We start from the raw sequence: 228,049 nt of genomic DNA on the forward strand, positions 1-228,049 counted from the left end.
CCCGCCAGGGCACGCACAAGACCAAGCGTCGCGGTGAAGTCCGTGGTGGCGGTAAGAAGCCTTACCGTCAGAAGGGCACCGGCCGCGCGCGCCAGGGTTCGACCCGCGCGCCGCAGTTCGCCGGCGGTGGCGTCGTCCACGGCCCGCAGCCGCGTGACTACTCGCAGCGGACCCCGAAGAAGATGAAGGCCGCGGCCCTGCGCCACGCCCTCACCGACCGGGCCCGCCACGACCGCATCCACGTCGTCACCGGCGTGATCGAGGGCGAGAACCCCTCCACGAAGGCCGCCAAGACGCTGTTCGGCAAGATCTCGGAGCGCAAGAACGTGCTCCTGGTCATCGACCGCGCCGACGAGGCCGCGTGGCTCTCCGCCCGCAACCTGCCCCAGGTCCACATCCTGGAGCCGGGCCAGCTGAACACGTACGACGTGATCGTCTCCGACGATGTGGTCTTCACCCAGGCCGCTTTCGAGTCCTTCGTGTCCGGCCCGCAGGCCACCGACACCGAAGGGAGCGAGGCCTGATGGCTACGCGTCACCCGAGCATCGCCTCGAAGGCCGCCAAGGCCGCCAAGGCCGCGCGCGTCGCCAAGGCGCGCCGCCACGAGGCCGAGGGCAAGAACACCGTCGTCACCCCGGCGAGCAAGGCCTTCACGGACCACCGTGACGTCCTGCTCAAGCCGGTCGTGTCGGAGAAGAGCTACGCGCTGCTCGATGAGGGCAAGTACACCTTCATCGTCGCGCCGGGCGCCAACAAGACCCAGATCAAGCAGGCCGTCCAGGCGGTCTTCTCGGTCAAGGTCACCGGCGTCAACACGATCAACCGCCAGGGCAAGCGCAAGCGCACCAAGACCGGGTTCGGTCAGCGCGCGGGCACCAAGCGCGCGATCGTGACCCTCGCCGAGGGCGACCGTATCGACATCTTCGGCGGTCCGACCGCTTAAGCGGGTCGGATCGTCCGATATCGGACGAGGACTGAGAAATGGGAATCCGCAAGTACAAGCCGACTACGCCGGGCCGTCGCGGCTCCAGCGTCGCCGACTTCGTCGAGGTCACGCGGTCCACGCCGGAGAAGTCGCTGGTCCGCCCGCTGCACAGCAAGGGCGGCCGTAACAACGCCGGTCGTGTGACCGTTCGCCACCAGGGTGGCGGACACAAGCGCGCCTACCGAGTGATCGACTTCCGTCGTCACGACAAGGACGGCGTGCCGGCGAAGGTCGCGCACATCGAGTACGACCCCAACCGCACCGCGCGCATCGCGCTGCTGCACTACGCGGACGGCGAGAAGCGCTACATCCTCGCCCCGCGCAACCTGCAGCAGGGTGACCGCGTCGAGAACGGTCCCGGGGCCGACATCAAGCCGGGCAACAACCTGGCGCTCCGCAACATCCCGGTCGGTACCACGATCCACGCGATCGAGCTCCGTCCCGGTGGCGGCGCCAAGTTCGCCCGCTCCGCCGGTGCCTCCGTGCAGCTGCTCGCGAAGGAGGGCCAGATGGCTCACCTCCGCATGCCCTCCGGTGAGATCCGCCTGGTCGACGTGCGCTGCCGCGCCACCGTCGGCGAGGTCGGCAACGCCGAGCAGAGCAACATCAACTGGGGCAAGGCCGGCCGCAAGCGCTGGCTGGGCGTTCGTCCGACCGTTCGCGGTGTGGCGATGAACCCGGTCGACCACCCGCACGGTGGTGGTGAGGGCAAGACCTCCGGTGGTCGCCACCCGGTCTCCCCGTGGGGTCAGAAGGAGGGTCGTACTCGTTCGCCGAAGAAGGCTTCGAACAAGTACATCGTCCGCCGCCGCAAGACGAACAAGAAGCGCTAGGAGCGGGTTTAGATGCCGCGCAGTCTCAAGAAGGGGCCCTTCGTCGACGACCACCTGATCAAGAAGGTGGACGCCCAGAACGAAGCCGGCACCAAGAACGTCATCAAGACCTGGTCCCGTCGCTCCATGATCGTGCCGGCCATGCTCGGCCACACGCTCGCGGTGCACAACGGCAAGACCCACATTCCGGTGTTTGTCACCGAGTCGATGGTCGGCCACAAGCTCGGCGAGTTCTCGCCGACGCGCACCTTCCGGGGTCACGTCAAGGACGACCGGAAGTCGAAGCGCCGCTAACCGCGGGGTGGAATGACCATGACAGACACTGGAAGGACAACCATGGAAGCCAGGGCCCAGGCGCGGTACATCCGCGTCACGCCCATGAAGGCCCGCCGCGTGGTGGACCTTATCCGTGGCATGGATGCCACGGAGGCTCAGGCGGTCCTGCGTTTCGCCCCGCAGGCCGCGAGCGTGCCGGTCGGCAAGGTGCTGGACAGCGCCATCGCCAACGCCGCGCACAACTACGACCACACCGACGCCGACAGCCTCTTCATCTCCGAGGCGTACGTCGACGAGGGCCCGACCCTGAAGCGGTTCCGTCCGCGTGCCCAGGGCCGCGCCTACCGGATCCGCAAGCGGACCAGCCACATCACCGTGGTCGTCAGCAGCAAGGAAGGAACCCGGTAATGGGCCAGAAGGTTAACCCGCATGGGTTCCGGCTCGGTGTCACCACCGACTTCAAGTCGCGTTGGTACGCCGACAAGCTGTACAAGGACTACGTCAAGGAAGACGTCGCCATCCGTCGGATGATGACGTCCGGCATGGAGCGCGCCGGCATCTCGAAGGTGGAGATCGAGCGCACCCGTGACCGCGTCCGTGTGGACATCCACACGGCCCGTCCGGGCATCGTCATCGGCCGCCGTGGCGCCGAGGCCGACCGCATCCGCGGTGACCTCGAGAAGCTCACGGGCAAGCAGGTCCAGCTGAACATCCTCGAGGTCAAGAGCCCCGAGACGGATGCCCAGCTGGTCGCGCAGGCCGTCGCCGAGCAGCTCTCCTCCCGCGTCTCCTTCCGTCGCGCCATGCGTAAGAGCATGCAGGGCACGATGAAGGCCGGCGCCAAGGGCATCAAGATCCAGTGCGGTGGCCGCCTCGGCGGCGCCGAGATGTCCCGCTCGGAGTTCTACCGCGAGGGCCGTGTGCCCCTGCACACGCTCCGTGCGAACGTGGACTACGGCTTCTTCGAGGCCAAGACGACCTTCGGCCGCATCGGTGTGAAGGTCTGGATCTACAAGGGCGACGTCAAGAACATCGCCGAGGTCCGCGCCGAGAACGCTGCCGCCCGTGCGGGTAACCGCCCGGCTCGTGGTGGCGGCGCCGACCGCCCGGCCCGTGGTGGCCGTGGTGGCGAGCGCGGCGGTCGCGGTCGCAAGCCGCAGCAGGCTCCCGCTGCCGAGGCCCCCAAGGCCGAGGCTCCGGCTGCCGCTCCGGCTGAGAGCACCGGAACGGAGGCCTGACCGACATGCTGATCCCCCGTAGGGTCAAGCACCGCAAGCAGCACCACCCGAAGCGCCGTGGTCAGGCCAAGGGTGGTACGACGGTCGCGTTCGGCGAGTACGGCATTCAGGCCCTCTCGCCGGCGTACGTGACCAACCGCCAGATCGAGGCGGCTCGTATCGCGATGACCCGCCACATCAAGCGTGGCGGCAAGGTCTGGATCAACATCTACCCGGACCGCCCCCTGACCAAGAAGCCCGCCGAGACCCGCATGGGTTCCGGTAAGGGTTCGCCGGAATGGTGGATCGCGAACGTGCACCCGGGACGGGTCATGTTCGAGCTGTCCTACCCCAACGAGAAGATCGCCCGTGAGGCCCTGACTCGTGCCGCTCACAAGCTGCCGATGAAGTGCCGGATCGTCAAGCGCGAGGCAGGTGAAGCGTGATGTCGGCCGGTACCAAGGCGTCCGAGCTGCGCGAACTGGGTGACGAGGAGCTTCTGGCGAAGCTCCGCGAAGCCAAGGAAGAGCTGTTCAACCTCCGCTTCCAGGCGGCGACGGGTCAGCTCGAGAACCACGGTCGGCTCAAGGCCGTCCGTAAGGACATCGCGCGGATCTACACCCTGATGCGTGAGCGCGAGCTGGGCATCGAGACGGTGGAGAGCGCCTGATGAGTGAGAGCAACGTGACTGAGCAGACCGAAGGGGCCCGCGGCTTCCGCAAGACCCGTGAGGGTCTCGTCGTCGGTGACAAGATGGACAAGACCGTCGTCGTCGCCGTCGAGGACCGCGTCAAGCACGCGCTGTACGGCAAGGTCATCCGCCGTACGAACAAGCTCAAGGCGCACGACGAGCAGAACGCCGCGGGCGTCGGCGACCGTGTCCTCCTCATGGAGACCCGGCCGCTGTCCGCGACGAAGCGCTGGCGCGTCGTCGAGATCCTCGAGAAGGCCAAGTAGGTAATTCCCGCAAGGGAATTCCAAAAAGTACGCCTGCGGGCAAACTCGCAGGACAGTTCCGCCAGGCTCGGCAGGGGTTCGGTAACCGGACCCCTGCCGGGAACCGGCAGACAAACAGGAGATAGACGTGATCCAGCAGGAGTCGCGACTGCGTGTCGCCGACAACACTGGTGCGAAGGAGATCCTTTGCATCCGTGTGCTCGGTGGCTCCGGTCGCCGCTACGCGGGCATCGGTGACGTCATCGTCGCCACCGTCAAGGACGCGATCCCCGGCGGCAACGTGAAGAAGGGTGACGTCATCAAGGCGGTCATCGTTCGCACCGTCAAGGAGCGCCGCCGTCCGGACGGCTCGTACATCCGCTTCGACGAGAACGCCGCCGTCATTCTGAAGAACGACGGCGACCCTCGCGGCACCCGTATCTTCGGCCCCGTGGGCCGTGAGCTGCGCGAGAAGAAGTTCATGAAGATCATCTCGCTCGCGCCGGAGGTGCTGTAAGCATGAAGATCAAGAAGGGCGACCTGGTCCAGGTCATCACCGGTAAGGACAAGGGCAAGCAGGGCAAGGTCATCGCGGCCTTCCCCCGCGAGGACCGTGTCCTGGTCGAGGGTGTCAACCGGGTCAAGAAGCACACCAAGGCCGGTCCCACGGCTCGTGGTTCGCAGGCCGGCGGCATCGTCACCACCGAGGCCCCTGTTCACGTGAGCAACGTTCAGCTCGTCGTGGAGAAGGACGGCAACAAGGTAGTGACCCGCGTCGGTTACCGCTTCGACGACGAAGGCAACAAGATCCGCGTTGCCAAGCGGACGGGTGAGGACATCTGATGACGACCACCACCACTCCGCGTCTGAAGACGAAGTACCGCGAGGAGATCGCGGGCAAGCTGCGTGACGAGTTCAAGTACGAGAACGTCATGCAGATCCCCGGCCTCGTCAAGATCGTGGTCAACATGGGTGTGGGCGACGCCGCCCGCGACTCCAAGCTGATCGACGGCGCGATTCGCGACCTCACCACGATCACCGGCCAGAAGCCGGCCGTCACCAAGGCCCGTAAGTCCATCGCGCAGTTCAAGCTGCGTGAGGGCCAGCCGATCGGTGCCCACGTCACGCTCCGTGGCGACCGCATGTGGGAGTTCCTGGACCGCACCCTGTCGCTCGCGCTGCCGCGCATCCGCGACTTCCGCGGCCTGTCCCCCAAGCAGTTCGACGGCCGTGGCAACTACACCTTCGGTCTCACCGAGCAGGTCATGTTCCACGAGATCGACCAGGACAAGATCGACCGCACCCGGGGTATGGACATCACCGTGGTGACCACGGCGACCAACGACGCTGAGGGCCGCGCGCTCCTTCGTCACCTCGGCTTCCCCTTCAAGGAGGCGTGAGCGAGATGGCGAAGAAGGCTCTGATTGCCAAGGCTGCTCGTAAGCCCAAGTTCGGCGTACGTGGCTACACGCGCTGCCAGCGCTGCGGCCGTCCGCACTCCGTGTACCGCAAGTTCGGCCTGTGCCGCGTGTGCCTTCGTGAGATGGCTCACCGTGGCGAGCTGCCGGGCGTGACCAAGAGCTCCTGGTAGTCCCTCCCACCCGTCGCCCGACCACCGCCCCTCAAGGGCGGCCCTTCGGGCCGACCGGCTGGATTGGGATTCCAGAGGCTCTCGGTAAGTAAAGGGCAGTGTCAGGTGCCCACCCCTCCATGGCTTAGGCTAGGAGGGTTGGGCGCTTGGACGCCCATACGACTTACTACGCCGTAGGTCCACCGCGCCGCACCCGTCCCGTCTCGGATCGGGGAGAGGGATGGCGCACCAGGAAACCCCGGCGAGAGAGGCCGAAGGCCAATTCATGACCATGACTGATCCGATCGCAGACATGCTTACGCGTCTGCGGAACGCGAACTCGGCATACCACGACTCCGTGACGATGCCGGCATCGAAGATCAAGTCGCACATCGCGGAGATCCTCCAGCAGGAGGGCTTCATCACGGGCTGGAAGGTCGAGGACGCCGAGGTCGGCAAGAACCTCGTCCTGGAGCTGAAGTTCGGCCCCAACCGTGAGCGCTCCATCGCGGGGATCAAGCGGATCTCCAAGCCCGGTCTCCGGGTGTACGCGAAGTCCACCAACCTGCCGAAGGTGCTTGGCGGCCTCGGCGTGGCGATCATCTCCACGTCGCACGGGCTCCTCACCGACAAGCAGGCCGGCAAGAAGGGCGTGGGTGGGGAAGTCCTCGCCTACGTCTGGTAGCGGAAGGGAACGGAGGAAACAGCTATGTCGCGTATTGGCAAGCTCCCCATCACGGTTCCCGCCGGCGTGGACGTCACCATCGACGGCCGTACGGTCTCGGTCAAGGGCCCCAAGGGATCCCTGAGCCACACCGTTGCCGCGCCGATCGACATCGCCAAGGGTGAGGACGGCGTGCTCAGCGTCACCCGCCCCAACGACGAGCGTCAGAACAAGGCCCTGCACGGCCTGTCCCGCACGCTGGTGGCGAACATGATCACCGGCGTGACCCAGGGTTACGTGAAGAAGCTCGAAATCAGTGGTGTCGGTTACCGCGTCACGGCCAAGGGTTCGAACCTTGAGTTCGCTCTCGGCTACAGCCACCCGATCACCGTCGAGGCGCCCGAGGGCATCACGTTCAAGGTCGAGAACCCGACGCGGTTCTCGGTCGAGGGCATCGACAAGCAGAAGGTCGGCGAGGTTGCGGCCAACATCCGCAAGCTGCGCAAGCCCGACCCGTACAAGGCCAAGGGCGTCAAGTACGAGGGCGAAGTCATCCGCCGCAAGGTCGGAAAGGCGGGTAAGTAAGCCATGGCATACGGACAGAAGATCCTCAAGGGCGACGCCTACAAGCGCGCCGCGATCAAGCGCCGCCACATCCGGATCCGCAAGTCGATCAACGGTACGGCGGAGCGTCCTCGTCTGGTCGTTACCCGCTCCAACCGCCACATCGTGGCCCAGGTGATCGACGACCTCAAGGGTCACACCCTTGCGTCGGCGTCCACCCTGGACACCTCGATCCGCGGTGGCGAGGGCGACAAGTCCGCGCAGGCCAAGCAGGTCGGCGCCCTGGTCGCCGAGCGTGCCAAGGCTGCCGGCGTCGAGACCGTCGTATTCGACCGTGGTGGCAACCAGTACGCCGGGCGCATCGCCGCCCTGGCGGACGCCGCCCGCGAAGCCGGGCTCAAGTTCTGAGCCGCTTCCGTAGCTAGCGGAAAGAGAGAGGTAATCCAATGGCTGGACCCCAGCGCCGTGGAAGCGGTGCCGGTGGCGGCGAGCGGCGGGACCGGAAGGGCCGTGACGGCGGCGCTGCTGCCGCCGAGAAGACCGCGTACGTTGAGCGCGTTGTCGCGATCAACCGCGTCGCCAAGGTTGTGAAGGGTGGTCGTCGCTTCAGCTTCACCGCGCTGGTCGTGGTGGGCGACGGTGACGGCACCGTGGGTGTCGGTTACGGCAAGGCCAAGGAGGTGCCGGCCGCCATCGCCAAGGGTGTTGAGGAGGCCAAGAAGCACTTCTTCAAGGTCCCCCGTATCCAGGGCACCATCCCGCACCCGATCCAGGGTGAGAAGGCTGCCGGCGTCGTGCTGCTCAAGCCCGCGTCCCCGGGTACCGGTGTTATCGCCGGTGGTCCGGTGCGTGCCGTGCTCGAGTGCGCCGGTATCCACGACATCCTGTCGAAGTCGCTCGGCTCCGACAACGCGATCAACATCGTGCACGCCACCGTGGCGGCCCTCAAGGGCCTGCAGCGTCCCGAGGAGGTCGCGGCCCGCCGTGGTCTGCCGCTCGAGGACGTCGCTCCCGCGGCCCTGCTGCGTGCGCGTGCCGGGGCTGGTGCGTAATGGCGCAGCTCAAGATCACGCAGACGAAGTCGTACATCGGCAGCAAGCAGAACCACCGTGACACCCTGCGCTCCCTTGGTCTCAAGGGCATCAACACGCAGGTCGTCAAGGAGGATCGTCCCGAGTTCCGCGGCATGGTGCACACCGTCCGCCACCTCGTGACGGTCGAGGAGGTCGACTGATCATGGCGGAGAACAACCCGCTCAAGATCCACAACCTCCGTCCCGCCCCGGGCGCCAAGACCGCCAAGACCCGTGTGGGTCGTGGTGAGGCGTCGAAGGGTAAGACGGCCGGTCGTGGTACCAAGGGCACGAAGGCCCGTTACCAGGTTCCGGAGCGCTTCGAGGGTGGCCAGATGCCCCTCCACATGCGTCTTCCGAAGCTGAAGGGCTTCAAGAACCCGTTCAAGACCGAGTACCAGGTCGTGAACCTCGAGAAGCTGGGCGCGCTGTACCCCGAGGGTGGCGAGGTCACCGTCGAGGGCCTCGTGGCCAAGGGTGCCGTTCGCAAGAACAGCCTCGTCAAGGTCCTCGGCCAGGGCGAGATCTCCGTGGCGCTGCAGGTGACGGTCGACGCCGTCTCCGGCTCCGCCAAGGAGAAGATCACCGCCGCCGGCGGTACGGTCACTGAGCTCATCTGAGCCCGGGCGGCCCCGCCGCACACGCACAGAGGCCGGGCAGTTCTCCCTTGGGGGAGCTGCCCGGCCTTTGCCGTAGGCCGCAGGCGCCGGGCGAGAACGGGTCCGCGAAACGGCTCAGGACAACCGTTCGCGGCCACCGCTCGTGGAAAACGGCCGAAAAGTGCCGCTGCCCGGCAGCTCATCCGTCCACCACCGGCGACAATGCCGGAGGATCTCCTTGTTTTCCCGATTACTCCCCGCTGGTCACCACGCAGAGTCAACGCGATGTGACCCGCACCGGGTGATGACGGAGATCTTCACCGCCCCGTCCCTGACCGACCCTTGACCTGCCGCCTGTCAGGCAAGCTTCACCTGGCTACGCAGCCGCTGTTAGAGTCCATGAGGTCCACCTGTGCCCGCGCGAGGTATGCCGTTCGGTGTCGGGGTGGTAGAAAACTTCGTTCGGCCCGCTGGGCCCTGTTTATACGACTAGTCCCTGCCGCGCGCGGCGCGGGGGTCGCAGGAGGAACCGTGCTCACCGCGTTCGCCCGGGCGTTCAAGACGCCCGACCTGCGCAAGAAGCTGCTCTTCACTCTCGGCATCATCGTGGTCTACCGAGTCGGTACCCACGTTCCGATCCCGGGCGTCGATTACACGGCCGTCCAGCAGTGTGTGGACGAGGCGTCCGGCAACCAGGGCCTCTTCGGTCTGGTGAACATGTTCAGTGGTGGTGCGCTGCTCCAGATCACCATCTTCGCGCTGGGCATCATGCCGTACATCACGGCCAGTATCATCCTGCAGCTGCTGACCGTCGTGATCCCGCGTCTGGAAGCCCTGAAGAAGGAGGGGCAGGCCGGCACCGCGAAGATCACGCAGTACACGCGGTACCTGACGGTGGCGCTCGCCATCCTGCAGGGCACCGGTCTCGTCGCCACCGCCCGCAGCGGTGCGCTGTTCAGCGGCTGCCAGGTCGCCAGCTCGATCGTCCCGGACCGTGCGATCTTCACCACCATCGTCATGGTCATCTGCATGACCGCCGGTACGGCCGTCGTGATGTGGCTCGGCGAGCTCATCACCGACCGCGGCATCGGCAACGGCATGTCGATCCTGATGTTCATCTCGATCGCCGCGACCTTCCCGTCCGCTCTGTGGGCCATCAAGAAGCAGGGCACCCTGGCCGACGGCTGGATCGAGTTCGGCACGGTCATCGCGGTCGGCCTGGTCATGGTCGGCCTGGTGGTCTTCGTCGAGCAGGCCCAGCGCCGCATCCCGGTGCAGTACGCGAAGCGGATGATCGGCCGCCGTTCCTACGGCGGCACGTCGACGTACATCCCGCTGAAGGTGAACCAGGCGGGTGTGATCCCCGTCATCTTCGCGTCGTCGCTGCTCTACATCCCGGCTCTGGTCGCGCAGTTCTCGAGCGGTACGTCCGGTTGGAAGACCTGGATCGAAGGTCACCTCGTCAAGGGCAACCACCCGTACTACATCGTTTCGTACTTCCTGCTCATCGTGTTCTTCGCGTTCTTCTACGTGGCGATCTCCTTCAACCCCGAGGAAGTCGCCGACAACATGAAGAAGTATGGTGGCTTCATCCCGGGCATCCGGGCTGGCCGACCGACCGCTGAGTACCTGTCGTACGTGCTCAACCGGATCACCTGGCCGGGTTCGCTGTATCTGGGTCTGATCGCTCTCGTGCCGACGATGGCGTTGGTTGGCTTCAATGCGAGCCAGAACTTCCCCTTCGGCGGGACAAGCATCCTGATCATCGTGGGTGTCGGCCTGGAGACGGTGAAGCAGATCGAGAGCCAGCTCCAGCAGCGCAATTACGAAGGGTTCCTCCGCTGATGCGTATCGTCCTCGTCGGGCCGCCGGGCGCCGGCAAGGGAACGCAGGCCGCGTTCCTCGCCCAGAACCTGTCGATCCCGCACATCTCCACGGGCGACCTGTTCCGGGCCAACATCAGCAAGCAGACGGAACTCGGCAAACTGGCGAAGTCCTACATGGACGCGGGCAACCTGGTCCCGGACGAGGTCACCATCGGGATGGCCAAGGACCGCATGGAGCAGCCCGACGCGGAGAACGGCTTCCTGCTGGACGGCTTCCCGCGCAACGTGTCGCAGGCCGAGGCCCTGGACGAGATGCTGAAGTCCGAGGGCATGAAGCTGGACGCGGTGCTGGACCTGGAGGTCCCCGAGGACGAGGTCGTCAAGCGGATCGCCGGTCGGCGCATCTGCCGCAACGACTCCGCGCACGTCTTCCACGTGTCGTACAAGGCGCCCAAGCAGGAAGGCGTCTGCGACGTCTGCGGCGGGGAGCTGTACCAGCGCGACGACGACTCCGAGGAGACCGTCCGTAAGCGACTGGAGGTCTACCACACGCAGACCGAGCCGATCATCGACTACTACAAGGCACAGGGCCTGGTGGTCACGATCTCGGCGCTCGGCAAGGTGGAGGACGTCACCGGACGCGCCATGGAGGCACTCAAGCGCGAGGACCACGCGGCGTAGCCGTCCGGACTCGTCGCCCGCTCTTCGTAACCGTTCTTCGTACGTCGTCGCAGCCGCGGTTCCCCGTCGCAGGGGCCGCGGCTGTCGCGTGAGTGCACGTATCGTTGAACACACCCGTCCTCTCCCGGTCCCAGAAAGGCTCCCGCCGCCATGGTGCAGATCAAGTCCCCCGAGCAGATCGCCAAGATGCGTGAGGCGGGGTTGGTCGTCGCAGCCATCCATGCGGCGACACGTGAGGCCGCGGTGCCCGGGGCCACCACCAGGGATCTGGACCAGGTCGCGCGCAAGGTGCTCGCGGAGCACAACGCGAAGCCGAACTTCCTCGGCTACGGCGGGTTCCCCGCGACCATCTGCACCTCGGTGAACGAGGTCGTCGTGCACGGCATCCCCTCCGACGAGGTCGTCCTCAAGGACGGCGACGTCATCTCCATCGACTGCGGCGCGATCATCGACGGCTGGCACGGTGACGCGGCCTACACGGCCTTCGTGGGCTCCGGACACGCTCCCGAACTCGTCGAGCTCTCCCGGGTGACCGAGGAGTCGATGTGGGCCGGCATCGCGGCCATGAAGCAGGGCAACCGCCTGGTGGACGTCTCCCGGGCCATCGAGACGTACATCCGCCGCCAGCCGAAGCCCGGCGGCGGCCGCTACGGCATCATCGAGGACTACGGCGGCCACGGCATCGGCACCGAGATGCACATGGACCCGCATCTGCTGAACTACGTCGACCGCCGCCGCGGCAAGGGCCCCAAGCTGGTACCCGGCTTCTGCCTCGCCATCGAGCCGATGGTCTCCCTGGGCACCCCGAAGACCGAGGTCCTCCAGGACGACTGGACGGTCATCACCACCGACGGCACCTGGTCGTCCCACTGGGAGCACTCGGTGGCGCTGACGGAGGAGGGCCCGCTGGTGCTGACGTCTCCCGACGGGGGCAGGGCGAAGCTGGCGGAGCACGGGGTCACGGCCGCGCCCGACCCGCTGGCCTAGGTCCCGTCCGACGATTCCCGTCGTCGCCCGCGGGGCGCCCGCGCAGCGTCCCGCGCCCCTGACGGGGTGCCGCACTCTCGCGGGTGGCTCTCGTGCGTGCTTAAAGATCTGTCTCCCGGGGCATCCTTCCTCGATTCGTCTTTCCGGGTGCCCTGTCGTAGACTGACTCGTCGGCTCTCGTGCACCCGCATGTCCGCATGCGCCCGTAAGGGACGCAAAGAGAGTCGATCAAGGTAGTCGATTCGAAGGGCGAAGCGTGGCCAAGAAGCAAGGTGCCATCGAGATCGAGGGCACTGTCGTCGAGTCTCTTCCGAACGCCATGTTCAAGGTCGAGCTCCAGAACGGCCACCAGGTCCTGGCACACATCAGCGGCAAGATGCGTATGCACTACATCCGCATCCTCCCTGACGACCGGGTCGTGGTGGAGCTGTCTCCGTACGACCTGACGCGTGGCCGGATCGTCTACCGGTACAAGTAGATCTTGCCTTTGCCCCGCTTCCGGCGGGGTGGTGGCACTGACCCGGAGAACCTCACCCCATGAAGGTCAAGCCGAGCGTCAAGAAGATCTGCGACAAGTGCAGGGTGATCCGCCGTCACGGCCGGGTCATGGTCATCTGCGACAACCCGCGCCACAAGCAGCGCCAGGGCTGACGCACGACCCACCCTCTGCGATTCGCAGAATTTCGCGCGACGCGAGCTGAACATGTTCATACGCAGGGCCCGGGCGGCGCAGCCGCCTGACACCCCCGGTTCGGAGGCCGGGGACCCAGTCCGTACCAAATCTTCTGAGGAAGAGGCCGGCGGCTGGGAACCGGTTCTGTGGAAGACCTCCGAGGATCAACTGGAGCCATTGAATGGCACGCGTTTCCGGTGTTGACATCCCGCGCGAAAAGCGTGTGGAGGTCGCCCTCACCTATGTGTTCGGCATCGGCCGGACCCTGTCCCAGCTGACGCTGGCCGAGACCGGCATCGACCCGAACACCCGCGTTCGCGACCTCTCCGAGGAGCAGCTCGTCGCGATTCGTGAGTACGTCGACAGCAACATCAAGACCGAGGGTGACCTCCGTCGCGAGATCCAGGCCGACATCCGCCGCAAGGTCGAGATCGGTTGCTACCAGGGTCTTCGTCACCGTCGTGGTCTGCCCGTCCGCGGTCAGCGCACCAGCACGAACGCCCGCACCCGCAAGGGCCCGCGTCGCGCCATCGCCGGCAAGAAGAAGCCGGGCAAGAAGTAGTCCTCAGCGGACGCTCACCAGCGGTCTTCGCTGTAGGACCGACCACCTCCCGTAGGAGTTATAGATGCCCCCCAAGGGTCGTCAGGGCGCTGCCAAGAAGGTGCGCCGCAAGGAAAAGAAGAACGTCGCTCACGGTCACGCGCACATCAAGAGCACGTTCAACAACACCATCGTCTCGATCACGGACCCCTCGGGCAACGTGATCTCCTGGGCCTCCGCCGGCCACGTCGGCTTCAAGGGCTCGCGCAAGTCCACCCCCTTCGCCGCGCAGATGGCCGCCGAGTCGGCCGCCCGCCGCGCGCAGGAGCACGGCATGCGCAAGGTCGACGTCTTCGTCAAGGGTCCCGGCTCCGGCCGTGAGACCGCGATCCGCTCCCTCCAGGCCACCGGCCTCGAGGTCGGCTCGATCCAGGACGTCACCCCCACCCCGCACAACGGCTGCCGTCCGCCCAAGCGCCGCCGCGTCTGAGGCCAGGTTGTCTTGAGGTTGCGGGCGGTACGGCTCTTCGGGGCGGTACCGCCCGTACCCTTGCAGTACCCCGCACTTTCGTCGGTGCGGGTCCGTCGGGCGTCAAATAGCGGGCGTCCACGAAAAAAGGATCTGATCCACACATGCTGATCGCTCAGCGTCCCTCGTTGACCGAAGAGGTCGTCGACGAATTCCGCTCCCGGTTCGTGATCGAGCCGCTGGAGCCGGGCTTCGGTTACACCCTCGGCAACTCCCTCCGCCGCACCCTCCTGTCGTCGATCCCCGGTGCCGCTGTCACCAGCATCCGCATCGACGGCGTCCTGCACGAGTTCACCACCGTGCCGGGCGTCAAGGAGGACGTCACCGACCTGATCCTCAACATCAAGCAGCTGGTCGTCTCCTCGGAGCACGACGAGCCGGTCGTGATGTACCTGCGCAAGCAGGGCCCGGGTCTGGTCACCGCCGCCGACATCGCGCCCCCGGCCGGTGTCGAGGTCCACAACCCCGACCTCGTCCTCGCCACGCTCAACGGCAAGGGCAAGCTGGAGATGGAGCTGACGGTCGAGCGTGGCCGTGGTTACGTCTCCGCCGTGCAGAACAAGCAGGTCGGTCAGGAGATCGGGCGCATCCCGGTCGACTCGATCTACTCGCCGGTTCTGAAGGTCACGTACAAGGTCGAGGCCACGCGTGTCGAGCAGCGCACCGACTTCGACAAGCTGATCGTCGACGTCGAGACCAAGCAGGCGATGCGTCCGCGTGACGCCATGGCCTCCGCCGGTAAGACGCTGGTCGAGCTGTTCGGTCTCGCCCGTGAGCTGAACATCGACGCCGAGGGCATCGACATGGGCCCGTCCCCCACGGACGCCGCTCTCGCCGCTGATCTCGCCCTGCCGATCGAGGAGCTCGAGCTCACCGTTCGGTCGTACAACTGCCTCAAGCGTGAGGGCATCCACTCGGTGGGTGAGCTCGTGGCTCGTTCCGAGGCGGACCTGCTCGACATTCGTAACTTCGGTGCGAAGTCGATCGACGAGGTCAAGGCGAAGCTGGCGGGCATGGGCCTCGCGCTCAAGGACAGCCCGCCCGGATTCGACCCGACCGCCGCGGCGGACGCGTTCGGCGCGGACGACGAGGACGCCGGGTTCGTGGAGACCGAGCAGTACTAGTCGCTCCGCGACACGGCGGAATTTTCGGCTGCGGGCCGGCTGTGGCCGGTCGCGCAGTTCCCCGCGCCCCTCACGGGGCGCGGGTCTCCGACGGGCGATCGCCTGCTCGGACACTGACCCCGGTACCTGATACGGCCGGGGCAGACACCAAGGAGAAACACCATGCCGAAGCCCACCAAGGGTGCCCGTATGGGCGGCAGTGCCGCGCACGAGAAGCTGCTCTTCGCGAACCTCGCGAAGGCGCTGTTCGAGCACGGCCGCATCACCACCACCGAGGCGAAGGCGCGCAAGCTGCGTCCGTACGCCGAGCGTCTGGTCACCAAGGCGAAGAAGGGCGACCTTCACAACCGCCGTCAGGTGCTCCAGGTGATCACGGACAAGAGCGTCGTCCACACGCTCTTCACCGAGATCGGCCCGCGCTACGAGAACCGTCCGGGTGGCTACACCCGTATCACCAAGATCGGTAACCGCCGTGGCGACAACGCGCCCATGGCTGTCATCGAGCTGGTCGAGGCGCTGACGGTGCAGCAGCAGGCGACGGGTGAGGCCGAGGCCGCGACGAAGCGTGCGGTCAAGGAGTCCGAGGAGGCCAAGGTCGAGGAGACCCAGGCCGACGAGGCTCCCGCCGAGGAGTCGAAGGACGCGTAAGCGTTCTGCCGGGGACTGTTTCGCTGGCGGGTGCGGCTTCGTCGTGGCTTGTCGCGCAGTTCCCCGCGCCCCTTCGGGGTGTTGGCGGGCCCGTTCCTTTTCAAGGAGCGGGCCCGCTTTCGTGTTGCTGAGAGGATCTCTGTGTGAGTGACGAAGTAGAGCCCGGGTTCGTGCGGGTGCGGCTGGACCTTTCCTATGACGGCTCCGAGTTCTCCGGGTGGGCCAAGCAGGCCGGGGGGCGGCGGACTGTGCAGGGGGAGATCGAGGACGCTCTGCAGACCGTCACGCGGTCAGGCGAGACGTATGAGCTGACCGTGGCGGGGCGGACCGACGCGGGGGTGCATGCGCGCGGGCAGGTCGCCCATGTCGATCTGCCGGAGGGGGTCTGGCGCGAGCATCACGAGAAGCTGCTGAAGCGGCTTGCCGGGCGGCTGTCCCGGGATGTGCGGGTGTGGGCGCTGCGGGAGGCACCCAGTGGCTTCAACGCACGGTTCTCGGCCGTCTGGCGGCGGTACGCGTACCGGGTCACGGACAACCCCGGGGGCGTCGATCCACTGCTGCGGAACCATGTGCTGTGGCACGACTGGCCGCTCGACGTGGACGCCATGAACGAGGCTGCCCAGCGGCTGCTCGGCGAGCACGACTTCGCCGCCTACTGCAAGCGGCGGGAGGGCGCGACCACCATCCGCACGCTCCAGGAGCTGAGCCTGGCGAAGGGCGAGGACGGGATCATCACCGCCACCGTCCGGGCCGACGCCTTCTGCCACAACATGGTGCGCTCGCTGATCGGGGCGCTGCTGTTCGTGGGGGACGGGCACCGCGGGCCCCAGTGGCCCGGGAAGGTGCTGGCCGCCGGGGTACGGGACTCGGCCGTGCATGTCGTACGGCCGCACGGGCTGACGCTGGAGGAGGTCGGCTACCCGGCCGACGAGCTGCTGGCCGCGCGGAACAAGGAGGCGCGGAACAAGCGGTCGCTGCCCGGAGCCGGCTGTTGCTGAACCGGCCCCCCGGGCGCGTCCTAGTTGTTCGCGGCGGCCGAGGCCTGTGCCTCGCCGCGGCGGCGGATCTGGCGGAACGTGAACTCGGCCAGGTCGTCGCCGGTGGAGAAGACGGCCGTGTCCTTCGTCGTCACGTCCTTGCCGTTGGTGAAGCCGGCGATCGTGAAGTAGGCGTAGCGGCCGTAGGAGTTGGTGGTGGAGCGGCAGAAGGAACCGTCGCAGAAGGCCTTGACGCCGCCGCCGGACAGCGAGGCGACGATGCTCTTCTTGTCTGCCTGCTTCTTCGCCGCGACCGCCTTCGCCTCGGTGTCGAAGACCGCCACGCCGACCGTCACCGCCATGTTGTCCTTGGTGTAGGTGGCGCGGATCAGGCGGGTGCAGCCGTTGTCGTTGAGAACCTTGGGGAGGGTGCCCTTGGCGGCCGCCGCGCAGCTCTTGGTGTCGGCCGTCGGGCCCTTCTTGTAGACCGTCGAGCCCATGGTCAGCTGCCGGCCCGGGAACATGATCTCCGCGCTGAACGGCGCGGTGTCCTTGCTCTTGCTGGCGACGAATTCCTTCGGGTCCAGCGGGGGCGGGGCGCTGGTCGGCTCGAACGACGGGGCCGCGGTGTCGGAGTTGCTTCCGATGCCCCCGGACTCCGGCAGCTGGGAGGCCGGCTTGTTCGACGCCTCGTCGCCGCCGTTCGCGGAGACCACCGCCATGGCCACGGCCGTACCGACCGCGATCGTGGCGAGCGCGCCGCCGCCGATGAACAGCAGCCTGCGCCGCTTGTTGCGCGTCTCGGACGCCTCGGCGAGAGCCGCCCAGTCCGGGGTCTGGTCGGTGCTGTTGTCCCACGGCTGCTGCTGGGACTGTGGTTTCCATGGATCCCACTGGGACTGGGGTCCCTGCTGCTGCCCAAAGCTCATGGGGCGCATCTTAGACGGGGTACCGGGTGTGACGGTCCTCCTCAACAGGCTCTCAAACCCTGGGCGTTCGGTCGGTGAGTGAGCGCAAAAGCGACATCTCCGGGTGGTTGGTACGAAGGGCGAGCCGGTGTCCGTGGGGGTGCTCGTGGCCGTGCGGGGCCGCGACGGTGGCCCGCATGGCCGGGCTGACCTCGTGCGGAGGGGACGGACGACGTGATCGCCGGCAGGGTCGCACGCACCTGGTGAGCCGGTGGCTCCCGTATGACGATCCACACGTCCTCCCTCTGTCTCCCTCTGTCGAGCGGGGTGCGAGGTGTCGGGCCTTCCGGGGGTGCGCTGACTCTGGGTGTTCTGGCCGTCACGGCCGATCGGGTGGACGTAGACTGTTGGGCGGGCCTGTCCGGTTGCGAAACACTCGTTTTGACCCGGCACGGGCGCCGCAGGTATCCTGCATGTTCGTTGTGTATTGGCTTGCTCATTCTCACGGGACGGGCCCTTACACCGGTCCACCGGGCCGATGACCAGCGACCCACGTACGCGGTATGCGTCGCCGCAGTGTGGTCCAGGCTGTCGTGATCGTTTCGGTGACCTTGTCTAGGACCATTCACTCGAAGCGAAGGCTACGAACCGTGCGTACGTACAGCCCCAAGCCCGGCGATGTGACGCGCCAGTGGCACGTCATCGACGCTCAGGACATCGTCCTGGGCCGTCTCGCCACCACCGCCGCGTCCCTTCTGCGGGGCAAGCACAAGCCGATCTACGCTCCCCACGTCGACACCGGTGACTTCGTCATCATCATCAACGCCGACAAGGTGCACCTGTCCGGCAACAAGCGGACCCAGAAGATGGCGTACCGCCACTCCGGCTACCCGGGTGGTCTGCGCTCCGTCCGTTACGACGAGCTGCTCGACAAGAACCCCGAGAAGGCTGTCGAGAAGGCCGTCAAGGGCATGCTCCCCAAGAACACGCTGGGCCGTCAGATGCTCTCGAAGCTGAAGGTCTACAAGGGTGACGTGCACCCGCACGCTGCGCAGCAGCCGGTGCCGTTCGAGATCACCCAGGTCGCGCAGTAGTTCCGGCCACCCCCTAAGACAGAAAAGAATCTGAGGAGCATCGTGGCCGAGACCACTGTTGAGCAGCCGGTCGAAGAGACCGAGACCGAGCTCGTCGACATCGACAGCTACACCACCGAGTCCGAGGTCCCCGTCGAGGGTGAGTACACCTCGGAGTCCCTCGCCGGCCGCTTCGGCGACCCGCAGCCGGCCGCCGGCCTGGGCCGTCGCAAGAACGCCATCGCGCGCGTTCGCATCGTGCCCGGCACCGGCAAGTGGAAGGTCAACGGGCGCACGCTCGAGGACTACTTCCCGAACAAGGTCCACCAGCAGGAAGTCAACGAGCCCTTCAAGGTGCTCGAGCTCGACGGCCGCTACGACGTCATCGCCCGCATCTCGGGTGGCGGCGTCTCCGGTCAGGCCGGTGCCCTGCGCCTCGGCGTGGCCCGCGCGCTGAACGAGGCCGACGTGGACAACAACCGCGGCGCCCTCAAGAAGGCCGGTTACCTCAAGCGTGACGACCGTGCGGTCGAGCGCAAGAAGGCCGGTCTCAAGAAGGCCCGCAAGGCTCCGCAGTACAGCAAGCGTTAAGCTTCGCTGCCTGCTCGTACGTTTACGGGCCTGCTCGTAGGTACCCCTTTCACGAGCCTGCCCGTACGTACTCCGAACGCCCCGGCGGCACGCCACAGTGCCGTCGGGGCGTTCGTTTATCACATACTTGGGCGTATAAGTGCACAAGACGCTCAATGGCTTGTGTGATCAATTGTTTAGGCATGGAATGCCTGGGATGCGGGAGCCGTGAACAGCCGCATCGGACGGAACTTCTCCCGTCACTGACGCTTCCTCAGGAGGACAAGTGGGACGACTCTTCGGCACGGACGGCGTGCGCGGTGTCGCCAACGCGGATCTGACGGCCGAGATGGCCCTCGGCCTCTCCGTCGCCGCGGCGCACGTACTGGCCGAGGCGGGCACGTTCGAAGGTCACCGGCCGACCGCCGTGGTCGGACGGGACCCGCGTGCGTCCGGGGAGTTCCTGGAGGCCGCGGTGGTCGCGGGCCTCGCCAGCGCCGGCGTCGATGTCCTGCGGGTGGGCGTACTGCCGACCCCGGCGGTCGCGTTCCTCACGGCCGAGCTAGGCGCCGACCTTGGTGTCATGCTCTCGGCAAGCCACAACGCCATGCCCGACAACGGCATCAAGTTCCTCTCCCGCGGCGGGCACAAGCTCGACGACGAGCTGGAGGAGCGTATCGAGGCCGTCTACGAGGAGCACCGCACCGGGGCGCCGTGGGACCGGCCGACGGGTGCGGGCGTGGGGCGTGTGCGGACCCACGAGGAAGGGTTCGAGCAGTACGTCACCCATCTCGTGAGTGTGCTGCCGAACCGGCTGGACGGGCTGAAGATCGTCCTCGACGAGGCGCACGGTGCCGCAGCCCGGGTGTCCCCGGAGGCGTTCACGCGGGCCGGCGCCGAAGTCGTCACGATCGGCGCCGAACCCAGCGGCCTCAACATCAACGAGGGCTGCGGGTCCACCCACCTCGGCCTGCTGAAGGCCGCGGTCGTCGAGCACGGCGCGCACTTCGGCATCGCGCACGACGGGGACGCGGACCGGTGCCTGGCCGTCGACGACACCGGTGCGGAGGTGGACGGCGACCAGATCATGGCCGTCCTCGCGCTGGCGATGAAGGAGCGGGGTGCGCTGCGGGCCGACACCGTGGTGGCCACGGTCATGTCCAACCTCGGCTTCAAGCTCGCCCTGGAACGGGAGGGGCTGACGCTCATCCAGACCGCGGTCGGTGACCGGTATGTGCTGGAGGAGATGAAGGAGCACGGGTACGCGCTCGGCGGCGAGCAGTCCGGGCACGTGATCATCCTTGATCACGCGACCACCGGGGACGGGACGCTCACCGGGCTGCTGCTGGCGGCCCGGGTCGCGCAGAGCGGGCGTTCGCTGCGGGAGCTGGCGGCTGTGATGGAGCGGCTGCCGCAGGTCCTCATCAACGTCCCGGACGTGGACCGGTCCCGGGTCGGTACGTCCCCGGAGCTGGCGGCTGCCGTGGAGGACGCCGAGCGGGAGCTCGGTGAGACCGGGCGGGTGCTGTTGCGGCCCTCCGGGACCGAGCCGCTGGTGCGGGTGATGGTCGAGGCCGCGGACATCGATCAGGCCGGGTCCGTGGCGCGGCGGCTGGCTGACGCGGTGAAGTCGGCGCTGGGGTAGGTGCCGGCCGACTGGTCCTATCCGGCGTTCCGCGGAGCCGTTCGTTCGCGCTGGATGGACCAGAGCCACTTCTGGAGCAGCAGCGTGAGCGTGCCGGCCAGGACGATGCCGAGCAGATTCAGCAACAGCTGTTCCGTCGAGTGCCAGGCCTGGCCGGTGTCGCTGTAGACCAACGCCACGGCCGCGTTGGCGGCGGCCGGGACCGTCGTCACGGAGATGGCCACGCCGACCAGGGCGCCGGACTTCGCGGACGTCAGGGACAGGGTGCCGGCGGCTCCGGCGAGGACCGCCACGACGAACGAGAACCAGTCCGGGGCGTAGATGAAGCCGGTGTTGGGGCGGTCGGCCTCCAGCTTGGCCTGGGTGAACAGGCCGACGGCGTCCATGAAGAGGCTGAAGCCCACGGTCACCAGCATCGCCGTCGCGAAGCCCACCAGCAGTGCGGTCAGCGAGCGCAGCGCCAGTCGTGGTGCTCGCTGGACCGCCGCCGTGCAGATGCCCGCCAGCGGTCCGAACTCCGGGCCCACCGCCATCGCGCCCACGATCAGGATCGCGTTGTCCAGCACCACACCGCAGGCCGCGATCATCGTGGCCAGCGTGATGAACGCCAGGTAGGTGACGGAGAGGGTGGACTCCTCGTGGGTCGCCTCGGTGAGGTGCTCCCACAGGACCGCGTCCGCGCCCTCGCCGGGTGCGTCCTCCTCGGCCTGGTCGGCCCGCTTCGACAGCGACAGGTCGATGTTCTCGACGGCGATGGAGCCGGTGCTGTCGATGCCCAACGCCTGCAGCCCGGTGAGGAGTTCGTCGCCGGCCTCGCGGGCCACGTCGCACGTCACCACGTCCCCGGCGGGGATGCGGGCGCTGCCCGGCAGGACGACGAGGTGGGTGGTGCCGACCGTCTCCTCGATCAGGCGGACCACGTCGTCGGTCTTGTCGGCGGGGGTGATGAGGCGCAGGTGCAGCATGGCGGCAGCGTAACGGTCACAGTTTTCGCAGGCTCAGCCGCTGCACCTTGTGGTCGGGGCCCTTGCGGATGATGAGGGTGGCGCGGCCGCGGGTGGGGGCCACGTTCTCGACCAGGTTGGGGCGGTTGATGGTCCGCCAGGTCGTGCGGGCGTAGTCGAGGGCCTCGTCCTCGGAGACCTGGGTGTACTTGCGGAAGTACGAGGACGGGTTCTGGAAGGCCGTCGCGCGCAGCTTCTTGAAGCGGTTGAGGTACCAGCGCTCGATGTCCTCGGTGCGGGCGTCGACGTACACGCTGAAGTCGAAGTAGTCGGCGAGACCGACGCGGGTGCGGCCGTCCTTGCCGGGCAGCGCGGGCTGCAGGACGTTCAGGCCCTCGACGATCAGGATGTCGGGGCGGCGGACCGTCAGGCGCTGGTCCGGGACGATGTCGTAGATCAGGTGGGAGTAGACGGGCGCGGTGACCTCGTCCTTGCCCGCCTTGATGTCGGCGACGAAACGGGTGAGCGCGCGGCGGTCGTACGACTCGGGGAAACCTTTCCGCGACATCATGCCGCGGGCCTCCAGTTCCCGGGTGGGGAGCAGGAAGCCGTCCGTGGTGACGAGTTCGACGCGCGGGTGCTCGGGCCAGCGGGAGAGCAGGGCCTGGAGGAGACGGGCGACCGTGGACTTCCCCACGGCGACCGACCCGGCCACCCCTATGACGAACGGGGTGCCGGACTGGGAGCCCTGTTCGCCGAGGAAGGTGTTCAGCGCCCCTCTGAGGCCGTCCGTGGCGCCGACGTAGAGGTTGAGGAGCCGGGAGAGCGGGAGGTAGATGTCCCGCACCTCGTCGAGGTCGATGACGTCGCCGAGGCCACGCAGCTTCTCGACCTCCGCGGCGGTGAGCGGCAGCGGCGTCTTCTCGCGCAGCGCGCTCCACTCGGCTCGGGTGAGGTCGACGTAGGGAGTCGCCTCCGGCCTGTGCCGGTGGGCGCTCCGGGGCATCGGGGAGACCGGAGAGATCACAGTCCATTGTTAACGGAGTTCGAACGGGGCGGGGGGTGGGGTGTGTCACGCAGTGCGGTGAGTCACGCCCCGCGCAACCTCGGACCTCTGAGGTGTCGTGCGGGGCGGGAGTGGGGGAGCGTGGTGGGACGGTCGCTGTCGGTTCCGGGGGAACGGGGCGGGCGGCCGCAACGGGAGGAGAACGCGATGCTGCGTCGCGCCACACCAGCGGATCCGTGAGCTGTGGCGGAACGACGAGATGGAGAGCTTCGTCGCCCGCGATTTCTGCTGAGGCGCGCATCGCCGTACAACCCCGGAGCCATGTGACGGGTCTTTACGACCGTACGATCCGAACCGACCTTTCAGTACAACTTGACACATCGACAACTCGTTCCAACGGGGGAACACATGAGTCTGGTCCGTAACCAGTACCGCAACCGCACGCGTCGCGCCGCGACCGCGGCCGTCACCCTTCTGATGGCGGCCGGCCTCGGGTCCGCCGCCGCCGGGGCGTCCAGCGCCGCCACCGTGCCAGCGCAGACGCGGCAGATCGCCTCGTCCACCCTCGGCAGCGACTACAAGATCACGCTGACCGCGCTGCGGTCGACGGAGGACGAGTACGCCGCGTCCGTGCGGCTGCAGGTCTACACGAAGACCGGTAGCGCCTGGAAGGAGTCCGACCGGGTCACCGTGGGCGACGTCGACGGGTGGTTCTGGTACCCGCTCACGGGCAGTGGCGCGGTCTGCGAGTTCTCGACCGCGAGCACGGAACCCGCGCCGCTCACCGTGAGTCTGCTGGTCACGCCGTCCATCGGCTGCTCCGAGGCGACGCACTACGTCGTGAAGCAGGGCAGGGTGTTCGCGGGCTGATCCGCGAGGCGCCCGCCCGACGCACGCCGCCGGCGTGATGGGGGAGGTTTCCAGGACCCGGTGGACCGGCCCGTCCGGCCCACCGGGTCCTGTCAGCTGATCCCGCCTCACGTTCTCGTCATAAGGTGCTGGGCATGGGCATCATCGGCGTAGGGATCGACGTGGCGGAGATCGACCGGTTCCGGGCGTCGCTGGAGCGTACGCCCACCATGGTGGACCGGCTGTTCCTCGACAGCGAGTTGCGGTTGCCGACCGGGGAGCGGCGCGGTGTCGCCTCGCTCGCGGTGCGGTTCGCGGCGAAGGAGGCGCTCGCCAAGGCGCTGGGCGCTCCGGCGGGCCTGCTGTGGACGGACGCCGAGGTCTACGTCGAGGACAGCGGGCAGCCGCGGTTGCGGGTGACCGGCACGGTCGCGGCCAAGGCGGCGGAACTCGGCGTGCAGTCCTGGCATGTGTCGCTCAGTCATGACGCGGGGGTGGCGTCGGCGGTGGTGATCGCGGAGGGGTGAGGTCCGGGCGGGGCCGGTAGTGACCGGCTCAGGCGGCCTGGTCCCACTCCGTGTGGATGTCCTCCTCGGTCCGCGGGTCGTCGTCGCCGCCGACGGGGCCGCCGACGGACTTCTCGCGGGCCCGCAGCAGCGCCCAGGCCAGGGCGGACGCGCAGGTGGTGTACCAGGGCAGCGGCCAGAGGGTCTGCCACCAGGGGGCGTGCGGGGAGACGGTGATGTCGACGGCGGCTGCGGCCATGCCGACGCCCAGGCTCCAGCACAGCAGGCGTCCGGCGTAGCGGACGGCTCGAGTGAGGGGACCGACGGGTCTGTCGGGTATGTCCGGATCGGTCATCGTGGGAAGGTCCTCAACGGAATGGGTGGCGGCCGCGGCTGCGGCCGCGCTCGCCGAACGTCCCAAGTGTGCGTTTCGTACAGCTCCCTGCCCAGGGGTGTGCTGTGGCGCGCGGGGCATCTGAGACATCCCCAGGTCCGGGCATAGGGCGGCACGTGAGCTATTACCCCTGGTAAGCGCTTCACTGCCGGGTCCGGGGCGATGATGAATTTGGCTGAAAATGCTCGATTTGGACTCGCGGTCGGCGTCCTGACCTGGAAGGAATTGACCTAGGGGACATCTCAACTGTCCGACGTCTGGCAGGAATTGATCATTCCATGCCCTTGGGTGCTGTGTATGTGGGTGTTTGTGACGCTATCCACCAGTAAATGGGGTAGGGCTGAATCCAGCGAGGTTCTGCGGCAGACTCGATCACATGCGTACTGCGTACAGCGTGGAGACGGTGAGGGCGGCCGAGCGGGAGCTGATGGCGCGGCTTCCGGACGGGGCGTTGATGCAGCGGGCGGCGGCCGGGCTTGCCGCGGCCTGCGCGGATCTGCTGGGGCGGGTGTACGGCAGCCGGGTCGTGCTCCTGGTCGGCAGTGGCGACAACGGGGGTGACGCGTTGTATGCCGGGGCCCGGCTGGCCCGGCGCGGTGCCGGTGTCACGGCGGTGCTGATCGCGCCCGAGCGGGCCCATGCGGAGGGCCTCGCGGCGCTGCGGCGAGCAGGCGGGACAGTCGCGGGGACCGGTGCGGCCGAGGAGCTGATCGAGCGGGCCGATCTCGTCGTCGACGGCATCGTCGGGATCGGCGGCACGGGCGGACTGCGGCCGGACGCCGTGCCGTTGGCCGCCGCCGCCGAGCGGTCCCGGGCCGCGGTCGTCGCCGTCGACCTGCCGAGCGGGGTCGACGTGGACACCGGTCAGGTGACCGGGACAGCCCTGCGGGCCGACCTGACCGTCACCTTCGGGACGCACAAGCCGGGGCTGCTGATCGATCCGGCGCGGGAGTACGCCGGGTCGGTGCGGCTCGTCGACATCGGACTGGAGCTGCCCGGCGAACCCGAGCTGGAGGCCTTGCAGTACGCGGACGTGGCGCGGCTGTTGCCGGTGCCGGGGGCGGAGAGCGACAAGTACCGGCGGGGCGTGGTCGGGATCGCGGCCGGGTCCGCGCGCTACCCGGGTGCGGCGGTGCTCGCCGTCTCCGGGGCGCTGCGCGCCGGCGCCGGGGCTGTGCGGTACGTGGGGCCCGCCGGGGACGCGGTGATCGCCCGCTTCCCCGAGACGCTGGTGTCCGACCAGGGGCCGAAGAAGGCGGGGCGCGTGCAGGCGTGGGTCGTGGGACCGGGCGCCGGGGACGACGCCGCGACGGTGGCGGAGGTGCTGGCGGCCGACGTACCGGTGCTGATCGACGCGGACGGGCTGCGGCTGGCGGACGCCGGTGCGGTACGGGGCCGTAGCGCACCGACGCTGATGACCCCGCACGCCGGGGAGGCGGCCGCGCTGCTCGGGGTGGCCCGGGAGGAGGTCGAGTCGGCCCGGCTCGCCTCGGTGCGGGAGCTGGCGGGGCGGTACGGGGCGACGGTGCTGTTGAAGGGGTCGACGACGTTGGTGGGCGGCCCGTCGGGCGGTGCCGTGCGGGTGAACGCCACGGGGACGTCCTGGCTCGCCACGGCGGGCAGCGGGGACGTGCTGTCGGGGCTGACGGGGTCGTTGCTGGCGGCGGGGCTCTCGGCGGTGGACGCGGGGAGTGCGGGGGCGTATCTGCATGGGCTGGCGGGGCGGTTCGCGTCGGATGGGGCGCCGGTGGGGGCGCATGATGTGGCGGCGGCGGTTCCTCGGGCGTGGCGGGATGTGCGGGACGTGGGGGTGGGCGGGTAGGCGGGTAGGCGGGTGCCGGGTGCCGGGTGCCGGGTGGGGGTGCGCGTAGGTGTTTTCGCCCCCGCCGCCCCTTCCCGTCCCGTCTCTGGGGGCTGCTGCCCCCAGGCCCCCGCTTCGGCCCTCAGGGGCCTCGTCCTCAAACGCCGGACGGGCTGAAAGTAGACGGGCTGAACAGGTGACTCCGCCGCGCGGCGCGCCCCGGGCGTGCCGCTCTCACGTTTCTCTGGTCGGACGCCGTAGCGGCCCCAACCCCCGCCGGAGCTGCCTCCCGCCGGACTCGACACTCGCCGAACAGGGCCGGGCGTCCCGAAGGTCTGTCCGAGCACTCTGAGACACTGGGGCGCGATGAGTGAGACAGCCTCGTGGAGCGCGCCCCTGCGTGCCCGCGCCGAGATCGATCTGGCCGCCCTGCGGGCCAACGTGCGGAGCCTGCGCGCCCATGCGCCGGGCGCGGCCCTGATGGCCGTGGTGAAGTCCGACGCGTACGGCCACGGGTCGGTGCCGTGTGCCCGCGCGGCGGTCGAGGCGGGAGCGAGCTGGCTCGGTACCGCGACGCCCGAGGAGGCCCTCGCGCTGCGGGCCGCCGGGCTGCCCGGCCGCGTCATGTGCTGGCTGTGGACTCCCGGCGGGCCCTGGCGGGAGGCGATCGAGGCCGACCTCGACGTGTCCGTCAGCGCGATGTGGGCCCTGGAAGAGGTCACCGCGGCGGCCCGGCTGGCCGGCACGCCCGCGCGCGTACAGCTCAAGGCCGACACCGGACTGGGGCGGAACGGGTGCCAGCCCGGCGAGGACTGGAACGAACTGGTCGCCGGCGCCCTGAGCGCCGAGCGGGACGGGCTGCTGCGGGTCACCGGGCTCTGGTCGCACTTCGCCTGCGCCGACGAGCCCGGACATCCGTCCATCGCCGCCCAGCTCAGCCGTTTCCGCGACATGGTGGCGTACGCCGAGGGTCAGGGCGTACGGCCCGAGGTGCGGCACATCGCCAACTCGCCCGCCACCCTCACGCTTCCCGAGTCCCACTTCGACCTCGTCCGGACCGGGATCGCGGTCTACGGACTCTCGCCCAGCCCCGAGGTGGGCGGCCCCGCGGACTTCGGGCTGCGTCCGGTGATGACGCTGTCGGCGTCCGTCGCGCTGGTCAAGCGCGTCCCGGGAGGCCATGGCGTCAGTTACGGGTACCACTACCTCACCCCGGGCGAGACCACCCTCGGTCTGGTGCCCGTCGGCTACGCGGACGGCATCCCACGGCACGCCTCCGGGACCGGTCCGGTGCTGGTCGACGGCAAGTGGCGGACGGTGGCCGGGCGGGTGGCCATGGACCAGTTCGTGGTGGACCTGGGCGGCGACGAGCCCGAGGCCGGCACTCAGGCCGTGCTGTTCGGGCCCGGCGACCGGGGCGAGCCCACCGCCGAGGACTGGGCACAGGCCGCGGGCACCATCGGATACGAGATCGTCACCCGGATCGGAACGCGCGTTCCCCGCGTCTATGTGAATACGACTGCATGAACGACTACGTGAACGACTACGTGAATACGTCCATGTGAATGAACGACAAGCGGGGTAGGCGCACAGAGCGCGCGACGACAGCGGGTCCGGCGAAGAGGAGCGGTACGTGAGCGAGAGCAGTGGCGCGGAGGCCGTCGTGGACGCCGCCGCGGCCGTCGCCGCCGCCACGCAGGCGGCCGGAGCCGGAAGCTGGCGCAGGGCGACCGGCTTCGCGGGCGCGGCGATAGGAGTTGTCGCCGCCGGAGCGGCGGCCGGCGTCGCCATCGAGCGGCTCACCGTCGGCCGCGGGATGCGCAGGAGGGCACGGCTCGCGCTGGACTCGACCGGCCCGTACGGCGCCCTGCGCGGCACGCCCGGCAAGGCGTACGCCGACGACGGCACCGAGCTGTACTACGAGGTCGACGAGGTGGAGCCGGAGGGCGGCCCGGCGCCCCGGCGGCGTCGGCTCTTCGGCCGTAAGGCCCCCGCACCCGTCACCGTCGTGTTCAGCCATGGCTACTGCCTCAACCAGGACTCCTGGCACTTCCAGCGGGCGGCGCTCCGAGGCGTCGTGCGGACCGTGCACTGGGACCAGCGCAGCCACGGGCGGTCCGGGCGAGGCGTGGCCCAGGCGGAGGACGGGGCGCCGGTCACCATCGAGCAGCTCGGCGCCGACCTGAAGGCCGTCATCGACGCCGCCGTGCCGGAGGGGCCGATCGTGCTGGTCGGGCACTCCATGGGCGGGATGACGGTGATGGCGCTGGCCGACGCGTACCCCGACCTGGTCCGCGAGCGGGTGGTGGCCGTCGCGTTGGTCGGTACGTCGTCCGGGCGGCTCGGCGAGGTGAACTTCGGGCTGCCGGTGGCCGGCGTGAACGTCGTACGGCGGGTGCTGCCCGGCGTGCTGAAGGCGCTCGGGCAGCAGGCGGCCCTGGTGGAGAAGGGACGGCGGGCCACCGCCGACCTGTTCGCCGGGATCATCAAGCGGTACTCCTTCGCGTCCCGGGACGTCGACCCGGCCATCGTCCGTTTCGCCGAGCGGATGATCGAGGGCACCCCGATCGACGTGGTCGCCGAGTACTACCCGGCGTTCAACGACCACGACAAGACCGAGGCGCTCGCCCAGTTCGCGGGCGTCCCGGTGCTGGTGCTGGCCGGGGTCCAGGACCTTGTCACGCCCAGCGAGCACAGCGAGGCCATCGCCGACCTGCTGCCGGACGCGGAACTGGTCCTGGTACCGGACGCCGGGCACCTGGTGATCCTGGAACACCCCGAAGTGGTCACCGACCGCCTCGCCGACCTGCTCACCCGCGCCGGTGCCGTCCCGACAGGGGCTACCGTAAGTGGCTATGGAAGCACCAGCAGCGCCGCACGACCCGGTTGAGACCGAGCTGACCGTCACCTCTCCCGAGCAGATGCGGGAGCTGGGCCGGCAGCTCGCCAAACTCCTGCGCGCGGGCGACCTCGTGATGCTCACCGGGGAGCTCGGCGCCGGCAAGACGACACTGACCCGGGGGCTGGGCGAGGGGCTCGGGATCCGGGGTGCCGTGACCTCCCCGACGTTCGTGATCGCCCGTGTGCACCCCTCCCTGGGCGACGGCCCGCCCCTCGTGCACGTGGACGCGTACCGGCTCGGTGGCGGTCTGGACGAGATGGAGGACCTCGACCTGGACGTCTCGCTGCCCGAGTCGGTGATCGTCGTGGAGTGGGGCGAGGGCAAGGTCGAGGAGCTGACCGACGACCGGCTGGAGGTCCTCATCCACCGCACGGTCGGGACCGCGCCCGCCCCGGGGGCGAACCCAGGGACGGCGGAGCCGGACGAGGTGCGCCACGTGACGGTGACCGGGCGCGGGGAGCGTTGGAAGGCCGTGGACCTGAGCGTGCTGTCCGCCTGACGCTGGGGCCGGGTGGCGGTCAGGCGGCCTTACGGGGCTCGGCGGGCCGCTGAACCGTCTGCGGGTCGGGCACGCGCGGCGGAGTGGAGACGGCGCTCGCGGCCGCACAGGACGCCAGCAGGTCACGCATGGACACTCCGGCGACCGCGCACGACTGCGGCTGCGCCTTGCTCTCGGTGGCCGACATGGACGCCTCCTGAAGTTCGGGGGCGGGCGCGGTTAGGTACACCTAACTACGGGCTGGATACCATGTGACCACGTGCGAGACACCCGGCGCAACATCTTGCCGACGTGTTGTCGGCACCAGCGGGAGAACATCTGGTGCCGCGACGGGGGGAAGGTTGCCTGTCGGGGCACTAGCGGACGACGACGACCCGCTCGCCGAGCGTCGCGAACCGCCACAGTGCGTCGCCGTCCGCGCGGGACTCGCGGATGCCGCCCGTCCTGACGCCCGGGGCGGGGGGTGCGGTGGCCTTGCCCACCGCCGCGCTGAAGCCGATGGTCACGCCGTCCACGGTGGTGAAGCGGACGACGTGCTCGATGGGGGTGCCGTCGGTGCCGGTGACCGAGTTGGAGCGGGAGGTGACCGCGTAGGTGTCCGGCGCCGGGTCGAGGGTGCCCGGGGTGACCCTGAACGTGCGCCTGACCTTGTTGTTCCCGTCCACCAGCCACACCCGGTCCTGGCCCAGCGCGTACACGACCCGCTTGCCCTTGCCGGAAGAGGCGGGCAGGTCGGCGGGGACGGTCGTGGCGGTCTTCGCGACCCCCGCGGAGGACTTGCCGCCCGGGTGCGCGCTCCCGAGGTCGGCGGGGACGGTCGCGGAGGCCTGGTAGGCGAGGAAGCCGACGCCCGCGACGGCGGCCACGGTGAGCCCGGCCACGAATCCGGCGCTGCTGCTTGTCACGCTCGTCCACCTCTGTGTCGTACGCCTTTCCCCGTCGCGAAGGTAGCAGCAGGTGACCGTCCGCCCGGGACGTCCGACACGGCGTCCCAGGAGCCGTAGGCTGTTTGCGTGCTCTTGCTCGCTCTGGATACCGCCACTCCCGCCGTCACCGTCGCGTTGCACGACGGCACGGACGTCATCGCCTCGTCGAGTCAGGTGGACGCGCGCCGGCACGGGGAGCTGCTGCTGCCGGCCGTGGACCGGCTGCTCGCCGAGGCCGGTCTGAAGCTCGACGCCGTCACCGGGATCGTCGTCGGCGTCGGTCCCGGCCCCTACACCGGACTGCGCGTCGGCCTGATGACCGCCGACACCTTCGGGCTCGCGCTCGGCGTCCCCGTGCACGGTGTGTGCACGCTGGACGGCCTCGCCTACGCGGCCGACATCGAGAAGGGCCCCTTCGTGGTGGCCACCGACGCGCGGCGCAAGGAGGTCTACTGGGCGACGTACGCGGACTCCCGTACGCGCCTGACCGACCCCGCCGTGGACCGGCCCGCCGACATCGCCGACCGGGTCGCGGGCCTGCCTGCCGTCGGCGCGGGCGCGCTGCTGTACCCGGACACCTTCCCCGGCGCCCACGAACCCGAGCACGTCTCCGCCGCCGCCCTCGCCGCCCTCGCGGCCGAGAGGCTCGGCGCGGGCGAGGAACTCCCCGCGCCCCGGCCGCTGTACCTGCGCAGGCCCGACGCGCAGGTCCCCAAGAACTACAAGGTGGTCACCCCCAAGTGACCGAATCGACCATGACCTCGGCATTGCGCGAGATGCGCTGGTGGGACATCGACCCCGTGCTGGAACTGGAGCGGGACCTCTTCCCCGAGGACGCCTGGTCGCGCGGGATGTTCTGGTCCGAACTGGCCCACTCCCGGGGCGCCGAGGCGAACCGGCGGTACGTCGTCGCCGAGACCGCCGACGGCCGGATCGTCGGGTACGCGGGACTGGCCTGCACCGGGGAGCTGGCCGACGTGCAGACGATCGCCGTCGCCCGCGACCGCCAGGGCACCGGCCTGGGCCGCCTGCTGCTGACCGAACTGCTGCGGGCCGCCACCGCCTTCGAGTGCGCCGAAGTGATGCTGGAGTGCCGGGTCGACAACATCCGCGCCCAGAAGCTGTACGAGCGCTTCGGCTTCGAGGCCATCGGCTTCCGGCGCGGCTACTACCAGCCGGGCAACGTGGACGCCCTGGTGATGCGTCTGACCACAGCATCCGACAGCGGCTCCGCCGCTGGACCCACCTCTGTACAAGGAACCGAGACCCATGGCTGACGAACCGCTCGTCCTCGGCATCGAGACCTCCTGTGACGAGACCGGCGTCGGCATCGTCCGTGGCAACACCCTGCTGGCCGACGCCATCGCGTCCAGCGTCGACGAGCACGCCCGCTTCGGCGGGGTCGTGCCGGAGGTCGCCAGCCGGGCGCACCTGGAGGCGATGGTGCCGACCATCGACCGCGCGCTGAAGGAAGCGGGGGTGAGCGCGAAGGACCTCGACGGCATCGCCGTGACCGCCGGCCCGGGGCTCGCCGGGGCACTGCTGGTCGGTGTCTCCGCGGCGAAGGCGTACGCCTACGCGCTCGGCAAGCCCCTCTACGGCGTCAACCACCTCGCCTCGCACATCTGCGTGGACCAGCTGGAGCACGGGGCGCTGCCCGAGCCCACCATGGCGCTGCTGGTGTCCGGCGGCCACTCGTCGCTGCTTCTGTCGTCCGACATCACCTCCGACGTACGGCCGATGGGCGCGACCATCGACGACGCGGCCGGCGAGGCCTTCGACAAGATCGCCCGGGTGCTGAACCTGGGCTTCCCCGGCGGTCCGGTCATCGACCGGTACGCGAAGGAGGGCGACCCGTCGGCCATCGCGTTCCCGCGCGGACTGACCGGGCCGCGCGATCCGGCGTACGACTTCTCCTTCTCGGGTCTGAAGACTGCCGTGGCCCGGTGGATCGAGGCCAAGCGGGCGGCGGGGGAGGAGGTGCCGGTGCGGGACGTGGCGGCCTCCTTCCAGGAGGCGGTCGTGGACGTGCTGACCCGCAAGGCCGTGCGGGCCTGCAAGGACGAGGGCGTCGACCACCTGATGATCGGCGGCGGGGTCGCCGCCAACTCCCGGCTGCGGGTGCTGGCCCAGGAGCGCTGCGAGGCCGCCGGGATCCGGCTGCGGGTGCCCCGGCCCAAGCTGTGCACGGACAACGGGGCGATGGTGGCGGCGCTGGGCGCCGAGATGGTGGCGCGTAACCGGGCCGCGTCCAGCTGGGACCTCTCGGCGGACTCCTCGCTGCCGGTGACGGACCCGCACGTCCCCGGCCACGACCATGTCCACGAGGTCAGCAAGGAGAACCTGTACTCGTGACGGTCGCGTTGATGTGGGAGGCGCGGGCGGTCGACGGGCGGGGCGAGCACCTGCTGGCCTGGGCGCGGGCGCAGACCCTCGCGCGGCAGCCGCTGCGCCGGGAGACTCTCCGGGCACCGGGGGACCGGGTGCTGGTCATCACCTGGTGGGACGCGGCGTACGACGCCGCGTTGCCCGAACTGCCGGAGCCGGACGGAGAGTTGGTCAGCCGCGCGGTGCACAGGTGGCGGTTCGAGTCGGTGGAGTCGGACTGACCGGGGAGGGGGCGAACCGTAGAGGTTCGCCCCCTCCCCGGTCGCCGGGTCACCCCAGGACCGACACCTCCGTCTCGCAGCGCAGCCGACGGTCGGGCCCCAACTCCCGTACGGGACCTGTGAGGTCCAGCCGGGCGGTGTGCCGTACGTCCGCGCTGGACACGCCCAACCGCAGTTCGAGTGCGCCCGGTTCGACCACTCTTCGACCCGAACGGTCGGTGAAGGCCGAATGGTCCCCGTGGAAGCGGAAGGTGACCCGGGCCGACCCGCCCGGTTCGAGGGGCAGCCGCTGGTAGCCGATCAGCCGTACGTCCGGGCGCGTGACGCTGGCCACCGGGTCGTGCAGATACAGCTGGACGACCTCGGCGCCCGCGCGGTCGCCCGCGTTGCGGACCGTCAGCGCGAGGTCGTACGACCCGTCCGTGCCGATCCGAGCCGGCTCGGCGGACCCGGTGAAGTCCTCCCACACGAACTCCGTGTAGGAGCGGCCGTGTCCGAAGGGGTACAGCGGGGTCGGGTCCAGGTTGCTGACGTCGGCGCGCAGGCCCAGCGGGGGCTGGAGGTAGGTCCAGGGCTGACCGCCGGGGACCTGCGGGACGCTCACCGGGAGGCGTCCGGAGGGGTTCACGCGGCCCGACAGCACGCCCGCGACCGCGGGGCCGCCCTCCTCCCCGGGGAAGAACGCCTGGACGACCGCGGCGAGTCTGCCCTGCCAGCGGCCGAGCGCGTAGGGACGGCCGGTCAGCAGCACCAGCACCACCGGGACGCCGGTCGCCACCAGGGTGTCAAGCAACTCGGCCTGGACGCCGGGCAGTCGCAGGTCCGTCGCGTCGCAGCCCTCGCCGGAGGTGCCCCGGCCGAACAGGCCCGCCCGGTCACCGAGCACCGCCACGCACACGTCCGCCTCGGCGGTCCTGGCCACCGCCTCCTCGAAACCGGTGGTGTCCGGGTCCGACACCTCGCAGCCCTGAGCGAACGTGACCTTCGCGTCCGGGAGTTCGGCGCGCAGCGACTCCAGCACGGTGGGGATCTCGATGCCCATCGGTACGTCGGGGTGGTCGGTGAGGACGTGCGAGGGGAAGGAGTAGCAGCCGAGCATGGCCAGGGCGTCCGCCGCGCGGGGCCCGACGACCGCGATCCGGGTGTCCGGGGCCAGGGGGAGCAGGCCGTCCGGGTTGTCCAGCAGGACCACGGATTCCTCGGCCAGGCGGCGGGCCAGGGCGCGGTTGGCCGCCGAGTCCAGGTTGATCCGGCCGGCTGGTTCGGGCCGCCAGTCCTCGTCCAGGAGGCCCAGTTCGCACTTCTGGAGCAGGACGCGGTGGGCGGCCCGGTCGATCAGGGCCTGCGGGACCTCGCCGGTCCGGACCGCGTCCAGGAGCGGATCGCCGTAGCACTTCAGGCTGGGGAGTTCGACGTCGATGCCCGCGGTGAGCGCCGCGTGTGCGGCCTGCGCCTCGGTGCCCGCCACCCGGTGCAGGGTCTGCAGGAAGCCGATGCCGAAGTAGTCGGAGACCACCGTGCCGGTGAACCCCCAGCGTTCCCGCAGGAGTTCGGTCAGCAGGCCCGGGTCCGCCGACGCCGGGACGCCGTCCGTGTCGGTGTACGCGGCCATCACCGAACGGGCGCCGCCCTCCCGCAGGGCCAGCTCGAACGGCGGGAGCGTCACGTCCGCGAACTCGCGGATCCCGGCCCGCACGGGGGCCTGGTTGCGGGCGCCGGACGAGGCGGCGTACCCGGCGAAGTGCTTGAGGGTGGCGACGATCCCGGCCGATTCGAGGCCCCGGACGTAGGCGGTGCCGACCGTGCCGACCAGGTACGGGTCCTCGCCGATGGTCTCCTCGACCCGGCCCCAGCGGGGATCCCGTACGACGTCCAGGACCGGCGCGAGGCCCTGGTGGACGCCGACCGAGCGCAGGTCGTCGCCGATGCGGCGGCCCAGCTCCTCGACCAGCTCGGGGTGGAAGGTCGCGCCCCAGGCCAGCGGCACCGGGTAGGCCGTGGCCCGCCAGGCGGTGAAGCCCGCCAGGCACTCCTCGTGGGTGAGCGCGGGGATGCCGAAGCGGCCGGCCTCGACGATACGGCGCTGGGCGCGGGCCAGTGCCTGCGCGCCCAGCGCCGGGTCCACGGGCGCGGTGCCGAAGGGGCGGGTGAGCTGGCCCAGACCGTGGGTGATCAGCTCGTCCCACTCGTAGGCGGACGAGCCGGCGGTCATTTCGCGTTGGAGGGGGGCGACCCCGTCGCCGTCCGTGTCGGCGCCCACCCAGACGCCGTACAGCTGGGCGGTCTTCTCCTCCAGGGTCATCCGGGAGAGGAGGTCGTCGACGCGGGCGGCGGCGGGCAGGGCGGGGTCACGCCAGGGGGCGGTGGTCATGAAACTCCTGTCGGGGTGGAGGGCCCTCTCAGCGAATGTTTCGATATATAAGCCGAATGTTTTGGGAACCTAGGGCGGTGAGAAGGGTTCGTCAAGAGGTCGCGCAGGGATACGATCGCCGCCATGACACCCCCGGAGCCCGCTGAAACACGGGCGACAGCCCGGACAACCGGACGGTCCGCGCAGACCGCGACGCTCGCCGAGATCGCCCGAGAGGCCGGCGTTTCGGCGCCGACAGTTTCGAAGGTCCTCAACGGCCGCGCCGATGTGGCCCCGGCCACCCGCAGCCGGGTGGAGGAGCTGCTGCGCGCCCACGGCTATCGGCGCCGCCGCGCCGAGGCGAGCCGTTCGCCCCTGATCGACCTGGTCTTCCACGAGTTGGAGAGCGCCTGGGCGATGGAGGTCATCCGGGGCGTGGAGAACGTGGCCCGGGAGGCCGGGCTGAGCGTGGTGCTGAGCGAGAGCGCCGGACGGCTCACCCCCGGACGGACCTGGGCCGACCAGGTCGCCGCCCGCCGCCCGCACGGCGTGATCCTGGTGCTGAGCGGCCTCGACGAGTCCCAGCGCGCCCTGCTCAACAGCCGGTCCATCCCGTTCGTCGTGATGGACCCGGCCGGTGACCCGGGGGCCGACGTGCCCTCGATCGGCGCCACCAACTGGCAGGGCGGCCTCGCCGCCACCCGGCATCTGGTCGAACTCGGGCACACCCGCGTCGGCGCGATCAGCGGGCCGTCCCGGATGATGTGCAGCCGCGCCCGGATCGACGGCTACCGGGCGGCTCTGGAGACCGCCGGGCTGCCGGTGGACCCGGAGCTGATCGCGGCCGGCGACTTCCACCACGAGGCCGGCTACCGGCGGGGACTGGAACTGCTGCGCCGCCCGGACCGGCCGACCGCCGTCTTCGCCGGCAACGACCTCCAGGCGCTCGGGCTGTACGAGGCCGCGCGCGAACTGGGGCTCAGGATCCCGGAGGACCTCAGCGTGGTCGGCTTCGACGACCTGCCGGTGGCGCCCTGGGTGGGCCCGCCGCTGACGACCGTACGGCAGCCGCTGACCGAGATGGCGGAGGCGGCCGCGAAGCTGGTCCTGGACCTCGGGCGGGCGCAGAGCACTCCCGCCGCGACCCGGGTGGAGCTGGCGACGAGCCTGGTGGTGCGGGCCAGCACGGGGCCGCCCCCGGGGGCGTAGCGGGAAGGCTCCGAAGCCAGTCGGTTGCCCGCTCGAAAGTTTCGGAAGTCCGGGTTCGGCCCATGTTGAGAAGTGTGAGATTTTCCGAAGAAATCCGCCTGGGGCCGCCCTTCCTAACAATCCCCTAATAATTCGGACGTACGTTCTTCCTCGTGACGGGAGACGACGCGAACGACGGGGCCGGGGACGCGGGCAGACCAAGAGACCGGCGGTCGACAGCGCTCCGGGCCACAGGTCTCACCCTGGCGGGGGCCCTGGTGCTGGGCATCGCGGCGGCCGGCTGGGCGTACTGGCATCTCAACAGCAACATCAAGAGCGTCGACATCAACAGCGCGCTCGGCGAGGACCGTCCGCCCAGGGCGGTGACGACGCCGTCCGGGTCGGCCACCGCCTCCCCGCTGCCCACCGGATCCCTGAACATCCTGGTCCTGGGGTCGGACTCGCGCAGCGGCAAGGAGAACCAGGCGCTCGGCGGCGGGGACAGCGAGGGCGCCCGGTCCGACACGGCGATGGTCGTGCACCTGGACGCGGGCCGGACCAAGGCCACCGTGGTCAGCATCCCGCGCGACACGCTCGTCACCCGGCCCTCCTGTCCGTTGTCGTCGGGCGGGTCGACGGCGGTGGCGTACCACGCGATGTTCAACAGCGCGTACTCGGTGGGCGGCCCGGCGTGCGCCGTGAAGACGGTCGAGTCCCTCACCGACGTCCGCATGGACCACTACATCGAGATCGACTTCTCCGGTTTCACGAAGCTGGTGAACGCCCTCGGCGGCGTCACGGTCACCACGGACGAGGACATCGCGGACGACGACAGCCATCTGACCCTGAAGGCCGGCACCCACCACCTCGACGGCAAGCAGGCCCTCGCCCTCGCCCGTACCCGGCACGGCATCGGGGACGGCAGCGACCTCGGCCGCATAGGTCTCCAGCAGAAGCTGGTGAAGTCCCTGCTGGAGCAGATCGCCTCGACCGACCTGCTCACCGACCCCGCCGAGCTGTACCGGGTCGCCGACTCGGTCACCGCCAGCCTCACCACCGACACCGGTCTCGACTCGCTGACCGACCTGATGAGCCTCGGCCAGAGCCTGAAGGGCCTGTCCGCCGGCCAGGTGCGGATGGTGACCATGCCGGTCGTGCCCGCGCCCTCGGACTCCAACCGGGTGGTCGCCGACGAGCCGGAGGCGAGCGACCTGTGGAAGTCGCTGCGATGACCGGAAAAAATTCCTCGGAGAAATTCCGCGCCCGTGTCGATCCCGGTGTCCTTCGATCGACGCAGGGGTGAGAGGCCGGGAACGACCCGGCCCGTACGGCACGAGGAGTCACCATGCCGCGCTACCTGTCGCTCGTACAGATCGACGAGAAGACCGCGCCCGCCGAGGGCCCCAGCCCCGAGCTGATGCGGCGGATGGGCGAGCTGATCGAGGAGGTCACCAAGGCCGGCGTGATGCTGGACACCCAGGGGCTGACGCCGTCCGCGCAGGGCACCCGGGTGCGCTGGGAAGGCGGACAGCTGTCCGTCACGGACGGGCCGTTCACCGAGACCAAGGAGGTCGTGGGCGGCTACGCGATCATGCAGTGCAAGGACAAGGCCGAGGCCATCGAGTGGACCAAGCGGTTCCTGAAGGTGCACGAGGAGCACTGGACGGTGACCTGCGAGGTGCGGGAGATCGCGGAGGGCTGAGGACCCCTGGGCCCTAGGGCCGGTCCCGGGCCCGGCGGCTTGGCCGGGCGCCGGTACGGGTGTCGAATGGAGGGCTGTGACCACACAGCCCTCCGCCGACGCGCGCCGCACCATCGAGACCGTCTTCCGCATGGAGTCCCCGCGCCTCATCGCCGGCGTCGCCCGCATCGTCCGCGACATCGGCATCGCCGAGGAAATCGCCCAGGACGCGCTGGTCGCGGCCCTGGAGCAGTGGCCGCGGGAGGGCGTCCCCGACAACCCGGGCGCCTGGCTGACGGTCACCGCACGGCGCCGGGCCGTCGACCTGATCCGCCGCCGGGAGAACTACGCCCGCAAGCTGGCCGAGATCGGCCGGGACCTGTCGGACGTGGCGCCGCCCCAGGAGCCCGCCGACCCTGAGGACATCGACGACGACCTGCTCCGGCTGGTGTTCACCGCCTGCCACCCGGTGCTGTCCGCCGAGGCCCGCACCGCCCTCACCCTGCGGCTGCTCGGCGGTCTGACCACGCCCGAGATCGCCCGCGCGTTCCTGGTCCCGGAGGCCACGGTCGCGCAGCGCATCGTCCGGGCCAAGCGCACCCTGGCCACGAAGAACGTCGCCTTCGAGGTGCCGTACGGCCCCGACCGGGAGGCCCGCCTCGGCTCCGTGCTCGACGTCATCTACCTGATCTACAACGAGGGGTACGCGGCCACGGCCGGAGACGACTTGCTGCGTCCGGGCCTGTGCGAGGACGCCCTGCGGCTGGCCCGTGTGCTGTCCGGCCTGATGCCGAAGGAGCCCGAGGTCCACGGCCTGACCGCGCTGCTGGAGTTCCAGACGTCCCGCGCGGCCGCCCGCACCGGCCCGTCCGGTGAGCCGGTGCTCCTCAGGGACCAGAACCGCAGCCGCTGGAACCGGATGCTCATCGCCCGCGGCGTCACCGCCCTCGGCCGCGCCGACACCCATGCCACCGGCGCCCCGGGCCCCTACGTCCTCCAGGCCACCATCGCCGCCTGCCACGCGATCGCGGTCTCCTACGAGGAGACCGACTGGCCCAGGATCGCCACCCTGTACGGCCTGCTCGCCGCCCGCGCGCCCTCCCCGGTCGTCGAACTCAACCGCGCGGTCGCCGTGTCGATGGCGGACGGTCCGGGGCCGGCCCTGGAGATCGTCGACACCCTCGCCGCCGAACCCGCGCTGCGTGACTACCACTTGCTGCCGAGCGTGCGCGGGGATCTGCTGCTGCGGCTGGGCCGCCGCGAGGAGGCGCGGGCGGCGTTCGTACGGGCGGCGGAGCTGACCCACAACGAACGGGAACGGGAGTTGCTGCTGCGGCGGGCGGCCGAGGCGTCCTGAGCCCTGGTCAGACGGGGTGCCCCAGGAGCATCGTGGGGGCACCCGCGACCCGGGTCAGGAACACCGTCGCCGAGTTCGGCCCGTGCTGCTTGGGCAGGGCCTTCCTGCGCAGTTCCTCCGGCTCGACCGCCGACCCCCGCTTCTTCACGGTCAGCACGCCGACCTCGCGCTCCCGCAGCAGGGCCTTCAACTTCTTCACGTTGAAGGGGAGTTGGTCGGTGATCTCGTACGCGGAGGCGTACGGGGTGGGGCGCCGCTCGTCGGCCGTGACGTAGGCGATGGTCGGGTCGATCAGCCCGCCTCCCAGGTCCTCGGCCACCTCGGCGACCAGGTGGGCGCGGATGACGGCGCCGTCGGGCTCGTACAGGTACCGGCCGACCGGGCGGACCTCGGGGTCGGGCAGACCGCGGGAGAGCAGGGTGCGGGGCCCCGGCAACAGCGTGGCCCGGACGGCGCCCGGCTCGGTGCCGAACCACAGCACCGCCTCCTTCACGTCCCCGCCGTCCGAGACCCACTCGGCCTCCGCCGCGGCGGGGACCGCCTCGTGCGGGATGCCCGGGGCCACCTTCAGGCCCGCGTACGGAGCCTTGAGTGCGGCGGACACGGCCCACGACAGGGGCGGCGAGTACGCCTCCGGGTCGAAGATCCGGCCGCGCTTGGAGGACCGCCGGGCCGGGTCGACGAACACCGCCTCGTATCCGGCCGTGTCCACCTCCGTCACGTCCGCCTCGCGCACCTCGATCAGGTCGGCGAGGCCGAGCGCGTCGGCGTTCGCGCGGGCCACGGCACACGTCAGCGGGTCCCGGTCGACGGCCAGGACGCGGATCCCGGCCCGCGCGAAGGCGAGGGCGTCCCCACCGATCCCGCAGCACAGGTCGGCGACGGACCGCACCCCCCGCGCCCGGAAACTCTCGGCCCGGTACGCCGCCACGCTCGCCCGGGTCGACTGCTCGACCCCGTTCGGGGTGAAGAACATCCGCCCGGCGTCCTCGGCCCCGAACTTCGCCGCCGCCCGCTGCCGCAACCGGGCCTGCCCGAGTGCCGCCGACACCAGCGCGGCGGGATGGTCGCGGCGCAGCCGGGTGGCGACGGCGAGTTCGTCGGCGGGGGCGGTGTCGCGCACTTCGTCGAGGAGGGCGCGGCCCTCGGGGGCGAGGAGGGGAGCGAGGTCGTTCACCGGTTCATTGTGGGCCAGTCGGTGGACGGTCCGCCCCCGGCGGCGGTGTCACCCCGGGTTCACCGCGGTGGCCTGCGAGGATCCGGCACCATGCCAAGGGGCCGTACGCACCAGCCACACCCGCCACCAGTCCTGCCTGCCGGGGCTGTCGAGCGCCCGTCGGAAGCGTGAGATCCGCGGCATGCGGGACGTGACCGAGGAGCGGTACGGCGCGGAGCACGCCGTGAGCCGGCCGGAGGACCGGCGGTGAGGCGGTGGGCGCCGGCGGCCGGAGTCCTGGCGCTGTGTCTGCTCGCCGGCTGCGCCCAGTCCGTCGACCCCATCGAACGGCTCGGGGAGAAGGCGGCCCAACGGGTCGGCTCGCCTGGCTCCGCGGGGGCGGGGCGGCCCGCGTACCGCCGCTGGGGCCTGGCGGACCCCCTGCCGCCCGCCCCGCGGCCACCCGCCCGGCCCGCCGCCCCGCACGCCGCGGGCCCGGGCCTCGCGCCCGTGGTGGACCGCGTCCGCACGAGAGACCCGGTCGTCTTCCTGACCTACGACGACGGCGCCGAGCGGGACCCGCGCTTCATCGACCTGGTCCGCGAACTGCGGCTGCCGGTCAGCATGTTCCTCACGGACAGCGTCGTCGGACCCGGGTACGGCCACTTCGCGCGCCTCCAGGCGGTCGGCGCCGGCATCCAGAACCACACCCTCGACCATGCCGCCCTGCGCGGACTGCCCTACGCCGGCCAGCGCGCCGAGATCTGCGGCCAGCAGGACAAACTCAGGTCCCGCTTCGGCATCCGCCCGCACCTGTTCCGTCCGCCCTACGGCACGTACGACACGACGACCCTGCGCGCGGCCACCGACTGCGCGGTCACGGCGGTCGTCCTGTGGCGGGCGTCCATGGAGGGCGAGCGGCTGACCTTCGCGAGGGGCGAGAGCCGGCTGCGCCCGGGGGACATCGTGTCGGTGGCCTCGGGTGAGTCCGCGGCCCGGTCGCCGCGGGAGCGCACCGTACGGCTGCTGCGGGAGATCCAGGGGGCGGGCCTGACGGTGGGGCGGCTGGAGGACTACCTGTAGGGGAGTCCGGGCCCCTGCGGCGGCAACGGCCTGCTGGTAGGCGTCCAGCCGGGCAAGAACGCGTTCGTCCGCTCCGGCTGCGGGCCGCTGGAAGATGAACGCGGCACGAAATTCACGCCGCGCGCCGCTCGGATTGGCACTCCGCTTGACCGAGTGCTAATCGCGGTCATAGTCTCGGACCTGGCACTCCCCCCTGGAGAGTGCCAACTAGCGACGGGCAGGTCCGGCACCCGCGACGACGGATCCACCTGGTCGCCACCTCAGACAGTTAACCCCGTGAGATCTCCGAAGGGGGAGGTCGGATCGTGACGACCACCAGCTCCAAGGTTGCCATCAAGCCGCTCGAGGACCGCATTGTGGTCCAGCCGCTCGACGCTGAGCAGACCACCGCCTCTGGCCTGGTCATTCCGGACACCGCCAAGGAGAAGCCCCAGGAGGGCGTCGTCCTGGCCGTCGGTCCGGGCCGCTTCGAGAACGGCGAGCGTCTTCCGCTCGACGTCAAGACCGGCGACATCGTGCTGTACAGCAAGTACGGCGGCACCGAGGTGAAGTACAACGGCGAGGAGTACCTCGTCCTCTCGGCTCGCGACGTGCTCGCGATCATCGAGAAGTAGTTCACCTCGCTTCGCCTCACCGCGAAGCACCTTGCATTGAGCTGCGCCCCTGGCCCCCCGCGATCACTCATGAGCCGGGCGCCGGGGGCGCGGCTAATTTCACCTAGATTTCCGAGAGGGCTCACGCTCCCATGGCGAAGATCCTGAAGTTCGACGAGGACGCCCGTCGCGCCCTCGAGCGCGGCGTCAACAAGCTCGCTGACACGGTCAAGGTGACGATCGGCCCCAAGGGCCGCAACGTCGTCATCGACAAGAAGTTCGGCGCTCCCACCATCACCAACGACGGCGTCACCATCGCCCGTGAGGTCGAGGTCGAGGACCCGTACGAGAACCTCGGTGCCCAGCTGGTGAAGGAGGTGGCGACCAAGACCAACGACATCGCGGGTGACGGCACCACCACCGCCACCGTGCTCGCCCAGGCGCTGGTGCGCGAGGGCCTGAAGAACGTCGCCGCGGGTGCCTCCCCGGCCGCCCTGAAGAAGGGCATCGACGCCGCGGTCAAGGCCGTGTCCGAGGAGCTCCTCGCGACCGCCCGACCGATCGACGAGAAGTCCGACATCGCCGCCGTCGCCGGTCTGTCCGCCCAGGACACCCAGGTCGGCGAGCTCATCGCCGAGGCGATGGACAAGGTCGGCAAGGACGGTGTCATCACCGTCGAGGAGTCCAACACCTTCGGTCTGGAGCTGGACTTCACCGAGGGCATGGCCTTCGACAAGGGCTACCTGTCGCCGTACTTCGTGACGGACCAGGAGCGCATGGAGGCCGTCCTCGACGACCCGTACATCCTGATCACCCAGGGCAAGATCTCCTCGATCCAGGACCTGCTGCCGCTGCTGGAGAAGGTCATCCAGACCAACTCCTCCAAGCCGCTGCTGATCATCGCCGAGGACGTCGAGGGTGAGGCCCTCTCCACCCTGGTCGTGAACAAGATCCGCGGCACCTTCAACGCGGTCGCGGTCAAGGCCCCCGGCTTCGGTGACCGCCGCAAGGCCATGCTCCAGGACATCTCGATCCTGACCGGCGCCACGGTCGTCGCCGAGGAGGTCGGCCTCAAGCTCGACCAGGTCGGCCTGGACGTGCTGGGCTCCGCCCGCCGCGTCACGATCACCAAGGACGACACCACGATCGTCGACGGCGCCGGCAACACCGCCGACGTCCAGGGCCGCGTCGCCCAGATCAAGTCCGAGATCGAGAACACCGACTCCGACTGGGACCGCGAGAAGCTCCAGGAGCGCCTCGCGAAGCTGGCCGGCGGCGTGTGCGTGATCAAGGTCGGCGCCGCCACCGAGGTGGAGCTGAAGGAGAAGAAGCACCGTCTGGAGGACGCCATCTCCGCGACCCGCGCCGCGGTCGAGGAGGGCATCGTCTCCGGTGGTGGCTCCGCGCTCGTCCACGCCGTGAAGGTCCTCGAGGGCAACCTCGGCAAGACCGGCGACGAGGCCACCGGTGTCGCCGTCGTCCGCAAGGCCGCCGTCGAGCCGCTGCGCTGGATCGCCGAGAACGCCGGCCTGGAGGGCTACGTCATCACGGCCAAGGTCGCCGAGCTCGACAAGGGCCAGGGCTTCAACGCCGCCACCGGCGAGTACGGCGACCTGGTCAAGGCCGGCGTCATCGACCCGGTGAAGGTCACCCGCTCCGCCCTGGAGAACGCCGCCTCCATCGCCTCCCTGCTCCTGACGACCGAGACCCTGGTCGTCGAGAAGAAGGAAGAGGAAGAGCCGGCCGCCGCGGGCCACGGCCACGGCCACTCCCACTGAGGCACCCCGCTCGCAGAGGGCCCCGTTCCGCACCCAGGTGCCGGAACGGGGCCCTTCCCCTTCGCGGGTCTTTTCGCGCTGCCGGCTACTTCTCCAGCGCGTCCAGCGCACCCAGCTGCTGCATCAGGCCCAGCTGGTCGTGCTGCCACCAGGCCTCCGCGATCTTCCCGTCGGGGGAGAACCGGAACATGGTCATCCCGGTCATCGTGACCCGCTTCCCGGTGGCGGGAATCCCCAGGAAGTCCGCCTTGTGGGTGGCGTTCCAGGTCCACCGCGCGCAGGCCCGGTCACCCTGGGTGATCAGATCGTCGACCGTGAACGTGAAGTCGAAGGCGGCCCGCCACATCCGGAACTCGGCGCGGGCGGAGTCCAGCCCGATCGTGTCCTGCGGATTGATCGGATCGCGGCTGTGGATGTCCTCGTCGAGCAGGTCGTTCATCGGCGGCAGATCACCCGCCGTCGCCAGCGCCTCGAAGAACCGCCGCACGTTCGTCGCGTGCAACTGATCGTCCCGTACGACCTCCAGGTCGGTGAACGTCGGCGTCTCCTCGCACAGGGCGACCAGGTCCTGGAAGATCCGGTCGGTCTCCGGCAGCGCGGAGTTGCGCATCGCCTCCTCGTACGAGGGGAACTCCACGATCTCGATGAGGTGCGACGCGTCGGAGCGGTCCTTGGCGACCACCGCGTGCGTCGCGGTCCGCTTTCCCTTGGTCTGCTCGACCCACGTGTCCATCAGCCGGTTCATCTCGTCGAACCGGTCGGTCCTGCAGTCGATGAGCTGTACGAACGTCATGACGCCGCCTCCCGGCCCCCCTGGAACCCGGTTTCCGTCCCGCCCATTCTCCCACCGGAGGGGCGACGCCACCTGCTCACTACTGAGGCCCGTACTTGCGCCCCGTCTTCGAGCTGATCCCGCCCAGCAGCGACCGCGGAGTGACCTTCACCAGCCCCATCAGCGCCTTGTACCGCGGATCCGGGATCGACAACGACTTTCCGCGCGCCAGATCCGTCAGCGCCGCCGCCACCAGCTTGTCCGCGTCCAGCCACATCCAGCCCGGGATGTTGTCCGTCCCCATCCCGGCCCGCTGATGGAACTCGGTGCGCACGAACCCGGGGCACAGCGCCATCAGCCGTACCCCGCTGCCCGCCAGGTCCTTCGCCACGCCCTGGGTGAACTGCACGACCCACGCCTTGGACGCGCCGTACGTCCCGCGCGGCATGAACGCCGCCACCGAGGCGACGTTGACCACACCCCCGCGCCCCCGCTCCCGCATCGCCTCGGCCGCCGCCGACGTCAGCCGCAGCACCGCCTCGCAGTGCACCTTGAGCATGGTCAGCTCGTCCGCCATGGATACGTCGAGATAGCGGCCCTTGTTGCCGAAGCCCGCGTTGTTGATCAGCAGGTCGACGGGGTTCCTGCGGTCGCCGAGCCGGGCGGCCACCGCCTCGATGCCGTCGTCCGTCGCGAGGTCGGCGGTGAGGACTCCCGCCTCGATACCGTGCCGGTCGTGCAGTTCGGTCGCCTGTTCCCGCAGCCGCTTGGTGTCGCGGGCGACCAGGACGAGGTTGTGCCCGTCCGAAGCCAGCCGTCGTGCGAACGCGGCACCGATGCCCGCGGTCGATCCCGTGATGAGAGCCGTTGTCATGACGCAAGATTAGTGACCCGGCCTGCGCCGCCCGCCCCCGCACAGGGCCTTTGGACGCGTGCGGACCGGGCCGACGGAGTTCGCGTGCGCGACCGTCCCGACAGCCGGCTGCCGGGAAATCACTGAGTACCCGTCAGATGCCTTCAGCGGCCACGTACTTGACGGCCTCCGATGCGCCAGCGCTCGCCGATCAGCGCGCCGGACACGTCGAGGCCCTCGGGCGGTTCTCGTCGAACGAACCGTGCGGCAGCGTCCGCCCCAGCTCCCGCTCCCGCCGATCCGACCCGGGCCGGGCGCCGCGACCCGCACGCCCCCTGGACCGGCGGGCGGTCTGCAAAAGCGTCGACGCATTATTCGGCATCTCCCCCAAGGGCCGCTTATGCTCGACCCCGTGATCGAGGCTCGTCATCTCCGTGTGCTGCGTGCCGTCGCCACCACCGGTTCCTTCTCGGCGGCGGGGCGCGAGCTGGGCTGCACCCAGCCCGCCGTCAGCCAGCAGATGAAGGCCCTGGAGGCCTCGGTGGGCACGCCCCTGCTGATCCGCAGCGGACGTGAGATGCGGCTGACCCAGGCCGGCGAGGCCCTGGTCCGGCACGCCGCCGGGATCCTCTCCGGGCTCACCGCGGCCGAGGAGGAGGTCGCCGCGATCGCGGGGCTGCGGGCCGGGCGGGTCCGGCTGGTCTCCTTCCCCAGCGGCAGCTCCACCCTCGTCCCGACGGCCCTGGCCGCCCTGCGCGCCGAACATCCCGGCACCCGCGTCTCGTTGGAGGAGGCCGAGCCGCCCCGGTCCGTCGAGCTCCTGCGCGAGGGCGACTGCGACGTGGCCCTCGCCTTCCGCTACGAGGGGGCCACCGGCGCGGAGGAGTGGCACGACCTGGTCGTACGGCCCCTGCTCACCGACCGGCTCGTCGCCCTCGTTCCGGAACGGCACCGGCTCGCGCGCGTCGGCTCCTCGGGGTCCGTCGCGATCGGGGAGCTGGCCGAGGAGCCGTGGATCGCGGGCTGCCCGCGCTGCCGCGGTCAACTGGTCGAGGTGTGCGAGGGGGCCGGCTTCACGCCCCGCATCGACTTCGCGACCGACGACTACCCGGCGGTGGTGGGTCTGGTGGGCGCAGGACTCGGCGTCGCCGTCCTGCCCCAGCTGGCCGTCGCGTCCGTACGGCCCCGAGGGGCCCGCGCGGTGTCGCTGGAACCGGCGGTGCGGCGGGAGATCGTCGCGCTCACACTGCCCGACCTGGCGCATGTGCCGGCGGTGGCGGCGACGCTGGACCACCTGACGCGGGCGGCGGCCCGGCAGCGAGGGGCCGGCCGGGGAGACGGGGAAACGGCCGCCGGAGAAAGGTAAAGGGCACGCTGCGTGAGCGTGCCCGGAGAGCAGAAACGTTCCTTCACGTGTTCGAAGCGCTGTCCCCGGTGGTCGCCGATGCCGACACCAGCCGGTGGCGCGCCCGACCCATCAACTCCTCGCGCTCGTCCTCGGTCAGCCCGCCCCAGACGCCGTACGGCTCTCGCACCGCCAGTGCGTGCGCCGCGCACTGCGCGCGCACCGGGCACCTCATGCAGACCTCCTTGGCCGAGTTCTCGCGAGCGCTCCGGGCCGCCCCGCGCTCGCCCTCCGGGTGGAAGAAGAGCGAGCTGTCCACCCCGCGGCAGGCGGCCAGGAGCTGCCAGTCCCACAGGTCCGCGTTCGGTCCGGGAAGGCGGGAGAAATCTGCCATTGCGTGACCCCTTGCAGCCGTTCTGAGTGGATACGGGTGCCCACTACCGTACGTCTACGATCTAAGGAGATGAAAATATGACACATTGCGAATCTAGCCTCAGACACCAGAAAATGGGAAGAAAAGGGTCTAAATGGGGCATGGGTTGTGAGGAAACGTCGCGGGTTCGCCGCGCGTGTCTGCTCCGTGTCCGCACCCTCACGTAGAGTGCCGAAGATGGCACACGGCCCCGTAACTCTTTCGAGTGACCGTCGTTGAGAGTGCGGAGGCGGTTGAAAACACAAACGCTCGGGCAGGTGTCCGAGTCGGTCGACCGCACAGGTGACGATTTCGTACCAGCCTGGAGGCTCAAGGTGACGTGCATCAGCTGCGGAGGACGGCCATGACATCCGTCCTCGTCTGCGACGACTCCCCGCTTGCCCGAGAGGCGCTCCGCCGCGCGGTCGCGACCGTGCCCGGCGTTGAGCGCGTGACGACCGCGGCCAACGGTGAGGAAGTCCTCCGCCGGTGGGGCGCCGACCGTTCGGACCTGATTCTGATGGACGTACGCATGCCCGGTCTGGGCGGCGTCGAGACCGTCCGCCGGCTGCTGTCCGCCGACCCGGGTGCGCGCATCATCATGCTCACGGTCGCCGAGGACCTCGACGGCGTGGCCCTCGCGGTCGCCGCCGGTGCCCGCGGCTACCTGCACAAGGACGCGTCCCGCGCCGAGTTGCGCGCGACCGTCACGCAGGCTCTCGCCGACCCGACCTGGCGGCTGGCCCCCCGTCGGCTGCGCTCAGCCGAGATGGGCGCCGCGCCCACGCTCACCGCGCGTGAGATCCAGGTTCTCGAAGGCATGAGCCACGGCCGCTCCAACGCCGAGATCGGCCGCGAGCTGTTCCTCTCAGAGGACACCGTGAAGACGCACGCCCGACGCCTGTTCAAGAAGCTCGGCGCCTCGGACCGGGCGCACGCGGTGGCGCTCGGGTTCCGCTGGGGCCTGGTCCGCTAGGCGCCACCGTGTGTCGTAGCGGGGGTCGGAAAATCCCCGCCTGCTGCGAGGTGGGCGGGGGCGGCACAGGGGGCGGATCGACGCCCGCTGCTCGTTTCGCCGCGGATGCCGCATCCTTGAGGTGTGGAGTTCCTCGGGGACAAGTCGGTCGAGCGGAACGGGAGGGCGCAGGGGATGAGTTCCGGCGCACCTGCTCATAACGCTTCAGTGCACAACGACCAGCGCGATGCCACGGATCGCACACCGCCAAGGCACCATGGACCGATGCGCGACGACGAGGCGGGCACGGCCCCAGGGGCGATCGGTGCGCTCGTCCACCGCGCCGTCGACGGGGACGAGCAGGCCACGCACGACCTGCTCGCCCATGTCCACCCCCTGGCGTTGCGCTACTGCCGCACCCGTCTGTCCCGCCTTCCGGGTGATGCCCGGCACTTCGTCGAGGACCTCGCCCAGGAGGTCTGTGTCGCGGTGCTGCTGGCCCTGCCGCGCTACCGGGACACCGGCAGACCCTTCGAGGCGTTCGTCTTCGCCATCGCCGCGCACAAGGTCGCCGACCTCCAGCGGGCGGCGATGCGCCACCCCGGTTCGACGGCGGTCCCCTCGGACGAGATGCCCGAGCGGCCGGACGACTCGCTGGGCCCCGAGGAGCGGGCGCTGCTGAGCAGCGACGCCGAGTGGGCCAAGAAACTCCTGGCCAACCTCCCCGAGAACCAGCGCGAGCTGTTGCTGCTGAGAATCGCGGTGGGGTTGACGGCGGAGGAGACGGGCCAGATGTTGGGAATGTCACCCGGTGCGGTCCGCGTGGCCCAGCACAGGGCGCTGAGCAGGCTGCGGGCGCTGGCGGAGCAGTAGCGCCGGTGCACGCGGTCGGTGGGTGGTTTCCGCAGGCGGCGCGACGGTTTTCCGTTCCTGGACGTTCCCGGCCTGCCGGAAGGCGCCGTCACGCCGGAACGCACCACCATGCCTGAACGCACGGAGCGGCGCTTCCGTACGAACATACGAAGCCCGGAGTCACTCGGAACCGTGGAATTCGGGACCGCTGCTTCCCGTTAGCATGGACATCCGCACCGATCAAGGCCATTTGGGGAAGGTGTCATGACTGCAAACGTCGACGGAGTGCCCGCTAAATTCGCGACCCTCGGGCTCACCTACGACGACGTGCTGCTGCTGCCGGGTGCATCCGAGGTGCTCCCCGGCGCGGTCGACACCTCGTCCCGCATCTCCCGCAACGTCCGCGTCAACATCCCCCTGCTCTCGGCGGCGATGGACAAGGTCACCGAGTCCCGGATGGCGATCGCCATGGCCCGTCAGGGCGGCGTCGGTGTCCTGCACCGCAACCTCTCCATCGAGGACCAGGTCAACCAGGTCGACCTCGTGAAGCGCTCCGAGTCCGGCATGGTCACCGACCCGATCACCGTGAACCCCGACGCGACGCTGGCCGAGGCCGACGCCCTGTGCGCCAAGTTCCGCATCAGCGGCGTGCCGGTCACCGACGGCGACGGCAGGCTGCTCGGCATCGTCACCAACCGTGACATGGCCTTCGAGAGTGACCGCTCCCGTCAGGTGCGCGAGGTCATGACGCCGATGCCGCTGGTCACCGGCACCGTCGGCATCTCCGGCTCGGACGCGATGGAGCTGCTGCGCCGCCACAAGATCGAGAAGCTTCCCCTGGTCGACGAGGCGGGTGTCCTCAAGGGCCTCATCACGGTCAAGGACTTCGTGAAGGCCGAGCAGTACCCCAACGCCGCGAAGGACGCCGAGGGCCGTCTGATCGTCGGTGCCGCCGTCGGCGCCAGCCCCGAGGCCCTGGAGCGCGCCCAGGCGCTCGCCGAGGCCGGGGTGGACTTCCTGGTCGTCGACACCTCGCACGGTCACAACAGCAACGCCCTGAGCTGGATGGCGAAGATCAAGTCGGGTGTCGGCGTCGACGTGATCGGCGGCAACGTCGCCACCCGTGACGGCGCCCAGGCCCTGATCGACGCGGGTGTCGACGGCATCAAGGTGGGCGTCGGTCCCGGCTCGATCTGTACCACCCGGGTGGTCGCCGGCATCGGCGTCCCGCAGGTCACCGCCATCTACGAGGCCTCCCTCGCGGCCCGGCCGGCGGGTGTCCCGCTGATCGGTGACGGTGGTCTGCAGTACTCCGGAGACATCGGCAAGGCGCTGGCCGCCGGCGCGGACACGGTGATGCTGGGCAGCCTCCTCGCGGGCTGCGAGGAGTCGCCCGGCGAGCTGCAGTTCATCAACGGCAAGCAGTTCAAGTCGTACCGCGGCATGGGCTCGCTCGGCGCCATGCAGTCCCGTGGCCAGGCCCGCTCGTACTCCAAGGACCGCTACTTCCAGGCCGAGGTGGCCTCCGACGACAAGCTGGTGCCCGAGGGCATCGAGGGCCAGGTGCCCTACCGCGGCCCGCTGGGCAACGTGCTGCACCAGCTCGTCGGCGGTCTGCGTCAGACCATGGGCTACGTGGGCGCCTCCTCCATCGAGGAGATGGAGTCCAAGGGCCGCTTCGTCCGGATCACGTCGGCGGGCCTCAAGGAGAGCCACCCGCACGACATCCAGATGACGGTGGAGGCACCGAACTACAGCCGCAGCAAGTAGTCACCAGCTTCCGATGGGCGGCCCCGGGTACTCCGGGGCCGCCCTCGTCGTACCCGTCGGCGATACTGGAAGACGCTGAACGCAGAGGGAAAGGCCACAGACGTGACTGAGATCGAGATCGGGCGCGGCAAGCGCGGCCGCCGGGCGTACGCCTTCGACGACATCGCGGTCGTCCCCAGCCGCCGTACCCGGGACCCGAAGGAGGTCTCGATCGCCTGGCAGATCGACGCCTACCGTTTCGAGCTGCCCTTCCTGGCCGCCCCGATGGACTCGGTCGTCTCCCCGGCCACCGCGATCCGCATCGGTGAGCTCGGCGGCCTCGGCGTGCTGAACCTCGAGGGCCTGTGGACGCGGTACGAGGACCCGCAGCCGCTGCTCGACGAGATCGCCGAGCTGGACGTGGACGCCGCGACCCGTCGCCTCCAGGAGATCTACGCCGCTCCCATCAAGGAGGAGCTGATCGGGCAGCGCATCAAGGAGGTGCGCGACTCGGGCGTGGTCACCGCGGCCGCGCTCTCCCCGCAGCGCACGGCCCAGTTCTCCAAGGCCGTGGTCGACGCGGGCGTGGACATCTTCGTCATCCGCGGTACGACGGTCTCCGCGGAGCACGTGTCGGGTTCGCACGAGCCGCTGAACCTGAAGCAGTTCATCTACGAGCTGGACGTCCCGGTGATCGTCGGCGGCTGCGCCACGTACACCGCGGCCCTGCACCTGATGCGCACCGGCGCGGCGGGTGTCCTGGTCGGCTTCGGCGGCGGCGCCGCGCACACCACCCGCAACGTGCTGGGCATCCAGGTCCCGATGGCGACCGCGGTCGCGGACGTGGCGGCGGCCCGCCGTGACTACATGGACGAGTCCGGCGGCCGGTATGTGCACGTGATCGCGGACGGCGGTGTCGGCTGGTCCGGCGACCTGCCCAAGGCGATCGCCTGCGGGGCCGACGCGGTGATGATGGGCTCCCCGCTCGCGCGCGCGACCGACGCGCCGGGCAAGGGCCACCACTGGGGCATGGAGGCGGTCAACGAGGAGCTGCCGCGCGGCAAGAAGGTCGACCTCGGCACGGTCGGCACCATCGAGGAGGTCCTCGCCGGCCCGTCGCACACCCCGGACGGCTCGATGAACTTCTTCGGAGCCCTGCGCCGCGCGATGGCCACCACCGGCTACAGCGAGCTGAAGGAGTTCCAGCGCGTCGAGGTGACGGTGGCGGATTCCGTCCACCGGCGGTAGCCCGTAGCGCGTCGCGAGGGGTCGGTCGGTTCACCCAGGTGAGCCGACCGACCCCTTTCGCATGCCCGGGCGGGCGTGCGGGGTGGGGCGGGGGCGCCCGTGGGACGCAATCGCAAGCCCACCCGCTGGGACCGGATCCGTCTTCGGATGGTCCAGTTCAAGAGGAGGTGGATCTTGCGACTTTTCGGATGGTGAGCGGCCGCCCCCAAACCAACTAGGGGCGGACACTCCGTGATCCATCCAGGAGCCTGCCGCAGTGTCCGCTGCGGTGGGCTCCACCCTTTTCGGATGGTGAGGGCCACCCCCAAACACAGTAGGGGCGGACACTCCGTGATCCATCCAGGAGCCTGCCGCAGTACCCGCTGCGGTGGGCTCCGCCTGTTTCGTACGTTACCGGCGAGCCCTGCCGCTCGCCACCAGCCCTTGGGGCTCACGCACCCCGCGCGCCCCCCCCTTCACAACCGATGCGCCGCCCCCGTGGGCGTGGCCCCCCGCGTGTCCAGCAGCAGTTGGGCCTTCACGGACAGGCCCTGGAGGTCGTACGTCCGGTGCTGTTGGAGCAGGATCGTCAGATCGGCGTCGGCCGCGGCCTCGTAGAGGGAGTCCGCGCGCGGGACCGGGCGGCCCAGGACGCTCCAGGACGGGACGTGCGGGTCGTGGTAACTCACGGACGCGCCCAACTCCATCAGCCGGACCGCGACTTCATGGGCGGGCGTGCTCTGCCGGTCGGCGAGGTCGGGCCGGTAGGTGACGCCGAGCAGCAGCACCCGGGCGCCGCGCGCGGACTTGCCGTGCTCGTTGAGGAGGGTCGCGGCGCGCTGGATGACGTAGCGGGGCATCTGGCCGTTGACCTGCTGGGCGAGCTCGACCATGCGCAGGGTGCGGCCCGAAGGGCTGCCGGCCAGGTCCTGCGGGAGGGCGTGGCCGCCGACGCCGGGCCCGGGGCGAAAGGCCTGGAAGCCGAACGGCTTGGTCTCCGCGCAGCGGATGACGTCCCACAGGTCGACGCCGAGGTCGTGACAGAGCACGGCCATCTCGTTGACGAGGGCGATGTTCACGTGCCGGTAGTTGGTCTCCAGGACCTGCACCGTCTCCGCCTCACGCGGGCCCCGTGCACGTACCACCTTGTCGGTGAGCCGGCCGTAGAAGGCGGCGGCCGACTCGGTGCAGGCGGGGGTGAGGCCGCCGATCACCTTCGGGGTGTTGGCGGGAGTGAAGTCACGGTTGCCGGGGTCGACGCGGCTGGGGGAGTAGGCGAGGTGGAAGTCGCGGCCCGCGCGCAGCCCGGACCCCTCTTCGAGGAGCGGGCGCAGGACGTCCTCGGTGGTGCCGGGGCGCACGGGCGATTCCAGGATCACCGTGGTGTGCGGGCGCAACTGCGCGGCCAGGGCGCGGGCGGCCGACTCCACCTGGCTCAGATCGACCCCGCCGTCCGCGCCCCGCGAGGTGGGGACGCAGATGACCGCCGTGCGCACCCGGCCGAGCTCGGCCGGACTGGTCGCGTGCCGGAAGCCCTCCGAGAGCATCCGGCGCAGTTCCGCGGGGCTGAGGGAGCCGGGCTCGGGTCCGGTCCGGTAGCCGAGGGTGGAGATGCCGGCGGCGACGGCGGCCTGGGCCAGGGGCAGTCCGTAGGGTCCGAGTCCGATGACGGCGAGATCGGCGGGCATGGCGTGGGCCGTCCTTCCCAATAGCCGAAGCGGGACAGGTGCGCAAGCCCGGTGGACAGGATGGGCCAGAGCAATGTCAGACTAGGAGTAAATATGACCGATTTGCGGGATTGATTACGTGTGTCTTCCCGCAGGTCTGTGGGTGTTGCCCCGGGGGACGTGGACGTTATCCACAGGCTGGGGGCGAGCGGTGGCTGGACCGGGGCAAGCCGGTCAGAATTTGGGCATGGGGGAGGGCACGGGGGATACGACCGGGCGACTCCGTCGGGGTGAGACCGGCACGATCACAGCGGGAGGCAGCGGTGAGGACAGCGACCCTGGGGCCGGCGCAACGCGCCGAGTCACTGGCAGCAATGGCCGAGCGCGAACTGGACGTGCTGGTGGTGGGGGCGGGTGTGGTCGGAGCGGGCACCGCTCTCGACGCCGTGACCCGCGGACTGTCCACGGGCCTGGTCGAGGCGCGTGACTGGGCGGCGGGCACGTCCAGCAGGTCCAGCAAGCTGCTCCACGGCGGTCTGCGCTATCTGGAGATGCTCGACTTCGCGCTGGTCCGGGAGGCACTGAAGGAACGCGGGCTGCTGCTGGAGCGGCTCGCCCCGCACCTGGCGAAACCGGTGCCGTTCCTCTACCCCCTGAAGCACAAGGGCTGGGAGCGGCTGTACGCCGGCTCGGGTGTCGCGCTCTACGACGCCATGTCGATGGCCCGCGGGCACGGCCGGGGCCTGCCCATGCACCGCCACCTCAGTCGCCGCCACGCTCTGCGCGTGGCGCCCGCCCTGAAGAAGGACGCGCTGGTGGGAGCGTTGCAGTACTACGACGCGCAGATGGACGACGCCCGCTTCGTGGCCACCCTGGTGCGCACGGCGGTGGCGTACGGCGCGAAGGCCGCCAACCGCGCGCGGGTGAGCGACTTCCTGCGCGAGGGTGAGCGCGTGGTGGGCGCCCGGGTGCAGGACGTCGAGGGGGGCGGGGAGTACGAGATCCGCGCCAAGCAGATCGTCAACGCCACGGGGGTGTGGACCGACGACACCCAGGCGATGGTGGGCGAGCGCGGTCAGTTCCACGTCCGGGCGTCCAAGGGCATCCACCTGGTCGTGCCCAAGGACCGCATCCACTCCACGACCGGGCTGATCCTGCGCACCGAGAAGTCCGTCCTGTTCGTCATCCCCTGGGGCCGGCACTGGATCATCGGCACCACGGACACCGACTGGGACCTCGACAAGGCGCACCCGGCCGCGTCCAGCGCCGACATCGATTATTTGCTGGAGCACGTGAACTCCGTTCTCGCCCTCCCGCTGACCAGGGACGACGTCCAGGGTGTGTACGCCGGCCTCAGGCCCCTGCTGGCCGGCGAGTCGGACGCCACCAGCAAACTGTCGCGTGAGCACACCGTGGCGCATCCGGTGCCGGGCCTCGTCGTCGTGGCGGGCGGCAAGTACACGACGTACCGGGTGATGGCCAAGGACGCGGTGGACGAGGCGGTGCACGGCCTCGACATGCGGGTCGCCGAGTGCGTGACGGAGGAGGTCCCGCTGCTCGGGGCGGAGGGATATCGTGCCCTGTGGAACGCGCGGGCGCGGATAGCCGCCCGCACCGGTCTGCACGTGGTGCGCGTGGAGCACCTGCTGAACCGGTACGGCGCGATGACGGAGGAGGTCCTCGACCTGGTCGCCGCGGACGCCTCGCTGGGCGAACCCCTGGGGGGCGCCGACGACTACCTGCGGGCCGAGGTCGTGTACGCCGCCTCGCACGAGGGCGCGCGGCACCTGGACGACGTACTGACCCGGCGCACCCGCATCTCCATCGAGACCTTTGACCGGGGCACCCGCTGCGCCCGCGAGAGCGCCGAACTGATGGCGCCGGTGCTCGGTTGGGACAGTGAGCGCATCGACCGGGAGGTCGAGCACTACGAGAAGCGGGTGGAGGCCGAACGGGAGTCGCAGCGCCAGCCCGACGACCTGACGGCGGACGCGGCGCGGGTCGGAGCGCCGGACATCGTCCCGAATTGAAGGTTTCTGACGGGGGGCCGGTGGCGGGGACGTCCCGGGCCTCTCGGTGGTCCCAGTGTGCTCAGGGGCACCCTGGGCGTCGGGCACTTGTCGGGTGAGGGACAATGGAGGCTCTGTCAGGGCGGGTTGCATGAGGGGACGCATGTCGGAGGCGGAGCGGGCGGGGACATCCCGTCAGGACACTCGTCAGGACAACAACGGGCGTCTTCTCGCCGGGCGGTACCGGTTGGGAGGCGTGCTCGGTCGCGGCGGCATGGGCACGGTGTGGCGGGCCGAGGACGAGACTCTGGGCCGCACGGTCGCCGTCAAGGAGCTGCGGTTCCCGACCAACATCGACGAGGAAGAGAAGCGGCGCCTGATCACGCGGACGCTGCGCGAGGCCAAGGCGATCGCGCGGATCCGCAACAACAGCGCGGTGACGGTCTACGACGTGGTCGAGGAGGACGACCGGCCGTGGATCGTGATGGAGCTCGTCGAGGGCAAGTCGCTCGCCGAGGCCATCCGGGAGGACGGGCTCCTCGAACCCAGGCGCGCCGCCGAAGTGGGCCTGGCGATCCTCGACGTGCTGAGGTCCGCGCACCGCGAGGGCATCCTGCACCGTGACGTGAAGCCGTCCAACGTGCTCATCTCGGAGGACGGCCGGGTCGTGCTCACCGACTTCGGCATCGCCCAGGTCGAGGGCGACCCGTCCATCACCTCGACCGGCATGCTCGTCGGCGCCCCCTCCTACATCTCCCCGGAGCGGGCCCGCGGGCACAAGCCCGGGCCCGCAGCCGACCTCTGGTCGCTGGGCGGGCTGCTGTACGCGTCGGTGGAGGGCGTTCCGCCGTACGACAAGGGCTCGGCCATAGCGACGTTGACCGCTGTGATGACCGAGCAGCTGGACGAGCCGAAGAACGCCGGCCCGCTCAAGGACGTCATCTACGGCCTGCTCACCAAGGACCCGGCCAAGCGGCTCGACGACGCGGGCGCGCGGACGATGCTCAACGCCGTGATCCACGCGCCGGAGCCGAAGAACGAGCCGGAGCCGGAGCTCGCGCTGGACGCGACGAAGGTCGTGCCGCTGCCCCCGCAGCCCGACGAGGACGCGGGCAAGAGGAGTTCGGGCGGCGGCAAGCGGGGCGAGGAGGCAGGCGAGCGGTTCCGCGGGGCGCTGCGTTCGGTACGGAAGGCCGCCGGGGCGGCGGGAGCGGCGGCGACGTCCGCGGCTGCCGCGCGCGGCAAGTCCGGGGGCGAGACGGAGGGTTCCGGGAAGAACGGGGCCGGGTCCGCATCCAAGTCCGCATCCACGTCCACGTCCGCGTCCGCATCGACGTCTACGTCCACGGACGGTGGGGGTACGGCCGGTTCCGGTGCCGGTTCGGCCGGTTCGGGGGCGGGCCGAGGTGCGGGGGCCCCGGGTTCCCGTGGCGGTACGGCTGTGTCGGGGGCGGCGGGCGTTTCCTCTTCGGCGAAGGGGACATCTTCGGCGAAGGGCACATCGAGTGGGGCCGCTCCGGCCTCCGGCACCGCTTCGTCTCCGGGTGCCGCTTCGACTTCCGGTGCGGCTTCGAGGGTCGGTACGGCCTCGGGGGCCGGTGCGGCTTCCGGGCCGGCGTCGCGGTCGGGCGGGGTGCCCGGTCCTCGGGACGGAAACGCGCAGGGTGCGAACGGCGGTACCGGGGGCCGGAGTTCCGGCTGGCCCGTGATGACCCCGCCGGACCTGCCGCCGCGGCCCGTGCCGAGGGCACCGCTCACCGACGTGGTGCCGCGCAGGACCCTGGTGATCATCGCGGTGGTCGTGGCGCTCGCCGTGATCGGTACCGTACTGGCGCTCACCCTCGGCGGTGACGACGGTTCGAACGGGGCCGAGGGCGGCGGAGCCAAGGTGACGGCCAGCGCGAGCGGGAGCGTCGGCACCAAGGAGGACGAGGGCGGCGGCACCCGTACGGACGGCTCGCCGACCGAGTCCGCGGCGACGGAGTCGGGGGCGCGGAACACGGCGGGCGGCAAGCCGGGCGCGGCCGAAGGCAGCCAGCCGGGGACCGAGGGATCCTCCGGTTCCTCCGGGTCCTCAGGCGGTGCTGCCGCGGTGGCCGACACGCACCGGGGGACCCAGGGGTACTCGATCGGGCTCCCCGCGGGCTGGAAGTACAAGTCGTCGGACGCGGCGGGGGACCGGTTCACCGGGCCCGACGGGCAGAAGCTGCTCATCGCCTGGACGTCCACCCCGCAGAGCGACCCGGTGGCGGACTGGGAGAACCAGGAACGCTCCATGGTGCGTCCCCAGTACCAGAGGGTCCGAATAGAGAAGGTGAACTACCGCGGCTGGAACACGGCTGACTGGGAGTTCACCTATGTCGACAGCGGGACCAAGTTCCGCACGATCGACCGCGGGTTCGTCGTCAACGACCACCTCGGATACGCCTTGATGTACACGGCGAAGGCCGCGAACTGGGGCAGCGAGCTGCGCGAGAGCACCTGGAAGACGCTGGCGAAGACGTTCACGCCGAAGTCGTGAGGAGCCGTCCGGTGATCGATCTCCTGTTCGATCTCCGGTTTGGCGCGTGAGATCTGGCATCCACTCTTTGCGGGTTGCCTCGGGCACGTATCGTGAATGCGTGCGGACCGAACGCGTCCAAGGACACGTGCGGAACGGGCCGCGACACGAACGGAATTGATTGACCGGGCGGCGCCGGGGGGAGGCAACGTGGACGACTACGCGGGTCGGGTACTCGCTGACCGCTACCGCCTGCCGTTGCCGCCCACCGACGAGTACGAACTCACCGAGACCCGCGCCTTCGACACCTACAGCGGGCAGGAAGTCCTGGTCAGGCAGGTGCCGTTGCCTGAGGTCGTCGAGGCGGAGGTACTTGACGCCGAGGGGCTGCCGGAGGGCTTCACGGCCAGGGATCCGCGCGGAGCGCGGGAGCGCGGGGGACGGCACACGCCCGCGGGCGGAAGCGAGCGGCGCCCGGCGGACCCAGCCGTACGACGGGCCGTGGAGGCGGCACAGGCCGCGGCGCGGATACCCGACCATCCGCGGCTCGACCAGGTCTTCGACGTGTTCGCCGACGGCGGTTCGCTGTGGATCGTCAGCGAGTTGGTGGCCGCGCGGTCACTGGCGACGCTGCTCGTGGAGAAGCCGCTGACGCCGTATCGGGCCGCCGAGGTGGCCGCCGACGTCCTCATGGCGCTGCGGGTCCTGCACGCCCACGGCTGGGTCCACCGCAATGTCACCGCGCGCACGGTGCTCGTGTGCGACGACGGCCGCGTGATGCTGACCGGTCTGGCGGTGGGGGCGGCGGAGGAAGCGCTGTGCGGGTACGACCCGGTGCCGCCCGAGGACGCCGAGTGGGGTGCCGGCGGCGGTGAGACCGGTGCCGGACGAGGGCTCGAAGGGGGAGCCGCAGGTCACGGCGGAGGGGCCGCGGGGCCGGGCGGTGCCGGGTACGGCTCGCGTGGACCTCTCGGGTCTGGTGGCGCCGGTGGTCCTGGTGGCGGCCGTGGCCCGGTGAGTGCCGTAGGGCTGGAGGGGGCGGAGGCCGAGGCTGCCCGGCGAGCCGCGATCGAGGCGCGGGCCGCCGGGGCGCTGCCCGCCACGGGGGCGGAGACGACGAACACGGCGCCGGCGGTACCGGCCCGCAGGGCTGTCGACGCCGGCGCGGACATCAGGGCGGCGCGGGCCGGGGCGATCGCCGCGTATCGCGCGGGCGCACGGGCCGCGGCCCGGGTCCAGGAGGCCCAGGACGGCCGGGCGGCCCTGCCGGGAGCACGCCCCTCTCCCGAGGGTGACTCCGCCGCACGGGCCCACGGCTCCGACCAACAGCCGCCGTACCCCACGGCCAACGGCCTCCAGCCGCCCTCTCATTCCGGGCCGCCGGGGCAGATCGCCGACCCCTACGGCATGGGCGGCGCCTCCTGGCACGGTGCCGCGCCCCGTGGCGGGGCCGCCGGGGCGCCGGAGGCCGGAGACGTCGGGCAGGTGGGACGCGGGCGTACGGCTCTGCCGTCCGCAGGAACGGGAGGAACCGGCGGGACCGTGGAGGACGGCGCTGCCGCGTACTACGGCGGCCCCGGCCCCGGCCTCGGACCCGGCTCCGGACCCGGATTCGAACCCACCCCTGTCCCTGCCGAAGGCATCGCCGGTCTGAACCCCGGCGGATCGTCGGCGCCGCCTCCCGATGCCGCCGCCCTGCCTCCCGGCACCTGGGACGGGCCGACCGCCGTCGCGCCCGCGCGGCGGGGGCCGACGACCGCGTTGGCGGCCGAACGGGCCCGGCAGGCGCGGATGGCCGTCGTGGGACCCGTGACCGAGCGATGGGCGCCGGAACAAGCCGGGCCCGTGCACGAGAACTGGCAGCTCGCGGCGCCGATCGGGCCCGCCACCGACCTGTGGGCGCTCGGCGCGCTGCTGTTCAGGGCCGTGCAGGGGCACGCGCCCTACCCGGAGGAGTCGACCGCCGAGCTGGTGCAGTTGGTCTGCGCGGAGCCGCCCGCCTTCGCCGAGGAGTGCGGACCGCTCAGGCCGGTCGTCGAATCGCTGCTGCGGCAGGACCCGACCGAGCGGCTCGACTTCGAGGAGCTGAGCGGCTGGCTGCGTTCGCTGGTGCGCTCGGCGCCCGAGCCGGAGGCAGGCGCGCACGTCGTCGCCGCGCCGCCCGCCGACACCAGCCGACTGCCCGTCGTACGGCGGCGGGGCGAGCTGGTGCGCAGGCGGCGTGCCGGGCTGCCCGCGCACCACGGGCGGCACAAGCGGGCGCGGGAGGGGACCGGTTCACCCCGCAGGCTCGGCCGGACCCTGCTGGTGCTGATCCTGCTCCTGCTGGCCGGCGCGATCGCGTACGCCATGCTCTTCATGCCGAAGTCCGACCCGGGCACCGAGGGCGCCGGGGACCGTACCGGATCCGTCGACGAGGTGAGTGAGGCGCCCGAGCCGTCCTCGGAGGCGAGCAGCGAGCCCCGGCCCGACCAGACCTCACCGGGGTCCGACAACAGCCCCTCGTCCTCCGCCGGTTCCACCGACAAGCAGCCCACCGGGCCCGACGTCCCCAACGGCTTCGCGCTGCGCAAGGACGCCGAGGGCTTCCAGGTGGCCGTCGCCAACGGCTGGGACCGCACACCGGTCAACGGGCGCGGTCAGGTCGTGTACTCCCACGGGAACTTCGAGCTCGTCGTCGTACCCGGACGGGACACCGCGGCCGAGGACGGCAGCGACCCGATGGTCTACCAGCGGGAGAAGGAGCCGGAGCTGCAGCCCTACCGCGACTCCAGTTGGGCGACCGCGACCGGGCTGAAGACGATCCAGGTGGGCGGGCGGACCATGGCCGAGGGGCAGTTCACCTGGACCGGCGACGACGGACGCGAACTGTACGTGCGCAACATCGCGATGCTGATCGGCGGGAAGTACCACGTCGTACAGGTACGGGGGCCGGAGGCCGAGCGGGACGAGGTGACCCGGCTGTACGAACAGGCGTCGGCCACCTACCGGACCACCGGCTGAGGAGCGGGCCCGCGGGGCGGGACGCCGGTCAGGGCCGGGAGGTTCACCGCTGTTTCCGGAAGCGACAACCGTCACAGTGCGGTCACCGTGACGCCCCCCTGGTTCCGTTCGGTGAGGGCCGGTCCCTACTCTGACTCTGTCAAGAGCATTGCGGGGCAACGTGAATCAGATGCAGGGCCAGCTCCTCGCGGGGCGCTACCGGCTCACCGACCCGATCGGCACGGGCGGCATGGGCCGGGTGTGGCGTGCCCATGATGAGGTGCTGCACCGAGCCGTCGCGATCAAGGAGTTGACGGCCGCGCTGTACGTGTCCGAGAGCGACCAGGCCGTCCTGCTCGCCCGTACCCGGGCGGAGGCGCGCGCGGCCGCCAGGATCAACCACTCCGCCGTCGTCACCGTGCACGACGTGCTGGACCACGACGGCCGGCCGTGGATCGTGATGGAGCTGGTCGAGGGCCACTCGCTGGCCGACGCCGTCAAGGAACAGGGACGCGTCGAGCCCACCGAGGCCGCCCGCATCGGGCTGTGGGTGCTGCGGGCGCTGCGCGCCGCGCACTCGGCCGGGGTGCTGCACCGGGATGTGAAACCCGGCAACGTGCTCCTCGGCAAGGACGGCCGGGTCCTCCTCACCGACTTCGGCATCGCGCAGATCGAGGGCGACACGACCATCACCCGCACCGGAGAGGTCGTCGGCTCGGTCGACTACCTCGCGCCGGAGCGGATCCGCGGCCACGACCCGGGAGCCTCCTCCGACCTGTGGGCGCTCGGCGCCACGCTGTACACGGCGGTCGAGGGCAGATCGCCGTTCCGCCGCACGACACCGCTGACCACCATGCAGGCCGTGGTGGACGAGGAACCCGCCGAGCCCCGGTACGCCGGTGTGCTGGCTCCCGTCATCACCGCGCTGCTGTACAAGGACCCGGCGGTACGGCCCGACCTGGTCGCCGCGGAGCAGATGCTCGCGGAGGCGGCGGAGGGGCGGCGGCCGAGCGCGGCACAGGCGTATGTGCCCACACACCATGTGAGTTCCCCGACCACGCCCTCCCACCGCATGGGTACGGGCCCCATGGCCGCAGCCGCCCACCCCATGGGCACGGGCGTCGGCCCCATGGGCGCGCACCCCACCGGCCCCCAGCCCACAGGCCCCGGCCACACGGGCCCCGGCCACCCAGGTCCCGGCCACACAGGCCCCCACTACACCAGCTCGCACCCGCAGGCGGAGACCCACGCCAGGGCGAACGCCCCGGTCTCCACGCCGGTCGCGGGCACGCCGCACCCTGCCGCGACCGGCCCCACCGTGCTCGGCCCGCCGCCGCTCGCCGACAACGCTGCCAACGGCGGCACGCCTTCGCCGAAGCGCCGCCGACTGCGGACGGCGGCTCTCGTCGTCGCCCTCGCCGCGATCATCGGTGGGGGCACCGCCGTGGGACTGCAGACGTGGGACGAGTCGCGGCAGCAGGACGCCGGCCCGTCCGCCTCGCCGAGTCCCAAGGACACCGGCGCGAGCACACCGCGCTCCGGCGGCGGGGGCGTTCCGGCCTCCTGGGTACGCCACCGCGACCCCGTCGGCTTCGGCGTCTATCTGCCCAAGAGCTGGCAGCGGAAGGTCTTCGACGTCGACGGCGACCTCACCCAGATCGACTACTCACCGGACGGCGGCAAGCACTTCCTCCGCATCGCCATCGACACCTCACCTGACTTCAGGGACCCGCGCGCCCACCAGCTCGACCTGGAGCAGCAGTTGTCGCAGCGGCTGCAGAACTACAGGCAGGTGACCCTGCACGACAACCTCTACCGGGACCGCGACGGCGCCCGGTGGGAGTACACGTGGACCGCGCTGCCCACGGACCCCTACCCCGGGCCGCGCCGGGCCGTCGAGGAGACGTACATGTCCAGGGACGGCGTCGAGTACGCCATCTACATGTCGGCGCCCGCCAAGGACTGGGCCACCACGAGCAAGCAGTTCACCGCGGTGCTGCAGGGCTGGGAGGAGAAGACCGCCTGACGCCCGCCCGTCGGATTTGGCCGGTCGCCGTCCCGGAAGGGGCCCGTCCGGTGCGCGATGATGGGGCGCATGAGGACCGAGGGGGACAACGCCCGCGTCATCGCGGACCGTTACCGGCTCGAGGCGCGGCTCGGTCGGGGCGGCATGGGGATCGTCTGGCGGGCGACCGACCAGCTGCTCGGCCGCAGCGTGGCGGTCAAGGAGATCCCTCTCGACGAGACGCTCTCCGCCGACGGGGCACGGCGGCGGCGGGACCGCACCCTGCGCGAGGCGCGTGCGGTGGCCCAGTTGAGCCATCCGCACATCATCGTGGTCCACGACGTCGTCGAGCACGACGAACGCCCGTACATCGTCATGGAGCTGATCGAGGGGGTCTCGCTCGCCGAGCGGATCGCCGCGCACGGCCCGGTGTCCGCCGACGAGGCCGCCCGGATCGGCGTCGCCCTGCTGGGCGCGCTGCGCGCCGCGCACCGGGCGGGGGTCCTGCACCGTGACATCAAGCCCGCGAACGTGCTCGTGGAGGACGGCACCGAGCGCGTCGTGCTCACCGACTTCGGTATCGCCCAGGTCGCGGGCGCCACCACGCTCACCGAGACCGGGTCCTTCGTCGGCTCGCCCGAGTACACCGCGCCCGAGCGGATGTCCGGGGCGAGCACCGGGCCCGCGTCCGACCTGTGGTCGCTGGGCGCGCTGCTGTGCACGGTCCTGAGCGGCGAGTCGCCGTTCCGTCGCGACTCGCTGGGCGGCATCCTGCACGCCGTCGTCTCCGCCGAGATCCGGCCGCCCGCCGAGGCCACGCCGATCCTGCCCGTCGTACGGGGCCTGCTCGAACGCGATCCGGAGCGACGGCTCGACGCGGAACGGGCCGAGCGGATGCTGCGGACCTTCCGGGACACCGGCCGCACACCGGACCTGCCGTCCGGCCGCACCCTGTCACTCAGCCGCACCCGCACCCTGTCACTCGGCCGCACCCGCACGCCGTCCGTCGGCCGCACCCGCGCGACAGCACCAGGCCGTGCCCGCTCCAAGACCCCCGGCGGTACGTCAACTCCCGAACCGCCCGCCCGGACGTCCACCGAACAGCCCGCCCCGCCGCCCCCTCCCGGCCGGCAGCCGGAGCCCCCGGCCGACGGCCCGCAGGACCGCCCGCCCGGGCACGCCCCCGCGCCCGAGCCGGACGTACCCGCCCGGGACCACCCCTCGGCTCCTCCCGGCCGCTCCCCGCGAGGCGTGCTGGTCACCGCGCTGCTGGTCGCCGCGATGGCCGGCGCGGGAGTGTCCGCGGCGGCGCTGCTCATGAACGGGGACGACGAGGGGCCGGGCACGCCAAGGCACCCGGCGCCCACGTACTCCTCCGCGCCCCCGTACACCTCCGCGAGCACCGGATCGAGCCCGGGCTCCACCCCGAGCCCGTACCCTCATCCCGCCGCCCCCTCCGGCTACCGCTTCGCCGACGACCCCGCCGGGTTCGCGCTGGCCGTGCCGGACGGCTTCACCCGCGAACCCCAGGGTGAGCGGATCTTCTACATGTCACCGGGGCGGTCCTTCCGCCTCGGTATCAGGGTCGCCGACCCCGCGGCGGGCGGTCCGCTGACCGTGCTGCGGCGGGCGGCCGCCCAGGGCCCGGAGAACAACCCGGGTTACCGCGACGGCCGGGTCACCACGACCGAGCACCGTGGACGCCCCGCCGCCCTCTGGGAGTTCACCTGGGACGGCTTCAGCGCGGCGGAGGGCCCCCGGCACACGTACGACCTGTGCTGGCAGGAGAGCGGGCGGCTGTACGACGTGTGGGTGTCGGCGCCGGTCGGCAAGGTGCGGGAGGCGAGGGCGTACTTCGACGTCGCCGTCGACACCTTGGTCACGGGTCGGTGACCGGAAAGCGTTCACGGTGGATTCCGGACCGCTTGGCGCGATATGGATGGACCCATGAGCAGCAACGGGGGAGCACCTCATGGGTCCGACGAGCCGACGAGTTTCGGTCTGCAACCACCGAACCCGCCGCCCGCACAAGGTGCGCCGACCCCACAGGGCGTGCCGGCAGCGGTACCGCACCCGGACAACCCGTACGCCCGGCCCGCCCAGCTCGTGCCACCCCAGCCGCACCCGATGCCCGACCCCCGCACGGCCCCGGACCCCCGGCTCGCCCCGGACTCCCACTCCGCGCCAACCCCCGGCGTCGGACGCCTCATCGCGGACCGCTACCGGCTGCTCGCCAAGCTCGGGCACGGTGGCATGGGCACCGTGTGGCGGGCCAAGGACGAGACGGTGGACCGCGAGGTCGCCGTCAAGGAGCCCCGCGTCCCGGACCATCTTCCCGAGCGCGAACGGGCCAACGCCTACGAGCGCATGCGCCGCGAGGCCCGGGCCGCGGCCCGGCTCGACCACCCCGCCGTGGTGAACGTCCATGACGTGGCCGTCGTGGACGGCCGTCCGTGGATCGTGATGGAGCTGGTGCAGGGCCGTTCGCTGGGCCAGGCGTTGCAGGAGGGCACCCTCGGGGCCCGCGAGGCGGCGAGAATCGGCCTCGAGGTGCTGGGCGCCCTGCAGGCCGCGCACGCGGCGGGCATCCTGCACCGGGACGTCAAGCCGGACAACGTGCTCCTCGGCCGTCACGACCGGGTCGTCCTCACCGACTTCGGTATCGCGCAGATCGAGGGCGAGACCAACCTGACCGACACCGGCGGCTTCGTCGGCTCGCCCGAGTACATCGCGCCGGAACGGGTGCTGGGCCAGCGGCCGGGCCCGGCCAGCGACCTCTGGTCCCTCGGCGTGGTCCTGTACGCGGCCACCGAGGGTGTCTCGCCGTTCCGCCGCAGCAACACCCCCGCCACCCTCCAGTCCGTCCTCAACGCCACCCCCGCGCCGCCCGCCTCCGCGCAGGGCCCGCTCGCCGACGCCATCAACGGCCTGCTCCAGAAGGACCCGGCGCGCCGCCCCGACGCCGCCCAGGTCCGGACCCTGCTGGAGAGGGCCCTGAACCCGCCGGCGCCGCCCCGGACCACCCAGTTCGTGGGGCACCCGGACGCCCCGCGCCGCGGCCCCCGGCTCGGCCGCAGGGCCTGGGCCGGCGTCGGTGCCGTGGTCGTCGCCGCGGCGGTCACGGCGTACCTGGTGATCGGGGACCCGTTCGCGGGCCCCCTGCCCGACGGCTGGACGACCAAGCACGAGAAGGACGTCGCCGCGGCCCTGGCGGTGCCCGCCGACTACCGGCGGTCCGTGCCCGACCGGGAGACCGACAAGGGGCACTGGGTCAGGTACACCGACTGGAGCGGCAGCATCTGGATCGGTCTGACCCTGGACCGGAAGGCCGAGGACACCAGCAACGCCATCGCGGGCTCCGCGGCCGCCGAGATGTACGACGACGACGCCGAGTTCAAGTCGACCGGCAGTTACGCCCTCGACATGCCCGAGAAGGCGAGGACCACCCCGGACGACGCGACCTACGAGGGTCACAAGGCCGCCCAGACCACGGTCGTCTACGACACCAACGACAGCGAGAACCCCCTCCCCCGTGAGGTGAGAATCCTCTACTACCGGACCAAGGGCGGTGACATGTACAAACTCACCGTCAGCTATCCGGGCAAGGGCGACTTCACCGAGCGCGGACGTGCGGTGGCGAAGACGGCGCTCGCGAACCTGGAGGTCGACCGGTTGTGAGCCCCCGGTGATCGTCGCCGTACAACGCCCTGATCAGCGCAATCTCTGCCAGTGATCACTGGCGTCGTGTGAGCGGTCGGTGAATCCCGATTACTGGCGGGTACCCAAAGCCTCCGCCGCGGAATACCCTGCGGCTCATGACGGACGCGCAGGCCCCGGCCCAGACCGGCACGAACCCCATCGCCCCCGCCCCGGCGGGCGCCCGTACCGCCGCCGACGTGGTCACGCCCGAGCTGATCGCCCAGCTCACCAAGGGTGTGGTCGGCTCCGGCAAGACCGCCAACCACACGCCGTTCACCGGCGAGAAGCTGGCGGACCTGCCCGAGTCCACCCCCGAGGACGTGGCGCGGGCCTTCGACGCGGCCCGCAGGGCACAGGCCGTGTGGGAGAGGACGCCCGTACGGCAGCGGGCCGCCGTCCTGCTCCGCTTCCACGACCTGGTCCTGGAGCGCCAGGCGGAGGTCCTCGACCTGATCCAGCTGGAGACCGGCAAGGCCCGTCTGCACGCCCACGAGGAGGTCCTGGCCGTCGCCGTCGCGGCCCGCCACTACGGCCGCAAGGCGCCCGGCTACCTCAGGCCGAAGCGGCACGCCGGTGCCGTCCCCGCCCTCACCAAGGTCACCGAGCTGCGCCACCCGCGCGGTGTCGTCGGCCAGATCGCCCCCTGGAACTACCCCCTCGAACTGTCCGTGGGCGACGCGATCCCCGCCTTCGTCGCGGGCAACGCCGTCGTGATGAAGCCCGACACGGAAACCTGCCTCACTGCGCTGTGGGCCCGTGACCTGCTGATAGAGGCGGGCCTTCCGGCCGACGTCTTCCAGGTCGTCCTCGGCGAGGGCCCGGTGGTCGGCCCCGAGCTGGTCAAGCACGCCGACTACGTCTCCTTCACCGGTTCCACCCGCACCGGCCGCGAGGTCGCGCAGGGCGCCGCCGCCCGGCTGATCGGTGTCTCCCTCGAACTCGGCGGCAAGAACGCGATGCTCGTCCTGGAGGACGCCGACATCGACAAGGCGGCCGCCGGCGCGGTCCGGGCCTGCTTCTCGTCCGCAGGCCAACTCTGCATCTCCATCGAGCGGTTGTACGTCCACGAGTCGATCGCCGACGCCTTCGTCGAGCGTTTCGCCGCCCGCACCAAGGCGATGCGGCTCGGTACCTCCCTCGCGTACGGCGCAGACATGGGGTCCCTGGTCGGCGAACGCCAGCTGGAGACCGTCACCCGGCACGTGGACGAAGCCGTCGCCAAGGGCGCGAAGCTCGTCGCCGGCGGGGTGGCCCGCCCCGACATCGGCCCGTACTTCTTCGAGCCGACCATCCTCGACGGGGTGACCGAGCCGATGTCGGTGTGCACGGAGGAGACCTTCGGCCCGGTCGTCTCGATCTACCGCTTCAGCACCGACGACGAGGCCGTCGAGCAGGCCAACTCCACGCCGTACGGCCTGAACTCCTCGGTCTGGACGAAGGACGGCCGCCGTGGCCGCGAGGTCGCCGCCCGCCTGCGCACCGGCACCGTGAACGTCAACGAGGGTTACGCCCCCGCCTACGGCAGCGTCCAGTCCCCGATGGGCGGCATGAAGGAATCCGGCCTCGGCCGCCGCCACGGCTCCGAGGGCATCCTCAAGTACACGGAGGCGCAGACGGTGGCCCAGCAGCGCCTGCTGCCGATGGCCCCCTCACTGGGCATGGACGACGAGAAGTACGCGCAGTTCATGAGCCGGAGCCTTCGCCTGATGAAGGCGTTCCGGTTCCGCTAGAGCACACCCGTTCTCAACGAGGAGAGCACGTGTCCCAGGACGCTTACGACTACGACGTCATCGTCGTCGGATCGGGCTTCGGCGGTTCGGTGACCGCCCTGCGCCTGACGGAGAAGGGCTACCACGTAGGCGTCTTGGAGGCCGGCCGCCGCTTCACCCGCGAGTCCCTCCCCAAGAACTCCTGGGACCTGAAGAACTACCTCTGGGCGCCGAAACTCGGCCTCTACGGCATCCAGCGCATCCATCTGCTGGGCAACGTCATGGTCCTGGCCGGCGCGGGTGTCGGCGGCGGCTCCCTCAACTACGCCAACACCCTCTACGTACCGCCGAAGCCCTTCTTCGACGACCCCCAGTGGCGGGACATCACCGACTGGCAGGAGGAGCTGGCGCCGTACTACGACCAGGCGCGGCGCATGCTCGGGGTCCGGCTGAACCCGACGATGACCCCGTCCGACGTGCACCTCAAGGCCGCCGCCGAGCGGATGGGCGTCGGCGACAGCTTCCACATGGCCCCGGTCGGCGTCTTCTTCGGGGACGGCGAGGACGCCGACGGCGCCACCAAGGCCGCTCCCGGCGAGCAGGTGCCCGACCCGTACTTCGGCGGCGCGGGCCCGGACCGCAAGGCCTGCAACGAGTGCGGCGAGTGCATGACCGGCTGCCGGCACGGTGCGAAGAACACCCTCAACGAGAACTACCTGTACCTCGCCGAGAAGGCGGGCGCGGTCGTGCACCCACTGACGACGGTCGTCTCGGTCACGGACGACTCGCAGGGCGGCTACGCGATCGCGACCCTCCCCACCGACGACCGCCGCAGGGCGGGGGGCCGGACGTTCAAGGCCCGTCGGGTGGTCCTCGCGGCCGGCACCTACGGCACCCAGACCCTGCTGCACCGGATGAAGGCCGGCGGTCAACTGCCGTACCTGTCTGAGAGGTTGGGTGAGCTGACCCGCACCAACTCGGAGGCCCTGGTCGGCGCGCAGACCGACGACCGCCGCTACCGCAAGGTGACCGGCGAGCCGAAGGTCGACTTCACCCGCGGAGTGGCCATCACCTCGTCCATCCACCCGGACGACAACACCCACATCGAGCCGGTGCGCTACGGCAGGGGCTCCAACTCGATGGGCAGCCTGTCCATCCTCCAGGTCCCGTACGCGGAGGGTTCGTCCCGCGCGCTGGCCTGGCTGCGGAACGCGGGCCGCCACCCGCTGCTTGTCCTGCGGTCCCTCTCCAACCGCCGCTGGTCGGAGAAGACCATCATCGGCCTGGTGATGCAGTCGCTGGACAACTCCCTGACGACGTACCTGAAACCGGACGGCGTCGGCAAGGGCCTGCTGACCGCCCGCCAGGGTCACGGCTCTCCGAACCCCAAGCAGATCAAGGCGGCCTCCCAGGGCGCGTCCGCGATCGCCGCCGAGATCAACGGCTTCGCCGGCTCCAACGTCGGCGAACTGATGGGCACCCCGCTCACCGCGCACTTCCTCGGCGGCTGCCCGATCGGCGCCTCCCGCGAGAGCGGTGTCATCGACCCCTACCACCGCCTCTACGGCCACCCCGGCATCTCGGTCGTGGACGGCGCCGCGGTCTCCGCCAACCTGGGCGTCAACCCGTCCCTGACCATCACGGCCCAGGCGGAGCGGGCGATGTCGTACTGGCCCAACAAGGGCGAGGCGGACCCGCGTCCCGCGCAGGGCCAGGCCTACGAACGCCTCAAGCCGGTCGAGCCGCTGGCGCCGTCCGTCCCGGCGGACGCGTTCGGCGCGCTGAAGCTGCCGTTCCTGGGGATCCCGGCGGTCCCGCCGAAGAAGTAGCGGCACGCGACAGGGAGACGACAACGAGAAGGACCTGCACCCCCCTCCGAGCGCAGGTCCTTCTCGTCTTCTTGCGGTAAGCCTTGCCGAGCCCGAGAGCGGGCCCCGCAGCCCGAGCCGTAAGGCCCGAGCCGTCAGACTTACGCCTCCACCCCGGCCTTCCGGCGACGCACCACGAACACCGCACCCGCACCGGCGACGACGGCGACGCCGCCCACCAGGCCGATCACCGGCAGCGCCGAGCTGGAACCGGTCTCGGCGAGAGAGCCGGTGGCGGAGACCTCGTTGACGTCGGTCAGGTCGGTCTTGCCGCCCTGCGGCTTGGCGTCGTTCGGGTTACCGGCGTCGGAGCCGGCGCCGAGGATGTCGAAGAAGTACAGCCAGCCGTTCGGGTCGTCGGCGATCCAGCAGCCCTGGTCATCCGCGTACTCGGCGAAGCCCCCGGTCAGACCGAGGGAGTCCGGCACCTTGCCGCTGACGCTCAGCCGCAGCTGGTACGAGACCGACCCGCCGGCGCCGAGCGAGAACGCGGGGAACGTGCCGCCCTCGCCGGCCGCGTTCGCGATGGTCTGCCAGGTGTGGGAGGACTTGTCGAAGACCTGGACGGTGATCTTGCCCGAGTAGTCCTTCTCGTCGTCCCAGCCGATCGCGGCGACGCCGATCAGCGGCTTGATGTCCTTGATCTCGTCGTCACCGTGGTTGGTCACCTTGAACGTGAACCCGGTCCAGCCACTGCCGGCGACGATCGTGTCGGGCAGCCCCGACAGGCCGCTGCGCAGGTCGGCGCTGAGCTCGGCGGTGCTGCCGCCCTCCTCGTCGGTGCAGAGCTCGGGGTCGGCGGGCGTGCTCACGCTGGCGCTCGGCGACGGGGAGGTCACCGGGGAGCTCTCGTCGCCGGCCGGAGTGCTCTCGTCGCCCGCCGGGGTGCTCTCGTCGTCGGCGGGGGTGCTGTCGTCCGCCGCCGGGGTGCTCTCGTCGTCGGCGGGAGTGCTGTCGTCCGCCGCGGGGGTGCTGTCCTCGGCGGCCGGAGTGCTGTCCTCGTCGGCGGGCGTGCTCTGGTCGTCGGCGGGGGTGGTGGTGTCCCCCGCCGCCGGGGTGCTCGTCGATGTGGTCGGCGTCTCGTCCGTCGCGAACGCGACCGGAGCGGAGAGCAGGGTGATCGGGGCTATGACGGCGGTCGCCGCCGCTGCCACCATGGCACGACGAAGCTTCATGAAGACCTCGGGAATCCATGTGCTGCGATCTCGCAGCACTTCTGGGAGAGGCCTCCGCGTGTGGGGCGCGGGAGTGGCCCTTGGTACGCCGTGTTTGATCAGTGAAGGGGGTGAATGGTTGCCTCCACTTTCACGGAATTCTTATGTGACCTGAGTCACACCCTGAATCGCCTTGTGAATGCGCTTTCTCACCGTCTAGAACTGTGGGTCGTGTCTGACAAGCCGTCCGAGGACCCGTCCTCGACACCGGAGTTCCCCGACGAAGTCTGGGAACAGTTCGCCCGCGACACCGAACGGGACATTCGCGGCTCGGCCCCCAAGGAGCCCTCCGCGCGCGCCCGTCTCGTGACCGAGCGGCTGCGGCAACAGGAGGCGCGGGGCGAAGTACCCGAGAGCTGGCGCGCCGGCCCGCCGCTCCAGGGGGTGAAGGGACGCACCGGCCGGCGCCGCAGGCTCTGGGGCCTGATCGGCGTACCCCTCGCCGTCGTTGTGGCCGTCGTCGCGATGAAACCGTCGTTGCTGCCCGGCGACCCCTTCGGTTCGGAGCCGGACTCCACCGCGGCTTCCCCGCTGCCCCTGGAAACCGCGGCTCCGACCGCGCCCCCCGGTTCCGCGGACCCCGAAACCCCCACACTGGACGAGCCGTTCGCCGGTTCCCCCGCACTGCGGTGGGCCGACGGCGCGTCCGGCATCGTCCTGCCGAAGGCGACCGCCGTCGGCGGGATACCCGAGGACCGGGTCGAAAAGGCACTCCAACTGACCAGGACGCTGCTGGTCGAAGCCAACCTCGACCCGAAGACGGTACGCGGCGAACGCCCGGAGGCCGCCCTCGCGGTACTCGACCCGAAGCAGCCGAAGCTGCTCGACGACCTGAACCGCTCCCTGCGCACGCCCGACGAGGACAATGACCCGCTGAGCATGTTCAGCCGCTTCGACCCCGCCGACGTACGACTCGTCGGCGACGTGATCAAGACCCGCGGCCGGATGACGTTCAAGAAGGGCGACCAAGGAGGAGTGGGCGTGCGGGCGGACTACACCTTCGTCTACCCGGTCGTCCGCGCCGACGGTTCGGTCGAGGTCACCCGCACCATCGTGCGTCGCGTCCTGGAGGTCGAACTCCTCGACCCCGCCCGCTACGTGACCACTCCCGACCGTCTGGTCGTGGTGCACCGCGACCGGGACGTCGGCAACACGGCCTGCGGGATCCACGACGGCTATCTGCACCCGGAGTTCCCGTCAGCGGGACCCTCGGGCAGTCCGGCGACCGGCCCGACCACGGACCCGTATGACCGCAGCCGCCCGCTGGGTGCCGACGGCTCGCAGCCGTGCGGAACGGTGTCACGGACCTGACGCGAGGCCCGTGCGAGACCCGTGCAAGGGCGGGGAGTTCGGGCATGCGAAGGGCCCCGCGGGACGGAGCCGCGGGGCCCTTCTTTCGTCAGCACCGACGTCAGGGCAGCGCCGGTGCCTGGCAGCGGCGCCGGGGGGTAGCGCCGCTCGTCCTGGTGCCCCGGTCGTCCGAGTGCGCCGGATCGGCGACCGGGCGCGTGCGGGACGCGTGTTTGGTCTCGACCTTTGGCAGTGGGGCACTGCACTCATGCGGTTGTGGGGGCGGGACTTGGGGGCTTTCTACGCATCGTGCTGGATGGCAGCGGCCTCCGCAACCGTTTGACCCGGTCTCGCTGCTTTTCCAGTACTTCTCTGGTGCTTCTCTGGTGCTTCTCTTGCCATTCCGCCGGTCGGCCCCGGGCGTCCCCGGAGCCGGCCGTTCTCTGGGTGACCGGGCTGCTGTCCCCTGCCGTCCGGTCACTTACCTGGAGCGAGGTCCCACGACGCACAGCACGATCCGTACGTCTCATCGCTCCAGTGAGCCACGCGTGGTTCTTTCGGGCCCGCCCCTGGCTGGCACGGACATCACATCAACGAAGCGCCGCTCGTCCCGGTCACGCGCCGTACGGGTGAGAGGCGGCCCGAACTCAGATCCGACCCCGGCACAGTTCGAGCAGGGTCATGGCGAGAGAGGTGCCCGGCCTGCCCAGTGCCTCGCTGTAGTGGTTGAGGATGTCCATCTCCCGGGAGAGGTTCACCCGCCGGCCGCCGGAGGTGATCCGGGCCTCCTGGACGACCGCGGACACGGCCATCCGTTCCTGGATCAGGCCGATGATCCGGTCGTCCAGGGCGTCGATGCGTTCGCGGGCGCCGGTGATCACGTCGGCGGCCTCGGTGGTGTGTGCGCCGGTCTTCTCTGCGGCGGTGGCGGTCATGTCGGGGCTCCTTCTCGGACGGGGCGGATGCGGCGCCCCGGAGCGGCACGACCCGGGAAACGACAGGCGCCCCGGGCCTTGTCGGCCCGGGGCGCCTGGGAAGTCGCTTGTCAGTTGCTCAAGCAGCACGACCATGGCATCCGGCGGGCCGGTTGCCATAGGTAAAGACGAAGGTCGGGTGCGTGAGCATGGGCGTCAGTATGCCACGGGCTCCGGGCGGCGGCCCCCGCCCACCCCGTTAGAATCGGTAACCACAGACCCCCGCCCGACCGCCGGAAGGCACCCCGTGTCATCAGCGACCCCCGCCCCCGACACCGTCCTGGTCGTCGACTTCGGCGCGCAGTACGCCCAGCTCATCGCCCGTCGTGTCCGCGAGGCCCGGGTCTACAGCGAGATCGTGCCGAGCACCATGCCGGTGGACCAGATGCTCGCCAAGAACCCGGCGGCGATCATCCTCTCCGGCGGCCCCTCCTCGGTGTACGCGGAGAGTGCCCCCCGCCTCGACCGCGCGCTCTTCGAGGCCGGCGTCCCCGTCTTCGGCATGTGCTACGGCTTCCAGCTGATGGCGCAGACCCTCGGCGGCACCGTCGACAACACCGGCGCCCGCGAGTACGGCCGGACGCCGCTGCACGTCTCGAAGTCCGGCTCGACCCTGTTCGAGGGCACCCCGGACGAGCAGCCGGTGTGGATGTCGCACGGCGACGCCTGCTCGGCCGCCCCCGAGGGCTTCACCGTCACCGCGTCCACGGACGTGGTCCCGGTCGCCGCCTTCGAGAACGACGAGAAGAAGCTGTACGGCGTCCAGTACCACCCGGAGGTCATGCACTCGACGCACGGCCAGCAGGTGCTGGAGCACTTCCTCTACCGGGGCGCGGGCCTGACCCCGACCTGGACCACGGGCAACGTGATCGAGGAGCAGGTCGCCGCGATCCGTGCGCAGGTCGGCGACCGGCGGGCGATCTGCGGACTGTCCGGCGGTGTGGACTCCGCGGTCGCCGCGGCCCTCGTCCAGAAGGCCATCGGCTCCCAGCTGACCTGCGTGTACGTCGACCACGGCCTGATGCGCAAGAACGAGACCGAGCAGGTCGAGAAGGACTTCGTGGCCGCGACCGGCGTGCAGCTGAAGGTCGTCGACGCTCAGGAGCGGTTCCTCACCGCGCTCAAGGGGGTCAGCGACCCCGAGCAGAAGCGGAAGATCATCGGCCGGGAGTTCATCCGGGTCTTCGAGCAGGCGCAGGCGGAGATCATCGCGGACCAGGGTCCCGAGGTCGCCTTCCTGGTCCAGGGCACGCTCTACCCGGACGTGGTCGAGTCCGGCGGCGGCACCGGCACCGCCAACATCAAGTCCCACCACAACGTGGGCGGCCTGCCCGAGGACCTCGAGTTCGAGCTGGTCGAGCCGCTGCGCCAGCTGTTCAAGGACGAGGTCCGGATGGTCGGCCAGGAGCTCGGCCTGCCGGACGAGATCGTCCAGCGGCAGCCGTTCCCCGGCCCCGGCCTGGGCATCCGTATCGTCGGCGAGGTCACCGAGGAACGCCTGGACCTGCTCCGGGAGGCCGACGCCATCGCCCGCGAGGAGCTGACCGCGGCGGGCCTGGACCGGGACATCTGGCAGTGCCCGGTGGTCCTGCTCGCGGACGTCCGCAGCGTCGGCGTCCAGGGCGACGGCCGCACCTACGGCCACCCGATCGTGCTGCGCCCGGTGTCCTCCGAGGACGCGATGACCGCCGACTGGTCGCGGCTGCCGTACGACGTGCTCGCGAAGATCTCGACCCGGATCACCAACGAGGTCAAGGACGTCAACCGCGTCGTCCTCGACGTGACCTCCAAGCCCCCGGGCACCATCGAGTGGGAGTAGTCCCACCGGACGGACGGTTCAGGTCCGCCGGAGAGTGCGCACCGGCGCTCCGGGCTTCCAGACCTCGGTGACCAGATACCGGTCGTCCTCGACGTAGGTCCGCACGACCTCCGTCAGCTCGGTGCGGAAGAGGTGGAACGGCTGCGGCGGTTCCACCTCTTTCACGTACGCGTCCTTCGTCCCCGGGTCGTCCACCTCGACCGCCCGTCCGCTGATCCGGACGTCGCCGCCGCCCATGCCGGTGCCGTCCCCGGGGTTCGCCTGGAGCGCGAAACGCGGGTCGCGGCGCAGGTCGAGTGCCTTGAGCGAGTCCGGCATCATGCCCAGCCACAGCTCACCCAGCAGAAAGCGCACCTCCAGGCCGCTGGTGCGTGGCGAGCCGTCCCGGCGCAGGGTCGCGAGGGTGTGGTGCGTGAAGGCGGCGAAGCGCGCCTCGACGGTCCCGGCGAGATCGGGTTCCGCGGAGGTGAATGCGGCCCAGTTCGTATGAGCGTTCATACCGGCCAGCCTTGCGTCGATACCCGACATCTTTTGTCGTGTATCGATTGGGCGCGTCATCTTTACAAATCAACGCTGTTCACTTGCACTGACCGAGGGTAACTTCCGCCCCGTAACCCCACCCAGTGCTGGAGGACGACCACATGCACGGGACGCCCGGACCCGGGCCCACACCGCCGACGCCGCTGCCGACCGATCGGCTGCGGTTCGCGATGCCGCCGATGCACGAGTCGCTGGACGACGAGCGCAGGCATCGCAAGGAACGGCTCGCCGGCGCGTTGCGGGTCTTCGGACGCCTCGGCTTCGAGGACGGGGTCTCAGGGCACATCACCGCCCGCGACCCGGAGTTCAGCGACTGCTTCTGGGTCAACCCGTTCGGAATGCCGTTCAAGCACGTCACCGTGAGTGACCTGGTGCTCGCCAACTCCGACGGGCAGGTGGTCCAGGGCGGCTACCACATCAACCAGGCGGCGTTCACCGTGCACGCCCAGGTGCACGCCGCCCGCCCCGACGTCGTCGCCGTCGCCCACTGCCACTCGGTGCACGGCCGGGCGCTGTCCGCGCTCGGCGACCTGCTGGACCCCATCACCCAGGAGAGCTGCGCCTTCTACGAGGACCACGCCCTGTACGACGCCTACACCGGCGTCGCCGTCGACGCCGACGAGGGCCGCCGTATCGCGGCCGCCCTCGGCTCCCGCAAGGCGCTCGTGCTGCGCAACCACGGCCTGCTGACGGTCGGCGACTCGGTGGACGCGGCGGCCTGGTGGTTCCTGTCCCTGGAACGGTCCTGCCAGGTCCAGCTCACGGCGAAGGCGGCCGGACGTCCCATCCTGATCGACCACAAGATGGCGGTCGCGACCCGGGAGCAGCTGGGCGGGGACCTGGTGGCGTGGATCAACTACCAGCCGACGTGGCAGGACATCAGCAGGAGCGAGCCCGACCTGCTGTCGTGACGGGGGTTCCCAGCCCTGGGCCGACGGCGTCAGAACCCGCGCAGCACCGCGGCCTTCGTCATCGCGAACTCCTCGTCCGTGAGCACCCCGTCCCGGTGCAGCTCGCCCAACTCCCGTAGCCGTCGCAGGAGTACGTCGTGATGGTCGGCCGGGGGCGGGTCGCCCGCCGCCGGCCGGGGCGGGGCGTCCCGCCGCTCGTCGTCCTCGGCGCGGCTGCGGGCGGAGGGGTGCGGCAGCCGGGCCGTGACGGCGGCGGCGACGATCGCCGTGAGCAGGTCACGGCGGGCGCTGCCCCACAGGTCCAGGGCGTACGGGTCCTTCTCGGGCGGCAGCTCGGACCTCGCGGCCTCGCGGGTCGCGAAACGCAGAAAACCTTCCTCGTAACCGGAGTTGGGCAGCCACTCGACCCGGCGGACGTCCCCGATGCCGATGACCCGTGGGCCGGTGGCCCGCTTGACCCGGTCGGAGGTGTCGGACCAGTCGATGCGCACCTGGGTGCCGTCGAAGGAGACCGTGCCGTCCGAGGAGCGCACCGAGACCGGGACCGGCGGCCCGGGCAGAAGGTAGGTCTTGGCCGGCTCGGGCGGGACCTGGTCCAGCAGGAGGCAGTGGCGGATCTCCTGCGCCACGTACTCGGCGACACCGGACCGGTCGACGTCCACCAGCAGCCGGTACGGGTCGGCCGGCTCGGGCAGCCGTCCGCCGGTCGCCTGGAGCAGCGGGTCGGCGCCCTCACGCAGCCGCATCCGCAGCCGCCCACGCTTGCGTTCGGGTTCGAAGACCACGCCCGCGACGGCCTCCAGCGGCACGGCGATCTCCCCGTACGTCTGCCGGAACAGCGGCACGGAGCGGTGCAGACCCGGCGTGATCCGGACCGTGCTGCCGTCGAAGGCCCAGGTCCCGTCGCGCTGGATGATCTCGGCCATGGGGAAATTCTCGCAGCCGGGTCAACACACCGGCCCGCCCTTCACCCCGCGCTGACCACAGCGGGCTGCCTCGGACGGTCCCGGGTAGGGCACAATTCGCTGTCGTCGTAGGGGAGTTGCGGGGCTGGGAAGGCGGGCGTCTGACGTGGCGGTGCAGGAGGCCAGACAGGGCGCGGCAGGGGGCGCGCGAGCAAGCGCCCACGGCGGGCACGGAGGCGGTTGTACCTGCGGGGACTGTCCGCACGGGGCACGCGCCGGACACCGGCGGGCGGTCGCCGCGTTCGTGCTGAAGCGGGACGGGTTCGCGGTGGGGGAGGGGCTGCCGGCCGGCGTCGCCCACTCCGCCTCGGCCTCCCGGCAGTGGGTCTCGGAGGAGCTGACCCAGTCCGCGGAACTCGTCGCCGAACGCGGCCGGGCCGAGGGCGAGGCCTGGCTGGCCCTGCTCTGGCGCCGGACCGCCGTCGTGGTGTGGACGCTGGTCGTCCTGCTGCTCCTGGTGCAGGCGCTGACCGCGATCGGCGCGGGCTGGACGAGTGCGCGCACGGCCGGACTCGTCTCCGCCGTCCTGGTGGCCGGGGCCCTGACGGCCGCCTCCTGGTTCCACCGCACCCGCGGCGGCGCGCTGGCCCCGGTGATCGGCGAGGACAACCGCCTGTCCACCTCCCGTGCGGTGGCGGTCGGCTGGGTGCTCCTCGTCGCCTACGCCGTCCTCGTACTGGTGGCCCGGCTGGCCGCCGCCTCCGACCACACGGAACGCGAGACGCTGGTCGCCGGTCTCGAACTCGCCCGTGGCGCGGGCGTGGTGACCGTGCTCGCCGTGGTGTGCGGCATCGCCGTGCTGGTGCGCCGTGTGGTCGGCCTGCGGGTCCTCGGACAACGGCTGCAGAAGGTACGCGCCGACCGGCCGAGGGCGGCCGACCTGCTGACGGACGACGCGCGCCGGGGCTCCTTCGCCGACATCCAGTACGTCGTCATCAGCACGGTGGGCCTGCTGTTCGCGGCGGTACGGCTCGCCCGGCGCCCCGATCAACTGCCGGACCTGCCCTGGGGGCTGGCGGTGCTGGTGCTGGTGTCGGCCGGGACCTACCTCGCCGGGAAGTACGCGGAGGGCGGCCGCCCGGTGATCCTGTCCGTGGTACGGGCCCGGGAGGCCGGCGACCTGGACGGGCCGATCCGCACCGGCGACGACGTCGAGATCCGCGGCGCCGGATTCGTCCCCCCGGGCGGCCAGCACGCCGACCGGTTGTCCCGCATGGTCGTCCGGATCGGCACGGTCAACGTCCGCGTCCCCCTCGTACCGGTCACCGGAGGCTTCAGCAACCCGACGGACGCGGTGCTCACGGTGCCGGTGCCGGCGGATGTGGAGCCGGGCCGGGTGGCCGTCCAGGTCGTCACCGCGGCGGGGGTGGAGACCAACCGGTACGAGATCCATGTGACCGAGTAGCCGTCGGGTCGGCCCATTTCGGAGAAACTGGGTCAGGACAGGATTGAGTGTGACTCCCCCTGTCGTACGTATCGTCTTCCAAGGAGTCACTTCACGGCAGGCGAGAGGCGGCTTGGAGCGATGACTCACGGCATGCGGACGGACACGCACTCCCCCTACCTCGACGGCGGCCGCGACTGGCGGGACACCGCCACCCGTTACGCCCTGCTTCCCCTCCGGGTCTTCCTCGGCGTCACCTTCGTCTACGCCGGGCTGGACAAACTCACCAACAGCGCCTTCCTGAAGGACTCCGGTTCCGGTTCCATCGGCGACCTGATGCGTACCGTCCGCGACTCCTCCGCCATCCCGGCCCTGGTCGACCTGGCCCTGAAGAACCCCGTCGGCTTCGGCTACGCCATCGCGTTCGGCGAGATCGCCGTCGGCCTCGGCGCCCTGTTCGGTCTGCTCACCCGGCTGGCCGCGCTCGGCGGCGCGCTGATCTCGCTCAGCCTGTGGCTGACCGTGAGCTGGGGCTCCGACCCGTACTACTACGGCAATGACCTCCCGTACCTCATGGCCTGGATCCCCCTGGTGCTGGCCGGTGCGTCCGTCCTGTCCCTGGACGCGGCCCTGCGCTCCCGGCGACGCCAGCGGTCGGGGGCCTTCCGGTAGCGGTAGCCGTTGCCGTTGGTTGCCGTAGCCGTGGGGTGGGTCAGTGCGGGGTGTCCGTCGGTGTCCTGGCGGGTTCGGTACGGCCCGCTCCCCGGCGTCTGCGCAGGGTCCGGGTCAGGGAACCGACCGCGCCCGCCAGGAAGAGGCCGACCCCCACCAGCGGGATCACGACGAACCACGGCGTGTCCCAGAGGCCGCCGGCGTCTCCCGCGTAGATGACGCCCGCGAGGGTCAGGAAGGATCCGGCGACCAGCCTCCCGGGCTGGAACTCATGACGCTGCACGGCTCACCTCCGCCTGTCCCACGCCCACCTGGAGGTCGAGGTCGATCGTGCCGGTGTTCCGGACGCCGGGGGCCGGTCTCAGGGTCAGCTGCTTGTACTTGCCCGGCGCCACGTCCACGTCCTTCTGCTGGTCGCCCGGCAACTGGATGTCACCCACTCCCACGTCGATGTGCAGCACCACCGTCATGTCCGGCGGCACGATCACCCGCACCCGGCCCACCCCCACCTCGACCTCCGACTCCGTCGCCCGTCCCTGGGCGAGCCGCAGCCGGGTCAGATCCAGGGTCCCGACGCCGGTCCCCAGGTTGTACTTCCGCTGTAGATCGGCCGCCGCGGCGGGACGCCACGTTGTGCGCATCCACTGCGTGCCGATGTTCTTGGGCAGCGCGGCCGAGCCCGCCAGCAGGGCGGCCGTGACGATCGCCACGAAGACCGACCCCGCGCCCGTCCGCCCCCGGAAGGCGCTGACCGCGATGCCGACGCCGAGCACGGCGAGCGCGCAGGCCAGACCGGTCTGCAGGCTCGTGCCGAGCGGCTGTTCCTCCCAGGTCGTCCCGGTGCCGAGTCCGGCCGCGAGGAGGGCGAAGAGGAAGACCCAGCCGCCGATCCCGCGGCGACCGCGCGGTGCGGCCGATCGCGTGGGCGGGGTGCGGATGTCCTGGCCGTCGGCCCGTGCGGTGCCGAGGCTGATGTTGACGGCCGCGGCGATGTCCCGGTCGTGGGAGTCCCCCGGACCCCACAGATAGCCCGTGCCGCCCACATGGGTGCCGTCCTTGACGATGGGGTCCCGCCACCAGGACGGGTAGGCGGCGGGCACCGGCGGCGCCTGGGCCTCCGGCGGGGCGTCGGCGACGGCCTGCGCGGCCAGCGGGTCCGTGTCGGGCGCGCCGCGGTGCCGTGACCAGTAGCCGGCACCGGCGAGGAGCAGCGAGACGATGACGGCGAAGGTCAGCACACTGCCGTTGTTCAGCAGCGTCAGGAACACCCCGCACCCGACCAGCGCGAACAGTACGGCCGTCAGTGCCTGGCCGTCGACGCGGCCGGTGAGCAGCTTGCGGACCTCGTTCTCGTCCTCGTCGTCGAACGGGACGAAGAGCCACACGAAGCCGTAGAAGAGGAGGCCGATGCCGCCGGTGGCGGAGAGCACCGCGAGGGTGATCCGGAAGATCACCGGATCCATGTCGCACTGCCGTCCGAGCCCGGAGCAGACCCCGGCGAGCATCTTGTGCCGACGGTCGCGCCGGAACCTGCGGGGAAGCTCGGGGGCGACGGGGTCGCCGGGGGCGGCGGGAGTGCCAGGGGCGACGGGAGTGCCATCGGCGGCGAGCGGCCCGGCCGGGCCCGCCCCATCAGCCCTGCCCGTCCCTCCACCCGTCCCTGCACCCGCCCCTCCACCCGCACCGCGCTCCGTCGGCGCGCCCGCCTGCCCGTGCGCGCGCGGTGCCTGGTCCGCGGCGGCCGCGGGACCGGCGTCGGACGCGGTGCCCTGGTCGGGCACGGCGTCCGCGGCGTGCTGGTGCTCTGTCATGTGTCCATGGTGACGGGCGAGCCCCCGCAGCGGCAGTCGGTACGACCCTGGCCGGACCCTGATATCGCCCCTGAGCCGATGCCCGGGAGGCGTTCGACGGGCCCGACAGGCGGAGCCGTCGAAGATCAGGGGCGTCTCGGGGGACAACCCTGATGCCCCGGGCCTCCCGTCGTGTGACGATCGTTGCCATGCCGGAAGCCGCAGCAGCGCCCCTCGTCGAACCGCGGCCGCCGCGCAAGCTCTACCGCAGCAGTGACGGACGCTGGCTCGGTGGCGTGGCGCGGGGGCTCGCCGGTCACCTCGGGCTGCCCGTGATCTGGGTGCGGCTGGTCTTCGTCGGCCTGTTCATGGCGGACGGCCTCGGAGCCCTGCTGTACGCCGCGTTCTGGTTCTTCGTACCCCTCGGCGTCGGCGGCGTCGGAGGGCAGAAGCCGCCGTCCCTCGTCACCACCGAGACCCTCTCGGACGGCCGCCGCAGACTGGTCGCCCGCAGACCGGACAAGGGCCAGATCGTGGCCCTGCTCCTCATGGTCGTCGTGGCCATGGTCTTCGTGGGCAACGTGAACCTCGGCAACGGCGCGAAGGCGTATCTGTGGCCGATGGTTCTGGTCGGCGCGGGCGTCGCCCTGGTCTGGCGGCAGGCGGACAACGCCCGACGGGCCCGCTGGGCGGAGGTCGGCCGCCGTCGGCGCACGCTCACCCTGCTGCGCGCGGGCGGAGGTGTCCTGCTCGTCACCGCCGGGGTCTCCGGCATCTTCGTCCTGCAGGGCTCCGCCGCCCACCTCGGCTCGGTCCTCCAGGCGGCCCTCGCGGTCCTCGTCGGGATCACGCTCCTCGCCGGCCCGTACCTCGTGCGCATGACCCAGGACCTCTCCGAGGAGCGCCTGATGCGCATCCGCGCCCAGGAACGCGCCGAGGTGGCCGCGCACGTCCACGACTCGGTGCTGCACACCCTGACCCTGATCCAGCGCAACGCGGAGAACGCGGGCGAGGTGCGGCGCCTGGCCCGCGCCCAGGAGCGCGACCTGCGCACCTGGCTCTACAAACCCGAGGGCACCGGCAAGGACGAGGCCGACGAGCCCACCACCCTCGCCGACGCGGTGCGGCGCAACGCGGCGGAGGTCGAGGACAAGCACGGCGTCCCCATCGAGGTCGTGGTCGTCTCCGACTGCCCCCTCGACGACAAGATCGGCGCACAGATGCAGGCAGCGCGCGAGGCTATGGTGAACGCGGCGAAGTACGGTGGCGAGGGCGGCGCCGTCCAGGTCTTCGCCGAAGTCGAGGGAAAGACGGTCTTCGTGTCCGTCCGCGACCGCGGCCCCGGCTTCGACCTCGACTCGATACCCGCCGACCGTATGGGCGTCAGAGAATCGATCATCGGCCGCATGGAGCGCAACGGGGGCACGGCGCGACTGCGCGCGGTGCCGGACGGCGGCACGGAGGTCGAGCTGGAGATGGAGAGGGCGGAGACGTCATGAGCGACCCGACCGAGGAGAACGGCACGGCGGGAGCGGCGGAGGCGGCCGCGTCCACGACAGCCTCCGGCGCGGGCGTGGACGCGCGGCACGTGCGTGTGGTCCTCGTCGACGACCACCGCATGTTCCGGACGGGCGTCCAGGCCGAGATCGGCCGGACCGAGGAGACCGGCGTCGAGGTCGTCGGCGAGGCCGCGGACGTCGACCAGGCGGTCACGGTCATCACCGCGACCCGCCCCGAGGTGGTCCTCCTCGACGTCCACCTGCCGGGCGGCGGCGGCGTCGAAGTCCTGCGCCGCTGCGCCCCGTTGATGGCCGACGCCGAACAGCCCGTACGCTTCCTGGCACTGTCCGTCTCGGACGCGGCGGAGGACGTGATCGGCGTGATCCGCGGCGGCGCCCGGGGATACGTCACCAAGACGATCACCGGCACGGACCTGGTCAACTCCGTCTTCCGCGTCCAGGAGGGCGACGCGGTCTTCTCCCCACGGCTGGCCGGCTTCGTCCTCGACGCCTTCGCCTCCACCGACGCCCCGCCCGTCGACGAGGACCTCGACCGCCTCACCCAGCGCGAACGCGAGGTCCTGCGCCTGATCGCCCGCGGCTACGCCTACAAGGAGATCGCCAAGCAGCTCTTCATCTCCGTCAAGACCGTCGAGTCCCACGTCTCGGCGGTCCTCAGGAAGCTCCAGCTGTCCAACCGGCACGAGCTGACGCGGTGGGCTACGGCGCGGCGGCTGGTGTGACCCGGCGGCGACCGGGACCGGTGTGACCGTCCTGCGGGCGGGTGCGCGATCACGCGGATACCCTGTGCGCGACGAGAGGAGGACAGCGTGCTGCTGAGATTCCGTGTGGCGAATGTGCGGTCGCTGCGCGACGAGCAGGAGCTGTCCTTCGTCGTGCCCCAGGGCGAGGAGTCGGACGCGGCACGCGTGCTCACCCTGTCCGACGGGAAGTCGCTCCAGGTCTATCCGGTGCTCGGCATTTTCGGGGCGAACGCCTCCGGCAAGTCGAACGTCATCGTCGCGCTCAAGAAGATGAAGGAAGCGGTTCTCGGGTCGTACGCACAGTGGACTTCGTACCAGGGAATTCCTCGCGACGAGTTCGCTCTCGATCCCAAGTCGGTGGCCGAGAGCACGTTCTACGAAGCCGATTTCGTTCTGGATGACGGGGTTCGATGGACTTACGGATTCGAACTCGGCTCGAAGAGAGTGGAGTCCGAGTGGCTCCACGCGTATCCCAAAGGGCGCCGTCAGGTGTGGCTCGACCGGGACGCCACGCGGGAGAACGCCTTCGAGTTCCCGGGCGACCGTATCCAGGACCGTGCACTGCTCGCCCGCAGCACCCGCCCGAACGCGCTCCTGCTGAGCAGGGCGGCCAACGACAACCACCCTCAACTCACCAGAATCTACGAGTGGTTCAACCAAAACCTCTGGGACGTCACGCCGGAGACCGAGCGGTCGCAGCGTGAAGCGTACACCGCCCGGGAACTACTCAAAGAGAATGTCCGCGACCGTATTGAGGAACTGCTCCGCGTCGCTGATCTGGGTATTCGGGGTGTGGAAGTTGAGCAGCGGGCGGGGCACAGTCCCCGGGTGCGATTGCTCCACGGAAGCGACTCGGGTGAGCCCGTCGCCTTCGACTGGCACCATGAATCATTCGGTACCCGTTCGTGGTTCGCGCTGATCGGGCCCCTTCTGCTCGCCCTGGACAAGGGCGCCGTCCTGCTCATCGACGAACTTGACGCCAGTCTCCACCCGCGTTTCGCGGCCGAAGTCGTGCGGCTCTTCCAGGCCCCCTGGGTCAACACCAAGGGGGCGCAGCTCGTCTTCACCTCTCATGACCCGTCGCTTCTCAAGAGTCCCAGAGGCGGGCGTCCCCTCGAACCTGGACAGATCTGGCTGACGGAGAAGGACGACAGCGGGGCCACGGATCTCTATCCACTCAGCGATGCCGACCCCGGGCCCGAGGAGGATCTGAGCGACTCGTATCTCGCGGGCGCCTTCGGCGCCGTTCCGCGGGTGACCCAAGGGCAGATCGGCCGCAGAGTACTGACAGCACTGGCAGGGGAGGCAGAGCGTTCCTGATGGCGAGGGTCAAGGGGCGGGACAGTGTCGGCCGGAGCAAGAAGCCGCGGTTGGGGGACAGGCCACGTGAGGTCTACATCTTCACGGAGGGCGAGGTCACCGAGCCGGAGTTCATCGAGCATGTGATGGCGCACGGAACCCGTGCACGGGCGGACCACCACGTGAGTCACTACATCGAGAACGCCGCAGTCTCGTCCAGCCGCCGCAAGCCGCTGCCTCTGGTGGAAGACGCCATCGGCAAACTGGCCGAGGCCGAGAAGGCGGCGAGAAGAGCCGGGTTGAAGTCCGAGGACTGGAACTGGCCACAGGTGTGGTGTCTCTTCGACAGGGATCAGCACCGCGACATTCCCACGGCTTTCGCACGGGCCAAGAAGGCGGGAGTGCGTGTGGCGTACTCGCACCCGTGTTTCGAGCTGTGGCGTCTGCTGCACTACCAGAACTACACGAGCACCTTCGGCGGTGTCTGCGGCGGCGCCGCGAGCCGCCTCAAGCAGCAGGCCGGCTTTGCCGGGTCGTACGGAACCCATACTCGGGCGGTTTCCGCGGAGGATGCCAAACGGGTCAAGCCGGGCCAGCTGGAGGGGAATTACCAGAAGGCCCGCCAGTACGCGCAGAAGATCAACGCGACGCACACAGGGCCGGACCAGACCCGATGGGACCCATATACCGACGTATGGCGTCTGATCGAGGACGGTCTGAATGTGGTCGACTACTGAGTAGTCAGTTCAGGGGGGTGTGTCGTACATCATGGCCAAGCTCACGCTCGCGCAGCTGGAACGCCATCTGTTCGCTGCGGCGGACATTCTGCGGGGCACGATGGATTCCGCAGAGTACCGCGAAATCATCCTTGCGTTCCTCTTTCTCAAGCGGGCCAACGACGAGTTCGAGGCCGCTCGTGAAGTCATCGTCAAGGACCGGCTCGCGGCAGGTGACACCAGGGAGGAAGCGGAGGAGCAGGCGGAGCGGTACGAGAACTACCGCTCTCGCGGTGTTGTCTTCGTCCCGGCGGAGGCCCGTTGGAAGCGGCTGGCCGGAGCCGTGGACAACGTGGCTGCCCAATATCTTCAGCCGGCCCTGGACGCGCTTGAGCACCAGCACGCCAGTGGTGACCTCAGAGGTCTCCTGTTCTCTGTGAATTTCGGTCGTTTCGGCACGAGAGGTGCCGCGCTCGCCCTGGCCGACAAGAGGTTGGTCGCGCTCATCGACCATTTCGGCAGGGTCCGGCTGCGCGACGCGGACCTGGCGTTCCCGGGTCTGATCGGTGCCGCGTACGAGTACCTGATCAAGGCTTTCGCGGACTCTGCCGGCAGCAGGGGCGGCGAGTTCTACACTCCGAGGTCAGTCGTCCGCCTGATGGTCGAGCTGGCCCGACCGCAGGGCGGGATGCGCGTCTACGACCCCTGCGTGGGCACCGGCGGAATGCTCGTCCAGGCGATGGAATACGTCGATGAGCACGGGGGCGACTCGGGCGAACTGTTCCTGGCCGGTCAGGACGCCAACAGTGGCTCCTGGGGCATGGCCACCATGAACATGCTCTTCCACGGTGCCAGATCCTTCTCCCTGAAGACCGGCGATACCCTCACCGACCCCCGCCACGAGGAGCGGGACTTCGACCTGGTGCTCAGCAACCCGCCGTTCTCCATGGACTACCAGCGGGCCGAGATTCCGGACCTGTACGCACGCATGCCGTACGGCCAGACCTCCGAGCGGGGCAAGGCCGACCTGATGTTCCTCCAGCACATGCTGGACATGGTGCGACAACGTGGTGGCTCGGTCTTCACGGTCATGCCGCACGGCGTGCTGTTTCGTGGGGGCGGAGAGAAAGACATTCGCGCGGAACTGCTGCGGCACGATCTGATCGAAGCAGTCATAGGCCTTGCGCCCAACCTGTTCTACGGGACCGGGATCCCGGCCTGTGTGATGGTGCTGCGGGCGCCCGGGCAGAAGGCCCCGGAGCGGCGCGGCAAAGTGCTGTTCATCAACGCGGACCGCGAGTTCCAGGCGGGGCGTGCGCAGAACGTACTGCTGCCCGAACATGTCGAGAGGATCGTCTCCGCCTTCCAGGACTTCAAAAACATCGACGGATTCGCACGTGTCGTGTCGGGCGAGGAGCTCAAGGACAGCGCTTTCAACCTCGACATGGGCAGATACGTCGACAGCTCCCCGCCCTCCGAGCCACAGGATGTTCGGGCGCACCTGGTGGGTGGCGTTCCGGTCGCTGAAATCGAGGTCCGGAGGCCACTGCTCGACGCGTACGGCATCGAGGTGCGGGACCTGTTCGCGGTGCGTGAGCACGACCCTGCATATGTCGACTTCCTGCCCGAGGACGAGAGGCCTGACGCCGCGCGGCTGGCGGAACTGGCGAGCGGTCAGGAGCAGAGGTTGTGGGCCGCGTTCGAGGAGTTCTGGCGGTCCGAAGTGGACCGGATCGAGGCGCTTGGGCCGAGTGGGACCGACCGTCGTTCGGAGCGTGAGCGCGAGACGCAACTGGCGGAACTGCGCGTCGGCTTGATCGAGAATTTCGAACACCGACTGCACATGGATGGGCTACTGGAGCGTCACGTACTGGCGGGCGCGGTCTCTGACTGGTGGCGCGACGTCAAAAACGATCTAGAAGTGCTTTCGATCAACGGATTCGAAGGTGTGGTGGACGGCTGGGTCGTTGAGGTGCAGACGATGCTCACCCCCGGTGCGCCGGAGCTGTGGGCGGAGGGCGGGGCTCGTGCCGGTACGGCCGCGGAGCGTCGTCGTCAGGCGTACGACCACAAGGTGGTGGCCGCTCTCGCCCCTGATTTTCTGGAGGAGCTGGCCGTAGCCGAGCGCGCGTACGGCGAGTTGGCCCGTGAGGTGAAGGCGGCGCGGGAGACGGAGGCCGCACTGACGGCAGCGAGGGCCGTGGCGGAGGCAGGGACCTCTGAGGAGGGCGACGAGGACGGCGAGATCGACCCCGAGTTGGTCAAGGCGGCCCTCGGCCCGGCCGAGATGCGGGAGCTGAACCGACGGCGGGCTGCGGCGAGGAAAGCCGTCACGGCATTGGAAGACGATTTCTGGCCCTTGCCCACGAAGGGAAAATCGCAGCGTGCCACGGCCATGGGCGGGCCACCGCATGCGGCGGATCAGGCGCGTCCTCCGCGCCTTGAGCGTGCACACCGCGCGTTGACCGCGGCGGCCGGAGCGCGGAGCGTTGTCCTCCGCATCCTGAGGGCCGGGATGGCGAACAGACTGGAGGAGCTCGTCAGACTGAGACGCCGCGAGCTCGTCAGGTGTTATGAGAGGTGGCAGGAGAAGTACGGGCTCTCCTTCCGCGAGATCGAGAACCAGCTGTACGGGACCTCGGAAGGCGTGGCCCAGAACAACCCCTGGTCCCAGAGTCGCGCCTGGAACCTCACGGTGGACAGCGCCCGCAGTGAGGAGGGACGACAGCAGATCAGGGCTGTTGTCCATGACCTGATCGATGCGGAGAAGTTCACCGAGGCGGCCTTGGCCAAGCTGGAGTTCGACGAACTGATCGCGCCGCTCGCGGTGTTGGCGCCCGGTGCGGCAGAGATGCACGGTGTGAAGCGCTGTCCGCTGGGCGACGCGGTCGTCTCCGTGCGCGCTGGTGGCTGGTCGCGTGCCGACGAGACGGCGGACGGGATACCTGTCATCGGCGGGGGCAACCTCACCGATGACGGGCTCGACCTGTCCCGGCTCCGCAGACTCGGACCCGACTCCGCCGCCGAGGCAGTGCCATTGCTGCAACCGGGGGATGTTCTTCTGAGCACCGACACCGCGGGGGAGACGCTGCGGGTCGCCGTCTGGCAAGGGCAATTGCCTCGCGCGACACACGGTTCTCAGGTCCTCTGTCTCAAGCCCCGTGCCACTCGGCTCTCCCCTCATTACCTGGCCGCATGGCTGAGGCTGCCCCAGGTCCAGCGCCGGATCAACGGAGTGGCACGGTACTCGGCCGTGGGACCGACGGTCCTCAACGCGACCCGGCTGCTCGACGTGGAGATAGAGCTACCGAGCATGACCGACCAGCGGAGCCTGAGCCGGCAGGCCGAAGCGCTGCACGAACAGAGGCAAGTACGGCAGCGTCAGCTCGCCAAACTGCGTCTGATCAGAGGAACGTTGACGAAGGTGCTCACCGACTGAGCGGGCAGGGCGTTTTCAGCAGGCGAGTTCGAACCAGACCGTCTTGCCGATCCCGCCCTCACGGAGTTCTGTGCCCCAGGCGTCCGCCAATGCGGCGACCAGCGTCAGGCCCCGGCCGGATTCGTCGCCCGGTGCGGCCTGCCGGGGCTCGGGGACGGTGCAGGTCGCTGACCAGGTGTGCGGGGCGGGAGGGAAGCTTGTTGCGGCCCGGGAGTACCTGAAACCGGAGCACATTCGGGCCTCAATGGGCCACTCGTCTTGCTGGAGACGTCAGAGCACGAGCACCTTGGGTACGAAGAGGGGCAGACGACAGGTCCTCGACGCCAGAGCCCCGTGCTTCGGGCGCCGAGACCTCGCCGCACGTCACGCCCCCTCACCCCACCCGCGTAGCCCCCGCGAACGGCATCTGGTCGATCGGGGCCAGGCGTACCGGTGCCGACGGGTTCGGGGCGTGGATCATCTGGCCGTTGCCGACGTAGAGGCCGACGTGGCTGATGCCGGAGTAGAAGAACACCAGGTCGCCGGGGAGGAGTTCGGAGCGGGAGACGCGTTGGCCGGCGCCGATCTGGGCGTAGGTCGTGCGGGGCAGGGAGACGCCCGCGGAGCGGTACGCGGCGAGGATGAGGCCGGAGCAGTCGAAGGCGGCCGGGCCGGTCGCGCCCCAGACGTAGGGGCTGCCCAGCTTGGAGTAGGCGAAGGAGACGGCGGCCGCGGCACGAGAGTTGGGTGCCTCGGAGGTGGCCGTCCCGGTCGCCGGAAGGTGGGCCCGCACGGTGCCGGCGGACCGTGTGGCGCGGGATCCGCCGCCCTCCCCGTACCGGGCTCGTTCCTCGGCGGGCAGCGTGGACAGCAGCCGTCGGGCCGTGCTCAGCTTCCCGTTGATCGTCTCCTTGTGCCGCTTCAGCTCCGCCTGCCGGGACTTCAGCGAGGTCAGCTCGATGTGCGCGGCCCCGCGTAACTGTTCGATCTCCCGAAGCTGTCCGCGGACGGTGGCGACGGAGGTGGCCTGTCGGCTGCCGGCCCGCTCGACGAACTCCGCCCCGTCGAGGTACTGGTCGGGATCGTCGGACAGCGCGAGCTGCAGCGCGGGATCCAGGCCGCCGTCGCGGTACTGCGCCCTGGCCATCGAACCCAGCGACTCCCGCGCCGAGTTCAGCTTCTCCGTCCGGCGCGCCGCCTCGTCCCGCAGCGTCGAGAGGCGCTGCTCCGCGCTGTCCGCCTTCTCCTTGGCTCCGTTGTACTTCTCGGTCGCGACCTCCGCCTCCTGGTACAGCTTGTCCACCTTCGCCTTGACCTGCGCGGGCGTCAGCTGGGGCTCGGCGTGTCCGGTCCCGTCGAAACCCGTCGCCGTCGCCGCGCCCGCGAGGGCGATCGTCGCCGCCGTGCGGGCCGTGGTGCCGCCGATCGAACGGTGCCGGGGCTTGCGGTGCGCTGCCAACTGGACTGCACGTCCTTTCGTACGACCGCCTCATCCGTACGAACGCCAAGCGGAGCGGACGTACGGCCGCCCGGGGGCGGATGACGCGTCCGGCGGCACCCCGCACAGGGGAAGCGGGCCGCCGCCGGACCTTCTCGGCGGTGGTGGCCGACTGCCGCCCCTGGCCCGGGCGGCGGTGGGGAGCCGGTCACCTGGTGAAGGACGCTAAACCTGAGCGTGACGGGGTGGTAACGGGAAGTACGGAAGTGCCGCGAGCAGACCTTCTGGTGACCGTATGTGACCGCAATCCGCCGTAGGCGCCGTCTACTTCACGCAGAGCGATGACCGATGAGGGAAATCGGCAGCCGAGGGGAGCATCCAGCTGCTATGGCCGCATATATGCAAGATCCGGTCCATCAGGTCGGGCCTCAGGGGGCGGCCCAGGAGTGCGATCAACCGGCGCGACGGTATGTCCCCGGGCTGATGCCCGACACCTACGACCGCGTCACCGTACGCCAGCTCCTCGACCACACGAGCGGCCTGCCCAAGCCCGCCGCGACCCCCGGCCCCGCCGACGGGCAGGGATGGTGGCTGAAGTCGGTGACGCCTCAGGAATTCCTCCGCGCCTCGTTCGCCGAGGCCACAGGCACGGCGCCGGCTCCCGGTTCGGAGCAGCAGTACAACGGCCTCAACTCCTTCGTCCTCGGTCTGATCGTCGAGGAAGTCACCGGCCGGCCGTTCGCGCGCGAACTGGAGCGACGGATCATCCGGCCGCTGCGTCTGCGCCACACCAGCCTGCACGCTGCCGACGACCCGACGATCCCTTCGCGGACCGCTTCCTGACGGCGCTGTTCCGGGGCCGCCTGCTTCCGCCAGCCCAGCAGAAGCTGGTGTTCGACGTGCCGAAGGTGAGGGGCAGCGCCACCAACACGAGCTGCTCCGGCCCGGCGGCCTGCTTCAGCATCGGCGGGCTGATGCGTCACCAGCTCCCGAACGGCGAGTACGCATGGGGCAAGACGGGCTCCCGCCCCGGCTGGGACAACGGGTTCTTCGCGACCAGGGACCTCAGCCACCGCGTGGTGTACTCCCTGAACCCGACGGGGAGTGGCTCCGACCTCGCGCACATCACGGCGATCGTCGACACCGCGCTCGCGGACTGACGACGGGAGAATCGGCGGAGGAGGGAGGGAGACCCGCGGCCGGCGACCGTGATCAAATGCATGGCGCCCATGGCAGTGCCGATGGTCCACAAGGCCGCGATTAGGCTCCAGCCTCATGGACATACTCATCCATCTCTTCGTCGGCCTGCACATCATCGGCATCGCCTCGCTGCTCGGCGGCTTCCTCACCCAGATGAAGGCGATGGGCCAAGGCACCGCCCGCTTCGTCCCGGCGATGCTGCACGGCGCCCTCACGATGCTGGTCACCGGCGCGATCCTGGTCGGCCTCAACCAGGCCGACGATCAGCACGTCAACAACATCAAGATCGGCGTGAAGCTGGCCCTGCTGATCGTGATCCTCGGGCTGGTCTATGTGAAGCGGGACGACGAGCGGGTGGACAAGAGCATGTTCGGCCTGGTGGGCGCGCTGACCACGGCGAACATCTTCATCGCGGTGCTGTGGACGTGATCGCCGGGCGGTCGGCGGCGTAGGCCGAGCGGACCGCGCCCGCCGCGACGACGGCCCAGACGGCGACCGCGATCCACAGCAGCACCTCTCCCGGCGTCTCGAACGCCGGGACGTCGGCGGCGGAAGAAGTGGCGACGGACAGTGCCGCCGCCGCGGTCATACCCATCGGGAACACGGTCGCCCAGCGCCGCACGTCGTAGCGCGGTCGCGGCCACCCCACCTCCGCCACGAGCAGCACGGCGTACCAGGCCAGGTCGAGCACGAGCAGGGCGACCGTGACCGCACGCAGGACACCGCTGTCGTCGTCGTTCCACAGGTTCAGCCGGGCACTGTCGGCGGCCAGCAGCGTCGCCCCGGCGAGAGCCGAGATGGCGAGCGCCCCGCCCGCGACCCACTGGTCGCCCGGGCCTTCGACCACCTGCCGCAGGTCGAAGTGGGCCAGGGCGATGGCGTACACGACCAGCCCCAGCCAGAACAGCACGAGCGCGGTGTGCGCGAGCCAGGCCGCCGTCCCCGCCGCGGCGAGCGTAGCGCCGAGCACCGCGAGCCCCTGCGTGGCCACGCAGCTCAGCAACACCGCCCCGGGCATCCGCCGCCGCCAGTGTCGTACGACGAGGACGAGCAGCACCGGCCACAGCAGCGCCGCCAGCGCCAGTAGCGCCTCGGCGAGGGACTGCCGACCGAGGGCCGAGAACCGGGTGCCGAGCACCGTGGTGGCCGCGACCGAGGTCAGCGCGCCCGGCGTCCCGGCCTCCGCCACCCAGCCGGTCCGCTCCCGCAGCAGCCCCACGGCGAAGTGCGCGGCCAGTCCCAGCCAGCCGACGCAGGCCGACGCCAGGGTGACTTGGGACAGCACCTCGTATTCCGCCAGGTGCAGTCCGACCGACAGGACGCCGGTCGCCATCACAGCGGCTCCCGCCGCCGGGGAGCGCCGCGTCCACCAGGCGCGCAGGAGGGCGCGAGGGGAGCGAGGAGAGGAAGAGGGTGAGGGGCTGGAGGAGGCGCTGGGGGAGGGGCCGGCCATGGGGGCGATGCTAGGAAGCGCGACGCGCGTCGCGAGCGGGGCGCGCACGCGGGCGCGGGGAAAACGCGCGGGCGCAGCACACGGAGGGCCACCCCGCGGCCGGGTGGGGCTCGGCGGGGTGGCCCTTGGCGAGGGGGGTCAGGCCGGTCGTACCACGCTGTAGATCGCCGACTCGCCGTCGTAGTAGATCGACTCCTCGCGGACGTACGCGCCCGGCTTCGGGGCGTGGATCATCATGCCGTTGCCGATGTACATGCCGACGTGGCTGATGTCGTCGTAGAAGAACACCAGGTCACCGGGTTGGGCGGCGGAGAGGGAGACTGTGGTGCCCGCGTTGACCTGGTCGTAGGTGGTGCGCGGGAGGCTGACCCCGGCGGCCTTCCAGGCGGCCTGGGTGAGGCCGGAGCAGTCGTAGGAGCCGGGGCCGGTGGCGCCCCAGACGTACGGCTTGCCGATCTGGGCGCGGGCGAAGGCGAGCGCCTTCTCGGCCTTGGTGGCGTACGTGGCGTCGGACAGGGACGTGGAGCCCGTCGAGGTGGACCCCGACGACGTGGAGCCCGTCGAGGAGCCACTGTCCTGCTGCTGGGCCGCCGCCTCCCGGGCCTTCTGCTCCGCGGCGGCCTGCTGCTGCGCCAGCTCGGCGGCCTTGCGCTCCGCCTCCTGCTGTTTCTTCTCCTCGATCGCGGCGAGCCGCGCCTTCTCCTCGGCGGTCAGCCGCGACAGCAGGGTGCGCGCGTCGGCGAGCTTCTTCTGGACGGTCGACTTGGCCGTCTTCAGGTCGCCCTGCGACTGGGTGAGCTCCTGGAGGCTCTCCGTGGCCTCCCGGCGCTTCTTCATCGTCGCGGACTGCTCGGTGACGTAGTCGTCGACCGCGCCCTTCTCGCGCGTGGTCAGCCGGCTCATCAGCTGGGTCTGGTCGAAGTAGTCCTGCGGGGAGTCCGCGAGCAGGAAGGTCGCGGTGTCGGGTGCGGAGGCGCCGGTGCGGTACTGGGCGGAGGCGAAGGAACCCAGCTCCTCCCGTGCCTCGTTGAGCTTCTGCGTGCGCTGGGCGACGTCTTCGAGGAGGGTGTCGACGCGTTTGCGCTGCTTGCCGGTCTTCTCCTTGGCCGCGTTGTAGGTGTCGGTCGCCGACTCCGCCTGGCGGTACAGGTCGTCGACCTTCTGTTCGACCTCTTCGAGGCTGGGTTTGTCGTCGACGGGCGCGGCCTGCGCCGACTGGGACAGCAGGGCGACGGAGGTGAGGGCCGCCGTGGCGAGGGCGGGGGTCCGTATGCCTGCTACGCGCGTACCCGGGGGACGCGACTTGCGGTGCGACGCCAAGGGAGGCGACTCCTTCCACGTTCCGCCTACCGAGTTAGCTGTCGGGTTCGGGCGGGAGATGCGGAAGGGTTGCCCTACGGCCTTGTCCCAGAGGGAGTCGGGCCGATTCACCCCAAGTTCGGTGGGTCCCCGGTTCCGGTCGCGCGGCGGCGCTGCGGATTCGGCGGAGGCCGCGCGGCCCGGCGGGGTTCGCCGGTGGGGGTCGTACGGCCTGTCCGGCACGGTAGCCAACTGGTGTGGCCGCTGTGAAGGTTGATGTTCGATATGCCCGATACATTTTCGTGACCTTCAGTCAGGACGTCGCCGTTTGTGATGGATTCGGAGAGATCTGCATCGATCTGCAGTGATCTGCGCGATCTGAATGATCTGAATGATGTGTGATGACTTATGCGTATTTCCCGCCTCTCTCCCTGATTGATCGCGGACCGTGACGGCGCGGTCCCACAGGGTGGGGCGGGGCGGTCCCCCGGGGTGGCCGGGACGGTCCCGCAGGTGGAGGGCGCCGGGCGGCCGACCCGGGACGATCCTCGGCGTCCGCGCCCGCCGCCGGATTCCCGCGATGTTCTCGGGGTGGCGGCGGGCTGTCAGTGGGGGGTCCTAGACTCGGAGTGCGATGAGCAGCCTCTTTGATGACAGCTTCCTGGCGCACCTCCAGGCCCCTCGCGGGCACGAGGAGGGCCCCCCGCCGCCGCCCGAGGACGACCACGTAGCGGAGTCCGTTCCGGACGATCTGTTCGGCGGGAAGTTCGACGTGCCGCCGGACCGGGACACCCACTACCGCGACGGCGCCCCGCGTCCGGCGGTGGACCCGGCCGCGCTCCTGGAGGGGCTGAACGAGAACCAGCGCGAGGCCGTCGTGCACGCGGGCGCCCCGCTGCTCATCGTGGCCGGCGCCGGCTCGGGCAAGACCCGTGTGCTCACGCACCGCATCGCCTACCTGCTCGGCCAGCGGAACGTGCACCCGGGCCAGATCCTCGCGATCACCTTCACCAACAAGGCCGCCGGCGAGATGAAGGAGCGCGTCGAGCAGCTCGTCGGCCCGCGCGCGAACGCGATGTGGGTGATGACCTTCCACAGCGCGTGCGTCCGCATCCTGCGCCGGGAGTCGAAGAAGCTGGGCTTCACGTCCTCGTTCTCGATCTACGACGCCGCCGACTCCAAGCGTCTGATGGCCCTGGTCTGCCGCGACCTGGACCTCGACCCCAAGCGCTACCCGCCGAAGTCCTTCAGCGCCAAGATCTCGAACCTGAAGAACGAGCTGATCGACGAGGAGGACTTCGCCGCCCAGGCCGCCGACGGCTTCGAGAAGACCCTCGCCCAGGCCTACGCCATGTACCAGTCGCGGCTGCGTGAGGCGAACGCCCTCGACTTCGACGACCTGATCATGACGACGGTCAACCTGCTGCGCGCCTTCCCGGACGTCGCCGAGCACTACCGCCGCCGCTTCCGGCACGTCCTCGTCGACGAGTACCAGGACACCAACCACGCCCAGTACTCCCTGGTCCGGGAGCTCGTCGGCACCTTTGAGCACCCGGTGGACGTACCGCCCAGCGAGTACGACCTCCAGCCCGCCGAACTGTGCGTGGTGGGTGACGCCGACCAGTCGATCTACGCGTTCCGCGGCGCGACCATCCGCAACATCCTCCAGTTCGAGGAGGACTACCCGGACGCGACGACGATCCTGCTGGAGCAGAACTACCGCTCGACGCAGACGATCCTCACCGCCGCCAACGCGGTCATCGAGCGCAACGAGTCCCGCCGTCCCAAGAACCTCTGGACCAACGCCGGCGCCGGCGCCCGCATCACCGGCTATGTCGCCGACACCGAGCACGACGAGGCCCAGTTCGTCGCCGACGAGATAGACCGCCTCACGGACGCGGGCGACGCGAAGGCCGGCGACGTCGCCGTCTTCTACCGGACCAACGCCCAGTCCCGTGTCTTCGAGGAGATCTTCATCCGGGTCGGCCTGCCCTACAAGGTCGTCGGCGGTGTCCGCTTCTACGAGCGCAAGGAGGTCCGGGACGTCCTGGCCTACCTGCGGGTCCTCGCCAACCCGGAGGACTCGGTGCCGCTGCGCCGGGTCCTGAACGTGCCCAAGCGCGGCATCGGCGAGCGTGCCGAGGCGATGATCGACGCCCTGTCCCAGCGGGAGAAGATCAGCTTCCCGCAGGCGCTGAAGCGGGTCGACGAGGCCTACGGCATGGCGGCGCGCTCCACCAACGCCGTGAAGCGGTTCAACACGCTGATGGAGGACCTCCGTACCGTCGTCGACTCCGGAGCGGGTCCGGCGACCGTCCTGGAGGCGGTGCTCGAACGCACCGGCTACCTCGCCGAGTTGCAGGCCTCCACCGACCCGCAGGACGAGACCCGGATCGAGAACCTCCAGGAACTCGCCGCCGTGGCCCTGGAGTTCGAGCAGGAGACCGCGCAGGGGGAGGCGTCCGGTTCGCTCTCCGACTTCCTGGAGCGGGTGGCCCTGGTCGCCGACTCCGACCAGATCCCCGACGAGGAAGAGGACGGCTCCGGAGTCATCACCCTGATGACCCTGCACACCGCCAAGGGCCTCGAGTTCCCCGTCGTGTTCCTGACCGGCATGGAGGACGGCGTCTTCCCGCACATGCGCGCCCTCGGCCAGACCAAGGAGCTGGAGGAGGAGCGCCGCCTGGCGTACGTCGGCATCACCCGCGCGCGGGAACGGCTGTATCTGACCCGGTCGTCGCTGCGGAGCGCGTGGGGCCAGCCGTCGTACAACCCGCCCTCCCGTTTCCTGGAGGAGATCCCGCCGCAGCACGTCGACTGGAAGCGGACCGGTGCCACGGCACCGGCGTCCTCCGGCCCGGTGTCCGCGGTGGCGGCCTCGCTGTCGTCGTCCCGCTCCCGCTCGTCGGCGTCCGGGGCGTCCGGCTTCGCCACCCGCCGGAGCTCGGAGAAGCCGGTGGTGACGCTGGCGGTCGGGGACCGGGTCACCCACGACCAGTTCGGCCTCGGAACGGTCGTGGCGGTCAAGGGCACCGGCAGCAACGCCGAGGCGACGGTCGACTTCGGTGAGGAGAAGCCGAAGCGACTGCTGCTGCGGTATGCGCCGGTGGAGAAGCTGTAGCTCTCATGCCGTGAGCCCCAGCACCCGATCCAACGGTCGGAGGCTGGGGCTCACCGGGCACAGGGGAGTGGTGGTGCTACCGCGGCGCTACGTCGGGGGCGCCTACGTCGGGTTGATTCCGTGGCTGCGCAGCCACGGCAGGGGGTCGACCGCCGCGCCGCCACCGGGCCGGACCTCGAAGTGCAGGTGCGGGCCGGTCGAGTTGCCGGAGTTGCCCGAGTACGCGATCGGGTCGCCGGCCTTCACGGTCGTACCGGACGAGACCCGGTAGCTGGAGAGGTGGCAGTACCACGTCTCCGTGCCGTCCTTCGCCGTCAGGATCAACATGTTGCCGTACGCGCTGTTCCACTGCGTCCGCACGGTGCCGTCGGTCGCGGCCATCACCGTCGTGCCGTAGGAGACGGGGAAGTCGATGCCGGTGTGCACGGACATCCAGTTGATTCCGGACTGGCCGAAGTAGGCGCTGAGCCCGTGCTGGGCGACCGGCAGCGCGTACTTGGGGCGCAGCCGCTCCTTGCGGGCCGCCTCCGCGGCCGCCTGCTTCTTCTCCGCCGCCTGCTGGGCCTTGAGGTCGATACGTTCCTGCGTGCGGCTGACCCGGTCACTGAAGTCGTCCGCCTCGGCGGAGAGGGTCCGCAGCTGGGTGTCCAGCTTGTTGTTCGCGGCGGCCGGCTTGACGGCGGTGACGTCCGACGCGGACGCCGACGCCTCCTGGTCGCCGCCGGTCAGTGTGCCGACGGAGGCGGCGGCGATCCCGGCGACACCCATCACGCACGCCGAGGGCACGGCCACCGTCAGCAGCGCGGAGCGCTTGGCGGGCATCCGGCGGCGGGACCGCGACCCGCCGCGAGAGGCGGCGCGGGACGACGGGGCCGGGGTGGCCTCTTCCTGGTCGTCGAGGAGAGAGACGTGAGGGGAATCAGCGGAATCAGCGGCGTGAGGTGAGTGAAGGGCGTCGGGCGCGGGCGACATCTCCGAACCGCCAGGCAGATCACCGGAGTCGGTGAACTCGTCGTCGACAGGGGCCTGTTCACCGTACGTGACCTGCTCGAAGGTCGCCGTCGCCTGCTGGTCGAAGGACTCGCCCTGCGGTGCGTACTCCTCGGCGCCGGTCGCGGTGTGCGGGCCGTCGGAGTTCCACTGCGTGGCGTCGTACGCCCCGGTGTCGAAGGCCTGTGTGCCCCATTCCCACTGCTGGGTCTGGTTGGCCGGGCCGGCGGACTGGTCGGGCTGGAGCCAGGCGTTCGCGTCCCACTGGCCGCTGGTGTCGGGACCGGTGGTCTGCGTCGGAATCGCGGAGAGCTGCTGGTGCTCGCCGGTCCAGCCGGTGGTGTCGTACGCGCCGGTGTCGTAGGAGGCGTGGTGCTGCGCCGCGTATATGTCGTAGTTCAGGGTCTGGTGACCGCCCGTGGTCCAGGCCGACGAGTCGTACGAGCCGCTGCCGTCGCCGGGAAGGCTGCCGAAGAGGGGGTCGGACGCGAAGGTCGTCGTGGCGTGGGCGCCGGCGTCGAAACCGGTGGCGTCGAAACCGGTGGCGTCGAAAGCGTTGGCGCCAGTGCCGGTCGCGTCGAAACCAGTGGTGTCAAAACCAGTGGTGTCAAAACCTGTGGCGTCATAGCCGCCGTAGGTGGTGAAGTCGCCGTACTGGGCTTCCTGGGCGCCGTAGGACGGGTGGTGCGTGGAGGCGGCGTCGGAAGCCGGAGCCGGGGTGGTTGTGATCCCCGACGGGTGACGGTCGTTCACCAACTTCTCTTTCGCCTCGACAACAGGGGCTGCCAGAGCAGTGCGGCGACTGTACCCGGCGGTATGCGGGCACGACAATCTTCGGCAGGTTTTGCGCGCGCAGGAAACGGGCAATCGGCCGTGTTTCGGGGGACTGCGGACGCGAGTTTGGCCTTGTGTTCGAAGGGCGTTCGACGTTGAGGTGCGGTCGGGCCGGCGTTGGGATGCGGTCGGACGGCTGATTTTCGCCGTGCGGGGCGACTGGGGGCAGTCGTGGTCGTTGTCGTGCGCCGGGTTACGCGACCGTCAGTCCGCCGGCGCGCGCGGCGGTCTCCTCGCCCGGGCGTGCCGCGTCCAGAACCCGCCGTATCCCGGCCGCGACGGCGGGGTGCACGGGCAGGGCGAGATGCCCGATCCCGGTCACCCGGACGTTGTCCACGGTCAGATCGGGGTGGTCGACGCAGGCGGTCTCCAGCGGGTCCATCAGATGGTCCAGGTCGCTCCAGAAGCTGACGAAGTGTGTCCGGCAGCCGGGGGAGGGCTTGCTCAGCTCTTCGAGCAGCTCCGATCCGGGGCGCATCTGTCGCACGATCGGGTGCGCGTTCGCCAGCGGCGCCACCCGGGTGCCGGAGTGCGGGGTGCCGAGCGTCACGAGGGTGCGCACCCGGGTGTCACCGCCGAGTCGTTGTACGTAGTAGCGCGCGATCAGTCCGCCCAGGCTGTGCCCGACGACATCGACCTGTCGGCTGCCCGTGCGCTCGCAGATCTCCTCTATGTGCCGCCCGAGCAGTGTCGCCGCGGTACGTATGTCGCAGGTCAGCGGTGAGTAGTTCAGCGACTCGATCTGCTGCCTGCCGTGCTGGGCGAGGCTGCGGCGCAGCAGGACGAACACCGAGCGGTTGTCGATGAAGCCGTGCAGCAGCACGACCGGTGGCTTGGCCTGCCTGGGCAGCTGGGGCGCGCCCTCCCCCGGGGCGGGAACGGGGGGCGCGGGGACGCGGCGCTCCTGTGTGATGCCGGAGGGGTAGAGCAGGAGGTGGCCCGCGAGGATCGCGATCTCCAGGGCTGTCGCCTTCAGCAAGGTCAGCGAGAGGGCCGCCAGTCTGCTCGGGAGCAGCCGCTGGAGCGGAAGCAGGGGTAGTGCTGCCCTCGTGACCTTCATGGCCGACCTCCTGTCGGCGCGCGGGAGGACTGCTCCGTCCCCCGTGTGCCCTTGAGGGGAGACGCGGCGGAGGTCGTCGACGGGGCGCGAGCGGGGCGGGTCGGGCCGACGGCCTGGTGAGGCTCCCTGCCGGTGTGGCGGCGAGGCTCCCGGGTGTCGTGCCTTACCTGCCCTGCGTGCCCTTCGCATCCTCGTCGATGCGCCTCACCGCCGCGGCGCGCGGTCCGCGGCGCGGCGGTGAGGCGACCTCGTTGCGGCTCCCGAACGTGTCCCACCTTGTATTTTTCCCTTCGGAACCCTTCGCGAAACTGTCGGCGACGGGATACCGGCGATAACGTTCGTTCACTTTCCCGGCTGGTGCGGTACTTGTCGGTATGGATGGATGAATCGGTAGGGATCGATGGAGTCGCTTCATGGAGGCAGTGATGGGTGTGGCAGCCGGTCCGATCCGCGTGGTGGTGGCCAAGCCGGGGCTCGACGGCCATGATCGCGGGGCGAAGGTGATCGCTCGGGCGCTGCGCGACGCCGGTATGGAGGTCATCTACACCGGGCTCCACCAGACGCCCGAGCAGATCGTCGACACCGCGATCCAGGAGGACGCCGACGCCATCGGGCTGTCCATCCTGTCCGGGGCCCACAACACGCTCTTCGCCGCGGTGATCGATCTGCTCGAGGAGCGGGACGCGCAGGACATCCTGGTCTTCGGCGGCGGGATCATCCCCGAGGCGGACATCGCTCCGCTGAAGGAGAAGGGCGTCGCGGAGATCTTCACCCCGGGCGCGACGACGGCGTCGATCGTGGACTGGGTGCGTGCGAACGTGCAGGAGTCGGCGGAGGCCTAGGGGGCGTCCGTCGGCGCGTGCCGGTGGACAGGGGTGGTGGCTCTCACGGGGCTCGGCTGTGCCTGGGCAGGGGCGGTGGCTCTCACGAGCGTCGCCCGTGCCTGGGTGGGGCCGGCGGTCCCCAGGTGTTTCGTCTCCGCGCTCCCCGTCCGGTCCGACCGGTCCGGTCCTCAAGCGCCGGACGTGGTGAGGGGGCGCACCACCCCCAGTTCCTCCTGCATCGCCGCCCGCAGCCGCAAGGTCGTGACCAGGCGCTGGAACGCCTCCGCCCAGTACCCACCGGCCCCCGGGCTCGTGTCCTCCGTCTCGTCCGGCACCGCCAGCAGCCCGTCGAGGCGGCTCGCCTCGAAGGGGTCGAGGCAGCGTTCCGCCAGCCCCATCACTCCGCTGAAACTCCATGGGTAACTCCCCGCGTCCCGTGCGATGTTGAGCGCGTCGACCACGGCTCGGCCGAGCGGCGCGGCCCACGGCACCGCGCACACACCGAGCAGCTGGAATGCCTCGGACAGCCCGTGGGCCGAGATGAACCCGGCCACCCAGTCGGCCCGTTCACCGACGCCCAGCGTGCCGAGCAGCTTGGCCCGCTCGGCCAGGGACACCGCCCCGGGGCCGCCGGCCTCGGGTGCCGCGGGCGCCCCGAGCAGGGCCCGCGCCCATCCGGCGTCCCGTTGCCGCACCGCCGCCCGGCACCACGCCGCGTGCAGTTCGCCCTGCCAGTCGTCCGCCACCGGGAGCGTGACGATCTCCTGGGGCGTACGGCCCCCGAGCCGCCCCGGCCAGGTTCCGAGGGGTGTCGCCTCCACCAGCTGGCCCAACCACCAGGACCGTTCCCCCCGCCCCGTGGGGGGCTTGGGTACGACACCGTCGCACTCCATGCTCGCGTCGCACTCGTGCGGCGCCTCGACCGAAAGGGTCGGTGTGTCCCCGGTGTGGTCGACGGCCACGCAGGCCCCGGCCCGCACCGCCATCCGCGCGGCGAGGGCCGAACCGGGCAGTGCCGACAACAACTCCGCGGCCGTCGCCCGTACGTTGCGGCTGCGGTCGGTGAGCGCCTGCTCCAGGAACGACTCGTCGTCCGCCGCCAGACCGGTGCGCAGGGAGTCGAGGAACATCAGCCGGTCCTCGGCCCGTTCCGTCGCCCAGGTCGTCGCGAGCAGTTCGCGTGCGGCGGCCGGCTCACGGGCACGGATCGCGGAGAGCAGGGCGACCCGCTCGGCGAACAGTCCCTCCTGCCACAGCTGTCGGGTCTTCTCGGTGTCCTCGGGATGCGGCAGCGTCGTACCGCCGCCGGGGGTCGCCCGCAGGGCGAACCGCCAGTCCGGGTTCAGCCGGGCGAGCCACACCGCGCGGGGTCCCGCGAACGTCAGCGCCGACGGCCGCAGATCCGTCCGCCCCCGAGCCGCGTCCAGCAGGGCCGGCACCTGCTCGGGCGGAGCGGCGAAACCGCGGGCGTTGGCGGTAGCGAGCCACTGCGGCAGCAACTCCATCAGGTCAGGTGCCGTACCCCGACGGCCACCACCGCCCGTGCCGGGGCGGTCGGCCAGCAGCAGCGCCAGTCTGCGGGCCGCCGCGGGCGGCAGCGGGGGACGCGGGTCCTCGGCCACCGGTTCCGGCAGGCCGGCCGCCCGCCCCGGCCGCAGGCCGGCCCGTCGCCGTACGGTCTCCTCGGCCGCCGCGTCCAGCAGGGCGAGCGGTGCGTCCCGGCCGGGCGGGCAGCCCGGCGGGGTGCGCCGCTCCGTCCCGAGCAGGGCCGCCGTGACGAGCTCCTCCCAGAGGCCCGGGGCGGGCGCGTCCACAGGAGCGGAAGTCCTGGTCATGTGTTCCTTTCCGTTCCACTCACTGGGATGCCGGGAGCGGTTGAAGGGTCACCTGATGCGGGTGTCCGGTGAGCCGGGAGTCATGCCGGGAGGATCGGGGCACGCGGGGGACGAGGCGGAGTCCCGGGCGGGACAGCGGTCGGGTCAGCACAGGGACACCGCCTCGCCGGCCTCCGGCCAGGCCGTGAGCGGGGTGAAGCCGCGGTGGCCGAACTCGCCGAAGACCGTGACCGGAGCGCCACCGGACAGGGAGACCAGCCGCCACAGGCCCGGACGGGCCCGCGCGGTGGACGTCAGCGGCAGCGCCGTCTTCCCGTCCGCGTCCGCGAGCTGCCAGGAGTCGCCGTCCCGGGCCGGCACGACCCGGTCCAGGGTCACCGGTACGGAGTCCAGCCACGGGTCGTCCCTCAGGGCCTCGCCGTAGCGCGCGGCAGCCTGCTCCGGTGTCACCCCGGGCGGGCGGGTCGCCGTGGGAGCGGGCGGGGCGAACTGCTCGCCCAGGGCGGCCCGTGGTTGTCCGGCACCCGGATACGCCGACACCTCGGCGTCCAACGCCAGCCCCATCGGCAGCGCGAGCTCCGGCGCGCGGCCCGCGGCACCATAGGAGAGGAGCAGCGCCGTACGGCCGGACGTGGCGCCGTACAACCAGATGCGACGGGTCGTCAGCCGGGCGTCCGCCGTGTCGTACTGGGCGAGGACCAGCCACCTGTCGCGCAACGGCGGGCCGTCCGCCGAAGCGGGCAGGCCGACCCGGGACCGGACCGTCGTCGCCAAGCCGTCGGGCAGCCGCTCCCGAAGCAGCCACCCCTGGTCGAGGAGGTGGAGGAGGGCACATTCCTCCAGCAGACGCACCGGCCATCCCGGCCCTGACGACGGGATCGTCCCCAACTCCCTTACCCGCGCGGCGAGACCGGAGGCCTGGGCGTCGACCATCCGGGCCGCCGTCTCCTCCCACTGCCCGTACCCCGCCTGCTCCGCGCCCGCCAGGCCGCCGCGCAACAGGTCCACCAGCCGTTGCTCCAACTCCGTCGCACCCGCGGTGATCCGCTCGGCCCGGCGCTCCGCCCGGCGTCGCGCCGCCTCGGGATCACCGGAGCCGGACGCGGAACCGGTGGCCGCCGCCTGCTTCTCCGCCGCGCGTTTCCTGCGCCCCTCCAACCACTCCCCGGCCCACTCCGGCGGCTGTCCGGCCGGCACCGCGTCGGCCCCGCCCGACCAGAGCAGCAGCAGCCCGAGCGCGTGCTTGCACGGGAACTTGCGGCTCGGACAACTGCACTTGTACGCCGGTCCGGACGCGTCCGCGATGTCCACGACCGTCTGATACGGCTTGCTGCCACTGCCCTTGCACAGCCCCCACACCGTCCCCTCCCCACAACTGCCCGCCTCGGACCACGGTCCGGCCGCGCCGAGTTTGCTGCCCGCTTTGCGTGATGCGGCGTCAGGCGCCAGTGACAGCACCTGGTCCGCACTCCAGCGCACCCCCTGCTGAGTCATGTCATCGAAGGTAGATCCCACCACTGACAATCGGCCCGGCGAGCGCGTTTGTGCAGGTCAGATCGCATTGTCAGTGGCGTGGTGCACGGTGGACACCAGATCCGAACCGGCCGAGCTGGAGGGGGACTCAGCCATGACTGTGTCTGCAGAACCGACGTCCGCCCACGTGCGTGAGCAGGAACCGACCGAGGCGTTGCGTCCGCACGCCGAGGACGCCTTCGCCGATGAACTCGCCGCGCTCGCCGCGCAGGACGACCGCCCGCGCCCCGCCCGCTGGAAGCTGTCGCCGTGGGCCGTCGCCACCTACCTCCTCGGCGGCACTCTCCCCGACGGCACCGTGATCACGCCGAAGTACGTCGGACCGCGCCGCCTCGTCGAGGTCGTCGTCACCACCCTGGCGACCGATCGCGCCCTGCTCCTGCTCGGCGTGCCCGGCACCGCCAAGACCTGGGTGTCCGAGCACCTCGCCGCAGCGGTCAGCGGCGACTCCACCCTGCTGGTGCAGGGCACGGCCGGGACCCCGGAGGAGGCCATCCGCTACGGCTGGAACTACGCGCAGCTGCTCGCGCACGGCCCCAGCCGTGACGCCCTGGTCCCCAGCCCCGTCATGCGGGCGATGGCCGAGGGGATGACGGCCCGCGTCGAGGAACTGACCCGTATCCCGGCCGACGTACAGGACACGCTGATCACGATCCTGTCGGAGAAGACGCTGCCGATACCGGAGTTGGGTCAGGAGGTGCAGGCGGTCGGCGGCTTCAACCTGATCGCGACCGCCAACGACCGTGACCGTGGGGTCAACGAGCTGTCCAGCGCCCTGCGCCGCCGGTTCAACACGGTCGTGCTGCCGCTGCCCGAGAGCGTCGAGGCCGAGGTCGACATCGTCTCGCGGCGCGTCGACCAGATCGGCCGCTCCCTCGACCTGCCGGCCGCGCCCGACGGCATCGACGAGATCCGCCGCGTCGTGACGGTGTTCCGTGAACTGCGGGACGGCCTCACGTCCGACGGCCGCACCAAGCTGAAGTCGCCCAGCGGCACCCTGTCGACGGCGGAGGCGATCTCCGTCGTCACCAACGGCCTCGCGCTGGCGGCGCACTTCGGTGACGGAGTGCTGCGGGCGGGTGATGTCGCCGCGGGCATCCTCGGCGCGGTCGTCCGTGATCCGGCGGCCGACCGGGTCGTCTGGCAGGAGTACCTGGAGGCGGTCGTCCGTGAACGCGACGGCTGGACGGACTTCTACCGGGCGTGCCGCGAGGTGAGCGTGTGAACGGAGACGGGTGGATGCCGTCGCGCGTGGATCCGGCGGCGGGTGCGACGCGCGGCAGGGGAGTTCGGTGCGGTGTTCGCGGGCGGGGACAGGGCTGCGGACAACAGGCGCGGGTGCGGGTGCGGGTGCGGGTGCGGACTCGCTGTGGTGTCGGAAGGGAGGGGGCGGAGTGACAGGCGCTGAGGAGACCGGCGGGCGAGAGGCCGGGGTGGCGGGGCCGCTGCTGCTCGGGGTGCGGCACCACGGGCCGGGTTCCGCGCGGGCCGTGCGGGCGGCGTTGGCCGCGGCCCGGCCGCGGGTCGTGCTGATCGAGGGGCCGCCCGAGGCCGACGCGTTGATCCCGCTGGCCGCCGACGAGGACATGCGGCCACCGGTCGCCCTGCTCGCCCACGCGGTCGACGAACCCGGCTGCTCGGCGTTCTGGCCGCTGGCCGAGTTCTCCCCGGAGTGGGTGGCCATCCGCTGGGCCCTGGAGCACGACGTTCCGGCCCACTTCGTCGACCTGCCGGCCACCCACACGCTGGCGGGGGGGCGGGACGCGGGGGAGTCCGGGGCGGAGAAGCCAGAAGGGGAGGTGAGCGAGGGGGCCGAGGCCCGGGGGGAGGACGCCGAGCAGGACGTCCGCGTCGACGTCCGGGTGGACCCGCTCTCCGTGCTCGCGGAGGCCGCCGGTTATGACGACGCCGAGCGCTGGTGGGAGGACGTCGTCGAACACCGGGGGCCGGGCTCGGCGGACCCGTTCGCTCCGTTCGTCGCGCTGGAGGAGGCCATGGGGGCGCTGCGGGAGACGTACGGGAGCGGGGGCCACGACCGGGACCTCGTACGGGAGGCGTACATGCGGCTCCAGATGCGGGACGCGCAGCGCCGGTTCGGGGACGACGTGGCCGTGGTGTGCGGCGCCTGGCACGTGCCGGCCCTGCGGCGGCGGACCACCGTCGCCGCGGACAAGGCGCTGCTGAAGGGACTGCCCAAGGTCAGGACGGACATGACCTGGGTGCCGTGGACGCACCGCAGGTTGTCGCGGCACAGCGGGTACGGCGCGGGGATCGACTCCCCGGGCTGGTACGGGCATCTGTTCCGGGCGCCGGACCGGCCGGTCGAGCGATGGCTGACCAAGGTCGCCGGGCTCCTGCGGGAGGAGGACCGCATGGTCTCCTCGGCGCACGTCATCGAGGCGGTCCGGCTGGCCCGAACGCTCGCGGCGATGCGGGGGCGTCCGCTGGCCGGGCTGAGCGAGACGACCGACGCCGTGCGGGCGGTGATGTGCGACGGCTCGGACGTACCGCTGGCTCTGGTGCACGACCGGCTCGTCGTGGGGGACGTGCTCGGGGAGGTACCGCCGTCGGCGCCCGCGGTGCCGTTGCAACGTGACCTCGACCGGATCCAGCGCCGACTGCGGCTCAAACCGGAGGCGCGGGAACGGGAGTTGGAGCTCGACCTGCGCAAGGACACCGACGCCGAGCGCAGCAGGCTGCTGCACCGGCTGCGGCTGCTGGGTGTGGCCTGGGGGGAGCCGGTCGCCTCGCGCGGCAGTACGGGCACGTTCCGGGAGACATGGCGGCTGAGGTGGGAGCCGGAGCTGGTCGTGCGGGTCGCGGAGGCGGGGGTGTGGGGGACGACCGTGCTCGGTGCCTCGACCGCCAGGGCGGAGTCCGACGCGGTCGCCGCGCGGGGCCTCGCCGATGTCACGGCACTCGCCGAGCGCTGTCTGCTCGCCGAACTGCCGGACGCGCTCCCCACGGTGATGCGGGTCCTCGCCGACCGGGCGGCCCTCGACGCCGACGTCGGCCACCTCGCCCAGGCCCTGCCCGCGCTGGTCCGCTCCCTGCGGTACGGCGACGTACGCGGCACGGACACCGCGGCCCTGACGGAGGTCGCCGCGGGCCTCGCCGAGCGGATCTTCGTCGGACTGCCGCCCGCCTGCGCCGCGCTCGACACGGACGCGGCCGACGAGATGCGGCGCCATGTCGACGCGGTGCACGGGGCGGTGGGGCTGCTGGACGACGCCGGCGCACCGGACCACGGTGACCTGCGGGGGCGTTGGCACGCGGTGCTCGGGGTGCTGTCCGGGCGGGACACCGTGCCCGGTGTCATCCGGGGCCGGGCGGTGCGCCTGCTGCTGGACGGCGGGCAGCTGGCACAGGGTGAGGCGGCGCGGCTGATGGGGCTCGTGCTGTCGCCGGGGACGCCGCCGGGAGACGCGGCCGCCTGGATCGAGGGCTTCGTCGGCGGCGGGTCGGGCGGCGGGATGCTGCTGGTGCACGACGAGCGGCTGCTCAGCCTGGTCGACACCTGGCTGACCGGCGTGCCGGCGGAGGCGTTCATCGACGTACTGCCCCTGCTGCGGCGGACGTTCTCGGCGTACGAGCCGGGCGTGCGCCGCACCCTCGGTGAACTGATCCGGCGGGGACCGGGCCGGCGGGCGAGTGCGGCGGCGGCCGGGCCGGGCATCCCCGGCTTCGCACCCGAGCTGGACGGTGGACGCGCGGACGCGGTCCGGCCGGTGGTCCGGCTGCTGCTGGGGCTGGACGGCATGGCAGAGCAGGCGGGCAACGACCTGGTGGGGGTGGCGCGATGACGACCGATTGCCTGAGCGGGCCGAGGGAGAGGGAGCGGGCCGCAGAGGTGAGCGTGGTCGGCAACGGAAGCGGTGCGCGGGCGCAGGACCGCCCGACGACGACCGTCCCGGTGATCCCGCTCTGGGAACGGCTTCGCACGGAGGTACGGGGATGACGGCCGAGCAGTACACGACGACCCAGCCGGTCGACCCGGCGCAGGAGCGGCTGCGGCGCTGGCGGCTCGTACTCGGCGGGGACACGGCCGACGGCACGGGCTGCGCGCTCTCCGGGCGGGACGCCGCGATGGACGGTGCGCTGGCCGGGCTCTACGGGAAGGCGGACAAGGGGCAGCAGGGCCGGGACCGTTCGGCGGGGCTCGGTGCGTCGGCGCCGTCCGTGGCGCGCTGGCTCGGGGACATCCGGACGTACTTCCCGTCCACCGTCGTCCAGGTCATGCAGCGTGACGCCATCGACCGGCTGGGGCTGTCCGCGTTGCTCCTGGAGCCGGAGATGCTGGAGGCGGTGGAGGCGGACGTGCACCTCGTCGGCACGCTGCTCTCCCTCAACAAGGCGATGCCCGAGACCACGAAGGAGACGGCACGCGCAGTCGTCCGCAAGGTCGTCGAGGACCTGGAGAAGCGGCTCGCGACCCGCACCCGGGCCACCCTCACCGGCGCCCTGGACCGCAGTGCCCGTATCAACCGGCCCCGCCACCAGGACATCGACTGGAACCGCACCATCGCGGCCAACCTCAAGCACTACCTCCCGGAGTACCGGACGATCGTGCCGGAGCGGCTCATCGGATACGGGCGCGCGTCGCAGTCGGTGAAGAAGGAGGTCGTTCTCTGCATCGACCAGTCCGGGTCGATGGCGGCGTCCGTCGTCTACGCGTCCGTGTTCGGTGCGGTGCTGGCGTCGATGCGGTCGATCAACACGCGGCTCGTGGTCTTCGACACCGCCGTCGTCGATCTCACCGACCAGCTCGACGACCCGGTCGACGTCCTGTTCGGCACGCAGCTCGGCGGCGGCACCGACATCAACCGGGCGCTGGCGTACTGCCAGTCGCAGATCACCCGGCCCGCGGAAACCGTGGTCGTGCTGATCAGCGACCTCTACGAGGGAGGCATACGGCAGGAGATGCTCAAGCGGGTCGCGGCGATGAAGGCGTCGGGGGTGCAGTTCGTGGCTCTGCTCGCGCTGTCCGACGAGGGGGCGCCCGCCTACGACCGGGAGCACGCGGCCGCACTCGCCGCGCTCGGCGCACCGGCCTTCGCGTGCACGCCCGACCTGTTCCCGGAGGTGATGGCGGCGGCGATCGAGAAGCGGCCCCTGCCGATACCGGAGACCGCGTGACGGCCCCCGCGGAAGGGCGACTTGTCGACCCATTGACCGGAATTCCGTCCGGACTTCGGTCACCAAAACGGACATGACTACCCATCGGTAATGGGGGGCTTGCGCAACCTCGGGAGTCCCGTGCGAGGATCGACGACCATCAGCGGTGCGAGGCGCTCCGCTTACTTCGTAAACAGTCGTACGGCGTGCACTGTCCGTCGCGCGGAGGGACCCACACCCAGTTGATCCAGTCTGTCGCCCTCACCGGTGCCGCCCTGCGCGTGATGCGTACGGCGGCCGGGCGGCGTGTGCTGCGAGTGGTGCTGCTGGTGGGCGCGTTGTTCGCGCTCGGGTTCCTCTGCGGGGAGCAGGCGCAGGCGGCCGACGGGGCGGTGCCCGCGCCGGTCACTGAGGCGTCGTCGGCTTCGGCGGGCGGCGCCCGGTCGTTGACGAGCGGTGCGGTCGCCGGAGCGACACACACTCCGTCCGGCTCGGTTGCCGGCTCGCCGGCTCTGCCGGACGCGGCGACGGCGCCGGATCTGCCGGATCCGCCGAGCCGGTCCGCTCTGCCGGACGTGGCGGACGTGGCGGACGTGGCGAGCCTGCCGGACGTGCCGGACGCGGCGAGCCTGCCGGAACTTTCGGAACTGCCGGACCTGGCGGACCTGGCGGACCTGCCGAAGCTCCCACCCTCGTCGTCCCTTCCGCCCCTGTCGTCTCTCCCGTCCCTCCCCGCTCCGCCGACGGTGCCGTCCAGGCCGACCCTGCCGCCCACGCCGACCGTGCCGGGGCTTCCGCAGGTTCCGGGGGCGCCGTCGACCCCCGTGCACACGCTGCCGGTCCCGGTCACGTCGGCTCCACAGCCAGGCTCGTCGACGTCACCCACGGCGCCGACAGCGACGGACGGGCAGACCCCCGGCGGACGTTCCGACGCGAAGACCCCGCTCACCTACGGGCCTCGGTCGACCACGGACTTCGGCGTCACCGGCGTCGCGACACAGAGTCCCGTGCACCGGGCCGCCCACCCCGCGCCCGCTCCTGCGCCCCAGGGGCCCAGGCAGGACCCGGGTGGTGTGCCGAGCGGCAAGGCGGCCGGCGACAGCGGTACCGGCACCCCACGGCACGGCGGCGACGCGCACGCCGTCACCTTCGACCACCGGGCGCCGCTGCGGCTCGCGCCCGGAGCCACCGTGGGCGCGGACGCCTACGGCACCCGGGACAGGCACCGGGACATTCCCGTCTCTCCGGCCTAGGCCAGACCCCTTCCCCCGCCGCAGACCTGCCGCGCGGGGGCGGACACAGGTCTGCCCGCCCCGTCCGGATCCCCCTCCGATCTCCGGACGCATGCCTTCGGAATTGTCCCCAAACCTCCCAGGTCCCGCGGTTCCCGTCGAGGAACGCCGGACCCCTGTGGATCTAAGGATCTGACGCACGCCATGAACAAGCACATCCGCATGAACACGAACACCCGTCTGAACACGAACGTCCGCCGTTCCCTCGTGATAGCCGCCGGTGTCACCGGCGCCTGGGCGCTCGGCTCCGCCGTCGCCAGCGCGGACGAACTGCCCGCGGCCCCCGTCTCCGTGCCGGACGCGACGACCGACAACGCCACGGACGTGGTGACGAAGACCTCGGACACCGTCACCGGCACCCTCGACACCGTCACCGGCGCGGCCCACCAGGCCCACCGTGACGTCGACGCGAAGACCGCCACCCCGAAGGCCGCCCCGAAGGCCGCCCCGAAGGCCACCCCGAAGGTCACCGCCGCGATCCAGGGCGCCAAGGCGGCTCGTGCGGCGAAGGCCACCGGCGCCGTCTCCGACGCGGCCGTCACTCCCGAGGCCGGTGCCCACGTGGACGGCGTCGACTACCTGTTCGGCCCCCTCGCCGCCTTCGCGCCCGAGGTGGAGCGGACGCGGTCCGCCGCCGACGACACGGCGACCTCCGTCACGACGGCCGCCGAGACCGCCGTCTCCTCCGTCCCGAGCCACGTCACCGGCACCGCCGGCTCGGTCGTCGGGCAGACGGTGGACGCGGCCGCCCCGCCCGTGGCGAGGTCCGCCGTGGACGGAGCACTGCCGATCGCCACCGGCACCGTGCACGCGGTGACGCCGGTCGTCGGTGGCGTGGTCGCGGACGTTCCCCCGTACGCCACCGGTCTGGTCGGTCAGGTCGCCGACGGCGCCACGGCCGCTGTCCTGCCGCCGGTCGTGAACACCGCCGTGCACGGCGTGGTTCCGGTCGCGGGGCAGGCCGTGACGGACGCGGGTGGACTGGCGGACGGCGTCACCCGGGACGTCCAGCCCGTCGCGACCGGGTTGGTCGGCTCCGTGCCGCCGCTCGCGCACGGTGTGGCCGGTCACGCGACCGACCTGGCGTACGGCGTCGTGGGTCAGGTGGCGCCGTTCGGTCAGGGCGTCGCTGGCGCCGTCCAGCCGGTCGTCGACACCGTCACCCGGACCGTGCACGACACGGTGGACGACACCGTCCAGCCGGTGGTGCAGGGCATCGGCGGCAGCGCCACGACGCTGGCGTACGGCGTCACGGGCGAGGTCGCTCCCTTCGCGGACGGCCTGGTCGCGGAGGCGGGCCCGTTCGCGTACGGGACCGTCGGCCAGGTCGCGCCGCTGGCGCGGGACCTCACCGGCACCGTCCGGGCGACGGCCGGCCCGCTCGCCGGTCACGCCCTCACCGGGGCCGAGGGTGTCGCCGAGTCGGTCACCCCGAGCTACGTGCACCACGGCGACACGTACAGCGTCTGAGCCCATCGTCCTCGGAGCCCGGAGGGGCCCGGAGGGGCCCAGGGAAGCCCTCGAAGCCATGAAGGGTCCCGAGGGTCCCGAGAACTCCTGACCGAGGACGTCTGAGAACTCCGTGAGGCGGCAGCCCCGGACCGGTCGAAAACCGTCGGTCGGTCCGGCCGGGACCTCACGGACAGGGCGAGGTGGTCCCCATTGGGGTGGGGATCAACCGCCCCACGCCCCGCAGGGGCCGTTCAAGGGGCCTCACCGGGTCAACCCCAGCCCGGTGAGGCCCTCGGCCCGCCGGCTCGATGTGGCCCCAGTGCCGCCCTCGGCCCGCCGCCCCGATGTGGCCCCAGTGCCGCCCCAGCCCCTCACATGCGGCACCCCGTGCCAGTGAGTGCGGCATCATGTGACAGGTATCACCGCTCAGGTGTGACTCGCGATTTAGAGGCCCCCCGCAAGCAGCGATAACCTGCGAGACGGACATGCCGCGCGCTCGGACACCGTGTGCGCCTCCCTTGTGACAGACAGCGGACGTCACGTTGCCCTCGCGGCACGCCCACGCAGACAACGAACCGCGAGATCACTGATAGGGACGGAAGCGCGTGGACCTGTTCGAGTACCAGGCGAGGGACCTCTTCGCCAAGCACGATGTACCGGTGCTGGCCGGTGAAGTCATCGACACGCCTGAGGCGGCCCGCGCAGCCACTGAGCGTCTTGGTGGCAAGTCCGTCGTCAAGGCCCAGGTGAAGGTCGGCGGCCGCGGCAAGGCCGGCGGCGTGAAGCTCGCCGCCACCCCGGACGAGGCCGTCGCCCGCGCGACGGACATCCTCGGCATGGACATCAAGGGCCACACGGTCCACAAGGTGATGATCGCCGAGACGGCCCCGGAGATCCTGGAGGAGTACTACGTCTCCTTCCTCCTGGACCGCACCAACCGCACCTTCCTCTCCATCGCGTCCGTCGAGGGCGGCATGGAGATCGAGGAGGTGGCGGCCACCCGTCCGGAGGCCGTCGCCAAGACGCCGATCGACGCCAACGAGGGTGTGACCCCCGAGAAGGCCCGCGAGATCGTCGAGGCCGCGAAGTTCCCGGCCGAGGTCGCGGACAAGATCGTGAACGTCCTGGTCACCCTGTGGAAGACCTTCATCGCCGAGGACGCCCTCCTCGTCGAGGTCAACCCGCTGGCGAAGGTCGCCTCCGGTGACGTCATCGCCCTGGACGGCAAGGTCTCCCTCGACGAGAACGCCGAGTTCCGTCAGCCGGAGCACGAGGCCCTCCAGGACAAGGACGCGGCCAACCCGCTGGAGGCCGCCGCCAAGGAGAAGAACCTCAACTACGTCAAGCTCGACGGTGAGGTCGGCATCATCGGCAACGGCGCGGGTCTCGTCATGAGCACCCTGGACGTCGTCGCGTACGCCGGTGAGGCGCACGGTGGCGTCAAGCCCGCCAACTTCCTCGACATCGGCGGCGGCGCCTCCGCCGCGGTCATGGCGAACGGCCTGGAGATCATCCTCGGCGACCCGGACGTCAAGTCGGTGTTCGTCAACGTCTTCGGCGGCATCACCGCCTGCGACGAGGTCGCCAACGGCATCGTGCAGGCGCTGCAGCTGCTCAAGGACAAGGGCGAGGAAGTCACCAAGCCCCTCGTCGTCCGCCTCGACGGCAACAACGCCGAGCTGGGTCGCAAGATCCTCTCCGACGCCAACCACCCGCTGGTGCAGCGCGTGGACACCATGGACGGCGCGGCCGACAAGGCCGCCGAGCTCGCGGCTGCGAAGTAAGGAAGAGGGACAGACACAGCCATGGCTATCTTCCTCAACAAGGACAGCAAGGTCATCGTCCAGGGCATGACCGGCTCCACGGGCATGAAGCACACCAAGCTCATGCTGGCCGACGGCACGAACATCGTCGGTGGCGTGAACCCGCGCAAGGCGGGCACGTCCGTGGACATCGACGGCACCGACATCCCGGTGTTCGGCACGGTCGCCGAGGCGATCGAGAAGACGGGCGCGAACGTGTCCGTCCTCTTCGTGCCGCCGGCCTTCTCCAAGGCCGCCGTGGTCGAGGCCATCGACGCCGAGATCCCGCTCGCGGTCGTCATCACCGAGGGCATCGCCGTCCACGACTCGGCCGCGTTCTACGCGTACGCCGTGTCCAAGGGCAACAAGACCCGGATCATCGGCCCGAACTGCCCCGGTCTCATCACCCCGGGCCAGTCGAACGCCGGCATCATCCCGGGCGACATCACCAAGCCGGGCCGCATCGGCCTGGTCTCGAAGTCCGGCACGCTGACGTACCAGATGATGTACGAGCTGCGTGACATCGGCTTCTCGTCCGCCGTCGGCATCGGTGGCGACCCGGTCATCGGCACCACGCACATCGACGCCCTGGCCGCCTTCGAGGCCGACCCCGACACCGACCTGATCGTCATGATCGGTGAGATCGGCGGCGACGCCGAGGAGCGTGCGGCGGACTTCATCGCGAAGAACGTCACGAAGCCGGTCGTCGGCTACGTCGCGGGCTTCACCGCGCCCGAGGGCAAGACCATGGGCCACGCCGGCGCCATCGTCTCCGGCTCCTCCGGCACGGCCGCCGCGAAGAAGGAGGCCCTCGAGGCCGCCGGCGTCAAGGTCGGCAAGACGCCGACCGAGACGGCCAAGCTGGCGCGCGCCATCCTCGCCGGCTGACGCGACCCGCAACGGAAGGGCCCGCATCCTCACCGGGGATGCGGGCCCTTCCGCATGCTCAGCCCGGCTCAGCCCGGCGCAACGCGGCTCAGCCCGGCGCAATCCGGCGCAACCTGCCTCCGCCCCGCTCAACGCGGCTGCGGCAGCAGTCTCTCGGGTCCGCTCGCCGTTCCCTGCCGCAGCTTCGCCCGCAGCGCCAGCTCCCTCTGCGACAGCGAGCCGGGCGCCACCCTCGGCGGTACGCCCTGCACCATCGTGCCCGGCGCGACCGGTGGCTCGTAGTGCGTCGGAGCGGTCCGCATCGCGAGGGCCGTCGTGCCGATCAGGGTGACGGTGAAGGCGATGGCGGCCCGGGTCCAGAAGGCGGCCCGGCGCTCACTGTCCGTCCGCACCGCCGGAGGCCTCGCGGCGCGCGGCCGCTCCAGGGAGGCCAGTTCGGCCATCCGCCGGTGCAGCTCCGCCGGGTTCGCCAGTTCCGGCAGACGCGCGGCAATCGCCTCGCGCGCGTGCAGCAGCCGGTTCGCCGTCGCCGGTGTGCTCGCCTCCGTCTCCGCCGCCGTCTCCGGCAGACCGAGGCCGACGCCGTCGTAGAGGAGGAGCGCGCGACGGTACGGCGGCGGGAGTTTGAGGAGCGCGTCGAGCAGCGTGCGGGAGATGGCGTCGGCGGGGGGCGGCTCGGAGCGCCGGAAGCGGGGGCGGATCCGGTGCCAGGGGGAGAGCGCGTAGTCGTACGTCGCCGCCCGCACCCAGCCCGCCGGGTCCGGGTCGCGGGCCACCTCGGGCCAGCGCTGCCAGACGAGTTGGAAGGCCCGCTCGACCGACTCGCGCGCGAGTTCGCGCCGCCCGGTGAGCAGATAGGCCTGCCGGACCAGGGCGGGTGCGCAGAACGCGTACAACGCGTCGAAGGCCTGAGCGGGCGTCAGCGTGGGGGAGTCCGCGACCGGTTCAGGCGCGGGGCTCCGCGTCACCGGGGGTCCCTTCGGGCGAAAAAGTACATAAACATATATTGGGCGACACATCCAGGGTTTGCCTGTTACGGCGATCAGGCGCGTGTCGTTGGGACCATGACGGTCGTGATCAAGATGACCGCTTGCCGACCGCTGTTGTCGTCCCTGCTCACCCGCATGCGCGACCGACCGCCCGGAGAGGCTGCCGCCCTGCTGGCCGGCATCGTCGCCGCGGGCCTCGGCCTCTGCTTGTTCGCCTCGCCCGTGATGCTGCTGTGGATCAGTTCGCCGTATCCCGACAGCGGGCCCGGCGGCGCGCTGCACGTCGCCGCCGCGCTCTGGCTGTTGGCGCACGGCGCCGAACTGGTCCGCCCCGAGACGCACTCCGGCGTCCCGGCGCCCGTGGGCGTCACCCCGCTCCTGCTGTTCGCGCTGCCGGTCTGGCTGGTGCACCGGGCGGTGCGGGACGCGGCGGATGGAGGCGAGGACCCCGGGAGCATCGGGGACCTCGGGGGGATCGGGAGAGTTGGGGGAGTCGAGGGGCCGCCGCCGGTAGACGCGCGGACGGCGTGGCGGGGGGTCGTCGTCGGCTACCTCGCCGTCGGCGTGGCCGCCGCGGTGTACACGTCGGGCGGTGCTCTGCGGCCCGCGTGGGTGTGGACGGTGGTGTGCCTGCCGCTGACGGTGATGGGCGCGGCAGGGTGGGGGGTGTGGAGGGCGTACGGCTGTCCGCCCGCGCTGCTGGACAGGCTGCTGGCGCGGGTGCCGGACGGGATGCGGCAGCGGGCCCTCGAGCCGGCGGCGCGGGAGCGTCGTGGTGTCGCCGGGCGTGCGGCGGGCGCCGGGGTGGCGGTGCTGGTCGGGGGCGGGGCGTTGGCGCTGGCGGTGTCGCTGGTGTGGCACGGCGGGGCGGCGTGGGGGACCTTCCTGCACCTGACGGAGGGGTGGTCGGGCCGGTTCGCGGTGCTGCTGCTGTGTCTGGCCCTGCTGCCGAACGCGGCCGTGTGGGCGGCGGCGTACGGGCTCGGGCCCGGCTTCACGCTCGGCGTCGGCCATGTGGTGAGCCCGCTCGCCTCCGCGCCCGCGCCGTTGCTGCCGCCGTTCCCGCTGCTGGCGGCGGTGCCGGACGCCGGGGCCGGTACGCCCGTGAACTGGGCGACGGCCCTGGTGCCGGTGGCGGCGGGGCTGACGGTCGGGTGGTACACGGGGCGGGGGGCGACGAGCGGCGGCCCCGGGGCCGGGCAGGCGGCCGCCGTGGTCGGTGACGGTGACGGTGTCGAACGGACGGTGGGGGTCTGGTCGGGTGGCCGTACCGCCCTGACCGCGGGGGTGGCCGCCGTGTGGTGTGCGGGGCTGTTCGCGGGGCTGGCCGCGTTGGCGGGCGGGCCGCTCGGTGTCTCCGCGTTGTCCCGCTTCGGGCCGGTGTGGTGGCAGGCGGGAGGGGCGGCGCTGCTGTGGACGACGGGTCTGGCGGTGCCGGTGGCGTGGGTGGTGCGGATGTGGCGGTGCCGGGGGCGGGGCGGGGCGGAGGAGCGCGAGGCGACGGCGACGATCGGGAAGCCTCGGGCGCGGCCGGGAGCGGAGTCGAAGAGGGAGCCGGGGGGCGCGCAGGAGCCCGTCGTGTACGCCGCCCCGAAGGTCACGTACGTGGCCTACGCCGACGACACCGACGACGAGCCGTACGACTTCCTCCCGGTGGAGCCGCCGGAGCCTGGCTCCGGGGTGTAGGTGTGCCGGGCCTCAGGCGTCAGTTGTCCGTGCCCAGTACGCCGCGCAGTTCCTTCGGGAGGAGGTCCGCGCAGGACTTCTCCGCCGCGTTGGTCAGGGCGTCGTTCGTGCAGGTGTAGTAGTCGGCGTAGACCAGTTTCGCGGTGAAGCCCGCGGCGACCAGGACGATGGCCAGGGACGCCGTGACCAGGCCACTCACCGCGGACGTCGTCTGGGAGCGGGCGTTCTGGGCGGGGGCCGGGTTGTCCGGGTCGGGGGTGCGGGGCTGTGCGCGCAGCGCGCTGATGCTCCAGTACATGGCCAGCGCACCGAGCGGCAGGGCCAGGTAGGGCAAGCTGAAGATGGCGAAGAAGAAGGCCCACATGCCGCTCAGCAGGGCGTACCGCGCATGACGCTGGACCGGGTCCGTCGGGTCCCACCGGGTGCCCTTGCCCGTGCCCGGGCCCCCTCCGCCCGTGCCCTCGGGGCCGGTCCCCTGACCGCCGCCGCCCAGACGCTCACCGAAGCCGCCGGGGGAACGGCCGGGCTGCTGGTCGCTCCACTGGTTGCCCCAGGGGGAGTCGTCATCGCCGGATCCGGGGCCCTGGCCGCCCTGAGCCCCCTGCGAACCGTCGGCCCCCTCGCCGTCCGCCGGGCGACGCGGCTGCCAGGGACGGTCCGGAGTGCCCTCCGGCGGGGCGGCGAAGGGGTTGTCGCCCCGGGTGTCCCCGGACGCGCCCCGGTCCTCCCCGCCGCCGGCGCCCTGGGACGGCCCACCGTCGGCGCCCTGGGACGACCCACCGCCGTGTTCCTGGGACGACCCGCCGCCGCGGTCCTGGTCGCCCGCGCCCCCGCCCGACGGGGTGCCCGCGGCGTCGGGGGGAGAGGTGGGGCGCTCCCGCAGCAGCACGCCGATGCGCTCCCCTCCCTGCGGTGACTGCGGGGGGAGCGTGAGGCGTCGCAGACGGCGGTCCGGCATCAAGTGAGCGTCTTCCCCTAGGTGATACGGCTGGCTGGCGTGAGCTGTCGTTCAAAGAACGCACCACACCGCGACCGCGTTCCCGAACCTGCCCGCCCCAGACGCTACCTTCCGCCCTCGCCCCCGTCCCGTGGGGGCCGTCCGGTGTGCCGGTATCGTTGCTGACGGTCGGCCGCTTCGTACACTTCCCCGTATCCCGGGGCGTGAAGCATTCGTACGACCGTACAAACGCACCCCCGAGAAAGGGCCTCACCGTGGCCGCCAAGCCCGTGGCCAAGCGCCTCGTCGTGCTGGTCTCCGGATCCGGTACGAACCTCCAGGCGCTGCTCGACGCCATCGAGACCACAGGCACCGAGGCCTACGGCGCCGAGATCGTGGCCGTGGGCGCCGACCGCGAGGGCATCGAGGGGCTCGCGCGGGCCGAGCGCGCCGGGATTCCCACCTTCGTGCGGAAGGTCAAGGAGTTCGGGACGCGCGACGAGTGGGACGCCGCCCTCGCCGAGGCCGTCGCCGCGTACCAGCCCGACCTCGTGGTGTCCGCGGGGTTCATGAAGATCGTGGGCAAGGAGTTCCTGGCCCGCTTCGGCGGGCGGTTCGTGAACACGCACCCCGCCCTCCTCCCCAGTTTTCCCGGCGCCCACGGGGTCCGCGACGCGCTCGCGTACGGCGCCCGGGTCACCGGCTGCACCGTCCACTTCGTCGACGACGGCGTCGACACCGGCCCGATCATCGCTCAGGGCGTGGTCGAGATCCGGGACGAGGACGACGAGAGCGCTCTGCACGAGCGCATCAAGGAAGTCGAGCGAAGGCTGCTCGTCGAGGTCGTGGGGCGGCTCGCCCGCAACGGCTATCGCATTGAGGGACGAAAGGTAGTTATCCAGTGACCGCCACCGCCGAGAGCAACAAGCGGGCCATCCGTCGCGCGCTCGTCAGCGTCTACGACAAGACCGGGCTCGAGGACCTCGCGCGCGGGCTGCACGAGGCGGGCGTGGAGCTCGTCTCCACCGGGTCCACCGCCTCCCGTATCGCCGGCGCCGGCGTCCCCGTCACCAGGGTCGAGGAGCTCACCGGCTTCCCCGAGTGCCTGGACGGCCGCGTCAAGACCCTGCACCCCAAGGTCCACGCGGGCATCCTGGCCGACCTGCGCCTCGAGGACCACCGCAACCAGCTCGCCGAGCTGGGCGTGGAGCCCTTCGACCTGGTCGTCGTCAACCTCTACCCCTTCCGTGAGACGGTCGCCTCCGGTGCCACGCCCGACGAGTGCGTGGAGCAGATCGACATCGGCGGGCCGTCGATGGTGCGCGCCGCCGCCAAGAACCACGCCTCCGTCTCCGTGGTCACCAGCCCCGCCCGGTACGCGGACGTCCTCGCCGCCGTGCAGGACGGCGGCTTCGACCTCGCCACCCGCAAGCGGCTGGCCGCCGAGGCGTTCCGGCACACCGCCGAGTACGACATCGCGGTCTCCTCCTGGTTCGCCTCCGCCTACGCGCCGGCCGACGACTCCCCCTTCCCCTCCTTCCTCGCCACCAGCCTGGAGCGCGCCCACACCCTGCGCTACGGCGAGAACCCGCACCAGCCCGCCGCCCTCTACACCGCCGGCACGGGCGGCCTGGCGGAGGCCGAGCAGCTGCACGGCAAGGAGATGTCGTTCAACAACTTCACCGACACGGACGCCGCTCGCCGTGCCGCCTACGACCACACCGAGCCGGCCGTCGCGATCATCAAGCACGCCAACCCGTGCGGTATCGCGGTGGGCGCCGATGTCGCCGAGGCGCACCGCAAGGCGCACGCCTGTGACCCGCTGTCGGCGTTCGGCGGCGTGATCGCGGTCAACCGGCCGGTGTCGAAGGAGATGGCCGAGCAGGTCGCCGAGATCTTCACCGAGGTCATCGTCGCGCCCGACTACGAGGACGGCGCGCTGGAGGCCCTGGCCAGGAAGAAGAACATCCGCGTGCTGCGCGTCCCGGACGGCCCCGCTCACCCGGTCGACGTCAAGCCGATCGACGGCGGCGCCCTGCTCCAGGTCGCCGACCGGCTCCAGGCCGAGGGCGACGACCCCGCGAACTGGACCCTGGCGACCGGTGAGGCCCTCGGCGCGGACGAGCTGGAGCAGCTGTCCTTCGCCTGGAAGGCGTGCCGCGCCGTGAAGTCGAACGCGATCCTCCTCGCCAAGGACGGCGCCTCGGTCGGCGTCGGTATGGGGCAGGTCAACCGCGTCGACTCCGCGAAGCTGGCCGTCGAGCGGGCGGGCGCCGAGCGCGCGCAGGGCTCGTACGCCGCGTCGGACGCGTTCTTCCCCTTCCCGGACGGCCTGGAGATCCTCGTTGAGGCCGGCGTGAAGGCCGTGGTCCAGCCCGGCGGTTCGGTCCGCGACGAACTGGTCGTCGAGGCGGCGAAGAAGGCGGGCGTGACCATGTACTTCACGGGCACGCGGCACTTCTTCCACTGACGCCCGCTCCCGGCAGGGACCTCGGGGTCTCTGCCGGGTCGGCTTACCGGGGTGTGGTGGTGGGGGCGTCCTTGACGGCTCGCGCGCAGTGCGGCCAGTCGTGGAAGTCGCGGTCGCTGCTCCACAGGCGGTGCGCCGCCTGGATGTTCCACTCCGGGTCCAGTGCCTGACGAGGTGTGCCGCCCAGTTCGCGCAGGCGGGCGTCGGAGATCTGGAACAGGCCCCAGTTACGGGTTCCGTTGGTGTTGGGAAGGATGTGCAGCGGGTCCAGGAAGGACTGGCAGTCCGCGATGGCGACGGCCGCGTCGGGAGCCTCGGTGAACACCGCGCGGATCTGCTGCCGCACCTTCCCCGGTGACCATACGGTCATGCGCACCTGCGAGGCGTACAGCGCCTTCTTGGTGGAGTCGCCGACGACCCCGTTGGGCGGGAGACCGACGAGCACCTGGAAGGCGGTGACGCGGCGCAGCGTCTGCGGCCCGAAGGACGAGTCGACGTCGATGTCCGCGCCTTTGGCGTGCAGCAGCCGTTGCACCTCCGTCACGCACGCGTCCTGCTGGCCCATCGCCACCACGGACTGACAGGCGGCCGAGAAGAGCAGCCGTCCGTCCGTGGGGCCTCCGCGCGAACCGCTGCCGCCACCGTCGCCGTTGCCGGACGACGCCTGCTCCGCCGACAGCGCCCAGGCACCGACGCCGACGCCGATCGTCAGGACCACGACGCCGAGAACGGCGTTGCGTACCCGGTGCCGCATGAACCGGCTCCGGGCCCTCCCCGGGCCCTTCACCGACTCCAATTCCGGCACCGACTCCGGGTGCACAGTCCTGATCTGTTCTTCAGCGAACGCAACACTGCGGCGAACCGCTCGGTTTCCGCACACGCGGACACCGAGCTATCTCCCTGCCGTATGGGACGTTGGTCAGACGTTCCAGTCGGCTGGTCACATTGACGCCCTCTCCTGCCCGAAGGCAGAAGATTCCGGTCCGCACCGCTACGCGGTACCACCACGGGTTCCTGTTTCACAGGCCACCGCCGACCGGTGAGGGTCGGTCTTACACGGCCTCCGCAGGCCTGACTTCCCGCCCGTCCGGCGGTAGGTCCGACAACTCCGTTGTCGGACAAAGCGATCTTAGCCATGCCACTGTGCCCCTCCGGGTCACTACGGGCAATTTGCCCCACACCTCACCCAGATCGGTGGAGCATCGGGCAGGTGTTCCATGGCGCCCCACGGCCGTCCCAGCGCCGACCCGACGGCACCGGAACGTTCCAGCCAGGAGCCGCCCGAACGTCCCGGCATCCCATCCGGGCCGGTTTCCTTGCCCGGCCGCGGCACCACTTGCCACGGTCTGGCCGTCCGCTTCACCAGCCCACGCACCACCAAGGGAGACCAGGCCCATGCATGTTTCCGTACGCCGGCCGCGCCGCACCGCCCCGCTGCTCGCAGCCCTCGCCGTCAGCGCGGCGGTCGCCACCACGCTGGCGCTGCCCACCTCCGCGTCGGCCGCGCCGACCGCCGTGGACTGCGCGACGGGTCACATCTGCTTCTGGACCGGCGCCAACTTCACCGGCAGCAAGTGCTCGTGGGACACCGCGGACCCCGACTGGCAGTCCGGCGACGTCAGGTGCTCCTGGGCCGCCACGACGAACGTGAAGTCGGTGTGGAACGCCGGCACCGGCGACTTCTCCGGTGTGGCGTACTACAAGGGGGCCAACTACTCGGACCGGGTCGGCTGCACCCGCCAGCAGCAGGGTGGCAACCTCGCCGGCACCTACAAGGTGCGGTCCCACAAGTGGATCACCGGCAGCTGCGGCTGAGCCTCAAACCCGCGTGACGGTGGTCTCCGGCCTTCCCCCGAGCTGGCCGGAGACCACCTCGGGCGTCACGTTCCCACCAGCGGGCCCGACGGGGAACCTGAGAAGTCTCAGGGTCACTGCGCGGCCGGAGGCGTGTACTCCTTGAGGTAGTGAGCGACGCGGTCGGCGTAGGCATGAACCTTCGGGGGAACGCCTTTCGCGGCGTTCACCTTCTTGTAGGACGTTCGGTACGAGGCGGCGAGCAGCACCCGGCGGTCGCCCGGCAGGGAGGGGTTCAGCAGCGGTTCGATGGCGCAGAGGTAGCGGCCCACGGCGGGAACGGACAACTCGGGCGTGAGCGGCGGCCGGGGTGTCTCCTTCGCGGGGACGCCGTCGTCGCTGACCCACCAGCGCAGGATGGTCGGGGTCCAGCGGGCGATGCCGTATTCACCCGCCGCGGGGTCGGACAGGTTCGGGTCGAAGTCGCTCTCCGACTTGAGCAGCGCCGCGATGAGAGCCGGGGTGATGTCCGGTTGGGCGCAGTGGTGGGCCGCGTCGACGATCAGCTTGCGGTACTTCACGGGGACGCCCTTGTCCGTACGGAGCTCGGCGGCGCCGTAACCGGCGGACGTGACGCTCTGGGCGCCCGTCTCCGCGGAGATCTTCCCGCCGTCGACGGCACCGGGGGCGCCGGGGGCGGCACCGGTGCCGGGCGTGCCGCCGGGGTCCCACCAGGTGGAGACGGCGTAGCCGAGCGCGGCCACCACGACCGTGGCGGCCGCGGCGGCCAGCACGGCCGTACGGCGGCGCAGCGGCATCCGCGGCGGACGGGGTGAGCGGCCGGAGCCCGCCGCCGCCTCGACCCGGCGGAGCAGGGTCTCGGTGGTGATGCGGTCGGCGTGCGTGCGGGCCAGACAGTCCCGCACGATCTCCCGCCACACCTGGGGCAGTTCCGGCGACAGACGCAGCTCGTCCGTGCCCCGCGCGTACGCGGCGGCCGCGTCCCGGCGGGCCGTCGAGGTGCCGCCGGGCAGCGGGAAGGAGTCGGTGAGGACGAGGTGGGCGAGGACCCCGAAGGCCCAGACGTCGGCGGACGGACGGATCCGGCGGCCCCGTTCGCCGATCTCCGACCAGAGCAGCTCGGGCGGGGTGTAGTCGGGGGTGGAGAAGGCGGGCGTGTACGCGTGGGTGCCCTCCAGCTCCGCGGCCATGTTGAAATCGGCCAGCCGCGCCGAACCGTCCTTCATCAACAGCACGTTGGCCGGTTTGAGATCCCCGTGCACCCAGCCCGCGTGGTGCAGCTGGGCCAGCCCCTCGCAGATCTGGGCGAGGAGTACGGGGCCGGCGCCGGGCCGGGGGGAGGCGCTGAGCAGGGCGGACAGTGATCGTTCCGCCTTCTCCAGGACGAGGACCGTGGCACCGTCGAGGGTCGGGCGTTCCGGGTCGTCGACGGTGAGGGTGTCGTACATCCGGATCAGTCGCGGGCGTCTGAGCCGACGGTACAACTCGACCTCTCGCTCGATCAGTTCGCGCAGGTGGGTCAGCTGTCTGGGGGTGCCGGTGCCGGTGGGCAGGAACTTCAGGGCGACCGTGCGGGGCAGTTCCTCGCCGCCTACGACGTCCTGGGTGCGCCGGGCCTCGTACACGCTCCCGAACGCGCCCGTCGCGATCGGCTCGCGCACCTCCCAGACGCCGACCCGGTACCCGCGGGGCACCGGCACGGCGTACGGCTCGGTCACCGTGCCCCCCGTGCTGCCGGGGCCGTCAGGACGACGAGGTCGTCCTCCCGGACCAGGTCGAAGCGGAGCGCCAGGGACACCAGGGACTCCTTCTTGCCGTTGAGCCGGGCACCGGTCTCCGCGGTGTCCGGGCCGGGCTTGAGACGCAGCTTGACGGCCAGGTAGTCGATGTTCCACTGGACGGTGGTGCGGGACGCCGCGGGCCAGTTCGGGCGGAGCCGGTCGACGACCTGCTCGACGGTGGGCAGCGGGGCGTGCGGTTCACCGCGCAGCCGTGGCTCGCACAGGGCGGCCAGGACCGCGAAGTAGCGCTTGGTGCGGTCGACGGAGAAGGCGGGCGCGGTGGTGTCGCCGTCGAGGCCGCCCTCGGCGCGCAGATAGTCGTGGCGCGGCGCCCACACGTCGATGGCCAGCAGGTCGCCCGCCGCGGGCAGCACGATCCGCGAGAACTCGAACGGCACCGGCGCGTCCAGCCGCCCCGGACCGACCTTTATGTGCTCGCCCGCGCCCTCCGGGTTCTCCACCACGTACGTCTGGTGGCCGCAGAGGTTGCTCAGGGTCCAGAAGGCGCCCTGCGCGCTGATCACGCCCGCACGGCGGGAGACCCCGTCATGCGGGACGACGAGGTCGTTCTCGCGGACGGAGCGGCCGAAGGTCAGCCGCTCGCCGGGCGCGAGTCGTTGTTGTGCGCGCTGGGGCTCGTCCTCCGTGGTCGGCGGAGGTACCACGATGATGCTGTACAAGGTGCTTCTCCCCGTGCCTGACGGCTACAGAGGTCAGACTAGGGCGACGCACCAGGGCCGTGTCCCCCTCGTGCGGGTGAGACACGGCCCTTGGACAGGAATGGCGCGAACTGTTCAGTCCGGCCAACGCCCTCAGTAGCGCGGCCGGTTGAACCAGGCCTTGCCCTTGGAGTTGCCGGCGAAGACGGCGATCAGGATGCCGAGCACCAGGTGGATTATGCCCACGAGGGTGAACGGGTACAGGCCGAGGACCGCGGTGATGACACCGAACACCAGGACCGTGACCCGCAGGCCGTTGCCGCCGGAGGTGAACTTCGTCGCCAGGAAGGCCGCCCACACCAGCCAGGCCAGCGCGAACACCGCGAACGCCCACAGCACGCCGGTCGGGTAGTCGGCGAACTGCTCGAAGGCGGCGTCGTCCTTGGCCTTGTCGATGGCCACGGCGGCGAAGGCGAAGATGGCGATGCCGATGACCTGCAGACCGACGATGACCCACAGCATCACGCGGGCCGCGCTGACCGAGCCGGGCATCGTCGCCATCGGGGCGCCGGCGCCGTAGGCGGCCTGGCCGACCGGCGGGGCTTGGGGGTAGCCGTAACCGGGCGCCTGGCCCTGCTGCTGGGGGTAGCCGTAGCCCTGCTGGGGCTGCTGCGGCTGGCCCTGGGGCGCGCCGTAGGGGTTGTTCGGGTCGCCGTAACTCATGGCGGTCTTTCCTCCGTTGACTTCAAGTGCGGGGACGACGCGCAGCGGCATCGCAGGAGGAAAGTTTCTGGATGCGGCCGTCCCCCCGATGAGCTGCCCGCGGCACTGTGCATGTCATGTTTCTGCACCGTCGTCGCGCTTGTCCAGCCGCATACGTCAGGCGTTGTGCAAGTGCAACATGACTGATCATGAGGGGATACGGGCGGACGGATGCCGCACCACGCAAAGGGGCCCTGATTGGAACCCGGGCCCGGTCATCCGCGAGGATGGGGTCATGACCGCCCAGATTCTCGATGGCAAGGCCACCGCAGCCGCGATCAAGTCCGATCTGACCGCCCGCGTGGCGGCGCTGAAGGAGAAGGGCGTCACGCCCGGCCTCGGCACGATCCTCGTCGGGGAGGACCCCGGCAGCCAGAAGTACGTCGCCGGCAAGCACCGCGACTGCGCCCAGGTCGGTATCGCCTCCATCCAGCGCGAGCTGCCGGCCACGGCGACGCAGGAGGAGATCGAGGCGGTCGTCCGCGAACTGAACGAGGACCCGGCCTGCACCGGCTACATCGTCCAGCTGCCGCTGCCGAAGGGCATCGACGAGAACCGGATCCTGGAGCTGATGGACCCGGACAAGGACGCCGACGGCCTGCACCCGATGAACCTCGGCCGTCTCGTCCTGAACGAGCCCGCCCCGCTGCCCTGCACCCCGAACGGCGTGCTGACCCTGCTGCGCCGCTACGGCGTGGAGATCAAGGGCGCCGAGGTCGTGGTCGTCGGCCGTGGCGTCACCATCGGCCGCCCGATGCCGCTGCTGCTGACCCGCCGCAGCGAGAACGCCACGGTGACCCAGTGCCACACCGGCACCCGCGACCTGGCCGCGCACCTGAGGCGCGCGGACATCATCGTCGCCGCGGCCGGTTCCGCCCACCTGATCCGCGCGCAGGACGTGAAGCCCGGCGCGGCCGTCCTCGACGTCGGGGTCTCTCGCAGCGCCGAGGGCAAGATCGTCGGCGATGTCCACCCGGATGTCGCCGAGGTGGCCGGTTTCATCTCCCCCAACCCCGGCGGCGTCGGTCCGATGACCCGGGCGCAGCTGCTCGTCAACGTGGTCGAGGCGGCGGAGCGCAGTGCCGGCTGAGGGCAGGTCCGGCAACCCGGCGTCCGACGACCGGGCGCCCCGGAACATCGCGCCCCCGTCCGACGGTGCTGAGAGCGTCGACAGCACCGGGAGCGCCGAGAGCGCCGAGAGCGCCGACAGCGCCGAGCGCGTCGAGACGGTCGAGAAGGCAGCGGAGGTCCAGGACGTGGACGGATCCGAGGCCGTCGACGACATCGAGGTGCGGGACCCGGTCAGCGCGCCCGACGCCGAGGGGCACCCGCGCCGGGTGACCCGGCGGTTCCCGATGTTCACCAGGGACACCGCGCGCCCCGAGGGTGGCGGCCGGGCCGCGCCCCGCAGCGCCCCGGCACCCGCCCGGCAGTGGCCGATCCTCGCCGTCCTGTCGACGGTCGGACTCGGACTGCTGCTGACCGCCGTCGACCTGTTCCGCTTGGGCATCCTGCTGATCGGCGTCGCGCTGCTGGCCGGCGGGATCCTGCGCTGGCTGCTGCCGGACGTCGGCATGCTCGCCGTCCGCTCCCGCTTCACCGACATCGTCACCTACGGCGTGCTCGGCGGCGCGATCGCGTTGCTGGCGCTGATGGTGCAGCCGAACCCGTGGCTGGTCATCCCGTTCCTGAAGGACACCCTGCACTTCACGGTCAGCGGTTAGAACGGCGCGGAAAGACCTTCTCCCACCTCGCACATGACGGCGGCCCGTCCTCCTCCCCCCGGGAAGGACGGGCCGCCGCCGTTGTTCTCACTCGGCCCGGAGGGCGCGCGACGGGGCGCGCTCGTGGCCACGATGCACCCGTGCGCCCCCGGGCCGGGAACTGAGATCCTGAGTACGCGCATCCCTGTGGGTAGCCACAACGGGGACTCGGCAGACGGCAGTACGCACGGGGGAACGCGCGGGACAACCAGCACCAACCGGGGGGAAGAGGGGAAGCAATGCCTCGTTGGAAGGCTTTGCCGGACGAACTCGATCCGCAGGTCAGAGAGTTCGCGAGCCAGTTGCGTCGGCTCGTGGACCGCAGTGGCCTCAGTATCGCGGCGGTGGCGGACCGCACGGGCTACAGCAAGACGTCCTGGGAGCGTTATCTGAACGGCCGGCTTCTCGCGCCGAAGGGCGCGATCGTCGCGCTGGCCGAGGTCACCGGCACCAATCCCATTCATCTGACCACGATGTGGGAGCTCGCCGAGCGTGCCTGGAGCCGCTCGGAGATGCGCCACGACATGACCATGGAGGCGATACGGATCTCCCAGGCGCGGGCCGCGCTCGGCGAGTTCGGCGGCGACGTCGGGGCGCCGGCGGCCAGCGCCAAGGGGACCGGGACGGCCCGCAGAAGCGGCAGCGCCACGGTCAGACCGGGCATCGCCGGACCGGCCGGGGTGGCCCCGACCGTGCCTCCCCAGCCGACCGCGCCGGAGGTCCGGGACTCGACCGGCGTCGTACGGGAGGTACCGCCCCCGGCCGACACCAGCGGGACCTCGGGTGGGTCGAGCGGGTCGAGAGGGTCGTCCGAGGGCGGGGCGACGGACGCGTCGGGGACCTCCTCGGGCGGCTCTCCGGGAATATCGGCGAAGCAGAACTCCTGGGGGCTGGCGGGCTACCAGGGCCCGTCGGCGAGCGGCGGCCGGCGTGCGGTCGGGGCGGCGTCGCCCGCGCCGACCCCCTCGCCGCCGGTGCCCGCGTCGCCCTCTCCCGCGCCCCCCGCGCCCCCCTCGTCGACCTCGGCGGACGGTACGGCGTGGAACCCGGCGCCGGTGGCCCCGAACGGCCAGTCCCCGCAGGGGCCCCGGCCCGCTGCCCGCCCGTCCGGCGGGGTGAGCCGCAAGCAGCGGCTGACCATGTTCCTCGCGGGCGTGGTCGGTGTGCTGGTCGTGGTCGCCGCCGCGTTCTTCCTCACCAAGGGCCGCGACGACAAGAAGCAGGAGGCGGCGCCCTCGCCCTCGCCGTCCGTGAGCGCTCAGGCGAACCTGCCGGCCGGGGTGAAGTGCAGCGGTGCCTCGTGCACCGGCAAGGACGCGGAGAGCATGGGCTGCAGCGGCGATCTCGTGACCACCGCCAAGTCCCTGACCGTCGGCGCGAGTGTCGTCGAGGTCCGCTACAGCAAGACCTGCGGCGCGGCCTGGGGACGTATCACGCAGGCCGCCCCGGGCGACGAGGTGCGGCTGACCGCGGGAAAGACCACGAAGACCGGGAACATCACGGTCGCCGGGGACACCATCGCGTACACGCCGATGGTGGCCGTGAAGGACGCCGGCGAGGCCAGGGCGTGCGCGGTGCTGGCCGCGGGACAGCAGGGATGCACGACCTGAGCGGGGGTACCCCCACAGGTCCACAAAAAATTTCCGGGAGCCACGCATGGTTCCCGGAAACTCGGGCACGCGACCCTTACCCCCACGGGAGTCCGGAAACGGAACCCCCGCACGGCGGCCGCCTTCGTCCCCCTCTCCCGGACGGGCGGCCGCCGCTTTTCGTGGACCGGCCGGGCTCTGTGGGCTGGGCCACATGGCCCCGGACGTCCGGGATCCCGGATGCGCGATAGCCTGACCGCTGATCTCTCTTGACGCCAAGAGATCGATCAAACGTCCGGGGCAGGGACGCCCCACCGCCAGCTGTCATACGGAGAACGCCATGACCCGCACTCCCGTGAACGTCACCGTCACCGGCGCGGCCGGCCAGATCGGTTACGCCCTGCTCTTCCGCATCGCCTCCGGCCAGCTGCTCGGCGCGGACGTGCCGGTCAGGCTTCGCCTCCTGGAGATCACTCCGGCGCTGAAGGCCGCCGAGGGCACCGCCATGGAGCTGGACGACTGCGCGTTCCCGCTGCTCCAGGGCATCGACATCACGGACGACCCGAACGTCGCCTTCGACGGCACGAACGTCGCCCTCCTGGTGGGTGCCCGCCCGCGTACCAAGGGCATGGAGCGCGGTGACCTGCTCTCCGCCAACGGCGGCATCTTCAAGCCGCAGGGCAAGGCCATCAACGACAACGCCGCGGACGACATCAAGGTCCTGGTCGTCGGCAACCCGGCCAACACCAACGCCCTGATCGCCCAGGCCGCCGCCCCGGACGTACCGGCCGAGCGGTTCACCGCGATGACCCGCCTGGACCACAACCGCGCGCTGACCCAGCTCGCGAAGAAGACGGGCTCGACGGTCGCCGACATCAAGCGCCTGACCATCTGGGGCAACCACTCCGCGACCCAGTACCCGGACATCTTCCACGCCACGGTCGCCGGCAAGAACGCCGCCGAGGTCGTCAACGACGAGAAGTGGCTGGCCGAGGACTTCATCCCGACCGTCGCCAAGCGCGGTGCCGCGATCATCGAGGCGCGTGGCGCGTCCTCGGCCGCCTCCGCCGCCAACGCCGCCATCGACCACGTGTACACCTGGGTCAACGGCACCGCCGAGGGCGACTGGACCTCCATGGGCATCCCGTCGGACGGTTCCTACGGCGTCCCGGAGGGCCTGATCTCCTCCTTCCCGGTCACCACGAAGGACGGCCGGTACGAGATCGTCCAGGGCCTGGACATCAACGAGTTCTCCCGCGCCCGGATCGACGCCTCGGTCCAGGAGCTCACCGAGGAGCGCGAGGCGGTCCGCGGCCTCGGCCTCATCTGAGCCGTACCCCACGGTTCTCCGACGCCTCGCACGGGCCCCGCTCCGGTTTCGGCCGGAACGGGGCCCGTGCTCCGTCCGGGGCACGTCCACGTCCCGGGTCTCCCGTCCGGGCCTCCCCGTACGGATGCTCCTTGACATTCCGGTTCCCCCGCTCCCTCCCGTCCCCCTATGCTGATTGTTTGTCAACAACACGATGAACAAGGGTTTTCCACGCATCGGGGGAGCGGCGTGAGTACCGCATACGTGCCTCAACAACCACGTCCGACGGACAACGGCGCCGCATCGGCGCCCTCGGCACCACCGCACCCGCCCACTCCGCCGCACGCCAGCGAGGCGAGCCGGCTGCTGTGCGCGGGTGCCTATGTGGACTCCGGTTACCGGGACCGGGTCATCGAACAACTCCACCTCAACGAGCAGCGGATCGCCGCGCCCTCGCTCGGCTTCGACGCGGCCCGCGTCCTCGCGCACGCCCTGCGGGCCCGGCGCCAGGAGCTGCTGTGGGCCGGACTGGTGCTCTTCCTGTGGGTGGTGGGGCTGCCCCTGACCGGCGGTCTGCTGGCGGGTTTCATCGCACCGAGTCTGGCGCTCGCCCTGGCCGGCTGGGTCCGCGGCAGTGCCGCCGATCCGCCCGTGTACCGGCGGCTCTCGGCCTTCCTGCTCCGCTGGTGGGGCCGCCTCGGTTTCGCGATGTTCCTCGTGATCACGCTGATGGCCGCGTTCGGTGGCAAGGACGAGGACCCGTACTCGTCCGGGTACGGCTCGTCCGGCTACGACTCGTACACCGACAGCTCCAGCGCGTCCGACTTTGTCTTCCCCAACCCCTCCCAGGTCAGCGCCCTGATCGAGCCGTGGCGGGCCTGGCTCGCGTTCGGCGTGTTCGCGCTGATCACGCTGTGCCTGGTGGCGCAGCGGGCCCAGTTCGCCAGGATGATGTCCGCCGAACTGTCCCCGACGGGATTCGCCGACGCCGCGAGCGACCCGGCGGAGCAGGGCGAGGGTCAGCGCTTCCAGCGGCTGAAGGGACGCATCCGCGTCGAGCAGCACGCGCCGCTGATCATGTACCACGAGGCCCGGCCGTTCTGCGGGACGGGCGAGGCCTACGAGACCTGGGTGCTGGCGGTCGAACTCCGTCCCGACGGCGTGAAGAAGCAGGAGCCGATCAGCAACCGCACGGTCCTGGAGAAGATCCGCCCGCTGCTCGAACAGCTGCGGCTGCCCGCCGAGTTCGCCGGACACACCGTGCGTGACCGGCTGCGGTGGCTGGAGATCGACGAGTGCGTGTTCCTGCCCGCCGAGGGACTCGGGCGGCGCGAGGAGGCGCCGTACAACGAGCGGGCCTTCGAGGAACACCGGGTCCGGGCGGTCGAGGAGGGCGCCGAGAAGCGCCGGCACTTCCTGCGCATCCGGGTCGGCGGCTGGGAGGAGGAGCTGGTCGTCACGGTGTTCGTGCGCATCCACACCCAGGGCCGCATGCTCATGCTGGAGATCGCCCCGCACGTGCTGCTGCCGGTGCGCGAGGAATTCAAGAACGCCGACCGTGTCGCCCACGCCTTCCGTCACAACCACGTGGTCGGCAAGGCCGCCTGGGGGATCGCCCGGCTGCCCGGATCCGCGGCCCGCTCCCTGGTCACGCTGGGCAAGGGCGTCGTCTACGGGTGGCGGCTGCTGACCGGCGGATACGCGGGCGCGCTGCCCGACGGGCCGGCCGTGTCGGTGCGGGAGCTGGGGTCGGCGCGTGCCGGGTCCACGTTCCAGGACATGGATGTCTCCCGTTACCTCAAGAGCGTGCAGGACCGGGTCGCCCACGGGGTGCGGGCCGCGCTCGAGGAATCCGGTTACCGGACCGGCGAGTTCGTCCAGAAGATCGTGAACATCAGCGGCGGCGGAGTGAACATCGAGGGCGGGGTGGAGGGCAGCACGTTCGCCGTGGGCAGCCACGCGAAGGCCTCGTCGTCCACAGCCGCGACCGACTCGGCTCCCTCCGCTCCCTCCACGCCTGCTTCTCCTTCCGCTCCTTCCGCTACGACTTCCGGCGGCGTCGCGCCGCAGAAGGGATCCGACTCCGATGGCAACGGATGAGCCCAACGTCAGCATCAGCGGCGGTGTCTCGAAGAGCACCTTCGCCATCGGCAGCCACGCGCACGCCGAGAGCCACCACGGCACGACGGCACCGCGCGACCAGGCGGCCGAGGAACTGCTGGCAGCCGTACGGGAGTTGCGCGCCGACCTGACCCGGGTGCGGGCCAGTGACGAGACGGCGGCGCTGGACGCGGCGCTCGCGGACACCGAGGACGAGATCACCCGCACCGGGACGTCGTCGCCGTCGCGCCTCGACCGTCTGCGGCAACTCCTCCAGGACTCCCAGGCCCTGGTCGGGTTGATCGCCTCGGCCGGAGCCGTGGCCGGCCTTCTGAACATCTGAGCGCGGCTGAGGCCGCAGAACGGGGAGGGACGCGATGAGCGGGGGAGCACGGTACTGGAACGAGGAGACCCAGCGCTGGGAGGACGCCGCGGGCCGGGACACCACACCCGCCCCGGTCACGCCTCCGCCGCCGGCCCGCCCGGGGTTCGCGCCGGGGGAGGGGACGCCAGGCACTGACCCGGGGCCGGGGACGGGCTCGGCGGGCGGCGAGGAGGCCGCCCCGGATTCCGTATCGCCGTCTCCCGCCCCCACCCCGCCCCCCGCCCCCGTCGGCTGGCCGGGATCCGGCGGCCACAACGGCTGGCACGGTCCGGCGGGTGCCGGTGCCGGTGACGCGGCCTGGTCCCCGACGGAGGTGTCCGGCCAGGGTCCGGCCCTGGCGCAGTCGGCAGGTGGCGGCGACGGCGCCTGGCCCGCCGCCGCGTGGCCCGCCACGACCTGGCCGCCCGCCGGTCAGCCCGCCGCGCCCGCCCCGGCCCGGGGAATGAGCCGTCGGCTCGTGTGGTCCGTGGTGGCCGGGGCGGCCGCTGTCGGTGTCGCCGTGAGCCTGCTGCTGACCCTGGTGGTCCCCGGGGACGACAAGGACAAGCCGTCGGTCGCGGCGAGCGGGACCGAGTCGTCACCGCCGGCCGACGTCTCGCAGCAGAGCGGCCCCGAGCCGACGGGCACCGAGCCGACGAACACCGAGGAGACGGCGTCCCCCTCCCCCTCGACCTCGGCGCTCCCCGCGGGATGGGAGTCGTACGAGGACCAGGAGGGATTCCGGATCGCGCGGCCCAAGGGGTGGACACGCGGCACGAAGGCCTCGCAGTTCGGCATGGCCGTGGTCAACTACCGCAGCGCGGACCGTGAGCGCCGGCTGCAGATCTACCAGGTGGCCGAGGAGTCCCCGGCCGCCTCGTTCGACCTGTACCTGTCCGACCAGACCGACAAGGCGGCCGGTTTCAGGGAACTCTCCCTGGACACTCTGGACGACGGGGAGTTCACCGGAACACGACTGGAGTACCTCGCCGACAGAATCAAGGGCGAGCCCGACGTCGGCACCTGGCACGTCTACGACGAGCGTTTCGTGGCGGCGGACGGCAACATCTACGCCATAGCCGCCTACGGCCCCGACGCGAACGGCGGAGAGGACGAGCTGGAGCTGCTCACCACCGCCGTGGACCACTTCTGTCCGCCCTACGCCTGTGACCCGGCGTCGATCGACTGAGTCACGGCCTTCCACAGTTCAGCCGTGCGCCATATGTCGCCTTTGTCTGAATAGTCAGTGACGCGGCGCACTTTCGGCCAGGGATCGCGCATGCAATGCCTGCCTGGGGGCATGCGATCCCGGTCCCGGTGAGTGACTCATGCCTGACGCAGGGGCGCTGAACAGGAACGGAAGGCAATACCGATCATGGCGGACAGAGTGGAACTCCAGGCGCGGAAGACCATCCACGCGGACGGAGAGTGGCGTGAAGCCGTCTCCGGCGCCACGCGCGAGATTCTCGACCCCGCGGACGCCCTGCCGTTCGCCGTGGTCGCGGAAGGTGACGAGAAGGACACCGATCTGGCGGTCGCGGCGGCCCGCCGGGCCTTCGACCGGGGTGACTGGCCCAGCACACCGGTCACCGAACGCGCCGCGCTGCTGCGCCGCGTCGCCGATCTCCTGGTACGCGACCGTGCCGAGCTCGGTCTGCTGGAGAGCCGGGACGCGGGCAAGACCGTCGAGGAGGGCTGCGTCGACATCGACTGTGTCGCGGACGCCTTCCGCTACTTCGCCGACCTGGTCGCGGGCGAGTCGCCCGGCCGGGTGGTCGACGCGGGCTCGCCCGACATCCACAGCGTGGTCGTCCATGAGCCGATCGGCGTCTGCGCGCTGATCACCCCCTGGAACTACCCCCTCCTCCAGGCGAGCTGGAAGATAGCCCCGGCGCTCGCGGCCGGCAACACCTTCGTCATCAAGCCGAGCGAGATCACCCCCCTCACGACGGTCGCCGTGATCGACCTGCTGACCGAGGCGGGGCTGCCCGCCGGAGTCGCGAACATCGTCACCGGCCCCGGTCACTCGGTCGGCGCCCGCCTCGCCGAGCACCCCGACGTCGACCTCGTCTCCTTCACCGGTGGCCTGGTCAGCGGCACCAAGGTGGCCCAGGCCGCCGCGCCGAGCGTCAAGAAGGTCGCCCTCGAACTCGGCGGCAAGAACCCCAACGTCGTCTTCGCCGACGCCTGCGCCACCGACGAGGCCTTCGACACCGCCGTCGACCAGGCCCTCAACGCGGCCTTCATCCACAGCGGCCAGGTCTGCTCGGCGGGCGGCCGGCTCATCATCGAGGAGTCGGTCCGGGACCGCTTCGTCGCCGAACTGGCCCGCCGGGCGGACCGTATCCGCCTCGGACGCGGCACCGAGGACGGCGTCGAGTGCGGCCCCCTCGTCTCCGAGCAGCAGCGCGCCAAGGTGGAGGGGTACGTCGAGTCCGCCCTGAAGGAGGGCGCGGTGCTGCGCTCCGGCGGCAAGCGCCCCGAGCCGTCCCCCGAGCGGCCCGAGCAGGGCTACTTCTACGAGCCGACCGTCCTCGACCACTGCCACAACGGGATGCGGGTCGTCCGGGAGGAGGTCTTCGGGCCGGTCCTCACCGTCGAGACGTTCCGCACCGAGGACGAGGCCGTCGCCCTCGCCAACGACACCGAGTACGGACTCGCGGGCGCCGTGTGGACCACCGACGCCGGCCGGGCCCGCAGGGTCGCGGGCCGACTGCGCCACGGCACCGTCTGGATCAACGACTTCCACCCCTACCTCCCGCAGGCCGAGTGGGGCGGTTTCGGCAAGAGCGGAGTGGGCCGCGAACTCGGCCCCGCCGGACTCGCGGAGTACCGCGAGGCGAAGCACGTCTACCAGAACCTCGCCCCGAAGCCCGTCCGCTGGTTCGGCGGCTGATCCCCCCTTCGCCGGTCCGGCGGCCGAGCCCACCCCTCGGCCGCCCCTGAGCCCAGGCCCCCCGGCCCAGGCCACCCCGAGCCCAGGCCACCGACGCCCTGGCCCCGCAAGCCCCAGGAGTACCCCCCATGTCCGACAACCCACATGTCTACGACTATGTCGTCATCGGCGGTGGCACCGCAGGCTCCGTCGTAGCCTCCCGCCTCACCGAGAACCCGGACGTCACCGTCGCCGTCATCGAGGGCGGCCCCAGTGACGTCGACCGCGACGACGTGCTGACCCTGCGCCGCTGGATGGGTCTGCTCGGCGGCGAACTCGACTACGACTACCCCACCACCGAGCAGCCGCGCGGCAACTCGCACATCCGGCACAGCCGTGCCCGGGTCCTCGGCGGCTGCTCCTCGCACAACACCCTGATCGCCTTCAAGCCGCTGCCGTCCGACTGGGACGAGTGGGAGGCGGCCGGCGCCAAGGGCTGGGGCGCGGTGCCGATGGAGGCGTACTACGCGCGGCTGAAGAACAACGTCGTCCCGGTCGACGAGAAGGACCGCAACGCCGTCGCCCGCGACTTCGTGGACTCCGCGCAGAAGGCGCTGCAGGTCCCCCGTGTCGAGGGCTTCAACAAGAAGCCGTTCAACGACGGCGTCGGGTTCTTCGACCTCGCCTACCACCCCGAGAACAACAAGCGCTCCAGCGCCTCGGTGGCGTACCTCCACCCGGTGATGGACGAGCGGCCCAACCTCCACATCATGCTGGAGACCTGGGCCTACCGGCTGGAGCTGAACGGCACCCGCGCCGAGGGCGTGCACGTCCGCACCAAGGACGGCGAGGAGATCCTCGTCCGGGCCGGCAAGGAGGTGGTGCTGTGCGCGGGCGCCGTCGACTCGCCCCGGCTGCTGCTGCACTCCGGCATCGGGCCCAAGGAGGACCTCGACAAGCTGGGCATCCCCGTCGTGCTCGACCTGCCCGGCGTCGGCGAGAACCTGCTCGACCACCCCGAGTCGGTGATCGTCTGGGAGACCAACGGACCCATCCCCGAGAACTCCGCGATGGACTCCGACGCGGGCCTGTTCGTGCGCCGCGACCCCGAACACCAGGGCCCCGACCTGATGTTCCACTTCTACCAGGTCCCCTTCACGGACAACCCGGAACGCCTGGGCTACGAACGCCCCGCGCACGGCGTCTCGATGACCCCGAACATCCCCAAGCCGAAAAGCCGCGGCCGTCTCTACCTGACCAGCGCCGACCCGTCGGTGAAGCCCGCCCTGGACTTCCGCTACTTCACCGACGAGGACGACTACGACGGCCGCACCCTCGTCGACGGGATCAAGATCGCCCGTGAGATCGCGAAGACCGAGCCGCTGGCCGGCTGGCTCAAGCGCGAGGTGGCCCCGGGGCCGCAGGTCACCGACGACGAGGAGCTGAGCGAGTACGCACGCAAGGTCGCGCACACCGTCTATCACCCGGCAGGGACCTGCCGCATGGGATCCGCCGACGACCCCCTGGCCGTCGTCGACCCGGAACTGAAAATTCGCGGTCTGGACGGCATCCGGATCGCCGACGCGTCCGTCTTCCCGACCATGACCGCGGTGAACCCGATGATCGGGGTGCTCATGGTCGGCGAGAAGGCGGTTGAACTGATCGGAGGCGACGCCTGATGGCGCTCACTGTTCCCACCCGCAAGCCCCCCACGGACGAATCCGCCACCCCCGTCTTCTCGGTGGAGGGCCTCTGGAAGGTCTTCGGACCGAAGGCCGACAGCGTCCCCGCCGACCCGGAGCTCTCCGCCCTGGACCCCGCCGAGCTGCGCTCCCGTACCGGGTGCACGGCCGCCGTCCGGGACGTCTCCTTCGACGTGCGCAAGGGGGAGGTCTTCGTCGTCATGGGCCTGTCCGGCTCCGGCAAGTCCACCCTGGTGCGCTGTCTGACCCGGCTGATCGAGCCGACCGCCGGCACCATCGCCATCGACGGCGAGGACGTCCGGGCCATGGACCGGGCCCGGCTGCGGGAACTGCGCCGCCACCGCGCCGCGATGGTCTTCCAGCACTTCGGCCTGCTCCCGCACCGCACGGTCCTCGACAACGTGGCCTACGGCCTGGAGATCCAGGGCGTCGGCCGCGCCGAGCGCCGGGCCCGCGCCAAGGACATCGTCGCCAAGGTCGGCCTGGACGGCATGGAGCAGCGCCGCCCGGGCCAGCTCTCCGGCGGCCAGCAGCAGCGTGTCGGACTGGCCCGCGCGCTCGCCGTCGACCCCCAGGTCCTGCTGTTCGACGAGCCGTTCAGCGCGCTCGACCCGCTGATCCGGCGCGACATGCAGGAGGAGGTCGTACGGCTGCACCGCGAGGAGGGCCGCACGATGGTCTTCATCACCCACGACCTCAGCGAGGCACTCAAGCTGGGCGACCGCATCGCGCTGATGCGCGACGGACACGTGGTGCAGCTGGGCACCCCCGAGGAGATCGTGGGCTCGCCGGCCGACGACTACGTCCGCGAGTTCGTCCGGGACGTTCCCCGCGAGCAGGTCATGACGGTCCGTACGGCCATGCGCCCCGGGGACTGCGGCAACGCGACGCACCCGGGCGCGCTCGCCGCGGACGCGGTGGTCGCCGAGGCCATCAAGGTCGTCGCCCGCAGCCACGAGCCGGCCTGCGTCGTGGAGGACGGCCGGTGTCTGGGGGTCGTCGATCACGAACGGCTCCTGGATGTCGTGGCCGGAACGGAGCTGGGCAAGGGGGCTGTCTGACATGGCAACGGTCACCGCAGCCGCCCCCCGGGTCTCCCTTCCCGGCGTTCTCAAACGACGTGCCGTCGCCAAGCTCGCCCTGCTGGCCCTCGCCGCCGCGATCCTCGTGCCGCTGGCGAACGCCCGCTGGGCAAGCGGCAGTTGGCCCGGCGCGCTCACCGTCGACCTCACCGAGCCGCTGACCAAGACCAGCGACTGGATCATCAACAACCGGGACAGCCACCCGCTGTTCCTCTACTTCTTCGGCTACATCAGCAACGCGGTGGTGCTGTCCGTACGCGCCGTGTACCTGGTGCTGCTCGGCGTCGGCTGGGCCGGGGTCACCGCGATCGGCGGGCTGGTCGCCTGGCGGGTCGCCGGAGTGAAGCTCGCCGCCGGCACCGCCGTCGCGTTCCTCGCCTGCGGGCTGCTCGGCATGTGGATCCCCACCATGCAGACGCTCGCCCTGATGGTCGTGGCGGTCCTCGCCTCGGTCGTCGTGGGTGCCGTGCTGGGTCTCGCCGCCGGGCTGTCCGACCGGATGGACCGCGTCCTGCGTCCGGTCCTGGACACCATGCAGGTGCTTCCCGCCTTCGCCTACCTCCTCCCGGTGGTCCTGGTCTTCGGTATCGGCGTCCCCGCGGCCGTCCTGGCCACCGTCGTCTACGCCGCCCCGCCGATGGCCCGCCTCACCTCGCTCGGCCTGCGCGGCGCCGACAAGGAAGTGCTGGAGGCCGTCGAGTCGCTGGGCTCCACCGCCCGTCAGCGCCTGCTGACCGCCCGGCTCCCGCTGGCCCGCAAGGAACTCCTGCTCGGCCTCAACCAGACGATCATGATGGCGCTGTCCATGGCCGTCATCGCGTCGGTGATCGGCGCCGGCGGCCTCGGTGACCGGGTCTACCAGGCCCTCGCCTCCGTCGACGTGGGCGCGGCCCTCGCGGCCGGTATCCCGATCGTGCTGCTCGCCGTCGTCCTCGACCGGATCACGTCCGCCGCGGGCGAGCGGTCCGACGACACCGAGCGATCGGGGCGCGCGGGATGGGCGTACGCGCTCCTCGCCGCCGTCGCGGTCGCCGTGGCCGGGCGGCTGCTGGGCCGTCTGGACTGGCCCGAGACCTGGACCCTCAACATCGCCGAACCGGTCAACCGGGTCGTCGACTGGATGACCGCGCACCTGTACTCCGGGGTCCCCGTCGTCGGCGGCACCGCCGACTGGGCGGGCCACTTCACCACCTGGGTCCTCGACCCGGTCCGGGACGGCCTGCAGGGGCTGCCCTGGTGGTCGGTGCTGCTCATCGTCGCCGCGCTGGCCTGGGTGATCGGCACCTGGCAGACCGCGCTCACCGCGGTCCTCGCGATGGCCGCGATCGGTGTCCTCGGCGTGTGGAAGCCGTCCCTGGACACGCTGTCCCAGGTGCTGGCGGCGGTCGCCGTCACCCTCGTCCTGGGATTCGCCATCGGTATCACGGCGGCCCGCAGCGAGCGCTTCGAGCGGATGCTGCGGCCTTTCCTGGACGTCTGCCAGACCATGCCGCAGTTCGTGTACCTGATCCCGGTCGTCGCCCTGTTCGGCGTCGGCCGTGCCCCCGCCGTCGCTGCGGCCGTGGTCTACGCCCTGCCCGCCGTCGTCCGCATCACCGTCCAGGGACTGCGTCAGGTCGACCCGGCCGCGATGGAGGCGGCCCGCTCACTGGGCGCCAGCAGCGGCCAGCAACTGCGCCAGGTGCAACTCCCGCTGGCCCGGCGGTCCTTGCTGCTCGCCGTCAACCAGGGCGTGGTCCTGGTCCTCGCCGTCGTCATCATCGGCGGCCTGGTCGGCGGAGGCGCGCTCGGCTACAACGTGGTCTTCGGCCTCGCCCAGGGCGACCTGGCGACCGGCCTGGTGGCCGGTGCCGCGATCGTCTGCCTCGGCCTGATGCTCGACCGGGTGACCCAGCCCACCGAACGCCGCGCCAAGAAGGGAGCATGACATGCGACTTCGTACGAATGCCGTAGTGGGCTCCCTGCTGCTGCTGGTGACCGTGACCGGCTGCGGCGCCGCCGACATGACCAAGCAGGCCTCGCCCTTCGCCAACGCCCAGGGGTCGAAGTCCGTGACCCTGTCCGTGCAGTCCTGGGTCGGCGCCCAGGCCAACGTGGCCGTCGCCCAGTACCTCCTGGAGCACCAGCTCGGCTACCACGTCGACACCGTCCAGGTCGACGAGGTGCCCGCCTGGGACGCGCTCAGCCAGGGCCGCGTCGACGCGATCCTGGAGGACTGGGGCCACCCCGAGCAGGAGCAGCGGTACGTCAAGGACAAGAAGACGATCACGCGGGGCGGTGGGCTCGGCGTGACCGGGCACATCGGCTGGTACGTCCCGACGTACTTCGCCAAGCAGCACCCGGACGTCACCAACTGGAAGAACCTCAACAAGTACGCCTCCCAGCTGCGCACTCCGGAGAGCGGCGGCAAGGGCCAGCTGATGGACGGCTCGCCCTCCTACGTCACCAACGACCAGGCGCTGGTGAAGAACCTGAAGCTCGACTACCAGGTCGTCTTCGCCGGTTCGGAGGCCGCCCAGATCACGCAGATGAGGCAGTTCGCCAAGGAGAAGAAGCCCTTCCTGACGTACTGGTACGCCCCGCAGTGGCTCTTCAAGAAGGTCCCGATGACCGAGGTGAAGCTGCCCCCCTACAAGGAGGGCTGCGACGCCGACCCGGCGAAGGTCGCCTGCGCCTATCCGCACACCCCGCTGCAGAAGTACCTCAACACGGACTTCGCGAAGGGCGGCGGCAAGGCGGCGGCCCTGCTGAGGAAGTTCAAGTGGACGACCGAGGACCAGAACGAGGTCTCCCTGATGATCGCCGACCAGAAGATGTCGCCCGAGGACGCGGCGAAGAAGTGGGTGGACAGCCACGAGTCCACCTGGAAGGCGTGGCTGTCCTGACCCTGGCCGTCCTGACCCCGGCTACCGCAGCCGTGCGGCGATCTCCCCGAGCGCCTGGGCGGTCTGCCGCTGGAGCCCCGGTCCGAACGTGACCCGGGTGGCCCCTCGTGCGCCGAGTTCGGCGGGCGAGGGGCCCTCGCCGATCTGCGCCCCCACGTTGACCGGACCCTGGATCCCGGCCCGCAGCAGCGGCAGGACCTGGGGCGGGGCCCCGATGGGGTACACGCAGTCGGCGCCCGCGGCGACGTACAACGCGGCCCGTTCGATGGCCCGTTCGGGATCGGCGAGGCCGCAGGCGAAGGTGTCGACGCGCGCGTTGACGAAGAGCCCGTCGGCCGCCGCGCACCGGACCGCGGCGAGCCAGTCGGCGTGCTCGTGCGGGTCCTTCAGGACACCGTCGACGGAGTCCTCCAGGTTGCACCCGACGGCTCCCGCGTCCAGGAGCCGCGCCACCAGTTCCTCGGGCGGCAGCCCGTACCCTCCCTCGACGTCCGCCGACACCGGCACGTCCACCGCCCGGACGATCCGCGCGACGGCCGCGAACATCTCGTCGGCCGGCGTCCGCCCGTCCGCGTAACCGAGGGAGGCGGCGATGCCGGCGCTCGGTGTGGCCAGTGCCGGGAATCCGGCGTCGGCCAGCACCCGGGCACTGGCCGCGTCCCAGGGACCGGGAAGGACGAGGGGATCCCCGGGGAGCCGGTTGCGATGCAGTCTCCGGAACGTCTCGAACTCGCTCACGGCGTGTATCCCCCCGGCGGGATCCGGCGGCCGACCATCACCCGGTTCCAGTTGTTGATGGCGACGATCAGCCCGACGAGGTGGGCGAGTTCGACCTCGTCGAAGTGCTGGGCGGCCTGGTCGTACACCTCGTCGGGCACGAACCGGTCCGTCAGGACGGTCACCGCCTCCGTCAGCGCCAGCGCGGCCCGCTCCCGCTCGTCGAAGGCGTCCCCCGCCTCCTCCCAGGCGGCCAGCAGACCGAGCTGCCGCTCACTCACCCCGTGCTCGCGGGCGACCGTGAGGTGCATGTCGAGGCAGAACGCGCAGTGGTTGACCTGGGAGGCCCGGATCACCACCAGTTCGGCGAGCGCGGGGTCGCCGAGGCCCTTCTTCGCGGCGGCACTGAGGGCGGACATGGCCCGGCCGACCGCCGGGTCGAGCAGCCGGGTCCGACCTGTCACTTCCGCTGCCACTGCCGCCGTCACCTGTGCCGTCACTTGTGCCGGCCCGGCTGGTAGTGGCCCGGTGTCATGCGGGCGGTCACGCCGAACCGGTTCCAGGCGTTGATCACCGTGATGGCGGAGATCAGCCGGGCCAGTTCCGCCTCCTCGAAGTGCTGGGCGGCCCTCTCGTACACCTCGTCCGGCACGAACCCCTCGGTCAGGACCGTCACGGCCTCCGTCAGCTCCAGCGCCGCGAGTTCCTTCCCGGTGTAGAAGTGCCGTGACTCGTCCCAGGCGCTGAGCTGGACGATCCGCTCGACACTCTCGCCCGCCGCGAGCGCGTCCTTGGTGTGCATGTCGACGCAGAAGGCGCAGTGGTTGATCTGGGAGGCCCGGATCTTCACCAGCTCGTACAGCACCGGGTCGAGTCCCTGCTGGGCGGCCATGTCGAGCCGGACCATCGCCTTGTAGACGTCGGGGGCGAGCCTGGCCCAGTCCAGGCGCGGGCCGACTTCGGCCGCGTACTCAGTCGTCGTCATACCCCGACCCTAGGAGCGAAGCAGCCCAGGCATATGGTCCATTCCCATGGCGAAACCGTGGGCCACTTTGGGTGTCGACCTGCATCTGGAGCCGTCCGGACCGCACCTGCGCCGCGGACTGACCGACGCGTTGCGGGCGGCGGTCCGCTCCGGCCGGCTGACCCCCGGTACCCGGCTGCCGTCCTCCCGCGCGCTCGCCGCCGACCTGGGCATCGCCCGCAACACCGTCGCCGACGCGTACGCCGACCTGGTCGCCGAGGGCTGGCTGACGGCCCGGCAGGGCTCGGGAACGCGGGTCGCCACCGGGGCGGCACCTCGCACGACCCCCGGGCGGCGGGACCCGGCGGCCGGACCGCCGACCGGTGCGGCCCGCCGGCCCCGCGCGTCCGCCCGGTTCGCGTACGACCTGCGTCCGGGCTTCCCCGACCTCGCCTCGTTCCCGCGTACCCAGTGGCTCAGGGCCGCGCGCCGTGCCCTGACCGCGGCCCCGTACGACGCCTTCGGTTACGGTGACCCCCGCGGCCGTGCGGAGTTGCGTGCCGCGCTCGCCGGTTACCTGGCCCGGGCGCGGGGAGTGCGCGCCGACCCCGAACAGATCGTGGTGTGCGCCGGGTTCTCGCACGGCCTGAAGCTGCTCGGCACGGTCCTGCGGGCCCGCGGGGTGCGCACGGTCGCCGTCGAGTCGTACGGCCTCCGCGTCCACCGGAAGATCCTGGGCGCGGCCGGCCTCACCACCACCCCGCTGCCCTTCGACCCGCTGGGCACGGACCCCGGGGAGCCGGTCGACGCGGGCGCCGTCCTGCTCACCCCCGCCCACCAGTTCCCGATGGGCGTGCCCCTGCACCGCGACCGGCGCGCGGGCGTCGTCGACTGGGCACGGCGCACCGGCGGTCTGGTCCTGGAGGACGACTACGACGGCGAGTTCCGGTACGACCGTCAGCCCGTGGGCGCCCTGCAGAACCTGGACCCGGACCGCGTCGTCCACCTGGGCACAGCGAGCAAGTCCCTCGCCCCGGGCCTGCGGCTGGCGTGGATGATGCTGCCGTCCGCACTCGCCGAGGAGGTCGTGGAGGCGAAGGGTGGCGTCGACACGTGTGGCGTGACGGACCAGTTGACGCTGGCGGAGTTCCTCACGTCCGGGGCCTACGACCGGCACGTCCGCGCGGCCCGCCTTCGCTACCGCCGTCGCCGGGACGCCCTGGTGGCCGCCCTCGCCGCCCGCGCTCCCGAGGTGCACGTCACCGGCATCGCGGCGGGCCTGCACGCCGTCCTCAGGCTGCCGCCCGGCAGCGAGCAGTCGGTCGTCCAGGCGGCCGCCTGGCAGGGCCTGGCGGTCCACGGACTTGCCCGTTACCGGCACCCCGACGCGATCGCCGAGCAGCCCATGGACGCGCTTGTCGTCGGGTACGCGACACCGCCGGACCACGCGTGGTCGGGGGCCTTGGACGCCTTGTGTGCGGCACTTCCCGGATAATCGTCCCGGATATTCGGTGGTTGTGCATTACGAAGTGCGGTGCGGCGGATAGAGTCGCCCCATGACCAATATCGATGCGATATCACGTGTGGCGCTGAAGAAGATTACCCCCGACGTCTCCGCGGCCATGGGCGCCCTGCACGGCGCCGCCGTTTCCGCGGCCCAGGACGCCAAGGTCGAACCGGAACTCCTGGAGCTGATCAGGATCCGCGCCTCGCAGCTCAACGGCTGCGCGTTCTGCCTCGACATGCACACCAAGGACGCCCGCGCGGCGGGCGAGACCGAGCAGCGGATCTACGCGCTCAACGCCTGGCGGGAGACCCCCTTCTTCTCCGGACGGGAGCGCGCCGCACTGGCGTTGACCGAGGCGGTGACGCTGGTGCAGGACGGTCACGTCCCGGACGAGGTGTACGCCGAGGCGGCGGAGGTCTTCGACGAGGAGCAGATCGCCGCACTGATCTGGGCGGCCACCGTCATCAACGCCTACAACCGGATCGCGATCGCGACCCGGATGGTGCCGGGGGCTTATCAGCCGGCGCCGAAGAAGAACTGAAAGAAAACTGAATTCGGGCAGCTTTTGTCGCGCCGGGTCGAATGGGTCCGAGAAATACGGGTCTCATTCGGCCCGGCGTATGCCGTCTCCGGATCGGCGTATATCGCCTCCGGATCGGCGTATACCGTTTCCGGCCTGACCTATTCCGTCGCCGGGCCGGGATTCAGTGTTCCGGCAGCGGCTCCATGATGCCGTCCAGCCAGGTCCGCCATTCCGGGGCCCGCACCGCCGGGGCCGCTTTCATCGGCCCTGCCGTCCAGCCCGTCACGGGCCGGATGCCGTGCAGCGCGTTCACCAGCCAGACCTCACGCCCGTCCAGTTCGGCCACGGTCCGCTCCCGGTGGGCGACACGGGTGCCGGTGCGCGCGGCCTGTTCCTGGATGAGTCCGACGGTGACGCCGGGCAGCACGGGCAGCCGTGGCGGGGGCAGGCACAGGGTGTCGTCCTCCCACCACAGCACGCTGGCGGTGGCCGCCTCCAGCACCACTCCGGAGTGCGCGACCAGCACCGCCTCGTCCGCGCCCTCGCCGGACGCCCGCCGCCGGACGCGGGCCAGGGCGTCCAGGTCCGGGCCCTTGCGGCGGGGGACGGTCCGCGGATCGGACTGTCCGTCCGCGCACACCCGTACGCCGGAGCCCAGCGGCGGAGCGTTCCGCAGCAGCAGCCTCAACTCCAGTGACCCGGCGGCGAGTTCGACACGGGGAAACCACTCACCGGTACGCGGCAGGGCCGCCGTCATGTCCTGCCAGAACTCCACGAGCCGGTGCAACGGCGGCCCGCCGCACTCGCCGCACGCCCGCAGGAACCGCTCCCGGTGACGCTCGAAGCCCCGCACCCGCCCGTCCCGCACCAGCCACGAGTCCGCGACGAGCAACCGCCCCCCGACCGCCGCCCCCGTCGCCGCCGACCACCCGGCCGCCGCCGGCCCCTCGCCGGGCGCCCACCTCAACAGCCCCTCCGCGACCGCCGGTCCGATCACCGCAATCCCCTCCTCAGTACGTGCGCCCGGCCACCACGGGCGCCCCGCCGCGCGGCCCGTAGGGCGCGTGTTCCAACCATGATCCGCACCAGGGCAGCACCGGCGCGAGGGCCGCGGCCGTCCGCTGCTTCACCCGGACGATGCGCCGCCGCGGCCGCAGATGGTCCAGCGCCTCCCCGGCGGCCGCGCTGTTGAACAGGGCCGCCTCCCGCCGCACCACGGCGAACTCGGCGACCGCTCCCGTCGCCCCCGCCGTCCCCGCGGCGACGGCGCTCGCGGCCGCCGCCGCGTCCGCGATCCCGCTGTTCATCCCCCGCGCCCCGAACGGCGGGAAGAGATGCGCCGCCTCCCCCACCAGCAGCACCCTCCCGTGCGGGTCGCTGAACGAGGCCGCCACCTTGCGCAGGAAGCGGTACGTCGACACCCACAGGACGCGGTCGGCGTACCCGTCGCCCACGACCGACGGCAGCCACCGCCGTACGGCCTCCTCGGTGCCGTACTCCTCCTCCCGGTCGTCGTCCCGGCACTGCAGGTCGACCTGGAAGCCCCCGGTGAACGGCACCCGCATCACACTGCGCCCGCCCACCCCCGGATGCTCGTAGTGGAAGACCCGCTCCAGCGGCAGCTCGGCGCCCGGGATGTCGGCGACGTCGACGACCACGTGGAAGCCCTCGCCCTTGGTGCCCTCCATGGCGATGTCCAGCGAACGGCGCAGCGTGGAGCGGGCACCGTCGGCGGCGATCGCGTACCCGCCGGTCCACACCCGTCCGTCCTCGCCGGTGATCCTGACCCCGTGTGCGGTGCCGCGCACGTCCCGCACCCGGGCGTCCCACTCGAACTCCACCCCGGCCCGCTCGCAGGCGGCCCGCAGGAAACGCTCGGTGTCCACCTGGCGCAGGCTGGTGAAGGGCGGAATTCCCGACGGGGGCGGGTAGGTCCGGGAGTACACCTCGCGGCCCCGGTACAGGGTGCGCCGGGTGTGCCAGGTCCGCCCGTAGGAGGTGATCTCCTCGGCGAGCCCCGGCTGCATCCCGTCGAGCAGGCGGAGGGTCTCCCGGTGCACGAACAGCGCCCGGCTGCCCGGCCGTTCACGGTCCTTCGGGTTGGCCTCCAACAGGACGACCGGCAGCCCGTGCGCCCGCAGCCCGAGGGCCGCCGACAATCCCACGGGGCCGGCGCCGACGACCATCACGGGGTTCATGCGCGCGCGCCCTCGGCCAGCATGCGAGTGATCTCCACCCGCTTCACCTTCCAGGTGGCGGTCATCGGCAGCTCCTCGAACCGCCACTGCCTCGGCTCGGCCATCGCGGGCAGATCGGCCGTGGCCTCCCGCCAGCGCTCCGGGTCCAGCGGCTGTTCGCCCCGCACGCACACCACAGGCACCGGCTCCCGGTCCGCGCCGGGCACGATGACGACCTCACGGAGTTCCTCCAGCCGCTCCATCAGCGCGTCCTCGACCTCCAGGTTGCTGTGCACGGCGTCGATCTGGTCGACCTCACGGTCGATCAGATGCAGGGTGCCCAGGCGACTGAGGTACCCCATGTCGCCCATCTGCCACCAGCCGTCGTCGAGTTGGCGTTCGTACTGCTCCCGGGCCCCGAGATAGGTGAGGATGCGGCCCCGGGTGCGCGCCTCGATCCGGCCGGCCGTGCCGGGAGCCGCCCGCCGCCCGTCGGCGTCGGTGACCCGGACACGGGTGAAGCCGGGGATCTGGATCCCGACCCGGCGGCCGTCCGCGCGGGCGGCACTGCGCCGGGTGAACCACTGGAACGCCACCGGTCCCGTCTCGCTCTGCCCGTACAACTGGACCAGCCAGGGCGTACGCCGCTTCGAGGCGTCAAGGAGCCGCCGTACGGTCCGCGGGTGGATCGCGTCGAACGTGGAGCCGTACGCCTTGACTCTGGACAGCGGCGCGCCGGGTGCGTCGGCCAGCTCCTCCCACAGCACGAAGGTGTTGGGATGCGTCTCGACGATCCCGGGCCGGTGCCGCACCAGCAGCGGCGCCACCCGCCCCGGATCGGGGTCGGTGATCAGCAGCAGCGGGCTGCCGAAGTGCAGCAGGACACCGAGCAGATGGTAGAAGCGCGAGTGGACGAACGACATGTGCAGGGCCGCCGTCTCGCCACGCGTCGGCCAGCCCATCGCCTGCTGCGGTACGAGCCGGTTCCACATGGTGTTCGCGCAGTGCACGGCGAGCTTCGGAACACCGGTGGTGCCCGAGCTGTGGGTGATCAGGGCGGGTTCACGGGGGTGGAGCCGTACCGGAGCGGGCGGCTCGGCGCCCGCGTACTTCTCCAGCGGCTCGGCACCGGGCGCGTCGTCCACGGAGAGGGTCCGCCACACGTGCGCGGACACGTCGACGTCCTGGAGAGGGCCCTCCAGTTTCGCTCTGTCGGTGATCAGCCAGGGCCGTCGCAGCCGCGCCAGCAACTGCCCCACGACGGGACCGGCGAGACCGGGCGAGAGCAGCACCGGCACCGCGCCGATACGGGAGATCGCGCAGGTCAGCAGCACGATGTCGACGTTGTCCGTCTTGTGTACGGCCACCTGCTCGGAGGGCCGTACGCCCGCCTCCCACAACCGTCCCGACAGCTCCTCCACGACGTCGGCCAGCACCGGGTAGCTCAGGTCGACCCCGAGGGACGGGTTGACGTCCAGCGGCCGGTCCAGGGTGACGAACACGGCACCGTGGCGGTCCGCCGCCCGCCGGAACACCGGGCCGAGATAGAACCCGCGGTCGGCGAGGAGCGGTTGGCCGGGCCCGGGCCGGGCGGGGCGACGTAGTCCGGGCATGACGCCCTTCCTTTCTGACATCTCTGCCGTCTCTGCCGTCTCTGGGATGGTCACCACGCGCCCCTGCGGACCAGGTGACGGCGGAGCTTGCCGGTCGGGGTACGGGGCAGGGACGGGACGAAGCTGACACTCCGGGGGACCTTGAAGGCCGCCAGGTGCTCCCGGGCCAGCCGGATCAGCTCGTCCTCCAGACCGGCCGTCAGCGGCGAGACGGGCACGACGAAGGCGCGCAGCCTGCTGACGCCCTCCCCGTCCCTGACGGCCACGACCGCGACCTCCCGGACCGCCTGATGTGTCCGCAGCACCGCCTCCACCTCCAGCGGCGAGACGGTGATGCCGCCGACCATCTCCATGTCGTCGGCGCGGCCCAGGTGCCGGTAGGTGCCGTCGAGTTCGCGGCACGCCCGGTCACGGGTGGCCAGCCAGCCCCCGACCAGGGCACGCTCCGTCTCCTCGGGCCGGTTCAGGTAACCGGGGGTCAGAGACGGCCCGCGCACCCACATCTCGCCCTCCGCCCCGTCCGGCACCGGATGCCCGTCACGGTCGCGCAGCTCCACCTCGAAACCGGGCACGGGACGGCCCACGGTGCCGGGACGGTTGTACTCGAAGCTGTTGGCGCAGAAGGCGTGCCCCGCCTCGGTGGAGCCGATCTGCTCCAGGACCGGCGCGCCCAGCAGCTCGGAGACCTGCATCCCCAGCCCCAGCGGCAGACCCTCACCGGCCGACACCGCGGCGCGTACCGACGCGAAGCAGGCCTCGTGCCCGGTGCCCCGGTCGGCCACCAGGGCGGCGTACGCGGACGGCACGGAGTAGAGCAGGGTCACCCGGTGCCGGGCCACGAGCTCGTCCACGACGGCCGGGGTCGGACGCCGGTCCACCAGGACCGCCGACGAGCCCGAGAAGAGCGGGAAGACGAAGGCGTTGCCGAACCCGTAGGCGAAGTACAGCTTCGACACCGACAGCGTGACGTCGTTCTGCGTGATCCGCAGCAGCCGCCGGCCGATCAGGTCGTGGTACGTCCGCGGATCGCCGTGCCGGTGCGGCACCGCCTTGGGCCGGCCCGTGGTGCCGGACGTGTACTGGAGGTACAGCGGGGTGTGCGCGTCCACCGGGTGGGCGTCGGCCGGCTCGGCGGTGGGCGTGAGCGCCAGTAACTGGTCGGCGCCGAGCCGCGCCCGGTCGCCGAAGCGGTTCTCCAGCCCCGGCCCGGTCACGCACAGCACGGCCTGGGTGTCCTCGGCCATGAACGCGTGCTCGGAGGCGGGCAGTTCCGGGTTGACCAGCACCGCCACGGCCCCGAGACGGGCGGTGGCGAGGAAGGCCGTCACCCAGGCGATCCCGTCCGGCAGGGCGAGCAGCACCCGGTCGCCGGGGCGCACACCGTGCTCGGCGAGCACAGTGGCCGCGCGGGCCGCGAGATCGTGCACCTCGCCATGGGTCCAGACCCGGTGGCCCTGGTGGAAGGCGGCCCGGCCGGTCCAGCCGCGCCGCTCGGTGAGCGCGGCGAGATACACGGAGAGGTTCCCGGGGGCGCCCGCGTCGACCGGAGCGAGCGTGGGCCGGGAGCCCGCGGCCCTGGGGGCCGTGGCCTGGGTGCTCGCGGATTTGGGGGTCACTGCCTGACTGGTCGTGGACTTGGTGGTCGTGGACTTGGGGGCCGTCATCGCACGGGCTGTGCCGTACCGGTCCGCTGCGGTCTTCATCGGGCAGGCTCCTCGCTGGCGGTCCGCGGCATTCTGGGACTGATCTGCTCCTGCTGCTCCCGGATCCGGTCGACCGTGTGCTCCCGCAGCGCCCGCATCTGCGCGGCCGTCTTCAGCAGCATCTCGTCGTATTCGGCGACCGGGTCCGAGTCGAGGACGATCGCCCCGCCGGCGCCGAGGTGCATCAGTCCGTCGGCGAGTACGGCCGTACGGATCACGATGTTGAGATCCGCGCCGCCACCGCACCCCAGATAGCCGAGGGCCCCGGAGTAGACGCCCCGGGCCTCGGTCTCCAGCGAGTCGATGATCTCCATCGTGCGCAGCTTCGGCGCGCCGGTCATGGAGCCGCCGGGGAAGCAGGCGCGCACACAGTCCACCGCGTCCGTGCCCGCCCGCAGCCGGCCCTCGACGGTGGAGACGAGCTGGTGCACGGTGGCGTACGTCTCGGTCGCCATCAGCCTGGGCACGCGCACGGTGCCGGTCCGGCAGACCCGGCCCAGGTCGTTGCGGAGCAGGTCGACGATCATCAGGTTCTCGGCGCGGGTCTTGGCGTCCGCCGCCAGCGCGTCGCGCAGCCTCGCGTCCTCCGCGGGTCCCTCGCCGCGGGGCGCGGTGCCCTTGATGGGTCTGGCCTCGGCCACCCCGTCCCGGGTGATCCGCAGGAAACGCTCGGGGGAGGAGCCGGCCACGTCGAGGTCCTTGAACCTGAGGAACGCCGCGTACGGCGCCGGGTTCACGCGGCGCAGGACACGGTAGAACTCGTACGCGTCCGGCGGCGCGGGCAGCCGGGCGGCGTCGGTCAGACAGATCTCGTAGCTGGTGCCCGCCCGCAACTCCCGCACGCAGGCCTCGATGTCCGCGAGGTAGGTCGCCCGGTCGCGCACCAGCCAGGGCTCGGCGGCGATGAGGTCGGGAGTGGCCGTGGCGGGAGCGGGCGCCGACCGGGTGTCGGAGGCCGGGCCCGGGTCGGGCTGCACGCAGCTGAGTTCGGCGAGGGTGCCCTCGAGCCAGTTTGTGGCCTCCCGCGCCGCCTGCGGGGAGTCCTCGGCCAGGCAGACCGCGTAGGTGAAGCCCTCCTCGTGGTCCACCGCGATCAGCCGGTCCGCGAACAGCCAGCAGGCGTCCGGGATGTCGGACGAGTGGCGGTTCGGTGAGCCGCAGTCGGCCTTCGTCTCGTAGCCGAAGTAGCCGACATAGCCACCGGTGAAGTCGAAGGGCAGCCCGGTCGCGTCCACCCGCCGGTTCGCCAACTGCCGCTTCAGATAGTCGAAGACGCTGGCCGTGACCTTGCGCGTCGGCCGTCCCGCCCGCTCGATCTCGCAGCGCCCGGCGTCCACGTCGTAGCGCACGAACTCGGCGAGCGGGCCGCTGTCGTCACCCATGAAGGAGAACCGGGACCGGCCCGTTTCGACCAGCGAACTGTCCAGCCAGAACGCCCGCTCGGACGCCGCGTACATCCGGGTGAAGGCGGCCTCCGCGTCGACCGCGCCGGCGACCCGACGGGTGTGCAGACGGTAGGTGGCACCGGCGGCCCGCCGGGGGCGGGGGATGGAGACACCGGACGGGCCGGAGGTGGCGGCGGCCGACGAGGTGTCCGAGGCCGTGGCCGTCTGTGCCGCCGCGGCGGCGGCTCGGTTCGCGGAGGCCGCGGGACGGGGGATCGCCACGTCGGTCGGGGGGACGGAGGTGTTCTTCGTACGAAGCTTGCGGGCCCGTTCCGCGGTCAGGTTCCGGAAGTTCACGAGCATGCGGTGGCCGTACTCGGTGAGCACGGACTCCGGGTGGAACTGCACGCCCCACAGGGGCCGGGTGCGGTGCCGCAGGCCCATGAGCACGCCGTCCTCGGCCCAGGCGGTGGCCTGCAGGGCGAGGGGCAGGGGCTCGCGCACGGCCAGCGAGTGGTAGCGGACCGCGGTGAAGGCCTGCGGCACCCCCTGGAACAGGTCCAGTCCGTCGTGCCGGACGGTGGTCAGATGCCCGTGCCGGGGCTCCGGGGCCGGCTCCACCCGGCCGCTCGCCCCGAGCGCGATGCCCTGGTGGCCCAGGCAGACGCCGAGCACCGGGACCGGGGATCCGGCCAGCACCCGGGCGCTGATGCCGAAGTCGCGTGCCTTCGCCGGGTGCCCCGGGCCCGGCGAGACCACCACGTTGTCGAATTCCGCAAGATCCGGAACCGCGTCGGCGGGGGCGTCGTTGAGGATCACGACCGGCTCTTCGCCGTTGACCTCGGCGATCAGCTGGAACAGGTTGTACGTGTACGAGTCGTAATTGTCGATGAGCAGGGTCTTCACCCGCCCACCTCCCTTGCGTCGTTCTCTGGCCTACGCGGTCCGTTTGTGCCGTCCGCGGAGCGCCTGGAGCGGTGGATACAGCCATTTCTTGAAGAAACGCTGAAGGCGCGGCATCAGAATCCAGGTGACGAGTGCCGTCACGCACAGACACAAAAGCAGCGTACGAATGAACGGATTGAGATCGCCGAGATAGGGGAGCACGATCACGTTGAACAGGAGCACCGGCGGGAACACGGCGCTCATGTTTATGAACCAGAGCTTCCATTTCGACGGCGGAGCCGGAGGTGCCGGAGGAGTCGGAGGCCGCTCGCTCTGGGCCTCGAACCACACCTTCGGGCCCCGGACGCTCCGTCGGCCCGTCTGCCGGGCGAACCCCGCCGCGCGCAGGTCCCACTGCCCGCGTGCCGTCGAGTTCTCCCAGGCCAGGGCGGTGTCTTCGCTGGCGAAGCGATAGACGACATGCCACTCCGCCTCTCCGTCGACAAGAACGCCACCCCCCAGGAAGCCTTGCTGCTGCGCACTCGCGGCCAGCATGGCCCACCCCCAGGAGTGGAAGTCACCCTCATGGCCCGGCACCACGTGATAAGCCACGGTCACGGTGACGGGATTACTGGTCACGCCGACGAGTACGGAAAGCCCAGCGACCCCGTTCAAATATTCAACGAAGTTTTTCGACTGCCCGAAACGCGGCTCTTCGTACGCTTTCGACGGCCTTGACGTCTTGTGTCGATCGATACTCGCGGTAACTTTTGTCAAGTATCGGGAAGTGCTTGCCGGGCGGTCGGGAAAGGCTGCACGATCGCCGTCCGAGACCTAAGGAGATCCATGTCCCGGTACCACTGGAATATGACCCACGAGGGAATCGAACGTGTCCGGTCCGCGATCGAACCCGCGCGAAAAGAAGTCACCGCCCATCCTCTTTACCAGCGAATAGACAGCCCGGAACGCATGGCGACCTTCATGGCGCACCATGTGTTCGCGGTGTGGGACTTCATGTCCCTGCTCACCTCCCTGCAACGGGAGCTGACCTGTGTCGACGTCCCCTGGGTGCCGCGCGGTTCGGCCGTGGGCCGGCGGCTGATCAACGACATCGTGCTGGTCGAGGAGAGCGACGAACTGAACGGCGGCTTCACCAGCCACTTCGAGCTGTACCGCGCGGCCATGACCGAGGCGTCGGCCGACACCACCCGGATCGACACGTTCATCGGCCTGATCGCTGAGGGGCACGACGTGTCCGCCGCGCTGCGGGTCGCCCAAGTGCCGGCGCCCGCCGCCGAGTTCGTCCGCACCACCTTCGCGATCATCACCGACCGGCCCCCGCACTGTCAGGCGGCCGCCTTCGCGTTCTCCCGCGAGGACCTCATCCCCGACATGTTCGACCAGGTGATCAAGGGGGACGGCACCGACCGGTTCCCGCTCTTCCGCGACTACCTCGCCCGCCACGTCGAGGTCGACGGCGAGGAGCACACCCCCATGGCCCTGCAGATGGTGGCCGACCTCTGCGGCACGGACGACACCCGCTGGCAGGAGGCCGCCGAGACGGCGACCCTCGCCCTGGAGGCCAGGTCCCGGCTGTGGGACGGCATAACGGAGGCGATGGACGCGGTGGGGTGACGGACGGGGTGGGGTGACGGACGGGGTGAGGTGACGGACGGGGTGAGGTGACCGACGCGGTGAGGTGACCGGCGCGGTGGCGTGACGCACGCGAACGCTCCACCGGCTTCCCCGCCGCCTCCCGGCCCCCGGCCCCCCGGCCCCTCAGGGCGTCACCGCCTCCCGCGTGTCGACCGCCGACGGTGCCTCCCCGAACCGGGCCAGCGCCAACGCCCCGGCGACCGCGACGAGGAAGCCCAGCACCGCGACCCACCCCAGGCCCTCCCGGGTGCGATCCCCGAGCCAGATCACCCCGACGGCCGCCGGACCGACCGTCTCGCCGATCACCATGCCGGCCGTGGCCGCCGTGACCGAGCCCGAGCGCAGCCCCGACGTCAGGGCCAGGAACGCCGCCGCGCCCCCGACCAGCAGCGCGTACACCGCCGGATCCCGCACCAGGTCCGAGACCGCGAGCGTGTCGATCAGCCGTACCGCCACCTCGACCACCCCGAACCCGAACCCGGCACCCAGGCCGAGCACCGCGGCCCGCCCCCGCTCCGGCAGCCGCCCCCCGTTCAGCCCGAGCAGCAGCACCGCGAAGGCCGTCCCGAGCAGGGCGTAGTCCAACCCCGCGGGCCCGCCCCGGTCGCCCTCCGTGCCGGACGCGATCCCCAGCAGTGCCAGCCCCGCGCACACCACGCCCACCGCACCCCACTCACGTCCGCTCAGCCGCACCCGCAGCAGCCGCGCCGCGACCACCGCCGTCACCGCGAGGCTGGACGCCAGTGCCGCCCCGACGGCGTAGATCGGGATCGACCGCAGCGCGGCGACCTGGAACAGGAACCCGAGGCCGTCCAGCGCCAGGCCGGCCAGGTACCGCCACTGCCTGACCGCCCGCAGGAACAGCGTCGCCTCCCCGACGTCACCCCCCGCGGTGTCCGCCGCCCGCGCCGCCACCGCCTGCAACACCGTCGCCGTACCGAAGCAGACCGCGGCACCGAGCGCGCACACCATTCCGAAGAGCACACAGGGACTGTAGGGGAGGCGCGAGCGGCGGCCCCCACTGCCGCGCCCTCCCGCCGCTCTCTAAACTGTCCGGCGACATCGGACACGGGCCGCGCACCGGGCCCGACAAGGGGGAGACACGAACATGGCGGACGCACGACGGCAACTTCGCTCGGGAACGGTCGCGCTCGGCGGCGTGGGCCTGCTCGCCATGGCCCTGACGGCCTGTTCCTCGGACCCTGACAAGCGCTGCGTCGACCGCGACAGCTACACCCTCTCCAAGGGCTACAAGGTCGTCAGCGACAAGAACTGCAAGTCCTCCACCCGTGTCAACGGCATGTACTACTACGGCGGCAAGAAGAAGAGCGGCTGGGTGAAGGGCGGTTCCTTCACCAAGCCAGGCAAGAAGTCCGGGTCGGGCGGGTCGGGCGGCAGCGGCGGAGTGGACCGCGGCGGCTTCGGCGACAGCAGCGGCGGCAAGGGCTCCGGCGGCTGACCGGCCGTCCGTAACTCCGCCACGCGTCCGAAAGGCACCCGCGACGGCTGACGACCGTCCGCAACCCTCGCCACCACTCACCCGAAAGCCACCCGGAAGGCCCCGCGTGGAACGCCACACCATCGAGCCCCGCCCCGGCTGGCAGCAGACCGTGGAGGAGCAGGGGCTCGTCTACCCGCTCACCCGCTACCCCGACGACTCCCTGCGCCCCTACTGGGACGAGAGCGCGTACTACTCCTTCACGCTCCCCGAGGTCGAGGCGCTGGAGGAGGTCGTCGAGGAACTCCACCGCATGTGTCTGACGGCGGCCGGGCACATCGTCGCCGAGAACCGTTTCGCCGACCTCGGCATCACCGACCCGCGGGTGACCGAGACGGTCGCCGAGGCCTGGCGCCGCCGCGCGGAACTCCCGTCCGTCTACGGCCGGTTCGACCTCCGTTACGACGGCACGGGCCCGGCGAAACTGCTGGAGTACAACGCCGACACCCCCACCTCCCTGGTCGAGGCCGCCTCCCCCCAGTGGTTCTGGATGGAGGAACGCTTCCCCGGCGCCGACCAGTGGAACTCCCTCCACGAACGTCTGATCGCGGCCTGGAAGAAGCAGGCCCCCCTCCTCCCGCCCGGCAGCCCCCTCTACTTCGCGCACTCCTCGGCCGACGAACTCGGCGAGGACCTCATGACGGTCGCCTACCTGAAGGAGACCGCGGAGCAGGCCGGCCTGGACACCGACTGGATCGCCATGGAGGAGATCGGCTGGGACCCCCTGTCCGGCCGCTTCGTCGACAACCAACTCCGCTTCATCCGCAGCTGCTTCAAGCTCTACCCCTGGGAGTGGCTCACCACCGACCGGTTCGCCGACCACGTCCTGGACACCCTCGACAACGGCGGCGGCACGGGCAGCACCCTGTGGATCGAACCGGCCTGGAAGATGCTGCTGAGCAACAAGGCACTGCTGGCGATCCTCTGGGAGCTGTACCCGGGCCACCCGAACCTGCTCCCCGCCCACCTGGACGGACCGCGGGAACTGGCACGGACGACCGGCTACGTGGCCAAGCCCCTGCTGGGCCGAGAGGGCGCCGGGGTCACGATCCACCAGCCGGCCCCCGCCGCCCCCGCCCCGCCCCCACGCGAAGACGCCTGCTGCTACCAGGAGTTGGCCCCGCTGCCCGACTTCGACGGCAACCACGTGGTCCTCGGCGCCTGGGTCGTCGAGGGCGAGTCCGCGGGCCTCGGCATCCGCGAGTCCTCCGGCCTGGTCACGGACGAGTACGCCCGCTTCCTGCCCCACGTCGTCCGCTGAGGGCCGTCCGAAAACACGTTGCCGGGCCCGGACCGGCCCCGTGACCACCCCGGGCAGGTCCCCATGACGGCGGCACTCCGCGTCCACCCTCCGTGTCATCTCACCGCTCGCATGGTGGACGTGGCACCGTCGCCCCCCGGCGCGCCCGGTAGGCTGGCCGACAGGCCGTGACTGGCGCGCTGGGATGGGACGGACCATCGGGGAGCGGCCTGCGAGAGTGACAAGTGCCGTGCGCCTGGGCCGACCCGTGAACCGTGACCGCTTCAAGCCACGCCGCCCGGAGGCCGCCATGTCAGAGCAGCAGCCCCTCTCCAACGAGTCCACCGCCTACCGCGCGGCCCTCGACGTGATCCGCGCCGTCGAGCCGCGCGTGGCCGACGCCATCGGCCAGGAAGTGGCCGACCAGCGCGAGATGCTCAAGCTGATCGCCTCCGAGAACTACGCCTCCCCGGCCACCCTGCTGGCCATGGGCAACTGGTTCAGCGACAAGTACGCCGAGGGCACCGTCGGCCGCCGCTTCTACGCGGGCTGTCGCAACGTCGACACCGTCGAGTCCCTCGCCGCCGAGCACGCCCGGGAACTCTTCGGCGCCCGGCACGCCTACGTACAGCCGCACTCCGGTATCGACGCCAACCTCGTCGCCTTCTGGTCCGTGCTCGCCGCGCGGGTGGAGGTCCCCGCCCTGGAGAAGGCCGGCGCCCGCCAGGTCAACGACCTCTCCGACGCCGACTGGGCCGAACTCCGTCAGGCCTTCGGCAACCAGCGCATGCTCGGCATGTCCCTGGACGCCGGTGGCCACCTCACCCACGGCTTCCGCCCGAACATCTCCGGCAAGATGTTCGACCAGCGCTCCTACGGCACCGACCCCGCCACCGGCCTCCTCGACTACGAGGCCCTGCGCGCCACCGCCCGCGAGTTCAAGCCGCTGATCATCGTCGCGGGCTATTCGGCCTACCCCCGCCTGGTGAACTTCCGGATCATGCGGGAGATCGCCGACGAGGTCGGCGCCACGCTCATGGTCGACATGGCCCACTTCGCCGGTCTGGTCGCCGGCAAGGTCCTCACCGGCGACTTCGACCCGGTTCCGCACGCCCAGATCGTCACCACCACCACCCACAAGTCCCTGCGCGGCCCCCGCGGCGGCATGGTCCTGTGCGACGACTCCCTCAAGGACCAGGTCGACCGCGGCTGCCCGATGGTCCTCGGCGGCCCGCTCCCGCACGTCATGGCCGCGAAGGCGGTGGCGCTGGCGGAGGCCCGGCAGCCCTCCTTCCAGGACTACGCCCAGCGCATCGTCGACAACTCCCGCGCCCTCGCCGAGGGCCTGACGCGCCGCGGCGCCACCCTCGTCACCGGCGGCACCGACAACCACCTCAACCTGATCGACGTCACCTCCTCCTACGGCCTCACCGGCCGCCAGGCCGAGGCCGCCCTGCTCGACTCGGGCATCGTCACCAACCGCAACGCCATCCCCGCCGACCCCAACGGCGCCTGGTACACCTCCGGCATCCGCATCGGCACCCCCGCCCTGACCACCCGCGGTCTCGGCACCGCCGAGATGGACGAGGTCGCCGGTCTCATCGACCGCGTCCTCACCACCACGGAGCCGGGCACGACGAAGTCCGGCGCCCCGTCCAAGGCCTCGCACATCCTGGACGCCAAGGTGGCGGACGAGATCTCCCAGCGGGCGACGGACCTGGTCGCGGGCTTCCCCCTGTACCCGGAGATCGACCTGGGCTGACGCCCCGGGGGCTCAGAGATCGATCAGTTCCTGGCGTGGCTCCTCCCGCGGCGGTCCGGCACCCGGCCGGGCCGCCGCGCGGCGTATCAGAAACGTGCCGCCGACCCCGGCCAGGACCCCCACGGCCAGCCCGGCGACCGCCGGCCGGGCATCGTCGGCCGCCCACCATCCGGCGCGCCCACCCGCCGCCCGCCCGGCATCCCCGTCCCCGTCCCCGGCGGGCAGCCCCGCGCGCTTCACCTGGTCGAAGACCGAACGCGAGGCCCGGTGCCAGCGGATGTCGTCGTCGGGCACGTCCGGTGCCGGATCCGTACGCACCCACGGTGTGCCGTCCCCGGCCAGGAACAGCTGGTCCTGCCGCTCCATCGCCACGTCACCGCCCGGCGCCGAACCGGTCTGCGGCCAGCCTCCGACCCCGGTCAGCCCCCACAGCACGGTCAGCCGCACCGGCGGATACCTGCCCTCGGCCCAGTCCTCCGGCACCCGCTCCGTCCCGGTGTACGTCGGCTGGAGCAGCGCCCAGAGGCGATCGAAACCCGGCTCACCGGAACGCACCGTCGCCGTCCGACCCGAACCGCCCGCGATGATCACGGCCATGTCCGGCACGTCCCGGCCCGGTCCCCGCGGGGCGGCGTCGGCCCCCGGCCCCCCGAACAGGCCGACCGCCGCGACCACCGGCACCAACACCCCGAGACGCACCCCTCTGCCTCTGCCCCGAGCCGTCATCCGCCCCGTCATCCGCCCCGTCCCCCTCCCACGTCCACCCCTGATTGGTACACCGCTCCCGGCGGATCGGATCCCACCTGTGTCCCATCTGTTTCCGACCAGTTCCGGATCGGCCCCCGACACCTGAGAGAATGGTGAGCATGGCTTCTGATCGCCCACCCGTCGCCGAGCACCCTCAGGGGAATGGCTCCGCCGTGCATCGTCGTCCGCGAGTGCTCTCCGGCATCCAGCCGACCGCAGGCTCGTTCCACCTCGGCAACTACCTCGGCGCCGTCCGCCAGTGGGTGGCCCTGCAGGAGTCCCACGACGCGTTCTACATGGTCGTCGACCTGCACGCGATCACGATGCCGCAGGACCCCGCGGACCTGCGCGCGAACACCCGGCTGGCCGCCGCCCAGCTCCTCGCGGCCGGTCTCGACCCGGATCGCTGCACGCTCTTCGTCCAGAGCCACGTCCCGGAGCACGCCCAGCTGGCCTGGGTCATGAACTGCCTCACCGGATTCGGCGAGGCGTCCCGCATGACCCAGTTCAAGGACAAGGCCGCCAAGCAGGGCGCCGACCGCGCCAGCGTCGGCCTGTTCACGTACCCGATCCTCCAGGTCGCGGACATCCTGCTGTACCAGGCCCACGAGGTCCCCGTCGGCGAGGACCAGCGCCAGCACGTCGAGCTCACCCGCGACCTCGCCGAGCGCTTCAACGGTCGTTTCGGCGCGACCTTCACGGTCCCGAAGCCGTACATCCTCAGGGAGACGGCGAAGATCTACGACCTCCAGGACCCCTCGATCAAGATGAGCAAGTCGGCGTCCACGCCGAAGGGCCTCATCAACCTCCTCGACGACCCCAAGGCCACCGCCAAGAAGGTCAAGAGCGCGGTCACCGACACCGACACCGTGATCCGCTACGACGCCCAGGACAAGCCGGGTGTGAGCAACCTGCTCAGCATCTACTCGACGCTCACCGGGACGGGTATCGCCGAACTGGAGGAGAAGTACGTCGGCAAGGGCTACGGTGCGCTGAAGACGGATCTGGCCGAGGTCATGGTCGACTTCGTGACGCCCTTCCGGGAGCGCACCCAGCAGTACCTGGACGACCCGGAGACGCTCGACTCGATCCTGGCGAAGGGTGCGGAGAAGGCGCGCGCCGTCGCCGCGGAGACGCTGTCGCAGGCCTATGAGCGGGTCGGATTCCTGCCCGCCAAGCACTGAGGCGCCGGCGCGCACGCGTCTCACTGGGCGGAGCGCTGCACATCACTGTGACTGCGCCTGCCCACACCACAGCCGTGGCCGTACAGTCGATAGCCGGGCGGCTGAGAACAACACCGGCACAGGACCAAGCCGACACGACGACAGGAGATGACGTGGGGACCGTAACGATCGGCGTGTCGATCGCGGTCCCGGAGCCTCACGGCAGCCAGCTCCAGGAGCGGCGTGCGGGCTTCGGCGACGCCGCGGCTCACGGCATTCCCACGCACGTCACCCTGCTGCCGCCGACGGAGGTGGACGCCGCGCTGCTGCCCGCGATCGAGGCCCACCTCGCCGAGGTCGCGGCCGCCGGACGCCCCTTCCCGATGCGGCTGTCCGGCACGGGCACGTTCCGGCCGCTGTCGCCCGTGGTCTACGTCCAGGTGGCCGAGGGCGCCGAGGCCTGCACCTGGCTGCAGAAGCAGGTCCGGGACGCCTCCGGTCCGGTGGCGCGTGACCTGCTGTTCCCGTACCACCCGCACGTCACGGTGGCGCACGGCATCGACGACGAGGCCATGGACCGGGCCTTCGAGGAGCTGGCCGACTACGAGGCCCAGTGGCCCTGCACCGGCTTCGCGCTCTACGAACAGGGCGCCGACGGCGTGTGGCGCAAGCTGCGCGAGTTCGTCTTCCGGGGCGCGGTCGTGCCCCCGCAGACGGCCCGTGCGGAGCGGGGCTCCCTGCCCACCAGCCAGCTGTGACGACGGTTACAGCGGCAGCCGCCTGAACACCGTCCGCGGCAGGTGCCGCAGCGCCGACATCACCACCCGCAGGGTGCCCGGCACCCACACCGTCTCCGAGCGCCGGCGCAGCCCCAGCTCGACGGCGGCCGCGACCGCCTCGGGGGTCGTGGCGAGCGGCGTCTCGGGAAGCCCCGCGGTCATCTTCGTCCGGACGAATCCGGGGCGTACGACCATGACGTGCACGCCCGTGCCGTGCAGCGCGTCGCCCAGGCCCTGAGCGAAGGCGTCCAGGCCGGCCTTGCTGGAGCCGTAGATGAAGTCGGTGCGGCGGGCCCGCTCCCCGGCCACGGAGGACAGCACCACGAGCGATCCGTGGCCCTGGTCCTGCAACGCGCTCGCGGTGACCAGTCCCGCCGACACCGCGCCCGTGTAGTTGGTCTGCGCGACCCGCACCGCACCGGACGGATCGCGCTCGTCGTGGGCCTGGTCACCGAGGATCCCGAAGGCGAGCAGCGCCATGTCGATGTCGCCCTCGGCGAACACCTTGCCGAGCACGACCTCGTGGGATTCGGGGTCGAGCGCGTCGAAGGCGACGGTGTGCACGTCCGCTCCCAGCGCGCGCAGCTCCGAGGCGGCCGCCTCCAGCGCGGGCGTCGGCCGCCCGGCCAGCCACACCGTACGGGTGCGGCGGGCGATCAGCCGGCGCGCGGTCGCCAGCGCGATCTGGGACGTACCGCCCAGGACGAGCAGGGACTGGGGAATGCCGAAGGCGTCCTTCACGACAGCTCCTAGAGATTGCCTGACGGGCTGGAGGGCTGGAGGGCTGGAGGGCTGAGGGCTAGAGGGCGAGACGCCGGGACAGGTCCGAGGTGAACACCCCGCGCGGGTCCAACTCCGCGCGCAGTGCCCGGAAATCGTCCAGTCGCGGGTACATCGCGGTGAGCAGGTCGGGTCTCAGCCGGGAGTCCTTGGCGAGACAGACCCGCCCGCCGGCCGTGGCGACCTCCTCGTCGAGTTCGTCGAGGAAGGCGCCGAGGCCGGGCAGCCCCGCCGGGATGTCCAGGGCCAGCGTCCAGCCCGGCACGGGAAAGGACAGCCAGCCCGGATCGGCGTCCCCGAAGCGCTTGAGGACGGCGGGGAAGGACGGGCAGCGGCGCTCCGAGACACGGCGCACGATCCGGCGTACGGCGTCCTCCTGGCCGCGGCCGACGACGAACTGGTACTGCACGCAACCGCCGCCGCCGTGGATCCGGTTCCAGTGCGGGACCCCGCCGAGAGGGTGGAAGAAGCCGGAGATGCTCTGGAGTTCACCGGTACGCGCGCGCGGGGCCGTGCGGTACCGGAGTTCGTTGAAGAGGCCGACGGTCGTCCCGCTGAGCAGGCCCTCGGGGAGGAAGACGGGGGCGGAGGCCGGGAGAAGACGGGCGGGTCGGAAGGCCGGCGGCTGCCTCCGCCGACGGGCCGTTCTCGGCAGCGCCTCCAAGGGAGCGTGGTCGCCGCTGGTCAGCACCCCGCGGCCCGTCGCCGTGCCCCGCGCCATGAGGTCGATCCAGGCGACGGAGTAGCGGTAGCGGTGGTCGGTGGCGGTCAGACGCGCCATCAGGTCGTCGAGGTCCCGTGCGCGTTCGGTGTCGACGGACATCAACGAGGTCTCGACCGGCTGGAGTTGCACGGTCGCGGTGAGGATCACACCGGTCAGGCCCATGCCTCCGGTGGTCGCGTCGAACAGGGGCGTGCCGCGTCGGACCGTGCGGACCTCGCCGTCGGCGGTGAGGAGTTCCAGGGACAGGACGTGCCGGGAGAAGGAGCCCGAGACGTGCTGGTTCCTGCCGTGGATGTCCGCGCCGATCGCGCCGCCGACGGTGACGTACCGGGTGCCCGGTGCCACCGGCACGAACCAGCCGAGCGGCAGCAGGAGGTCCATCAGCCGGTGCAGGCGGACGCCCGCGTCGCACAGCACGATCCCGCCGCTCGCGTCGATCACATGGACGCGGTCCAGGCCCGTCATGTCGAACACCGCGCCGCCCGCGTTCCGCGCCGCGTCCCCGTGCGCCCGCCCCAGGCCCCTCGGAATGCCGCCACGGGCCCCGCAGTCCCGGACGGCGGCCGCGGCCTCCTCGTAGGTCCGGGGGCGGATCAGCCGGGCGGCGATGGGGGCGGTGCGGCCCCAGCCGGTGGCGGAGACGGTGTCGGCAGGCATGACCGTGACCGTATCGCCCCTTTGTGGTCGATCAGTTTGGAAACATTCCCATCCTCCCCGAAATGGGTGGTTAGTGGGATGTCACCCAATATTGCCGGAGTTCCAGCGAGATAGGCGTGCACAGTTCTGTGTTTCCGGGGTATCAGAACTCTTGTCTTCCGTGACCGGGCGGGAGTTGAATCGTGAGCTGACCAGGGCAGAGTCGGATCATGGACTGGCTGAAGAAGCTCCCCGTCGTCGGGCCGCCGCTGGCGCGCCTGATGACCACCCACGCGTGGCGGTCGTTCGAGCGCCTGGACCGGGTGAAGTGGACCCGGCTGGCCGCCGCGATGACCTTCACCAGTTTCGTCGCGCTCTTCCCGCTGCTCACGGTGGGCGCCGCCATCGTCGCCGCCGCTTTCGGCGAGGCCCAGCAGAACGACCTCCAGCGCAAGATCGCCGAGCAGGTCCCCGGCATCTCCGATCAGCTCAACCTCGACGGCCTGGTGGAGAACGCCGGCACCGTCGGCCTCATCGCGGGCGCCGTCCTGCTGTTCACCGGCATCAGCTGGGCCGGTTCGATGCGTGAGTGTCTGCGGGCGGTGTGGGAACTGCCGGACGAGGAGGAGAACCCGGTCCTGCGCACGGTCAAGGACACCGGGATCCTCCTCGGGCTCGGCGGCGCCGTGCTGGCCACCCTCGTCGTCTCCACCATCGCCTCCGCGATGATCGGCTGGACCACCGACCTGCTGGGCGTCGACCGGGCCGGCTGGGGCAGCGTCCTGCTGCGGATCGCCGCGTTCCTGGTCGCCGTACTCGCGGACTTCCTGCTGCTCCTCTACGTCCTCACGCTGCTGCCCGGCGTCGAGCCGAGGCGGCGCCGTCTCTTCGTGGCCGCGCTGACCGGCGCGGTCGGCTTCGAGCTGCTGAAGCTGCTGCTGAGCGGCTATATGCAGGGCGTGGCGGCGAAAAGCATGTACGGCGCCTTCGGGGTTCCCGTCGCCCTGCTGCTGTGGATCAACTTCACGTCGAAGCTGGTGCTGTTCTGCGCCGCGTGGACGGCGACGCAGAGCAAGGAGGACGACCTCACGGACGAGCCCGACGGCGTACCAGATCCGGCAGTGGCCACCGGCGGTTGACCAGGAACGCGGCGCCCGCGAGCAGCACCAGCACCCCGCCGGTGATCGCCAGCGCGATCCCCATGCCGCCGGAGCCGCCCCCGGTCGTGGCGCTCGCGACCGGCTTCGTGGACGGCTTGGACGAAGCACCGCCGTTGTCGGAGCCCCCGGCCTGCCCGGAGTCGTCCGTGCCCGGCGTGCTCGCCCCTGCCGAGCCCTTCGGCGGCACCAGCTCGCCCACCGGCTGCACCTTGCCGACCGCCTTGAAGCCCCAGTCGAAGAGTTTGGCGGTTTCCTTGTAGACCTCGTTGTGCTCGTTCTTTTCCGGGTTCATGACCGTGACCAGCAGCACCTTGCCGCCCCGTTCGGCGACTCCGGTGAAGGTGGCGCCCGCGTTGGTGGTGTTGCCGTTCTTGACGCCCGCGATACCCGGGTAGACGGAGACGTCCGAGTCGCCGGCCAGCAGCCGGTTGGTGTTCTGGATCTCGAAGGTCCCCCGGGTCGTCCTGCCCTTGTCCTTGCCCTTCTTGACCTTCGTCGTCTCGCCCGGGAACTTCGCGGTGACCGTCGAGCAGTACTCGCGGAAGTCCTTCTTCTGCAGTCCGGAGCGGGCGAACAGGGTCAGGTCGTACGCGGAGGAGACCTGCCCCGGGGCGTCGTAGCCGTCGGGGCTCATCACGTGCGTGTCGAGGGCCTGGAGCTCCTCGGCGTGCGTGTTCATCTGCTCGACGGTGGTGTCGATGCCGCCGTTCATCTGCGACAGCACGTGCACGGCGTCGTTGCCGGAGCGCAGGAAGACCCCGAGCCACAGGTCGTGGACCGTGTAGGTCTCGTTCTCCTTGATCCCGACCATGCTGGAGCCGGCGCCGATACCGGCCAGGTCGGAGGGGGCGACCTTGTGCTTGTCGGTCCTCGGGAACTTCGGCAGGACCGTGTCCGCGAACAGCATCTTCAGGGTGCTCGCCGGGGGGAGCCGCCAGTGCGCGTTGTGGGAGGCCAGTACCTGGCCGGATTCCGCGTCGGAGACGATCCACGAGCGCGCGGTGAGGTCCTTGGGCAGGACCGGGACCCCACTGGCCAGATTCACCTGTGTCCCGGCCTGGCCGAGGCGTTCGCCACCGACGGACGACATCCGCGCCGGGGGAGTGGCCGTCGGACTGCCGGACGGACTCTTCGAGGGACTGCCGGACGTTCTGCCGGACGGGCTTCCACTGGAGGACGGGTCGGGCGCCGCGTACGACAGGGGCGCGGTCAGCGCGAGGGACGACAGGACTGCGGTGGTGACCAGCAGGGATCGCCTGGCGGTCTTCTTGGGTGCGGACACGGTGAGGAACGTACATGGCACGGGGCGTGAAGTCCCGCCGCCCTCCCCACCCCGGGAACGGAACCGGACACCGGGCGGCGATACTGGACGCATGAAGCTCAGCCGCCCCGTCTCCTGGTTCCTGCTCGCCTTCGGGGTGTGGAGCTGGGTCATCTGGGTCACTTTCGTCAAAAACCTGGTCAACGACAGCAGCGGGCTCGCGTTCGACGACGGCCACCCCACGGCGTACTTCTGGGTGCACCTGACGCTGGCCGTCGTCTCCTTCGTATTGGGGACGGCCGTCGGCGGCATCGGGTTGCGCGGAGTCCGCGCACTGCGCCGTACGTCATAGCCGACCGGCCCGACCGCCCACTACGGGGACACAAGGCCCACTACGGGGGACAAGACCGTGGTCATACTTTTCGTCCTGCTCGTCCTGGTCGTCCTGGCCGTGCTGGTGACGGCCAACTGGTACCTGTGGAGACGCCTGTTCCGCGACACGACCAGGGCCCCCGGCCCGGTGCGCCGCGCGGGCGCGGTGCTGATCGCGGGCGGCTGGGTGCTGGCGATCACGGCCCTCGTCGCCGAGCGCACCGGCGCACCCTTCTGGCTCCAGCGCACCCTGGCCTGGCCGGGCTTCCTGTGGATGGCGCTGTCGATCTACCTGCTGCTCGCGGTGGCGGTGGGTGAGGCCGTACGGCCCCTGCTGCGACGGTTCCTGGAGCGGCGGGCGGGCGCCGGGACGGCCGTACGACAGCCGGAGCCCGACCAGGTCCCCGAGCCGCAGTCGGTCCCGGCGGGGTCGACGCCCCTGCCGGAGCGGGACGGCGAGAAGGACCCCGAGCGGGACGGTGGGAAAGGTCCCGAGCGGAACGGCGAGTCGGCCCCGCCTCCGCCCCTCCCCTCCCGCCGTCTCTTCGTCTCCCGGGTGGTCGGTGGCGCCGCCGTCACGGCCGCCCTGGGGACCGTCGGCTACGGCACCTACGGCGTCCTGAACGGCCCCACGGTCAAGCGGGTCACCGTGCCGCTGGCCAAGCTTCCGCGCGCGGCGCACGGTTACCGGATCGCGGTGGTCAGCGACATCCATCTGGGCCCGATCCTGGGCCGGGGTTTCGCCCAGCGGGTCGTCGACACGATCAACGGCACCCAGCCCGACCTGATCGCGGTCGTCGGCGACCTGGTGGACGGCAGCGTGAAGAACCTGGGCCCGGCCGCGGCGCCGCTGGCCCAGCTGAAGGCCCGCCACGGTTCCTACTTCGTCACCGGCAACCACGAGTACTTCTCCGGCGCCCAGCAGTGGGTCGAGGAGGTCCGACGGCTGGGCCTGCGCCCGCTGGAGAACGACCGGACCGAACTGGCCCACTTCGACCTCGCGGGCGTCAACGACGTGGCGGGCGAGAGCGAGGGCCAGGGGCCCGACTTCGCCAAGGCGCTCGGCGACCGGGACACGGCACGCGCCTGTGTGCTCCTCGCCCACCAGCCGGTCCAGATCCACGACGCCGTCGAGCACGGCGTCGATCTCCAGCTCTCCGGCCACACCCACGGCGGCCAGCTCTGGCCCGGCAACCTCATCGCGGCGGCCGCGAACCCGACCGTCGCCGGTCTGGAGCGCTATGGCGACACGCAGCTGTACGTCAGCCGCGGCGCCGGTGCCTGGGGCCCGCCGACCCGGGTCGGCGCGGAGTCGGACATCACGGTGATCGAACTGGCCTCGCGGCAGGCCTGAACACGAGGGAACCGCCGGGCGACCTGTGAGAGCGCTGTGAAACCTGGTCGAAACCCGCTTGCGTAAGTTCTTTCTCAACTCGAACAAAACCCCCTTCCCCCGGATGAAACTCCTGTGGTTAGGTGACCTGCGCCGCGGGGGAGCGGCGTATGCGCTGTGGTCCGCCGAGGGGCCCGCGAAGGGCCTTGGGAGGACACACCGATGCGATCGGTTCGCATACGGATCCTGGCGACGCTGCTCGTGCTGGCCGCGGTCGGAGTGGGCGGCTGGCAGTTGCTGCCGGACAACTCCGGTGAGAACCGGACCATCCTGGTCGGTACCAGCGACTCCGTCACCTCGCTCGACCCGGCCGGTGCCTACGACGCGGGCTCCTGGGCCTTGTTCAGCAACGTCTTCCAGTCGCTGCTGACCTTCGAGCCCGGCGGCGCCGCACCCGTCCCGGACGCGGCCGACCACTGTGCCTTCGTCGGCAGCGGTCTGCGCACCTACCGCTGCGAACTGCGCGAGGGCCTCACCTTCCCCGGCGGCCGCGGGGTGACCGCCGCGGACGTGAAGTACTCCTTCGACCGGGTCAAGAGGATCAACTCGCCGGTCGGCCCCGCCTCCCTCCTCGACACCCTCAAGTCGGTGAGCGCGCGCGGCCGGACCGTCACCTTCCAGCTGTCCTCGCCCGACGCCACCTTCCCCTTCAAGGTCGCCACCGGGGCCGGCTCGATCGTCGACCCGACCAAGTACCCGGCGGACGGGCTGCGCACCGGCACCGACGTCGACGGCACCGGACCGTACGGGCTGACCGCGTACACGAAGGGCAAGAAGGCGGTCCTCGCGCCCAACAGCCACTACAAGGGCGCCCTCAAGAGCACCGGCCGGCCCGTGGAGCTGCGCTACTACGCCGACGGCGAGAAACTCGACGCCGCCTGGAAGGCGAAGCGGATCGATGTCGCCACCCGGCAGCTGCCGCCGAAGGTCCTGGCCGGACTGAACGCCAGCGACCCGACTCAGCGCGTCTCCGAGATCGACAGTTCCGAGACCCGCAACCTGTACCTCAACACCCGCTCCGGCTCACCGCTGCACGACTCCCGGGTCCGGCAGGCCATGGCCTGGCTGATCGACCGCGACCGGCTGGCCGCCACCGTGTACGACGGCACCGTCGACCCGCTCTACTCGCTGATCCCGGCCGGCATCACCGGCCACACCACCTCGTTCTTCGACCGCTACCCCAAGCAGGACCCCAAGAAGGCCCGGAAACTGCTCACCCAGGCCGGGGTGACCCTGCCGGTCCGCTTCACCTACGGCTACGGCATCGGCCGTGGTGCCGCCGCCGAGGAGGCCGCGGAGATCAAGCGGGAGCTGGAGGCGAGCGGCCTGTTCGAGGTCACCGTCAAGGGCTACGAGTGGACCGACTTCCAGAAGCGCTGGGCGAGCGGCAAACTCGACGCGTACGCGGTCGGCTGGGTGGCCGACTATCCCGACCCGGACACCTTCGGTGCCCCGCTCGTCGGCTCCGACGGCTCGATGAACACCGGCTACCGCAGCAAGACCGTCGACAGGCTGATCGAGGACAGCCGACGGTACGCGGACCGCGGCGAGACGAGCACGGACTTCCGCGACCTCCAGCAGACCGTGGCGGACGACGTGCCGGTGATCCCGCTGTGGCAGGCCAAGGAGTACGTCGTCACCACCGAGACCGTCGGCGGCGGGCAGTACCTGTCGGACGGCACGGGGGTCTTCCGGCTCTGGCGCCTCGACTGGATCTGACGCGATCTCGCCGTACGGACATCCGCACGGTGGCGCCGGGCAGCCTCCCCACCGAGCACCATGTGACGGTGACGTGTGCGGGGTGAGGAGCAGAGGTGTTGAGACGCAACGCGTTCCGGCTGCCCCGGCACCCGGCGTCCGTCGGTCTGGCCCGACGCCGGGTCCGGGACCATCTGACCGACTGGGGGCACGGGCCCGACGGCCGGGCGCTGGCCGACGCGGTGCTGCTGGTGTCCGAGCTGGCGACCGACGTCATACGCCACGGGCCGTCCCAGGAACGGGAGTTCGAGGTGGCGGTGACCGCGCTGGGCGACGGCTCGGCCCTCATCGAGGTCTCCGACGAGGGCCGGCCGGAGCCCCGCCTCCGGGTGGTCGGCGAGTCGACGGCGACCGGCCTCGGCCCGCACCTGGTCGAGCACCTCTCCGCCGCCTGGGGCGTGTGGAGCAGGGGCCGGCACGGCAGAACCGTCTGGGCCCTGGTGCAGACCACCGCGTGACACCCCCTACGGCGTCCCCGAGGGCAGGGTCACCGTCACCGTCAGCCCCTCGCCCGGCGCCGTCCGCACCGCCACCTCGCCACTGTGTGCCCGCACCACCCCCTGCACGATCGCCAGGCCCAGACCGCTGCCCGCGCCCCCGCCGGCCCGGAAGAACCGGTCGAAGACCCGCGCCGAGTCCTCCGGACCGAGCCCCGGCCCCTTGTCGGTGACCCACAGCCGCACGACCCCGTCCGCCCGCGCCACGCCGAGCCGCACCGGCACGTCCGCGGGCGTGTGGATGCGCACGTTGGCGACCAGGTTGCCGAGCACCTGCCGCAGCCCGGACTCGTCGGCGCGCACCAGCAGGGAGCCGTCGGCGTCGACCATGATGGGTCGGCCGGGCTGCTGCACCCGGAGATCCTCGGCCGCGTCCCGCACCAGACGGCTCACGTCCACGTTCCGGAAGCGCAGTTCGGGCCGCTGGTCGAGACGGGCGAGGGTGAGCAGCTCGTCGACGAGCCGGCCCATGCGATCGGCCTCCGCCATCACCCGCCCCCAGGCCCGCTTGCGCTCGTCCGGGTCGGACAGCATCCCCTGGTCGTACAGCTGGAGGTAGCCGCGTATCGCGGACAGCGGGGTACGCAGCTCGTGCGAGGCGTCGGCGACGAAGCGACGCAGCTGGGCGGCGCTGTCCTCGCGGGTGCGGTACGCCGACTCCACCTGGTGGAGCATCGAGTTGAGGGCGAGGCGGAGCTGCTCGACCTCCTGCGTCGGATGGTGACTGGACGGCACCCGCCGGGTCAGGTCCCCCTCGGCGATCGCCGACGAGGTCTCCACCATGTCCTCCAGCGGCCGCATCCGTCTGCTGACGCTGAGCATCGTCAGACAGGCCAGCAGCGCCAGCAGCACGGTGCCGATGGTCAGGTCGAGCTTGATGGCCTTGGCGACGCCCTTGTGGAGGGCGTCGGTGGACGTCCCGAGCAGGATCCGGGTGCCGTCGGCGAGCCGGATCCCGGTCACGCGGTAGGGGGCTCCGTGCAGTGAGACGTCGTGCGGCTCGGGATCCTCGACGATCCGGTCCGGGTCGTCGACCGCGGCCACCAGACCGCGCTGGGCCTCGGTCGGCCGGAACCCGAGGAGGCCGACGGGCTCGCCCCGGCTGTCCACGGCGGCGAAGATCGAGTCCGGCCGCGGCTGCTCGTCCGTGGCCTGCGGGGCGAGCCGGTTCCGGACGAAACCCAGCACGCTCAGCGAGTCGATCTGCCGCAGGGTGAGCTGCGAGCCGCCCAGCGAGTCACGGGTCTTGGTGAGCTCCGTGTCGATCTGGTCCAGCAGGTAGTACCGCATGCCCATCACGCTCACGGCGGTCGCCGCGACGATCCCGAGCGCCAGCAACGCCACGTTCGCCAGCGTCAGCTTGCCGCGCAGGGAGTGGGTACCGCGTTTGCGGCGGGCCCCGAGGAGGATACGGCCTGCCCCGGGCCACCTCGGCGGACCCACTCCCGACGTCAGCCACTTCGGAAGGCCCACGCGCGCCTTCGGGGGTTTCAAGCCAGCCCGTATCCCACGCCCCGCCGGGTGGTGATCACCGGCGGTCCCAGCGTGTCCAGTTTGCGCCGCAGATAGCTGATGTACGTCTCCACGACGGTCGACTCGGCCGGGATGTGCTCGTACTGCCAGACATGGCGCAGGAGCTGCTCCTTGGGCACGATCCGGCCGTCGTTGCGCACCAGGAAGCGCAGCAGCGCGTACTCGGTGGGGGTGAGTTCGACGGAGCGGCCCGCCCGGTGCACCGAGTACGTCGTGTCGTCCAGCTCCAGGTCGCCGTAGCGCAGGGGTGGCCGCTGCGGGAGGACATCGGCCGGCCGGGTCCGGCGCAGCACGGCCGTGATCCGCGCGACGACCTCGTCGATGTTGAACGGCTTGGTGATGTAGTCGTCGCCGTAGCCGAGAGCGCCGACGATCTCGGCGGGCGAGTCGCGGGCGGTGAGGAAGACGACCGCCAGGTCGGGGCGCTCGGCGCGCAGCTGACGGCCCAGGGCGCGGCCGTCGCCGTCCGGGAGCATCACGTCGAGCAGCGCCACGTCGATGGGGGTCCCCCCGCGCGAGCCTGCTCGAGCGTGGGGGAGGGTGCGCTCGGCGAGCGTGAGCGCCTCGCGGACCGTGCCTGCCGTCATGACCTCGAAGCGGTGGTAGCGCAGGGCGATGGCGAGCACGTCGGCGATGCTCTCCTCGTCCTCCACGACCAGCACGGTGCCTGGACCCGTCGTCATGCCCCCAGTATCGGCGGGGCCACTGACAACCGGGCGGGTTCGGAGCTTTGGAGTTCCTTGAGAGTCATGGCCGGTCACCCCCACGCGCGCGCGGCGCCGCCAATTCTGGTGCGCAGGACCTGGGGGACCGACTGATCGACTGAGGAGCTGTTGAGCGTGGCGGTATTGGCACGGTGGTGCTATCGGCACCGGCTGGTGGTCCTGTTGCTGTGGGTGGGGGCGTTGTTCGGCCTGGGCTTTTCGGCCTCTACGGCGGGAACGGACTACGCGAACGTCTTCTCCCTCCCGAACACGGACTCCAAGCGCGCGTACGACCTGATGGAGAAGGCCTTCCCGCAGAGCGCGGGCGACACCGACACGGTGGTGTGGAAGGTCGACGAGGGGTCGGTGAGGGACCAGTCCGTCCGGTCCCGTATCCAGCCCGCGCTCGACGAGATCGCCGGCATGAAGGGCGTCGGCGGCGTCACCGGCCCCTACGCGGCGGGCGCGCACCAGATCAGCGGCGACGGGCGGATCGCGTACGCCCAGATCACCTTCGCCGACCAGGCGAACGCCGTACCCAAGGAGCTGGTGGAGAACGTCGTCGACACCGCACAGGGCGCCGAACGCGCCGGACTGCGGGTCGAGTTGGGCGGCCAGGCGATCCAGCGGGTGCAGGAACCGCCCACCGGCCTCGCCGAGATGATCGGCATCCTGGCGGCGGCCGTGGTCCTGTTCCTGGCCTTCGGGTCGCTCTTCGCGATGCTGCTGCCGCTCGCCGTCGCGATCTTCGGTGTCGGCACCGGCATGTTCTCCACACAGCTGCTCAGCCATGTCACCGACATCCCCGACCTGGCCCCGCTGCTCGCCACCCTGATCGGCCTCGGCGTCGGCATCGACTACGCCCTGTTCATCGTCACCCGCCACCGCAAGGGCATCCTGCGCGGCATGGACCCGGAGGAGTCGGCGGTCACCGCCCTCAACACCTCCGGCCGGGCCGTGCTGTTCGCGGGCGGCACGGTGTGCATCGCGCTCGCCGGGATGCTGGTGACGAACCTGCGCTTCCTGGACGGTGTCGTCATCGGCACCTCGCTGACCGTGGTGCTGAGCGTCCTGGCCGCCACGACACTGCTGCCGGCCCTGCTCGGCTTCCTCGGCTCCCGGGTGCTCAGCCGCCGGCAGCGGCGCAGGCTCGCCGCGAGCGGGCCGGAGCCCGAGAAGGCGAGCGGCCTCGCCGCCCGCTGGTCGACGGGCGTGCAGAAACGCCCCCGCAGGATCGCCGCGGTCGCCCTCGTCGTCATGGCCGTGCTCGCGCTGCCGGTGCTGTCGCTGCGCCTGGGCGCCACCGACCAGGGCAACGACGACGCGTCGACGACCACGAGGCAGGCGTACGACCTGCTCGCCGAGGGCTTCGGGCCCGGCTTCAACGGTCCGCTCCAGGTGGTCGCGGACGGCGGCGACACCGCCACGCTGGTCACGGGCATCAAGGATACGGCGGGCGTGGCCCAGGTCGCCGCGCTGCCGTCCGCGCGGGGCGTGACGGTGATCCAGGTCGTCCCGACCACGTCACCGCAGTCCGAGGAGACGGACCGGCTCATCGACACCCTGCGGGACCAGGTGATCCCGAAGGCGGGGGCGCGGGCCCACGTCGGCGGCGTCACTGCGGTGTCGAAGGACTTCGCGACGGTGACGGGAGACCGCCTGCCGCTGTTCATCGCCACGATCATCGGCCTGGGCTTCCTGCTCCTGCTGGTCGCCTTCCGCTCCGTGGTGGTGCCGCTGACGGCCGCCCTGATGAACCTGATCGCGGCTGCCGCCTCCTTCGGCGTCCTCGTCGCGGTCTTCCAGTGGGGCTGGGGGCTCGACTTCCTCGGCCTGGGCAAGGAGGGCCCGATCAACGCCTTCCTGCCGGTCATCATGCTGTCCCTGCTCTTCGGCCTCTCGATGGACTACCAGGTGTTCCTGGTCAGCCGCATGCACGAGGAGTGGGTGCACACCAAGGACAACGCCCGTGCGGTACGCGTCGGTCTGGCCGAGACCAGCCGCGTCATCAACTCCGCCGCCCTGATCATGGTCTGCGTGTTCCTGGCGTTCGTGCTCAGCGGCGACTCGGGGGCGGCGATGGCGGGCGTGGGCCTGGCCGCGGCGGTGGCGCTGGACGCGTTCATCCTGCGTACGGCCCTGGTACCGGCCGCGATGCACCTGCTCGGCAACTCCAACTGGTGGCTGCCGGCCTGGCTGGACAAGCGGCTGCCGCATCTGGCGGTGGAGCCCAAGGAGGAGACCCCGGCCACGCACTCCCCGGCGACGCCTTCGTCGGCCGGCCGCTCCTCGGCTGTCCACGGCTTCGTCCGTACGGCCGACGGTGACCCGGTCGGGGGCGCGGCCGTCACCCTGGTGACCGAGGGCGGACACCAACTGGACCGGGCCGTGTCGCTGGCCGACGGCTCGTACATCGTCTCGGTCCCGACGCCGGGGACGTATCTGGTGACGACGACATCGGCCTCGTACGGCTCCCGGACCCGTCGGGTGGTCGTCGCGGACGGCCCGGTGGTGCATGACGTGGAGCTGGCGGAGGGGGAGGTGGACGCGGTCAACTGACGGCTGCGGCCGGGGCGCCCCTGCGGGTGGGGCGCCCTTCGTCCAGCTCGGTTCTACCTCGGTTCGTCTTCCGCCCGTTGGTCTTCCACCCGTTGGTCTTCCACCCGTCGGTCTTCCGTCCGTTCGTCGTCCGTCCGCTCATCCGCCGAGGGGGCCGCTTTCCCCGCCGGATCGGGGAGCGCCTTCGTCATCCCGGGCAGGAAGTCCGTGAACAGCTCGTGCACCTCACGCACCAGCGGCCGCAGCACCCGGAACCGGGCGAGCGCCACACCCCGGGCGGTGAGCCGGGCCCCTCGCTCGGCGAGCCGGTAGCTCCGCTCCCGCCCCTCGGTCCGGTCGAAGATCCAGTACAGCACCAGCCCCATCTGGGCGAGCCACATCAACTCGGGGAGCACGTCCCGCAGTTCCTCCGGAACCTTCGTCCTCGTGGCGCCGGCCAGCACCTGCCGATGGACGCTGATCGCCGCCACCCGCGCGTGTTCCGACTCGGGGGAGAAGGGGCTGAGCGGACTGTCCGGATCGGCGGCGTTCTTGAAGAACTGCACCGCGAACTCGTGGTACGGCGTGGCGATGTCCAGCCACGCCTTCAGCACACCCGCGAGCCGGGCCTCCAGGCCGGTCTCCCGGGCCAGGACCTCCTGGACCGCCGCCTGCTGCTCGGCCGCGATCCGGTCGTAGAAGCCCTGGATCAGGTGCTCCTTGCCCGCGAAGTAGTAGTACGCGTTGCCCACGGAGACCCCGGCCTCCTGGGCGATGGCCCGCATGGTCGTCTTGTCGTAGCCCCGCTCCTGGAACAGCCGCATCGCCGTCTCCAGGATCAGCGCGCGGGTCTGCTCGGACTTGCTCGGGGTACCGCCCTTGTCGGGGCCGTCTTGGTTCGCAGGCACGGGACGTAACCCTACGAGTGGACGGGACCGGCTGTCGCGGCCCGGTGGGGGTACTCACGGCCGGTGAGTCCTGGTCGCGGCCACCCCGCGGGGCGTCACGCCCCGCGCGCGAGCGCCGGCCGCTTGCTGTAGTCGGTGAAGCCGAGGACGTTCCCCCAGGGGTCGGCGATCTCGACGGTCCACCCGGTCGACACGGAGAACGGCGCGTCGAGCAGGTCGATCCCGGCGCCGGTCAGCTCCCGCGCCGCCACCCGCGCGTCCGGCACCTCCAGCCACAGGCGCGCGGCGGGCCAGGCCGGTGGCCGCGGCCCGAGCCCCTCCTCCTGGCGCAACAGGATCCCGGGCGTCTCACCCCCGACCTTCAGCAACGCGATCCCGCCCTCGTCGAACCGGAACCCCACCACGAACCCGGCCCGCTCGTAGAAGCGGACGGCATCGGCGAGGTCTCCGACGGGGAGCAGGACGTTGTCGAACCCGAGCAGCTCGTACGATTCCTTGTCTGACATGTCGTCACATTAGGTGCGAATCACCGACCAACACGCAGGGGCTGACCGTGGGGCGCGGCAAGGTCACTCTTCGGGGGCAGCGACGACGCGGCCGAGGGAGGCCGGGGCCTCCCGCCAAGGTCGGTACGGCGGCACGCCCCCGCCCGCCCTGCGCATAGGGTGGATCCGGTAAGTCCGCCACCGTGAGAGGTCTGTGATGCCCGAGTTCCCCTCGGACCCCGCCGTCGCACAGTTCGGCCCCCAGGGGCTGCGCCGCATCAGTGTGCCCGCGTCGTACGGAACCGTGCCGGCCTCGGCCCGGACCCACCTCGCGCAGGTCGGGGTGCCGCTGCACGTCGGGCCGTACTTCATCGCGGCCGACGAGACCGACGGGCCCACCCTCGGGATGTACACCGGCCACCGCGGCGTCGCCCTGCAGGGTGAGTGGGCGGAGTGGGTGCGCATCGGCACCGACCGGCTGGCGAACCTGTGTGTCCGCACCGACGGCTCCGTGCAGGCCCTCTTCCTCGGCCGCGACGAGCCCGCCCTGTTCGTCAACGCGGACATCGCGGCCTTCACGCACTGCGCCGCCGTCCTGGACCGTACCCTCCCGGTGATCGCCGCCTCCGACGGACTCCAGTCCGCCGCTGAGGCGTTCGGCGCGCTGGTCCAGGAGTTCCGGCAGATCGACCCGGCGGCCGTCGCCGACCGGGAGAACTGGTGGTCACGGGTGCTCGACGACGTCCGGCACACCCTCAACTTCCCCTTCTCGTCGGCCTTCGAGTACGTCGACGCGGACGGCACGAAGCAGATCGTCACCGCCCAGACCGGCCCGGGCCGCCTGCATCCCGAGGAGCAGCTGTGGCAGCAGCTCTCCTCCGCCGGGGTGGAGCCCGAGCAGGTCCGCCGGGTCTACTGCGAACTCGAACCGTGCATGATGCCCGGCCACTACTGCTCCGCCTGGCTCCAGGCCGTTCTCCCGCACGCCGAGTTCACGCACAGCTTCGACTACGGCGACACCGCGGAGTCCCGCGAGGAAGGCCTCAAGGAACTCATCACCCACGCCGCGCAGCAGGCCGGGCAGTGACGCGCCGTCCCGGCGCCGTGGGAACGGAGGTGGGTCCGTGACCGCCGATCCCGCCGCGCGCTGGTCCCGGCCCGCTTCCGGACGCGAGCCCGCCGCGGCCGCCCTGCTGTCCTGGCTCCGCGACCCCCACGCCCCCGGCCTCGCCGTGATCACCGGCGCCGAGGGCAGCGGCAAGTCGCGGCTCCTCGCCTGGCTGATCGGCCACGGCACCCGGCCCGGCACCGTCAGCGAGCGCCGCGTCCACGGCTTCGTACCGCTGTCCGGCCAGACCGCGACCACGGCCGCCTGGATACTCGGCGAACAGCTGTCGATCGCCGCCCGCTCCCCGGGCGACCTGCTGGCCGCGCTGGCCGCCGACCGGCGCCGCACCGTCATCGCCCTGCCCGAACTGCACCTGGCCGAGCAGCCCGGACCCCTCGTCGAACTCGCCCTGGACATCGCCTCGTTGGAGCATTGCCGGGTACTCGTCGAGGTCCGCTCCGGTACGGAATGGGAGCAGACGCTCACCGCCGGACCCTGTGCCCGCATGGACCTGGACGAGCCCCAGTGGACCGACGAGGCCCTCCGCGCGTCCTGGGACGCGGCCCACCCCGACGACCCGGCCGGGCTCGCGGGGCCGGACCCGGAGCCCGGGGAACCGTTCGACCTGGACGATCCCGCCTCGGTCTGCGCCGCCGACCCCTGGAGCGTGACCACCGCGTACGAACGCTCGGAGGAGAGTCACGGCGGACTGCGCGCCGCCTGGCTGCGGGCCGGCGCCTCCCTGATCCGCGAGCAGCCGGCCGCCGAACGCGCCCTGGTCCTCCTCGCCGCCCTCGGTGACGCCGGTGACCCGCGGCTGCCCGCCATCCTCGAGTCCGCTGCCGAAGACGCCCCCTGGAGTGTCGTCTGGCACCGGGTGCGCGGGGACGTCACCCCACCGTGGCCCGGCCCGGTCCGCTCCCTGGCGGCCGGTACCGGCCCGCTGGCCGGGCAGCTCGTCGTCGCCGACCAGCAGGGCACCGTGCGTGTCCTCGACGCGGAGGGCGCCCACGCCACCGGACGCCTCCCGCATTCCGCGCCCGGCGCCCGCGCCGTTGCCGAGCACGGCGACGGCACCGTCAGCGTCCTCGACGAGCACGGGCTCCTGCACACCGAGCGCGCCGCCGAGTCCGCGACGCGCAAGGGGCTCGCCGCCCTCCTCGACGACGGCCCCTCCGCGCGGGAGCAACTCCTCGAAGCGGTACGGGAGTACACGCGGCGTCAGCGGGAGACGGTCACCGCGCTGACCGGCGCGGGGGACGGTGTCGTCCTCGGTGACGCCGCCGGAACCGTGCACGTGGTGAGCGTCGACGCCGAGCCGCGTACCGCCGCTCTGCACCGGGGGCGCGTCACCGCGGTCGCCGGGACCGCCCTGACCGTCTCCGCGGAGGGTGACACCGTCGTCCTGCTGTACACGGGCGGGGCCGACGGCACCGTACGCGCCTGGGCACCGCACACCGACCCCATGGCCGAGCCGGTGGCCGTCCGCGACTGCGCCGTCAACGCGGTGGCGGTGGCGGCGACCGACGCCGGGCTGGTCCTCGCGATCGCCTGGGCCGACGGCCTCGTCGAACACCGAGCGCTGGACGACGACCGGCTGCGTACCTTCCGCCCCGGCAGCCAGGCCCACGCCCTTGCCTTCACGGCGGAAGGGGATCTGGTGGTGGGGACGGACGAGGCACTCGTGCGGCTGCGGGGGCGGTGACCGCCTCCCGTGCGGGGCGGGTCGACTCCATTGCCTGGTCAACTGTGGTGCCGTCACCGTCGGATGGGACTCTTGTCACAGAACCGTGCGGCACCGCTTTCTTCTTGTGCACCTGACAACCAGCCCGGTTAGCCTTTGCCAGGTAATGCAGTAGGTGACGGGGGACGGAGCGCGCGGTCATGGGGCTGGTACTGCCGGACATCATCGACGAGGCGCTCGAACTCATCGGGGTCAGCTGGCCCAACGTCGACGAGGACGACTACTTCGAGATGGCGACGTCCATGCGGGACTTCGCCGAGAAGTTCGAGGGCCACGGCGGCGACGCGGACAAGGCCGTGACCCGCATCCTCGACTCCTCCGAGGGCTGGGCCGTCGAGTCCATGCAGAAGCACTGGTCGTACGTGAAGACCGGTCACCTGGAGAAGATCCCCGAGGTGGCACGGCTGCTCGCGGACGCCTGCGACGGTGTCGGCCAGATCATCCGCGGCATGAAGGTCAAGGCGGGCGTCGAACTCGGTGTGCTCGCCGGCACCATCGTCGCCGAACTCGCGGCCGCGCCCCTGACTCTGGGCATCTCCGCCGCGGTCGCCGCCGGTGAGATCGCGCTGATGCGCACCATCGTGAAGCGGCTCGTCGACGAGGCGGTCGACCAGATCGTCGACGCGCTCGTCGCGAAGGTCACCGAGCCCGTCACCGGCAAACTCGCGGAACTCGTCTCGGACATGGTCCTCGACCTCGCCGAGGGCGCCTTCAACCCCGGTGACAAGCCCGGCGGCATGCAACTGGCCTCCGCGGGCGACAGCGACGGCGAAGGCTCCGGCGGCGGGGGCAAGAAGACGGTCATCGACCATCTCGAGTTCGAGGACGGCGCCGGGAAGGTCTCTGGTCACGGCGGCGAAATGGGCGGCCAGTCCCAGATCCACCTCACCAAGTCGAGGAACTCCTTCGGCAAGACCAAGGGCAAGGACTCATTCACCCAGCCCTTCGAGGGCATGCTCGAGGGTGCCCTGGACGGCATGGAGAGGGCCACCAAGAAGGTGGCCGACCACGTCACCTACACCATCCCGGAACGGGTGAAGGCCGCCTCCCAGCACCAGAAGCGCAAGGACCACGACGTCGGCGACGACGCCGACAGGGTCGACGTCAAGAAGGTCAAACGTGACGGCGACACGCCCATGTACCTTCTCAGCGACGACGGTTCGATACGTCAGTTGCACCACGACGGCACCACCAGCCCCGTCCCCAAGGGCGACTCCTCCGGTGTGAACGACGTACTCGGCGACAAGGCCTGGTACCCGTGGAACAACAAGGGCGAGAAGCAGCGCAAGAACAAGCCCAACAAGGGCGGCACGGTCAGCTCCACGAAGGTCGCGCCCGGCTCCACCGAACTGGCCCGCGCCGCCCAGCTCGGCCGCTACGCCAACCGCACCGAACGCCCCGGTTCCTACGTCCCCGGCGGCAACTACGCCTCAGCGCTGCACGACGACGGCAAGGGGAACCGGTTCATCCTGGTCGGCGCCAGCGGTGAGGCACACTCCGAACGCTCCATCGGACACCCGCTGATCAAGAAGGGGCACGAGGGCAACGTCAGCGAGCTCTACACGGAACGTGAGCCCTGTCAGAAGAATCCCAAATGCGACAAGTATCTCGCGAGGGAATTCCCCGACAATCTCGATGTCACCCACAGCTCGAAATACGACCAGTCGGAAAAGGGACCGAACGGCGAAGAGCTCAGCAAGTACAAGAAGGACCGGGAGCACCGCGCCTACGTCAAGTGGCTGCACGACCAGTGGGACCAGCAGGGTGCCACTGGCGGACGCACTGCTACAGTCATGAACCTCTCACCCTCGGACAACAAGTTCGTTCCATAAGAGGGCGGGTCAGCGGGCCGGGCGGAATTCCACCAAGAATCCCACGGCGCCCGTGCCGCCACCGAGTTCGGAGTTCCGGAAGTGCTTTTCGACGTCACCCGCGGCGAACTCGTCGACCTCTTCGGCGAGGACCGGATCGCGACCCTGCCCGCCTCCGCCTTCCCGCCCGCCGCCGCGGACACCGACGGAGCCCGCCTCCTGAGGACCGTCGGCGTCCCCACGGGGACGCTCCTGTTGCGCCGGCCCGACGAGGACGACGGCCTGTTGCCCCTGGTCCAGGACGTCGTCGACCTCGAGGACTTCGAGGACACCCCGGAGGGCGCGGCAGGATGGCCCGTCATCGGCTGGCTGCTCAACGCGCACCTCGCCCTCGACCCGGTGTCCGGCACGGTGCACGCCGTCGACGCCGACGAGGAGACCGTGGTCGAACTCCACACGGACGTCTCCTCCCTCGTCCAGGTCACCCTCCGGCTCCAGCGCCTGCTTGAGGAGTTCACCTTCAGCGGCGACGAGGACCAGGAGGAAGCCGACTTCGAGCGCCTGGAGGGCGAGGTCGACCGCATCCGTGAGGAGACGAGCAGCGTCGACCCGCTTCCCTTCCAGGACGACGAGACCGTCTGGTGGGTGGTGGCCGACGAGATCGCCACGGGCCAGCGCTTCAAGGGCGACAGCCCGGGAGCCCGCTCTCTCTACGGGTGATCGCCGCCCGGTGCCCGGGAATCCGCTCCGAACGCCTGAGGGCCCCGTTCCGGTCTGACCGGAACGGGGCCCTCAGGCGTTGCGTGAGGTACGTGCGGCAGATCAGAAGCGGCGCGTGATCAGCGCACGCTTGACCTCCTGGATCGCCTTCGTGACCTCGATGCCTCGCGGGCACGCGTCCGTGCAGTTGAACGTCGTGCGGCAGCGCCACACACCGTCACGGTCGTTGAGGATCTCCAGGCGCTGTTCGCCCGCCTCGTCACGGCTGTCGAAGATGAAGCGGTGGGCGTTCACGATCGCCGCCGGGCCGAAGTACTGGCCGTCGTTCCAGAACACCGGGCACGACGAGGTGCACGCGGCGCACAGGATGCACTTCGTGGTGTCGTCGAAGCGCTCGCGGTCCTCGGCGGTCTGCAGGCGCTCCCGGGTCGGCTCGTTCGTGTCCTTCGTGATGAGGAAGGGCATGACGTCGCGGTACGCCTGGAAGAACGGCTCCATGTCGACGACCAGGTCCTTCAGGACCGTCAGGCCCTTTATGGCCTCGACCGTGATCGGCTTCTCGGGGTTGATGTCCTTGATCAGCGTCTTGCACGCGAGGCGGTTCTTGCCGTTGATCCGCATGGCGTCGGAGCCGCAGATGCCGTGGGCGCAGGAGCGGCGGAAGGTCAGGGTGCCGTCCAGTTCCCACTTGATCTTGTGGAGGGCGTCGAGGACACGCTCCTTCGGGTCGATCTCCAGCTGGAAGTCTTCCCAGGTCGCCTCGGCGGAGACCTCCGGGTTGAAGCGGCGCACCCGGAAGGTGGCGGTGATGTAGGGGGAGTCGGCGAAGCCGGGCTCGGGCGTGCCGGCCGCGTCCGCCTTGTCCAGGGTCGGGGTTGCCATCAGTACTTACGCTCCATCGGCTGGTAGCGGGTCTGGACGACCGGCTTGTAGTCGAGGCGGACGGTCTCGGTGCCGTCGTCGCCGACCTCGCGGTACGCCATGGTGTGGCGCATGAAGTTGACGTCGTCCCGGTTCGGGTAGTCCTCGCGGTAGTGACCGCCGCGGGACTCCTTGCGGGCCAGCGCGGACACCGCCATGACCTCGGCCAGGTCGAGCAGGTTGCCCAGCTCGACGGCCTCCAGCAGGTCCGTGTTGAACCGCTTGCCCTTGTCCTGGATCGAGACGTTCAGGTAGCGCTCGCGCAGCTCCCCGATCTTCTCGACCGCGGTCTTGATCGTCTGCTCGGTGCGGAACACCATGACGTTCGCGTCCATGGTCTCCTGCAGCTCGCGCCGCAGCACCGAGATCCGCTCGGTGCCGGTGGCGTCGCGCAGGCGCTCCACCTGGGCGATCACCTGCTCCGCGGGGTTCTCCGGCAGCTCGACGAAGTCGGCCTTCTGGGAGTACTCGGCGGCGGCGATGCCCGCCCGCTTGCCGAACACGTTGATGTCCAGGAGGGAGTTCGTGCCCAGGCGGTTCGCGCCGTGCACCGACACACAGGCGACCTCGCCGGCCGCGTACAGGCCGGGAACCACGGTCGTGTTGTCGGCCAGGACCTCACCCTCGACGTTGGTCGGGATGCCGCCCATCGCGTAGTGCGCGGTGGGCTGGATCGGGATCGGGTCCGTGTACGGCTCGATGCCGAGGTAGGTGCGCGCGAACTCGGTGATGTCCGGGAGCTTGGCGTCCAGCTGCTCCGGCGGGAGGTGCGTGAGGTCGAGGTAGACGTGGTCGCCCTCGGGGCCACAACCGCGGCCCTCACGGATCTCCGTGTAGATGGAGCGGGACACCACGTCACGGGACGCGAGGTCCTTCATGACCGGCGCGTACTTCTCCATGAAGCGCTCGCCGTCCTTGTTGCGGAGGATGCCGCCCTCACCGCGGGCGCCCTCCGTCAGCAGGATGCCCATGCGCCAGATGCCGGTCGGGTGGAACTGGAAGAACTCCATGTCCTCCAGCGGCAGCCCGCGACGGTAGACCGCGGCCTGGCCGTCACCGGTCAGGGTGTGCGCGTTGGACGTCACCTTGAAGAACTTGCCGCAGCCGCCGGACGCGTAGATCACGGCCTTCGCCTGGAAGACGTGGATCTCGCCGGTCGCGAGTTCGTACGCCACGACACCGGCCGACTTCTTGACGCCGTCGACCTCGGTGATCAGCTGGTCCAGGACGTAGAACTCGTTGAAGAACTCCACGCCCTCCTTGACGCAGTTCTGGTACAGCGTCTGGAGGATCATGTGGCCGGTGCGGTCGGCCGCGTAGCAGGACCGGCGGACCGGGGCCTCGCCGTGGTTGCGGGAGTGACCGCCGAAGCGGCGCTGGTCGATCGTCCCGTTGGGCGTCCGGTTGAACGGCAGGCCCATCTTCTCCAGGTCGAGGACCGAGTCGATGGCCTCCTTCGCCAGGATCTCGGCGGCGTCCTGGTCGACCAGGTAGTCACCGCCCTTGACCGTGTCGAAGGTGTGCCACTCCCAGTTGTCCTCCTCCACGTTGGCGAGCGCGGCGGCCATGCCGCCCTGCGCGGCGCCCGTGTGGGAGCGGGTGGGATAGAGCTTGGTGAGCACCGCGGTGCGGCTGCGCTTCGTCGACTCGATGGCCGCGCGCATGCCCGCACCACCGGCGCCGACGATGACGGTGTCGTACTTGTGGATCTTCATGATTCTCGCAGCCCCGTGCCTAGCGGATGTTCGGGTCGAAGGTGAAGATCACCAGCGTGCCCAGCAGGATGGTGAACACCGTGGCCGTGTAGAGCAGGCCCTTCAGCCACAGCCGGGTGTTCGCGCGCTCCGCGTAGTCGTTGATGATCGTTCGCAGGCCGTTGGCGCCGTGCAGCATCGCGAGCCACAGCATCAAAAGGTCCCAGACCTGCCAGAACGGGGACGCCCAGCGGCCCGCCACGAACGCGAAGCCGATCTTGGAGACGCCGCCGTCGAGCACGAGCTGGATCAGCAGGTGGCCGATGACCAGGACGACCAGCACGATGCCGGACAGGCGCATGAACAGCCAGGCGGCCATCTCGAAGTTGCCCCGCGTGGACTTCGGGGTCTTCTTGGTGCGCTTGCGCGGGGCCTCGATGAACGGGGCGGGGTTGTCGACGCTGTAGTGGGAAGCGCCCTCGACGGGGCCGATACCGGCCGCGGTCTTCTCAGTAGTGGACATGCGGGTCAGCTCCCGAACAGTTCACGAGCGGCGTGGCCGAGGACGGGGTAGATCGCCCCGAGCATCAGCACGACCCACACGCCGACGACGGTCCAGAGCATCTGCTTCTGGTAGCGCGGGCCCTTCGACCAGAAGTCGACGGCGATGACGCGCAGGCCGTTGAGCGCGTGGAACAGGATGGCGGCGACGAGGCCGTACTCCAGCAGTCCCACGATCGGGGTCTTGTACGTGGCTACGACCTTGTCGTAGTCCTCGGGTGACACACGGACGAGCGCGGTGTCCAGGACGTGAACGAACAGGAAGAAGAAGATGAGGACGCCGGTGACTCGATGAGCCACCCAGGACCACATTCCTTCCCGGCCGCGGTACAGCGTTCCAGCCGGCACGGAAGAACCCTCCGGGAGCGGGGATTGGGGCCGCGCCGGCTTTGGTGTCGGTCGGGCCCGGCCGGGTACGGTCCACCGGCCCCCAGCATCGTAGCGATGCGCTGCCGCTGGGCTTACGCCGGGCCTGACGGTGTGATCAAAGTGGCACGCGTATGGGTGAGAGTCCGCTGGTTATGGGGTGGTGTGTTCCGTTATCTGCCTGGTGTGACGCCGCCTTTGCTGGTCGCGCGGTCACCCGCGCCCCTGGAGGTGGGCCACCAGCCGCCCTCTCGCAAGGCGCCGGAGTTCCTCCCCTGTGACCACCCGTTCTTCGTCCGCATCGTTTGCCAATCGTGACCGGATGGCTGCCAGGAGGTGGTCGGCGAACTCCGACGGGGGGACTCCGTCGAGGCAGATGGCGAACGCTTGTCCGAATCGGATCTGGTAGGCCGCGCGGGCCGCCTCCAGTGCCATGTGGGCGGCCGAGTACGCGCTCTCGGGCAGCGCCGGCAGCGATTCTCCGGCCAGGGCCTCGGTCAGATCCCCCGGCGTCAGGTCGTACGCCGCCTCGTCGGACGCGGCAAGGAGGGCATCCAGCGTCGGGTACGGGCGGTGGGCGCTGATGCGACGGGCCCAGCGGGGGCTGCGGAGGCAGCCGACGAGGACGGGCTCCAGTTCGTCGGCCGGGGTGGTGTTGAACTGCTCCAGTGGGGAACGCGGGCCGGGTGTGTCCCGGGTCTGCGTGGGCAGCGAGGGCAGCGAGGGTATGGCGACTTGGCCAGGGAGGTGTGTGGGCGTCACGTGTGTTTCGGCAGATGATGGCGTGAGGTGGCGTGAGAGATGTGACGCCACGGTATCGAGAGCGGTCATCGTGTGTCCGACGAATGCCCGAATTTCATCCGAACGGGAGAGTTTCAGAACGTGTGGTGGACACATGGGGATGTCCCCAGGGCCTAGGTTGGCGCCGTGAGTGGGCACAGGCGCCGGACGCGGGCGAAGAACGCGCTGAACCAGACGTGGGTGCTGATCGTCGCGGTGATCGTCGTGACGGTCGCGGCCGGCGTGAGCCTAGGGATGTGGGCCTCCGGCCGGGGCGGAGACGACAGCGGGCCCGTGGTGTCGGCGCAGGGGCAGCCCTCCCAGAGAGCCTCCACGTGCCCCTCGGCCGACGGTGCGTCGAAGACGCCTCCCAAGCCCAGCAGCTCGTACCCGCTGTCAAAGACGCCGCGCACCATCCCGGCAGTCCGCGCGCACACCCCGGCGCGCGGCCCCGGCTGGAAGCCGGCGAAGGGACTGCGGGTCGTGGTGAGCGACCGGGAGCTGGCCGACGAGGGCCGGCTGGTCGCCGGTGAGCTGGGGCTGGCGTACGGGGGCGAGCGGGACGACGTGTGCCCCGGGGACGTACGACTGGCGCTGAACGACGACGAGGGCGCGGACCCCGAGTCGTACGCCATGACCGTGCGCGGCGGGCGGGTGACCATCAGCGGGCCGGCGGAGGCCGGCGTGTTCTACGGGACCCGCACCCTCAAGCAGGAGGTGCACGGCGGGGGCGCGGCGCCGGAGGGCGTGGTGCGTGATGAGCCGGCCAAGCCGGTGCGCGGGTTCATGCTGGACATCGCGCGCAAGAACTTCACCGCGGACTGGATCGAGGACCGCGTCCGGGAGCTCGGCGACCTCAAGTTCAACCAGCTGGGGCTGCACTTCTCGGACGACCAGGGATTCCGGATCGAGTCCGACTCGCACCCGGAGATCGTGTCCCGGCAGCACCTGACGAAGGCGCAGGTCAAGAAGATCGTCGACCTGGCGGCCAGCCGGCACATCACGGTCGTGCCGGAGATCGACTCGCCGGGGCACCTGGGCGCCGTGATCGACGCGCACCCGGACCTCCAGCTGCGCGACGCGCAGGGAGTGCCGACGCGGGGCGCGATCGACATCTCCGACCCGAAGTCCGGGCAGATCGTCGACGACCTGCTGAACGAGTACGCCGGCCTGTTCCCCGGCGCACCGTGGCATCTCGGCGGCGACGAGTACCAGGCCCTGACGGTGTCCGACCCGCAGGCCTCCTACCCGCAGCTGGCTGGTGCCGCCACCGAGGCCTACGGCTCCGGCGCGACCGTCGCCGACCTCACCACCGGCTGGCTCAACGACCGCGCCGACACGGTCCGCGCCCACGACAAGACCCCCCGCGCCTGGAACGACGGCTTCTTCCGGGGCACGTCCGTGCAGCCCGACAAGGACATCCAGGTGGCCTACTGGACGGGCAAGGAGATCGGGGCGCGGCAGCCGCTGGAGTATCTGAGGGCGGGGCGGAAGATCATCAATTACAACGACGAGTTCCTGTACTACGTCCTCGGCGAGCCGCAGACCTTCGTGTATCCGACGGGACAGCGGATCTACGAGCAGTGGACCCCGCTCGTCGTGCGCGGCACACAGCCGGTGCCCGCGAAGTACAACGACCAGATCCTCGGCGGGTCCTTCGCGGTCTGGTGCGACCTGGCGAACTCCCAGACCCAGGAGCAGGTCGCGGCCGGGATCCGGATGCCGCTGCGGGCGACCGTGCAGAAGCTGTGGGACCCGGGCACGCCGGAGCTGTCCTGGACGGAGTTCAGGGCGCTCGCCGACCAGTTGGGCTGAGCCCGGAGGAGCGGGGGCGTGCCCGTGTTCTTCCGGCTGCTCGACCGGCTCGGTGCGGTGGTCCTGTGACACTCCCGGTCCGTCGCGCGCAGTAAGGGGCAATGCGGGTTCCGTCAGGGATGACCGCCCGGCGTGGGAGACGCGGATGAGCCTGGTGGAACTGATCGCTCAGGCCGACGAGCGCGGCCTGGCCGCGAGCGGGTTGGCCTGTCTGGATCGGTGTCTGCCCCTGCTGGGCGCCGACGACGAGATCCTGCGGCCTCTGTGGGCCGGGCTCGCGGACGACGCGGACGCCGCTGCCTGGGGCGAACGGCTGGAGCAGGTGCGCGGCAGTATCGGCCACGCGCCGGCGAGCCCCGGTGAGGCCGTGCTGCTCGCCCGGCGGATGCTCGCCGCCACCCCGTCCGCGCCCGACGCCGCCGAGGTGCGGTTGTGGGCCGACGCCTGCTCGGTCGCCGCGCTCCGGATCCACCGCCTCCTTGAAGGCGCGGCCCCGGAGGAGGCCGACGTCGCCTCGGTCGGTGCCCGCCGGGAGGGCCGTACGGACGGCATGTCGCCGCTTGTCGCCGCCGAGCTGCGCCGTCAGGTCGCCGTCCTGGAGCTGCTCTCCGAGCACGGTGCGGGCGGGCTGCGCCGGGCGCTGGAGGTGTCGACGGAGGGCCGGCGTGTGCTGCGCGCGGTGGTGTCGCGCCGGGCCCGGGGAAAACGGGGTTGAGCGGCGCAAACCTCGACGCTGGGCGAGTCCTGTGACTGTCGTGCGGTGGAGGTGGGTCGGTCCTGCGCCGTTCCCGGGGACCCCTCAAATCCGGGTGACGAATCCCTGAGTGGTGGCGCTTTCCGGGATGTGACGACACACCAGGAAACCAGGCCTTCGGCAGCGGCGAAGCCCGTGCGATGGGCGGCGGACGCGGTGGCGACGATGCGCGAGGGGGCGCGGCTGCGCCTCGACTACTCGGCGCAGAGTCTGTGGCGCGTCGACCGCATGATCGACGGACTGCGCCGGGAGGAGACGCCCTACGACGCCGTGGACAGCGTGCTGCGCGGCTTCGGCGCGTACGCCGGTGAGGTGATCGCCCGCCAGTCCGGCGCCGAGTGGTGGGCGACCGGCGGCGACCACTGGATCCGCACCCCGGACGGCAAGCTGTGGGACCCGATCGACGAGGCGCGCCGCTGCTTCACCGGAGACGGATCGCTGCGGCTGCTGTGCCGGGACGCGACGCACCAGGCGGCGCGGCCGTAACCCGACCGTCTTTTCGAGCCGGTGTCCGGGTCGGCCGAGGGCACACTGTGACACTTCTGTGCGATTCGGCGCTGATCACCGTGGGGGCGGAGGCAGACGGCGGCGGTGCCGGGGGCCGCGGAACCGCCACGGACTCGGTACGAACGAGGACAGTTCTTGGGCCAGGGAGGAGTGCCCCGCCGCGCGCAGGCGTACGACGGGGAACTGGGCGCGGCCGTCGCGCGGGCACAGCAGGGTGACGAGGCGGCCTTCGCGGTCGCCTACCGGATCGTGCAGCCCGGACTGCTCGGGTATCTGCGCGGGATCGTCGGCGACGACGCCGAGGACGTGGCCTCCGACGCCTGGCTGGAGATCGCCCGGGACCTGGGCCGGTTCAAGGGCGACGGCGCGGGGTTCCGTGGCTGGAGCGCGACCATCGCCCGGCACCGGGCGCTGGACCATCTGCGCCGGCAGAAGGTACGGCCGCGGCCGACGACCCTCGAACAGGACGTACTGGAGCTGCCCGGTCCCGGCAGCACGCACGACCAGGCGCTGGAGTCCATCTCCACCGAGCACGCGCTCGACCTGGTCCGGGGTCTGCCCCGCGACCAGGCGGAGGCGGTGCTGCTGCGGGTGGTCGTGGGCCTGGACGGCCCCGCCGCCGCCCGCGTCCTCGGCAAGCGGCCCGGCGCGGTACGGACGGCCGCGTACCGGGGCCTGAAGCGGCTGGCCGAGCAACTGGGCGGTGAGGGCGTGACGGAGGACGGCACCCGGACGCCGGGGGAGTCGACGTGACCGGCGACGGCCCGGACGCCGACCGGCGGGGCCGTCCGGTCGGACGACCGGCCGAGGCGGGACGAACGGGGACGGACAGCGACGGACAGAGAAGGACAGGGCGGACACGGCATGGGTGAGCGACAGAACGGCAACCGGACACCGGGCCGTCAGCGTGTGCGCCCCGGCTCCGACACCGGGCCCGGCTCCGCCTCCACCCTGGAACTGGAGGACCTGCTCGGCGCCGCCCTGCGCGGCCGGATCGACGACGAGGCCGAGTCGCGGGCCGTGGCCGCCTTCCGGGTCGCGCGCGACACCGGCGCGCACCGGGCGCGTACCCGGCGCCGGGACGACTGGCGTCCCCGGGAGCGGCGGTGGGGTGCCCGGTCGGTGCGGGCGACGCTCTCCGTGGTGCTCGCGAGCCTCACGCTGGGCGGCGTCGCGTTCGCGGCGATCGGCACGGCGGGCGGCGACACGCACGGCGCGCAGGACGAGAGCGGCCGTCCGCACCCGGCGGCGAGCGCCGCGGTCCGGCCGAGCGCTGTGCCCTCTCCCACGCACCCGGGCTCCAGCGCCGTCACCGAGCCCTCGGACCGGCCGGTCACCGCGAAGGACACCCTGGCCCACTGCCGGGCGTACGCAAAGGTCGAGTCCCAGGGCAAGGCGCTCGACTCGACGGCCTGGCAGCGGCTCGTCACGGCCGCGGGCAGCGAGGCGAACGTCCGCGCCTACTGCGCGGAGCGAGTGGCGGGGGCGACGACCAAGACCGACGGCAAGGGCAAGACCGACGGCAAGGTCAAGACCGAGACCGATGGCAAGGACAAGGTGAACCCCAAGGGCGAGGCCGAATCCAAGGCGAATTCCCAGTCGGATTCCAAGGCCGAACCTAAGGCTCAACCAAAGGCCCGACCGACGGCCGGATCCAACGCCGGCCCCAAGGCCGAGAAGAAGTAGCAGCAGCGGGCGTACGGCCCTGCCTGATGGTGCGTCCCGTCCTCGTGACGGCCCGCCACATTCCGTATGCGGCAGCGCAGTTGCGACGCATGAGCGGGCAAAAGGTTGTGTGCGCCTTTGGTGTCATCTGGGCCACGAGTTCATCACAAACAATCGCTCGCCGGGTCCGGTCTGGGTGCTATTGCTGGGATCGGTCCAAGATCTCCGACGCTCGGGTCATGAAATGGTAAAGCGCCATTCACCCGCTGAGAGGGCTCTTCATGGCCGACGAGATGGTGCGTCAAGCTCAGGTCTTCATCAACCGCACGTACGGCAGCCGGATCGGCATGACGGTCGAGGAGAACGGGCAGACCGGCTGGAACACCATGTACGCCCTGACCCGGGCGCTCCAGTACGAGTTGGGCATCACCAACCTGTCGAACAGCTTCGGCCCGACCACCCTGGCGGCCATCGCCGAGAAGTACGGCAAGATCGACGCGTCCAACGTGCCGTCCGCGGACTTCTGCCGGATCCTTCAGGCAGCCCTGTACTGCAAGGGCTACGACGGCGGCGGCATCGACGGTACCTACAGCTCCCGCGTCCAGCAGTCCGTCACCGAACTCAACGCCAACATGGGCCTCAGCGCGGTCTACCCGGGCAGCGCCCTGTGGCCGAAGGTCATCAAGGGCCTGCTGAACATGGACGCGTACGTCACCGTCAGCGGCGGCTCCAGCGCGATCAGTTCCTTCCAGCGGTGGCTCAACGGCCAGTACATCCTGCGCAAGGACTTCTACGTCATCCCCTGCGACGGCTACCACTCGCGTGACGTCGCCAAGTCGTTGCTCTTCGCCGTCCAGTACGAGATCGGGATGGCGGACGGCGTCGCCAACGGTGTCTTCGGCCCCGGCACCCAGTCCGGCCTCAAGTCGCACACCCTGTCGGTCGGCAGCTCCGGCAACTGGGCACGGATCTTCACCGGCGCGATGATCCTCAACCAGCGGCCGGTCGCCTTCGGTGACTTCACCAGCGCGGTCTCCAGCGCCGTCCAGAGCTTCCAGTCCTTCGCGAAACTCCCGGTCACCGGCAACGGCGACTTCTCCACCTGGGCCTCCCTCCTCGTCTCCTACGGAGACCAGAGCCGCAACGGCGAGGCGTGCGACGGCGTCACCAAGATCACTGATGCGCGCGCGGCCGCCCTCAAGGCGGCCGGCGTGAAGTACATAGGCCGCTACCTCACCAACCCCAGCGCCACCTCGCTCCCCGAGAAGGCCATCCAGTCCGGCGAGTTGGCCACCATCGCCGCGAACGGCCTGCGCTGCTTCCCGATCTACCAGACGTACGGCCGGGACGCCGACGGCTTCAACTACGCCGCCGGACGGGCCGCCGGCCAGGCCGCTGCCAACGCCGCCCTCGACCACGGCTTCAAGCCCGGCACCCGGATCTTCTTCGCCGTCGACTTCGACGCCCTCGACCACGAGGTCACGTCGAACGTGCTGCCGCACTTCAAGGGCATCGTGGACGCGCTGGAGGCCGACGGCGCGGGGTTCGCGGTCGGTGTGTACGGGCCGCGCAACGTCTGCACCCGGGTCGGCGAGGCCGGGCACTCCACCGCCTCGTTCGTCTCCGACATGTCCTCCGGCTTCTCCGGGAACTTCGGCTACCCGCTGCCCGCCGACTGGGCGTACGACCAGATCGTCACCCGCACCGTGGGCTCCGGCACCGGATCCATCGAGATCGACGTCAACATCGCCTCCGGCCGCGACACCGGCCAGGCCTCCTTCAACGCGCCCCGGCCGCCGCGCCCCGACGTCGGCTTCGACGGGTCCTTCCTCAACGCGCTGCACGCGGATCTCAGCCGCTACATGCGCAGCATCGGTTATGAGGACGACGGCGGAACCGGCGCCGACGCCCGCCTGTTCACCCACACCCAGTGCTTCGAGACGATCATGTCGCACGACGCACAGACCACCCAGCTGTCCCTCGCGTACAACATGCGCAAGGCGATGATCCAGACCTCCGCGTACTGGGAGATGCGGCACTACGACCTGATCGACCAGGGCGTGGACCACCAGGTCGCCTCGTACCACCTCAACGGCATCGGCATCGTCAAGGACTCCTCGACCGGCATCGGGCAGATCAGCGGCGAGGTCGGCATCCGGGCCTGGAACCACTGCATCGACAAGGGCATCGTCACCGGCACCCGCACCGACCCGACCAAGGACGCCGACATCTGGGCGATGTGGCAGAAGGTCAACAAGGACAACGCCTTCGCCATGCGGACCGTGCCCCTGATCCACCTGTGGGGCGTCGCGGGCAAGCCCGGCGGCAAAAACCCGCCGGCCGGCGAGACCACCCTGCGGGCCATGAGCCTGAACTACACCGAGGGCGAGATCTTCGAGATCATCCGCCGCTACCAGGGCTGGGGCGACCAGGCCGAGGCCGACGCCGCCAAGCGGATGGGGCTCTATCAGATCTTCGAGAAGTACAACAACCTTGTCCGTCAGCTCGCCGGCGGGTGAGGTGGTCGCCATGACCTCCTCGTACCCCGCCACCCTGCCCCTGCTGCTCGGCATCGTCGTCGCCGGGGTGGCCGCCTTCGCTCTCCTCGGATACGGCTTCCCGGCGATCGGCCGGGGGGCCGTGGCACGCGGCGGCGCCGCGCTCGCCGGGGCCCTCGCCGCGGTCGCCTACATCTGGGGTCTGGTGTCGCTCTTCCTCGACGAGAGCGGCACCGCCCAGGCGTGCCAGGACGCGAACCCCTCCCTGTACGGGCAGGTGAGCGGCTACAGCGTGTCCTACCTGCCGCCCGCCCTCGACTGCCGTATGTCGTCAGGTGGGTCCTACTCGGCGGCCGTCCCCGGCTTCCTCACGCCCGTGATGACGGGCTGTGCGGTGATCGCGGTGACGCTCGCCCTGATCGCCGTCGCCGAACACCGCCGAACCGCCACACCCGAGCATCCCGAGCATCCCGAGAAGAGGACCACGTGAGCGCCACTCCCGCCCCCAAGCTGTCCCGCAGAGGCTTCCTGCTGCGTGCCGCCGCCGTCACCGCCGTCGCGGCGGCGCTTCCGCACTCGCAGGCGCTGGCCTCCCCGGCGTACGCCGCCGAGCCGCAGGACTACACCTTCCCCAAGGCCGTCCGTGAGGGCGTCGCGCGGGCCGAGGCCCGTAACGAGCGGCTCCTCGCCGGAGCCCGCTCGGCCAACGGGTGGGACATGGAGACCGCCGCCGACCAGGGCGGGTCCATCGCCACCCGGCCCGTGCCGGGCACCCCGGTGACTGACCTCCAGGTCCGGCTCGGCGCTCCGGAGACCGTCCTGGTCCACCTCGTCCGCCGCTTCCACTACGAGGTCGCCGAGCTCCAGCCCGGCGAGGCCGTCGGCTGGACCGCTCCGAAGGGGCTGCGGGGGGCCGCCCGCAACCTGGCCTCCGGCACCGCCGTCCGCATCCGGCCCGGCCACTACCCGCCCGGCACCAAGGGCGGCTACTTCCCCCTGGAACTCGCGGTCGTCCGCGACATTCTCGCCGAACTCGACGGCGTGGTCCGCTGGGGCGGTGACGACAGCGCCGTCGACGAGGCCCTCTTCTATCTCGCCGTCGGCCCCGACGACACCCGCCTGGCAGCCGTCGCCGAACGCCTCCGCGTCGGTGAGGCGACCGCCGGCGAGGGCGCCGGCGTCCTCGTGGACGTCCACGACAAGCGCCGCCGCTCGGCCGCCGAGGCCCTCGCCCGCAGCCAGCGCACAGCGGCGTGACACCGTCCCGCGCGCGGCCCGGGATCGACAGGATGTGAGACAGCACTCATCTGACCACGCCGTTGACCGACATTGACCGGCATGGACCGGCACTGACCGGCATTGATGAGCGCGGAGAGCGCCGCTTCGAGGGCGCCCGCAGCTGACAGGCGCGGGCGCCACTCGGCGCATCGACGGGAAGAGCCTCGCGTGAGGCGCCTGACCGGTTGGTTCCCGCGGCCGGTCTCGGCCCGCGGCGGCCCACGTCAGAACGGTGTGCGCCGGAGACGGCCGGGGCCGCCACCCCCCACAGGAGAGGCCCCGGCCGTCGCGCGGCACGGGTCGCGCGGCGGCCCGTACTTCCTACAGCGCCACGACTGCGTTTTGTGTCACACCGCCCCCGGCCCGCCGTACCGCTCTCCGCGTCACGAGGTAGTTGCATCGTGGACGGCCGTGGACGAACAGCTGTTTAAGGTCGTAACGTGCCTTTCGCGCCGGACGTGGAAGTTGCATGATCACCGCAACCGACGGCTCGGAGCCGGCGCGAGGCCGGCCGTGAAGTCGGCCGGAAGCCGGTTCGAAGCGACCATCGACTCGACCATCTCTTGAGGTAAGCACGGGTGCTGGGGGACGACGCGGAGCTGACCGTCGCGGTGCTCGCGGCGCAGGGCGGGGACGAGACCGCGTTCCGGACTGTGTACCGCGCCGTGCACCCGCGGCTGCTCGGGTACGTCCGGACACTGGTCGGAGACCCGGACGCGGAGGACGTGACGTCCGAGGCCTGGCTGCAGATAGCCCGTGACCTGGAGCGGTTCAGCGGCGACGGGGACCGGTTCCGCGGCTGGGCCGCCCGGATAGCCCGCAATCGCGCCCTGGACCACATCCGCATGCGCGGGCGCCGCCCCGCGACGGTCGGCGACGAGACCGAGCTGACCGGCAAGCCCGCCGAGTCCGACACCGCGGGCGAGGCCATCGAGGCCCTGGCCACCGACACCACGCTGTCCCTCATCGCCCGGCTGCCGCAGGACCAGGCCGAGGCCGTGGTGCTGCGCGTGGTCGTGGGCCTCGACGCGAAGAGCGCGGCGGAGACGCTCGGCAAGCGCCCGGGCGCCGTACGGACGGCCGCGCACCGCGGTCTGAAGCGGCTCGCCGAGCTCCTCGACGAGGATCCGGAATCGGCCGGGGTGCTCGACGCCCTGCCGCCTCCACGAGAACCGCGCTCGGGTGCGGTGACGTCCGCGGGTGTGACGCATACACGTGCGCGGACGCAGAGGGACATGTGATGGCCGACGAGCAGTACACGTGGCTGGACCGCGAAACGGCGGAGCGTTTGCTGAGCGGAGAGTCCCTCGAAGGCGTCGACGTGACCGACCGCGACCGGGCCGAGAGGCTCGCCAAGACCCTGGACGCGCTGTCCGTGGAGACCGCGCCCACCGGCCGCGAACTCCCCGGTGAGGACGCCGCGTTGGCCGCGTTCCGCGCGGTGCGCGCGACCCGCGCGACCCGCGTGGACAGCCTGGCCGACGGCCCTGCCGGGAGGGTGTCCCCTGGGCGGACCGGCGGGCGGACCGCATCGCGGGAGCGTGCCCGTGCCGGCGCCCCCGACATCGGACTCGTCCGCGTCGGCGGCCCTGGCCAGGACGTCCCGCGCCCCCGCCGGGGCCGTACGATCCGCCTGGGGCTGGCCGCCGCGCTGGCCGTCGGCATGGTCGGCTCGGTCGCCGCCGCGGTCAAAACCGGAGTCCTGCCGGCGGTGTTCGGCGAGGCCGAACCGGGCCCCGGCGTGTCGGCCTCGGCCCCGGTGACACCGGATCGCCCGCTCGTCCCGCCGTCGCCCGGGGCCTCCCGGAGCGAGCCGTCGCCCGGCGGCGCCACCGGCGGCCTGGGTCCCTCTCCCGGCTCCTCACAGGGCACCGGACGGCAGGGCGCCACCCCGGGCGCCGGCCCCGACGCAGGGGCCGGACGCCCGTGGAACACCTCGCGCGACTCCCTGTGGGCCTGCCGTGACCTGCGTGACGGCAAGGGTCTGGCCGCCGACCGCAGACACGCCCTGGAGGGCGCGGCGGGCGGCGCGTCGCGCGTGAAGAAGTACTGCAAGGTGATGCTGGCCGACGGCGTGTCCGCGGGCAACGACCGCGGCAAGGGCAAGAAGGGCCGCGAGGAGCGCACGGACAAGGGCCGCGGGGGCGACCAGGACGACGACCGTCACCGTGACGGCGGGAGCCACCGTGGCAGGAGCGCGGGCGGAACCGGAAACCGGGGCGGCGAGCACCACCACGGCGGTGGCCGTCACGACCGCGACGGCGGCAACCTCCACCGTCCCGACGGCGGCACCGGCTCCCGCGCCGTCTGAACCGAAACACCCCTCCTGACCTGCGGTTTCCCGTATGTCAAAAATTTCCGCGGGCAGGGTGTGACGTTTCTGGGAGCCGGGGCGCAGTAATGAGTGTGCCGACTGGTCATCGGCCGTCGCACAGAGCCGGGGTTCCCCCCGTACTCACGGCTCGTGCACCCGGCGCGGGTGGGACACGTTCCCCCGGTCCCGCCCGCGCCCCATACGTCTCCCGCCCGGCGCCCCCGCCTCCCGCTCGGGCCGCGTCGAGGGTCTCACCAGTACACGACGACCTTGTCGCCGTCGCGCACCCGCGCGAACAGGTCCGCGATCGCCGCCTCGTCCCGTACGTTGACGCAGCCGTGCGAGCCGCCGGAGTAGCCGCGGGCGGCGAAGTCGTACGAGTAGTGCACGGCCTGGCCACCGCTGAAGAACATGGCGTACGGCATCGGTGAGTCGTAGAGCGTCGACACATGGTGTCGGGACTTCCAGTAGACGCTGAACACACCTTCGCGGGTGGGGGTGTACTGCGAGCCGAAGCGGACCGGCAGCGTCATGAGGGTGCGGCCGTCGACCATCCAGCGCAGGGTGCGGCTGGACTTGCTGATGCACAGCACCCGGCCGGTCAGGCAGCGCGGGTCCGGCGCGGCGGCAGGCTGCCCGCCCATCAGGTACAGCTCCCACTTGCCCGGCTCGTGCGTCATCCCGAGCAGCCGCTGCCAGGTGACGGTGTCCGTCCGTCCCGTCCTCGGCAGCCCGCGCTTGCCCTGGAAGCCCTCCACCGCCTGCTCGGTCAGGTCGTCGTACGTCCCCGTCGGCCCGTCGTACAGCCAGGCGACCTGCCGCAGCCGTGCCTGGAGCTCGCGGACGTCCCCTCCGCTGTCGCCCCGCGACCACAGGACGACGGGCGCGGGCGAGGCGGGCGCCGCGCTCGGCTCGCCGCCCTTCGCGTCCTCACCGGCGTCCGGGTCGGCGGAGGCCTTGGGAGAGGTGCCGCCGGGGACGTCGACTTGCACCGGCGAGCGGGGCTTCCCGTTGTCGTCGGTGGGCTGAACCGTGCAGCCGCAGACCGTGGCCAGCGCCAGCAACGCGACGATCGTTCTCCCCACGCCCGTAGTGCGCATCCCCACCCCTGTCGTCTCACCGACCTGCCCCGCATGGCCGAACCAGCCACCGAACGTCCGTCGAAGCAACCACCGAAGATGTTCCCCCCGAATGACGGCTCGCGAACGGCACGGCATGGTGGTTTCAGGAAACTGGCGCATGCCTGGCGGGCGGCTGCTCGGACGGAGGCAACAGACCATGACACGCGAGTCGGAGTCCGGAGTACCCATCGAGCCGGTCTACGGGCCTGCGGACCTGGCCGGATGGGACCCGGCCGAGAAACTGGGCGAACCGGGGTCGTACCCGTTCACCCGGGGGGTCTACCCGTCGATGTACACCGGCCGCCCCTGGACCATGCGGCAGTACGCCGGTTTCGGCACGGCGACGGAGTCCAACGCCCGCTACCGGCAGCTGATCGCCCACGGCACGACGGGCCTGTCCGTCGCCTTCGACCTGCCCACCCAGATGGGCCACGACTCGGACGCGCCGATCGCGCACGGCGAGGTCGGCAAGGTGGGCGTGGCGATCGACTCGGTGGACGACATGCGGGTGCTGTTCGACCAGATCCCCCTGGACCAGGTCTCCACCTCGATGACGATCAACGCCCCGGCCGCCCTGCTGCTGCTCCTGTACCAACTGGTCGCCGAGGAGCAGGGCGTGAGCGCCGACCAGCTCACCGGCACGATCCAGAACGACGTACTGAAGGAGTACATCGCGCGCGGGACGTACATCTTCCCGCCCAAGCCGTCGCTGCGGCTGACCGCGGACATCTTCCAGTACTGCCGGGCCGAGATCCCGAAGTGGAACACGATCTCGATCTCCGGCTACCACATGGCGGAGGCGGGTGCCTCGCCCGCGCAGGAGGTCGCGTTCACCCTCGCGGACGGCATCGAGTACGTCCGGACGGCGGTCGCGGCCGGCATGGACGTCGACGACTTCGCCCCGCGCCTGTCGTTCTTCTTCGTGGCCCGTACGACACTCCTGGAGGAGGTCGCGAAGTTCCGTGCCGCCCGCCGGATCTGGGCGCGGGTGATGAAGGAGGAGTTCGGCGCGAAGGACCCCAAGTCGCTGATGCTGCGCTTCCACACGCAGACGGCGGGCGTCCAGCTGACCGCCCAGCAGCCCGAGGTGAACCTGGTCCGGGTGGCGGTGCAGGGCCTGGCCGCGGTCCTCGGCGGCACCCAGTCCCTGCACACCAACTCCTTCGACGAGGCGATCGCGCTGCCGACGGACAAGTCCGCGCGGCTGGCCCTGCGCACCCAGCAGGTGCTCGCCCACGAGACGGACGTGACCGCGACCGTCGACCCCTTCGCCGGCTCCTACGTCATGGAGAGGATGACCGACGATGTCGAGGCGGCGGCGGTCGGGCTGATGACGCGGATCGAGGAACTCGGCGGCGCGGTCGAGGCGATCGAGCACGGCTTCCAGAAGAGCGAGATCGAGCACTCGGCGTACCGCATCGCCCAGGAGACCGACTCCGGCGAGCGGGTCGTCGTGGGCGTCAACCGCTACCAGCTCGACACGGAGGAACCGTACGAGCCGCTCCGGGTGGATCCGGCCATCGAGGCCCAGCAGGCGGAGCGTCTCGCCAAGCTGCGGGCCGAGCGGGACCAGGCGGCGGTGGACGTCGCCCTGGACGCCCTGAAGAAGGCGGCCGGGGGCGAGGACAACGTCCTCTACCCGATGAAGGACGCGCTGCGGGCCAGGGCGACCGTGGGGGAGGTGTGCGACGCGTTGCGGGGGGTGTGGGGGACCTATGTGGCGTCGGACGGGTTCTGAGCTGGGGGATCACCCAGGACCCGCTCGACATACTCCGTCAGGCCCTCCGGCGTGGCCCCCGCCCAGCCCACGTAACCGTCCGGACGGACCAGGAACAGGCCGGTGCCGTACGCCTCGGGTGACGGGCCCTCCACGATCCGCACCGACGTCGGTGTCCGAGGGGTCTCCGGCGTCTTCGTGCCCAGGGCCAGCAGGGTCCAGTGCGGTCCCCGGAAGACGTCGAAGAGGCGTGCGCCGGCGACCGTGGCGTCCGGGGCGCGGTCACCGGCCCTGATCCCGTCCACCGTGGCCCGGGTCTCCGCGGTGAGCGTCGACTCCCGGTATCCCAGGCCGAGTTGCTGGGTTGCCTCGCCCCGCCGGGTCTCGCCGCGGTGGACGCTCGTCGACAGCCCGAGCATGTCCGCGGCGACGGGGCGCCGCTCCTCCTCGTAGGTGTCCAGCAGGGCCGCCGGTGCTCCGTCCCGCAGCACCGCGCCAAGCTTCCAGCCCAGGTTGTAGGTGTCCTGGACGCTGGTGTTGAGGCCCTGGCCGCCGGCGGGGGAGTGGACGTGGGCCGCGTCCCCGGCGAGGAAGACCCGCCCGGCGCGGAAGCGGTCCGCGAGAGCCGCCCGGGGCCGGAAGTCCGAGGCCCAGCCCACCTCGGTGACGTCCTCGGGGGCCAGGTGGGAGCGGGTCGCCAGGACCTTGCGGATGCCGTCGAGCGAGAGGTCCACCGACGTCCCCTCCGGGAATTGGGCGACCACCTGGAAATCATCGGTGCCTGCCAGCGGGCAGATCGCGAGGTAGCCCCCGGCCTCCCCGCCCGGCGGGAAGACGTGCCAGTGGTCGCGGTCCAGGCCGGCGATCCGGAGGTCCGCCACGAGCAACGGGTTCGGGTCGACGGTCTCCCCGGTCATGCCGACGCCCAGGGTGCGGCGTACGGTCGAGCGGCCGCCGTCGGCGGCGACCACGTACCGCGCGCGAAGGCTGCCCCCGGCCGCGAACCGCACGGTCACGCCGTCCTCGTCCTGGTCGAGCCCGACGACCTCCCGGCCGAAGGCGACCCGCCCGCCGAGCTCCGTCAGCCGGGCGAACAGGATCTCCTGGGTGCGCCACTGCGGCACCATCCACGGCCCGGCGTACGGCGAGCCCTCGCTCGGCTCCGCCGGGTCGAACAGCCGGTGCTCGCCCACCCGCTGTCCGTCCCGCCAGATCATCTGGACCGGGTAGTCGCCCCCGGCCTCGCGGATCGCGTCCAGCACGCCGAGATCGTCGAAGACCTCCAGCGTGCGCGGCTGGATGCCCTTGCCGCGCGAGCCGGGGAACAGCGTGTCCGCCCGCTCCACCACCAGCGCGGCCACGCCCCGCCGGGCCAGGTCGATCCCCAGGGCGAGCCCGGTCGGGCCCGCGCCCACGATCAGGACGTCCGTGTCCATACGACCACTCTCCTTAACGTTGTTAAGTGCTGTCTGCCGCGACCATGCCCTTAACGGCGTTAAGCTGTCAAGTGTGAACACGGAACGACGAGCCCCCCTCGACCGCCGCCGGGTCGCGGACGCCGCCCTGACGCTCCTGAACGAGGTGGGTCTGGACGGACTGACCCTGCGTGCCATCGCCAAGGAGCTGGACGTGAAGGCGCCCGCCCTGTACTGGCACTTCAAGGACAAGCAGGCCCTGCTGGACGAGATGGCGACGGAGATGTACCGCCGGATGGTCGCGGGGACGCCGCCGGCCCCCGGCGACAGCTGGCGGGAGCGGTTGCTGACGTCCAACCGCGGACTGCGTGCCGCGCTGCTCGGCTACCGGGACGGCGCGAAGGTCTTCAGCGGCTCACGTTTCACCGGCATCGTGCACGCCGAGCAGCTGGAGGGCGATCTGCGCCTGTTCACGGCCGCCGGCTTCAGCCTCGCGCAGGCCGTGCGCGCGACCGGGACGACGTATCTCTACACGCTCGGTTTCGTCACCGAGGAGCAGGGCGTCCAGCCGCTGCCCGGCGAGCGCCGCGAGGGCTACGACATCGAGGAACGCGCCCGCCTCATGGCCGACTACCCGCTGTCGGCCCAGGCGGGCGCGGAGCTGTTCCAGGACTACGACCAGCACTTCGAGGAGGGACTGGCGCTGGTGATCGCGGGGATCGGGGCGACGTACGGGATCGCGTAGGAGCACGGAGGCCCGAGCGGGCCGTCAGCGCACCTTCGCCAGCGCCGCCCGCAGCCTCGGCGTCAGCGGCTTCTCGACGTACCGGTTCAGCAGCCAGGCCAGCAGCAGCATCGACAGGACCGTCAGGACGAAGGTCACCGCCGACGGCAGGCCCAGGCCGACGTGCAGGGTGCGCACCACCACCCAGCCGAGGTGCTCGTGGACCAGGTAGAACGGGTACGTCAGCGCCCCGGCCACGGTCAGCCAGCGCCAGTTGGCCCAGCCGAACCAGCCGAGCGCGATGGCCGCGACCGCGACGAAACCGAAGGCGACCACGAGGACGATCCCCAGCGAGGTGCGGTGGGCGAAGGCGTTCGGGTCCGCGGCGTTCCACAGGCTGCGCACCGCGTAGTGCTGCCCGATGAGGAAGCTCACGGCCACGATGCCCCAGGCGTAGACGTCCTTGCGGTCGCGGTGCACGAGGTAGAGGCCGACGCCGCCGATGAAGAACGGGGCGTACTCCGGCATGAACACGATGTCGAGCAGCGGCTGGTGCGCGCCCTGGGTGATCGCCGCCGCGAGGGTCCAGCCCGCGCAGAACATGATCACGCGTCGGCGTGACGCCCCGGGCAGCACGACACACAGCGCGAACAGGGCGTAGAAGCGGACCTCCGCCCACAGCGTCCAGCACACACCCAGCACCCGGTCCACGCCCAGCGGGTACTGCAGCATCGTCAGGTTCACCAGGGTGTCGCTCGGCGACAGTGCCTTGTAGGTGACCATCGGCAGCGCGAACACCGCCGTCACCAGCAGGACCGCCGCCCAGTAGGCGGGCAGCAGCCGGGAGGCGCGGGAGGCGAAGAACGACTTCAGCGGCCGGCCCCAGCCGCTCATGCAGATCACGAATCCGCTGATCACGAAAAAGACCTGGACGCCGAGACAGCCGTACGCGAAATAGGTGTGCAGCGTGGGGAACTGCCTGTCCGGCGAACTTCCCCACGCGTGGGTGATCTCCCCGCCCCGGCCGCCGTAGTGATAGGCGGCCACCATCAGCGCGGCGACGAGCCGCAGTCCGTCGAGGGCGCGCAGCCGGGGCTCCCGCCGGGCGCCCGTCCGCTCCGCCGGGGGCAGCGCGGGCGCGGACGCGTCGGGCACCGGCCGGACGGTCATGCTGGTCACGAAATTCCCCTCGACGGGCGTTCCTTCGGGTGTTTGCCGACACGTTAGTCCGCATCACAGAGCGGCCCGTACCGACCGGTCAACGATTAGCCGCCTGGTCCCGGTGAGTTCACCTGGATGTCGTTTTGGCTTCCTAAGTTTCCCCAGAATCCCCCCACGCAGCGGTAAACCCAAGAACACAGCTAATGCTGGGTAAAAAGAACACAGGAGTGCCATGACCACGGTCCAGAACAGACGTGCACGTGCGCGTGGAGGGGAGCTGGACGACTGCTTGCGTGCCTGTGCCGCACACAGCGGGAAACTCGTCGGCAGCATCGACCGCCGCCGCGTCGAACTCGCCGAACAGCTTCGCAAGCTGCTGGTCGTGTGGGGCACGACCTCTGTCGCCGCCCCCGCGCCCGCCCCGGCCGCCGGGGCCACCGCGCTGCTCAAGCGGGCCGTCAAGGGCCCCGCCACCCCCTCGGTGAACATCGGCAACGACCTGCTGGACGCCCTGCTGGCCGTCGCCAACAAAGCCCTGGAGTGCGGCTACGACGACGAGTTGAACCTCGCCCTGGTCATCAGTGACACCGTCCTGGCCCAGCGCAAGAACTCCCGCGCCGGCTGGCGGCTGCGCGCCCGTCTCCTGGAGGGCCTCGGCGAGGAGACCGAGGCGCTGGAGGCGTACGAGCGCTACCTCGCCCTCACCGACGACGACGGCTTCGGCGTCCGCGCCCGGATCGACGGCCTGAAGATCGCCGCCGACAAGGAACGGGAGCTGATCGCCCTCCTGCGCCGCCAGGTGCCGCGCGCCCAGGACTTCACGCGCCGCCCCGCCACCGACGTCTGGGCCGAGGGTCTCGCCGCGCACGCCGTGGGCGACTGGACCGAGGCCGAACCCCGTCTCGTGGGAGCGCTCCTCTCACTGGCCGCCGAGAACGCCCCGGTACAGGACCGCCAGGAGCTGCTCAGCCAGTACCTCGACCTGCGCACCGCCGTCCCCGGCGTCGACCTGCCCGCGCTCACCGAGGCCGTCGCCCTCTACGCCGACCAGCGCCGCAGCCGGATGCGCGGACCCGTCGCCGACCCGACCGTCGGCGGGGTGCGGTGGATCACCCTGGGCGAGTTCCGCAACCAGATCGCCGGCAAGTCGATCTGCCTGATCGCCAACTCCGGCCGGGTCGGCGCCAGTTCGATGGGCGCCCAGATCGACGCCTACGACCTGGTGGTGCGCTTCAACTCCTACCGGATCGACCCCCGGCACACCGGCAGCCGCACCGACATCCACGCCACCATCCACAAGCACGGCTTCAACTGGGACCAGCACGTCACCACCCGGCTCGTCTTCGGCGGCGTGTCCGGCGACTGGAAGTACTCGCTGCGCAACCGCCTGGTGCCCGGCGCCCAGACCCACCTCGGCGACGAGTCGCTGCGCTGGCCCGTACGCAACATCGGCAGGCTCGGCAGCGACGTCTGGTCGGGCATCCCGACCACCGGCTTCAACATGCTGTGGCTGCTGGACTTCCTGGACGTCAGCCCCACCCTGGACCTGATCGGCTTCGACTTCTACGAGAGCGGCGCCTACCGCGTCCCGGAGGCCATGAAGCTGGCCATCACGTCCGTGCACGAATACACCAGCGAGAAGGACTGGGTCATGCAGCGGGCCCAGAGCGTGACCGACGTGAGGATATCCCTGCGATGACCATGACCTCCCAGGCCACGGCCGCCCCCCAGGCCCCGGCGACCGACGCGCACGCGCTCACCGGCAAACGCCGCATCGCCTTCGCCAGCTACGTCGACGAGAACTACCTCCCCGGCTTCCTCGTGCTGCTGCGCAGCCTCGCCCTGTCCAACCCGGGCGTGTGCGAGGACTTCGTCGTCCTCTACGACGACCTGCGCCCCGGCTCGATCGCCAAGATCCGCGACCTGCACCCGCGGATCGTGCTGCGCCGGGTGAACGACACCCACTACGACTCGTACAAGAAGGGCGACCAGGACAACTACCTGGTCCGCAAGGCGTACTTCATCCTCGACGTCTTCCGGCTGCGCGAGTACGACACGATCATCACGCTCGACACCGACATGGTCGTCCTCGGTGACCTGAGCGAACTGCTTCAACTGCGCGAGGGACTGGCGGCCGTCTCGCAGTTCTTCTACGGCCAGCACAAGCTCAACTCGGGTCTGCTGGTCATCCAGCGCGAGTACCTGTCCGACGCGTTCTGCGCCAAGCTCGACGCGACCGGCCGCAGCGGCGACTACGAACTCGACAAGCACGACCAGGGCATCCTCAACGCCGTCCTGGACGGCGACTTCGTCCGCCTCGACCCGCGCTACAACTTCGTCAAGCGACGGCTGTCCGGCGACCTGCCGGTCCCCGACGACACGGCGATCCTGCACTTCACCGGCCGCCACAAGCCCTGGCAGGGCGGCGAGGCCGGCTACAGCCAGGCCGAGGCCCGCTGGCGCGAGTTCGACCTGTCCGACGCCGACTTCCACGCCGCCTACCTCGCCAAGGGCGGCGGCCTCCACCACGACCTGCTGGTCCACTACGGCACCCCGCACGTCGCCCGCACCGCCGACGTGGAAGTGGCCCGCAAGGTCGCCGCCGCGCACATCTCCACCGGCGACTACCAGGACGCCGTCGACATCCTCGGCAGCGTCCGGATCCCGCTCGACGAGGCCTGGCCGCACGAGGTGTACGGGCACGCCCTGATGAGCGTCTCCCGCTACGAGGAGGCCAGGACGCAGCTGCTGCTGGCCACCGCGGCCCCCAACCGGGCCGCCACCGCCTACGCCCGCCTCGCCCAGATGGCCTGGGTGCACGGCGACAACAACGAGGCCCTCCGGTACGCCACGGCCGGCCTGTCCGTCGACCCCACCCACCGCTCCAACCGGCTGTGGGCACAGCGCGCGGCCTCCGTACCGGCCCAGGAACTGGGCGCCGCCGAGGACCAGCTCGCGCACGTCGCCTTCTACATGGACCGCCAGGGCAACGCGGGCGACAAGCTGCTGCCGGAGAGCGTCCGCTCCGCCTTCGGGCCGGACACCACCTCCCGCCGCTGGCACTCCGTGCACGCCCACCGGCTCTTCGACGAGGCCGCCCTGCAGCGGGTCAACCGCCGCCGGGGCCTGGTCATCGGCGGTGGCGGGCTGTTCATCCCGGACACCATGCCGAACGGCAACAGCGCCTGGCAGTGGAACGTCCCGGACGAGCTGCTCAACCGCATCGACGTCCCCATAGCGGTCTTCGCGGTCGGCTTCAACGCCTTCGACGGCCAGTCCTACCGGGCGAACCGGTTCCGGGAGTCACTGCGTCAACTCGTCGAGCAGTCCTCCTTCTTCGGGCTGCGCAACCACGGCTCGATCGAGAAGGTGCGGGCCATGATCCCGGCCCACCTGCACGACAAGGTGCGCTTCCAGCCGTGTCCGACGACGGTCACCCGCCACCTCGTGCCGGGCTGGCAGGACCCGGTGAAGCGCGACGACACCATCCTGATCAACGCCGCCTACGACCGGGCGGGCCTGCGCTTCGGCCACGACTACGGCTACTTCCTGGACCAGATGGCGCGCGCCGTACGGGACCTGGGCGAGCTGGCCGAGGTGCGGTGCGTGGCGCACTCCCTCGACGACGAGAAGATCGTCTTCGACCTGCGCCGCGAGCACGGCATCTCGCTGCCGGTCATCCCGATGTACGACTTCGAGAACGACCAGATCACCGACCTGTACGCGCGCACCAAGCTGGTGATCGGCATGCGCGGCCACGCGGGCATGATCCCGTTCGGCTGCGGCACGCCCATCATCAGCCTGATCTCGCACCCGAAGATGGCGTACTTCCTGCGGGACATCGAGCGCCCGGAGTGGGGCGTCTCGGTGCACGACCGGAACCTCGCCGCGCGCCTGGTGGAACGGTCGAGGGACCTGCTCGCCGACCACGACAGGACGGTCGCGGACGTGCACGGCCGACAGCAGGAGCTGTGGAAGGTCACCGAGGCGAACGCGGCCGACCTCCGGGTCATCCTGGGCGGCTGACCGATGGCGACCGCCCTGGCCGACGACACCCCCGCCGAGGCACGGTCGCGTGCGGACGACCGCCGGTCACCGTCCTGGTGGCCGGTGGTCGCCCTGCCCGCCGTGGCGGCCGTGGTGTACACCGCGGCCACCCGCCGCCTCACCGGTGACCTGCACTACGTCCTCGGTGCCCTGCGCACCGGCGCGAAGGCCGGTTACTCGCCGTCGGAGGTCTTCACCCACCGGCCGTACTTCTACCGGTGGTTCGTCGCCGGCCTCGACCGGGTCTCCTTCGGCGGTACGCCGGCCGTCCGCGAGGCCGTGATCGGGGCGACGGGCATCCTGCTCGCCGCCGCGTCGGCCTACGCCCTGCACCTGGCGCTGACCCGCCGGGTCACCGGACGCGAGGCGGCCCTCACGGCGGGCGCCACCGGCCTCGCCCTGATCCTGGCGCCCCGCAACGACTTCCTCCAGCCGGAGTGGGCGGCGGTGGTGCTGACGGTGTTCGGCGTCGCCGCCGGACTCGGCCCGTCCCGGCCGTGGCCCGCGGCCCTGCTCGCCGCGCTGCCGCTCGGCCTCGCCGTGATGATGAAGTACTCCACCGCCGCGACCGCCGCCATCGGCGTGCTCCTCGTGTACGCCGTCGACCGGGGCCGGGCCGTACGGCTCGCGCTGGTCGGGGTGCCCGCGGCGGTGGCCCTGTTCGGGCTGAGCGTGCTCGGCGGGTCCCACGAGTGGCAGTGGACCGAGGACATGCCGCAGATCAACCAGTCGGCGCTCAGCCGCACCGGCATCCACCCCGGCTTCATCCTGGACCGCACGGCGGACTTCCTGGCCGACCGGGCGGTGCAGAGCCCGGTGCTGCTCCTGCTCCCGGGGGCGCTGCTGCTGGTGCTGGCCCGGGTGCCCGGGCGGGGCCGGCGGATCGAACTGGCCCTGGTGGCGTTCACCATCGGCCTGGGCGCACAGGCGGTCGTCGTCGTGCAGGGCAACTGGTTCCTGTACCACGGTGCCCAGATGCCGGTGCTCGCCGCCGCCCTGTGGGGCATCGCCGTGGGCGGCGCCCGCCGCTCGCCGTGGTGCTTCGGCGCCGTGTCCCTGCTGTACGGCGCGCTGCCGGTGCTGTACGCCGGCGCGGACGGGGCACTGCAACGGCCGTACCTGGTCTGGGCGTTGGGGTTCCTCGCCCTGATCGCGGCGGTGCTGGACGTGATGCTGGAGGCCCGCTCCCGCGTCCGGGTCCGGGACCAGGAGACGGAACCCCGCCCCGCGCGCGGCGTCCGGCCCGCCGCCCTGGCCGCCGTCACCCTCACCGGAGTCGTCTGCCTGGCCGCGAGCATGTGGCCCGGCTCCCCGCACCTGGTGCAGTACGGCAAGGTCAGGATGACCAACGCCGGATACCTGGCCGGGATGCGCGACACCGAGGCGGAGGCCGACCGGCTCCGCGCCCGGATGCCCGACGGCGCCCCGGTCCTCTACCTGGCCTTCGGCGACACCACGTACTACGTCGACCACCCCGCGCGGTGCCGCTACCCGATCGCCACGTTCCTCCAGCGCACCCGCTACCTCCCGGACGTCACCGAACTGAAGTCCTTCCGCGAGAACGAGAACTGCGTCGACCACGACCCGGCCCCCTACGCCATCCTGGACCGCGCCTGGTTCCGCCCCGCCCGGGTCGACAAGGAACTGTGGCGACGCGTCACCGCCGTGTACGACTGCCCGCGCTCGACGGGCGGCCCCACGACGGTGCTGTGCACCCGCAGGCCCTCAGCGCAGCCCCAGTGACGCGGTGACCTCCCGAGCCAGCGCCACCGAGTAGCTCTGCCCCCGGTCCTGGGGGTAGATCTGGGCCATCGTCACCAGCGTGACGCGGCTCATCGGGGTCTCGTGGGGCGGGATCAGGGCGCGGTACTCGGGGGTCACCACCGGCTGGGCGAAACCGGCCTTGGAGAAGTGCCAGTCCTTGATCCAGGACTCGTCGAAGTCCGGGTTGACGCGGCGCAGGTAGGGCGTGAACCTGGCCAGCAGTTCGGCCGGTTCGGTGGTGAAGCGCCAGTCCTCGCGTTCGACGTAGTTGCCGACGTAGAGGATGTGCCGGCCGCCGTACACGGACGGGTCGATCATCTTCGTGTGCTCGACCACCGCGAGGAACGGGAAGTCGGGCTCGTTGATGTTGAGCCAGTAGTACGGGATCACGCTGCGGTCCAACTCCAGCACGAAGCAGGTCGCGCCCAGGTACTGGTTCTTCCACACCGCGTGGTCGGCGGGCAGCCCCGCCGCCTTGGCGAAGGCGGGCTGCGGGGTGGTGACGATCAGCCGCTCGAACTCGTACGTCGAGCCGTCCGCGCAGGTCACCACGGCAGGCGCGGCAGCGTCGTCGACGGACTGCCGGATCGACTCCACCGCCTTGCCGAACTCGACCTTGCCGCCGCGCTCCTCGATCCCGTCCCTCAGTGCGGCGTACACCCGCTCGAAACCGCCGTCCACATAGCCGAGTTCGAAGGTGCGGCAGTGGATCCGGGCCCACAGCCAGGCCATCGACACCCGCTCGGCGCGGTCGCCGAACTTGCCCCGCAGCAGCGGCTCCCAGATCGCCGCGGTGGCCTTCTTGCCGGCCCAGCGGCGCAGCCAGGCGAGCGCGGTCAGGTCGTTGAAGCGCTCTCCGTTCCGGACCGCCTTCAGCAGCGCCGAGGAACCGGCGAAGCGGACCGCGTCCACCGGGGAGAACTCCGGGAAGCGCAGCATGTCGAACGGGGTGGTGAAGTCGATGAGCCGGCCGCCCCGGTAGATGCCCGTGGTCGGCCGGTGGAAGCGCAGCGCGTCGCCGAGCCCCAGCTCCTCGATCAGGGCGATCATCGCCTTGTCGCTGCGGAAGATGTGGTGGTAGTAGCGCTCCAGCGGTACCCCGCCCACCTCCAACGAGGCCGCCAGACCGCCCAGTTCGGCGGCCGCCTCAAGCAGGGTCACCTGGTGGCCCGCCCGTACGGCGTCCCAGGCGGCGGTCAGGCCGGTGGCACCCGCGCCGATGATGCCGAGGTTCATGCGAAGCTCCATTTTCTGTTGAGCACGAACTGGAGCGCCAGGACCAGCGGCAGCGAACCCGCCTTGACCAGGTTCGCGTCGATCCCCAGCCCGTCGGTGAAGACGAGGAAGAGCAGATACGTCAGGGCGATGCCGGTCAGGCCCACGGCGTAGAAGCGCAGGAAGCGCAGGACCATCCGGTCGCGCCGGTCGAAGGTGAACCGCGCGTTCAGGACGAAGTTGTTGGCGATGCCGAGGGTCGTGCTGATCACGTTGGCGAGCTGCTCGTCCATCCCGGCGAGGTTGTGCAGCAGCAGGAACACCACGAGGTCGAGGGCGACCCCGCTGCCGCCGATCAGGGTGTACCGGACCAGTTGGCGCAGGGTCCGCGAGGTGGGCGCGGGGGCCGGCGGGGCCGTGGTCTCAGCGGTCACCGTCACCGCCCCGCTCGTCCCCGTCGGCGGTGCCGAGCACCTCGCGCACCAGGTACAGCGGGCGCCCCTGGGCCTCGCTGTAGATACGCCCTATGTACGCGCCGATGACACCCAGGGACAGCATCTGCGTGCCGCCAAGGAACAGCACGACACACATCAGCATCGTCCAGCCGGACACCGTGATCTCGGGCCGGAAGAACTTCATGGCCAGCGCGTACACGATGCCGACCAGGGACAGCGCGAGCACCCCGAAACCGAGCCGGGTGATCATCTTCAGGGGAGCGGTGGAGAAGCTGGTGACACCGTCGACCGCGAGCCGGGCCATCTTGCGCAGCGGGTACTTGGTCTCGCCCGCGAACCGTTCGTCGCGGTCGAAGGACACCTCCCGCTGCCGGTAGCCCATCGAGGCGACGATGCCGCGTACGAAGCGACTGCGCTCGCGGTACCTGCGCAGCTCGTCGGCGACCTTGCGGTCCAGCAGCCTGAAGTCCCCGGTGTCCAGCGGGATGTCCACGTCGGTGGAGGCGCGCAGGACGCGGTAGTAGGCGTGCGCGGTGGCCCGTTTGAAGGCGCTGTCCTGCCGGCTGCGGCGGCGCGCGTGCACGATGTCGGCGCCCTCGCGCCAGGCGTCGACCAGCTCCAGGCTGACCTTCGGCGGATCCTGGAGGTCGGTGTCCATCACGATCACCGCGTCGCCCTCGGCGTGGTCGAGGCCCGCGGTGATGGCGATCTGGTGCCCGAAGTTGCGGGCGAAGTCGACCACCCGCACCCGCGGATCGTGTTCCGCGAGGTCCTTGAGGATCGGGAGCGAGCCGTCGGTGGACCCGTCGTTGACGTACACCAACTGCACGTCCAGGTCCGGCCGGCCGGCCAGGGCGGCGGTGAGCTCGGCGTGGAAGGCCGCGATGCCGTCCTGCTCGTTGTAGACCGGCAGGACGTACGAGATGAGCGGCCGCCGCGCGGGCCCCGGCTCCACAGCCGTGAGGACGACGGGTGCCGGGGCGGCGGGCGATCGTATGTCCTGCTGGGTCATGTGGACCCGGCCGAGGAATCGAACGGGATTGACCCGAAAACTGTCTGACGCATTGGGGGAAGCTATGGAGCCTTCGTGAACCCCGGCCGAACAGATTCCGTCCGGAAGCCGACTTCCCCGTTTCTCTTCACTCCCGGTGTTATACGGAAGGATCTATTCCGAGAAGTGGGCAAGCGGAGTACAGCAGATCAGGTTGATTCGCTCAGCGGCGTACGGCCTTCTTCAGGGCCCGCGCCCGCCGCACCACCCGACGTGCCGTGGAGTTGCGGGGCAGGAACGCCAGCCGCTGCGGGATGCCGCCCGGCAGCCCCAGCGCGGTGAGCCGCTTGCGCTTGAAATAGCGCCGGGTGCGTGCCCGGAAGCGCTTCGCGAGATAGCGTTCCGCGGCCGGCCGCAGGGACGGGTAGATCTGCGGCTGCATGCTGAAACCGACCGCGGTGACCAGGTCGCCCAGTTCGTCGGCCGGGACCGCGTCCTCGCCCGCCCCGTCCTCCAGGTCCGGCAGGACGGCGTCGGCCAGCACGGCGGGCACCCGGTTGCTGTTCTGGTAGGGCGCGAGCCGTTCCAGCAGCGGCTCGGTGCCGATGCGGGCGACCGGCAGGTCGTAGAACGTGGACGCGGTGAACAGCGCGGTGGAGAAGCAGCCGACGGCCAGCGCGGGCCGGACCTTCTCGAACAGCACCTCGGCCAGCACCGGCGTGTCCAGGACGGTGAGGTCCACCCCGAGCTTCTCGGCCTCGGTCTCCAGGGCGCGGCTGTAGCGGGCCGGTGCGGTGGGGTGCGGCTTGAAGACGACAGTCCGGTGCCCGCGCCGCACCGCCCCGCGCATCATCCGCACATGGAGGTCCTCCTCCTCGGCGGGGGAGAGTATGTCCAGCGCGGACAGGTACTGGCCGAGCAGCAGCGCCGCGTCCTCCGGCAGGCGGGGCAACTCGTCCACGGACGCCGTGAGTTCACCCATCACCTTCAGGAAGGCGTCGGTCGGCACCAGGTGCGCGGGCACGTCGAACTCGGTCAGCAGCATCGGCGTCAGACCCGGCACCAGGTCCAGGTGCAGCAGCCGGCGCACCCGGGTGCCGACCAGCGGGTCGATCTTGTTGCGGGTCGGGCCGTAGCTCATCAGGCCGTCGGCGTAGACGTCCACGGGGGCGTCGGTGAACAGCTGGGCCACCGTGAGGGCCGGAGTGACCTGGATGGACTCCAGGACCAGTTCGATCCGGTCGTCACCCAGCCCCCACAGCAGCCGCAGATAGCGCTCGAGCAGCGGGATGTCGTCGGGGCGCGGGGACCAGGCCCCCGGGTGGAAGGGGCGGATGGCCTCGTTCCACGACAGCACCTCGTCGAAGTGGCTGCGCAGCGGCTCGAAGCCCGGCATGGTGTCGAGGGCCGGGGTGGTCTCCGGGGTGGCGGAGTTGTTGAAGACCAGCAGCACCCGGCGGTCCGGCTCCGCGAACAGGTCGGAGTCGATCGCGGCGGCCAGGGTGGCGGCCCCGTACAGCGTCGAGGCGCAGAGGATCTGGGTGGTGCCACGAGGGCTGAGGAGGGGCATCAGGCGGCCGCCTTCGGTGTGGTGACCCGGCGCCGCAGCCGCCGGAGCTTGGCGGAACGGCGGATGTCCATGGTCTCGAGTACGTCACCGAGCGCGTCCTGCGGCATGCGCTGGATCGCCGCCGCGCTCATCGCCCGCAGCTGCTTGGCCACGGCCGGTTCCCACTTGGACTCGTCGGACAGATGGTGGGCGATGATCGCGCAGTAGGTGCGCACCGCCTTCGGCAGCAGCCGGTCGGCGTCCCGGTCGCCGGCCGTCTCCTCGATCACCTGGTCGAAGGCGCGGATGAAGTCGAGCTGGCGGGCGTCGCCGATCTGGGTCAGTGAGGAGGCGACCCCGCGCCGGTAGAACACGCCCAGCAGGCTCACCACCGCGAACGACTCCGCCTCACGGTGCAGCTTCCAGATCCACGGCCGGTCCTCGGCCGTACGCAGCCCGTCGGTGAAGTGCAGCAGGCCCCGGTCCAGCAGGCGGCGGTGGTAGGCGCCGGCCCAGGCGTAGGCGTAGTCCACGGAGGTGGTGCGGTCGGCGGGCAGGATCGCCTCACGCGGGTTCAGTACCTCGTGGCGGCGGCCGACCGGGACCCGGTGCACGGTCCGGGCGCGGGCGGTGGCCTGCACATGGTCGGTGCGGACGAAGTCGACGTCCAGCTCCTCGATGGCCGCCACCAGCTCGGAGAGGTAGCCGGGGGCCAGCCAGTCGTCGCCGTCCAGGAACGTCAGGTACTCGCCCTGGGCCGCGTCCAGGCCGGTGTTGCGGGCGGTGGCGAGCCCCCCGTTCTCGTCGTGGCGGATCAGACGCACCTGCGCGACGTCCGACAGCTCATCGGCCGCCCGTTCGAGAATGGCCGGGGTCTCGTCCTTGGATTTGTCGTCGACCAGCACGAACTCGAAGTCCGGCCGGGCATTCAGGCGAAGGCTTCGGAGGGTGTCCGGGGCGAATTGCTGCACGTTGTAGAACGGCACGATCACGGAAAGCTTTGGCACCTGCAAAACCCTAGGAGGCTGCCCGGCTGCGCAACTTTCCGGTGCCCGTACAGAGGGTGAACTCAATGTGTCGGAACGGTGCATCCAGTGTACTTTCCGCTCCGCGACGGGCCAGTTCGGCTTCCGGTGGGCTGTTGTTAACTTTTCGTTGAGTCACGGTTGGGCCGGACCTAGAAATTGCTTCCTAGCGTCGTCGTCGTGCCGTCAAGTACAACGAACCCCCCGCGAATCGCCGTCCTCGCGGACTCGGACACCCGCTGGAAATGGGGTGCGCTGACCGCGGACCGCATCGTTCCCGATCCGTCCATGGAAGCCGCATCCCGCGAGGACACGCAAGTCCGTCCCGCGCTGGACGGATTCCTGCTGCGCGGACGGGCCACGCCCACCCCCCGCCAGCTGGAGGAAGTGGGGGTGCGCGCGGAGTCCCTGCGGGAGGTGACGGCCGTCGAGTTCCTGCGCGCCATGGCGGAGGAGTCGTACGACCTCGTCGTGCTCGCCCTCGTCGGCGGCGGGGTGCAGGCGATGCTGCACGGCCTCAAGCGGGTGTGGGAGGGCCGGGAGAAGCGTCCCGTCGTCGTCACCGGCTACGTCGGCGTCGTCTACGAGAAGCTCACCGACGGCCTGCTGCTGCGGCACGGCGCGGACCTGGTCCTCGCCAACTCCCGCCAGGACGCGGAGCGGTTCCGTGCCGTGTACGAGGGGGTGGGCGCCGACGCCTCCGCGGTGACCGAGGTGGCGCTGCCGTTCCTCGGCGGGGCCCCGTACGAGGGCGAACACGACCCCTACACGGTGGTGTTCGCGGTGCAGCCGTCCGTGCCGGACAGCCGCAAGGACCGTACGTATCTGCTGAAGCGGCTGATCCAGCACGCCCGGCTGCACCCCGAGCGCGAGGTGCTGCTCAAGCTGCGCTCCAAGCCGGGCGAACACACCACGCACATCGAGGAAGAGCCGTACCAGAAGCTGGTCCAGCGGCTCGACCCGCCGGCCAACTTCCGCCTGGTGTACGGGAACATGGGCGAGGTCCTCGACCGGACCGACCTGCTGGTCACCGTCAGCTCGACGGCCGCGCTCGAGTCCCTGCACCGGCGCATCCCCACGGTCGTCCTGACCGACCTGGGCGTGCGCGAGGTCCTCGGCAACCACCACTTCGTCGGCTCCGGGTGCCTCGCCTCCTGGGACCAGCTGGACGCCGGACACCGGCCGACGCCCGACGAGGAGTGGGTGGCCCGGCAGGGCGTCGCCACGGACGGCTCGTACGCCACCGCCTTCGACGCGGCCCGCGAACGCATCGCCAAGCTGCTCGGCCGCCCCGGCGGCCTCGCGCCCCTGACCCCGTACTACACACCGTCTACCGCCCCCGGCTACCTGCCCGGCATCCTCGCCCGCCACCACCTCGGCCCCGACGGCAGCGTTCTGCCGGGGGCACCCTCGGCCGACAAGGAGCCCGGGCCTGTCCGGCAGATCGTGCGCCGGGCCGCGCGGGGGGCCTACCGGCACGGGGTGCAGCGGGTGGCGCCCGTCATTCGGCGGATGGGGGAGCTGTGAGCGCCCCGGGAAGTGCCGCGCCCCTGTCGGGCGGCTCCGCCGCCCTCCCCAGCTCTGCGAACTCTGCGAACTCTGCGCAAGGAGTGCAATCCATGTCTGACTCCCCGGCACACGCGGGCGCTTCGGTCCGCCGGGTGCTCGCGGTCATCCCGGCGCGCGGCGGCTCCAAGGGCGTGCCCGCGAAGAACCTCGCCCCCGTCGGCGGCGTTCCGCTGGTGGCGCGGGCGGTGCGCGAGTGCCGGGCCACCCGGCTGGTGACGGACGTCGTGGTGTCCACCGACGACCAGGCCATCGCGGCCGCCGCCCGCCAGGCCGGCGCCGAGGTCGTGCTGCGGCCCGCCGCCATCGCCGGTGACACGGCCACCTCGGAGGCCGCCGTCCTGCACGCCATGGACGCCCACGAGGCCCTGCACGGGTCGCCCGTCGACGTCGTCCTGCTCGTGCAGTGCACCAGCCCCTTCATCCTCCGCGAGGACATCGACGGCGTGGCCGGCGCGGTCGTCGAGAACGGCGCCGACACCGCGGTGACCGTGGCGCCCTTCCACGGCTTCATCTGGCGGGACGCGGAAGACGGCATCAACTCGGCCGACGACACCGGCGGTTACGGCGTCAACCACGACAAGTCCTTCCGCCCCCGCCGCCAGGACCGCCCCCAGGACCTCCTGGAGACCGGCGCCGCCTACGCGATGGAGGCGACGGGCTTCCGCAAGCACCAGCACCGCTTCTTCGGTCACACGGAACTCGTCCGCACGGACCCGGCCCGCGTCCTGGAGATCGACGACCCGCACGAGCTGGCCCGCGCCCGCGCGCTGGCCCCCTTCTTCGACGCGAACCGCCCCGGTTCGCTGCCGACCGCCGACGACATCGACGCGGTCGTACTGGACTTCGACGGCACCCAGACCGATGACCGGGTGCTGATCGACGCCGATGGAAAGGAGTTCGTCTCCGTGCACCGCGGGGACGGCCTCGGCATCGCCGCCCTGCGCAGGAGCGGCCTGAACATGCTGATCCTCTCCACGGAGCAGAACCCGGTCGTCGCCGCCCGGGCCCGGAAACTCAAGATCCCGGTCCTGCACGGCATCGACCGCAAGGACCTCGCACTGAAGCAGTGGTGCGAGGAGCAGGGCATCGCGCCTGAGCGCGTGCTCTACGTCGGCAACGACGTCAACGACCTCCCGTGCTTCGCCCTCGTGGGCTGGCCCGTGGCGGTCGCGAGCGCCCACGACGTCGTGCGCGGCGCCGCACGCGCGGTCACCACCGTCCCCGGTGGCGACGGCGCGATCCGAGAGATCGCCAGCTGGATCCTCGGCCCCTCTCTCGACTCCCTCAACAAGTAAGGAACGTCCTGCCATGAGCACCAACTCCCGTCTGCGCACCTTCGGTTCGAAGACCGCCGGCCCCGGCCACCCCGTCTACGTGGTCGGCGAGATCGGCATCAACCACAACGGTGAGCTCGAGAACGCCTTCAAGCTGATCGACGCCGCCGCGGACGCCGGCTGCGACGCCGTCAAGTTCCAGAAGCGCACCCCGGAGATCTGCACCCCGCGCGACCAGTGGGACATCGAGCGCGACACCCCCTGGGGCCGCATGACCTACATCGACTACCGCCACCGGGTCGAGTTCGGCGAGGACGAGTACCGCCAGATCGACGAGTACTCCAAGAGCAAGAACATCGCCTGGTTCGCCTCCCCGTGGGACACCGAGGCCGTCGCCTTCCTGGAGAAGTTCGACGTGCCCGCCCACAAGGTCGCCTCCGCCTCGCTGACCGACGACGAGCTGCTGCGCGAGCTGCGCGCCACCGGCCGCACCGTGATCCTCTCCACCGGCATGTCGACGCCGAAGCAGATCCGCCACGCCGTCGAGGTCCTCGGCAGCGACAACATCCTGCTCTGCCACGCCACGTCGACCTACCCGGCCAAGGCCGAGGAGCTCAACCTCCGCGTGATCAACACCCTGCAGGCCGAGTACCCGAACGTCCCGATCGGCTACTCCGGCCACGAGACGGGCCTGCAGACCACCCTCGCGGCGGTCGCCCTCGGCGCCACCTTCGTCGAGCGTCACATCACCCTGGACCGCGCGATGTGGGGCTCCGACCAGGCCGCCTCCGTCGAGCCGCAGGGCCTCACCCGCCTGGTGCGCGACATCCGCACCATCGAGGCCTCCCTCGGTGACGGCGTGAAGAAGGTCTACGAGTCCGAGCTCGGCCCGATGAAGAAGCTGCGCCGCGTCTCCGGTGTCGTCGCCGAGGCGGAGATCGCCGCGGCCGCGGGCGAGCCGGTCTCGGTCTGACCCGCAGCTCCGGAGCACCACCTCCGGAGGACAGGGATCGACCCCGCCTCCGGAGCACCACCTCCGGAGGACCGGGGCCGACCCCGCCTCCGGAGCATCACCTCCAAAGCACCACCCCCGAAGAACAACCCCCCAGAGAATCACTCACGACGGGACGGTCGTCCGTAGATGAGCCCCCGCGCCGGGTCCGCCGGCCCCCGCACTCTCGCCTTCGTGGAGAGTCCGGTACAGCTGCTGAACGTGCTGGAGTGGGCGCACGAGCACGCGCTCGCGCGGGAAGACCAGCGCGCGCCCGGCGCAGGGCTCACCCTCGTCGTCCTGTCCCCGATGGACCCCATGACCCGCGGCCAGCTGCGCCGCATGGCCGAGCTCGCCCGCGAGTGCGGCCACGAGGTCCGCTGGGAGGAGGCACGGGGCGGCCCGCTGGCCCCGTTCCAGACGGTCGGCGGCCTGACCGGGATGCTCCGGCGGGCCGACCGGATCGTCCTGGGGGACCCGTTCTCCCGTTACGTACAGCTGCTGCTGACCATCACCCGGGCCCGCGACCTGGTCGTGGTCGACGACGGCACGGCGACCATGGAGTTCGTCGCCCAGCTGGCCAGCGGCGAGCGCCTGGTGCGCTGGCACCGCAAGGGCGGCCGCCCCGGCCCCCGGGACCTGGTGTTCGCGCCGGTGTCCTCGGTGGCCCGCAGGCGGCTGACGCCGAGCGAGCGGCGCCGGGTGGAGATCTTCTCCTCCATGCCCATGACGGACCCCCCGGCCGGTGTCACGGTCACCGCGAACACCTTCGCCTGGACCCGCGCCCGCTTCGGCCCGCCCCGCATCACCAAGGGCGCGGACATGGTCGGCACCTCCCTGGTGGAGACGGGAGTCGTCGACGCGGACCGGTACCTGACGGCGGTGCAGACCCTGGCCAAGGCCCACGGGGCGACCCGCTACTTCGCCCACCGCCGCGAGAGCACCGACAAGCTCCACCGGCTGGCCGTGGAGACGGGCCTGGAGATCGTCCGCCCGGACCTCCCGCTGGAGCTGATCGCCCGCCGCGGCCCGGTCGGCCGGACCATCCTCAGCTTCCCCTCGACCGTCGTCCACACCCTCCCGCTGGCCCTGTCCGGCACGGAGGTACGGGTCGCGGTCTGCGACATCGACCCCGCCTGGCTCACCGAGAACGCCTCACCGCGGGCCCAGGGATTCCTGTCCGGGGTCACGGGCACGGCCCGGGACGTGACCAGGCTGTCGGCGGTCACCGCGGTCTGAGGGCCGCCCCTGGGGCTCCGCAGCCGCTTGCCTCCGCCGTCTCCCCGAAGCTGGGCCGCCTGCGGCTCCTACGCCGGTTTCCTCGCCAGCAGGAAGGCGCGCGGCCGGGTCTCGTCGTCCTCCGGCTCCCGCAGCACGCGGGCCTTCAGGCGCAGGCCGGCCTTGGTGAGGTGGCCGGTCACGGTCTCGGGGGTACGCCAGTGGTAGTCGAGCGAGACCGCCTGGCCGAAGCGCTCGGTGAGCCGTGACCGGTCGTCCTCGTCCCCCGACTGGAACGCGAGCAGGACGTGCCCGCCGGGCTCCAGGACCCGGTGGAACCCGGCGAACGTCTCCGTGAGGTACTCGTCGGGAACGTGGATGATCGAGTAGAGGGCGACGATCCCGCCGAGGGAGGCGTCCGGCAGATCCAGGGACGTCAGGGACCCCACGTGGAACCGGAGCCCGGGGTGGGCCCGGCGGGCCAGTTCCACGGTCCGCGGCGACACGTCGACCCCGAAGACCGGTACACCCAGGGCGTGCAGCCGGGCGGTCACCTGCCCGGGCCCGCTGCCGAGGTCCGCCACCGGCGCGCTTCCCTGGGCCCGCACCAGCTCGGCGAACGCCGTGAGCAGCCCGCGCTCCAGGGGTCTGTCGCCCAGACCGTCGGGATGACGCTCGCGGTAGGCGCCGGCGATGGCGTCGTAGGAGCGTCGTGCGGCCGCTATGAACTCCGGATCATCAGCACTCACGCTGCCGCACCCTAGCGCCGCGCCGCCAGCGCCACCCGTCTCTTCGCCGGAGTACCGGCGCAGTGTGGGCTCCTCCACACCGCCCCTCGGTCGGCCGAGCCGCCGCGACCGCCTCATCTGGGAGGTTGACCTGGTGTTTTCCGGGGCGAAACGCGTGGTACGGGCCCTTCGGGGCGTCCGTCCCCAACCGTCCGACAGATGAACAGACCGGTCTCATTTCCGTCAGGCGTGGTATCCGTGAAGAGAGGGATGGATGCCGTACGGCAGCCACTCGGCCGGAAATCCGGCGAGTGTACCCATCCCGAACGGTACATATGCGTCCGGCGATCAGATTTTCTTCCCCTAAGGGGCTGAACTTTGTTGATCGAGGGTCAGTAGACCGGTCGGGCGTCCTACCCTTCAGAGGGTGAAGCAATTGATGCCGCTAGAGTCCGAGGTCGATCTTCCGGGGGAAGCCCTGCTTCCCGGAGCACTTCCCGAGGCGCTCCGTGCCGAGCTCGTCGCGTTCCGGCGCGACCTGCACATGCATCCCGAGCTCGGCAACCAGGAGTTCCGCACGACCGCGGCGATCAAGGAACGGCTCGAGAGGGCCGGACTGGAACCGCGGGTACTCGCCGTCGGCACCGGGCTCGTGTGTGACATCGGCGAGCCGGACGGGGGCACGCCCGTGCTCGCCCTCCGCGCCGACATCGACGGCCTGCCCATCCCGGACACCAAGACGGAGTGCGCGTACCGCTCCACCGTGCCGGACCGCGCGCACGCCTGCGGCCACGACGTGCACACCACCGTGGTGCTCGGCGCCGGCCTGGTGCTCGCCGAGCTGAACCGGCAGGGCCTGCTGCCCCGGCCGGTGCGGCTGATCTTCCAGCCCGCCGAAGAGGTGCTGCCCGGCGGCGCCGCCGACGCCATCGACTGCGGGGTGCTGGAAGGCGTCGGGCGGATGATCGCGGTGCACTGCGACCCCCGCGTCGACGCCGGGCGGATCGGGCTGCGCGAGGGTGCCATCACCTCCGCCTGCGACCGGCTGGAGGTCGCCCTCGACGGCCCCGGCGGCCACACCGCCCGCCCCCATCTGACGACCGACCTCGTCACCGCCGCCGCCCGGGTCGTCACCGACGTGCCCGCGCTGGTCGGCCGTCGCGTCGACACCCGCGCCGGACTCGCCGTCACCTGGGGCCGGATCGAGTCGGGCCACGCCCCGAACGTCATCCCGCAGCACGCCGAACTCTCCGCGACCGTGCGCTGCCTGGACATCGACGCCTGGCGGCAGGCCCCCGACATCGTGGTCGCCGCGATCGACGAGGTCGCCAATCTGCACCGGGCCAAGTCGGAGATCAACTACATCCGAGGCGTCCCGCCCGTGGTCAACGACTCCGGGGCGACCGCGCTCCTGCGCGACGCCATGACGGCCCGCCGGGGTCCCGACTCCGTCGAGGGCACCGAGCAGAGCCTCGGCGGCGAGGACTTCTCCTGGTACCTCCAGCACGTCCCCGGCGCGATGGCCCGCCTCGGCGTCCGCACCCCGGGCGAGCGCACCGTGCGCGACCTCCACCAGGGCGACTTCGACGCCGACGAGTCGGCGATCACGGTGGGTGTGGAGCTGTTCACGGCGGCGGCGCTGCTGGACGCGGCCGAGCGCTGACGAGGAGACGGCCGGCGAAACGGCCCTCACAAGGCCGTTTCGCCGCTGAAGCCGTCTCGCCGTTAGCCGCGAACAGCGCCTGGGCGCAACACGGTTGTGAGCCAATCGTGAACTGCCCGCAACAAGCGGCGCGAAGCGACAAGACGCTGAGTTCAGATGCCGTTTGCCTCGAATCGATAACGGCTTTGGAGTAGGTCTTTTTCTGACATCTACGCGCGTTACGATGCCGCGAAGCCGACGCCGCAGGGGCGTCCGGGCCCGAGCACTCACCAAGGTGCTCACATGAAGCGCCGAAGCCGGCGCTCAGGTCAGGTGAAGGAGCCTCCCGTGCGCCGGGTAGCAAAGCTTTCCGCTGCGTGTATCGCAACCGCAGCACTCGCACTGACTGCCACTGCCTGTGGCAGCACCTCCTCCGAGAAGTCCGAGGACAAGGGTTCCTCGGCCTCCTCCGGCGGCGACGGCATCAAGATCGGCCTCGCCTTCGACGTCGGCGGCCGTGGTGACCGTTCCTTCAACGACTCCGCCGGGCGCGGGGCCGACAAGGCCAAGTCCGAGTTCGGCGGCTCGATCAAGGAGCTGACCGCCAAGACCTCCGACACCGAGGCCGACCGCGAGCAGCGCCTCTCGGACCTGGCCGACGCGGGCTACAACCCGATCATCGGTGTCGGCTTCTCGTACGCCACCTCGATGGGCAAGATAGCCGCGAAGTACCCGAAGGTCAGCTTCGGCATCGTCGACTCGGTGGTCGAGGCCAAGAACGTCGACAGCATCACCTTCACCGAGGAGCAGGGCTCCTACCTGGCCGGTGTGGCCGCCGCGCTGAAGACCAAGAAGGACCACGTCGGCTTCGTCGGCGGCGTCGACACCCCGCTGATCAAGAAGTTCGAGGCGGGTTACGTCCAGGGCGTCAAGGACACCAAGCCGAAGGTCAAGGTCGACGTCCAGTACCTGACCCACGGCTCCGACCTCTCCGGCTTCTCCAGCCCCGACAAGGGCAAGGAGGCCGCGTCCGGCATGCTCGACAACGGCGCCGACGTCGTCTACACGGCGGCCGGCTCCTCCGGCAACGGCGCGATCGAGGCCGTCGCGGGCGCCAAGGGCACCTGGGCGATCGGCGTGGACTCGGACCAGTACAACATCCCCGGTCTGGCCAAGTACAAGAACTCGATCCTGACCTCGATGGTCAAGAACGTCGACGTCGGCGTCTACGACTTCGTCAAGTCCGTCCACGACGGCAAGCCGCTGTCGGGCCAGAACAACTACTCGCTCGCCAAGGGCGGTGTCTCGCTGGCCACCAGCGGTGGTTTCATCGACGACATCCAGTCCAAGCTGGACGAGGCCAAGAAGAAGATCGTCGACGGCTCCATCAAGGTCAAGACCACCCCGTGACCTGACGGTTCGCCGGACCGTGGCCCGGCGAGGGGGTGTACCGCAGCCCCCGCGCCGGGCCATAACAATGTGTCAACTCTACGCGTGTAGCATGGAGTTGCCGCGCTAGCGTCGCCGACGCCTGCCCTCCCCTACGCAGCCCCTTCCCTCAGGAGAGTGCGCCATCAACGCGTCCAGCCCTCCCGCTGCCGTCGAACTGCGCGGCATCACCAAGCGATTCCCCGGCGTCGTCGCCAACCGTGACATCGACATCACCGTCCGCACGGGCACCGTCCATGCCCTGTGCGGTGAGAACGGCGCCGGCAAGTCCACCCTGATGAAGATCCTCTACGGCATGCAGCAGCCGGACGAGGGCACCATCACCGTGAACGGCGAGCGGGTCACCTTCCACAACCCCGCCGACGCCATCGCGCGCGGCATCGGGATGGTGCACCAGCACTTCATGCTCGCCGACAACCTCACCGTCCTGGAGAACGTCGTCCTGGGCGCGGAGAAACTGCACGGCATCGGCGCGAGAGCACGCGCGAGGATCAAGGAGATCTCCGACGCGTACGGGCTGAACGTCCGGCCCGACGTCCTCCTGGAGGAACTCGGCGTCGCCGACCGCCAGCGCGTGGAGATCCTCAAGGTCCTCTACCGGGGCGCCAAGACCCTCATCCTGGACGAGCCCACCGCCGTCCTGGTGCCGCAGGAGGTCGAGGCCCTCTTCGACAACCTGCGTGAGCTGAAGGCCGAGGGGCTCACCGTCATCTTCATCTCCCACAAGCTGGGCGAAGTCCTGTCGGTGGCCGACGAGATCACCGTCATCCGGCGCGGCACCACCGTCGGCACGGTCGAGCCGGCCGGCACCACCTCCAGGCAGCTCGCCGAGCTGATGGTCGGCAGCGAACTGCCCACGCCGGAGACCGAGGAGTCCACCGTCACCGACGTCCCGCTGCTCACGGTGGACAAGCTGCACCTGAGCCAGACGGACCTCGACGGCGTCGAGCGGATCATCCTCGACGCGATCTCCTTCACCATCCACCGGGGCGAGGTCCTCGGCATCGCCGGTGTGGAGGGCAACGGCCAGTCCGAACTGGTCGAGGCGATCATGGGCATCCGCGACCCCGACGCCGGCGCCATCACCCTCGACGGCAAGGACATCTCGCACGCCCCCACCCGCCACCGCCGCGAGGCCGGCGTCGGATACATCCCCGAGGACCGCCACCGCCACGGCCTGCTCCTCGAAGCGCCGCTGTGGGAGAACCGCGTCCTCGGCCACGTCAGCGAGCGGCCCAACTCCCGCGGTCAGCTGCTCGACATCAAGGCCGCCCGCAGCGACACCGAGCGCATCATCAAGGCGTACGACGTCCGCACGCCCGGTATCGACGTGACCGCCGCCTCGCTGTCCGGCGGCAACCAGCAGAAACTGATCGTCGGCCGCGAGATGAGTCACGCGCCCAAGCTCCTGATAGCCGCCCACCCCACCCGCGGTGTGGACGTCGGCGCGCAGGCCGCGATCTGGGATCACATCCGCGAGGCCCGCCGCGAGGGCCTGGCGGTGCTGCTGATCTCCGCCGACCTGGACGAGCTCATCGGGCTCTCCGACACCCTGCGGGTGATGTACCGCGGCCGCCTGGTCGCCGACGCCGACCCCGCCACGATCACCCCCGAGGAGCTGGGCTCCGCCATGACGGGTGCGGCAACCGGCCACCTGGAGCACACAGAGGACGACGACCGATGAAGAAGCTGACCCAACGCATCGACAGGGAGCGGCTGCTCCTCGGCATCGCGGCGCCGCTGCTGGCGATCGTCGCCGCGCTCGTCGTCACCGCCCTGGTCATCCTCGCCACCGGCAAGAACCCGGGCTCCGCCTTCAGCGACATGCTGACCTACGGCTCCGCCAGCGACAGCCAGGTCTACATCCTGAACAAGGCGACGACGTACTACCTGGCGGGTGTCGCGGTGGCCATCGGCTTCCGTATGAACCTGTTCAACATCGGCGTCGACGGCCAGTACCGGATCGCCGCGTTCTTCGCCGCCGTGCTCGGCGGCGCGCTGACCGTCCCCGGCTGGATCGCCATCCCGCTGATCATCCTGTGCGCCATGGCGACCGGCGCCCTGTGGGCGGCCATCGCGGGCATCCTGAAGGTGACCCGCGGCGTCAGCGAGGTCATCTCGACGATCATGCTGAACTCGATCGCCACCGCGATCATCGCCTTCCTGCTGCAGCCGGGGAAGCTCGCCGAACTCCAGAGCGGCGGCACGGTCATCTCCACCACGCCGCTGCCGAAGTCCTCGTACTTCTTCAGCATCGACACCGGCCCGGCCGGCGTGCTGTGGGGCTTCATCGTCATCGCCGTGCTCGTCGGGGTCGCGTACTGGTTCGTGCTCGGCCGCACCAAGTTCGGCTTCGACCTGCGCACCGTCGGCCAGTCCGAGAGCGCGGCCACCGCGAGCGGTGTCTCCGTGAAGAAGATGGTCGCCACCAGCATGGTCATCTCGGGCGCGGTGGCCGGACTGATCGGCATGCCGACCCTGCTCAACGACAGCCACCAGTTCAGCAACGACTTCCCCTCGGGCATCGGCTTCACCGGCATCGCGATCGCCCTCCTCGGCCGCAACAACCCGGTCGGCATCGCGCTCGGCGCGCTCCTGTGGGGCTTCCTGGAGCGCACCACCAACCACCTGGAGTTCGAGGGCTACGACAAGGAGATCCTCGGCGTCATCCAGGGCGTCATCGTCCTGTGCGTCGTGATCGCCTACGAGGTCGTACGCCGCTACGGTCTGAAGCGCCAGCAGCAACGCGTCGGCGCCGAGCTCGCCGCCCAGGCCGCCGCCCCGACCCTGAAGCAGGAGGTGGCGTGATGACTGCCACGATGATCGACACGCCGCCCCCCGCGGCTCCCAAGGCGGACACCAAAAACGGCCGTTCGAGCCGCTCGACCGGCCAGATCCTCATGATCGTCGCGGGCGCGCTGCTGCTCGTCGCCGCGGTCCGCGTCATCACCGGCTCCAACCAGCTCACCTCCGAGGGCCAGGTCTCCGCCGCCCTCGGCCTCGCGGTGCCCATCGGCCTCGCCGGTCTGGCCGGCCTGTGGTCCGAGCGGTCCGGCGTGGTCAACATCGGCCTCGAGGGCATGATGATCCTCGGCACCTTCGGCGC

At 71.0% G+C, this 228,049-nt stretch carries 206 protein-coding genes, 1 pseudogene and 2 riboswitches (2 of these 209 cut by a window edge); of the genes and pseudogenes, 142 read left to right on the plus strand and 65 right to left on the minus strand.

The features are described from left to right. The 29 genes from rplD to truA all read left to right on the plus strand — a co-directional run. Positions 1-524 carry the 3' portion of a 50S ribosomal protein L4 gene (gene rplD / locus ACFYRY_RS14640; RefSeq protein ID WP_362451340.1) on the plus strand. It extends 133 nt beyond the left edge of the window, so the window shows 524 of its 657 coding nt (coding positions 134-657); the start codon falls outside the window, past its left edge; it ends in the stop codon at positions 522-524. Beyond that, positions 524-943 carry a 50S ribosomal protein L23 gene (gene rplW, locus ACFYRY_RS14645; protein WP_356765802.1) on the plus strand — a complete coding sequence of 140 codons (420 nt, stop codon included), beginning with the start codon at positions 524-526 and terminating at the stop codon, positions 941-943. The genes rplD and rplW overlap by 1 nt, the downstream gene beginning before the upstream one ends. A gap of 38 nt (positions 944-981) precedes the next feature. Further along, positions 982-1,818 carry a 50S ribosomal protein L2 gene (gene rplB, locus ACFYRY_RS14650; protein ID WP_059192905.1) on the plus strand — a complete coding sequence of 279 codons (837 nt, stop codon included), beginning with the start codon at positions 982-984 and terminating at the stop codon, positions 1,816-1,818. A 12-nt stretch (positions 1,819-1,830) separates the two neighbouring features. Further along, on the plus strand, positions 1,831-2,112 hold the full coding sequence (rpsS, locus tag ACFYRY_RS14655) for a 30S ribosomal protein S19 (protein WP_003992359.1): 282 nt from the start codon (positions 1,831-1,833) through the stop codon (positions 2,110-2,112). Positions 2,113-2,154: 42 nt separating this feature from the next. Further along, positions 2,155-2,502, plus strand: a complete 348-nt coding sequence (gene rplV, locus ACFYRY_RS14660) for a 50S ribosomal protein L22 (RefSeq protein ID WP_003974262.1) — start codon at positions 2,155-2,157, stop codon at positions 2,500-2,502. Further along, positions 2,502-3,332, plus strand: coding sequence for a 30S ribosomal protein S3 (gene rpsC / locus ACFYRY_RS14665; RefSeq protein WP_356765800.1), 831 nt, complete (start codon positions 2,502-2,504; stop codon positions 3,330-3,332). Before rplV ends, rpsC begins: the two co-directional genes overlap by 1 nt. 5 nt (positions 3,333-3,337) lie before the next feature. Then, a complete protein-coding gene (gene rplP / locus ACFYRY_RS14670; RefSeq protein ID WP_356765798.1) occupies positions 3,338-3,757 on the plus strand; it encodes a 50S ribosomal protein L16 in 420 nt (139 codons plus the stop codon). Further along, the gene (rpmC, locus tag ACFYRY_RS14675) at positions 3,757-3,981 is read left to right on the plus strand and encodes a 50S ribosomal protein L29 (RefSeq protein ID WP_003998824.1); all 225 of its coding nucleotides are present in this window, start codon (positions 3,757-3,759) and stop codon (positions 3,979-3,981) included. Before rplP ends, rpmC begins: the two co-directional genes overlap by 1 nt. Beyond that, positions 3,981-4,268, plus strand: a complete 288-nt coding sequence (rpsQ, locus tag ACFYRY_RS14680; protein WP_356765796.1) for a 30S ribosomal protein S17 — start codon at positions 3,981-3,983, stop codon at positions 4,266-4,268. The genes rpmC and rpsQ overlap by 1 nt, the downstream gene beginning before the upstream one ends. Positions 4,269-4,395: 127 nt before the next feature. Then, on the plus strand, positions 4,396-4,764 hold the full coding sequence (rplN, locus tag ACFYRY_RS14685) for a 50S ribosomal protein L14 (RefSeq protein WP_003992364.1): 369 nt from the start codon (positions 4,396-4,398) through the stop codon (positions 4,762-4,764). A gap of 2 nt (positions 4,765-4,766) precedes the next feature. Beyond that, positions 4,767-5,090 carry a 50S ribosomal protein L24 gene (gene rplX, locus ACFYRY_RS14690; protein WP_052839850.1) on the plus strand — a complete coding sequence of 108 codons (324 nt, stop codon included), beginning with the start codon at positions 4,767-4,769 and terminating at the stop codon, positions 5,088-5,090. Next, positions 5,090-5,647, plus strand: coding sequence for a 50S ribosomal protein L5 (gene rplE, locus ACFYRY_RS14695; protein WP_280886337.1), 558 nt, complete (start codon positions 5,090-5,092; stop codon positions 5,645-5,647). The genes rplX and rplE overlap by 1 nt, the downstream gene beginning before the upstream one ends. Positions 5,648-5,652: 5 nt before the next feature. Further along, entirely contained in the window at positions 5,653-5,838 is a 186-nt protein-coding gene (locus tag ACFYRY_RS14700; protein ID WP_003948630.1) for a type Z 30S ribosomal protein S14, read from the plus strand. 265 nt (positions 5,839-6,103) lie between these two features. Then, on the plus strand, positions 6,104-6,502 hold the full coding sequence (gene rpsH, locus ACFYRY_RS14705; protein WP_007384075.1) for a 30S ribosomal protein S8: 399 nt from the start codon (positions 6,104-6,106) through the stop codon (positions 6,500-6,502). A 24-nt stretch (positions 6,503-6,526) separates the two neighbouring features. Beyond that, complete coding sequence (gene rplF, locus ACFYRY_RS14710; RefSeq protein ID WP_046263521.1) at positions 6,527-7,066, plus strand: 50S ribosomal protein L6; 540 nt, start codon at positions 6,527-6,529, stop codon at positions 7,064-7,066. 3 nt (positions 7,067-7,069) lie between these two features. Beyond that, on the plus strand, positions 7,070-7,453 hold the full coding sequence (rplR, locus tag ACFYRY_RS14715) for a 50S ribosomal protein L18 (protein ID WP_356765790.1): 384 nt from the start codon (positions 7,070-7,072) through the stop codon (positions 7,451-7,453). A gap of 38 nt (positions 7,454-7,491) precedes the next feature. Next, positions 7,492-8,097 (plus strand): 30S ribosomal protein S5, encoded by a 606-nt coding sequence (gene rpsE / locus ACFYRY_RS14720; protein ID WP_108014598.1) that lies wholly within the window; start codon positions 7,492-7,494, stop codon positions 8,095-8,097. Further along, a complete protein-coding gene (rpmD, locus tag ACFYRY_RS14725) occupies positions 8,097-8,279 on the plus strand; it encodes a 50S ribosomal protein L30 (RefSeq protein WP_005481207.1) in 183 nt (60 codons plus the stop codon). Before rpsE ends, rpmD begins: the two co-directional genes overlap by 1 nt. Positions 8,280-8,281: 2 nt before the next feature. Further along, positions 8,282-8,737 (plus strand): 50S ribosomal protein L15, encoded by a 456-nt coding sequence (gene rplO, locus ACFYRY_RS14730; protein WP_356765788.1) that lies wholly within the window; start codon positions 8,282-8,284, stop codon positions 8,735-8,737. A gap of 510 nt (positions 8,738-9,247) precedes the next feature. Continuing rightward, on the plus strand, positions 9,248-10,561 hold the full coding sequence (gene secY / locus ACFYRY_RS14735) for a preprotein translocase subunit SecY (protein WP_356765786.1): 1,314 nt from the start codon (positions 9,248-9,250) through the stop codon (positions 10,559-10,561). Beyond that, entirely contained in the window at positions 10,561-11,223 is a 663-nt protein-coding gene (locus ACFYRY_RS14740; protein ID WP_389144315.1) for an adenylate kinase, read from the plus strand. The genes secY and ACFYRY_RS14740 overlap by 1 nt, the downstream gene beginning before the upstream one ends. A gap of 150 nt (positions 11,224-11,373) precedes the next feature. Next, positions 11,374-12,210, plus strand: coding sequence for a type I methionyl aminopeptidase (gene map / locus ACFYRY_RS14745; protein WP_389144318.1), 837 nt, complete (start codon positions 11,374-11,376; stop codon positions 12,208-12,210). A 256-nt stretch (positions 12,211-12,466) separates the two neighbouring features. Next, positions 12,467-12,688, plus strand: a complete 222-nt coding sequence (infA, locus tag ACFYRY_RS14750; protein WP_003948620.1) for a translation initiation factor IF-1 — start codon at positions 12,467-12,469, stop codon at positions 12,686-12,688. A 59-nt stretch (positions 12,689-12,747) separates the two neighbouring features. Then, a complete protein-coding gene (gene rpmJ, locus ACFYRY_RS14755; RefSeq protein WP_003974245.1) occupies positions 12,748-12,861 on the plus strand; it encodes a 50S ribosomal protein L36 in 114 nt (37 codons plus the stop codon). A gap of 203 nt (positions 12,862-13,064) precedes the next feature. Further along, positions 13,065-13,445, plus strand: a complete 381-nt coding sequence (gene rpsM / locus ACFYRY_RS14760) for a 30S ribosomal protein S13 (RefSeq protein WP_362155169.1) — start codon at positions 13,065-13,067, stop codon at positions 13,443-13,445. A gap of 64 nt (positions 13,446-13,509) precedes the next feature. After that, complete coding sequence (gene rpsK / locus ACFYRY_RS14765) at positions 13,510-13,914, plus strand: 30S ribosomal protein S11 (RefSeq protein ID WP_003956432.1); 405 nt, start codon at positions 13,510-13,512, stop codon at positions 13,912-13,914. Positions 13,915-14,057: 143 nt separating this feature from the next. After that, positions 14,058-15,077, plus strand: coding sequence for a DNA-directed RNA polymerase subunit alpha (locus ACFYRY_RS14770; protein ID WP_356768454.1), 1,020 nt, complete (start codon positions 14,058-14,060; stop codon positions 15,075-15,077). A 162-nt stretch (positions 15,078-15,239) separates the two neighbouring features. Next, a complete protein-coding gene (gene rplQ / locus ACFYRY_RS14775) occupies positions 15,240-15,725 on the plus strand; it encodes a 50S ribosomal protein L17 (protein WP_389144321.1) in 486 nt (161 codons plus the stop codon). A gap of 143 nt (positions 15,726-15,868) precedes the next feature. Then, positions 15,869-16,723, plus strand: coding sequence for a tRNA pseudouridine(38-40) synthase TruA (gene truA, locus ACFYRY_RS14780; protein ID WP_389144324.1), 855 nt, complete (start codon positions 15,869-15,871; stop codon positions 16,721-16,723). A gap of 20 nt (positions 16,724-16,743) precedes the next feature. Here the strand turns inward: truA and ACFYRY_RS14785 are convergent, their stop codons facing one another. Continuing rightward, positions 16,744-17,631, minus strand: coding sequence for a hypothetical protein (locus ACFYRY_RS14785; RefSeq protein ID WP_389144327.1), 888 nt, complete (start codon positions 17,629-17,631; stop codon positions 16,744-16,746). A gap of 629 nt (positions 17,632-18,260) precedes the next feature. Here ACFYRY_RS14785 and rplM point away from each other — a divergent pair. From rplM to glmM, 3 genes are all read left to right on the plus strand, one after another. Beyond that, on the plus strand, positions 18,261-18,704 hold the full coding sequence (gene rplM / locus ACFYRY_RS14790; protein ID WP_351693668.1) for a 50S ribosomal protein L13: 444 nt from the start codon (positions 18,261-18,263) through the stop codon (positions 18,702-18,704). A gap of 42 nt (positions 18,705-18,746) precedes the next feature. Continuing rightward, complete coding sequence (gene rpsI, locus ACFYRY_RS14795) at positions 18,747-19,274, plus strand: 30S ribosomal protein S9 (RefSeq protein ID WP_356768445.1); 528 nt, start codon at positions 18,747-18,749, stop codon at positions 19,272-19,274. A 265-nt stretch (positions 19,275-19,539) separates the two neighbouring features. Further along, positions 19,540-20,898, plus strand: a complete 1,359-nt coding sequence (glmM, locus tag ACFYRY_RS14800) for a phosphoglucosamine mutase (protein WP_389144330.1) — start codon at positions 19,540-19,542, stop codon at positions 20,896-20,898. Positions 20,899-20,915: 17 nt separating this feature from the next. Here glmM and ACFYRY_RS14805 read toward each other — a convergent pair whose 3' ends face one another. Both ACFYRY_RS14805 and coaA read right to left on the minus strand, forming a co-directional pair. Next, a complete protein-coding gene (locus tag ACFYRY_RS14805) occupies positions 20,916-21,863 on the minus strand; it encodes a DUF389 domain-containing protein (protein WP_389144333.1) in 948 nt (315 codons plus the stop codon). Between the two features lie 16 nt (positions 21,864-21,879). After that, entirely contained in the window at positions 21,880-22,848 is a 969-nt protein-coding gene (coaA, locus tag ACFYRY_RS14810; protein WP_389144336.1) for a type I pantothenate kinase, read from the minus strand. Between the two features lie 408 nt (positions 22,849-23,256). Between coaA and ACFYRY_RS14815 the strand changes: the two genes are divergently transcribed. Beyond that, on the plus strand, positions 23,257-23,718 hold the full coding sequence (locus tag ACFYRY_RS14815) for a hypothetical protein (protein WP_389144339.1): 462 nt from the start codon (positions 23,257-23,259) through the stop codon (positions 23,716-23,718). A gap of 134 nt (positions 23,719-23,852) precedes the next feature. Continuing rightward, positions 23,853-24,224 carry a holo-ACP synthase gene (locus ACFYRY_RS14820; protein WP_389144341.1) on the plus strand — a complete coding sequence of 124 codons (372 nt, stop codon included), beginning with the start codon at positions 23,853-23,855 and terminating at the stop codon, positions 24,222-24,224. Positions 24,225-24,252: 28 nt separating this feature from the next. On the opposite strand, the gene ACFYRY_RS14825 is transcribed toward ACFYRY_RS14820, so the two are convergent. Then, positions 24,253-24,558 carry a hypothetical protein gene (locus tag ACFYRY_RS14825; RefSeq protein WP_389144344.1) on the minus strand — a complete coding sequence of 102 codons (306 nt, stop codon included), beginning with the start codon at positions 24,556-24,558 and terminating at the stop codon, positions 24,253-24,255. 415 nt (positions 24,559-24,973) lie between these two features. Here ACFYRY_RS14825 and ACFYRY_RS14830 point away from each other — a divergent pair, with 415 nt between their 5' ends. The 4 genes from ACFYRY_RS14830 to tsaE all read left to right on the plus strand — a co-directional run bounded on the left by ACFYRY_RS14830 (position 24,974) and on the right by tsaE (position 29,799). Beyond that, positions 24,974-26,419, plus strand: a complete 1,446-nt coding sequence (locus ACFYRY_RS14830) for an NAD(P)H-hydrate dehydratase (RefSeq protein WP_389144346.1) — start codon at positions 24,974-24,976, stop codon at positions 26,417-26,419. A 345-nt stretch (positions 26,420-26,764) separates the two neighbouring features. Further along, positions 26,765-27,925 carry an alanine racemase gene (gene alr / locus ACFYRY_RS14835; protein ID WP_389144348.1) on the plus strand — a complete coding sequence of 387 codons (1,161 nt, stop codon included), beginning with the start codon at positions 26,765-26,767 and terminating at the stop codon, positions 27,923-27,925. A gap of 106 nt (positions 27,926-28,031) precedes the next feature. Beyond that, a complete protein-coding gene (locus ACFYRY_RS14840; protein ID WP_389144351.1) occupies positions 28,032-29,288 on the plus strand; it encodes an alpha/beta fold hydrolase in 1,257 nt (418 codons plus the stop codon). Then, positions 29,254-29,799: a tRNA (adenosine(37)-N6)-threonylcarbamoyltransferase complex ATPase subunit type 1 TsaE gene (gene tsaE / locus ACFYRY_RS14845; RefSeq protein ID WP_389144354.1), complete on the plus strand. Its 546-nt coding sequence runs from the start codon at positions 29,254-29,256 to the stop codon at positions 29,797-29,799. The genes ACFYRY_RS14840 and tsaE overlap by 35 nt, the downstream gene beginning before the upstream one ends. Before the next feature lie 19 nt (positions 29,800-29,818). Here the strand turns inward: tsaE and ACFYRY_RS14850 are convergent, their stop codons facing one another. Beyond that, complete coding sequence (locus ACFYRY_RS14850; protein ID WP_389144357.1) at positions 29,819-29,986, minus strand: hypothetical protein; 168 nt, start codon at positions 29,984-29,986, stop codon at positions 29,819-29,821. 169 nt (positions 29,987-30,155) lie between these two features. Then, entirely contained in the window at positions 30,156-30,704 is a 549-nt protein-coding gene (locus tag ACFYRY_RS14855; RefSeq protein WP_389144360.1) for a hypothetical protein, read from the minus strand. 108 nt (positions 30,705-30,812) lie between these two features. On the opposite strand from ACFYRY_RS14855, the gene tsaB reads away from it, so the two are divergent. From tsaB to ACFYRY_RS14875, 4 genes are read left to right on the plus strand one after another with little or no spacing between them, the layout of a single operon-like run. Further along, a complete protein-coding gene (gene tsaB / locus ACFYRY_RS14860) occupies positions 30,813-31,469 on the plus strand; it encodes a tRNA (adenosine(37)-N6)-threonylcarbamoyltransferase complex dimerization subunit type 1 TsaB (protein WP_356768415.1) in 657 nt (218 codons plus the stop codon). Positions 31,470-31,480: 11 nt separating this feature from the next. Beyond that, on the plus strand, positions 31,481-32,002 hold the full coding sequence (rimI, locus tag ACFYRY_RS14865; protein WP_389146216.1) for a ribosomal protein S18-alanine N-acetyltransferase: 522 nt from the start codon (positions 31,481-31,483) through the stop codon (positions 32,000-32,002). Next, positions 31,995-33,080, plus strand: a complete 1,086-nt coding sequence (tsaD, locus tag ACFYRY_RS14870) for a tRNA (adenosine(37)-N6)-threonylcarbamoyltransferase complex transferase subunit TsaD (protein ID WP_389144363.1) — start codon at positions 31,995-31,997, stop codon at positions 33,078-33,080. The genes rimI and tsaD overlap by 8 nt, the downstream gene beginning before the upstream one ends. Further along, positions 33,077-33,334 (plus strand): hypothetical protein, encoded by a 258-nt coding sequence (locus tag ACFYRY_RS14875; RefSeq protein ID WP_389144366.1) that lies wholly within the window; start codon positions 33,077-33,079, stop codon positions 33,332-33,334. The genes tsaD and ACFYRY_RS14875 overlap by 4 nt, the downstream gene beginning before the upstream one ends. Before the next feature lie 49 nt (positions 33,335-33,383). Here the strand turns inward: ACFYRY_RS14875 and ACFYRY_RS14880 are convergent, their stop codons facing one another. Continuing rightward, complete coding sequence (locus ACFYRY_RS14880; RefSeq protein WP_389144369.1) at positions 33,384-35,705, minus strand: glycoside hydrolase family 3 N-terminal domain-containing protein; 2,322 nt, start codon at positions 35,703-35,705, stop codon at positions 33,384-33,386. 123 nt (positions 35,706-35,828) lie between these two features. On the opposite strand from ACFYRY_RS14880, the gene ACFYRY_RS14885 reads away from it, so the two are divergent. The 4 genes from ACFYRY_RS14885 to ACFYRY_RS14900 all read left to right on the plus strand — a co-directional run bounded on the left by ACFYRY_RS14885 (position 35,829) and on the right by ACFYRY_RS14900 (position 39,910). Then, positions 35,829-36,893, plus strand: a complete 1,065-nt coding sequence (locus ACFYRY_RS14885; protein WP_389144372.1) for a LacI family DNA-binding transcriptional regulator — start codon at positions 35,829-35,831, stop codon at positions 36,891-36,893. A gap of 152 nt (positions 36,894-37,045) precedes the next feature. Then, positions 37,046-38,104: an LCP family protein gene (locus ACFYRY_RS14890; protein WP_389144374.1), complete on the plus strand. Its 1,059-nt coding sequence runs from the start codon at positions 37,046-37,048 to the stop codon at positions 38,102-38,104. Positions 38,105-38,217: 113 nt separating this feature from the next. Further along, positions 38,218-38,574, plus strand: a complete 357-nt coding sequence (locus ACFYRY_RS14895; RefSeq protein ID WP_389144377.1) for a YciI family protein — start codon at positions 38,218-38,220, stop codon at positions 38,572-38,574. Between the two features lie 76 nt (positions 38,575-38,650). Beyond that, positions 38,651-39,910: an RNA polymerase sigma factor gene (locus ACFYRY_RS14900; protein ID WP_389144380.1), complete on the plus strand. Its 1,260-nt coding sequence runs from the start codon at positions 38,651-38,653 to the stop codon at positions 39,908-39,910. A 7-nt stretch (positions 39,911-39,917) separates the two neighbouring features. Here ACFYRY_RS14900 and ACFYRY_RS14905 read toward each other — a convergent pair whose 3' ends face one another. Beyond that, positions 39,918-41,087, minus strand: coding sequence for a methyltransferase domain-containing protein (locus ACFYRY_RS14905; RefSeq protein WP_389144383.1), 1,170 nt, complete (start codon positions 41,085-41,087; stop codon positions 39,918-39,920). 246 nt (positions 41,088-41,333) lie between these two features. Between ACFYRY_RS14905 and ACFYRY_RS14910 the strand changes: the two genes are divergently transcribed. The 3 genes from ACFYRY_RS14910 (at position 41,334) to groL (ending at position 44,520) form a co-directional block, all read left to right on the plus strand. After that, complete coding sequence (locus ACFYRY_RS14910; protein WP_389144386.1) at positions 41,334-42,149, plus strand: polysaccharide deacetylase family protein; 816 nt, start codon at positions 41,334-41,336, stop codon at positions 42,147-42,149. A 305-nt stretch (positions 42,150-42,454) separates the two neighbouring features. Further along, positions 42,455-42,763, plus strand: a complete 309-nt coding sequence (groES, locus tag ACFYRY_RS14915) for a co-chaperone GroES (protein ID WP_003998759.1) — start codon at positions 42,455-42,457, stop codon at positions 42,761-42,763. Between the two features lie 131 nt (positions 42,764-42,894). Beyond that, positions 42,895-44,520 (plus strand): chaperonin GroEL, encoded by a 1,626-nt coding sequence (gene groL, locus ACFYRY_RS14920; protein WP_389144389.1) that lies wholly within the window; start codon positions 42,895-42,897, stop codon positions 44,518-44,520. 85 nt (positions 44,521-44,605) lie between these two features. Here groL and ACFYRY_RS14925 read toward each other — a convergent pair whose 3' ends face one another. The 3 genes and pseudogenes from ACFYRY_RS14925 to ACFYRY_RS14935 all read right to left on the minus strand — a co-directional run. After that, positions 44,606-45,313, minus strand: a complete 708-nt coding sequence (locus ACFYRY_RS14925) for an ester cyclase (RefSeq protein WP_389144392.1) — start codon at positions 45,311-45,313, stop codon at positions 44,606-44,608. Between the two features lie 79 nt (positions 45,314-45,392). After that, entirely contained in the window at positions 45,393-46,166 is a 774-nt protein-coding gene (locus tag ACFYRY_RS14930; RefSeq protein WP_389144395.1) for an SDR family NAD(P)-dependent oxidoreductase, read from the minus strand. 161 nt (positions 46,167-46,327) lie between these two features. Next, a pseudogene (locus ACFYRY_RS14935) lies at positions 46,328-46,461 on the minus strand (MOSC domain-containing protein); the annotation flags it as partial. 96 nt (positions 46,462-46,557) lie between these two features. Here ACFYRY_RS14935 and ACFYRY_RS14940 point away from each other — a divergent pair. Continuing rightward, the gene (locus ACFYRY_RS14940; protein ID WP_389144398.1) at positions 46,558-47,511 is read left to right on the plus strand and encodes a LysR family transcriptional regulator; all 954 of its coding nucleotides are present in this window, start codon (positions 46,558-46,560) and stop codon (positions 47,509-47,511) included. Positions 47,512-47,554: 43 nt separating this feature from the next. Here the strand turns inward: ACFYRY_RS14940 and ACFYRY_RS14945 are convergent, their stop codons facing one another. After that, the gene (locus ACFYRY_RS14945) at positions 47,555-47,884 is read right to left on the minus strand and encodes a WhiB family transcriptional regulator (protein ID WP_356768387.1); all 330 of its coding nucleotides are present in this window, start codon (positions 47,882-47,884) and stop codon (positions 47,555-47,557) included. Between the two features lie 382 nt (positions 47,885-48,266). Between ACFYRY_RS14945 and ACFYRY_RS14950 the strand changes: the two genes are divergently transcribed. From ACFYRY_RS14950 to ACFYRY_RS14965, 4 genes are all read left to right on the plus strand, one after another. Next, positions 48,267-48,878, plus strand: a complete 612-nt coding sequence (locus tag ACFYRY_RS14950) for a response regulator transcription factor (RefSeq protein WP_003948568.1) — start codon at positions 48,267-48,269, stop codon at positions 48,876-48,878. A 264-nt stretch (positions 48,879-49,142) separates the two neighbouring features. Beyond that, positions 49,143-49,730, plus strand: coding sequence for a sigma-70 family RNA polymerase sigma factor (locus tag ACFYRY_RS14955; protein WP_030045231.1), 588 nt, complete (start codon positions 49,143-49,145; stop codon positions 49,728-49,730). 243 nt (positions 49,731-49,973) lie between these two features. Next, positions 49,974-51,479 carry an IMP dehydrogenase gene (gene guaB / locus ACFYRY_RS14960; protein ID WP_389144402.1) on the plus strand — a complete coding sequence of 502 codons (1,506 nt, stop codon included), beginning with the start codon at positions 49,974-49,976 and terminating at the stop codon, positions 51,477-51,479. 102 nt (positions 51,480-51,581) lie between these two features. Beyond that, positions 51,582-52,706, plus strand: coding sequence for a GuaB3 family IMP dehydrogenase-related protein (locus ACFYRY_RS14965; RefSeq protein ID WP_356768383.1), 1,125 nt, complete (start codon positions 51,582-51,584; stop codon positions 52,704-52,706). Between the two features lie 455 nt (positions 52,707-53,161). Here the strand turns inward: ACFYRY_RS14965 and ACFYRY_RS14970 are convergent, their stop codons facing one another. Beyond that, positions 53,162-54,373, minus strand: a complete 1,212-nt coding sequence (locus ACFYRY_RS14970; RefSeq protein ID WP_389144405.1) for a nucleotide sugar dehydrogenase — start codon at positions 54,371-54,373, stop codon at positions 53,162-53,164. A 302-nt stretch (positions 54,374-54,675) separates the two neighbouring features. Here ACFYRY_RS14970 and ACFYRY_RS14975 point away from each other — a divergent pair, with 302 nt between their 5' ends. The 8 genes from ACFYRY_RS14975 to ACFYRY_RS15010 all read left to right on the plus strand — a co-directional run bounded on the left by ACFYRY_RS14975 (position 54,676) and on the right by ACFYRY_RS15010 (position 71,085). After that, complete coding sequence (locus ACFYRY_RS14975; RefSeq protein WP_389144408.1) at positions 54,676-56,382, plus strand: glycerol-3-phosphate dehydrogenase/oxidase; 1,707 nt, start codon at positions 54,676-54,678, stop codon at positions 56,380-56,382. A gap of 142 nt (positions 56,383-56,524) precedes the next feature. Further along, positions 56,525-58,882, plus strand: a complete 2,358-nt coding sequence (locus ACFYRY_RS14980; RefSeq protein ID WP_389146219.1) for a protein kinase — start codon at positions 56,525-56,527, stop codon at positions 58,880-58,882. Positions 58,883-59,071: 189 nt separating this feature from the next. After that, positions 59,072-61,864, plus strand: a complete 2,793-nt coding sequence (locus ACFYRY_RS14985) for a protein kinase (protein WP_389144411.1) — start codon at positions 59,072-59,074, stop codon at positions 61,862-61,864. A gap of 169 nt (positions 61,865-62,033) precedes the next feature. Beyond that, positions 62,034-63,869: a protein kinase gene (locus ACFYRY_RS14990; protein WP_389144414.1), complete on the plus strand. Its 1,836-nt coding sequence runs from the start codon at positions 62,034-62,036 to the stop codon at positions 63,867-63,869. Between the two features lie 69 nt (positions 63,870-63,938). Then, on the plus strand, positions 63,939-65,741 hold the full coding sequence (locus tag ACFYRY_RS14995; protein WP_389144417.1) for a protein kinase: 1,803 nt from the start codon (positions 63,939-63,941) through the stop codon (positions 65,739-65,741). Between the two features lie 54 nt (positions 65,742-65,795). After that, the gene (locus ACFYRY_RS15000) at positions 65,796-67,526 is read left to right on the plus strand and encodes a protein kinase (RefSeq protein WP_389144420.1); all 1,731 of its coding nucleotides are present in this window, start codon (positions 65,796-65,798) and stop codon (positions 67,524-67,526) included. A gap of 137 nt (positions 67,527-67,663) precedes the next feature. After that, a complete protein-coding gene (locus ACFYRY_RS15005; RefSeq protein WP_389144423.1) occupies positions 67,664-69,277 on the plus strand; it encodes a succinic semialdehyde dehydrogenase in 1,614 nt (537 codons plus the stop codon). Between the two features lie 29 nt (positions 69,278-69,306). After that, positions 69,307-71,085, plus strand: a complete 1,779-nt coding sequence (locus ACFYRY_RS15010; protein ID WP_389144426.1) for a GMC oxidoreductase — start codon at positions 69,307-69,309, stop codon at positions 71,083-71,085. 140 nt (positions 71,086-71,225) lie between these two features. Here the strand turns inward: ACFYRY_RS15010 and ACFYRY_RS15015 are convergent, their stop codons facing one another. After that, positions 71,226-72,299: an LAETG motif-containing sortase-dependent surface protein gene (locus tag ACFYRY_RS15015; RefSeq protein ID WP_389144429.1), complete on the minus strand. Its 1,074-nt coding sequence runs from the start codon at positions 72,297-72,299 to the stop codon at positions 71,226-71,228. 210 nt (positions 72,300-72,509) lie between these two features. Here ACFYRY_RS15015 and ACFYRY_RS15020 point away from each other — a divergent pair, with 210 nt between their 5' ends. Continuing rightward, positions 72,510-73,649: a hypothetical protein gene (locus tag ACFYRY_RS15020; protein WP_389144431.1), complete on the plus strand. Its 1,140-nt coding sequence runs from the start codon at positions 72,510-72,512 to the stop codon at positions 73,647-73,649. 626 nt (positions 73,650-74,275) lie between these two features. Here the strand turns inward: ACFYRY_RS15020 and ACFYRY_RS15025 are convergent. After that, positions 74,276-74,563, minus strand: coding sequence for a chorismate mutase (locus ACFYRY_RS15025; protein WP_389144434.1), 288 nt, complete (start codon positions 74,561-74,563; stop codon positions 74,276-74,278). Positions 74,564-74,849: 286 nt separating this feature from the next. Between ACFYRY_RS15025 and guaA the strand changes: the two genes are divergently transcribed. Further along, positions 74,850-76,421 (plus strand): glutamine-hydrolyzing GMP synthase, encoded by a 1,572-nt coding sequence (guaA, locus tag ACFYRY_RS15030; RefSeq protein ID WP_389144437.1) that lies wholly within the window; start codon positions 74,850-74,852, stop codon positions 76,419-76,421. A gap of 18 nt (positions 76,422-76,439) precedes the next feature. Here the strand turns inward: guaA and ACFYRY_RS15035 are convergent, their stop codons facing one another. After that, complete coding sequence (locus tag ACFYRY_RS15035) at positions 76,440-76,919, minus strand: pyridoxamine 5'-phosphate oxidase family protein (protein WP_389144439.1); 480 nt, start codon at positions 76,917-76,919, stop codon at positions 76,440-76,442. A 143-nt stretch (positions 76,920-77,062) separates the two neighbouring features. Here ACFYRY_RS15035 and ACFYRY_RS15040 point away from each other — a divergent pair, with 143 nt between their 5' ends. Next, positions 77,063-77,872, plus strand: coding sequence for a class II aldolase/adducin family protein (locus ACFYRY_RS15040; protein ID WP_389144442.1), 810 nt, complete (start codon positions 77,063-77,065; stop codon positions 77,870-77,872). 29 nt (positions 77,873-77,901) lie between these two features. Here the strand turns inward: ACFYRY_RS15040 and ACFYRY_RS15045 are convergent, their stop codons facing one another. After that, on the minus strand, positions 77,902-78,798 hold the full coding sequence (locus ACFYRY_RS15045; protein WP_389144445.1) for a DUF4429 domain-containing protein: 897 nt from the start codon (positions 78,796-78,798) through the stop codon (positions 77,902-77,904). Between the two features lie 145 nt (positions 78,799-78,943). On the opposite strand from ACFYRY_RS15045, the gene ACFYRY_RS15050 reads away from it, so the two are divergent. Together ACFYRY_RS15050 and ACFYRY_RS15055 are read left to right on the plus strand one after the other, a co-directional pair. Further along, positions 78,944-80,242, plus strand: coding sequence for a hypothetical protein (locus ACFYRY_RS15050; protein ID WP_389144448.1), 1,299 nt, complete (start codon positions 78,944-78,946; stop codon positions 80,240-80,242). Between the two features lie 120 nt (positions 80,243-80,362). Next, positions 80,363-80,893: a DoxX family protein gene (locus ACFYRY_RS15055; RefSeq protein WP_389144451.1), complete on the plus strand. Its 531-nt coding sequence runs from the start codon at positions 80,363-80,365 to the stop codon at positions 80,891-80,893. Between the two features lie 40 nt (positions 80,894-80,933). Here ACFYRY_RS15055 and ACFYRY_RS15060 read toward each other — a convergent pair whose 3' ends face one another. Both ACFYRY_RS15060 and ACFYRY_RS15065 read right to left on the minus strand, forming a co-directional pair. Beyond that, positions 80,934-81,176, minus strand: coding sequence for a hypothetical protein (locus ACFYRY_RS15060; RefSeq protein ID WP_389144453.1), 243 nt, complete (start codon positions 81,174-81,176; stop codon positions 80,934-80,936). Then, positions 81,163-82,704, minus strand: a complete 1,542-nt coding sequence (locus ACFYRY_RS15065) for a PspC domain-containing protein (protein WP_389144456.1) — start codon at positions 82,702-82,704, stop codon at positions 81,163-81,165. Before ACFYRY_RS15065 ends, ACFYRY_RS15060 begins: the two co-directional genes overlap by 14 nt. 188 nt (positions 82,705-82,892) lie before the next feature. On the opposite strand from ACFYRY_RS15065, the gene ACFYRY_RS15070 reads away from it, so the two are divergent. The 5 genes from ACFYRY_RS15070 (at position 82,893) to ACFYRY_RS15090 (ending at position 90,400) form a co-directional block, all read left to right on the plus strand. Beyond that, on the plus strand, positions 82,893-84,182 hold the full coding sequence (locus ACFYRY_RS15070; protein ID WP_389144459.1) for a PspC domain-containing protein: 1,290 nt from the start codon (positions 82,893-82,895) through the stop codon (positions 84,180-84,182). Further along, positions 84,179-84,925 (plus strand): LuxR C-terminal-related transcriptional regulator, encoded by a 747-nt coding sequence (locus ACFYRY_RS15075; protein WP_389144462.1) that lies wholly within the window; start codon positions 84,179-84,181, stop codon positions 84,923-84,925. The genes ACFYRY_RS15070 and ACFYRY_RS15075 overlap by 4 nt, the downstream gene beginning before the upstream one ends. 87 nt (positions 84,926-85,012) lie before the next feature. Further along, entirely contained in the window at positions 85,013-86,266 is a 1,254-nt protein-coding gene (locus ACFYRY_RS15080) for an ATP/GTP-binding protein (protein ID WP_389144465.1), read from the plus strand. Further along, a complete protein-coding gene (locus ACFYRY_RS15085) occupies positions 86,266-86,982 on the plus strand; it encodes an RloB family protein (protein ID WP_389144468.1) in 717 nt (238 codons plus the stop codon). Before ACFYRY_RS15080 ends, ACFYRY_RS15085 begins: the two co-directional genes overlap by 1 nt. Before the next feature lie 31 nt (positions 86,983-87,013). Then, the gene (locus tag ACFYRY_RS15090; RefSeq protein ID WP_389144470.1) at positions 87,014-90,400 is read left to right on the plus strand and encodes an N-6 DNA methylase; all 3,387 of its coding nucleotides are present in this window, start codon (positions 87,014-87,016) and stop codon (positions 90,398-90,400) included. Positions 90,401-90,415: 15 nt separating this feature from the next. Here the strand turns inward: ACFYRY_RS15090 and ACFYRY_RS15095 are convergent, their stop codons facing one another. Then, entirely contained in the window at positions 90,416-90,634 is a 219-nt protein-coding gene (locus ACFYRY_RS15095) for an ATP-binding protein (RefSeq protein ID WP_389144474.1), read from the minus strand. A gap of 139 nt (positions 90,635-90,773) precedes the next feature. Next, a complete protein-coding gene (locus tag ACFYRY_RS15100) occupies positions 90,774-91,838 on the minus strand; it encodes an NlpC/P60 family protein (protein ID WP_389144477.1) in 1,065 nt (354 codons plus the stop codon). Positions 91,839-92,300: 462 nt separating this feature from the next. Here ACFYRY_RS15100 and ACFYRY_RS15105 point away from each other — a divergent pair, with 462 nt between their 5' ends. The 3 genes from ACFYRY_RS15105 (at position 92,301) to ACFYRY_RS15115 (ending at position 93,446) form a co-directional block, all read left to right on the plus strand. Further along, complete coding sequence (locus ACFYRY_RS15105) at positions 92,301-92,660, plus strand: serine hydrolase (protein WP_389144480.1); 360 nt, start codon at positions 92,301-92,303, stop codon at positions 92,658-92,660. A 56-nt stretch (positions 92,661-92,716) separates the two neighbouring features. Further along, positions 92,717-92,977: a hypothetical protein gene (locus ACFYRY_RS15110; RefSeq protein WP_389144483.1), complete on the plus strand. Its 261-nt coding sequence runs from the start codon at positions 92,717-92,719 to the stop codon at positions 92,975-92,977. Positions 92,978-93,092: 115 nt separating this feature from the next. Further along, positions 93,093-93,446 carry a hypothetical protein gene (locus ACFYRY_RS15115; protein WP_389144486.1) on the plus strand — a complete coding sequence of 118 codons (354 nt, stop codon included), beginning with the start codon at positions 93,093-93,095 and terminating at the stop codon, positions 93,444-93,446. Here the strand turns inward: ACFYRY_RS15115 and ACFYRY_RS15120 are convergent. After that, positions 93,424-94,470, minus strand: a complete 1,047-nt coding sequence (locus tag ACFYRY_RS15120) for a tellurite resistance/C4-dicarboxylate transporter family protein (protein ID WP_389144489.1) — start codon at positions 94,468-94,470, stop codon at positions 93,424-93,426. The two genes, ACFYRY_RS15115 and ACFYRY_RS15120, sit on opposite strands and share 23 nt — an antisense overlap. Before the next feature lie 138 nt (positions 94,471-94,608). Next, a complete protein-coding gene (locus ACFYRY_RS15125) occupies positions 94,609-95,790 on the minus strand; it encodes an NlpC/P60 family protein (RefSeq protein WP_389144492.1) in 1,182 nt (393 codons plus the stop codon). A gap of 7 nt (positions 95,791-95,797) precedes the next feature. Further along, positions 95,798-95,966, minus strand: a riboswitch (cyclic di-AMP (ydaO/yuaA leader). Positions 95,967-96,403: 437 nt separating this feature from the next. Here ACFYRY_RS15125 and pcrA point away from each other — a divergent pair. Then, positions 96,404-98,890, plus strand: coding sequence for a DNA helicase PcrA (pcrA, locus tag ACFYRY_RS15130; RefSeq protein WP_389144495.1), 2,487 nt, complete (start codon positions 96,404-96,406; stop codon positions 98,888-98,890). A 102-nt stretch (positions 98,891-98,992) separates the two neighbouring features. Here pcrA and ACFYRY_RS15135 read toward each other — a convergent pair whose 3' ends face one another. Both ACFYRY_RS15135 and ACFYRY_RS15140 read right to left on the minus strand, forming a co-directional pair. Then, entirely contained in the window at positions 98,993-100,633 is a 1,641-nt protein-coding gene (locus ACFYRY_RS15135) for a peptidoglycan DD-metalloendopeptidase family protein (protein ID WP_389144498.1), read from the minus strand. A 274-nt stretch (positions 100,634-100,907) separates the two neighbouring features. Beyond that, a complete protein-coding gene (locus ACFYRY_RS15140) occupies positions 100,908-101,774 on the minus strand; it encodes a lipase family alpha/beta hydrolase (RefSeq protein ID WP_389144501.1) in 867 nt (288 codons plus the stop codon). A 425-nt stretch (positions 101,775-102,199) separates the two neighbouring features. Between ACFYRY_RS15140 and ACFYRY_RS15145 the strand changes: the two genes are divergently transcribed. Beyond that, complete coding sequence (locus ACFYRY_RS15145; RefSeq protein ID WP_356768466.1) at positions 102,200-102,616, plus strand: cobalamin B12-binding domain-containing protein; 417 nt, start codon at positions 102,200-102,202, stop codon at positions 102,614-102,616. A 170-nt stretch (positions 102,617-102,786) separates the two neighbouring features. Here the strand turns inward: ACFYRY_RS15145 and ACFYRY_RS15150 are convergent, their stop codons facing one another. Together ACFYRY_RS15150 and ACFYRY_RS15155 are read right to left on the minus strand one after the other, a co-directional pair. Beyond that, entirely contained in the window at positions 102,787-104,433 is a 1,647-nt protein-coding gene (locus ACFYRY_RS15150; protein WP_389144504.1) for a DUF5691 domain-containing protein, read from the minus strand. 144 nt (positions 104,434-104,577) lie between these two features. Then, positions 104,578-105,927, minus strand: a complete 1,350-nt coding sequence (locus tag ACFYRY_RS15155) for an SWIM zinc finger family protein (protein WP_389144507.1) — start codon at positions 105,925-105,927, stop codon at positions 104,578-104,580. Positions 105,928-106,060: 133 nt separating this feature from the next. Here ACFYRY_RS15155 and ACFYRY_RS15160 point away from each other — a divergent pair, with 133 nt between their 5' ends. The 7 genes from ACFYRY_RS15160 (at position 106,061) to sucD (ending at position 116,515) form a co-directional block, all read left to right on the plus strand. Next, positions 106,061-107,191, plus strand: coding sequence for an AAA family ATPase (locus ACFYRY_RS15160; RefSeq protein ID WP_389144510.1), 1,131 nt, complete (start codon positions 106,061-106,063; stop codon positions 107,189-107,191). A 169-nt stretch (positions 107,192-107,360) separates the two neighbouring features. Further along, positions 107,361-109,769 (plus strand): DUF5682 family protein, encoded by a 2,409-nt coding sequence (locus tag ACFYRY_RS15165; protein ID WP_389144513.1) that lies wholly within the window; start codon positions 107,361-107,363, stop codon positions 109,767-109,769. A gap of 151 nt (positions 109,770-109,920) precedes the next feature. Then, a complete protein-coding gene (locus tag ACFYRY_RS15170) occupies positions 109,921-111,102 on the plus strand; it encodes a VWA domain-containing protein (protein WP_389144516.1) in 1,182 nt (393 codons plus the stop codon). A 221-nt stretch (positions 111,103-111,323) separates the two neighbouring features. After that, a complete protein-coding gene (locus tag ACFYRY_RS15175; RefSeq protein WP_389144518.1) occupies positions 111,324-112,334 on the plus strand; it encodes a hypothetical protein in 1,011 nt (336 codons plus the stop codon). A gap of 183 nt (positions 112,335-112,517) precedes the next feature. Next, positions 112,518-113,843 (plus strand): hypothetical protein, encoded by a 1,326-nt coding sequence (locus ACFYRY_RS15180; protein WP_389144521.1) that lies wholly within the window; start codon positions 112,518-112,520, stop codon positions 113,841-113,843. 587 nt (positions 113,844-114,430) lie between these two features. Next, positions 114,431-115,609, plus strand: coding sequence for an ADP-forming succinate--CoA ligase subunit beta (gene sucC, locus ACFYRY_RS15185; RefSeq protein ID WP_389144524.1), 1,179 nt, complete (start codon positions 114,431-114,433; stop codon positions 115,607-115,609). A 21-nt stretch (positions 115,610-115,630) separates the two neighbouring features. Continuing rightward, on the plus strand, positions 115,631-116,515 hold the full coding sequence (sucD, locus tag ACFYRY_RS15190) for a succinate--CoA ligase subunit alpha (protein WP_356768305.1): 885 nt from the start codon (positions 115,631-115,633) through the stop codon (positions 116,513-116,515). A 128-nt stretch (positions 116,516-116,643) separates the two neighbouring features. On the opposite strand, the gene ACFYRY_RS15195 is transcribed toward sucD, so the two are convergent. Then, the gene (locus ACFYRY_RS15195; protein WP_389144527.1) at positions 116,644-117,534 is read right to left on the minus strand and encodes an RNA polymerase sigma factor; all 891 of its coding nucleotides are present in this window, start codon (positions 117,532-117,534) and stop codon (positions 116,644-116,646) included. Between the two features lie 45 nt (positions 117,535-117,579). On the opposite strand from ACFYRY_RS15195, the gene ACFYRY_RS15200 reads away from it, so the two are divergent. Continuing rightward, the gene (locus ACFYRY_RS15200) at positions 117,580-119,190 is read left to right on the plus strand and encodes a DUF6350 family protein (RefSeq protein WP_389144530.1); all 1,611 of its coding nucleotides are present in this window, start codon (positions 117,580-117,582) and stop codon (positions 119,188-119,190) included. A gap of 19 nt (positions 119,191-119,209) precedes the next feature. On the opposite strand, the gene ACFYRY_RS15205 is transcribed toward ACFYRY_RS15200, so the two are convergent. Then, positions 119,210-120,148, minus strand: a complete 939-nt coding sequence (locus tag ACFYRY_RS15205; RefSeq protein ID WP_389144533.1) for a hypothetical protein — start codon at positions 120,146-120,148, stop codon at positions 119,210-119,212. Between the two features lie 254 nt (positions 120,149-120,402). On the opposite strand from ACFYRY_RS15205, the gene purN reads away from it, so the two are divergent. Together purN and purH are read left to right on the plus strand one after the other, a co-directional pair. Next, complete coding sequence (purN, locus tag ACFYRY_RS15210) at positions 120,403-121,032, plus strand: phosphoribosylglycinamide formyltransferase (RefSeq protein WP_389144536.1); 630 nt, start codon at positions 120,403-120,405, stop codon at positions 121,030-121,032. Beyond that, positions 121,029-122,597, plus strand: coding sequence for a bifunctional phosphoribosylaminoimidazolecarboxamide formyltransferase/IMP cyclohydrolase (purH, locus tag ACFYRY_RS15215; protein ID WP_389144539.1), 1,569 nt, complete (start codon positions 121,029-121,031; stop codon positions 122,595-122,597). Before purN ends, purH begins: the two co-directional genes overlap by 4 nt. A 43-nt stretch (positions 122,598-122,640) precedes the next feature. On the opposite strand, the gene ACFYRY_RS15220 is transcribed toward purH, so the two are convergent. After that, positions 122,641-123,351, minus strand: a complete 711-nt coding sequence (locus tag ACFYRY_RS15220; RefSeq protein ID WP_389144542.1) for a peptidoglycan-binding protein — start codon at positions 123,349-123,351, stop codon at positions 122,641-122,643. Between the two features lie 641 nt (positions 123,352-123,992). On the opposite strand from ACFYRY_RS15220, the gene ACFYRY_RS15225 reads away from it, so the two are divergent. Then, a complete protein-coding gene (locus tag ACFYRY_RS15225; RefSeq protein WP_389144545.1) occupies positions 123,993-124,412 on the plus strand; it encodes a peptidase inhibitor family I36 protein in 420 nt (139 codons plus the stop codon). Positions 124,413-124,525: 113 nt separating this feature from the next. Here ACFYRY_RS15225 and ACFYRY_RS15230 read toward each other — a convergent pair whose 3' ends face one another. From ACFYRY_RS15230 to ACFYRY_RS15240, 3 genes are all read right to left on the minus strand, one after another. Beyond that, positions 124,526-126,130, minus strand: coding sequence for a serine/threonine protein kinase (locus ACFYRY_RS15230; protein WP_389144548.1), 1,605 nt, complete (start codon positions 126,128-126,130; stop codon positions 124,526-124,528). Continuing rightward, on the minus strand, positions 126,127-126,873 hold the full coding sequence (locus ACFYRY_RS15235) for an FHA domain-containing protein (protein WP_356768289.1): 747 nt from the start codon (positions 126,871-126,873) through the stop codon (positions 126,127-126,129). The genes ACFYRY_RS15230 and ACFYRY_RS15235 overlap by 4 nt, the downstream gene beginning before the upstream one ends. Positions 126,874-127,005: 132 nt before the next feature. Then, a complete protein-coding gene (locus ACFYRY_RS15240) occupies positions 127,006-127,575 on the minus strand; it encodes a hypothetical protein (protein WP_389144551.1) in 570 nt (189 codons plus the stop codon). A 274-nt stretch (positions 127,576-127,849) separates the two neighbouring features. Between ACFYRY_RS15240 and ACFYRY_RS15245 the strand changes: the two genes are divergently transcribed. From ACFYRY_RS15245 to ACFYRY_RS15300, 12 genes are all read left to right on the plus strand, one after another. Continuing rightward, the gene (locus ACFYRY_RS15245) at positions 127,850-128,704 is read left to right on the plus strand and encodes a bifunctional methylenetetrahydrofolate dehydrogenase/methenyltetrahydrofolate cyclohydrolase (protein ID WP_389144553.1); all 855 of its coding nucleotides are present in this window, start codon (positions 127,850-127,852) and stop codon (positions 128,702-128,704) included. 166 nt (positions 128,705-128,870) lie between these two features. Then, the gene (locus tag ACFYRY_RS15250; RefSeq protein ID WP_389146222.1) at positions 128,871-129,338 is read left to right on the plus strand and encodes a DUF3017 domain-containing protein; all 468 of its coding nucleotides are present in this window, start codon (positions 128,871-128,873) and stop codon (positions 129,336-129,338) included. Between the two features lie 278 nt (positions 129,339-129,616). Next, positions 129,617-130,987: a DUF2690 domain-containing protein gene (locus ACFYRY_RS15255; RefSeq protein WP_389144556.1), complete on the plus strand. Its 1,371-nt coding sequence runs from the start codon at positions 129,617-129,619 to the stop codon at positions 130,985-130,987. A 319-nt stretch (positions 130,988-131,306) separates the two neighbouring features. After that, positions 131,307-132,296: a malate dehydrogenase gene (locus ACFYRY_RS15260; RefSeq protein ID WP_389144559.1), complete on the plus strand. Its 990-nt coding sequence runs from the start codon at positions 131,307-131,309 to the stop codon at positions 132,294-132,296. Between the two features lie 228 nt (positions 132,297-132,524). Next, positions 132,525-134,375: a hypothetical protein gene (locus tag ACFYRY_RS15265; protein WP_389144562.1), complete on the plus strand. Its 1,851-nt coding sequence runs from the start codon at positions 132,525-132,527 to the stop codon at positions 134,373-134,375. After that, entirely contained in the window at positions 134,362-134,718 is a 357-nt protein-coding gene (locus tag ACFYRY_RS15270; RefSeq protein ID WP_389144564.1) for a hypothetical protein, read from the plus strand. Before ACFYRY_RS15265 ends, ACFYRY_RS15270 begins: the two co-directional genes overlap by 14 nt. A 34-nt stretch (positions 134,719-134,752) precedes the next feature. After that, entirely contained in the window at positions 134,753-135,928 is a 1,176-nt protein-coding gene (locus tag ACFYRY_RS15275) for a hypothetical protein (protein WP_389144567.1), read from the plus strand. A 186-nt stretch (positions 135,929-136,114) separates the two neighbouring features. Beyond that, positions 136,115-137,635: an aldehyde dehydrogenase family protein gene (locus tag ACFYRY_RS15280; protein ID WP_389144570.1), complete on the plus strand. Its 1,521-nt coding sequence runs from the start codon at positions 136,115-136,117 to the stop codon at positions 137,633-137,635. A gap of 128 nt (positions 137,636-137,763) precedes the next feature. Beyond that, on the plus strand, positions 137,764-139,293 hold the full coding sequence (locus ACFYRY_RS15285) for a GMC family oxidoreductase (protein WP_389144572.1): 1,530 nt from the start codon (positions 137,764-137,766) through the stop codon (positions 139,291-139,293). Next, positions 139,293-140,378, plus strand: coding sequence for a glycine betaine/L-proline ABC transporter ATP-binding protein (locus ACFYRY_RS15290; RefSeq protein ID WP_389144575.1), 1,086 nt, complete (start codon positions 139,293-139,295; stop codon positions 140,376-140,378). The genes ACFYRY_RS15285 and ACFYRY_RS15290 overlap by 1 nt, the downstream gene beginning before the upstream one ends. Before the next feature lies 1 nt (position 140,379). Beyond that, the gene (locus tag ACFYRY_RS15295; RefSeq protein ID WP_389144578.1) at positions 140,380-142,326 is read left to right on the plus strand and encodes an ABC transporter permease; all 1,947 of its coding nucleotides are present in this window, start codon (positions 140,380-140,382) and stop codon (positions 142,324-142,326) included. 1 nt (position 142,327) lies between these two features. Continuing rightward, positions 142,328-143,284, plus strand: a complete 957-nt coding sequence (locus ACFYRY_RS15300) for an ABC transporter substrate-binding protein (RefSeq protein ID WP_389144581.1) — start codon at positions 142,328-142,330, stop codon at positions 143,282-143,284. A 21-nt stretch (positions 143,285-143,305) separates the two neighbouring features. Here ACFYRY_RS15300 and ACFYRY_RS15305 read toward each other — a convergent pair whose 3' ends face one another. Genes ACFYRY_RS15305 through ACFYRY_RS15315 form a run of 3 tightly spaced genes read right to left on the minus strand, consistent with a single transcriptional unit; the run spans position 143,306 to position 144,986 of the window. Then, positions 143,306-144,022 carry an isocitrate lyase/phosphoenolpyruvate mutase family protein gene (locus tag ACFYRY_RS15305; protein WP_389144584.1) on the minus strand — a complete coding sequence of 239 codons (717 nt, stop codon included), beginning with the start codon at positions 144,020-144,022 and terminating at the stop codon, positions 143,306-143,308. Continuing rightward, positions 144,019-144,465 carry a carboxymuconolactone decarboxylase family protein gene (locus tag ACFYRY_RS15310; protein WP_389144587.1) on the minus strand — a complete coding sequence of 149 codons (447 nt, stop codon included), beginning with the start codon at positions 144,463-144,465 and terminating at the stop codon, positions 144,019-144,021. The genes ACFYRY_RS15305 and ACFYRY_RS15310 overlap by 4 nt, the downstream gene beginning before the upstream one ends. A 32-nt stretch (positions 144,466-144,497) precedes the next feature. Then, on the minus strand, positions 144,498-144,986 hold the full coding sequence (locus tag ACFYRY_RS15315; RefSeq protein WP_389144590.1) for a carboxymuconolactone decarboxylase family protein: 489 nt from the start codon (positions 144,984-144,986) through the stop codon (positions 144,498-144,500). 46 nt (positions 144,987-145,032) lie between these two features. On the opposite strand from ACFYRY_RS15315, the gene ACFYRY_RS15320 reads away from it, so the two are divergent. Next, positions 145,033-146,460 (plus strand): PLP-dependent aminotransferase family protein, encoded by a 1,428-nt coding sequence (locus tag ACFYRY_RS15320; RefSeq protein ID WP_389144593.1) that lies wholly within the window; start codon positions 145,033-145,035, stop codon positions 146,458-146,460. Positions 146,461-146,521: 61 nt separating this feature from the next. Then, a complete protein-coding gene (locus ACFYRY_RS15325; RefSeq protein WP_389144595.1) occupies positions 146,522-147,013 on the plus strand; it encodes a carboxymuconolactone decarboxylase family protein in 492 nt (163 codons plus the stop codon). A 163-nt stretch (positions 147,014-147,176) separates the two neighbouring features. Here ACFYRY_RS15325 and ACFYRY_RS15330 read toward each other — a convergent pair whose 3' ends face one another. From ACFYRY_RS15330 to ACFYRY_RS15355, 6 genes are read right to left on the minus strand one after another with little or no spacing between them, the layout of a single operon-like run. After that, positions 147,177-147,992 carry an aminotransferase class IV gene (locus ACFYRY_RS15330; RefSeq protein ID WP_389144598.1) on the minus strand — a complete coding sequence of 272 codons (816 nt, stop codon included), beginning with the start codon at positions 147,990-147,992 and terminating at the stop codon, positions 147,177-147,179. A 13-nt stretch (positions 147,993-148,005) separates the two neighbouring features. Then, positions 148,006-149,193, minus strand: a complete 1,188-nt coding sequence (locus ACFYRY_RS15335; RefSeq protein WP_389144601.1) for an FAD-dependent monooxygenase — start codon at positions 149,191-149,193, stop codon at positions 148,006-148,008. After that, positions 149,190-150,785, minus strand: coding sequence for a class I adenylate-forming enzyme family protein (locus ACFYRY_RS15340; RefSeq protein WP_389144604.1), 1,596 nt, complete (start codon positions 150,783-150,785; stop codon positions 149,190-149,192). Before ACFYRY_RS15340 ends, ACFYRY_RS15335 begins: the two co-directional genes overlap by 4 nt. Before the next feature lie 50 nt (positions 150,786-150,835). Beyond that, the gene (locus ACFYRY_RS15345) at positions 150,836-152,488 is read right to left on the minus strand and encodes an AMP-binding protein (RefSeq protein WP_389144607.1); all 1,653 of its coding nucleotides are present in this window, start codon (positions 152,486-152,488) and stop codon (positions 150,836-150,838) included. Further along, on the minus strand, positions 152,485-154,779 hold the full coding sequence (pabB, locus tag ACFYRY_RS15350; protein WP_389144610.1) for an aminodeoxychorismate synthase component I: 2,295 nt from the start codon (positions 154,777-154,779) through the stop codon (positions 152,485-152,487). The genes ACFYRY_RS15345 and pabB overlap by 4 nt, the downstream gene beginning before the upstream one ends. A 30-nt stretch (positions 154,780-154,809) precedes the next feature. Next, positions 154,810-155,397 carry a hypothetical protein gene (locus ACFYRY_RS15355; protein ID WP_389144613.1) on the minus strand — a complete coding sequence of 196 codons (588 nt, stop codon included), beginning with the start codon at positions 155,395-155,397 and terminating at the stop codon, positions 154,810-154,812. Positions 155,398-155,625: 228 nt separating this feature from the next. Here ACFYRY_RS15355 and ACFYRY_RS15360 point away from each other — a divergent pair, with 228 nt between their 5' ends. Further along, a complete protein-coding gene (locus ACFYRY_RS15360) occupies positions 155,626-156,393 on the plus strand; it encodes a DUF3050 domain-containing protein (protein ID WP_389144616.1) in 768 nt (255 codons plus the stop codon). A gap of 144 nt (positions 156,394-156,537) precedes the next feature. Here the strand turns inward: ACFYRY_RS15360 and ACFYRY_RS15365 are convergent, their stop codons facing one another. After that, entirely contained in the window at positions 156,538-157,386 is an 849-nt protein-coding gene (locus ACFYRY_RS15365; protein ID WP_389146225.1) for a DMT family transporter, read from the minus strand. Between the two features lie 136 nt (positions 157,387-157,522). Here ACFYRY_RS15365 and ACFYRY_RS15370 point away from each other — a divergent pair, with 136 nt between their 5' ends. From ACFYRY_RS15370 to ACFYRY_RS15380, 3 genes are all read left to right on the plus strand, one after another. Beyond that, positions 157,523-157,873 (plus strand): hypothetical protein, encoded by a 351-nt coding sequence (locus ACFYRY_RS15370; RefSeq protein WP_389144619.1) that lies wholly within the window; start codon positions 157,523-157,525, stop codon positions 157,871-157,873. A gap of 106 nt (positions 157,874-157,979) precedes the next feature. Further along, positions 157,980-159,173, plus strand: coding sequence for a glutathionylspermidine synthase family protein (locus ACFYRY_RS15375; RefSeq protein WP_389144623.1), 1,194 nt, complete (start codon positions 157,980-157,982; stop codon positions 159,171-159,173). A gap of 157 nt (positions 159,174-159,330) precedes the next feature. Further along, positions 159,331-159,421, plus strand: a riboswitch (ZMP/ZTP riboswitch). Positions 159,422-159,462: 41 nt separating this feature from the next. Further along, positions 159,463-160,914, plus strand: a complete 1,452-nt coding sequence (locus ACFYRY_RS15380) for a glycine hydroxymethyltransferase (protein WP_389144626.1) — start codon at positions 159,463-159,465, stop codon at positions 160,912-160,914. Positions 160,915-160,926: 12 nt separating this feature from the next. On the opposite strand, the gene ACFYRY_RS15385 is transcribed toward ACFYRY_RS15380, so the two are convergent. Then, a complete protein-coding gene (locus ACFYRY_RS15385; RefSeq protein WP_389144629.1) occupies positions 160,927-161,652 on the minus strand; it encodes a hypothetical protein in 726 nt (241 codons plus the stop codon). 128 nt (positions 161,653-161,780) lie between these two features. Here ACFYRY_RS15385 and trpS point away from each other — a divergent pair, with 128 nt between their 5' ends. Next, entirely contained in the window at positions 161,781-162,845 is a 1,065-nt protein-coding gene (gene trpS, locus ACFYRY_RS15390; RefSeq protein WP_389144632.1) for a tryptophan--tRNA ligase, read from the plus strand. A gap of 152 nt (positions 162,846-162,997) precedes the next feature. Then, positions 162,998-163,582 (plus strand): 2'-5' RNA ligase family protein, encoded by a 585-nt coding sequence (locus ACFYRY_RS15395; protein ID WP_389144635.1) that lies wholly within the window; start codon positions 162,998-163,000, stop codon positions 163,580-163,582. A 6-nt stretch (positions 163,583-163,588) separates the two neighbouring features. On the opposite strand, the gene ACFYRY_RS15400 is transcribed toward ACFYRY_RS15395, so the two are convergent. Then, complete coding sequence (locus ACFYRY_RS15400; protein WP_389144638.1) at positions 163,589-164,344, minus strand: decaprenylphospho-beta-D-erythro-pentofuranosid-2-ulose 2-reductase; 756 nt, start codon at positions 164,342-164,344, stop codon at positions 163,589-163,591. A gap of 58 nt (positions 164,345-164,402) precedes the next feature. Continuing rightward, complete coding sequence (locus ACFYRY_RS15405; protein WP_389144641.1) at positions 164,403-165,764, minus strand: FAD-binding protein; 1,362 nt, start codon at positions 165,762-165,764, stop codon at positions 164,403-164,405. Positions 165,765-165,973: 209 nt separating this feature from the next. Here ACFYRY_RS15405 and ACFYRY_RS15410 point away from each other — a divergent pair, with 209 nt between their 5' ends. After that, entirely contained in the window at positions 165,974-166,882 is a 909-nt protein-coding gene (locus ACFYRY_RS15410; RefSeq protein ID WP_389144645.1) for a YihY/virulence factor BrkB family protein, read from the plus strand. On the opposite strand, the gene ACFYRY_RS15415 is transcribed toward ACFYRY_RS15410, so the two are convergent. Beyond that, complete coding sequence (locus tag ACFYRY_RS15415) at positions 166,830-168,185, minus strand: D-alanyl-D-alanine carboxypeptidase family protein (protein WP_389144648.1); 1,356 nt, start codon at positions 168,183-168,185, stop codon at positions 166,830-166,832. The genes ACFYRY_RS15410 and ACFYRY_RS15415 overlap by 53 nt on opposite strands. Before the next feature lie 91 nt (positions 168,186-168,276). On the opposite strand from ACFYRY_RS15415, the gene ACFYRY_RS15420 reads away from it, so the two are divergent. From ACFYRY_RS15420 to ACFYRY_RS15435, 4 genes are all read left to right on the plus strand, one after another. Further along, entirely contained in the window at positions 168,277-168,516 is a 240-nt protein-coding gene (locus ACFYRY_RS15420) for an SCO4848 family membrane protein (protein ID WP_389144651.1), read from the plus strand. A gap of 57 nt (positions 168,517-168,573) precedes the next feature. Further along, the gene (locus ACFYRY_RS15425) at positions 168,574-169,890 is read left to right on the plus strand and encodes a metallophosphoesterase (protein WP_389144653.1); all 1,317 of its coding nucleotides are present in this window, start codon (positions 168,574-168,576) and stop codon (positions 169,888-169,890) included. Positions 169,891-170,091: 201 nt separating this feature from the next. Beyond that, positions 170,092-171,648, plus strand: a complete 1,557-nt coding sequence (locus ACFYRY_RS15430) for an ABC transporter substrate-binding protein (RefSeq protein WP_389144656.1) — start codon at positions 170,092-170,094, stop codon at positions 171,646-171,648. Positions 171,649-171,743: 95 nt separating this feature from the next. Further along, positions 171,744-172,145, plus strand: a complete 402-nt coding sequence (locus ACFYRY_RS15435; protein ID WP_389144658.1) for an ATP-binding protein — start codon at positions 171,744-171,746, stop codon at positions 172,143-172,145. Between the two features lie 6 nt (positions 172,146-172,151). Here ACFYRY_RS15435 and ACFYRY_RS15440 read toward each other — a convergent pair whose 3' ends face one another. Beyond that, on the minus strand, positions 172,152-173,594 hold the full coding sequence (locus tag ACFYRY_RS15440) for an ATP-binding protein (RefSeq protein WP_389146228.1): 1,443 nt from the start codon (positions 173,592-173,594) through the stop codon (positions 172,152-172,154). Between the two features lie 80 nt (positions 173,595-173,674). Then, positions 173,675-174,400 carry a response regulator transcription factor gene (locus ACFYRY_RS15445; protein ID WP_389144661.1) on the minus strand — a complete coding sequence of 242 codons (726 nt, stop codon included), beginning with the start codon at positions 174,398-174,400 and terminating at the stop codon, positions 173,675-173,677. A gap of 165 nt (positions 174,401-174,565) precedes the next feature. On the opposite strand from ACFYRY_RS15445, the gene ACFYRY_RS15450 reads away from it, so the two are divergent. Beyond that, positions 174,566-176,980 (plus strand): MMPL family transporter, encoded by a 2,415-nt coding sequence (locus ACFYRY_RS15450; RefSeq protein WP_389146231.1) that lies wholly within the window; start codon positions 174,566-174,568, stop codon positions 176,978-176,980. Positions 176,981-177,033: 53 nt separating this feature from the next. On the opposite strand, the gene ACFYRY_RS15455 is transcribed toward ACFYRY_RS15450, so the two are convergent. Together ACFYRY_RS15455 and ACFYRY_RS15460 are read right to left on the minus strand one after the other, a co-directional pair. Continuing rightward, positions 177,034-177,867: a TetR family transcriptional regulator gene (locus ACFYRY_RS15455; protein WP_389144667.1), complete on the minus strand. Its 834-nt coding sequence runs from the start codon at positions 177,865-177,867 to the stop codon at positions 177,034-177,036. A gap of 95 nt (positions 177,868-177,962) precedes the next feature. After that, a complete protein-coding gene (locus ACFYRY_RS15460) occupies positions 177,963-178,373 on the minus strand; it encodes a VOC family protein (protein ID WP_389144670.1) in 411 nt (136 codons plus the stop codon). 196 nt (positions 178,374-178,569) lie between these two features. Between ACFYRY_RS15460 and ACFYRY_RS15465 the strand changes: the two genes are divergently transcribed. The 4 genes from ACFYRY_RS15465 to ACFYRY_RS15480 all read left to right on the plus strand — a co-directional run bounded on the left by ACFYRY_RS15465 (position 178,570) and on the right by ACFYRY_RS15480 (position 183,735). Then, positions 178,570-179,439, plus strand: coding sequence for a nucleic acid/nucleotide deaminase domain-containing protein (locus ACFYRY_RS15465; RefSeq protein ID WP_389144673.1), 870 nt, complete (start codon positions 178,570-178,572; stop codon positions 179,437-179,439). A 37-nt stretch (positions 179,440-179,476) separates the two neighbouring features. Continuing rightward, complete coding sequence (locus ACFYRY_RS15470) at positions 179,477-181,165, plus strand: hypothetical protein (RefSeq protein ID WP_389144676.1); 1,689 nt, start codon at positions 179,477-179,479, stop codon at positions 181,163-181,165. Positions 181,166-181,344: 179 nt separating this feature from the next. Further along, positions 181,345-183,036, plus strand: a complete 1,692-nt coding sequence (locus ACFYRY_RS15475; protein WP_389144679.1) for a nucleic acid/nucleotide deaminase domain-containing protein — start codon at positions 181,345-181,347, stop codon at positions 183,034-183,036. Between the two features lie 81 nt (positions 183,037-183,117). Further along, entirely contained in the window at positions 183,118-183,735 is a 618-nt protein-coding gene (locus ACFYRY_RS15480; RefSeq protein ID WP_389144682.1) for an SUKH-4 family immunity protein, read from the plus strand. 102 nt (positions 183,736-183,837) lie between these two features. Here ACFYRY_RS15480 and ACFYRY_RS15485 read toward each other — a convergent pair whose 3' ends face one another. The 5 genes from ACFYRY_RS15485 to ACFYRY_RS15505 form a co-directional block, all read right to left on the minus strand. Further along, entirely contained in the window at positions 183,838-184,617 is a 780-nt protein-coding gene (locus tag ACFYRY_RS15485; protein WP_389144685.1) for a succinate dehydrogenase iron-sulfur subunit, read from the minus strand. Further along, positions 184,617-186,371, minus strand: a complete 1,755-nt coding sequence (gene sdhA, locus ACFYRY_RS15490; RefSeq protein ID WP_389144688.1) for a succinate dehydrogenase flavoprotein subunit — start codon at positions 186,369-186,371, stop codon at positions 184,617-184,619. The genes ACFYRY_RS15485 and sdhA overlap by 1 nt, the downstream gene beginning before the upstream one ends. A gap of 19 nt (positions 186,372-186,390) precedes the next feature. Further along, positions 186,391-186,873 (minus strand): succinate dehydrogenase hydrophobic membrane anchor subunit, encoded by a 483-nt coding sequence (locus ACFYRY_RS15495; protein WP_389144691.1) that lies wholly within the window; start codon positions 186,871-186,873, stop codon positions 186,391-186,393. A gap of 5 nt (positions 186,874-186,878) precedes the next feature. Continuing rightward, positions 186,879-187,259 carry a succinate dehydrogenase, cytochrome b556 subunit gene (sdhC, locus tag ACFYRY_RS15500; protein ID WP_389144694.1) on the minus strand — a complete coding sequence of 127 codons (381 nt, stop codon included), beginning with the start codon at positions 187,257-187,259 and terminating at the stop codon, positions 186,879-186,881. 231 nt (positions 187,260-187,490) lie between these two features. Further along, positions 187,491-188,039 carry a 2-oxo-4-hydroxy-4-carboxy-5-ureidoimidazoline decarboxylase gene (locus tag ACFYRY_RS15505; protein ID WP_389144697.1) on the minus strand — a complete coding sequence of 183 codons (549 nt, stop codon included), beginning with the start codon at positions 188,037-188,039 and terminating at the stop codon, positions 187,491-187,493. A 165-nt stretch (positions 188,040-188,204) separates the two neighbouring features. Between ACFYRY_RS15505 and ACFYRY_RS15510 the strand changes: the two genes are divergently transcribed. The 10 genes from ACFYRY_RS15510 to ACFYRY_RS15555 all read left to right on the plus strand — a co-directional run bounded on the left by ACFYRY_RS15510 (position 188,205) and on the right by ACFYRY_RS15555 (position 198,885). Then, a complete protein-coding gene (locus ACFYRY_RS15510) occupies positions 188,205-189,872 on the plus strand; it encodes a glycoside hydrolase family 20 protein (protein ID WP_389144700.1) in 1,668 nt (555 codons plus the stop codon). Between the two features lie 145 nt (positions 189,873-190,017). Continuing rightward, entirely contained in the window at positions 190,018-190,587 is a 570-nt protein-coding gene (locus tag ACFYRY_RS15515) for a hypothetical protein (protein ID WP_389144703.1), read from the plus strand. A 129-nt stretch (positions 190,588-190,716) separates the two neighbouring features. Beyond that, the gene (locus ACFYRY_RS15520; RefSeq protein WP_356773008.1) at positions 190,717-191,112 is read left to right on the plus strand and encodes a hypothetical protein; all 396 of its coding nucleotides are present in this window, start codon (positions 190,717-190,719) and stop codon (positions 191,110-191,112) included. Between the two features lie 156 nt (positions 191,113-191,268). Beyond that, positions 191,269-191,886 (plus strand): RNA polymerase sigma factor, encoded by a 618-nt coding sequence (locus ACFYRY_RS15525; protein WP_389144707.1) that lies wholly within the window; start codon positions 191,269-191,271, stop codon positions 191,884-191,886. A gap of 111 nt (positions 191,887-191,997) precedes the next feature. Next, the gene (locus ACFYRY_RS15530) at positions 191,998-192,819 is read left to right on the plus strand and encodes a hypothetical protein (protein ID WP_389144710.1); all 822 of its coding nucleotides are present in this window, start codon (positions 191,998-192,000) and stop codon (positions 192,817-192,819) included. A 260-nt stretch (positions 192,820-193,079) separates the two neighbouring features. Next, the gene (locus ACFYRY_RS15535) at positions 193,080-195,317 is read left to right on the plus strand and encodes a glycoside hydrolase domain-containing protein (RefSeq protein WP_389144713.1); all 2,238 of its coding nucleotides are present in this window, start codon (positions 193,080-193,082) and stop codon (positions 195,315-195,317) included. Between the two features lie 10 nt (positions 195,318-195,327). Next, complete coding sequence (locus ACFYRY_RS15540; RefSeq protein ID WP_389144716.1) at positions 195,328-195,786, plus strand: hypothetical protein; 459 nt, start codon at positions 195,328-195,330, stop codon at positions 195,784-195,786. Then, entirely contained in the window at positions 195,783-196,553 is a 771-nt protein-coding gene (locus ACFYRY_RS15545) for a hypothetical protein (protein WP_389144719.1), read from the plus strand. Before ACFYRY_RS15540 ends, ACFYRY_RS15545 begins: the two co-directional genes overlap by 4 nt. Positions 196,554-197,152: 599 nt before the next feature. Beyond that, positions 197,153-197,815 carry an RNA polymerase sigma factor gene (locus tag ACFYRY_RS15550; protein ID WP_389144722.1) on the plus strand — a complete coding sequence of 221 codons (663 nt, stop codon included), beginning with the start codon at positions 197,153-197,155 and terminating at the stop codon, positions 197,813-197,815. Further along, entirely contained in the window at positions 197,815-198,885 is a 1,071-nt protein-coding gene (locus ACFYRY_RS15555; protein ID WP_389144725.1) for a hypothetical protein, read from the plus strand. The genes ACFYRY_RS15550 and ACFYRY_RS15555 overlap by 1 nt, the downstream gene beginning before the upstream one ends. Before the next feature lie 254 nt (positions 198,886-199,139). On the opposite strand, the gene ACFYRY_RS15560 is transcribed toward ACFYRY_RS15555, so the two are convergent. Then, positions 199,140-199,988 carry a L,D-transpeptidase family protein gene (locus ACFYRY_RS15560; protein ID WP_389144728.1) on the minus strand — a complete coding sequence of 283 codons (849 nt, stop codon included), beginning with the start codon at positions 199,986-199,988 and terminating at the stop codon, positions 199,140-199,142. Between the two features lie 178 nt (positions 199,989-200,166). On the opposite strand from ACFYRY_RS15560, the gene ACFYRY_RS15565 reads away from it, so the two are divergent. After that, positions 200,167-201,747, plus strand: a complete 1,581-nt coding sequence (locus tag ACFYRY_RS15565; RefSeq protein WP_389144731.1) for a methylmalonyl-CoA mutase — start codon at positions 200,167-200,169, stop codon at positions 201,745-201,747. Here ACFYRY_RS15565 and ACFYRY_RS15570 read toward each other — a convergent pair. Further along, positions 201,723-203,162, minus strand: coding sequence for an FAD-dependent oxidoreductase (locus tag ACFYRY_RS15570; RefSeq protein ID WP_389144734.1), 1,440 nt, complete (start codon positions 203,160-203,162; stop codon positions 201,723-201,725). The two genes, ACFYRY_RS15565 and ACFYRY_RS15570, sit on opposite strands and share 25 nt — an antisense overlap. A 73-nt stretch (positions 203,163-203,235) precedes the next feature. On the opposite strand from ACFYRY_RS15570, the gene ACFYRY_RS15575 reads away from it, so the two are divergent. After that, entirely contained in the window at positions 203,236-203,886 is a 651-nt protein-coding gene (locus tag ACFYRY_RS15575; protein WP_389144737.1) for a TetR/AcrR family transcriptional regulator C-terminal domain-containing protein, read from the plus strand. A gap of 24 nt (positions 203,887-203,910) precedes the next feature. Here the strand turns inward: ACFYRY_RS15575 and ACFYRY_RS15580 are convergent, their stop codons facing one another. Further along, positions 203,911-205,035, minus strand: a complete 1,125-nt coding sequence (locus ACFYRY_RS15580; RefSeq protein WP_389146234.1) for an acyltransferase family protein — start codon at positions 205,033-205,035, stop codon at positions 203,911-203,913. Between the two features lie 223 nt (positions 205,036-205,258). Between ACFYRY_RS15580 and ACFYRY_RS15585 the strand changes: the two genes are divergently transcribed. Genes ACFYRY_RS15585 through ACFYRY_RS15595 form a run of 3 tightly spaced genes read left to right on the plus strand, consistent with a single transcriptional unit; the run spans position 205,259 to position 210,816 of the window. Continuing rightward, complete coding sequence (locus ACFYRY_RS15585; RefSeq protein ID WP_389144740.1) at positions 205,259-206,725, plus strand: glycosyltransferase family 29 protein; 1,467 nt, start codon at positions 205,259-205,261, stop codon at positions 206,723-206,725. After that, positions 206,722-209,052, plus strand: coding sequence for a glycosyltransferase (locus ACFYRY_RS15590; RefSeq protein WP_389144743.1), 2,331 nt, complete (start codon positions 206,722-206,724; stop codon positions 209,050-209,052). Before ACFYRY_RS15585 ends, ACFYRY_RS15590 begins: the two co-directional genes overlap by 4 nt. Positions 209,053-209,055: 3 nt before the next feature. Then, positions 209,056-210,816 carry a hypothetical protein gene (locus ACFYRY_RS15595; RefSeq protein ID WP_389144745.1) on the plus strand — a complete coding sequence of 587 codons (1,761 nt, stop codon included), beginning with the start codon at positions 209,056-209,058 and terminating at the stop codon, positions 210,814-210,816. On the opposite strand, the gene ACFYRY_RS15600 is transcribed toward ACFYRY_RS15595, so the two are convergent. From ACFYRY_RS15600 to ACFYRY_RS15620, 5 genes are all read right to left on the minus strand, one after another. Continuing rightward, the gene (locus ACFYRY_RS15600) at positions 210,799-212,073 is read right to left on the minus strand and encodes an NAD(P)/FAD-dependent oxidoreductase (RefSeq protein WP_389144748.1); all 1,275 of its coding nucleotides are present in this window, start codon (positions 212,071-212,073) and stop codon (positions 210,799-210,801) included. The genes ACFYRY_RS15595 and ACFYRY_RS15600 overlap by 18 nt on opposite strands. Next, on the minus strand, positions 212,070-212,486 hold the full coding sequence (locus ACFYRY_RS15605; RefSeq protein WP_389144751.1) for a GtrA family protein: 417 nt from the start codon (positions 212,484-212,486) through the stop codon (positions 212,070-212,072). Before ACFYRY_RS15605 ends, ACFYRY_RS15600 begins: the two co-directional genes overlap by 4 nt. Beyond that, positions 212,476-213,519 carry a glycosyltransferase family 2 protein gene (locus tag ACFYRY_RS15610; protein ID WP_389144754.1) on the minus strand — a complete coding sequence of 348 codons (1,044 nt, stop codon included), beginning with the start codon at positions 213,517-213,519 and terminating at the stop codon, positions 212,476-212,478. The genes ACFYRY_RS15605 and ACFYRY_RS15610 overlap by 11 nt, the downstream gene beginning before the upstream one ends. A 202-nt stretch (positions 213,520-213,721) precedes the next feature. Next, positions 213,722-215,068, minus strand: coding sequence for an alpha-2,8-polysialyltransferase family protein (locus ACFYRY_RS15615; protein WP_389144757.1), 1,347 nt, complete (start codon positions 215,066-215,068; stop codon positions 213,722-213,724). Further along, positions 215,068-216,054 carry a glycosyltransferase family 2 protein gene (locus tag ACFYRY_RS15620; RefSeq protein ID WP_389144760.1) on the minus strand — a complete coding sequence of 329 codons (987 nt, stop codon included), beginning with the start codon at positions 216,052-216,054 and terminating at the stop codon, positions 215,068-215,070. The genes ACFYRY_RS15615 and ACFYRY_RS15620 overlap by 1 nt, the downstream gene beginning before the upstream one ends. A 198-nt stretch (positions 216,055-216,252) precedes the next feature. Here ACFYRY_RS15620 and ACFYRY_RS15625 point away from each other — a divergent pair, with 198 nt between their 5' ends. From ACFYRY_RS15625 to ACFYRY_RS15640, 4 genes are all read left to right on the plus strand, one after another. Continuing rightward, on the plus strand, positions 216,253-217,599 hold the full coding sequence (locus ACFYRY_RS15625; protein ID WP_389144763.1) for a DUF6716 putative glycosyltransferase: 1,347 nt from the start codon (positions 216,253-216,255) through the stop codon (positions 217,597-217,599). Positions 217,600-217,691: 92 nt separating this feature from the next. After that, entirely contained in the window at positions 217,692-218,936 is a 1,245-nt protein-coding gene (locus tag ACFYRY_RS15630; RefSeq protein WP_389144765.1) for a cytidylyltransferase domain-containing protein, read from the plus strand. Between the two features lie 13 nt (positions 218,937-218,949). Then, the gene (locus ACFYRY_RS15635) at positions 218,950-219,888 is read left to right on the plus strand and encodes an N-acetylneuraminate synthase family protein (protein WP_389144768.1); all 939 of its coding nucleotides are present in this window, start codon (positions 218,950-218,952) and stop codon (positions 219,886-219,888) included. A 168-nt stretch (positions 219,889-220,056) separates the two neighbouring features. Continuing rightward, a complete protein-coding gene (locus tag ACFYRY_RS15640) occupies positions 220,057-221,145 on the plus strand; it encodes a hypothetical protein (protein WP_389144771.1) in 1,089 nt (362 codons plus the stop codon). A gap of 68 nt (positions 221,146-221,213) precedes the next feature. Here the strand turns inward: ACFYRY_RS15640 and ACFYRY_RS15645 are convergent, their stop codons facing one another. Continuing rightward, complete coding sequence (locus ACFYRY_RS15645; protein ID WP_389144773.1) at positions 221,214-221,873, minus strand: class I SAM-dependent DNA methyltransferase; 660 nt, start codon at positions 221,871-221,873, stop codon at positions 221,214-221,216. Positions 221,874-222,291: 418 nt separating this feature from the next. On the opposite strand from ACFYRY_RS15645, the gene ACFYRY_RS15650 reads away from it, so the two are divergent. The 5 genes from ACFYRY_RS15650 to ACFYRY_RS15670 form a co-directional block, all read left to right on the plus strand. After that, positions 222,292-223,515: an amidohydrolase gene (locus tag ACFYRY_RS15650; RefSeq protein WP_389144775.1), complete on the plus strand. Its 1,224-nt coding sequence runs from the start codon at positions 222,292-222,294 to the stop codon at positions 223,513-223,515. 327 nt (positions 223,516-223,842) lie between these two features. Next, entirely contained in the window at positions 223,843-224,904 is a 1,062-nt protein-coding gene (locus ACFYRY_RS15655) for a BMP family protein (protein WP_389144777.1), read from the plus strand. A 196-nt stretch (positions 224,905-225,100) separates the two neighbouring features. Further along, positions 225,101-226,627, plus strand: coding sequence for an ABC transporter ATP-binding protein (locus ACFYRY_RS15660; RefSeq protein ID WP_389146237.1), 1,527 nt, complete (start codon positions 225,101-225,103; stop codon positions 226,625-226,627). Next, positions 226,624-227,751 (plus strand): ABC transporter permease, encoded by a 1,128-nt coding sequence (locus ACFYRY_RS15665; protein WP_389144780.1) that lies wholly within the window; start codon positions 226,624-226,626, stop codon positions 227,749-227,751. Before ACFYRY_RS15660 ends, ACFYRY_RS15665 begins: the two co-directional genes overlap by 4 nt. After that, positions 227,751-228,049, plus strand: the beginning of a protein-coding gene (locus ACFYRY_RS15670; RefSeq protein ID WP_389144783.1) for an ABC transporter permease. 988 nt of this gene lie beyond the right edge of the window; the window shows 299 of its 1,287 coding nt (coding positions 1-299); the start codon lies at positions 227,751-227,753; its stop codon lies beyond the right edge, outside the window. The genes ACFYRY_RS15665 and ACFYRY_RS15670 overlap by 1 nt, the downstream gene beginning before the upstream one ends.

Origin of the sequence: Streptomyces sp. NPDC005263 (genome assembly GCF_042872365.1) — a bacterium.
GTDB lineage: Bacteria > Actinomycetota > Actinomycetes > Streptomycetales > Streptomycetaceae > Streptomyces.

Bases quoted from the DNA above. Each gene is read 5' to 3' on its own strand.
- ACFYRY_RS15360 (WP_389144616.1), top strand. From the start codon at position 155,626: ATGACCCACGAGGGAATCGAACGTGTCCGGTCCGCGATCGAACCCGCG.
- ACFYRY_RS15325 (WP_389144595.1), top strand. From the start codon at position 146,522: ATGACCAATATCGATGCGATATCACGTGTGGCGCTGAAGAAGATTACC.
- ACFYRY_RS15585 (WP_389144740.1), top strand. From the start codon at position 205,259: ATGACCACGGTCCAGAACAGACGTGCACGTGCGCGTGGAGGGGAGCTG.
- ACFYRY_RS15075 (WP_389144462.1), top strand. From the start codon at position 84,179: ATGAGCGACCCGACCGAGGAGAACGGCACGGCGGGAGCGGCGGAGGCG.
- ACFYRY_RS14830 (WP_389144346.1), top strand. From the start codon at position 24,974: ATGCGTACTGCGTACAGCGTGGAGACGGTGAGGGCGGCCGAGCGGGAG.
- ACFYRY_RS15430 (WP_389144656.1), top strand. From the start codon at position 170,092: ATGCGATCGGTTCGCATACGGATCCTGGCGACGCTGCTCGTGCTGGCC.
- rplW (WP_356765802.1), top strand. From the start codon at position 524: ATGGCTACGCGTCACCCGAGCATCGCCTCGAAGGCCGCCAAGGCCGCC.
- ACFYRY_RS15615 (WP_389144757.1), bottom strand. From the start codon at position 215,068: ATGCCCCTCCTCAGCCCTCGTGGCACCACCCAGATCCTCTGCGCCTCG.
- rpsM (WP_362155169.1), top strand. From the start codon at position 13,065: ATGGCACGCGTTTCCGGTGTTGACATCCCGCGCGAAAAGCGTGTGGAG.
- rplP (WP_356765798.1), top strand. From the start codon at position 3,338: ATGCTGATCCCCCGTAGGGTCAAGCACCGCAAGCAGCACCACCCGAAG.
- ACFYRY_RS15405 (WP_389144641.1), bottom strand. From the start codon at position 165,764: ATGCCTGCCGACACCGTCTCCGCCACCGGCTGGGGCCGCACCGCCCCC.
- ACFYRY_RS15240 (WP_389144551.1), bottom strand. From the start codon at position 127,575: ATGAGTTACGGCGACCCGAACAACCCCTACGGCGCGCCCCAGGGCCAG.
- ACFYRY_RS15365 (WP_389146225.1), bottom strand. From the start codon at position 157,386: ATGGTGTGCGCGCTCGGTGCCGCGGTCTGCTTCGGTACGGCGACGGTG.
- rimI (WP_389146216.1), top strand. From the start codon at position 31,481: ATGACCTCGGCATTGCGCGAGATGCGCTGGTGGGACATCGACCCCGTG.
- ACFYRY_RS15460 (WP_389144670.1), bottom strand. From the start codon at position 178,373: ATGTCAGACAAGGAATCGTACGAGCTGCTCGGGTTCGACAACGTCCTG.
- ACFYRY_RS15255 (WP_389144556.1), top strand. From the start codon at position 129,617: ATGCCTCGTTGGAAGGCTTTGCCGGACGAACTCGATCCGCAGGTCAGA.
- ACFYRY_RS15120 (WP_389144489.1), bottom strand. From the start codon at position 94,470: ATGGCCGGCCCCTCCCCCAGCGCCTCCTCCAGCCCCTCACCCTCTTCC.
- ACFYRY_RS14895 (WP_389144377.1), top strand. From the start codon at position 38,218: ATGCCGCGCTACCTGTCGCTCGTACAGATCGACGAGAAGACCGCGCCC.
- ACFYRY_RS14880 (WP_389144369.1), bottom strand. From the start codon at position 35,705: ATGACCACCGCCCCCTGGCGTGACCCCGCCCTGCCCGCCGCCGCCCGC.
- ACFYRY_RS15275 (WP_389144567.1), top strand. From the start codon at position 134,753: ATGAGCGGGGGAGCACGGTACTGGAACGAGGAGACCCAGCGCTGGGAG.
- ACFYRY_RS15555 (WP_389144725.1), top strand. From the start codon at position 197,815: ATGGCCGACGAGCAGTACACGTGGCTGGACCGCGAAACGGCGGAGCGT.
- ACFYRY_RS15035 (WP_389144439.1), bottom strand. From the start codon at position 76,919: ATGAACGCTCATACGAACTGGGCCGCATTCACCTCCGCGGAACCCGAT.
- ACFYRY_RS15650 (WP_389144775.1), top strand. From the start codon at position 222,292: ATGCCGCTAGAGTCCGAGGTCGATCTTCCGGGGGAAGCCCTGCTTCCC.
- ACFYRY_RS14950 (WP_003948568.1), top strand. From the start codon at position 48,267: ATGACATCCGTCCTCGTCTGCGACGACTCCCCGCTTGCCCGAGAGGCG.
- ACFYRY_RS15290 (WP_389144575.1), top strand. From the start codon at position 139,293: ATGGCGCTCACTGTTCCCACCCGCAAGCCCCCCACGGACGAATCCGCC.
- pcrA (WP_389144495.1), top strand. From the start codon at position 96,404: ATGAGCAGCCTCTTTGATGACAGCTTCCTGGCGCACCTCCAGGCCCCT.
- ACFYRY_RS15300 (WP_389144581.1), top strand. From the start codon at position 142,328: ATGCGACTTCGTACGAATGCCGTAGTGGGCTCCCTGCTGCTGCTGGTG.
- ACFYRY_RS14825 (WP_389144344.1), bottom strand. From the start codon at position 24,558: ATGACCGATCCGGACATACCCGACAGACCCGTCGGTCCCCTCACTCGA.
- ACFYRY_RS14815 (WP_389144339.1), top strand. From the start codon at position 23,257: ATGAGTCTGGTCCGTAACCAGTACCGCAACCGCACGCGTCGCGCCGCG.
- ACFYRY_RS15515 (WP_389144703.1), top strand. From the start codon at position 190,018: ATGAGCCTGGTGGAACTGATCGCTCAGGCCGACGAGCGCGGCCTGGCC.
- ACFYRY_RS14945 (WP_356768387.1), bottom strand. From the start codon at position 47,884: ATGGCAGATTTCTCCCGCCTTCCCGGACCGAACGCGGACCTGTGGGAC.
- coaA (WP_389144336.1), bottom strand. From the start codon at position 22,848: ATGCCCCGGAGCGCCCACCGGCACAGGCCGGAGGCGACTCCCTACGTC.
- tsaE (WP_389144354.1), top strand. From the start codon at position 29,254: ATGGAAGCACCAGCAGCGCCGCACGACCCGGTTGAGACCGAGCTGACC.
- ACFYRY_RS15565 (WP_389144731.1), top strand. From the start codon at position 200,167: ATGACACGCGAGTCGGAGTCCGGAGTACCCATCGAGCCGGTCTACGGG.
- ACFYRY_RS15195 (WP_389144527.1), bottom strand. From the start codon at position 117,534: ATGTGTCGCCCAATATATGTTTATGTACTTTTTCGCCCGAAGGGACCC.
- rplR (WP_356765790.1), top strand. From the start codon at position 7,070: ATGGCATACGGACAGAAGATCCTCAAGGGCGACGCCTACAAGCGCGCC.
- ACFYRY_RS15245 (WP_389144553.1), top strand. From the start codon at position 127,850: ATGACCGCCCAGATTCTCGATGGCAAGGCCACCGCAGCCGCGATCAAG.
- ACFYRY_RS14805 (WP_389144333.1), bottom strand. From the start codon at position 21,863: ATGCTGCACCTGCGCCTCATCACCCCCGCCGACAAGACCGACGACGTG.
- ACFYRY_RS15445 (WP_389144661.1), bottom strand. From the start codon at position 174,400: ATGACGACGGGTCCAGGCACCGTGCTGGTCGTGGAGGACGAGGAGAGC.
- ACFYRY_RS15570 (WP_389144734.1), bottom strand. From the start codon at position 203,162: ATGGACACGGACGTCCTGATCGTGGGCGCGGGCCCGACCGGGCTCGCC.
- ACFYRY_RS15315 (WP_389144590.1), bottom strand. From the start codon at position 144,986: ATGACGACGACTGAGTACGCGGCCGAAGTCGGCCCGCGCCTGGACTGG.
- rplV (WP_003974262.1), top strand. From the start codon at position 2,155: ATGGAAGCCAGGGCCCAGGCGCGGTACATCCGCGTCACGCCCATGAAG.
- ACFYRY_RS14770 (WP_356768454.1), top strand. From the start codon at position 14,058: ATGCTGATCGCTCAGCGTCCCTCGTTGACCGAAGAGGTCGTCGACGAA.
- ACFYRY_RS14930 (WP_389144395.1), bottom strand. From the start codon at position 46,166: ATGACAACGGCTCTCATCACGGGATCGACCGCGGGCATCGGTGCCGCG.
- ACFYRY_RS15150 (WP_389144504.1), bottom strand. From the start codon at position 104,433: ATGACCAGGACTTCCGCTCCTGTGGACGCGCCCGCCCCGGGCCTCTGG.
- ACFYRY_RS14970 (WP_389144405.1), bottom strand. From the start codon at position 54,373: ATGCCCGCCGATCTCGCCGTCATCGGACTCGGACCCTACGGACTGCCC.
- ACFYRY_RS15295 (WP_389144578.1), top strand. From the start codon at position 140,380: ATGGCAACGGTCACCGCAGCCGCCCCCCGGGTCTCCCTTCCCGGCGTT.
- ACFYRY_RS15285 (WP_389144572.1), top strand. From the start codon at position 137,764: ATGTCCGACAACCCACATGTCTACGACTATGTCGTCATCGGCGGTGGC.
- ACFYRY_RS15015 (WP_389144429.1), bottom strand. From the start codon at position 72,299: ATGAAGCTTCGTCGTGCCATGGTGGCAGCGGCGGCGACCGCCGTCATA.
- ACFYRY_RS15560 (WP_389144728.1), bottom strand. From the start codon at position 199,988: ATGCGCACTACGGGCGTGGGGAGAACGATCGTCGCGTTGCTGGCGCTG.
- guaB (WP_389144402.1), top strand. From the start codon at position 49,974: ATGACTGCAAACGTCGACGGAGTGCCCGCTAAATTCGCGACCCTCGGG.
- ACFYRY_RS15335 (WP_389144601.1), bottom strand. From the start codon at position 149,193: ATGAACCCCGTGATGGTCGTCGGCGCCGGCCCCGTGGGATTGTCGGCG.
- ACFYRY_RS15070 (WP_389144459.1), top strand. From the start codon at position 82,893: ATGCCGGAAGCCGCAGCAGCGCCCCTCGTCGAACCGCGGCCGCCGCGC.
- rplX (WP_052839850.1), top strand. From the start codon at position 4,767: ATGAAGATCAAGAAGGGCGACCTGGTCCAGGTCATCACCGGTAAGGAC.
- groL (WP_389144389.1), top strand. From the start codon at position 42,895: ATGGCGAAGATCCTGAAGTTCGACGAGGACGCCCGTCGCGCCCTCGAG.
- tsaD (WP_389144363.1), top strand. From the start codon at position 31,995: ATGGCTGACGAACCGCTCGTCCTCGGCATCGAGACCTCCTGTGACGAG.
- ACFYRY_RS15530 (WP_389144710.1), top strand. From the start codon at position 191,998: ATGGGTGAGCGACAGAACGGCAACCGGACACCGGGCCGTCAGCGTGTG.
- ACFYRY_RS15635 (WP_389144768.1), top strand. From the start codon at position 218,950: ATGAGCACCAACTCCCGTCTGCGCACCTTCGGTTCGAAGACCGCCGGC.
- ACFYRY_RS15095 (WP_389144474.1), bottom strand. From the start codon at position 90,634: ATGTGCTCCGGTTTCAGGTACTCCCGGGCCGCAACAAGCTTCCCTCCC.
- ACFYRY_RS14990 (WP_389144414.1), top strand. From the start codon at position 62,034: ATGCAGGGCCAGCTCCTCGCGGGGCGCTACCGGCTCACCGACCCGATC.
- ACFYRY_RS15665 (WP_389144780.1), top strand. From the start codon at position 226,624: ATGAAGAAGCTGACCCAACGCATCGACAGGGAGCGGCTGCTCCTCGGC.
- ACFYRY_RS15370 (WP_389144619.1), top strand. From the start codon at position 157,523: ATGGCGGACGCACGACGGCAACTTCGCTCGGGAACGGTCGCGCTCGGC.
- sdhA (WP_389144688.1), bottom strand. From the start codon at position 186,371: ATGAAGATCCACAAGTACGACACCGTCATCGTCGGCGCCGGTGGTGCG.
- ACFYRY_RS14955 (WP_030045231.1), top strand. From the start codon at position 49,143: ATGCGCGACGACGAGGCGGGCACGGCCCCAGGGGCGATCGGTGCGCTC.
- ACFYRY_RS14785 (WP_389144327.1), bottom strand. From the start codon at position 17,631: ATGAGCTTTGGGCAGCAGCAGGGACCCCAGTCCCAGTGGGATCCATGG.
- rplF (WP_046263521.1), top strand. From the start codon at position 6,527: ATGTCGCGTATTGGCAAGCTCCCCATCACGGTTCCCGCCGGCGTGGAC.
- rpsH (WP_007384075.1), top strand. From the start codon at position 6,104: ATGACCATGACTGATCCGATCGCAGACATGCTTACGCGTCTGCGGAAC.
- ACFYRY_RS15595 (WP_389144745.1), top strand. From the start codon at position 209,056: ATGGCGACCGCCCTGGCCGACGACACCCCCGCCGAGGCACGGTCGCGT.
- rpsQ (WP_356765796.1), top strand. From the start codon at position 3,981: ATGAGTGAGAGCAACGTGACTGAGCAGACCGAAGGGGCCCGCGGCTTC.
- ACFYRY_RS15140 (WP_389144501.1), bottom strand. From the start codon at position 101,774: ATGAAGGTCACGAGGGCAGCACTACCCCTGCTTCCGCTCCAGCGGCTG.
- ACFYRY_RS15055 (WP_389144451.1), top strand. From the start codon at position 80,363: ATGACTCACGGCATGCGGACGGACACGCACTCCCCCTACCTCGACGGC.
- rpsS (WP_003992359.1), top strand. From the start codon at position 1,831: ATGCCGCGCAGTCTCAAGAAGGGGCCCTTCGTCGACGACCACCTGATC.
- ACFYRY_RS15170 (WP_389144516.1), top strand. From the start codon at position 109,921: ATGACGGCCGAGCAGTACACGACGACCCAGCCGGTCGACCCGGCGCAG.
- ACFYRY_RS14850 (WP_389144357.1), bottom strand. From the start codon at position 29,986: ATGTCGGCCACCGAGAGCAAGGCGCAGCCGCAGTCGTGCGCGGTCGCC.
- ACFYRY_RS15040 (WP_389144442.1), top strand. From the start codon at position 77,063: ATGCACGGGACGCCCGGACCCGGGCCCACACCGCCGACGCCGCTGCCG.
- ACFYRY_RS15600 (WP_389144748.1), bottom strand. From the start codon at position 212,073: ATGAACCTCGGCATCATCGGCGCGGGTGCCACCGGCCTGACCGCCGCC.
- ACFYRY_RS15005 (WP_389144423.1), top strand. From the start codon at position 67,664: ATGACGGACGCGCAGGCCCCGGCCCAGACCGGCACGAACCCCATCGCC.
- ACFYRY_RS14820 (WP_389144341.1), top strand. From the start codon at position 23,853: ATGGGCATCATCGGCGTAGGGATCGACGTGGCGGAGATCGACCGGTTC.
- ACFYRY_RS15025 (WP_389144434.1), bottom strand. From the start codon at position 74,563: ATGACCGCCACCGCCGCAGAGAAGACCGGCGCACACACCACCGAGGCC.
- ACFYRY_RS15495 (WP_389144691.1), bottom strand. From the start codon at position 186,873: ATGTCCACTACTGAGAAGACCGCGGCCGGTATCGGCCCCGTCGAGGGC.
- rpsC (WP_356765800.1), top strand. From the start codon at position 2,502: ATGGGCCAGAAGGTTAACCCGCATGGGTTCCGGCTCGGTGTCACCACC.
- rplE (WP_280886337.1), top strand. From the start codon at position 5,090: ATGACGACCACCACCACTCCGCGTCTGAAGACGAAGTACCGCGAGGAG.
- ACFYRY_RS15205 (WP_389144533.1), bottom strand. From the start codon at position 120,148: ATGCCGGACCGCCGTCTGCGACGCCTCACGCTCCCCCCGCAGTCACCG.
- ACFYRY_RS15420 (WP_389144651.1), top strand. From the start codon at position 168,277: ATGAAGCTCAGCCGCCCCGTCTCCTGGTTCCTGCTCGCCTTCGGGGTG.
- ACFYRY_RS15630 (WP_389144765.1), top strand. From the start codon at position 217,692: ATGTCTGACTCCCCGGCACACGCGGGCGCTTCGGTCCGCCGGGTGCTC.
- ACFYRY_RS15160 (WP_389144510.1), top strand. From the start codon at position 106,061: ATGACTGTGTCTGCAGAACCGACGTCCGCCCACGTGCGTGAGCAGGAA.
- ACFYRY_RS15580 (WP_389146234.1), bottom strand. From the start codon at position 205,035: ATGACCGTCCGGCCGGTGCCCGACGCGTCCGCGCCCGCGCTGCCCCCG.
- ACFYRY_RS14980 (WP_389146219.1), top strand. From the start codon at position 56,525: ATGTCGGAGGCGGAGCGGGCGGGGACATCCCGTCAGGACACTCGTCAG.
- ACFYRY_RS15220 (WP_389144542.1), bottom strand. From the start codon at position 123,351: ATGCGGCACCGGGTACGCAACGCCGTTCTCGGCGTCGTGGTCCTGACG.
- ACFYRY_RS15320 (WP_389144593.1), top strand. From the start codon at position 145,033: ATGGCGAAACCGTGGGCCACTTTGGGTGTCGACCTGCATCTGGAGCCG.
- ACFYRY_RS15115 (WP_389144486.1), top strand. From the start codon at position 93,093: ATGGACATACTCATCCATCTCTTCGTCGGCCTGCACATCATCGGCATC.
- ACFYRY_RS15535 (WP_389144713.1), top strand. From the start codon at position 193,080: ATGGCCGACGAGATGGTGCGTCAAGCTCAGGTCTTCATCAACCGCACG.
- ACFYRY_RS15270 (WP_389144564.1), top strand. From the start codon at position 134,362: ATGGCAACGGATGAGCCCAACGTCAGCATCAGCGGCGGTGTCTCGAAG.
- ACFYRY_RS15640 (WP_389144771.1), top strand. From the start codon at position 220,057: ATGAGCCCCCGCGCCGGGTCCGCCGGCCCCCGCACTCTCGCCTTCGTG.
- ACFYRY_RS15465 (WP_389144673.1), top strand. From the start codon at position 178,570: ATGCCCGAGTTCCCCTCGGACCCCGCCGTCGCACAGTTCGGCCCCCAG.
- ACFYRY_RS15485 (WP_389144685.1), bottom strand. From the start codon at position 184,617: ATGGCAACCCCGACCCTGGACAAGGCGGACGCGGCCGGCACGCCCGAG.
- alr (WP_389144348.1), top strand. From the start codon at position 26,765: ATGAGTGAGACAGCCTCGTGGAGCGCGCCCCTGCGTGCCCGCGCCGAG.
- ACFYRY_RS14995 (WP_389144417.1), top strand. From the start codon at position 63,939: ATGAGGACCGAGGGGGACAACGCCCGCGTCATCGCGGACCGTTACCGG.
- ACFYRY_RS14925 (WP_389144392.1), bottom strand. From the start codon at position 45,313: ATGACGTTCGTACAGCTCATCGACTGCAGGACCGACCGGTTCGACGAG.
- ACFYRY_RS14885 (WP_389144372.1), top strand. From the start codon at position 35,829: ATGACACCCCCGGAGCCCGCTGAAACACGGGCGACAGCCCGGACAACC.
- rpsE (WP_108014598.1), top strand. From the start codon at position 7,492: ATGGCTGGACCCCAGCGCCGTGGAAGCGGTGCCGGTGGCGGCGAGCGG.
- ACFYRY_RS15200 (WP_389144530.1), top strand. From the start codon at position 117,580: ATGACGGTCGTGATCAAGATGACCGCTTGCCGACCGCTGTTGTCGTCC.
- ACFYRY_RS15410 (WP_389144645.1), top strand. From the start codon at position 165,974: ATGGACTGGCTGAAGAAGCTCCCCGTCGTCGGGCCGCCGCTGGCGCGC.
- rplO (WP_356765788.1), top strand. From the start codon at position 8,282: ATGGCGGAGAACAACCCGCTCAAGATCCACAACCTCCGTCCCGCCCCG.
- rplB (WP_059192905.1), top strand. From the start codon at position 982: ATGGGAATCCGCAAGTACAAGCCGACTACGCCGGGCCGTCGCGGCTCC.
- ACFYRY_RS15340 (WP_389144604.1), bottom strand. From the start codon at position 150,785: ATGCCCGGACTACGTCGCCCCGCCCGGCCCGGGCCCGGCCAACCGCTC.
- trpS (WP_389144632.1), top strand. From the start codon at position 161,781: ATGGCTTCTGATCGCCCACCCGTCGCCGAGCACCCTCAGGGGAATGGC.
- ACFYRY_RS14700 (WP_003948630.1), top strand. From the start codon at position 5,653: ATGGCGAAGAAGGCTCTGATTGCCAAGGCTGCTCGTAAGCCCAAGTTC.
- ACFYRY_RS15090 (WP_389144470.1), top strand. From the start codon at position 87,014: ATGGCCAAGCTCACGCTCGCGCAGCTGGAACGCCATCTGTTCGCTGCG.
- ACFYRY_RS15225 (WP_389144545.1), top strand. From the start codon at position 123,993: ATGCATGTTTCCGTACGCCGGCCGCGCCGCACCGCCCCGCTGCTCGCA.
- ACFYRY_RS15105 (WP_389144480.1), top strand. From the start codon at position 92,301: ATGCCCGACACCTACGACCGCGTCACCGTACGCCAGCTCCTCGACCAC.
- ACFYRY_RS14740 (WP_389144315.1), top strand. From the start codon at position 10,561: ATGCGTATCGTCCTCGTCGGGCCGCCGGGCGCCGGCAAGGGAACGCAG.
- ACFYRY_RS15280 (WP_389144570.1), top strand. From the start codon at position 136,115: ATGGCGGACAGAGTGGAACTCCAGGCGCGGAAGACCATCCACGCGGAC.
- ACFYRY_RS15380 (WP_389144626.1), top strand. From the start codon at position 159,463: ATGTCAGAGCAGCAGCCCCTCTCCAACGAGTCCACCGCCTACCGCGCG.
- ACFYRY_RS15155 (WP_389144507.1), bottom strand. From the start codon at position 105,927: ATGACTCAGCAGGGGGTGCGCTGGAGTGCGGACCAGGTGCTGTCACTG.
- ACFYRY_RS15045 (WP_389144445.1), bottom strand. From the start codon at position 78,798: ATGGCCGAGATCATCCAGCGCGACGGGACCTGGGCCTTCGACGGCAGC.
- rpmD (WP_005481207.1), top strand. From the start codon at position 8,097: ATGGCGCAGCTCAAGATCACGCAGACGAAGTCGTACATCGGCAGCAAG.
- rpmC (WP_003998824.1), top strand. From the start codon at position 3,757: ATGTCGGCCGGTACCAAGGCGTCCGAGCTGCGCGAACTGGGTGACGAG.
- sucD (WP_356768305.1), top strand. From the start codon at position 115,631: ATGGCTATCTTCCTCAACAAGGACAGCAAGGTCATCGTCCAGGGCATG.
- rplQ (WP_389144321.1), top strand. From the start codon at position 15,240: ATGCCGAAGCCCACCAAGGGTGCCCGTATGGGCGGCAGTGCCGCGCAC.
- ACFYRY_RS15065 (WP_389144456.1), bottom strand. From the start codon at position 82,704: ATGACAGAGCACCAGCACGCCGCGGACGCCGTGCCCGACCAGGGCACC.
- ACFYRY_RS15385 (WP_389144629.1), bottom strand. From the start codon at position 161,652: ATGACGGGGCGGATGACGGCTCGGGGCAGAGGCAGAGGGGTGCGTCTC.
- rpsK (WP_003956432.1), top strand. From the start codon at position 13,510: ATGCCCCCCAAGGGTCGTCAGGGCGCTGCCAAGAAGGTGCGCCGCAAG.
- ACFYRY_RS15475 (WP_389144679.1), top strand. From the start codon at position 181,345: ATGGGGCTGGTACTGCCGGACATCATCGACGAGGCGCTCGAACTCATC.
- ACFYRY_RS15180 (WP_389144521.1), top strand. From the start codon at position 112,518: ATGAACAAGCACATCCGCATGAACACGAACACCCGTCTGAACACGAAC.
- ACFYRY_RS15260 (WP_389144559.1), top strand. From the start codon at position 131,307: ATGACCCGCACTCCCGTGAACGTCACCGTCACCGGCGCGGCCGGCCAG.
- ACFYRY_RS15145 (WP_356768466.1), top strand. From the start codon at position 102,200: ATGGGTGTGGCAGCCGGTCCGATCCGCGTGGTGGTGGCCAAGCCGGGG.
- ACFYRY_RS15085 (WP_389144468.1), top strand. From the start codon at position 86,266: ATGGCGAGGGTCAAGGGGCGGGACAGTGTCGGCCGGAGCAAGAAGCCG.
- ACFYRY_RS15000 (WP_389144420.1), top strand. From the start codon at position 65,796: ATGAGCAGCAACGGGGGAGCACCTCATGGGTCCGACGAGCCGACGAGT.
- ACFYRY_RS15540 (WP_389144716.1), top strand. From the start codon at position 195,328: ATGACCTCCTCGTACCCCGCCACCCTGCCCCTGCTGCTCGGCATCGTC.
- map (WP_389144318.1), top strand. From the start codon at position 11,374: ATGGTGCAGATCAAGTCCCCCGAGCAGATCGCCAAGATGCGTGAGGCG.
- ACFYRY_RS15345 (WP_389144607.1), bottom strand. From the start codon at position 152,488: ATGAAGACCGCAGCGGACCGGTACGGCACAGCCCGTGCGATGACGGCC.
- ACFYRY_RS15590 (WP_389144743.1), top strand. From the start codon at position 206,722: ATGACCATGACCTCCCAGGCCACGGCCGCCCCCCAGGCCCCGGCGACC.
- rpmJ (WP_003974245.1), top strand. From the start codon at position 12,748: ATGAAGGTCAAGCCGAGCGTCAAGAAGATCTGCGACAAGTGCAGGGTG.
- ACFYRY_RS15610 (WP_389144754.1), bottom strand. From the start codon at position 213,519: ATGACCCAGCAGGACATACGATCGCCCGCCGCCCCGGCACCCGTCGTC.